We start from the raw sequence: 230,686 nt of genomic DNA, 5'->3' as shown, positions 1-230,686 counted from the left end.
GCACGATCACCAGCGGCAGGTTACCGCCCCGGCTGATCAGGTAGGGTTTGAGCACGTTGTCCACGCCACTGATAACGAAGGTGCCCCAGACGCCCAGGAATACCGCCATGCCGTATTCGCCCTTCCACACCAGCCAGGCGGTGGCCGGGATCCAGGCCAAGGGCGGCCCCATGGGGATCAGGCTGAGCATGAAGGTTACCAGGCCCAGCACGATGGCGCCGGGGACACCGGCGATCAGGAAGCCGATCAAGGCCAGCACGGCCTGCGCCGCAGCCGTGCCGATCACGCCGTTGACCACCCGCTGCACCGTGCCGGCGACCAGCTCCAGGTAATACTCGCCGCGCTCGCCCACCAGGCGGTGCAGCAAGCGCAGGACGAACGCCGACAAACGCGGGCCGTCGCGGTAGAAGAAGAACACGAACACCAGGCTCAGGGTCAGCTCCAGCACGCCACTGCCGATTTGCGCACTGCGCGCCAGCAACCAGTTACCCACCTGCCCCAGGTGCGGCTTGATCGAAGCCAGCAAGGCCGCGCCCTGCTGGTCCAGCGACTGCCACCAGCTGACCAGGCGTTCGCCCACCAACGGGATGCCACCCAGCCAGGCCGGTGCATCGGGCAGGCCATCGACCTGCACATCACGGACAAACGCCGTGGCATCGCGAATGTGGTCGGCCAGGTTGAACCCCAGCCACACCAGCGGCAGGGCCACGATCAGGATCCAGGCGCCGGTGAGCAGGCTGGCGGCCAGGGTTTCGCGCCCGCCCAGCACGCGGGTAAGCAAACGCATCAGCGGCCAGCTGGCAAAGGCCAGGATGGCCCCCCACAACAGCGCCGAAATGAACGGTGCCATCACCCAAAGGCCGGCACCCAGCAGTGCCAGCAGCAGAATCTGGATCAACAGGCGGTCATTGTTAACCATGGCGCGCTCATTCAACGGATCAGTTCAAGGTGCAAACCTTCGCCAGGCGCGCCACCGACCTCGAGACGGCCGCTACGCACTCCCGCCTTGACCAGCGCTTCACGCCAGGCTTCAGCCTGGGGGCCACTGAGGCTGGCACGCAGGGTGCTGTCGAGGTTCAAGCTGCGCGCCAGCAGGTCTGCCCAGGTGTCTTGCGGCGCCGCGAGGTCAGGGTAGTCGAGCTTGCCGGTGTCGCGCATTTCCCGCAGCACCGTGGCGGCAGTCGGCAGCAGTACGCCCAGCGGGCTGCCGGCGACGAACTCTTCCACGTGCAGGTAGGCACGGCGGTTGCCGCGGGTAACGCTGTACAGCGCGACCAGGGTGTCGGCCTGCTGCGCCGAGCGGCGCAGCAGGATGAATGCCTGTTGCTCGTCGCCGCCGTTGAGGCGGGCATTGCCGAATACATCGTTGGCCCACAGGCTGGCTTCGCCGCAATCGCGGCCCTGGCACCAGAACAGCGGGTAACCACCCTCGCGCTGCAGCGCTTCGCGCGCGCTGGTGAACGCTTCGCGGGCGGTGCGCTCGACTGGCAGCTCGTAGGTGACCGAGCTGACCTGGCCACGGCCTTCGACCTTGTTTTCGACCCGCAGGCGGCCGCTGATCTTGCGCAGTGGGCCCATCGGGTAGACGCGCTCCTGCTCCACGGCCGGGCGTTGCTCGACCACCTTGGCGTCCTCCGGTACCGGCAGACTGCCGCCCCATGACACAGGGCTGACGAACACTAGGCAAGCCACGAGGGCAAAACGAATGGCAACAGGCGCGCTCATCGGCGACCCAGGCGGCGCTCAGCGCCGAGGTGAAGCTCCAGGATGTCTGGCAATTGCATGGTTGTCTCCCTGTTCAACCCGCCAAGCCTCGACAGTTGTCCGCTGCAAGTCAAGCAAAGCCAAAGAAGCGATTGAAACAGTCTGCGACAAGCGCCGCGCCCTGCTCATCGTTGAGGTGCAGGTGATGGCCACCGGGCAACCTCACCTGTTCAAAGGGTAGCTGCTGCAGCAACGCGGTGTGACGTGCCAGCATGCCATCGGCGGCCACGACCAGGCACGCCGGACAACTTATCCGGCGCACATGGGCCATGGCCTGGGTTTCACTCAGGCGCAGCGGCGATGGCAGGGTCAGGCGGGTGTCGCTGCGCCAGCTGTAACCGCCCGGCACCGGCATCAGGCCGCGCTGGGCCAGCAGCTCAGCTGCCTCGCGACTGACCGCGACCATGCCCTTCATGCGCGCCTCTACGCCCTGCTCGAGCGTCGTGTACACCGACTTGCGCTTGTCGTCCAGGCGCAGCTGGGCCTGCAGGGCCATGCCCAGGCGCTCGGCGGCGTCCTGCTCGGCACCGGTCGGGGGGATGACACCATCGATCAAGGCCAGGTGGCTGACCCGCTCTGGCAACGCGCCAGCCAGTTGTACCGAAATGATTGCCCCCAGCGAATGGCCGAGCAGGGCGAAACGTTGCCAGCCCAGTTGCCCGGCTACCCGCAGCACGTCATGGGCGTAATCGGCCAGGGCATAGCCGGCGCCGGGCGGGCGGTGCTCCGAGTAGCCATGCCCGGCCAGGTCCAAGGCGACGATGCGCAGGCCTTGCAGGCGTGGTGCCAGGCGGGCGAAGCTGTTGGCGTTGTCGAGCCAGCCATGCAGGGCGATCACCGGCAGGCCATCTTCCGGGCCGAAGAGGTGCGCCGCCAGTTCGATGTGGCCCAGGCTCAGGCGGATTTCCTCGACCTGCGTGCTCATGCCTGGCTCCAGCGGTCGAACAGGCCTTTGATCAGGCTGGCGGTGTCGGTTGGCCGCTCCAGGGGGAACATGTGCCCTCCCGGCACGCTGTGGTATTCGCCCTTGGGCATGCTGCGTACGGCCAGCGCATGGTGACGGCGAATGACCTTGCTGCGCTCGCCACGAACCATGGCCAGTGGCACCTGCAAGTGCCGCGCAGGCGCAGGGCTGGTATGCGGGATGCTACGGTAGATGCTGATTTCGGTAGCGACGTCGAAGCGCAGTTGCAACCCCTGCGGCACCGCTTGCAGACCATGCTCGACATACGCATCCAGGCAATCGGGGTCAAAATGGCGAAACAGTGACTTGCCAGCAAAATAGGCGCGGGCGCTGTTACGGTCGCCGAAGATTTCGCGGCGTCCCAAGGTTCGGCCAGCCGGGGTGATACGGTCGATGAAGCCGAAGCGCTTGGCGGTGCGCAGCAGCCACTGGTCGGCGCCGGTGAGTACTGGCGAGTCGAGCATCACCACACCCCGGTAGTACTCCGGGCAGCGCAGGGCCGCATGCAGGTGCAGCACACCGCCCAGCGAATGGCCCACACCCCATACTGGCTGGCCCTGCCGGGCCAGGTGGTGCAACAGCTCATCGACCAGCCCTTGCCAGTTGTCGTCAACCGGGAAGCGCGGATCGTGCCCGTGCTGGGCCAGGTGCTGCACCTGGTAGTCCGGTGCCAGCGCCGCGAACAGTTTGCCGTAGGTGGCCGAGGGGAAACCGTTGGCATGGGCGAAGAAGATCTGCTGCGACATGGCGCCACATCCGGATGGGAATGATGGCCCATTGTCGGCATCGACGGAAGGTTCGGCAACATCCGGAAAGGTCATCGACGAGGGCTATCAGGTCACTGTTGCTCAAGATCCGAAGAATTGCCCAATCTCCGTGGGAGCGGGCACGCCCTGGGCTCAAGCCGGGGAGTTGATCGCCCGAAGGGTCATCAGGCCAGCCAGCGGCCAGTCCCCTTCCAGTTCCGCCAGGCTGGCAGTGCTCATGCCCGCCGGGCGCTGTTGATGGCCGTGCTCCAGCGCGCCGACCAACGCCCCCACCAGCGGCTGATGACTGACCAGCAACACATGCTCCAGGCCCAGGCGCTCGATTTCGCCGATCACCTGCTGCACGTTGCTTTCGGGCGTCAACCACGGCACGGTACGCACGGGCTCGGCGCAACCCAGGGTTTGATGCACCAGGGCTGCCGTCTGCTGGGCGCGCACATAGGGGCTGGCAAGAATCGCCTGCAACGGCTGGCCCAGCAGGCGAGCAGCGCTGTGCAGCACCTGTTCGCGGCCATGGGCGGTCAGCCGGCGTTCGGCATCGCTGCTGGCCCGCGGCTCCGCTTCGCCGTGGCGCAGTACCCACAGCTTCACAGCTTGGGCTCCTCGTCACGAACCGGGTGCGGCGCAGCGGCCACGGCGTGCGGCGCCTCGCCTTCCGGGGCGCGCGGCGTAGGCCAGTCAGCGAACGGCCACGGCTTCTGGTCGCTGTGGAAGCTGCCGAATCGGCCGATCTGCGCCAGGTACTGGCTCAGGCTGTCGCCAAAATTCATCAGGCTGGCGCTTGGCGCGCCGTACACCAGGCGATAGATCAACTGCACCAGCACCAGGCCGCCGAGAAGGATCTCGGCCAGTTGCCAGACCACCAGGAAAACCAGCATCCACAGCACCCGCAGGATGATCGACTCGCGCTGGGCGCGTTCCGGGGTATCGTTCATGTTTCGCTCCTTGCTGGGGGCGGCTCAGTTGAAGCCGCTGATGGAAATGAAATCGACATCGGTCTTGGGCTCGGCGCGCATCAGGTGCTCGATCACCTGGTTCAGCGTACGGCCTTCGAACAGGATCGCATGCAGGCCCGCCACCAGCGGCATGTACACCTGCACTTCCTGGGCCTTGGCCTTGAGCACCTTGAGGGTGTTGACGCCTTCGGCCACTTCGCCCAACCGGTTGACAGCCTGCTCCAGGCTCAGGCCCTGCCCCAGCGCGAAGCCAACCTGGTAGTTGCGGCTCTTCGGCGAGGAACAGGTGACGATCAGGTCACCCACCCCGGCCAGGCCGAGGAAGGTCATGGGGTTGGCCCCCTGGCTGACGGCAAAGCGGGTCATCTCGGCCAGGGCACGGGTAATCAGCATGCTCTTGGTGTTCTCGCCCATGCCCAGCGCCACCGCCATGCCGGCGATGATGGCATAGACGTTCTTCAACGCCCCACCCAGTTCGACGCCAAAGCGGTCGGCACTGGCGTAGACACGGAAGGTACGTCCATGCAGCACGGCCTGCACCTGCTGGCAGAGTTTTTCGTCTTCGCTGGCAACCACCGTGGCGGTCAGCGCGTGCTCGGCGATCTCACGGGCCAGGTTGGGGCCCGACAGCACCCCGATGCGGGCTTCGGGGGCGATTTCTTCGAGGATCTGGCTCATCAGTTTGAAGCTCTGCGCTTCGATGCCCTTGGTCAGGCTGACCAGGCCTTTGCCGCGCAGCAGCTCGGCGTGGGGCGCCAGCACGCTGCGCAGGGCGCTCGATGGCAGGGCGACGAAGATCAGGTCGCTATCGTGCAAGGTCGTCAGCAGGTCGTTGACCGGCTCGACGCCATCGTGCAGGCGGATACCCTTGAGGTAGCGCGGATTCTGGCGATTGACGCGCATGGCTTCGGCCTGCTCGGGGTCGCGCATCCATTGGCGCACTGGCACGCCATTTTCGGCCAGCAGGTTCGCCACGGCGGTGCCGAAGCTGCCGCCTCCCAGAACTGCAACAGGTTGCTGTTCAGTCATATTCAATCCGTTAGAGCCATTAAGTAAAGTGGCGACCTGAACATTATACGGGTCACTTGCTACAGAACCAGTGGTGAGGCTTTTTCAGGTTCGCCATGATTTTTTGGCGCCTGTGAGATCAAGCCCCGCCCGCCCGAAACACCATTCCAGGCCCGCACTCCACGGCCCACTGGCAAAACCCGCCCGGTCAGTTACCATGCCTGTCTCAATCCTGAAACAAGGCAGCCCCGTGTTCTTTGGCACGCCCCCGTACCCGCGCCTGCTCCTGCTGACTGCCCTGCTCGGCGGCCCGGCCGTGGCCGACGATCTGTTCATCGACAACGCCGACCTGCCGCAGGTGCTGACCGCCACGCGCCTGAAACAGTCCCCGGCAGCAGTGCCGGGCAGCATGACCGTGCTCGATAGCGAGCTGATCCGCGCCAGCGGCGCACGTGACATTCCCGAATTGCTGCGCCTGGTGCCGGGCATGATGATCGGCTATGGCGCCGGCAACCAGCCGACGGTCAACTACCATGGCAGCAACGTCAATGACGCCCGGCGCATGCAGGTACTGATCGACGGCCGCTCGGTGTACCGCGCAGGCCTGGCCACGGTGGACTGGAGCGATATCCCGCTGGCCATGGAAGACATCGAGCGCATCGAGGTGTTTCGCGGCCCGAACACGGTCAGCTACGGCGCCAATGCGCTGATGGCGGTGGTCAACATCCTTACCCGCAACCCCGCCGACAGCCATGGCACGCGGCTGAAGACCACCCGTAGCGAGGACGGCATCAATGACTTCTACGCCAGCCACGGCTTCGGCTGGGACGGTGGCGACATGCGCCTGTCGCTGTCCGGCCAGCAGGACGACGGTTTCGATGAAAACCAGTTCGGCCAGGACTACCGTGACAGCCGCCGGCTGACTCGCTTCAACCTCAATGCCAGCCACAGCCTGGCACATGACCAGACCCTGGAATGGCAACTGGCAGCGAAGGAAGGCAGCAACCAGCGGCCTTACACCTACCAGCCGGTGTTCAAGAAATACGAGGCGGGCAACGACGCGGATGTCAATGCCAAGGACTACGCTGGCTCAGTGCGCTGGACCAAAGACTTCAGTTCCGAGCACAGCCTGTATATCCAGGGCTCGGCCCAGCACTTCGACCGTCAGCAGGTATGGCGGGCCTGCGACGCCTTGCAGTCGTTCAGCCCGGAATTGACCCAGCTCTGGCAGATCAACCCTGACTTCGCCGAAAAAGTGGCACGCGGCATTGCCATCGGTGCGCCACTTTCGACCGACGACCCGGTCATGAAAGGGCTGCTGGAGAAGGTTCAGCAGCAGTGGGCGAACGGTGGCAACCAGCAGGTCTGCGGCGATGTCGACCAGAGCACGCGGGAAACCCGCTACGACCTGGAAATCCAGGACACCCTGAGCCTGACCGACAGCCTGCGCCTGCTCAGCGGCATGAATTACCGCTACGATCGTGCCGACTCGCAGACCTACTTCAACGGCAGCATCGACGACCAGACCTGGCGCCTGTTCGGCCAACTGGAGTGGCGCGCCGACGAGCACTGGATCCTGCAGGGCGGCACCATGTTCGAAGACTCGCGCCTGTCGGGCAGCTCGCTGACCCCGCGGGTGGCAGTCAACTACCTGATCACCCCGCGCCATGGCTTGCGCGCGGTGTATTCCGAGGCCGTGCGTTCGCCCGACATGTTCGAGAACAACGTCAACTGGAGCTACACGGTCAAGAACCTCAGCCCCAATGCGTTCGGCCTGCAAAACGGCGAGTACTTCGTCAAGACCCGCGGCCCGGGCGACCTCGAGCAGGAGCGCATGCGCTCGCGCGAGGTCGGCTACAACGGTTACTTCAGCGACATCGACCTGAGCATGGATGTGAAGCTGTTCTACGACGAGATCACCGGAATGATCAGCGAGCCCCTGAAGAACAACCAGTTCATCGCCAGCAACGCCAACAAGGCCCGCTTCAGCGGTAGCGAGGCACAACTGGACTGGCGCCCGACCCTGCGCGACCGCCTGCGCCTGACCTATGCCTACGTGGATGCCTGGGCCAGCAACCCCGACGACCGCCGCCTCAGTGCCCGCAACAGCGGTTCGGCCGGCTGGATGCGCGAATGGGGCGATGGCTGGTCGAGCGCGCTGTTCTACTACGGCGACGATGCCCTCAACCAGTACCGTTACGAGCGCCTCGACCTGCGCCTGGCCAAACGCTTCCGGGTGCAGGGCAGCAACCTTGAACTGGCGGCGCTGTGGCAACAGCGCCTGGACGATGAACCGACCACGGCGATCCAGAACCGCTACGACAGCCGCCACCGCCTGAGCGTCAGCGCGGAGCTGGAGTTCTGATGGCCCTGTTGCTGCGCCTGTTGCTGCTGTGCCTGTGGCCGTTGGGGCCGCTGTCCGCCAGCGAGATCGTGCTGGTCGGCGCGGAGGACCAGCCCGGCATCCGCAGTTTCGTCGCGGCACTGGAAAGCCGCCGCCCACACGATCATGTGCACTTCCAGAGCACCGCCGACCTGCCGCGTCCCGGCCTGCTCAAGAGCGACCTGCGCCTGATCTTGCTGGACAACGCCGCGCTGGAATGGCGCCTGGGTGAAAACACCGGCCCGCCAGCCCTGGCCATGCGGGTCAGCCGAGTACAGGCTGCACAGCGCCTGGGAAAGTCGCTGCCAGCGTTCCTCACGTTGTTGTGGAGCGACCCGCCGCTGGGCCGGCAACTGCGCCTGGCGCGCTACCTGCTGCCACAAGCCCAGCGCATTGGCGTGCTGTACGGCGAACACAGTGGTTTCCTGCTCGAAGAGCTGCGCCTTGCTGCCCGCCCGCTGGGCCTGGAGATCGTTGCCCAGGACTGGCCCGACCCGCGTGACAGCCGGCCACTGCAGCACCTGCTGGCCAACAGCGATGTGCTGCTGGGCCTGGACGACCCTGACCTGTACAACTCCAAGACCGCCAAGAACCTGCTGTTGAGCAGCTATGGCCGGCAGATGGCGTTGATCGGCCCGAACGCCGGGTTCGTCCGCGCCGGCGCGCTGGCCAGCACCTTCAGCGACCAGGACGACTGGCTGGCGGTACTCGACCAGTTGCTCGACCAGCCGCCGGCGCGCTGGCCACGCAGCTTGTATCCGGCACGCTACGGCGTCAGCGGCAACCAGCAGGTGGCGCGCGCCCTGGGCCTTGAACCGATCGATCCGAACGCCGCCGCCAAGGCCCTGGCCGAAGGAGAACCCACCCCATGAGCAAGCGCCTGAGCTGGGACATCCACACCCGCACCCAGATCATCAGCCTCGGCCCTGCCCTGTTGCTGACCCTGCTGCTGATCAGCTTCTTTACCTTCGTTCGCATCCAGGACCTGCGCCAGGAACTGAACCACACCGGGCAACTGATCGCCAACCAGTTGGCGCCGGCCTCGGAGTACGGGGTGATCTCCGGCAACAACGAGGTGCTCGAGGGCCTGATGCGCGCCACCCTCAGCATTCCCCACGTGCGCTTCCTCGAAGTGCAGGACAGCCGCAACCACATTCTGGTGTACGTCGAGCAGTCCGACGAAAGCGCCAACCGCGCGCAGCGTGTCGAAGTGTTCCAGGCGCCCATCCGCCTGCAGCAGATCCGCCTGGACAATGACTTCCTGCAACAGGGCAAGGCAACCGCCCCAGCCATCGGCGACGACTACCTGGGCCGGGTGATCGTCGGCATGTCCGATGACGCCTTCAGCCAGCGCCAGCAGGAAATCGTGATCAAGGCCGGCATCCTCGCGCTGTTCGCCCTGTTGTTCACCTTCCTCCTGGCGCGCCGCCTGGCCCTCAGCCTGGCCAAGCCGATCAGCGACATGGGCCATGCGGTCAAGGCAATCCAGCAGGGCGAGTACGACAGGTTGTTGCCGGTGGTCGACGACAGCGAGCTGGGTCACCTGGCGCGCCATATCAACAACCTGGCGCACGCCCTGGAGCAGGCCAGCGACGAGCAGAAACAGGCGATTGCCGAGTTGATCCAGGCCCGCGAAGAGGCCGAGCAGGCCAACCGCGCCAAGTCGGACTTCCTGGCAATGATGAGCCACGAGCTGCGCACACCGATGAATGGCGTGCTGGGCATGCTGCAGTTGCTGGAAACCACGCCGCTGAACACCGAACAGGCCGAGTACGCCGCGGTGGCCAGCGAGTCCACCGGGCACCTGCTCAAGGTCATCAATGACATCCTCGACTTCTCGCGCATCGAACGTACCGCGCTACAGCTGGAACACATCGACTTCAACCTCGGCGAGCTGATCACCAGCAGCGTCCTGTCGTTCCAGCACAGCGCCCAGCAACGCGGTCTCGACCTGCACCTGCAACTACCGGTCGGGATCGAGCACTTGCAGGTCAACGGCGACCCCACGCGCATCCGCCAGATCCTGCTGAACCTGGTCGGCAACGCACTGAAGTTCACCGAACGCGGGCAGGTGCAGGTCGAGGCGCACTGGCAGGTGCTCGACCGGCAACTGATCTGGCTGACCTGCAGCGTGCGTGACACCGGTATCGGCATCGACAGCGAACGCCTGGAAATGATGTTCGTGGCCTTCCAGCAGGCCGACAGCTCGATTTCCCGCCGCTATGGCGGCACCGGGCTGGGGCTGTCGATCGCCCGCACCCTGGCCGAACGCATGGGTGGCAAGCTGCGCGGCGAAAGCCGTGAAGGCCTTGGCTCGACCTTTACCCTGGAAATGCCGTTGGCCCTGGCCAGCCCTGCCGCGGCCGCGCTGACGCAGCCTGCCGCTACCCAACCTGCGGTTGGCGACCAAGAGCAGGTGTTGCTGGTGGAGGACAACCAGGTCAACCAGAGCGTCATCGCCGCCATGCTGCGCAGCCTGGGGCTGGCGGTATGCACGGCCGAGGACGGCCTGGAGGCGGTCGAACGGGTCAGCCGGCAGCGCTTTGCCGCCGTGCTGATGGACTGTCGCCTGCCGCACCTGGACGGCTATGAGGCAACCCGGCGCATCCGCCAGTTGCCCAATGGTGCCGCGCTACCGATCATCGCCCTGACCGCCAATGCCTTGCAGGGCGACCGCGAGCGTTGCATGGCGGCCGGGATGGACGACTACCTGAGCAAACCCTTGCGCCGCACCGAACTGCAGCAGGTACTGCAGCGCTGGCTGCCCGGTCGGACAACCGCGACTGGCGATAAATGCTAAAGTGCGGCAGTCTTAAACACTGGACAGGACCTTCAACGGACCTGAAAATAGACGTTTCAGTGCACACCTGTACTTCTTTCACCAGGCGCACTGTGACTTTCACCACAACGCAATAGTCTACCTGTAGGCTGCCGCCCCGAAGCAGTTGGTTTTCGGGCCGGCCGGGAAGATTCATCCCCTGCCACAGGGGGTTATTGAGGAGCTCGCATGACCAAACAACACGCCTTTACTCGGGAAGACCTGCTGCGCTGCAGTCGCGGTGAGCTGTTCGGCCCAGGTAATGCGCAACTGCCCGCGCCGAACATGCTGATGGTCGATCGCATCACCCATATCAGCGAAGAAGGCGGCAAGTACGGCAAAGGTGAATTGGTCGCCGAGCTGGATATCACCCCGGACCTGTGGTTCTTCGCCTGCCATTTCGAAGGCGACCCGGTAATGCCGGGCTGCCTGGGCCTCGACGCCATGTGGCAGCTGGTCGGTTTCTTCCTCGGCTGGCAGGGCCTGCCGGGCCGCGGTCGCGCCCTGGGTTCGGGCGAGGTGAAGTTCTTTGGCCAGGTACTGCCGCAGGCCAGGAAGGTCACTTACAACATCCACATCAAGCGCGTCCTGAAGGGCAAGCTGAACATGGCCATCGCCGATGGCTCGGTCAGCGTCGACGGCCGCGAGATCTACACTGCCGAAGGCCTGCGGGTCGGCGTGTTCACCTCCACTGACAATTTCTAAGGGTTATTCGCATGCGCCGCGTCGTTATCACTGGTCTGGGCATCGTATCGTGCCTGGGCAATGACAAAGCTACCGTCACCGAAAACCTGCGCAACAGCCGTCCGGGTATCCGTTACAACCCGGAATACAAGGAAATGGGGCTGCGTAGCCAGGTTTCCGGGTCCATCGACCTCAACCTCGAAGAACTGATCGACCGCAAGGTCTACCGCTTCGTCGGCCACGCCGCTGCCTACGCCTACCTGGCGATGCAGGACGCGATCAAGGACGCCGGCCTGACCGACGAACAGGTTTCCAACCCGCGTACCGGCCTGGTGGCTGGCTCCGGCGGCGCCTCGACCCTGAACCAGATGGAAGCGCTGGATACCCTGCGCGAGAAGGGCGTCAAACGTGTCGGTCCTTATCGCGTAACCCGCACCATGGGCAGCACCGTTTCAGCGTGCCTGGCCACCCCGTTCAAGATCAAGGGCATCAACTACTCGATCTCCTCGGCCTGCGCCACTTCGGCACACTGCATCGGCACCGCGCTGGAGCAGATCCAGTGGGGCAAGCAGGACATCGTCTTCGCCGGTGGCGGTGAAGAAGAGCACTGGAGCCAGTCGTTCCTGTTTGACGCCATGGGCGCCCTGTCGACCAAGCGCAACGAGACCCCGGAACTGGCCTCGCGCGCTTACGACGCCGACCGTGACGGCTTCGTCATTGCCGGTGGTGGCGGCATGGTGGTGGTCGAGGAGCTGGAACACGCGCTGGCCCGCGGCGCCAAGATCTACGCCGAAATCGTCGGCTACGGCGCTACTTCCGACGGTTACGACATGGTCGCTCCGAGCGGCGAAGGTGCCATCCGCTGCATGCAGCAGGCGCTGTCCACTGTCGACACCCCGATCGACTACCTGAACACCCACGGCACCTCGACCCCGGTCGGCGACGTTGCCGAGATCAAGGGCGTTCGCGAAGTATTCGGTGCCAACGCGCCGAAGATCAGCTCTACCAAGAGCCTGTCGGGCCACTCGCTGGGCGCCGCCGGCGTGCACGAGGCGATCTACTGCCTGCTGATGATGGAAAACAATTTCATCGCCGGCTCCGCCAACATCGACGAGCTGGACCCGGAGGTCGCCGACCTGCCGATCCTGCGCAAGACCGAAGAAAACGCCAAGATCGACACGGTCATGAGCAACAGCTTCGGCTTCGGCGGCACCAACGCCACCTTGGTGCTCAAGCGCTGGACTGGCAAGTAAGACGCTGATGCAGTAGACCAAAACGCCCCGACTGGTTCGGGGCGTTTTCATTGCTGCCATCCGGCGGCGGGGTCCTGCTGAAGCTGGCTCGCCAGCGGCAGGGCCAGCACTGACACTCATTATTTCTGCCTGGGCAGCACAGCCAGGAAGTTATCCTTGGCCACTTTGTTGGCCACCTGTTCCGGCAAGGCGTCCAGGAACGGCCTGAAACCGTGCATCTGCTCGCCCAAGCTGCCAAAGCGCCCCACCACATCCGAGCCCAGCATGAAGCGCTCCGGGTACTTCTCGACCAAAGCCAGCCACGCCTTGCGCGGCACGCCCTTGCCGTCCAGCAGGTAGGGCTGCAGCACGCTCCACGACAGGTCGACATACAGGTTCGGGTAATCTTCCAGCAACCGCGTCAGCACCGGCAGCAGAAAATCCATCTGCGTCTGGTGCCGGTGAATTTCCATGCTGGTGCCAGCGTGCGCCCAGATGAAACGGGTGTGCGGATGGTTGCGCAACGGCTCTTCGATCTCAGCCAGGTACAGCGGGTTACGTTCGCGCTTGGAGGTGATATTGGAATGCAGCAACACCGGCAGGTCGCGCTCGGCCGCCAGGTGATAGATGCGGGTCATGGCTTCGTTGTTGGCGCGCGGTGTGTCGCCGCTGGTCAGCGCCGTCAGGTCGTCATGCCGGGTGAACACCTCGCCAATGCCCTGCCACAGCCCCGGGTACAGGTCGAGCATGCGCTCGATATGGCTCACGGCATTCTTGTCTACCGGGTTGAAGCCGGTCAGGAACGGGTGAAAGCGTTTGCGCTGGGCGTCCGGCAACTGTTGCAGCGCGGCCGCCACATAGGTGTCGGTGGCGCTGTACCAATAGGCATCGGCGTCGTCACCGGCGTAGTAGCGCGGGCGCTTGGGCTCATCTTCATGCCATTTCTTGGCCACCGGGATGCCGGAAATCATCGACTGCTCGATGCCTGCGGCATCCATGGCCTTGATCAGGGCCGGCATGCCTTCGCTTTCCTGAAAGAAATCGACGTAGTGAAGATGCGCATCACTGTAGCGGTAGTCACGCGCCTGTACCGCCTGACACAACCAGGTGGACAACAGCGCGCAGGCCAGCGCTCGGGCTATCATGGGCAGCGTCCTTTTGCGAATACCGACCCAGTAGACCGGCCGCCCAGCGAGACGGTTCAGCCGAGGCAGACAAACCGCTATGCTTGGGGTCATTCCACCGTGCCTGGAGCCCTTCCCATGAGCAGCCCCCTGGTCATCCACCCGCGTGCCGAATCGGTCGAGGGCCAGCCGATCCTCCGGCCGCTACCGTCGGCCCAGTGCCGTAGCGTCGGCCCGTTCGTGTTTTTCGATCACATGCTGGAAACCGACTATGCCCCGGGGCATGGCATGGACATTCGCCAGCACCCGCACATCGGCCTGTCTACCCTGACCTATCTGTTCGAAGGGGCAATACTGCACAAGGACAGCCTCGGCTCGGCACAGCGGGTGCTACCGGGTGACGTCAGCTGGATGACCGCAGGCAGCGGCGTGGCCCACGTCGAGCGCACGCCCGAGGATGCCTTGGCCCATGGCTCGCGCCTGCACGGGTTGCAGGTATGGCTGGCATCGCCGCGCGAGCAGGAACAAGGCCCGGCAAGCTACAACCATTACCCGGCTGCCAGCCTGCCCGTCAGTGACAGCCTGGGGGTGCGCATCTGCATGATCGCCGGCAGCGGGTTCTGCCTGCAATCGCCGGTGGCAGTGCTGTCCCCTACCCTTTACGCCTATGTGCAAATGCAGCCGGCGACTACCTTGCGGGTACCGACCGAGCATGCCCAGCGGGCGCTGTACCTGCTCGAAGGTGAGCTGACGATGAACGATGAGGACGTGGAGCCGTGCAGCCTGGTGGTCCTGCCGGAGGACGAAGAGGTGACGCTGTATGCGCAGGGTGAGTGCCAGCTGGTGCTGATTGGCGGCGCGCCACTGGATGGGCCGCGGCGGATGAACTGGAATTTTGTCGCCAGTGACGGGCAACTGATCGAACAGGCCCGGGCCAGGTGGGCTGCGGGGGATTGGCCAGTGGTGCCGGGGGAAACTTCGAGGATCGAGCTGCCGCGCTGATTTGGGGCTGCTTGGCAGCCCCGTGCAATGTCAGCGCTGGAACACTTCACTCAGCAGGTTATGCATCGCGCGGAACGCCCGCTCCGAAGTACGCCGGTCATACTGCATCTTGCCCGGCACATTGGCATTCGGGTCGGTAAACGAGTGCACCGCGCCGCCATAGCTGAGCAATTGCCAATCGACCTTCGCCGCGTTCATCTCATCCTCGAACGCCGGCAGCTGCTCTTTGGGCACCAGCGGGTCCGATGCGCCGTGCAGCACCAGCACCGAGCCCTTGATGCGCTTGGCATCCGCCGGGTCTGGCGTGTCCAGGGTGCCATGGAACGACACCGCCGCGCGCAGGTCGGCGCCAGAACGTGCCAGCTCCAGGGCACAGCAGCCACCGAAGCAGAAGCCGAAGGTGGCCACCTTGCCCGGCTCCAGCAGCGCCTTCGACTGCCCCAGCAGCTGGGCCAGGGCTTCCTGCATGCGCTTGCGCAATTCGCCACGGTCGTTCTTCAGCGGCATCATGGCCGCACCAGCCTCGTCGGCATTCGACGGGCGCAACGATTGCCCGTACAGGTCGGCAACAAGCACCACATAGCCTTTCTCGGCCACTTCCTTGGCGATGCGCTCGGCCCCTTCGCCAATGCCCATCCAGTTCGGCGCCATCACCAAGCCCGGGCGGCCCAACGCTCCCGGCTCATATACCAGGCGGCTTTCATAGGTCTTGCCGGACAGGTGATAGACCAGCGATTCGACGATTACTTTGCTCATCAAACACTCCTTTGCCACTCATGATCATGCCCGCCATGAAAAAAGCCCGCCGAAGCGGGCTTTCCATCCATCAACTCAAGCAGACAGCTCGACCAGCAGCTTGTTCAGGCGACGAACGTAAGCAGCCGGATCCTTGAGGCTGTCACCGGCCGCCAGGGCCGCCTGGTCGAACAGGATATGCGACAGCTCGGCAAAGCGGTCTTCGCTCTGCTCGTTGTCCAGCTTCTCGATCAGCGGGTGAGTCGGGTTGAACTCGAAGATCGGCTTGGACTCCGGCACCTTCTGCCCGCTGGCTTCGAGGATCTGGCGCATCTGCAGGCCCAGGTCCTGCTCACCGATGGCGAGAATCGCCGGCGAGTCGGTCAGGCGGTGCGACACGCGAACTTCGGCCACGCTGTCACCCAGTGCCCCCTTCAGGCGCTCGACCAGGCCTTCCTTCTCCTTGGCAACTTCTTCCTGGGCTTTCTTGTCTTCCTCCGAATCCAGCTTGCCCAAGTCCAGGTCGCCACGGGCGACGTCGACGAAGGCCTTGCCGTCGAACTCGTTGAGGTAGCTCATCAGCCACTCGTCGATACGGTCGGTCAGCAGCAGCACTTCGATGCCCTTCTTGCGGAAGACTTCCAGGTGCGGGCTGTTCTTGACCTGCGCGTACGACTCGCCGGTCAGGTAGTAGATCTTGTCCTGGCCTTCCTTGGCCCGGGCCAGGTAGTCGGCCAGAGCAACGCTCTGCTCGCCGCTGTCATCCTGGGTAGAGGCGAAGCGCAGCAGGCCGGCAATCTTCTCCTTGTTGGCGAAGTCCTCGGCCGGGCCTTCCTTCAGCACCTGGCCGAAGTTCTTCCAGAAGCCCTTGTACTGCTCGGGTTCGTTCTTGGCCAGTTTCTCCAGCATGTCCAGCACGCGCTTGGTCAGCGCGGTCTTCATCGAGTCGATGATCGGGTCTTTCTGCAGGATTTCCCGCGACACGTTGAGCGACAGGTCGTTGGAATCGACCACGCCCTTGATGAAGCGCAGGTACAGCGGCAGGAACGACTCGGCCTGGTCCATGATGAACACACGCTGCACGTACAGCTTCAGGCCGCGTGGCGCTTCGCGCTGGTACAGGTCGAACGGCGCGCGGGCCGGCACGTACAGCAGCGAGTTGTATTCGAGCTTGCCTTCGACCTTGTTGTGGCTCCAGGCCAGCGGGTTCTCGAAGTCGTGGCCGATGTGCTTGTAGAACTCCTGGTACTCCTCGTCCTTGATCTCGGTACGCGGACGGGTCCACAGGGCGCTGGCACGGTTGACGGTTTCCCATTCCTGGGCCGGCTGCTCCTCGCCTTCGGCGGCGACCTGCTCCTTCGGCAGCTGGATCGGCAGGGCGATGTGGTCAGAGTATTTCTTGACCACGTTGCGCAGGCGCCAGCCATCGGCGAACTCCTGCTCGCCCTTCTTCAGGTGCAGGACAATGCGGGTACCGCGCTGCGGCTTGTCGACGGTGGCGACCTCGAACTCGCCCTCGCCCTTCGACGACCAGTGCACGCCTTCGGCGGCCGGCAGACCGGCGCGGCGGCTGTACACGTCGACCTTGTCGGCGACAATGAATGCAGAATAGAAGCCCACACCGAACTGACCGATCAGGTGCGAGTCCTTCTTCTGGTCACCGGTGAGGTTCTTCATGAAGTCGGCGGTGCCGGACTTGGCAATGGTGCCCAGGTGGGCGATGACGTCTTCGCGGCTCATGCCGATGCCGTTGTCCTCGAGGGTCACGGTACCGGCATCCTTGTCGAAGCTCAGGCGAATCTTCAGGTCGGCGTCGTCCTCGAACAGCTCTGGCTTGGCCAGGGCCTCGAAACGCAGCTTGTCGGCCGCGTCGGAGGCGTTGGAGATCAATTCACGCAGGAAGATCTCCTTGTTCGAATACAAGGAATGGATCATGAGGTGCAGCAGCTGCTTCACCTCGGTCTGGAAGCCCAGCGTTTCTTTTTGAGTCTCCACACTCATGGTCTTCAAAACTCCGATCTGATGGCAGTTGGCGCCGGCGGCCGGTTCGGCCTGCGTTGACGGCGGATGTCATGCAGATGGGGGCTGCCCGGATGATTTCAAGGGCGCTTGCGGTTCGATCTTGAAATGCGCGCGGGCGGTGGCAATCGGCGCCTGCCGGTCAGCCTGCCAGGCGGTGATGGCCACATTGGTCACCCGCCGCCCCTGGCGCCATAGCTGGCACTGGGCATAGGTATCGCGAAAGTGCCCGGCGCGCAGGTAGTCGATGGAAAAGTCGATGATCTTCGGAATGCTCGCGCTCTCGCTGTAGATCAGCAGATAAAGCGCTGCCGACAATTCCATGAAGCCTGCTATCACTCCACCGTGGATGGCGGGTAGCAGCGGGTTGCCGATGTTGTCCTGCCTGGCCGGCAGGCGGAACAGCAGATCATCGCCCTGGCGTTCGCATTCGATGCCGATCAGGCTGGCGTAGGGAATCAGCGCCAGTAATGGCCGGTAATCGCCAACCGCGTGGGCAGCGTTGAGTTGCTGGCGAACCGCGTGCGGAATCATGCGCCGCCCTCCTTCAGGCTATTGCCGAAACGGATGCCACCTTTGATCTGCTGGCCCAGGCGCATGAACGTACCCACTACCTGGCAGATCGGTTGCGCCGGGTCGTCCTGGTAGGCCGTGCCACGGGTGAAGATCACGTCGCGGGTTACCCGATAGCACTGGGCGTGACCGTAGATGGCCTTGCCGGCTTCGGCCGGGTGCATGTAGTCGATGCGCAGGTCCAGGGTCGGGCACACTTCGAAGCGCGGCAGCACGCACAGCGTGGCCATGCCGCAGGTGGTGTCCATCAGCGTGGTCAGCGCGCCGCCGTGCACGGCACCGGTCTGCGGGTTGCCGACAATGGCCGGCGACCAGGGCAGGACCAGGGTGATGCCATCGGCATTGGCCTGGCCCACGCGCATCTGCAATAACTGACAATGTTGCAGCGCCGAGAGAAAACGCTCGGCCATGGCCTTCAAGGTTGCATCACTCATAGCCTGTTACCACCCACATTGCCACCGCGGCATAAATTCGTTGAAAAGTCTATATAGATGAGGGCGTTATATATGTGTAACCTTCGCGGAACTTATTCCGCGTAGTTGGACTCGAAGGAACAAGTCACTTATTCCACCAAGGAGAAACACCCCCATGCGTAAACCTTTTGCTTTTGCTCTGATGCTGGCCGCTGCCATGGGCCTGGCTGCTTGCGATAAAGCGAGCGAAGACAAAGCCCAGGACGCACAGCAACACGCCGAGCAAGCCCAGGAGAAAGCGGGCGAAGCTCAGGATAAGATGAACGAGGCTGCCAAGGAAAACGCCGAAGCCGCCAAAGATCAGGCCGAAGCCGAGCAGAAGGCTGCCGAAGAAGCCGCTCCGGCTACTCCGGCTCCGGAAGCCGCGCCAGCCACCCCGGCCGAGCCTGCCAAGCAGTAATCGGTCTATACAAAAAAACCCGACATGGTCGGGTTTTTTTGTGCCTGAAAAACGGCAAATAAAACGTTTCAGTTGTTTCCGCCCACGGCGGGTTCCCTGGGCACTTCAGCCGGCAGACTTTCAGTGGGTGTGAACACCATCACATCCAGCACATCCGAATGGAACTCCCGGCGGTACAGAATCAGCACTACGCCGACACTCATGGCCATGAATAACCACGGGCTGATAAACCAGCTCAACATGGCCATGCCGAAGTAATAAGAACGCAGCCCGAAGTTGAACTGGTTGGCCGCCAGTGACAACACCCTCGCCGCCCGCGAGGCGAACGCCTTGCGTTCCAGTTCATTGACTAGGCGCTCGCCGATCATCGGCGCCGAACCCACCAGCACTGCGGCAAAGTTGTACTGGCGCATGCACCAGCTGAAGGTGAAGAAGGCGTAGACGAACACCATGGCCAGGCACAACAGCTTGATCTCCGACATACCTTGCGACGTTTGCTGCACCAGCGGCAGGTCCGCCAGCAATGACAGCGCCCGGTCGGAAGCGCCGAGCACAGTGAGGATACCCGCCAGGATGATCAGGGTGCTGGAGGCGAAGAACGAAGCATTGCGCTCAAGGTTGCCGATCACGCTGGCATCGGCGATGCGGTTGTCACGCAGCAGCATGCGGCGCATCCAGTCCTCACGGTACAGATGCAGCACGCTGGCCAGGCACGCAGTGTCGCGACCCTTCCATATGGCGTAGCGGGTGTAGCCGCCCCAGCACAGGGCGAACCAGGCGATGGCCAACAGATTGCTGAGATTGCTTTGGATGAAGTTCATGCAGGGTTCCCGAGAGGGCCAGATACCTGAAGGATAGGGACCGGATTTCGACGCTGGCAAGCAAGGAAAGGCACACTGACGCCAAAAAAAACCCCGCATCCTCACGGATACGGGGCTTGGGGTTTCCACCTTAGGCGAGCACCTTATGGCTTGTGGCCAGTGCCGCCTCAGGCTTCGACTGTCAAGCCAACGCTTCGCGTGGCTTGCCCAGCAGGCGGTCGCAGGCCACTGCGCCCACCAGGGTCACCACCGAAGGCACCAGCCAGGCCAGGCCCTGGTCGCTCAGCGGCAGGTGTGCCAGGAAGTCCGGCAGCACATGGGCAACGCTGCTGCCCTTTATGGCATCGACCATGCCGAACAGCAGCGACACCAGCATCACCGGTGCCAGGATGCGGGTTGGCGAGTTCCACAGGTCCTTCACGAAACTCAGGCCGACCACCACGATGCAGGGGGGATAGATCGCGGTGAGCACCGGGACCGAGAACATGATCAGCTTGGTCAGGCCAAGGTTGGAAATCAGCAGCGAGAAGCCCGCCAGAATCACTACCAAGGCACGGTACGACAGCGGCAGGATCTGGCTGAAATACTCGGCGCAGGCACAGGTCAGGCCGACAGCGGTGACCAGACACGCCAGCGCGATCAGCACGGCGAGGAAGCCGCTGCCCAGCGAGCCGAAGGTGTGCTGCACATAGGCATGCAGCACCGCCGCGCCATTGGTGGCACCCGCCGCGATCTCGTGGCTGCCAGCGCCCAGGCGGAACAGGCTTACATACACCAGGGCCAGGCCGACACCGGCGATCAGGCCCGCGATGATGGCATAGCGGGTGATCAGCTTCGGCGACTCGACACCGCGCGAGCGGATGGCATTGACGATGACGATACCGAATACCAGCGCACCCAGGGTGTCCATGGTCAGGTAGCCATCGGAGAAGCCCTTGGAGAAGGCCGCGGCAGCATAGGCCGGCTGCGCTTCACCCATGGTGCCGGCGGGCAGTGCGAAGGCGGCGATGCCCAGCACCGCCAGGGCGATGATCTTCAACGGCGCCAGGAAGCGGCCCACGGTATCGAGCAACTTGCCCGGGTACATGGACACCGCCAGCACCACGAGGAAGTACACCAGGCTGTAAATGAACAGCGCCAACGGGCTTTCACCGGTCAGCGGTGCCACACCCACTTCGAACGACACGGTCGCGGTGCGCGGGGTGGCGAACAGCGGGCCGACCGACAGGTAGCACACGGCCGCCAGCAGGCCGCCGAAGAACTTGCCGATCGGGCTGCTCAAGGCATCCATGCCGCCGCCGACCTTGGCCAGGGCGACCACGGTGATGACCGGCAGGCCCACGGCGGTGACCAGGAAGCCCAGGGCGGCCATCCACACGTGCGGGCCAGACTGCAGGCCGACGATAGGCGGGAAGATGATATTGCCCGCGCCCACGAAAAGCGCAAACGTCATAAAGCCAAGCGCCAGGATGTCCTGGCCTTTCAAAACTTTCATTTAAGGTAGTACCACACTGCTGAAATCGGGATTCGAGAAGGGATTTCCCCATGGGTTGGGGGAAATGCTGCCCGGCTTGATAAGCCAGACCCGTTTAGCGTGTCGTTCCCTTTTGGGGGACGGGCACAGAGTGAGCGCGTAGGGTAACTGTTTTGTCACTTAAACGCACTGGCACAGTGCTGCTTGTCCGATGTGCGTATGTGTTTGTCGCCTGTGCGGCCGTGGACAGTGACGATTATCCTCGGTTTGAAACCTTGGTCTGTACGAAAAAACCTATGAAACCAATCGAAAATCCATATTACGGTGCCCCGCAAACGACAAAGGCCACCCGAAGGTGGCCTTTGTGCGCGTGGGGGGGTGCAGCGGTATTACTTCTTGACTTCCCAGCCAGTCAGCTCGGCCAGGGCCTTGCCGATGTCAGCCAGGGAACGCACGGTCTTCACACCAGCGTCCTGCAGGGCAGCGAACTTCTCGTCTGCTGTACCCTTGCCGCCGGAGATGATGGCGCCAGCGTGGCCCATGCGCTTGCCCGCCGGAGCGGTAACACCAGCGATGTAGGAAACTACAGGCTTGGTGACGTTGGCCTTGATGTAGGCTGCAGCTTCTTCTTCAGCCGAACCGCCGATCTCACCGATCATGACGATCGCTTCGGTCTTCGGGTCTTCCTGGAACAGCTTCAGGATGTCGATGAAGTTGGAGCCAGGGATCGGGTCGCCACCGATACCGACGCAGGTCGACTGGCCGAAGCCGGCGTCGGTGGTCTGCTTGACCGCTTCGTAGGTCAGGGTACCGGAACGCGAAACGATACCGACCTTGCCTGGCAGGTGGATGTGGCCAGGCATGATGCCGATCTTGCACTCGCCCGGGGTGATGACGCCTGGGCAGTTAGGGCCGATCAGGGTCACGCCCAGCTCGTCGCACTTGACCTTGGCATCCAGCATGTCCAGGGTAGGGATGCCTTCGGTGATGCAGACGATCAGCTTGATGCCGCCGAAGGCCGCTTCCAGGATCGAGTCCTTGCAGAACGGAGCCGGAACGTAGATGACCGAAGCGTCAGCGCCGGTGGCCTCCACGGCTTCCTTCACGGTGTTGAACACCGGCAGGCCCAGGTGGGTGGTGCCACCCTTGCCTGGGGTTACGCCACCGACCATCTTGGTGCCGTAGGCGATGGCCTGTTCGGAGTGGAAAGTACCCTGCGAGCCGGTGAAGCCCTGGCAGATGACCTTGGTGTCTTTATTGATCAGGACGCTCATTACTTGCCCTCCGCAGCTTTGACAACTTGTTGAGCAGCGTCGGTCAGGCTGGTTGCCGCAATGATGTTCAAACCGCTTTCTGCCAGTACTTTAGCGCCCAGTTCGGCGTTGTTGCCTTCAAGGCGCACGACAACCGGAACCTTGACGCCGACTTCTTTCACTGCACCGATGATGCCTTCGGCAATCATGTCGCAACGAACGATGCCGCCGAAGATGTTGACCAGAACGGCCGCGACATTGCTGTCGGACAGAATGATCTTGAACGCTTCGGTAACGCGCTCCTTGGTAGCACCACCACCCACGTCGAGGAAGTTGGCTGGCTTGCCGCCGTGCAGGTTGACGATGTCCATGGTACCCATGGCCAGGCCGGCACCGTTGACCATGCAGCCGATGTTGCCTTCGAGGGCAACGTAGTTCAGTTCGAACTTGGCAGCGTGGGCTTCACGGGCGTCGTCCTGCGACGGGTCGTGGAAGGTTTTCAGCTTCGGCTGACGGTACATGGCGTTGGCGTCGATGTTGATCTTGGCATCGAGGCAGTGCAGGTCGCCGTCGGCCTTGATCACCAGCGGGTTCACTTCCAGCAGCGCCAGGTCGTGGTCCTTGAACAGCTTGGCCAGGCCAACGAAGATCTTGGCGAACTGTTGAACCTGCTTGCCTTCCAGGCCCAGCTGGAACGCCAGTTCACGGCCCTGGAACGGCTGCGCGCCGACCAGCGGATCGATAGTGGCCTTGAGGATCTTTTCGGGGGTTTCGTGAGCTACTTTCTCGATGTCCACGCCACCTTCGGTGGAGGCCATGAACACGATACGGCGGCTCGAACGATCGACTACAGCGCCCAGGTACAGCTCTTTGGCGATGTCAGTGCAGGATTCGACCAGAATCTTGGAGACGGGTTGACCGTTGGCATCGGTCTGGTAGGTAACCAGATTCTTGCCCAACCACTGTGCAGCGAACGCCTTGGCGTCTTCTTTGCTGCGAACCAGCTTGACGCCGCCCGCCTTGCCGCGACCACCCGCGTGAACCTGGGCTTTTACCACCCACTCGTTCCCGCCGATCTTGTCGCAGGCTTCTGCAGCTTGCTCAGGGGTGTCGACAGCGAAACCCTTGGAAACTGGCAGGCCGTATTCAGCGAACAGCTGCTTACCCTGATACTCGTGAAGATTCATGCTTTTTACCGTCTTCGTTAGGTACTGCGCTTCGGCGCTGCGCCATTACTGGCGCCGCACCACCTGTGACCGTTGACCCCGGGTTTTCCCGTGTGATCCGGTCCGGCGGACTTTCCGCGGTGAGTCATGCACGCAAGACTCACGACGGGCAGCCCGCCGTGGTTTCTTATAATTAACGCTTCTTACGGTTGGCCACGTGAATGGCGCCGCCATTCACAGCCAGCGCTGCTTCATGCAACGCTTCGGACAGGGTCGGATGGCTGAAGACCATCATGCCCAGATCCTCGGCACTGGTGCCGAATTCCATTGCGATTGCGCCTTGCTGCACCAGTTCGGCAGCCGATGGGCCAATCACGTGTACACCCAGTACGCGGTCGGTCTTGGCATCGGCGATGACCTTGACGAAACCACCGGTGTCGTTGGCAGCCATCGCACGGCCGCTGGCCGCGAACGGGAAGGTGCCCACGTTAACCTCAACGCCCTCGGCCTTCAAGGCCTGTTCGGTCTTGCCGACCCACGCGATTTCCGGGTGGGTATAGATAACCGACGGGATCAGGTCATAGTTCATCTGGGCCTTGTGGCCCTTGATGCGCTCGACCACCATGATGCCCTCTTCCGAAGCCTTGTGAGCCAGCATCATGCCGCGTACCACGTCGCCGATGGCGTAGACGCCCGGTACGCTGGTGGCGCAATAGTCGTCGACGAAGATGTAGCCACGCTCGTCGATGGTAACGCCGCTGTCGGCAGCCAGCAGGTCGGTGGTCACCGGACGACGGCCGACCGCGACGATCAGCTTGTCGAAGGTGATCTTCTGCTCGCCGTTGGCGTCGGTGTAGGTCACTTCAACTTCGTTGCCGTTGACTTTCGAACCGGTGACCCGTGCACCCAGCTTGATGTCCAGGCCTTGCTTGGTCAGGGTCTTCTGGGCCTCTTTCGACACGGCGGTGTCGGCAGCCATCAGGAAGGTGTCCAGGGCTTCCAGGACGGTGACTTCGGCGCCCAGGCGAGCCCATACCGAGCCCAGCTCGAGGCCGATCACGCCAGCACCGATAACGCCCAGGCGCTTCGGCACGGCCTGGAATTCCAGGGCGCCGGTGGAGTCGACGATGACGTTCTGGTCGACCGGAGCCGGCGGAATGTCGATCGGGCGCGAGCCGGAAGCCAGGATCACGTTTTCGGCTTCGATGACTTCGGTGGTGCCATCAGCCTTGGTGACTTCGACCTTCTTGCCCGCCAGCAGCTTGCCGTGGCCCTGGATCGAGGTGACGCCGTTGGCCTTGAACAGGGTGGCAACGCCACCGGTCAGGTTCTTGACGATGCCAGCCTTGCGGCCAACCATCGCGGCGACGTCCATCTTCACTTCGCCAGTGGAGATGCCGTGGACGTTGAAGCTCTCTTTGGCTTCCTTGTATTTCCAGGAGCTGTCCAGCAGCGCCTTGGAAGGAATGCAACCCACGTTCAGGCAGGTGCCGCCCAGGGCCAGCTTACCCTCGGCGTCGGTGTATTTTTCGATACAGGCAGTCTTCAGACCAAGCTGTGCGGCCTTGATGGCAGCCACATAGCCGCCAGGACCTGCACCAATCACCACTACGTCGAATTTCTGGGTCATAAAAGATTCCTTTTTTAGCTTCAAGCGACAAGCTGCAAGCCGCAAGACCGACAGGCTTCAAGCTGAAGCCTGGCGCTTGCCGCTTGCAGCTGCGCGATTAGATGTCCAGCAGCAGGCGAGACGGGTCTTCCAGCAGGTTCTTGATGGTGACCAGGAAGGTTACCGCTTCCTTGCCGTCGATCAGGCGGTGATCGTACGACAGCGCCAGGTACATCATCGGGCGAATCACGACCTGGCCATTGATGGCCATCGGGCGCTGGATGATGTTGTGCATGCCGAGGATGGCGGCCTGCGGCGGGTTGACGATCGGGGTCGACATCATCGAGCCGAAGGTACCACCGTTGGTGATGGTGAAGGTGCCGCCGGTCATTTCTTCGATGGCCAGCTTGCCGTCACGGGCCTTCTTGCCGAAGGTGGCGATGCCGTTCTCGATTTCCGCCAGGCTCATCGACTCGGCGTTACGCAGTACCGGTACCACCAGGCCACGGTCGCTGGACACGGCAACACCGACATCGGCGTAGCCATGGTAGACGATGTCATTGCCATCGATCGAGGCGTTCACAGCCGGGAAGCGCTTCAGGGCTTCGGTAGCGGCCTTGACGAAGAACGACATGAAGCCCAGGCGTACGCCGTTGTGGGTCTTCTCGAACAGGTCCTTGTACTTCGAACGCAGGGCCATGACTTCGGTCATGTCGACTTCGTTGAAGGTGGTCAGCATGGCCATGCTCGACTGGGCTTCGACCAGACGCTCGGCGATCTTGGCACGCAGGCGGGTCATCGGCACGCGCTTCTCGGTGCGGTCGCCAGCGGCAACCACAACCGGGGCAGCAGCGGCAGCCGGCTTGGCCGCCGGGGCCGGGGCCGACTTCTTGTTGGCGACGGCAGCGACGACGTCTTCCTTGGTGATGCGACCACCTTTGCCAGTGCCGGCAACGCTGGCCAGGTCGATGCCGTTTTCTTCAGCCAGCTTGCGCGCGGCCGGGGCGGCAACCGGGTCTTCTTCGCCAGCGTCGGCAGCAGCGGCAGCCGGAGCAGCAGCGGCCGGGGCGGCGGCTGGAGCAGCGGCGGCAGCACCGCCTTCAACGATCGAACCCAGCACTTCGTCGGACAGGACGGTGTCGCCCTCGCCCTTGACGATGGCGCCCAGTACGCCGTCGGCGGTAGCCAGTACTTCCAGGACGACCTTGTCGGTCTCGATGTCGACGATCAGCTCGTCACGCTTGACGGCGTCGCCCGGCTGCTTGTGCCAAGTGGCAACGGTGCCATCGGCAACCGATTCCGGGAAGGTTGGGGCTTTGATCTCGATAGCCATTATCAGTGTTTCCTTAAATTCGGTTTCAGGTGCGCGAAGGCGTTAGACAGTGAAGGCGTCTTGCAGCAGTTTTTCCTGCTGTTCGGCGTGCTTCGAAGCGTAACCACAGGCTGGCGCGGCGGAAGCGTCGCGGCCGGCGTATTCCAGGACCAGTGCCTTGTTGTGGCGGCCCAGGATACGGCGCATGTGGTGCTGGCTGCTGTACCAGGCGCCCTGGTTCATCGGCTCTTCCTGACACCAGACCGCATGCTTGAGGTTGGTGTAAGGCGCCAGGATTTCGACCAGGTCGTCTTCCGGGAACGGATACAGCTGCTCGATACGCACGATGGCGATGTCTTCGCGGCCTTCGGCACGGCGTTTTTCCAGCAGGTCGTAGTAAACCTTGCCACCGCACAGGATCAGGCGTTCGACCTTGGCCGGATCGAGGCTGTCGATTTCCGGGATCACGGTCTGGAACGAACCTTCTGCCAGGTCCTCGAGGGTCGACACGGCCAGCTTGTGGCGCAGCAGCGACTTCGGCGTCAGGACGATCAGCGGCTTGCGCAGCGGACGGATGACCTGGCGACGCAGCAGGTGGTAGATCTGGGCCGGGGTGGTCGGTACGCAGACCTGGATGTTGTGCTCGGCGCACAGCTGCAGGTAACGCTCCAGGCGCGCGGAGGAGTGCTCCGGGCCCTGCCCTTCATAACCATGTGGCAGCAGCATGGTCAGACCGCACAGGCGGCCCCACTTGTGCTCGCCGCTGGTGATGAACTGGTCGATCACCACTTGCGCACCGTTGGCGAAGTCGCCGAACTGGGCTTCCCAGATCACCAGCGCGTTCGGCGTGGTGGTGGAGTAGCCGTATTCGAAGGCCAGTACCGCCTCTTCCGACAGGAACGAGTCGTACAGTTCGAACTTCGGCTGGCCCGGGAACAGGTTCTTCAGCGGTACGTAGGTGCTGGCGTCCTTCTGGTTGTGCAGCACCGCGTGACGGTGCGAGAAGGTGCCACGGCCGATGTCCTGGCCGGTCATGCGGATCGGGTGGCCTTCGAACTGCAGGGTGGCGTAAGCCATGGTCTCTGCATAACCCCAGTTGATCGGCAAGCCACCGGCCTGCATCTTCTGGCGGTCTTCGTAGATCTTGGCGACCTGGCGCTGAACCACGAAACCTTCCGGAATTTCCAGCAGCTTGGCCGACAGTTCCTGCAGGGTCTTGAGGTCGAAACGGGTGTCGTGACGCGCGGTCCAGGCATGGCCCAGGTATGGACGCCAGTCGACGAACAGCTCGCGGTTCGGCTCCTTGACCAGGCTCTTGACCACGTGCAGGCCGTTGTCCAGCGCGTTGCGGTACTCGTCGATCTTGGCCTGGGCGCGCTCGGCATCGATGCGGCCGGCCTGGATCAGTGCATCGGCGTACAGCTCACGGGTGGTGCGCTGCTTGCTGATCTGCTGGTACATCAGCGGCTGGGTGCCGTTCGGCTCGTCGGCCTCGTTGTGGCCGCGACGGCGGTAGCAGACCAGGTCGATGACCACGTCACGCTTGAACTGCATGCGGTAGTCGATGGCCAGCTGGGTCACGAACAGCACGGCTTCCGGGTCGTCGCCGTTCACGTGCAGGATCGGCGCCTGGATCATCTTGGCCACGTCGGTGGCGTACTCGGTGGAGCGCGCATCCAGCGGGTTGCTGATGGTGAAACCGACCTGGTTGTTGATCACGATGTGCACGGTGCCGCCGGTCTTGAAACCGCGGGTCTGCGACATCTGGAAGGTTTCCATGACCACGCCCTGGCCGGCGAATGCGGCATCGCCGTGAATCGAGATCGGCAGCACCTTGTCGCCAACGGTGTCGTTGCGGCGATCCTGACGGGCGCGCACCGACCCCTCGACCACGGGCGAGACGATTTCCAGGTGGGACGGGTTGAACGCCATGGCCAGGTGCACTTCGCCACCCGGGGTCATCACGTTCGAGGAGAAGCCCTGGTGATACTTCACGTCACCGGAGCCCAGCTCGTTCATCTTCTTGCCTTCGAACTCGTCGAACAGCTCGCGCGGGTTCTTGCCGAAGGTGTTCACCAGGACGTTCAGGCGGCCACGGTGGGCCATGCCGATCACGACTTCCTTGGTGCCGTAGGAGCCGGAACGCTGGATCATCTCGTCCAGCATCGGGATCAGGCTTTCGCCGCCCTCGAGGCCGAAACGCTTGGTCCCCGGGTACTTCGTGCCCAGGTATTTTTCGAGGCCCTCACCGGCGGTCACGCGCTCGAGCAGGTGGGCCTGCACGTCGGCGGAAAACTCCGGACGGCCGCGTACGCTTTCCAGGCGCTGCTGGAACCAGCTGCGCTGCTCGGAGTCGACGATGTGGGTGAACTCGGCGCCAATGGTGCGACAATATGTCTTCTGGAGCGCCTCGACGATCTCGCGTAGGCTCGCCTCCTCTTTGCCGATGAACAGGTCGCCGGCACGGAAGGTCGTATCAAGATCGGCATTGGTCAAGCCGTAGTGATTGATCGACAGGTCTACAGGCGCTGGACGCTGCCACAACCCCAACGGGTCGAGCTTGGCAGCCTGATGGCCGCGCATGCGATAGGCCTGGATCAGTCGCAGAACTTCAACCTGCTTCTTCTCGTGTTCACTGCTCACGCTCCCGGCAGATACCGGTTGGGCGCGGCGCTGGTTCTTCGCCAGCAGTACGAAATGGTCGCGGATTGTCGAGTGCGATACATCGGTAGCGGTGCTGCCGTCGGCGGGCAACTTCTGGAAGTAGGTGCGCCACTCTTCTGGCACAGCGTTAGGGTCGTGCAGGTAGAGCTCATAGAGCTCTTCCACATATGCAGCGTTACCACCTGAAAGGTGGGCGCTTTCCCACATGCGCTGCATCACGCTTTCTTGCATGCTTGGTCACCCTCGGTTAGGGGACTGATCGGCGAGAGCCACAGCAAACCTGGAAAAGTCCGAACACAGCGACTGAACCACGCCACTTGGATCCTGCTGATTTTCCGGGTACCAGCCCGGAAAGCCCCTGCTGGTCTCATATCTTCATAGGTAATGAACGCAGGCTTTGTGGGCCCTTGTTCGGGTTTTACCTCGGTGCGGGCTCACCACCCGCACCTCGGCTTACTGCAGGTACAACGCTTTGTATCAGGTGCCGCTTTGCAGCAGCATGTTACGTACGTGCCCGATTGCCTTGGTCGGGTTCAGACCTTTAGGGCAAACGTTGACGCAGTTCATGATCCCGCGGCAGCGGAATACGCTGAACGGGTCATCCAGGGACGCCAGGCGCTCCTGGGTCTTGGTATCGCGGCTGTCGGCCAGGAAGCGATAGGCCTGCAGCAGTGCAGCGGGGCCCAGGAACTTGTCCGGGTTCCACCAGAACGACGGGCAGGAAGTCGAGCAGCAAGCGCACAGGATGCACTCGTACAGACCGTCCAGCTTGTCGCGGTCTTCCGGCGACTGCAGACGCTCGATAGCTGGCGCCGGAGTGTCGTTCTGCAGGAACGGCTTCACCTTCTCGTACTGCTTGTAGAAGATGCTCATGTCGACGACCAGGTCACGAATGACCGGCAGGCCTGGCAGCGGACGCAGGATCAGCTTGTTGCCCTTCACCACCGCCGACAGCGGGGTGATGCAGGCCAGGCCGTTCTTGCCGTTGATGTTCATGCCATCGGAACCGCAAACGCCTTCACGGCACGAGCGACGGTAGGAGAACCCTTCGTCCTGCTCTTTGATCAATGCCAGCACATCCAGCACCATCAGGTCCTTGCCGCCGGTATCGACCTGGAAGGTCTGCATTTTCGGCGCGGAATCGGTGTCCGGGTTGTAACGATAAACTTCGACTTGCAACATAGCGGCCACCCTTAGTAAGTCCGGACTTTTGGTTCGAAGGCTGGAACAGTCTTCGGCGCAAAGTTGACGCCACGCTTGGCGACGCGCTTCTCACCCGGGTAGTACAGGGTGTGGCACAGCCAGTTTTCGTCGTCACGGTCTTCGTAGTCTTCACGGGCGTGAGCGCCGCGGGACTCTTTACGGGCTTCGGCCGCGATGGCGGTAGCTTCGGCGACTTCCAGCAGGTTCTGCAGCTCCAGGGCCTCGATACGCGCGGTGTTGAAGGCCTTGGACTTGTCGTTGATCTTGACGTTGGCGATACGGTCACGCAGACCGGCCAGCTGCTCGATACCCTTCTGCATGTATTCGCCGGTACGGAACACACCGAAGTAGTTCTGCATGCAGCTCTGCAGCTCGCGCTTCAGGCTGGCAACGTCTTCGCCGGTGGTGCGCTCGTTCAGCTTGTTCAGGCGGTTCAGGGCAACATCGACGTCGGTGTCGCTGGCGTCGCGGTATTCCACGCCTTCGGTCAGCGCCTTCTCCAGGTGCAGGCCGGCAGCACGGCCGAACACCACCAGGTCGAGCAGCGAGTTGCCGCCCAGGCGGTTGGCACCGTGCACCGATACGCACGCCACTTCACCTACGGCAAACAGGCCAGGAATGATCTGGTCGTTGCCTTCGGCGTCCATGGTGATGGCCTGGCCGTGGATGTTGGTGGCGACGCCGCCCATCATGTAGTGGCAGGTCGGGATGACCGGTACCGGCGCGACCACCGGGTCGACGTGGGCGAAGGTCTTGGACAGTTCGCAGATACCTGGCAGGCGGCTGTGCAGCACTTCCTCGCCCAGGTGGTCCAGCTTCAGCAGTACGTGGTCCTTGTTCGGGCCCACGCCGTTGCCGGCGATGATTTCCTTGACCATGGAACGGGCGACCACGTCGCGGCCGGCCAGGTCTTTGGCGTTCGGCGCGTAACGCTCCATGAAGCGCTCGCCGTGGGCGTTGATCAGGTAGCCACCTTCACCGCGGCAACCTTCGGTGACCAGTACACCGGCGCCGGCGATGCCGGTCGGGTGGAACTGCCACATTTCGATGTCCTGCACCGGCACGCCGGCACGCAGGGCCATGCCCACGCCGTCACCGGTGTTGATCAGGGCGTTGGTGGTGGAGGCATAGATACGGCCGGCACCGCCAGTGGCCAGTACGGTGGCCTTGGACTTGATGTACAGGGTTTCGCCGGTTTCGATGCAGATCGCGATCACACCCACGAATGCGCCGTCCTGGTTTTTCACCAGGTCTACGGCGTAGTACTCGTTGAGGAAGGTGGTGCCGGCTTTCAGGTTGCCCTGGTACAGGGTGTGCAGCAGCGCGTGACCGGTACGGTCGGACGCGGCGCAGGTGCGGGCAGCCTGGCCGCCTTTACCGAAGTCCTTGGACTGGCCACCGAATGGACGCTGGTAGATACGGCCGGTTTCGGTACGCGAGAACGGCAGGCCCATGTGGTCCAGTTCGAAGACCGCAGCCGGGCCTTCCTGACACATGTATTCGATAGCGTCCTGGTCACCGATGTAGTCGGAGCCCTTGACGGTATCGTACATGTGCCAGCGCCAGTCGTCGTTCGGGTCGGCCGAAGCGATGGCGCAGGTGATGCCGCCCTGGGCGGATACAGTGTGCGAACGGGTCGGGAAGACCTTGGTGACCACGGCGGTCTTGTGGCCGCCTTGGGCCAGCTGCAGCGCAGCGCGCATGCCGGCACCGCCGCCACCGATGATGATGGCGTCGAAAGAAATGGTTGGAATGCTAGCCATGGATCAGATACCCCAGAGAATCTGCACACCCCAGACGAAGTAAGCGAACATCGCAACGCCGCATACCGCCTGGAACAGGAAACGAATCGCAGTTGCCGACTTGCCGAACGACATTGGCGTCAGGTAGTCGGTAGCGATGGTCCACATGCCGACCCAGGCGTGAGCGCCCAGGGCAACGAGGGCCAGCAGACTGAAGATCCGCATCGCGTTGTTGGAGAACAGACCATGCCACTGGGTGTAGTCGATGCCTGGGTGGGCGACCACGTAGCCGATCAGGAACAGGAAGTAAGCCGCGAGAACGACCGCAGAAACGCGCTGCGCCATCCAGTCATAGAGACCCGAACGCGACAGGTTCGTGACATTGGTTACCATACCCAAACTCCCACCAGAACGATCAGCACCACGGAGATGACGATCACGATTTTCGAGCCCAGCTTGCCGCCTTCCAGCGTCTCACCGATACCCATGTCCATGATCAGGTGACGTACACCTGCCACGAGGTGATAAAGCAGGGCGGACAGCAGGCCCCAGGTCACGAACTTGGCCAGCGGGCTGGTCAGACACGCCTTCACCTCACCGAAGCCTTCCTCGGAACCCAGCGATTTGCCCAGTGCATAAAGCATGATGGCAAGGCCGAGGAACAGGATGACGCCGGAGATACGGTGCAGGATGGACGTGTACGCAGTGACGGGGAGCTTGATGGTCCTTAGGTCTAGGTTTACAGGTCGTTGGCTTTTCACGGCTTTTTTCACACTGAAGAGCCCCTAGCGAATCAGGGCAAAGTTGTTGGTAAGTGTACTGGTCAGGTACCCACCACCCAGGGAACGGCGACCCCCAGCAGTTCGGGCTTGCAAGCCCCTGGCGGTCGGGTTGCGAGTATAGACAGTTAGGCTGCTTATGACAACGTGACGGGGTAGCCCAAATAGCGCATTGCCTTTAATGGGGAAAAGGCGTAAATGGGCGAGAATTTCGCGAAAAACCAGGCCTCAATGCCTGTTTCAACAAGCCTTTAGGCAAATTGACTTCTGAATTTATCCCTCTATAGTGGTGCGGGCCCTGCGTGGGGGGTCTGTCTGATGATTTCAAGCATTAATAGGAGGCCACATGGCTGACAAAAAAGCGCAGTTGGTCATCGAGGGCGCTGCCCCCGTCGAGCTGCCCATTTTAACCGGCACCGTTGGTCCTGATGTAATCGACGTCCGCGGGTTGGGGGCCACTGGTCACTTCACCTTCGACCCTGGGTTCATGGCGACCGCCTCGTGCGAGTCGAAGATCACCTACATTGACGGCGACCAGGGTATTCTGCTGCACCGCGGCTACCCGATCGAGCAGCTCGCCGAAAAGTCCGACTACCTCGAAACCTGCTACCTGCTGCTCAACGGCGAACTGCCGAATGCCGAGCAGAAGGCCCAGTTCGTCAGCACCGTGAAGAACCACACCATGGTTCACGAGCAGCTGAAGTCCTTCTTCAACGGCTTCCGCCGCGACGCCCACCCGATGGCGGTGATGTGCGGCGTGGTCGGCGCCCTGTCGGCGTTCTATCACGACTCCCTGGACATCAATAACCCGCAACACCGCGAGATTTCCGCGGTGCGCCTGGTCGCCAAGATGCCGACCCTGGCCGCGATGGTGTACAAGTACTCCATGGGCCAGCCGATGATGTACCCGCGCAACGACCTGTCGTACGCGGAAAACTTCCTGCACATGATGTTCAACACCCCGTGCGAGATCAAGCCGATCAGCCCGGTGCTGGCCAAGGCGATGGACCGGATCTTCATCCTCCATGCCGACCATGAGCAGAACGCCTCCACCTCCACCGTGCGCCTGGCCGGTTCGTCGGGCGCCAACCCGTTCGCCTGTATCGCCGCCGGTATCGCTGCACTGTGGGGCCCGGCCCACGGCGGTGCCAACGAAGCGGTGCTGACCATGCTCGATGAAATCGGCGATGTCTCGAACATCGACAAGTTCATCGCCAAGGCCAAGGACAAGAACGACCCGTTCAAGCTCATGGGCTTCGGCCACCGCGTGTACAAGAACCGCGACCCGCGCGCCACCGTGATGAAGCAGACCTGCGACGAAGTGCTGCGCGAGCTGGGCATCAAGAACGACCCGCAGCTGGAACTGGCCATGCGCCTGGAAGAGATCGCCCTGACCGATCCGTACTTCATCGAGCGCTCGCTGTACCCGAACGTCGACTTCTATTCGGGGATCATCCTCAAGGCGATCGGCATTCCGACCAGCATGTTCACCGTGATCTTCGCCCTGGCACGTACCGTGGGCTGGATCTCGCACTGGAAAGAAATGCTCTCCAGCCCGTACAAGATCGGCCGCCCGCGCCAGCTGTACACCGGCGAGCAGAAGCGCGACATCGTTGCACTGCAGGACCGCAAGTAAGCTTCGATAGCCGAACGCAAGAAGGCTGCCCTCGGGCAGCCTTTTTTATTGCCATTCTTGCCCTGGCCTCTTCGCCAGCGAGCCCGTGAAGAGGCCAGGCACAAGCTGTCAGTTTTTCTCAGCCCGCTCGCGCAACCCTTTCAGGGTATTGAACGGGGCATCCACCACGAACTTGTTGGCCACCATCGCCGGCACGCTGCCACCCGGTTCGGTGTGCACTTGGTAAGTGACTTCGGTGCTGTCGCCCTTGGGCACCAGCTTCCAGAACCCTTCGACCTTGGCCACCCGCACGAAGCCCTTCTCTTGCGGAACGTAGGTCGGCTCTTCGACCAGCTTGCGGGTCAGGCTGCCGTCAGCCTCCCTGACCGTGGTCACGCGCAGTACCGAATCGCGCGGGGTCACCGGCCATGGCGTATTGAACTGGGTATAGGTCCAGACCTGGTCACCTTCCTGCTTGAGCACTTTCTGCGTCTTGCATTCGTGAATCCAAGCGCAGGCCCCGACCACATCCTCCTGCAGCGCCTGCACCTTGGGCAACGGCGCCTTGATCAGGGTCACCCCGCGGTAAGCCTTGTACTTGGAGCCGGCCACTTCGCTGAGCGATACCTTGATCCCCTCCTCATCCTTGGCCACCTGCCAGTTCTCGGCCCAGGCCACAGGGGCCAGCAGAACACCCATGCCACACAGCAGTGCAATACGCTTGAACGGTCTCATCATGTTTATCCTTGTTGTCGAAGATCCAGCCTTATGCCGCCGTCATCTGCTCCCACCAGCCAAGAATCCTGATCGCCTCGTCACGGTCGTTGCCGCATACCTCGATATCCGCCTGGAAACCGCCGCACACCGCGGGCCGCTCGGGCTTGCCGAACAGGTCGCAGAGGTTGTCGGCGGTCAGGTGCAGGCAGCGCTCGCCAGCCGGTTTGCCATTGGGCATGCGCGGCATCGCAGAGCTGATGGACGGGGCAATGCAGCAGGCACCGCAACCCTCACGGCACTTCATGGCAACTCACCAAGATCAGGACTCCCTGGAACAAAACGGGACGAACGTCCCTGGATATTAACCGCTCAAACAGTCGTTTGAAATTGCTGGCACGATGAAATGTGCCATGACCCGGCAGTCAGTTACTGGCTACTGGCGGAACTCGAAATCGATCGCCGCCCCTTCCACGTCACGACGGCTGTCATTGCGCAGCTGTAGCTGCATTTCGTTGTTGATCAACCGGCCATTGAGCTGGAACGGGCTGTCGGCCTCTGGCTTTTCCGTAAACAGCGGTGGCAGCAAGGGCTTGCGGCGCTGGATCGGCGAAGGGTCACCAACCTCCGGTTCCAGCTTGTCGACCATATCGGCGGGCAGGCTGAGATCGAGCCTGGCCTTGGGCAGCGGCTTGGCCACGGCCTTGCTCACCGGCTTGCGGGCGGGCTTCGCCTTGCGGTTGGTGGCCTTGCTTTTGGCGGCCTTGCTTGCCGCCGCCTTCTGCGCGGGCTTCGCCAGCGCCTTCTGGGCCGGCTGGCCCTGGGCCGCCTGCGCCTGGCCGGCCACCTGCGCGGCCTGGCCTGCACCAAGGCAGCAGAGCGGAGCAAGGCACAGGATCAGGGCAAAACGACGCAGAGCTTTCATGGCAAAAAGACAGGCTGGCAGTAAAAGTGCGTATGCTCCCTGTTCCGCAGGCGCGTGGCAAGCCTACAAAAATGCGGCCGCGGGCTCCCGGCATAACTGCTGGGCCAGCAACCCGAGGGTAATTACCGCACGCTCGGCTTCCTTGTTCCACGGAATTCCGCAATTGAGGCGGATGCAGTGGTTGAACTGCTCGGTATTACTGAAGATCAGCCCCGGCGCAATGCTGATACCCTGCTCCAGCGCACGCACGTGCAGCTCCTGGGTATTGACCCGCCCCGGCAGGCTCACCCACAGGATGAACCCGCCGGTCGGCCGGGTCATCTGGGTGCCCTCGGGGAAATGTTGCTGCACCGCCAGCTGGTAGGCACTGAGGTTCTTGCGGTACTCCTGGCGAATGTAACGCAGGTGCCGGTCGTAGCCGCCATTCTCGAGGTAACTTGCCACGCCCATCTGCGTCACACTGCACGCCGAGTGGGTGGTGAAGGTTTGCAGGCGCTGGATCTCGTCCTGGTAGCGCCCGGCGATCATCCAGCCCACGCGCACGCCGGGGGACAGGGTCTTGGAAAAGCTCGAGCAGTAGATCACCCGGTCCAGCCGATCGAATGCCTTCAGGGCCTTGGTCTTGCCCTGCTCGAACATCAACTCGCCGTAGATGTCGTCCTCGACGATCTGGATATCGAAGTCCGACGCCAGGCGCAGCAACTGTTTCTGCCGCTCTTCCGGGACGGTGCCGCCCAGCGGATTGCTCAGCCGCGCAGTCAGTACCAAGGCCTTGATCGACCACTGGTTGGCGGCCAGTTGCAAAGCCTCGAGACTGATGCCGGTGGACGGGTCGCTGGGGATCTCGATCACCTTCAGGCCCAACAGGTCAGCCAGTTGCAGCAGGCCGTAATAGGTGGGCGACTCGGCAGCGATCAGGTCGCCGGGGCGGGTCAGCACGCGCAACGACATCTGCAACGCATCGACGCAACCATGGGTCACGATCACTTCACGCGGGTCGACCAGCACGCCGGCATCGCGCATGCGGATGGCGATCTGCCGGCGCAGCGGTTCGAAACCGGGGCTGAACATGTAGCTGAAGGCTCGCGGGCTATGGAAGCGCGTCACCTTGGCGATCTGCTGGTGCAGGGCGCGGACCGGCAGGTAATCGACGTGCGGTACCGCGGCGCCGAACGGGAACACGCCGTCGCGGCGCGCCTCGGTCAGCACCTGCTGGATGATGCTGGCGCGGGTCACCAGGCCGGGGCGCTCCACGCGGGCAATATCCGGCGTCTGCGCGGTCAGGGCCGGGGTCTGGTGCACATAGTAGCCGGACTGCGGCCGCGCACGGATCAACCCCTGGTCTTCGAGGTTGGCATAGGCCTGCAGCACCGTGGCATGGCTGACATTGAGCTGGGCGCTCATCTTGCGCACGGACGGTACGCGCTCGCCTGGCTGGTAGACACCACGACGGATGTCATCGGCCAGTTGCTGGGCGATACGCTGGTACAGCAGCAGGTTGGTCATGGCGGGATCTCGACGCGCGGACGGACTCGTTGTTCTTGTGTCGCTCACTGAGGGTAGAGAATACCGTAACAGTTGCAAAGTGTACGGGGACAGATTGCAGGATAGTCAACAATACAGTTGCATGAAAAGCGGCGAGGACCGCAAAGCGGTCCTCGCACAAGGGTCAGCGCGCCGGCGCGAGCCTGCCCTTGTCATCGGAGAACACGATCTCCACCCGGCGGTTCTGCGCCCTGCCCCGCTCCGAGGCATTGGCCTCGATCGGGTACTGGTCGCCATACCCTTCGACCTGCAGGCGCTTCTCGTCGATGCCCAGGTCGACCAGCATGTCCGCCACGGCCTGCGCCCGGTCACGCGACAGCTTGAGATTGTCCTCGGCAGTGCCGGTACTGTCGGTATAGCCTTCGATCCGTACCACCCGGCGCGGGTTGAGCTGAAGGAACTGCACCAGCTTGAGCACGGTGCGGCTGGCCGAGTTCTTCAAGTCGGCACGGCCAGTATCGAACAGCACGTCACCCAAGGTCATTACCAGACCGCGATCGGTCTGCTCCGAGGCCAGCGCGGCGATCTGCGACTCGATCCACTTGCCCTGCTGCTGGACGCTGGCCAGCTTGGCCTCGCGCAAGGCCAGCTGCAGGCGCTGGCGCTCCAGGTCGAGCTTGGCCTGGCGCTCCTGGTTCAGTGCCAGGCGGGCATGCTCGCTGGCGATCTCGCTGTAGCGCTGGCTGAGGTAGGCATAATGGCGCACGTCGGCACCGGTGCCAATGTAGCTGGACAGGCGCTCGGCGCGAGCCAGCGACTCGCCTGCGCGAATCACGTCACGCGGGGCACTGCGCAGCACATCGGAGTTGTCCTTGACCTTCTGGAAGGCGGCGCTGGCGGCATCCAGTGCAGCACTGCTGCGCTGGCTGGCGCAACCCTGCAAACCTGCCGCCAGTGCCAGCATGGCCAGCGCGGCCAATGGTGCACGGCGGATCATGGCTGCACCTCCAGCTGCTTGCGCAGGCGCTTGACCCGCGACTGCAGCAGCTGCAACTGCTCTTCGCTCTTCTGGTTCAGCACCTGGGCTTCGGCCAGGCGTGCATCCAGCTCGGCCTGCTCGGCGCGCATGCGCGCATCGCGGTATTCTTCGGTGAGCATGTTGGTCTTGGCGCGGGCCAGCTTGTCTTCGGCCAGCTTGAGCGCTTCGACCTGTTCGGTGGCGCCGACGGCCCTGGCCTGCTCCAGTGCCTGCTCGGAAATGCGCATCTGCTCGACAGGGGCCGGATCGTTGGCGCAGCCAGCCAGGCCGAGTACGGCCAGGGCAAGGATTAGTGGTTGGGTTCTCACGCAATCTTCCTAGTGTTTGGGGGCGTCCGACGGCACTTGCAGCTGGGCTTTCCAGCGCTCGACATTGCGTTGCAGCACGGCCTCGGACGCACCGGAGATCGGCAATTCTGTCAGTTTTTTTGCCAATTGCCCACGCAACCAGCTGTCATTGCAGGCTGAATTGTGTGACACGGCCAGGTACAGCCCCGGCCGGTCCACCGGCAGGCCGCGGGCAATCAGCTGGTTGCTCACGCCCAGGTTCTGGCTCATCGCCATACCCGCGTAGCGGCTTGCAAGCACATAGTCAACCTGGCCGAGCACCAGCTTCTGAAATGCCTGGGTCAGGTTCTGCGCCGGCGCCAGCTTCAGCTGGGCCTTGACGAACGCGGTGAAGGCCGGCGTCAGCCGCGCGCGCTCGGACACACTGCCCTGGTACCTGGCCAGGTCCGCCGGGCCATCGAAAGCCAGCTCGCTATCGTGGCGGGTCCACACCAGGTATTCATTGAGCTGCAGGGGTGGGTGAATGTAGTCGAGCGCGGTCAGTTGCTCCACCTGCATGGGTGTGTCGAGCAACAGGTCCATGCGCCCGCTGCGCACTTCTTCCAGTGCCTGGTCACGACGCCCGGCGCTGAGCACCTCCACCTTCAAGCCCAACTCGCCAGCCACCTGGCGCAGCAGGTCGACATTGGCACCGATCAGGTGTTTCGGGTCGTTCGGGTCTTGCCATGAATACGGTGGCGCATCGGGGCTGCCGGTGGCAACCAGGCGTTCGCACTTGCCTGCCGCCATGGCCAGCGGCGACGCCAACACCGCCATGCATGCCAGCACCCTGCCCGTTCCGCGCAACGTCATCCCTCACTCCTCAGCCCATAAAAAAACCCGACCCTCGAAACGAGGGCCGGGTTCTTTATAAGTGAAGCAGGCGGATCAGACCAGCTTTTCCAGCTCTGGCACCGCTTCGAACAGGTCGGCGACCAGACCGTAGTCAGCCACCTGGAAGATCGGCGCTTCTTCGTCCTTGTTGATCGCCACAATCACCTTGGAGTCCTTCATGCCGGCCAGGTGCTGAATCGCGCCGGAGATACCGACGGCAATGTACAGCTGTGGTGCAACGATCTTGCCGGTCTGGCCGACCTGCATGTCGTTGGGCACGAAGCCCGCGTCGACCGCGGCACGCGAAGCACCGACGGCAGCGCCGAGCTTGTCGGCCAGGCTGTACAGGTGCTTGAAGTTGTCACCGTTGCCCATGCCGCGGCCGCCGGAGACGACGATCTTGGCAGCGGTCAGTTCCGGGCGGTCGGACTTGGCCAGCTCTTCGCCAACGAAGGCCGAGATAGCGGCGTCATGTGCGGCGCCAACGGCCTCAACGGCAGCCGAGCCACCTTCGCCCGACACAGCGTCGAAGCCGGTGGTACGTACGGTGATGACCTTGATGGCCGCGCTCGACTGCACGGTGGCAATGGCGTTACCGGCATAGATCGGGCGCTTGAAGGTATCGGCGGACTCGACCGAGATGATCTCGGAGATCTGGTCCACGTCCAGCAGCGCGGCAACGCGCGGCAGGATGTTCTTGCCGTTGGTGGTGGCCGGGGCCAGCACGTGGCTGTAGCCTTTGGCCAGTTCGACGATCAGCGGCGAGACGTTTTCCGGCAGGACGTGTGCATAGGCTGCGTTGTCGGCAACCAGCACCTTGGCCACGCCAGCGATCTTCGCGGCAGATTCGGCAACGCCGCCCACGTTCTGGCCGGCGACCAGCACGTGCACATCACCACCGATCTTGGCGGCAGCGGCAACAGTGTTCAGGGTGGCCGGGGCTACGGCACCGTTCTCGTATTCAGCGACAACCAGGATAGTCATTTAGATTACCTTCGCTTCGTTCTTCAGCTTCTCGACCAGTTCGGCCACCGATTTGACCTTGATGCCTGCGCTGCGGGCAGCCGGGGCTTCAACCTTCAGGGTCTTGTTGGTGGAGGCGAGGGAAACGCCCAGCGCGTCTGGAGTGATGGTCTCCAGCGGCTTCTTCTTGGCCTTCATGATGTTCGGCAGCGACGCGTAGCGTGGCTCGTTCAGGCGCAGGTCGGTGGTGACGATGGCTGGCAGGTTCAGGGCCACGGTCTGCAGGCCGCCGTCGATTTCACGGGTGACGTTCAGCTTGTCGCCAGCCACTTCCACCTTGGAGGCGAAAGTGCCCTGGGCAAAGCCGGTCAACGCAGCCAGCATCTGGCCAGTCTGGTTGTTGTCGCTGTCGATGGCCTGTTTGCCGAGGATGACCAGTTGCGGCTGCTCCTTGTCGACAACAGCCTTCAGCGCCTTGGCCACGGCCAGGGAGTTCAATTCGTCAGCGGCTTCGACCAGGATGGCGCGGTCGGCACCCAGAGCCAGGGCGGTACGCAGTTGCTCCTGGGCGGTGGCCGGGCCGACGGAGACGACGACGATCTCGGTCGCAACGCCTTTTTCCTTCAGGCGCACGGCTTCTTCCACGGCGATTTCGCAGAAGGGGTTCATGGACATCTTGACGTTAGCAAGGTCGACGCCGGAGTTGTCCGCCTTTACGCGAACCTTGACGTTGTAGTCGACCACTCGTTTGACAGCTACAAGAACCTTCATGGATTCCTCGTTACTCTCCGGTGAATAGATAGTCGCCTGGGGCCATGCCCGGCGATGCGCGTGGGTACAAGGGCACCTCCAAAAACGTACCGGGAGGCAGTAACTTCACAGTGACCGAACAGTCTTGTCCGGACGCTTGCGTCAAATACTCACGGGTCATTTTCTGTCGTGGCGTGTAAACTCCACTACAAACCGGCCCAAGGCCGCAAAACCCTGCTCCACACCTGGTCTTTAGAGGTGTACCTGCGCCCGGCTGCAAGCCTACGGCGAACGTAAAACCGCTCGTATCTTGACCGTAACACCCAATCCGGTCAATACGGCAAATCGGTCACCCTCCAGCCGCGCTCCAGTGATTTTACTGGCCTGCGGCAAATTCAAACAAACGTTTGTATTGGACCCGCCAAGTGGTGTAGATATAATGCGCGGCCAAGACAAAACGGTGTAGTCCGTCATTTGCCCAGCTACAGCTCCGCCGCTGCGTAGAACCGCGGCGAATGCCCCGCGCACCCATAAGACCAAGCAACAGCACGAGCCTTGATGAGTAGGAGAGAACCAGTGGAACGCGAATACATGGAATTCGACGTGGTCATCGTCGGCGCCGGCCCGGCAGGCCTGTCCGCCGCCTGCCGCCTGAAGCAGAAGGCCGCCGAAGCCGGTAGCGAAATCAGCGTCTGCGTGGTGGAAAAGGGCTCTGAAGTCGGCGCCCACATCCTCTCCGGGGCGGTGTTCGAACCACGAGCCCTGAACGAGCTGTTCCCCGACTGGAAAGCCCTCGGCGCGCCACTGAACACCGAAGTGAAACGCGACGACATCTACGTGCTCAAGGATGCCGGCAGCGCGACCAGGGTGCCTGACCTGTTCGTGCCCAAGACCATGCACAACCACGGCAACTACATCATCTCGCTGGGCAACCTGTGCCGCTGGCTGGCCCAGCAGGCCGAGAACCTCGGCGTGGAAATCTACCCGGGCTTCGCCGCCCAGGAAGCCCTGTTCGATGACAACGGCGTGGTCCGCGGCATCGTTACCGGTGACCTCGGCGTCGACCGCGAAGGCAACCCGAAGGACGGCCTGTACACCCCAGGCATGGAATTGCGCGCCAAGTACACCCTGTTCGCCGAAGGCTGCCGTGGCCATATCGGCAAGCAACTGATCAAGCGTTTCAACCTCGACAGCGAAGCCGATGTTCAGCACTACGGCATCGGTTTGAAGGAAATCTGGGAAATCGACCCCGCCAGGCACGAACAGGGCCTGGTAGTGCATACTGCCGGCTGGCCGCTGGATGTGATGGCCAGGGACAACACCGGTGGTTCGTTCCTGTATCACCTGGAAAACAACCAGGTGGTCGTCGGCCTGATCGTCGACCTGTCCTACGCCAACCCGTACCTGTCACCGTTCGACGAATTCCAGCGGCTGAAGCACCACCCGGTGATCAGCCAGTACCTCGAAGGCGGCAAGCGGATCAGCTACGGCGCCCGCGCAATCGCCAAAGGTGGTTTGAACTCGCTGCCGAAAATGGTGTTCGACGGCGGTGCACTGATCGGTTGTGACCTGGGTACCTTGAACTTCTCCAAGATCAAGGGCAGCCACACCGCGATGAAGTCCGGCATGCTGGCGGCCGAAGCGGTCGCCGACGCGCTGGCCGCCGGCAGCGAAGGCGGCGACAAGCTGAACGGCTACGTCAGCGCCTTCAAGGCCAGCTGGTTGTACGAAGAACTGTTCGCCAGCCGCAACTTCGGCGCAGCCATCCACAAGTTCGGTCCGATCCTCGGCGGTGCGTTCAACTATGTCGACCAGAACTGGTTCGGTGGCAAGCTGCCGTTCACCCTGCGTGACACCAAGCCGGACTACGCCTGCCTGAAGCTGGCCGCCGACTCGCAGAAGATCGACTACCCGAAACCGGACGGCAGGCTCAGCTTCGACAAGCTCAGCTCGGTATTCCTCTCCAGCACCAACCACGAAGAGGAACAACCTTGCCACCTGAAGCTGACCGACCCGAGCATTCCGATCGCCAGCAACCTGCCGCTGTATGACGAGCCGGCGCAGCGCTATTGCCCGGCGGGCGTGTACGAAGTGGTGAGCCAGGAAGACGGCAGCAAGCGCTTCCAGATCAACGCGCAGAACTGCGTGCACTGCAAGACCTGTGACATCAAGGACCCGGCCCAGAACATCACTTGGGTCACCCCTGAAGGCGCGGGCGGGCCGAACTACCCGAACATGTAAGCCCCTGCCCTTGCGGTAATGAAAAGCCCCCGGTTCTCACGAGCCGGGGGCTTTCTGTTTTACCTGTTGCCTGGCGGCGCGCCTACAGGCACCGCGTCGGCAGGAGGTCGGGCTCGCTCATCGGCAACGGCTCACGACGCCCGAAACAGAGCGCCGTCAACAACCCCACCGCGCCCATGATCAGGCAGAACCCGGCACACACCCACGGGCTCCACGGCATCAAGGCAATCAGCGCCAGCGGTGTGGTGCTGGCCCACAGTGCGTAGGCCACGTTGTAGGTGAAGGAAATACCCGACACACGGATCTCGGCCGGGAACAACCCGACCATCACCGACGGCACCACCCCCACCACGCCACAGCACAGGCCGGCCAGTGCATAGGCCGCCCAGGTCATGCCCCACTGCCCTACCAGGCTGGTGTACAACACGCCGATGCCCAGCGGCAACAGCAGGCTGTAGAGCATCAGTGCGCGCCAGGCGCCGACGCGGTCGACCAGCAGGCCGGCCAGCACGCAACCGATATTGAGAAACACGATACCCACGCTGCTCAGGGCAAAAGTGTGCCCGGCCGTCATGCCGAAGCGCTGCTGCATCACCGTCGGGGTAATCACCACCAGCACCACCACGGCGGAGGTCAGCACACAGGTCAGCAGCGCCGCCGGGATCAACGCCCGCCGGTGTTCGCCCAGCACCTGGCGCAGCGGGAAGCGCACCGGCGCTTGCCGGCGCGCACGCAAGGCAAGGAACACCGGGGTTTCGCTGAGCCAGCGACGCAACCACACGCCAACCACGCCGAATACCCCGCCCAGCAGGAACGGGTAACGCCAGGCATGGTCGAGGATCTCCTGCGTGGTGAACAGTTGCGCCAGCAAGGTCGCAGTCAGCGCCCCCAGCAGGTAGCCGAAGGTCAGCCCCGCCTGCAGGAACCCCAGGGCGTAACCGCGCCGCCCGGCAGGCGCGTGCTCGGCGACGAAGGTCCACGCGCTGGGCACCTCGCCGCCGACCGCCGCGCCCTGCAGAATGCGCAGGGCCAGCAGGATCAGCGGGGCCGCATAGCCGATGTCGGCGTAGGTCGGCATCACCCCGATCAACAGGCACGGCAGGGCCATCATCAGGATGCTCAGGCTGAACACCCGCTTGCGCCCCAGGTGGTCGGCGAAGTGCGCCATCAGGATGCCGCCCAGCGGTCGCGCCAGGTAGCCGGTGACGAAAATCCCGAAGCTTTGCAGCAGGCGCAGCCATTCGGGCATCTCGGGCGGGAAGAACAGTTGGCTGAGAGTGAGCGCAAAGAACACGAAAATGATGAAATCGTAGATCTCCAGCGCGCCGCCCAGCGCCGCCAGGCCCAGGGTCCGGTGGTCGCGGCGGCTGAACCGGGACGGGCGAGCGGTATCGTTGGCAGTCATGGCAGGGTCCGCAAATCGGCAAAGGCCGAAAGGATAGCAAATAGCAGCACCCTTGCCGCGCCTGCGGCTTGCTAGCGGTTGAACACCGTGTGGGCGAAGTTGGCCCGCGCCACTGGCCGCGCCGGTGCCGCTGGCAGCGTGCCCGGCAGTGGCAGCTTGCCGACCTGCAGCGGCGTGTCGATGATCGCCATGAACGCCTCCAGCGCCTCATTGTCAGGCACCTGCGGCAGGCTCAGGCTGACGGCCTGACGCTCGGCCTGGGGCACCGAAGGGACTTTCACCTGACTGGAGTGATACAGCAGGGCATGCTGGATCTGCGGGCTGACCCGGCAGAAGCGCTCCAGGTCGACCCCGGCATGGCTGGCCAGCTCGATATTGCCCAGCAGCAGATGGAACGGCTGCAAGGCACACAGCACCAGGCGCTGCAGCTCCTCGAAGCTGTCCACGGGTGCAATCCGGTAATAGCCCAGCCCATTGAGCAGCCGTTCCAGCTGCAGGCGCTGGCACGGGTGTGCATCGGCGATAAGGATGCGCAAGGTCTTGTTTGCCATTGGTCGGGCCTGGGCAGTGGGGTAATGGGTACGCTCCATGACCGTACTGCGCCAGTGACGGCTACTGCCAGGTCGAGGCCTGGCAGGGGTCTACCTTGATAGAAGTCGGGAAAGACGCAGAAATCAAGTAGTGGGCGAGGGAATTTTCGGTCGCTGGCTGGCCGGCACTCAGCATTCCCACTCGCGCATGCGCACCCGGCAGTGCTTCATGGCGTTGACGATGTGTTTTTCCACCAGGCTGCGGGAAATACCCAGGTGGTCGGCAATCTGCTGGTGCGACAGGCCATCGAGCTTGCGCAGCAAAAAGCATTCACGGCAAACCTTGCCCAGCTCATCCAGGGCACGCTGCATCAGCGCCAGGCGCTGGTCGAGCTGCATGTCATGAGCCGGCGCCGGGGTGTGCCAGCGCTCGTCGCTGTCCAGCACCTCCAGCGGCTCGGCCTGGCGTACCAGATGGCGCCGATGGCGGTCGACCACCAGGTTGAGCGCGGTGCGGTACAAGAAGGCACGTGGGTGCTCGATGCGTTCGCCGTCGGTGCGCTCCAGCACCCGCAGGTAAGCATCGTGCGCCACGTCTTCCGCGGCCTGGCGACTGCCCAGGCGCGCGGAAAGGAAGCCCACCAGTTCGCGATAGTAATGTTCCACGACGTTACCTGAGATCGTCCTGCCAGCCTGGCCAGAAAGCCCTTTCAGGCAGCGAGCGGGACCGAGTGATATCAACCTGCGATCTTACAAATTATAATGATTCTCAGCAACACGGGTATGGCGGCCGGCGTCACATCCCTATCGCCATGCCAGCCCCACGCGATAACCGCTAAATCCTTTTCTGCCGCTTTCGTCTATCTGGCACCCACTTGGCTGGAAGTGCGCATGAGACCTTTACCCAACACCCGTCCCCGGGCCCTGCTCTTCGGCCTGGGTCTGCTCGCCGTGGGCTGCCTGCTGGCCTGGACGATCCCGCCCTACGCTGCACCAACGCCCAGCACGGTCGCCGTGACCCGCGCCGACATCGAAAGCAGCGTCACCGCACTCGGCACCCTGCAGCCAAGACGCTACGTGGATGTCGGTGCCCAGGCCTCCGGGCAGATCCACACCCTGCACGTCGAAGTCGGCGACACCGTACGCAAAGGCCAGCTGCTGGTCGAGATCGACCCCTCGACCCAGCAGGCCCGGCTGGATGCCGGCCGCTACTCGATCGACAACCTCAAGGCCCAGCTTGCCGAGCAACGCGCGCAGTTCCAACTGGCGCGGCAGCAGCTCAAGCGCCAACGCGACCTGGCCGCTGCCGGCGCCACCCGCGACGAAGACGTGCAAACCGCCACTGCCCAGCTCAACGTCACCCAGGCACGCATCGACATGTTCCAAGCGCAGATTCGCCAGGCCCAGGCCAGCTTGCGCAGCGACGAGGCCGAACTGGGCTACACACGCATCTATGCGCCCATGGACGGTACCGTGGTAGCGGTGGATGCCCGCGAGGGGCAAACCCTCAACGCCCAACAGCAAACCCCGTTGATCCTGCGCATCGCCAGGCTCTCGCCAATGACAGTGTGGGCACAGGTATCGGAAGCTGACATCGGCAAGGTCAAGCCCGGCATGACCGCGTACTTCACCACGCTGGCTGGCGGCAAGCGCCGCTGGACCAGCACCGTGCGCCAGGTGCTGCCGGTGCCACCCAAACCACTGGAACAGGCCAGCCAGGGCGGTGGCAGCCCGGCCAGCGTCAGCAACGGCAGCGCTGGCAACCAGGTGGTGCAGTACAGCGTGTTGCTGGATGTCGACAACCCGGACGGTGCGCTGATGGCCGAGATGACCACCCAGGTGTTCTTCGTCGCAGGCAAGGCCAGCCAGGTGCTGACCGTGCCAAGGGCTGCACTGGACGAAGCGGATGGCCTGCGCCTGGCGCGTGTGCTGACCCGCGACGGCAAGGTGGAACAACGCCAGGTTCGCACCGGCCTCAGTGACCGCCTGCGGGTGCAGGTACTGGACGGCCTCAGTGAAGGCGAACGCCTGGTCATCGGCGCCCCTGGCGTCAGCGGAGGCTGAATGAGCACACCCCTGATCGAACTGGTCGACATCCGTAAATCCTTCGGCGGCGTCGGCTCCCCCAAAGTCGATATCCTGCATGGCATCAGCTTGCGCATCCACCCCGGCGAGTTCGTCGCCATTGTCGGCGCCTCAGGTTCGGGCAAGTCGACGCTGATGAACATCCTCGGCTGCCTCGACCGCCCTACCTCCGGCAGCTACCGCTTCGCCGGCAAGGACGTGGCCGAACTGGGCAGTGACGAGCTGGCCTGGTTGCGCCGCGAGGCGTTTGGCTTCGTGTTCCAGGGCTACCACCTGATCCCCTCCGGCTCGGCCCGGGAAAACGTCGAAATGCCGGCCATCTATGCTGGCATCGCTGCCAGCGAACGCCACGCCCGCGCCAGCGCCCTGCTCGACCGCCTGGGCCTGGCCAGCCGCACCGGCAACCGCCCGCACCAGTTGTCTGGCGGCCAGCAGCAGCGGGTATCGATTGCCCGAGCCTTGATGAACGGCGGCCACATCATCCTCGCCGACGAACCCACCGGCGCGCTCGACAGCCACAGCGGCAGCGAGGTGATGGCGTTGCTCGACGAGCTGGCCAGTCAGGGCCACGTGATCATCCTGATCACCCATGACCGCAACGTGGCAGCGCGGGCGCAGCGGGTGATCGAGATTCGCGACGGTGTGGTCATCAGCGATTCGGCCACCGGGCAGCCCCCGGTGGACCATGGACGAGGTCTGCAGGCCGACCAGTTGCGTCAGCACCTGGACCGCGGCGCGGCCTTGCGCGGGGCGTGGAAAGGCGAACTGCGCGAAGCCCTGCAGGCCGCCTGGCGGGTGATGTGGGTCAACCGCTTCCGCACCGCCCTGACCCTGCTGGGCATCGTCATCGGTGTCGCCTCGGTGGTGGTGATGCTGGCCGTGGGCGAAGGCAGCAAACGCCAGGTGATGGCGCAGATGGCCGCCTTCGGCTCGAACATCCTCTACCTCAATGGCAAACCGGCGAGCCTGGGCGAACAGGCCGGTACCATCACTCTCGACGATGTCGCCGCCATCGGCCAGTTGCCGCAGGTTCGGCACGTGATGCCGGTGCTTGGAGAAAAGATGATGGTGCGTTACGGCAACCACAGCCAGCGGTTCTATGTGGGTGGCAACAACACCCGCTTCCCCGAACTTTTCAACTGGCCGGCGGTGCACGGCAGCTTCTACACCGAAACCGATGAAGCCACCGCCGCGGCAGTGGCGGTGATCGGCCAGAAAGTGCGGGACAAGATGCTCGACCCTGGGCGCGACCCGCTGGGGCAGTACCTGCTGATCGGCAATGTACCGTTCCAGGTGGTCGGTATCCTGGCAGGCAAGGGTGCCAGCTCCGGCGACCAGGACAGCGACGGGCGCATCGTGGTGCCCTACTCTGCGGCGGCCATCCGCCTGTTCGGCCAGCGCGACCCGGACTACATCGCCGTCGCCGCTCTCGACTCCACGCGGGTCGACGAGACCGAAGCGGCCATCGACCAGCTGCTGCGCCAGCGCCACAACGGGCGCCGCGACTTCGAGCTGACCAACGATGCCGCGCTGATCCAGGCCGAAGCGCGCACACAGAACAGCCTGTCGCTGATGCTGGGGGCGATTGCTGCGATTTCGCTGCTGGTCGGCGGCATCGGGGTGATGAACATCATGCTGATGACCGTGCGCGAGCGCACCCGCGAAATCGGTATCCGCATGGCGACCGGCGCCCGCCAGCGCGACATCCTGCGGCAATTTCTCAGCGAGGCGGTGATGCTGTCGATGGTCGGCGGCCTGGCCGGCATCGTCCTGGCCCTGGCCATCGGCGCCGGCCTGATGCTGGCTGAGGTGGCAGTAGCCTTCGCCCTGCCCGCCATGCTCGGCGCCTTTGCCTGCGCCGTGGTTACCGGCATCGTGTTCGGCTTCATGCCAGCGCGCAAGGCCGCCCGCCTCGATCCGGTCAAAGCCCTTACCAGTGAATAACCCATGACTCTGCCCAGCCGCATCAGCCTGCTGACCCTGTGCGTCAGCCTTGCCGCCTGCACCACGCCCCCCATGCCCGCCAACGGCATTCCCGCACCGCTCGCCTGGCAGGGCGCAGCCGTATCAGCATCGGCCCAACGGCCGACGACACGATGGTGGCATGCTTTCGCCAGCCGCGAACTGGACCGCCTGGTGCAGCATGCCCTGCACAATGCCCACGACCTCGCCGCCGCCACGGCGCGGGTGCGCCAGGCGCGCGCCCGCGCAGTCATGGCCGGCGCGCCATTGCTGCCGGAACTGAAGCTGGGCCTGGACGGCAACCGCCAACGCCTGCTGCATGGCGAGGGCAACGACCAGCTAGATGTCAGCCGCAACGAACCGACCAGCACCTCATTCGACCTGCAGCTCAGCGCCAGCTACGAAATCGACTTCTGGGGCGGCCTGCGGGCGACTCGCGAAAATGCCCTGCGCAGCCTCGATGCCAGCCGTTTCGACCGCCAGACTGTCGAGCTGACCTTGGTCAGTGCCGTGGCCGACAGTTATTTGCAGGGGCTGGCCCTGAAAGAACAATTGCGCATCGCCCGCCTGAACCTGCGCAATGCCCAGGACGTGCTGGGACTGGTCGAAGCGCGCCAGCGCAACGGGGCCGCCACGCGCCTGGAGCTGGCCCAGCAACGCAGCCTGGTCGCCGCCCAGCAACGTCAGTTGCCGTTGCTGGAGCAGAAGTGGCAAGACAGCCGGGTCACCCTGGCGACCCTGCTCGGTGAACCGGTGCAGTCGCTGCCCAGCAGCCAGGAAGCGATCGCCAGCCTGCAGTGGCCTGCCATCGGCAGTGGCGTGCCCAGCGAACTGCTCACCCGCCGCCCGGATATCGCAGCGGCAGAAGCACGACTGGCAGCCGCCAGCGCCAACGTGCAGGTCGCCCGCGCGGCCATGCTGCCCAAGCTCACCCTCGGCGCCAGCCTGGGGGCGGGTGCCAATACCGTTGCCCACCTGTTCGACAGCGCCTACTACACGCTCACCAGTGGCCTGGTCGCGCCGGTCTTCGACAACGGCCGGTTGCGCGCGGCAGGTGAACTGGCCGAAGCCGAACAGGCGGAATTGCTGGAGACCTACCGCAGCAGCATCCTGGCCGGCTTTGCCGATGTCGAGAAGGCGCTCAATGCAATCGACGGCGCGGAGCGCCAGCGGCAATGGCAGGATGAAGAGGTGCAACAGGCACGGCTGGCATTCGAGCTGGCGCAACAGCGTTACGCCGCGGGAGCCGAGACCTTGTTGAGCGTGCTGGAGACCCAGCGCACCTTGTATGTGGCGCAGGACCAGCAGGCGCAACTGCGCCTGGCGCGGTTGCAAAGCAGCGTGGCGTTGTACAAGGCACTGGGCGGGGGTTGGGAAATCGATCCTGTGCACGATCGGTTATAGGCGCGCGCCAACGGCGCGTGCTTCATCACTGGCGCTGCACCACCCTCAGGTTGCGCGCATACCACGGCCGCTGCGGCACCCTGGGTTGCAGTCGCTCGAACAGGCCGTCATTGCTGTAGATGATGCGCAATGCCAGCTTCATCGTTTCCGGGTCCATCTCCACACTGCGCCCAGGCCGCAGCCCCGGCACGGTCGAGCAACCATGGGTATCCGGCCCCAGCCACGGATCCGCCACGGCCACCCAACGCCCGGGGGCGAACCACGGCACACCGTTGACCTGCAGGCGCCGGACCTCGCCGGGGTGCAGCCGTTCGTGGGCGTGGAACCAATCGTCGATGCGGTCGTCGATCCAGCCATGAAAACGCCAGAACACCGGGTTCACATGGGAGGAAAACGGGTCTCCAAGGAAATCGTTCTGCGCAGCGAACCAACGCTCGGCAAAGTCATCCGGCGTGCGCGCCGTGGGCACCGGCATGCCATTGGCGGGGTCGCGCGGCACCGATGCCCAGCGCATGTGCAACCAGTCGTGCAGGCCCAGTTCCAGCTCCGAGCCGAACTGCGCCAAGGTCAGCGTGCCCAGGTATTCCGGGTCGGTATAGCGCGACTCCCAGACCTGGAAATTGCCGTGGAAGGTATCCGCCGCCTTGATGTCGCGTACCCACTGGCTGTACGCCGCGTCACCGCTGGCCAGCCAGGTCGGCGGCAGGGCATTGCCGTCATGGTTGTCGAAGTAACGGGCGAAGCCGACGCGGTCGCGCTCCAGTTCCGGCTGCGGCAGCGGGAAGCGCGGCCAGGAAGGCAGGTCCTGCAACGCACGGGCGCTGCCCAGCATATGCCGGTGCATGAACAGGAAGTCCTCGCCCGAGCCATTGCGGTCCTTGTGCCGCCCCCGCGCATCCCGCTCACGGTCACGCGGCCCGGGTTGCCAGCCCAGGCCACGCAGGGCCGCCTGCTTGTCCTTGGCCAGCTTGTGCCATTTGTCCCGCGCGGCGTGCCACAGCTGGTGGAACAGGCGATGCTCCGGAGCGACCAGCCAGGCCAGCAGTTGCGGGTTCAGCGGGGTCCGTTCGCGGGCTTCCGGGAAGGTGCGTTTCAAGGCCACGAACTGGTTATCCTGCAGCGGCAACGACAACGCCCGGTCGAGGCAGGCAATGCGCCCATTGAGGGTGGCTGGCCCGGCGTTGCCGAAGCGGCCCCATACCTCGTCGAGCACGACATGGCATTCATAGCGCGCCCGGGACGAAAACAGCCGCCAGCGCAAGGTGCCCGGCGTGTCCGCCAGCAAGTCGCCGACCACGCGGTAACGCGGTTCCGCCTCCGCACGCAGGCGCTCGGGGGTATCCAGATAACCGCGCAGGGCGCGGCCATTGCCTGCAACGTCAAGAAACAGCTCCAGGTCGCCCGCCGGCAAGCCCTGCAGGCCCGCCTCCTCGCCCAGCAGGGTCAAGCGCCAGACGCCGCGCAGGGTATCGCCCAACTGCTGCAGGCCGGTATCGGCCAACTCGACGACGGCCTCGCCAGGCGTCTCCGGAAATTCCTCGGCGGCGCTCTGCCGCTGGTGATACAGCGCAGCCACCGCAGCGGGCACCACCACGCCCGTCAATGCCACACCGGCGATGAAACCGCGTCGCGAAATCGTCATTGCATACCTGTGCATTCATTGCGGCCATGGAGCACGGCCCGTCCAAGGCTAGAACGTTGCATGAGCGGCGAAATTTAACCGTGCATGGCCAAAGGCCGCGGCTAAATTCCTGCGCTGCAGGCTCGTCCACTGCAGGTAGCGGCGGCCTCTGTGCCCATCCCTCGACGGTGAACCTACTGAGACCAAGATGAAGACTTCACGCTGGAACAAAGCCCTGTTTATCAGCCTGGCCACCGCGCTTGGCGCTAGCGCCGGGTTTGCTGCCTGGCACTATTTCGCCACGCCCGCCGGCTACTCCAGAGAGGTGACCCGCCAGGCCAACGACCTGCAGGAACGCATCCTCTCGTTCGACAGCCATGTCACCCTGCCGCTGACCTTCGGCACCGAAGGCAATGAGGCGGACAAGGACGGCGCTGGCCGCTTCGACCTGGCCAAGGCTGCACGCGGGCGTCTGTCCGGTGCTGCCCTGACGATATTCGCCTGGCCCGAATCATGGACCGGCAGCACTGCCCCGCACCGCCCTACCCCGGGCTTCGTCGAGGCCGCCCGGCATACCCAGGAGGTGCGCTACAACGCCATCAGCGCGATGGTCCGCGACTTCCCGCAACAGGTTGGCATCGCCTACACCCCGCAAGACTTTCGGCGCCTGCACGGCGAGGGCAAGTTCGCGGTGCTGCTCAGCATGCTCAATGCCTACGCCCTGGGCGACGACATCGACCAGCTCGACCGCTGGGCCGCACGCGGGGTGCGCATGTTCGGCTTCAGCTATGTGGGCAACAACAGCTGGGCCGATTCGTCGCGCCCGTTGCCGTTCTTCAATGACACTGCCGATGCCCTTGGTGGACTGTCGCCGCTCGGCAAACGCGCCGTGCAACGGCTGAATGACCTGGGCGTGATCATCGATGTGTCGCAGATGTCCAGCAAGGCGCTGGCCCAGGCCGTCGCCCTCAGCCGCGCGCCCGTGGTGGCGTCGCACTCGGCGCCACGGGCCATGGTCGACATCAGGCGCAACCTCTCCGACAAGGAACTGCAACTGATCAAGGACAGCGGCGGTGTCGTCCAGTTGGTGGCCTTCTCAACCTACCTCAAGCCGCTGAGCAGCAAGACCCAGGGCAAACTCAACGCATTGCGCGCACGCTACGCCCTGCCGCCACTGGCTGACCTCAACTACGCACTGATGCCGGGTGACCCGGTGATCGCCGGCTGGCCCGAGCAGAAGGTCGGCCAGTATGCCAACGAGCTGTACGGCATTCTCGAAGAAGAACCCCCGGCCACCCTCAAGGACTACGGCGACGCCATCGACTACACGGTGCGCAAGGTCGGCATCGACCATGTCGGCCTCAGTTCGGACTTCAACGAAGGCGGCGGCATCGACGGCTGGCAGAACGCCAGCGAGGCACGCAACGTCACTGCCGAACTGATCAGCCGCGGTTACTCCGAAGCAGATATTGCCAAGCTCTGGGGCGGCAATTTCCTGCGGGTGTGGGAGCAGGTGCAACGTGCCGCACAACCTGTCGCCTCTTTATCCCCCTGAACTTGCGAGCCACGTGATGAACGACCGTCGCACCTTTCTCAAACAGGCCGGCCTGCTGGCTGCCGCCTTGCCGTTGACAGGCCCCGGCCCGTTGCTGGCAACCGCCCATGCAGCGCCTGTCCAAGCTGCCAGTGGCAACGACTGGGCTGCATTTCGCGGCCTGTTCGAGCTAGATCCTAGCTATGCCCACTTCGCCAACTTCCTGATCACCTCGCACCCACGCCCGGTGCGCGAAGCCATCGAGGCATTGCGCGCCCGTTTCGACCATCACCCGGCCCGCCTGGTGGACTGGGACAGCCAGTCGGAGTGGAAGCACGAAGCCGCCGTACGCGAGTGGGCGGCGCGCTACCTCGAAGTGACGCCCCGCCAGATTGCCCTGACCGGCAGCACCACCGAAGGCCTCGGGCTGATCTACGGCGGGCTGAAAATTGCGCCGGGCCAGGAAATCCTCACCACCGTGCATGAGCATTCGGCGGCGCGCCATACCATGGGTTTCCGCACCACGCGCGACGGCACCCCAGTGCGCCGTTTGCGCTTGTTCGACGACCCCGCCAAGGTCAGCAGCGACCAGGTATTGTCCACCATCGCTGCCGCCATCCGGCCACAGACCCGGGTACTGGGCATGACCTGGGTGCACTCGGGCAGTGGCGTGAAACTGCCGGTGGGCGAGATCGGCGCACTGGTGCGCGAGGTCAACCGCCAGCGTGACGAGCAGGACCGGATCATCTACGTGATCGACGGCGTACATGGCTTTGGCGTCGAAGACATGCGCTTTGCCGACCTGAACTGCGATTATTTCATTGCCGGTACCCACAAGTGGCTGTTCGGACCACGCGGTACCGGGATCATCTGCGCGGCCTCCCCCGGGCTGGAGCAACTGACCCCGACCATTGCCACCTTTTCCGAGAATGAAGACTTCGCCACCGTGATGACACCGGGTGGCTACCACGCGTTCGAACACCGCTGGGCGTTGGGCAAGGCGTTCGAATTGCACCTGCAACTGGGCAAGGCAGCGGTGCAGGCGCGTATTCACCAGTTGAACGACTACCTGCGGCAACGGCTTGAGGCACTGCCGGGTATCGAACTGGTGACCCCGCGCAGCGCACGGTATTCGGCGGGGTTCACCTTCTTCAGGGTCAAGGGCCAGGATGCCGACGAGGTCGCCCGGCATCTCAATAGCCAGCGCATCGTGGTCGATGCCGTGTCGCGGGACGTGGGGCCGGTGGTGCGGACGGCGCCAGGGTTGTTGAATACCGAGGCCGAGATCGAGCGGTTGGTAGATGTTCTGCGGCGACGCGTTCACGGGTGACGCCCTGGGGGGCGCAACGCGCGCCCCGGCAGTCTCGCGTCAGCCCTGCTCCCCGATGCCCTGCAACCACGTCCCGACATCCCGATAGATGCCCCCCACCTGCCCCACGATCCCCGACATGCGCAAAAAGTCATGGGTCAGGCCCTCCACCCGCGCAAAGCGCACCGGCGTGCCACCCGCCAGCAGCCAGTCCCGATAAGCGATACCTTCATCGTGCAACGGGTCGTACTCGGCCACGAACAGATACGCCGGCGCCAACGCTTGTCGTAGCGTCGAGCGCAACGGCGACACCCGCCAGTCCAGGCGTTGCTCGGGCTGCGGCACGTAGTGTTGGTAGAACCATTCCAGGGTGGGCGTCTCCAGCAGGTAGCCCTCGGCATGCTGGCGATGCGATTCCCGCTGGCAGGCAATGTCGGTCACCGGGTAGAACAGCAACTGCGCCAGCGGCTTGAATGCCAGGGCCTCGGGCTGCTGCACCGCCATGATGGCCATGACCGCTGCCAGGCTGGCCCCCACACTGTCTCCTGCCAGCACTATCCGGCGGTTGTCCAGCCCCAGCGCCGCCGCCTGTTCGGCCAGCCAGTTGGCGGCGTCCAGCACGTCGTGCAGCGCCACCGGGAACTGCTGCTGCGGTGCCAGGCGGTAGTCTGCCGCCAGCACGGCGAACTCGCCGAGCGCCGCCAGACGGCGGCACACCGAGTCATGCGAGTCGAGGCTGCCGACCACGTAGCCGCCACCGTGCAGGTACAGGATCACCGGTTGCAAGGCGGTGCCGGCCTGGCCCTGACGGTACAGACGGGCCGCCAGACGAGTACCGTCGCGCACGCTGAACTGCAGCTCGCTGACCATCACATGGCCCGGCGGGCTCGGGTCGAGCACCTGCGAGCTGCTTTCGAACTCGGCGCGGGCCTGGGCCACGTCCATCGCGTGCATGGGCAGGCTCCTGCCCGTCAGCCGGCCAAACTCGACCAGTTCCAGAAAAGCCGCCAGATCGGGGTGCAGTGCCATGTGGGTTCCTTGGATGAAGTGACTCGGGCTCCCCTACGGGACGTAGCTGCACGCCGAAAAATTACCTGTCCGGACGGCTAAATCGCTGGCGCAGACACTCGTCATCCTTGCACAACGAAAGACCGCCAGAGGCACACCGTGGACCTTCAGAGCATCCTCAGCAAATTGTTCGCCAACGCCCATGCCGTCGGCATCGAAGGCGTCTTCCAGTTCGTCTTCGGCGAGGACCAGGCCTTCTGGGCGGAGGTGCGCGACAGCAGCCGCACCGGTGCCGGCCGGCACGGTGCCGCGGATGTCACCATCGAAGTGGCCGAGCGCGACTTCCTCGGCATCATGGGCGGCACCGCCAACGTCGAGGAACTGTTCGCCAGTGCGCGCCTGAAGATCACCGGCAACATGGGCCTGGCCACCCTGCTACCGCAGATCATCAGCAACGCCCGCCGCGGGACGCCGCCGACCAAGGTGTCGATGAACCAGCGCTACCCGACACCGGCACGCTTCAGCGAACGGGTGTCGGCCGCCCAACCAGTGCAGCGCGAAGTGGCACGCATTGCCCGCGCCGACCTGCCCGTGGCGCGCTTTCACAACGACTATCTGGCGCATGGCACCCCGCTGGTGATCAGCGATGCCCTGCAGGATTGGCCGCTGTTCAGCATGGGCCGTGAAGCCTCGCTGGTACATTTCGCCGAATTGCAGGGCATTACCCGCCACGGCGACTACGTGAAGAAGACGTTCTCCACCGACCGCGACTTCCGCTCCACTTCCATGGCCGAGTTCATCGCCTCGCTGGACACCCCGGCCAGGCCTGGTGAAACACCGGCGTACATGGGCAACAACATCGTCCCGGAAAAGCTGCTGGCGCTGATCCGCTACCCCCAGTATTTCGCCCGTGACAGGTTCATCGCGCCGCGCATCTGGATCGGCCCGAAGGGCACCCTGACGCCGTTGCACCGCGACGATACCGACAACCTGTTCGCCCAGGTCTGGGGCCAGAAGTCGTTCATTCTAGCCGCGCCGCACCATCGCCCGGCGCTGGGCACTTGGTCGACCAGCCCCAAGGGCGGCCTGGACGGCTGCGATTTCAACCCCGACGCCCCGGATTATCAACGCTTCCCGGCAGCGCGCGAGGTGCCGTTCCTGCGGGTGGTGCTGCAAGCCGGTGACCTGCTGTTCCTGCCCGAGGGTTGGTTCCATCAGGTGGAGTCGGTGTCCACCTCGTTGTCGGTGAACTTCTGGGTGGATTCCGGGCGCGGCTGGTAGCCAGGATTGCCGGGGGCGTTTTGCGCCCCCGGCATTATTCAGACAGAAGCAACCAACGCCTCGGCAAAGCGCTGTGCCACTTCATCGACCTGCTCACCACTGATGATCAACGGCGGCAGGAAACGCACCACCGCGCCATGCCGCCCGCCCAGTTCCAGGATCAGCCCGCGCTTGAGGCACTCGCGCTGCACCTTGGCCGCCAGCTCACGGTTGGCCTGCGGCTGGCCCAGGGCATCACGCTGCCCTTGGCCGCCTACCAGCTCCACCCCGATCATCAGACCGCGCCCGCGGATATCGCCCAGTTCCGGATAATCCCGCTGCAACTGCTGCAGGTGCTGGCGCAGGCGCTGGCCCATGGCCTCGGCATGCTCGGCCAGGCGCTGCTCGACCAGGTAGCCGATCACCGCCGAGCCCGCGGCCATGGCCATCTGGTTGCCACGGAAGGTGCCTGCGTGGGCACCTGGCTTCCAGGTATCAAGCCAGTCGCGGTACACCACCACCGCCAGGGGCAGGCTGCCACCAATGGCTTTGGACAGGGTGACCACATCCGGCACGATGCCGGCGTGCTCGAAGGCGAACATGCGCCCGGTGCGGGCAAAGCCGCTCTGGATCTCGTCGACGATCAGCGCCACGCCAGCCTGCTCGGTGATCCGACGCACGCCCCTGAGCCAGTCGATATCGGCCGGGATGACCCCGCCCTCGCCCTGCACCACCTCAAGGATCACTGCGGCGGGCAGGGGCACGCCGCTTTCCGGGTCAAGCAAGAGGTTTTCCAGGTAATGCAGGTTGGCCTTGACCCCGGCTGCGCCGCCCAGACCGAACGGACAGCGGTAGTCATAGGGGTACGGCATGAACTGCACGCCGTTGCCAAGCAAGGCGCCCAGTGGCTGCTTCGGCCCATGGCTGCCCATCAGGCTCAGCGCGCCCTGGCTCATGCCGTGGTAGGCGCCCTGGAAGGCCAGCACGGTGCTCCGGCCAGTGGCACTGCGCACCAGTTTCAGCGCCGCTTCCACCGCATCGGTGCCGGTCGGGCCGCAGAACTGCACCTTGGCCTCGCGACGCAGTGCCTCGGGCAGGACGCCGAACAGGTCCTGGACAAAGCGGTCCTTGACCGGCGTGGTCAGGTCCAGGGTATGCAGGGGCAGCTCATCGGCCAGGACCCGCTGGATCGCTTCGACCACTACCGGGTGGTTATGGCCCAGCGCCAGGGTCCCGGCTCCAGCCAGGCAATCGATGAACTGACGGCCTTCGACATCTTCCACATGAATGCCACTGGCGCGCTTGAGCGCCAGCGGGATGCGCCGCGGGTAGCTGCGGGCGTTGGACTCCTGTTGCTGCTGGCGCTGCAACAGCGGCGAATCGGTGAACGCGTACAACGGGCGCGGCGTGCTCGCCGGTGGGACCTGGGCAAGGCTGTAAGCGGTGGACATGGAGTGGTTCCTCGCAAGCAAGCGAATGAGCGGGTGTCGCTTGGGAAACGCTTGGATGCGAGGAGGATTTAGCGGTTGTTACGGGATTTTCGACAGCCTGTTATGGCCTCTTCGCGGGTACACCCGCTCCCACAGGGACCACTCGATATCTGAACCCTGTGCTGTACTTGTGGGAGCGGGTTTACCCGCGAAACGGCCGCAACAAGCGGCAAGGATCAATGTCCCGAACGCGCCGGCACCTGCAACAAGACCCGCAAGCCATCACTCCGGCTGTCGAACTTCAGGCTACCGGCACAGCGCTGCACGATCGCCTGCACGATCGCCAACCCCAACCCGCAGCCGCCACTTTGCCCATTACGCCAGAAGCGTTCGGTCAAATGCTCCAGGTCTGCCTCGGCAATCCCCGGCCCATGGTCGCGCACCATGAAACCTACCTGCCCATCGCTCATCTGCAGTTCCAGCTCCACCGCCTCATCGCCACCATGGCGCAAGGCGTTGTCCAGCAGGTTGCGCAACGCCGCCACCGCCAGGGGCGCCGGCATGCCCAGGTAGACCTGTGTGGCTTCTTCCGGCAAACGCAACACGATACGCCGGTTGTCACCACCACCGGCGTCCTGCACCGCCTGCCGGGCTACCTGCTCGGCGCTGCACTGCACACCATCATCGAACGACAGGCTGCCCTCCACCCGCGCCAGCATCAGCAACTGCTCCAGTGTGCGATGCATGCGGTCGGTCCCCTGCTCGGCATGCGCCAGCGCCTGCTCGCGCACCGCACCCTCGGTCATGCGTGCTACCTGCAGGTGGGTCTTGATCGCCGTCAGCGGGCTGCGCAGTTCATGCGCGGCGTCGTCGGTCAGGCGCCGCTCGCGCTCAATGGTCTGGGCAATGCGCAGGAACAGCTGGTTCTGGGTTTCCAGCAGCGGCTGCAGTTCGCTGGGCATGCCCGCCACCTGCAGCGGCTCGACACTGTCCGCACGCCGGCGGCGCAGCGCGTCGCGCATGCGGTTGAGCGGCTCCAGGCCCTTGCCCAGGCCGATCCACAACAGCCCCAGGCTGCCCAGCAGCGCCATCAGTACCGGCGCCGAGGCCGCCAGCAGGATCGACTGGTTCAACGCCTCGCGCTCCATGTGCCGGTCGGCGGTGGTGATACGCACATCGCCATGGTTGTAGGTGAAGGTGCGCCACAGCGCGTCGTCGATGGTCTGGTCACGGAAACCACTGCTTTCGTCGTTCATGGCGCCATCGTGCTTGTGGTTGCTGGCGAGAATCTCGCCACGCAACGAGCTGACCTGGCAGGCCATGCCGTCCGGCACGCTGAACTGGTCGGCGGAAAAGTGCGCCTCCTCGCCCTTGGCGGTCAACGGCTGCGGCAACTGGTCGATCAGGCCGGCGACCATACGCGCCGAGGCCACCAGACGCTGGTCGAGGGAGAACATCATCTGCTGGCGCAGGTCGCGCAGCATCCACGCGGCAGCCAGCACCCAGATGATTACGAAGGCGCTGCCCAGGATCAGGCTCAGGCGTACCCGCAGGCTCATGATGCGGCCTCTTCCGGCGCCTGCGCCGGGCCCAGGCGATAGCCCAGGCCGCGCACGGTCTCGATGATGCCGTTGCCGAGCTTGCGCCGCAGGTGGTGGATATGCACGTTGAGGGCGTTGCTCTCCACCTCGTCGCTGAAGCCATACACGCAGTCCTTGAGCTGTTCGCTGGACAGCACTCGGCCGCGGTTCTGCAGCAGCGCCTGGAGCAGCGCCTGTTCACGGCGCGACAGGTCGACCGGCTGCCCGCCAAGGGTAGCCGAGCAGGTACTCGGGTCGTAGCACAGCGGGCCGTGCTCGATCACGTTCACCGCACGCCCGGCCACGCGCCGCAACAGGGTGTGCAGGCGTGCAGCCAGTTCGCGCAGGTCGAAGGGCTTGAGCAGGTAATCGTCGGCCCCGGCCTGCAGGCCATCGACCCGGTCAGTGACCGCATCCCGCGCGGTGAGCACCAGCACCGGCAGCGTCTCGCCCTGCTGGCGCAGACGGCGCAGCAGCTTGAGGCCGTCTTCGTCCGGCAGGCCGAGATCGAGGATCATCACGTCGAATTGCGCCGCCTGCAGCATCGCCCGTGCAGCGGCGGCGTTGCCCACCCGGTCCACGGTCAGGCCCTGGGCGGTAAGGCCGGCGCAGATGCCGGCGGCGATCAGGTCGTCGTCCTCGCACAGCAGAACGTGCATGGTTGGGCTCCCGGAGTGGTGTGGCTGACATTGCACCTTGGGCGGATTAAGGGGGGATTATGGACCTTTTTGTAGAGGGGTGGGGTTCGTCCCGGGTGTGGCGAGAATGCCGCGTTGTGGCGACCGCTTCAGGCCTGCATCACCTGCTCCGGTGTGTCCACATCCAGCAACACCCCGGCGTCATCGACCTCAACCACCGTACAGCAGCCTTGCTGCCCCCGCACCAACGACCGCGCCCCTTCATCCCCGCTCAGCCGCGCCAACGCCGCCCAGAAATCGCGCCCGAAGATCACCGGGTGCCCGTACTGCCCTGCATGGCGCGGCAACACGATGGTCGAAGCGCTGGCCGCCTCGGCCAGCCGACACAAGGTTGCCGGTTCGATCCAAGGCATATCACCCAGCAGAATGGCCACCGCCTGCGCCCGGCTGTCGAGCAACGAGCCGGCACCCGCAGCCAGGCTATGTCCCATGCCTGCGGCGGCCTCAGGGCTGGCGACGATACGGCAATCGCCAGGCAGCCCAAGATCCTCGCCCCGCTCGCCTGCGCGTAATACCACGCGAACGTCAGCGAATGCTGCGCGGGCCCGCTCCACGCTGTGCGTCAGCAGGCTGCGACCATCGGCCAGGGCCACCTGGCGTTTGTCAGCGCCAAAACGCCTGGCGCTGCCTGCCGCCAGCACCAGCGCAACCACACTCACAACCGCACCTGGCGCTGGTGCGACGTCGCCGCGGCAACCATCGCAGCGCTGTCGAACGTTTCGCTGGCTATTGTTTCAGGCATGGGCAACTCGTAATCGCCGGATGATCATGCAATGCAACCACTGACGTGCCGCCATGGCAAGCGCGGCTGATGATGTCGCGCCCTGCTACGCAGCGCCGCTTGCAGAAACAACGGTTAACCTTGGGTTAATCGACCCACGCCAGCATGGCCCCATTCCTCGATCTGCCAAGGCGAAGACATGCGCGTCCTCCTGCTGTTCCTGACATTGCTGCTGGCCGGCCCGTTGCAGGCCAACCCGTTCGACGTCAAACCTGACTTCCTGCCGGTCGACCAAGCCTTCGTGCTGACTCACGACCGCCAGGCCGACGGCCGGATGCGCCTGTACTTCCAGATCAAGCCGGGCTACTACCTGTATCAGAAACGCCTGAAGTTCGACGGCCTGCCCGGCGAACAACACCCGCAGTTGCCACCTGCGCTCAACCACCACGACGAATTCTTTGGCGACAGTGCGGTGTACCGCGACCAGCTCGAACTGCTGCTGCCCGCCAGCGCCCAGGGCCAGCTGCGCCTGGGCTGGCAGGGCTGCGCCGATGCCGGCCTGTGCTACCCGCCGCAAACCACGCTGATCGACCTGGGTGGCAGCGTGACGCCGACAGCCGGGCAAGCCAGTGACCAGGCCCTGGCCAGCGACCTGCAACAAGGCCACCTGGCCTGGAGCCTGCTGGCGTTCTTCGGCCTTGGCCTGTTGCTGGCCTTTACCCCCTGCTCGCTGCCGATGCTGCCGATCCTCGCCGGGCTGGTCCTGGGCAATGGCGCCAGTGCCCGACGCGGCTGGGTGCTGGCCGGGGTCTATGTGCTGAGCATGGCGCTGGTGTACGCCGCCCTGGGGGTGGTCGCCGCGCTGCTGGGTGCCAGCCTGCAGGCCTGGCTGCAGCAACCCTGGCTGCTGGGCAGCCTGGCGGCGCTGTTCGTGCTCCTGGCCTTGCCCATGTTCGGCGCCTTCGAACTGCAACTGCCCGCCGCCCTGCGTGACCGCCTGGACCGCGCCGGGCGCGGCACGCAGGGCGGCAACCTGTACGGCGCGGCACTGCTCGGCGCGCTGTCCGGGTTGCTGATGGGCCCGTGCATGACCGCGCCATTGGCGGGTGCGCTGCTGTACATCGCCCAGAGCGGCGATGTGTTGCAGGGGGCGCTGGTACTGTTCAGCCTTGGCCTGGGCATGGGCGTGCCGCTGTTGCTGCTGGTGACCTTGGGCAACCGCTACCTGCCGCGCCCGGGTGCCTGGATGAACCGGGTCAAGGGCGTGTTCGGCTTCGTCTTCCTGGGCATGGCGCTGTACACCGTGCGCGGCCTACTGCCCGCCACCCTGCTGCTGGCCCTCAGCGGCGGCCTGCTGATCACGTTGGCCTGGGCCGCCTGGCCGGCCTTGCAGCGGCAGCCGGCATTGCGCGCCATTCCGTTGCTGGGCGCCCTCTGGGGCGGCCTGCTGCTGGTGGGCGCGGCGGCCGGCGGCGACGACCTCTGGCAGCCTCTGCGCCCGTTCACCGGCGGTGCTGCGCCGGCCACCGGCCAGCACGCCGAAGCTACCTTGGTCACCGTCAGCCGCCCCGAAGACCTGCAACGCGAACTGGATGCGGCCAAGGCGCGTGGCCAGTGGGTGATGCTCGACTACTATGCCGACTGGTGCGTGTCGTGCAAGGTCATGGAAAAACAGGTGTTCGCCCGCGGCGACGTACAGGCCGCCCTGGCCGGCGTGCACCTGCTGCGCCTGGACGTGACCGCCGACACACCTGCCAGCCAGGCCTTGCTGCAGCGCTACCAGGTACCCGGCCCACCCAGCATCATCTGGATCGGCCCGGAAGGCGACGAGCGTCGTGCGCGGCGCCTCACCGGTGAAGTGGATGCAGCTGCGTTCCTGCAACACTGGACCCAGACCAGGAGCCAAGGCTGATGCTGACCGTAACCCTCGGGCCACTGACCATGGCCCTCAACCACCTGCTGATGCTCACCGCCCTGGTGATCGCCAGCGTGGTCGGCTGGTGGGTCGCCCGGCGTGGCGGCGAGAGCCCGGAATCGGCGCTGTTCAACCTGTTCCTGATCGGCCTGTTGTGCGCGCGCGCCGGCTTCGTGCTGGCCTACTGGCCGATGTACCAGGACGACCCGGTGCAGATCATCGACATCCGCGATGGTGGCTTCCTGTTCTGGTCAGGCCTTGCCGGCATCGTGCTCGGCGCCCTGTGGCAGGGCTGGCGTCATCCCGGGCTGCGCCGCCCGCTGGGCTGGGCGCTGTTCAGCGGTGCACTGTTCTGGGGCCTGGCCAGCCTCGCCGGGCACCTGTACAGCAAGGGCACCGAGCTGCCCGAACTGAGCCTGCGCAAAGCTACCGGGCAATCCGTGGCGCTGCACGGCTACCGTGGCAAACCACTGGTGATCAACCTCTGGGCCACCTGGTGCCCGCCCTGTCGGCGCGAAATGCCGGTGCTGCAACGAGCGCAAGGCGATTACCCGCATGTGACCTTCCTGTTCGTCAACCAGGGCGAGACCCCGGAAAACGTCAGCACCTTTCTCGCCACCACCGGCCTGAGCCTGACCCATGTGCTGTTCGACGGTACCGGCCTGCTGGCCCAACGCGTCGGTTCCATGGCCCTGCCCACTACCCTGTTCTACGACGCCGACGGGCGGCTGATCGGCAGCCACCTCGGCGAGCTGTCCCGGGCCAGCCTGCGCCACGCCCTGAAGCCTTTCGACCGGGCCGCCGCGCCCGCCCCCGCCGCACAAGGAAACTGACATGCGACTGACTGCACTGCTGCCCCTGTCCCTGGCCCTGCTGGCTGTGCCGACCTTGCAAGCCGAAGAGCTGCCCAAGGCGATTCAGCAACTGCAAGCCAAGGGCGCCGAGATCAAAGGCAGCTTCGACGCCCCCAACGGCCTGCGCGGGTATGCCGCCGAGTACCAGAATAATGGCCTGGCGCTGTATCTCACCCCTGACGGCAAGCACGTACTGGTCGGCAGCCTGTTCGACGAACAGGGCAAAGACCTCAGTGCCGAGCCGCTGAAAAAGCTGGTGTATGCGCCGATGAGCAAGGAAATCTGGGCGAAGATGGAAAAAACCTCGTGGATCGCCGACGGCAAGGACGATGCACCTCGCAAGGTGTACCTGTTCAGCGACCCCAACTGCCCGTACTGCAACATGTTCTGGGAACAGGCGCGGCCGTGGGTGGAGTCGGGCAAGGTGCAGCTTCGCCATATCATGGTCGGCATCATTCGCGCAGACAGCCCGGGCAAGTCGGCGGCGCTGCTGGCGGCGAAAGACCCGGCCAAGGCACTGCACGAGCACGAGAAGGCTGGCAAGGCGAGCACGCTGAAGCCGCTGGATCAAGTGCCGGAGGCGGTGCAGCAGAAACTGGCGGCGAACATGGCATTGATGGAAGAAATGGGGCTGCAGGCAACCCCGGCGATCTTCTATCAGGATGAGCAGGGCAACCTGCAGAGCCAGCAGGGGGCGCCAAGACCGGAGTTGCTTGGGAAGATTCTGGGCAAGCGTTGAAAGCTCGGGTAGCTGCACCGGCCTCTTCGCAGATAAACCACATAGGTACCGCATTGCGCTTGAGGTTGTCACTGTATCTGTAGAGCGGCGTTGTGTCGCGAAAGGGCTGCATGGCAGCCCCGACAGGCTATGACGCTGAAGTCTGGGGGCGCGTTGCGCCCCTTTCGCAACACAAGGCCGCTCTACAGGCCGGTGCAGCCTCTACCAGCGCAGGTTACAACCCCTCCAGTTCCGCCATCAGGTCACTGAGCCGGTCGACCTTATCGTCATCCAGCGCACTGCCCTGCAGCCCCTGCACATATTCGGCCAGCTCCGCCACCGTGTTGCACTCGAACATCGCCCGCAGCGGCACATTCAGTTGCAGCTGCTTCTGCACCCGCGAGGCGATCTGCGTGGCCAGCAGCGAATGCCCGCCCAGCTCGAAGAAGTTGTCGTGCATCCCCACCCGCTCAGCCTTGAGCACATCAGCCCAGATTTCCGCCAGCAGCGCCTCCAGCTCATTGCGCGGTGCCTGGTACGCCTGGCTGTGCTGGCCACCGATGTCGATGGCCGGCAAGGCGTTGCGGTCCAGCTTGCCGTTGGCGTTGCGCGGCAAGCTGTCGAACCAGCCCCAGTGCAGCGGCACCATGTACTCCGGCAACTCGGCCCGCAGGCGCTGCTTGAGCCGTTCCAGCAACGCGGCATCGGCGCTGATGCCCTGGTGTGCCACCAGGTAGCCGACCAGGTGCTTGCCATTGACGCCCTCCTGCACGCCAACGGCAGCGTCGCGGACCTCGACCTGCTCGTGCAGGCGCGCCTCGATCTCGCCCAGTTCGATGCGGTAACCACGAATCTTCACCTGATGGTCGATGCGCCCGATGTACTCGAGCACGCCATCCGGGCGCTGCCGCGCCAGGTCACCGGTGCGGTACAAGCGCTCGCCTGCAGCGCCATGGGGATGGGGGACGAACGCCAGCGCGGTACGCACCGGGTCGCCGACATAACCTCGGCCTACACCGGTGCCGGCCACGCACAGCTCACCCACCGCACCCAACGGCACCAACGCCTGCTCCTCGTCGAACAGGTAAAGGCGGTTGTTGTCGGTCGGCCGGCCAATTGGCAGATAGCTGCCTTCGGTCGAGGCGGCATCGATGCGGAAGAATGCCACGTCGTCCGAGCACTCGGCCGGGCCGTAGGCGTTGACCAGGCCAATCTGCGGGTAACGCTGCAACCATTGCGCGGCCAGCTCCGGCGGCATGGCTTCGCCGGTCGGCAGCATCCAGCGCAGGCCGTCGAGGGCCTGGTGGTCGCTGGCCAGCATGCCCTGGATCAGCGACGGCACGCTTTCCAGCACGCTGATGCCGGTGGCTTGCACATGCGCCAGCAGGGCTTGCGGGTCGTGGGCGATGGCGTTCGGCACGATCTCCACCCGGGCGCCGAACAGCGGTGCGGCAAGGAATTGCCATACCGAGATGTCGAAGCTCTGCGAGGCGGTCTGGGCGATCACGTCGTGCTCACTGAGCGCCAGGTAGGGTACCTTGCTCAGCTGGTTGTTGAGCATGCCACGCTGCTCGACCATCACACCTTTCGGCAGGCCGGTGGAGCCTGAGGTGTAGATCACGTAGGCAAGGTTGCCCGGCACGCTGTAAATACCGGGGTTATGGCTGGCCACCGGGCTGGCCTGGATGTCTTCCCACACCAGCAAGCGCGGGCGTGCCACCGCCTCCAGCGTGTCCAGCAACTGCCGACCCTGGCCGGCACAGGCCGCGCTGCACACCAGCACGGGGGTTCGGCTGCGCTGGATGATGCTTTGCAGGCGCGCCGGCGGCAGGCCCGGATCCAACGGCAGGTAGCCGGCGCCGGCCTTGAAGCTACCGACGATCATGCCCAGCAACGGCAGCCCGCGCTCGGCCAGCAGCGCCACTGGCTGGTCAACCTGCACGCCCGCCGCAAGCAAGGCATGGCCCAGGCGGTTGGCCGCCAGGTTCAACCCGGCATAGTCATAGGTCGCCTCCAGGCAGCGCGCCACGGTACGTTGCGGGTGCGCAGCGACCTGCGTCTCGAACTGGGCGATGTAGCTCTGCTCCAGCGGGTAGGCCCGCGTGCTGCGGTTGCAGTCCTCGAGCAGGAAGCGCTGTTCCTCGGCGCCCAGCAGCGGCAGCGCACTCACCTCCCCGGCAAAGCCTTGCACCAGCGCCAGCAGCAGGCGCTTGAATTCGGCCAGCAGGCGCTCGACGGTCGGGTAGTCGAAGTAACGTTGGTCGAACGACAGGTGCAGGCCAAGCTCATCGCCCGGGTAGCACACCGCCGTCAACGGGAAATTGGTGTGGGTGCGGCCTGAGTCGGAACTGGCGTTCAGGTGCTGGGCATAGTCGAGCACGGCGGTTTCGACCGGCGCGTTCTCGAACACGAACAGGCTGTCGAACAGGGGCTGGCCCTTGGGCAGTTCGCTGCATTCCTGGATCGCCACCAGCGGCAGGTATTCGTACTCGCGCAGTTCCATGTTGCGCTCCAGCAAGCCTTGCAGCCACTGGCGCACACTGCAACGCTGGCCGGCCGCCGGCAACTGCACGCGCAGGGCGACGCTGTTGATGAACAGACCGACCGTGCGCTGCATCTGCGGCAGGCTCACCGGCCGCCCGGCCACGGTCACGCCGAACACCACGTCGCGGTCGCCGCTGTAGCGCGCCAGCACCAGCGCCCAGGCCGCCTGGGCAAATGTATTGACGGTGAGCTGGTGGGCCTGGGCCAGTTCGCGCAGGCGTACTCCGTCGTCTACCGCCAGGCGGGTGTAGCAGTCGCCGACGACCATGCCGCTGCCGGCGTGCTCGTGGCGTAGCGGGCGGTCGCTGGGAATGGCGGTGGCGCGTTCGAAGCCAGCCAGGCTGGCCTGCCACCAGGCGCGGGCATCGTCCAGGCCCTGGCGTTGCAGCCAGCCGATGTAGTCGCGGTAGCGTGGCGGCACGGGCAGTTGCGCCTGACGGCCCTCACCGAGGGCCTGGTAGATTTCGAAGAAGTCGTTCATCAACAGCGAGCGGCACCAGGCATCGATCAGAATGTGGTGGTTGCTCATCATGAACCAGTAGCGTTCGTCGGCCACCCGCACCAGGCGCAGGTGGAAAGGCGCTTCGCTGAGCAAGGCGAAGCCAGCCTCACGCTCCTGCTTGTGCAGGGCCTGCAGGCGCTGCTCCTGGGCATCCTCATCGAGGTCGCGCCAGTCCTGGTAGTCCAGCGGCGTGTTACCGGGTTTGTGGATGATCTGCAGCATCGCCTCACCGGTATTCCAGCTGAACGATGCGCGTAGCGCCTCGTGCCGAGCCACCACGGCTTGCCAGGCCTGGGCGAAGCGCTCGGGATCAAGGGCACTGTTGATGCGATAACGGTCCTGCATGTAGTAGAGGCCGGTGCCCGGCTCTAGCAGGGTGTGCAACAACATGCCTTCCTGCATCGGTGTCAGCGGGTAGACATCCTCGATCTGCGCAGCCGGCACCGGCAAGGCGTCGATCTGCGCCTGGGTCAGGTGCGCCAGCGGGAAGTCGGACGGCGTGAAGCTGCCGTTGCCATCGGCCAGGCAATGCTCGATCAGCGCCAGCAGCTCCTGGCGGTAGGCCTCGGCCAGGCTGGCGATGGTGCGCTCGTCATAGCGCTCGGTGCTGAACGTCCAGCGCAATTGCAGGGCGCCGCCATACACCTGGCCATCGACACTCAACCAGTTGGGCAACGGCGCATCGGCAGCGTGGGCCTGGCCTGCAGGGACGTCCAGCGGTTGGAACAGCGCCGCGCTGTCAAACTGCTGGTCGAACTGGCCCAGGTAGTTGAAGGTGATACGCGCCTGCGGCAAGGCCGCCATCTGCTCGCGCAGCGCCGTATCGGCCAGGTAGCGCAGCACGCCGTAGCCCAGGCCTTTGTGCGGCACCTGGCGCAGTTGCTCCTTGATGCACTTGATCGACGCGGCCCGCGCCGTATCGTCTTGGCCCGGCAGCGGGCGCAGGCTGAGTGGGTAGGCATTGGTGAACCAGCCGACGCTGCGGGTCAGGTCCATGTCTTCGAACAGCCCGTCGCGGCCATGGCCCTCCAGCTGCACCAGCACTGCCTCATCACCGCTCCAGCGGCACAAGGTACGCGCCAGCGCGGTGAGCAGCAGGTCGTTGACCTGGGTGTGATACGCCGCTGGCGCCTGCTGTAGCAATTGCCGGGTCTGCTGCGCATCCAGGCTGATGGCCAGGGTACGGGCGTGGCGCTGCAGGTTGTCGCCCTGCGGGTGATCGCAGGGCAGTTCGCGGCGCACGTCCGCCAGCTGGTTTTGCCACCAGCCGAGCTCGTCGCGCAGCGAATCGCTGCCGGCATAGCTGGCCAGGCGTGCCGCCCAATCGCCCACGGCGTGTGTCTTGGCCGGCAGCGCTCGGCCACGGTACAACGCCTGCAGGTCTTCCAGCAGCACCCGCCAGGACACGCCATCCACCACCAGGTGATGGATCGCCAGCAACAGGCGCTGGCTGCCCTGGCCGTCACGCACCAGCAGGGCGCGCAGCAGCGGCCCCTGCTGCAGGTCGAGGCTGCGTTGCAGGTCGGTGTACAGCGCCTGGCAATCGGCGAAGTCGGCAACCGTCGCGCTCCACAGCAATTGCCCGGCGTCAGGCTGGGCGTAAGCGGCCTGCCAGCGACCGTTGGCCTCGCTGAAGCGCAGGCGCAGGCTGTCGTGGTGCCGCACCAGCGCGGCGAGTGCCTGTTCCAGTGCCGCTTCGTCCAGCGCCTGGTGGGCCTGCAGCAACACTGCCTGGTTCCAGTGCTGCGGCTGCGCCAGGTCGGTGTCGAAGAACCAGTGCTGGATCGGGGTCAGGCCGACCTGTCCCTGGCGCAGGCCCTGGTCGATGCTGCTGGTGGCTTCGCTGTGGCGTACGACAGCCGCCAAGGCCTGGATGGTCTGGTGCTGGAACAGGTCGCGCGGCGTGAATTGCAAGCCGCCCTGGCGGGCCCGGCTGACCACCTGGATCGACAGGATCGAATCGCCGCCCAGTTCGAAGAAGTTGTCCTGCACACCGACCTGGGCAAGGTTCAGCACGTCGCACCAGACCTGCGCCAGTTGCGCTTCAACTGCATTGCCAGGGGCCTGGTAGTGCTGGCGGGCCTGCTCCAGGTCCGGCAGCGGCAGCGCGCGGCGGTCGAGTTTACCGTTGCCCATCAGCGGCAGGCTGTCGAGCAGGACCAGGTGCGCAGGCACCATGTAATCCGGCAGCTGCCGTCGGGCATCGGCCTTCACCGCGTCACGCAGCCGGCTCTGGGCGGCGCTGTCGGCCGCCGCCTGCCGGCAGACCAGGTAACCGACCAGTTGCTTGCCACCCGGCAAGTCGAGTGCCAGCACCACGGCTTCGTCGACGTCGGCATGCGCCTGCAGGCGGCTTTCGATTTCCCCGAGTTCGATGCGGAAGCCGCGAATCTTCACCTGCTGGTCGGCACGGCCGATGTACTCGACCAGGCCATCGCTGCCCAGGCGCACCAGGTCACCGGTGCGGTACAGGCGCCCGCCCGCGGCACCGAACGGGTCGGCGACGAAGCGCTCGGCACTGAGCCCCGGGCGGTCGTGGTAACCCTGGGCCAGGCCGGCACCGCCGACATACAGTTCACCGATGCCACCTTGCGGCAACAGGGCAAGGTTTTCGTCGAGGATGTAGGCCGTGCGGCTGCCGACCACATGGCCGATCGGCACGCTGCCGAGGTCCGCCGGCAGCGATTCCGGTGCCAGGCAGGCCAGCGGCATGACCACGGTTTCGGTCGGGCCGTAGGCGTTGAACAGCTGCTGCGGCGCGAAGGCCTGGCGAATACGCTGCATTTGCTCGCCGGTCAACGCTTCGCCACCGGTGATCACCAGGCGCACCGGCAACTGTTCGCCCTGCCCGGCCAGGTACTGCGCCAACTGGCTGCCATAGCTGGGCGTGAAGCCGAGGATACTGACCTGTTGCTCGCGCACCAGCTGGCAGATGTCTTCTGCCCCCCACTGCCCCTGGGCGCGCAGCACCACACGGGCGCCGCACAGCAGCGGCACCCACAGGCGCTCGCTGGCAGCATCGAAGTTGATCGAGTAGAAGTGCAGCTCGCAGTCGTCACTGCGCATGCCAAATGCCGAGATCACCGCCTGGCAGTGCATGGCGAATTCGCCGTGGCTGACGATTACCCCCTTGGGCGTGCCGGTGGAGCCCGAGGTATAGATCAGGTAGGCCTGGTGCTGCGCCAGGTTACGGTTGTCCAGCGGCGCATCGCTGTAGGCCGACAGACTGGCAGTATCGTCTTCCAGGCTCCAGCACGCGACTCCTGCGGGCAGCTCGCCGAGGCTATGCAGCAGCGCGCGCTGGCTCAGCAGCAGGCCGATGCGGCTGTCTTCGATCATGTAGCGCAGGCGGTCGAGCGGGTACTCCGGGTCGAGCGGCACGTAGGCGCCACCAGCCTTGAGGATGGCCAGCAAGCCGACCACCATGTGCAACGAGCGCTCCAGCGCCAGGCCCACGCGCACCTGCGGGCCGACCCCGCGCTCGCGCAGGGCGCGGGCCAGGCGGTTGGCTTGCTGGTCGAGCTCGGCATAGGTGATGTGCTGGCCGGCAAAAGTCAGCGCAACGGCGTGGGGGGTGCGCGCCGCCTGGGCGGCGAACAGGCCATGCAAGGTCTGGTCGAGGCCGGGCGCGTGCTCGCCGCGCAACTGGCCCGCCAGCACCTGCTGTTCGGCGCTGCCCAGCATCGGCAGCTCGCACAGGCGCTGCTGTGGGTCGTGCAGCAGGCCGACCAGCAGCTGCTGCCAGTGCTCGGCCATGCGGGCGATGCGCGGCTCGTCGAACAGGTCGCGGCTGTACGTCAGGCAGCAGCCCAGGCGACCGTCAAGGTCAGTCACCTCCAGGTACAGGTCGAACTTGGTGGCGCTGGCATCGTTGACCAGGTAATCCACCTGCATGCCGGCCAGCGTGCGGCTTTGCTGGAAAGCCCAGCGCTGTACGTTGCACATTACCTGGAACAGCGGGTTGTAGGCGCTGCTGCGGGGTGGCTGCAAGGCCTCCACCAGTTGTTCGAACGGCAGGTCCTGGTGCGACTGGGCTTCGATCGCCGCCAGGCGTACCTGCTCCAGCAAGGCATGGGCAGTCATCTGCCCGTCCACCTCGCAGCGCAGCACCTGGGTGTTGAGGAAGGCACCGATCAGGCCTTCGCTTTCCGGGCGAATGCGGTTGGCCACCGGCGCGCCGATGCGCAGGTCGTGCTGGCCACTGTAGCGGTGCAGCAAGGCGGCCAGGGTGGCGGTCATGGTCATGAACAAGGTCAGACCGCGCTGGCGGTTGAAGGCGTGTACACGGGCGACCAGCGCCGGGTCCAGTTCGAAGCGGTACAGCTCGCCACGGTGGCTTTGCACCGGCGGGCGTGGACGGTCGGCGGGCAGCGCGAGTACCGGGTGCTCATCGCCCAGGCGTGCCTGCCAGTAGGCCAGCTGACGCGCGCCCTCGCCGCTTTCCAGCCATTGCCGTTGCCACAGGCTGTAGTCCAGGTACTGCACCGGCAGCGGCGGCAGTGGCGATTCGCGGTCATCGACGAACGCCTCGTACAGCTCACCCAGCTCGCGGGCAAAGATGTCCATGGCCCAGCCCTCGGTGACGATGTGGTGCAGGGTCAGCACGAAGAAATGCTCGCGTTCTTCGGCCTTGACCAGGCAGGCGCGCAGCAGCGGGCCGCGCTCCAGGTCGAAGGGCTGGTGCGCCTGGTCGTCGGCCAGTTGCTGCAGGCGTTGCTGGCGGGCTTCGGCAGGCATTGCACTGAAGTCCTGCCAGTCCAGGTGCAGGCTGCCATCTTGCGCCACGCACTGGTACGGCACGCCGTCAATGCTGGGGAAGGTGGTACGCAGGGTTTCGTGACGCACCACCAGCGCCTGCAGCGCACGCTCGAAGGCTTCCACGTGCAGGGTACCGCGCAGGCGTGCCATGCCACCGACGTTGTACGCCGGGCTGTCCGGCGCCATCTGCCAGAGGAACCACATGCGCTGCTGCGAGTACGACAGCGGCACTGCCTGGCGACGGTCGACGCGGGCGATCTCGCCTTGCAGGTTGCGCTCGCCGGCGGCGCGGATACGCGTGATCTCGGCACAGAAGGCGCCCAGTTCACTGGCATCGAACAGGGTCTTGAGCGGCAGCTCGACATCGCAGGCCTGGCGCGTGCGCGAAACGATCTGGGTGGCCAGCAGCGAGTGGCCGCCGAGGGCGAAGAAGTCGTCCTGCAGGCCGATCCGCGGCAGGTTCAGCACCTCGCGCCAGATCGCCGCGACCTGTTGCTGCAATGCGCTGTGTGGCGCGACGTACTCACGCTGCTGCCACACCGGGGCCGGCAGCGCCTTGCGCTCGACCTTGCCGCTGGGGCCCAGCGGCATGTGTGCCAGCGGCACGAGTTGTGCCGGCACCATATAGGCCGGCAACTGCTCGGCCAGCACCGCCAGCAACTCGGCTGGCTGGGCGCTGCCGCAGTAGTAGCCGACCAGCTGTGCGCCGACGGCATCCTGGTGCACCAGCACCAGCGCCTGTTCGACACCCGCTTGCGCCAGCAGGCAGGCCTGGACCTCCTCGGGCTCGACACGGAAACCACGCACCTTGACCTGTTGGTCGAGGCGGCCCAGGTACTCCAGGGCCTCGCTCTGTACCTGCCAGCGGGCACGGTCGCCACTGCGATACAGGCGTTCGCCATGGCCATCGACCCGGGGCACGAAGCGCTCGGCGGTAAGGCCCGGGCGGCCCAGGTAGCCACGTGCCAGGCCGGCGCCGCCAAGGTACAGCTCGCCCGGAACACCGGGGGCAGTGAGCTCAAGTTCGTCGTCCAGCACCCGGCACAGCACATTGGCCAACGGGCGGCCGATCGGCGAACGCTCGCCATCCGTCGCCTGGCAGTGCCAATGGGTGACGTTGATGGCGGTTTCGGTCGGGCCGTAACGGTTGTGCAACTGCGCCTGCGGCAGCACCTGCAGCACACGGTCACGCAATGCCGCAGGCAGCGCCTCGCCCCCGGAAAACACCCGGCGCAAGCTGGTACAGGCCTGCGCCAGCGGTTCCTGGATGAAGGCCTGCAGCAGAGGCGGCACGAAATGCAGCGTGGTCACGCCATGCGCCTGCACCAACGCGGCGATGCGCTGGGGGTCACGGTGCTCGCCGGGGCCGGCGAGCACCAGCTTGCCGCCTGTGATCAGGGGCCAGAAGCATTCCCACACCGAAACATCGAAGCTGACCGGCGCCTTCTGCATCAGCACGTCGCTGGCGTTCAGCGCATAAGTGTCCTGCATCCACTGCAGGCGTTCGGCCAACGCCGCGTGGGTGTTGCCGACGCCCTTGGGTCGGCCGGTGGAACCGGAGGTGTAGATCACGTATGCCAGGTTGTCGCCGTGCAGATGCAGCCTTGGCGCATGGCTGGGCCAGCTGTCCAGGTGCAGCTGGTCGAGGGCGATGGCGCTGACCCCGTCGACCTGCGGCAGCTTGCCCAGCAGGCCGCTGTGGCTCAGCAGCAGGCGGGCGCCGCAGTCGTCAAGCATATAGGCCAGGCGCTCGGCGGGATAATCGACGTCCAGTGGCACATAGGCACCGCCGGCCTTGAGAATCGCCAGCAGGCCGACCAACAATTGCGGCGAGCGCTCGAGGGCGATGGCCACACAGGTATCAGGGCCGACACCCTTGTCGCGCAGGTAATGGGCCAGGCGGTTGGCTTGCTGCTGCAGCCCGGCATAGTCCAGGTCGCCCCCCTCCCAGACCAGCGCGGTGCGCTGCGGGGTGTTGCGCGCCTGTTCATTGAGCTGTTCGAGCAGCAGGCATTGCGGTGCCAGGGCCGGTGCCTGGCCCCAACCCAGCAGTTGCATGCGGCCGGGCTCGTCGAGCAACGGCACCTCGCCCAGGGCCCGCTGCGGCGCAGCACACACCTGTTCCAGCAGGGCCAGCAGGTGCCCGGCCAGGCGCTTGATGGTGCCGGCTTCGAACAGCCCGACGGCGTAGTCGAAGGCCAGGCTCAGGCGGCCCTGGTGGTCCTCCTCACTGTGCAATTGCAAATCGAACTTGGCCTCGCGGCTGTGCCACGGCAACTCCTCGGCCAGCAGGCCCGGCAGGCGGCGCAGGGCCGACAGGTCACGCTGCTGGTGGTTGAACATTACCTGGAACAGGCCTTGCTCGCGTGCCTCGGGCAAGGCTTCGACCAGTTGCTCGAACGGCAAGTCCTGGTTGGCCTGGGCTTCCAGGGTGGCTTGGCGCACCTGGGCCAGCAACTGGCTGAACGGCAGGCGGCCATCGAGTTGCGCGCGCATCACCTGGGTATTGATGAAGAAGCCGACCATGCCCTGGGTCTCCAGGCGCGGGCGGTTGGCGTTCGGCACGCCGACCCGGATATCGGCCTGGCCGCTGTAGCGGTACAGCAGCGCCTGCCAGCCAGCCAGCAAGACCATGAACAGGCTGGCTTGCTGCTCGCGCGCCAGGCCCTTGAGTGCCTCGGCGAGGCCGGCCGGCACCTTCACTTGCAACCGGGCAGCCCGGTGGTCGCGTTGGCTGGCGCGCGGCTGGTCGGTGCACAAGTCGAGCACTGGTGTTTCATCGCCCAGGCGCGTCTGCCAGTAGCGCAGCTGACGCTCGGCCTCGCCTGCAGCCAGCCACTGCCGCTGCCAACTACCGTAATCGGCGTAACCCAGGGGCAGCGGCGCCAGGCTGGCCTCCAGGCCCTGACAGCGGGCAGCGTACAACCTGGCGAATTCATCCAGCAGAATATTCAGTGACCAGCCATCAGCGACGATGTGGTGAAGGGTCACCCACAATTGATGGTCTTCATCGCCTAGGCGCGCCAGGGTCACCCGCAGCAGCGGCCCCTGGGTCAGGTCGAACGGCTGGCAGGCTTCCGCCTCGCGCTGGCTGGCGACCTGTTCGGGTGCCTGGTCTTCCAGGTCCAGGCGGCGCAGCTGAAATGGCGATGACGGCAGGATGCGTTGCAAGGCCTGGCCATTTTCTTCGCTGAACACGGTGCGCAGTGACTCATGGCGCTGCACCAGCGCCTGGAACGCCGCTTCCAGGGCATGTTGATCCAGCTCGCCACGCAGGTGCAGGCCAGCCGGAATGTTGTAGGCCGCCGCTTGCGGCTGCAGTTGCCACAGTAGCCACAAGCGGTTCTGCGCCAGCGACTGGGGCAGTGCCCGGCCACGCTCCAGCGGGGCGATGGCAGTGGCTTGGGCGCCGTCGACTGCGAGCAGGGCTGCCACTGCCTGGCTGTAGTCAGCCAGCACGGGCGCCTCGAACAACGTGGCCAGGTTGAGCGTGATGCCCAGCTCATCGGCCAGGCGAGCGGTGGCCTGGGTGGCGGCGATGGAGTTGCCACCCAGCAGCAGGAAGTGGTCGTCTGCTGCCAGCGTCTCCACCTTGAGGACGTCGCGCCATACCCTGGCGATGCGCGCCTGCAACCCATCAGCAATGGCCGGCGTGGCGTCGGTTGCGTTGACGTCAGGGAACCGGGCGTAGCAATCCAGGCTGCCATCCATCATGCGCAAGCGGCAGGCCGAGCGTTGCAACTTGCCGCTGGAGGTCCTGGGCAACGCGCCAGGGTTCAGCAGCAGGACCACCGCCGGGGCCTGGCGGCAGGCGTCAGCGACAACCTGGCGCAGGGAGTTGATCAGGTCGCGGGGCTTGACCGCCTTCTGCACGTTGCGGCTGACTTCCACTGCCACGCCGATGCCTTCCTCGCCATGGTGCTCGACGGCAAATACTGCCACCCGGCCTTTGCGCAGCACCTCGATTTCGCCTTCGAGGGTTTTTTCCAGGTCCTGCGGGTACAGGTTCTGCCCGCGTACGATCAACAGGTCTTTGAGGCGCCCGCTGACGAACACTTCGCCGTCACGCAGGAAACCCAGGTCGCCGGTCCGCAGCCAGGTCTGCCCGTCCATTTCGACAAACGTGCGGGCACTGGCTTGCGGGTTGCGCCAGTAGCCCCGGGCGATGCTCGGGCCGCTGGCCCAGATCTCGCCGACCTGGTTGTCCTCCAACAGCTGCAGGCGTTGCGGGTCGACAATACGCAGCGCATGCCCCGGCTGCGGGTAACCGCAGCTCATCAGCACGCTGCCTTGGCCCGGCTCGGCGCGGTTGGCGGCAAAGGCCTCGGCGTCCAGTTCCAGTGCGGCGATACCCTGGCCACGGCGGCTACCGCTGACGAACAGGGTCGCTTCGGCCAGGCCGTAGCTGGCGAAGAAGCTCTGCGGGTCGAAGCCGCAGGCGCGGAACTTGTCGGCGAAGGTGGCCAGGCTGTCCTGGCGAATCGGTTCGGAGCCGGAATAGGCCACGCGCCAGCGGCTCAGGTCGAGCCCGGCCAGGGCGGCCGTGCTGACCCGCTCGCTGCACAGGCGGTAGGCAAAGTCCGGGCCACCGCTGATGGTACCGCCATAGTCGCTGATGGCCTGCAACCAGCGTAGCGGCCGGGCCAGGAAGTAGCCCGGCGACATCAGCACACAGGGCACACCGCTGAAGATCGGCTGCAGCAGGCCACCGATCAGGCCCATGTCGTGGTACAGCGGCAGCCAGCTGACGATCACATCGTCGGGGTTGAGATCGATGCCGAAACCGCGGCGGATCAGCTGCTCATTGGCGACCAGGTTGCCATGGCTGACCTGCACGCCCTTGGGCAGCGCGGTGGAGCCGGAGGTGTACTGCAGGAAGGCAATGTCATCCCCCTTCAGGGTTGGCTCGCGCCAGTTCGCAGCCAGCGCCGGGTCGAGGCCGTCGACCGCCAGCAGTGCAGGGGCGTCTGCCCTGCTCAGCGCCTCCAGGCCCTGCAGGCTGCCTTGCAGCGCCGCCACGGTCAGCAGCAGGCGCGGTTCGGCGTCTTCGATGATCGACAGCAGGCGTTGCTGGTGGTGCTGGCGCGCCGACTCCGGCGGGTAGGCCGGCACCGCGATCACGCCCGCATACAGGCAGCCGAAGAATGCCGCCACGTAGTCCGGCCCGCTGGGGAACAACAGCACCGCACGCTCAGCGAAACCGACCCGCGCCTGCAACGCAGCGGCGATGGTGCGCGCGCGCTGGTCCAGTTCACGGTAGCTGAGCACAACCTGCTCGTCGGGAGCGTCGGCCAGAAAGCGCAAGGCGATCCGGTCTGGGGTCTGTGCAGCGCGTTGGGCCAGGGCCTGGGCCAGCGAGAGCGGGAGTTCGAAGGCGTCCGTCATGGGGTGTTCCTGCCAGTGTCTGGTGAGGGCGGGCCGGCTGCTGCGCGCACGAAGGCGAGCAGCGTACGGCGGCCGGATGTACACAGGGGAACGTTTGGGCACGGGGAGAAATTAGCGGGGTCTGGCTTGGCAGGTGTGGTGCCTGGACGATCGAGCGCCACAGCTCCCAAGGCATGGCTCGGCAAAATCAGAACCAGGTCTTAATAATTACATTTCTCATTTGACAATAATTATCACTACGAATAGGTTGTCGCACGTCGTAGGAAGCTTCCCGCATCAGGAAGCGTCCTTTCCCCTCTGTGACAAGGTGATTTCCATGGCGGAACAACTATCCACAAGTAAGTGCGATTCACCATTACTGCAGGCCTTCGTCGACAACCGCAGCATCCTGGTCAAGATTGCCGCGCGCATTACCGGCTGCCGCTCGCGCGCCGAAGATGTAGTGCAGGATGCCTTCTTCAGGCTCAGCGCCGCCCCGCAGATCACTTCGTCGTTCAAGGCGCAGCTGAGCTACCTGTTCCAGATCGTGCGCAACCTGGCTATCGACCACTACCGCAAGCAGGCGATGGAGCTGAAGTACTCCGGCAGCGAGGAGGAAGGCCTGAATGTGGTGGTGCAGAACGCTTCGCCCGAGGCCACCCACATCAACCTGGCTGCGCTGGATGATATTGCCGAGGCGTTGAACCAGCTGCCGCAGCGCACCCGCTATGCGTTCGAGATGTACCGCCTGCATGGGGTGCCGCAGAAGGACATTGCCAAGGAGCTGGGAGTGTCGCCAACGCTGGTCAATTTCATGATTCGCGATGCACTGGTGCACTGCCGCAAGATGGCCGGTCGCCAGGCCTGAGCCTTCAAGGTTGCCGAGGGCATGTGGGAGCAGGCTCACCCGCGAACACCGGCGGAGCCGGTGTGTCGGGCACCGCGTCGCGCGCTTCGCGGGAAAACCGCAGCTACAGGGCTACACTGCCCCCAGCCCTCAGGCCAGTTCACAGCGATCGAAAAACCGCTCCCGGCCAAGAATCATCAGTGCCGCCCGTTTGTGCGGGAAGTCGAACTCCTTGTCACAGTGGAAGCATTGATCGTGCAGGTAGCCGATCATCTTGCCGTTGTCGGCGCGCGGCTCGGCCACCACCCGCTGGGTACGCGGGTCGTCGAGGAACAGGTAATGCACCAGCGCCGATAGCCAGCTGGCTACCTTGTGCGGCCCGCGATGGTGCTGCTCGCCCACCAGCATGTGGATACCCCGGTCGTAGTCATTGGCCAGGTAGAACGGCGCAATGCGGTCCTCCTTGGCCCAGTAGGCTTCGAAGTAGGCAAACGGCTCATCATCGAAGCAGCCGATCAGCGTCAGGGTATGCGGGTCGGCCTGGAGTTTGTCCAGGTACTCGCGGTGCTGCGCCAGGGTGCCAGCCTCCTGCCAGAACGCTTCCACCCGCGGATTGTTCTGCCAGCGGTTGAAACGCTCCAGGTCTGCCTCGATCTCCAGCGTGCGCAGCGACACCCAACTGCCCAGGCGCGCATCGAAACGCCGGTACACTTCGCCACACGGCTTGGGTGGGCGGCGCGGGTGACGTTTGCCATTGCTGAGCTGCATCTGCTGTGGATACGCCCCATGGCCCGACTCGCCCAGCCAGGGTTGTGGCAACTGCCAGAACAGCGCGCGCTCGCACAGGAACTGGCCTGGTTGCTCGGCGTTCAGCAGCAGGCCACTGAGCAACGCCTGCGCCGGAACCTCCGGCAAGTGCCAGACCAGGCGCTGGCAAGCGCTGTCACGGGACAACAGCCAGTAGCAGGCGGCCCACAAGGCCTGGCAGGGTCGCTCGGGGCACAGGCGCTCGAGATGCAGGTGCAAGGTAGCGCCCACCTCCAGGCGCAACTGGATCAACGGGCGGCCTTCGAGGGACAGGCTCAGCCAGTGGTCGCCCTCCTCGGCACTGAGGCTGCGCCAGCGCGGCGCTGACGGGGGCTGCGAAGCGGCATCGAACGGCATGGGCTTGGCTCACGGCAATGAAGGAAAAGGCTCACTGCTGGAAACGTTGCCGCATGGCGGGAATTTAGTCGCGTGTCGGCACCACCGCGATGCGGTAGGGCTCGAAGATGCGCGCCAGCTCGCCGCTGTTGCGCAGGCCCCGCAGCAGCGCCGCGAATGCCTGCTCGCTGATCGGCGCACCAGGGCGCAGCAAGGCGTAGTGGTGGTAAAGCTGATCGATACGTTGCGAGGGCACCAGTTGCTCGCGGCTGGCCGGGTTGCGCGCGAGGAAATCACTGAAGTAGGAACGCGTGACCAAGGCAATGTCGGCGCGCCCGGCTTGCACCATCAGCAGGTTGCTGTCGTGGGAATAGGTCAGGGTCGCCTTGTAGGTCTTGCGCAGGTAGTCCGGGTCCGAGTTGAAGCCGGCGAACGCATAGTGATAACCATTGAACAGTGCCAGGCGCTTGCCGCTCAGGTTGTCGAAGTAATGCGGATCACGGCCATTGACCTGACGGGCGACGAATACCTCGGCATCTTCCAGGCCCATGTCCACGGTCTGATGGGCAATCTGCTGCCAGCCCCATTCCGGGTTCTCGAAAATGGCCATGTCGGTGCGGCCTTGCTGGAAATCACCAAAACGCCGCTGGATGGAAGTGGGCACCAGGGTGAAACGGTATTGCTGCTGCGCCCGGTTCAGCGCCTCGACCAGCTGCGGCAGCAGGCCCGTATCGGCTCCCTGCTCGGGGCGCACCGTGTACGGCGGGAAGTGTGCCGCGCCGACCTTGACCTCGATGGCGTCAAGCGCCCAGGCAGGCACCGCCAGCCAGGACACGGCCAACAACAACAGGGCAGACAAGGCCTTGCGGCCTGGCGTTGGAATCAAGACGGACACTCATACGGTTCATGCCTGGGTGCGCTTAAGCTAGGCGTTTTCCCGGTCGGACACAACTGCCGGTTGCGCTGCCCTTGTGCCAAACCCGGGGGCAAATTGCCAGTGGTGCCCGATGCCCACAGATTGGCTACGCTCTAGCAGGATCTGCAAGGGAGCCTGGTATGGGCCAGTGGTTGGTGATCGACCTGGAAGCCACCACCGACAAGGGTGGTTGGCCAGTCACAGAGATGGAAGTCATTGAAATTGGCGCGAGCCTGGTTACCCGCGAGGGCCGCGAAGTCGACCACTTCCAGCGCTTCGTCAAGCCCCGGCGTCGGCCGCAGTTGACCCCGTTCTGCCGCGAACTGACACACATCAGCCAGGCCGAGGTAGACAGTGCTGCCCCCTTCCACGAAGTGTGGGCAAGCTTCGAGCGTTGGCTCGGACACCACCGTGAGCAGCTTCAGGCCTGGGTCAGCTGGGGAGACTACGACCGCCAGCAGTTGCATCAGGAATGGCAGCTGCACGGGCTGGACAGCCTGCTGCGGAGCCTGCCGCACATCAACCTCAAGCAACGTTTCGCCAAGGCCCGCCATCTGCAGCGCCCAACCGGCCTGAACGGTGCCCTGCAACTGGCCGGCATGCACTTTTGCGGGCAGCAGCACCGGGCTCTGGAAGATGCACGCAATACTGCACGGCTACTGCCCTTGACCCTCCCGCCAACGGCACCTGAAAGCAGATGACGGGGGCTGAGGGCTTGGGCATACTGGCCAGCCCTTTTTCATCCCTTTTTCTGGAGTCGCCCATGTTCAAGGTCAACGAGTACTTCAACGGCACCGTCAAGTCGATCGCCTTCGCCGGCGAAGAAGGCCCGGCCACTGTCGGTGTGATGGCCCCGGGCGAATACGAGTTCGGCACTGCCAAGCGCGAGATCATGCACGTGGTGTCGGGTGCACTGATCGTGAAGCTGCCAGGCAGCGACAACTGGGAAACCTTCAAAGCCGGCGACAAATTCAACGTGCCGGCCGACAGCAAGTTCCAGTTGCAGGTGAAAGTGGATACCGCCTACCTGTGCGAGTACCGCGACTAAGCGGTAGCCGGTGCCGGTTTCTTCGCGGGTAAACCCGCGACCAACCGGCACTATCGCGACAGGAATGCCGCAACCTTCTCTGCCGCCGCCTGCAAATGCTGCTCATGGCTGAACCCCGAAGCTTTCAACGGCTTCAGGTCATGGTCCGCGGCCACTAGCCAGCTCACCTCGATGGCCGGCGACAGCACATAGCCTGCCACCGTCTCACGGTTGCCCAGTGCATCCCGCTCACCCTGCACGATCAATGTCGGCGTCTGCAATGCGGCCAGGTGCTCGACCCGTGGCTTTTCCGGCTTGCCCACGGCATGGAACGGGTAGCCCAGGCACACCAGCGCATCCACCCCCAACGCGTCGGCCACCAAACTGGCCATGCGCCCGCCCATGGACTTGCCGCCCACAGCCAGCCTGCCCGTGACCAAAGGTCGCACCTGCTGGTAGACCTCGCGCCAACATTCGAGCAACACCTTCTGCGGGTTCGGCGGCCGCTTGCCACCCCCTGCCCTGCGCTCGGCCATGTACGGGAACTCGAAGCGCAGCACCGCGACCCCAAGCGCCGCCAGCCTTTGCGCCATTTCATTCATGAACCCGCTGTCCATTGGCGCACCCGCGCCATGGGCCAGGATCAGGCAGCCCTTGTAACCGCCCCTGCCCTCTAGCTGCGGGGGATCGCAGCGCAAGCCTGGGACATTTCCGACCTTCGCCCATTGATCCCCGTCAATACCGGCACTTTGCCCATTAATCATGCTTGCCTCGCTGTAAAGCCTGCCAAATAACCGTGGATGGGAACCCATACATGAACACAACCAGCAGTACCGCCTATAACTACAAGGTGGTCCGCCAATTCGCCATCATGACGGTGGTGTGGGGAATCGTCGGGATGGGGCTCGGCGTCTTCATCGCCGCCCAGCTCGCCTGGCCTTCCCTCAACTTCGACCTCCCCTGGACCAGCTTCGGCCGCCTGCGCCCCCTGCATACCAATGCGGTGATCTTCGCCTTCGGCGGCTGCGCGCTGTTCGCCACCTCCTATTATTCGGTGCAACGCACCTGCCAGACCACCCTGTTCGCCCCGGGCCTGGCCGCGTTCACCTTCTGGGGCTGGCAACTGGTGATCCTGCTGGCGGCCATCAGCCTGCCGCTGGGCTACACCACCTCCAAGGAATACGCCGAGCTGGAATGGCCGATCGACATCCTGATCACCATCGTCTGGGTGAGCTACGCCATCGTGTTCTTCGGCACGCTGATGAAGCGCACCACCAAGCACATCTACGTCGGCAACTGGTTCTTCGGCGGCTTCATCCTGACCGTGGCGATGCTGCACGTGGTCAACAACCTCGAGCTGCCGGTCAGCCTGACCAAATCCTACTCGGTATACGCCGGTGCCACCGACGCCATGGTGCAATGGTGGTACGGCCACAACGCGGTGGGCTTCTTCCTCACTGCCGGCTTCCTGGGGATGATGTACTACTACGTGCCCAAGCAGGCCGAACGCCCGGTGTACTCCTATCGCCTGTCGATCGTGCACTTCTGGGCGCTGATCACCCTGTACATCTGGGCCGGCCCGCACCACCTGCACTACACCGCCCTGCCCGACTGGGCACAGTCGCTGGGCATGGTGATGTCGCTGATCCTGCTGGCACCGAGCTGGGGCGGCATGATCAACGGCATGATGACTCTGTCCGGCGCCTGGCACAAACTGCGCAGCGACCCGATCCTGCGCTTCCTGGTGGTGTCGCTGGCGTTCTACGGCATGTCCACCTTCGAAGGCCCGATGATGGCCATCAAGACGGTCAACGCACTGTCCCACTACACCGACTGGACCATCGGCCACGTCCATGCCGGCGCTCTCGGCTGGGTGGCGATGATCTCGATCGGCGCCCTGTACCACACCATTCCGAAAGTATTCGGCAAGGAGCGCATGCACAGTATCGGCCTGATCAACGCGCACTTCTGGCTGGCCACCATCGGTACCGTGCTGTACATCGCCTCGATGTGGGTCAACGGTATCGCCCAGGGCCTGATGTGGCGCGCGGTCAACAGCGACGGCACGCTCACCTACTCGTTCGTGGAAACCCTGGTGGCCAGCCACCCAGGCTTCATCGTGCGCTTCGTCGGCGGTGCGATCTTCCTCAGCGGCATGTTCCTGATGGCCTGGAACACCTGGCGCACCGTGCGTTCGCCGGCGCTCGATGTCGCCCCTGCGAACGCCCAGCTGGCTTGAGGAGACCTGCCTGATGAAACATGAAGTCATCGAGAAAAACGTCGGCCTGCTGGCCCTGCTGATGGTGTTCGCCGTCAGTATCGGCGGCCTGACCCAGATCGTCCCGCTGTTCTTCCAGGACGTCACCAACAAGCCGGTGGAAGGCATGAAGCCCTACACCGCGCTGCAACTGGAAGGCCGCGACATCTACATCCGCGAAGGTTGCGTGGGCTGCCACTCGCAGATGATCCGCCCGTTCCGCGCCGAAACCGAGCGCTACGGCCACTACTCGGTGGCCGGTGAAAGCGTCTGGGACCACCCGTTCCTGTGGGGCTCCAAGCGGACCGGACCGGACCTGGCCCGGGTCGGCGGCCGCTACTCGGACGACTGGCACCGCGCCCACCTGTACAACCCGCGCAACGTGGTACCGGAGTCGAAGATGCCGTCGTATCCGTGGCTGGTGGCGCAGCCGGTCGACAACAGCCACACCGACACCAAGATGCGCACCCTGCGCACCCTCGGTGTGCCGTACAGCGACGATGACATCGCCGGGGCCCGCGACGCGCTCAAGGGCAAGACCGAGATGGACGCCCTGGTCGCCTACCTGCAGGTGCTCGGCACCGCGATCAAGAACAAGAGGTGAGTGCGATGGAACTGGACATCGGCATGATCCGCGGCCTGGGCACCCTGGTGGTGATGATCGCCTTCATCGGCCTCACCCTGTGGGTATTCAACCGCCGCCGCGACCGTGATTTCGCCGAAGCGCGGCTGCTGCCCTTCGTCGACGACCGCCTGCCCGCTGCCGGGCAGGAACCTGCTGTAAGGAGCAATGGGCAATGACCACCTTCTGGAGTACCTACATCAGCGTGCTGACCCTCGGCAGCCTGATCGGCCTGACCTGGCTGCTGCTCGGCACCCGCAAGGGGCAGAGCAACAGCACCACCGACCAGACCATGGGCCACAGCTTCGACGGCATCGAGGAGTACGACAACCCGCTGCCCAAGTGGTGGTTCTGGTTGTTCGTCGGCACCCTGGTGTTCTCGGTCGGCTACCTGATCCTCTACCCGGGCCTGGGCAACTGGAAGGGCATCCTGCCGGGTTATGAAAATGGCTGGACGGGTGCCAACGAATGGCAGAAGGAAATGGCCAAGGCCGACGCCAGGTTCGGGCCGATCTTCGCCAAGTACGCGGCCATGCCGGTGGAAGAAGTCGCCAAGGACCCACAGGCGCTGAAAATGGGCAGCCGCCTGTTCGCCTCCAACTGTTCGGTGTGCCATGGCTCGGATGCCAAGGGCGCCTATGGTTTCCCCAACCTCACCGACCAGTCCTGGCGCTGGGGTGGCGATGCGGAAACCATCAAGGCTTCGATCATGAACGGCCGCCACGGGGTGATGCCGGCCTGGGCCGAAGTGATCGGCGAACAGGGTGTGGCGGACGTGGCTGCGTTCGTGCTGAGCGACCTCGGTCAACGCAGCCTGCCGGAAGGGGCCAGGGCCGACGCAGCCAAGGGCAAGGCCATATTCGCCGCCAACTGCGTGGCTTGCCACGGGCCTGAAGGCAAGGGCACACCGGCCATGGGTGCGCCAGACCTGACCCACCCGCAGGCATTCATCTACGGTTCGAGCTTTGCCCAGTTGCAGCAGACCATTCGTTATGGCCGCCAGGGTCAGATGCCGGCGCAGGCCGAGATCCAGGGCAATGACAAGGTGCACCTGTTGGCGGCTTATGTGTACAGCCTGTCGCAGGATGCTGCTGCCGAAACCGTGACTGCCAAGTGAGTTCGCCAAGAGAAATTCGGCGCCTGTAGGATCGAGCGCCGCCCGCGATGCACCGCGCGGGCGGCGCTCGATATCTGCCTCGCCAGAAGAATCGAACCCCTCATCTCCGCTTCTGCGCACTCTCCCAGCCCTACCCCTCCCTTGCACCCCCTCCGAACAGAACTAAGCTTGTTGCCTCAGTGGGCTTCGCTGCGAAAGCACCGAAGCAGACACGGCGCACGGCCTGTCACCGTTTCGACAAAAGCCTGACCGATCGATCAGAAAAATATGAAAAACGGTACACATTACAAATATTTATTTGTGTACAATCGATCAGGCCCGACTACTGCGGGACATCAGTTGACGGGCTCGGGCACGGGTCGGCGTACCAAAGTTGCGTTGCGGTAACCACGGTGGTTATCAATACTGGCGCCGATTTTCGACCAACAAGAACATCAAAACCGTGGAACCTTAGCAATGAGCACAGCAATCAGTCCGACTGCTTATAACTACAAGGTCGTCCGCCAGTTCGCCATCATGACGGTGGTCTGGGGGATCCTTGGCATGGGCCTCGGCGTCTTCATCGCCTCGCAGCTGGTGTGGCCGCAACTGAACCTGGACCTGCCCTGGACCAGCTTCGGCCGCCTGCGCCCGCTGCATACCAACCTGGTGATTTTCGCCTTCGGGGGCTGTGCGCTGTTCGGCACCAGCTACTACGTGGTGCAACGCACCTGCCAGACCCGGCTGATCTCCGACAGCATGGCCGCCTTCACCTTCTGGGGTTGGCAGGCGGTGATCGTCGGTGCACTGATCACCCTGCCGATGGGCTACACCACCACCAAGGAATACGCCGAACTCGAATGGCCGCTGGCGATCCTGCTGGCCGTCGTCTGGGTCACCTACGGGCTGGTGTTCTTCGGCACCATCGTCAAGCGCAAGACCCGGCACATCTATGTCGGCAACTGGTTCTACGGCGCCTTCATCGTGGTCACCGCGATGCTGCACATCGTCAACCACATCTCGCTGCCGGTAAGCCTGTTCAAGTCGTACTCGGCCTACTCCGGGGCCACCGATGCGATGATCCAGTGGTGGTACGGCCACAATGCCGTGGGCTTCTTCCTCACCACCGGCTTCCTCGGGATGATGTACTACTTCGTGCCCAAGCAGGCCGAGCGGCCGATCTACTCGTATCGCCTGTCGATCGTGCACTTCTGGGCGCTGATCACCCTGTACATCTGGGCCGGCCCGCACCACCTGCACTACACCGCCCTGCCCGACTGGGCACAGTCACTGGGCATGGTGATGTCGATCATCCTGCTGGCACCGAGCTGGGGTGGCATGATCAACGGCATGATGACCCTGTCCGGTGCCTGGCACAAACTGCGCACCGACCCGATCCTGCGCTTCCTGGTGGTTTCGCTGGCGTTCTACGGCATGTCCACCTTCGAAGGCCCGATGATGGCCATCAAGACGGTGAACTCGCTGTCGCACTACACCGACTGGACCATCGGCCACGTGCACGCCGGCGCGCTCGGCTGGGTGGCGATGATCTCGATCGGTGCCGTGTACCACATGATCCCGCGCCTGTATGGGCGCGAGCAGATGCACAGCGTCGGCCTGATCAACGCGCACTTCTGGCTGGCCACCATCGGTACCGTGCTGTACATCGCCTCGATGTGGGTCAACGGCATTACCCAAGGCCTGATGTGGCGCGCCATCAACGATGACGGCACCCTCACCTACTCCTTCGTCGAAGCCCTGCAGGCCAGCCACCCTGGCTATATCGTCCGCGCCCTGGGCGGCGCGTTCTTCGCCAGCGGCATGCTGCTGATGGCCTACAACGTGCTGCGTACCGTGCGTGCTGCCAACCCGGTACAGGCAGAGGAAGCCGCCAAGATCGTCGTCGTGGGAGCGCACTGATGAAGCATGAAGCCGTCGAGAAGAACATAGGCCTGCTGGCCTTCTTCATGGTCATCGCCGTGAGCGTCGGTGGCCTGACCCAGATCGTCCCGCTGTTTTTCCAGGACGTCACCAACAAACCCGTCGAAGGCATGAAGCCGCGCACCGCGCTGGAGCTTGAAGGCCGCGACATCTATATCCGCGAAGGCTGCGTGGGCTGCCACTCGCAGATGATCCGCCCGTTCCGCGCCGAAACCGAGCGCTACGGCCATTACTCGGTGGCCGGTGAAAGCGTCTGGGACCACCCGTTCCTGTGGGGCTCCAAGCGGACCGGGCCGGACCTGGCCCGGGTCGGCGGCCGCTACTCGGATGACTGGCACCGCGCCCACCTGTACAACCCGCGCAACGTGGTACCGGAGTCGAAGATGCCGTCCTACCCGTGGCTGGTCGAGCACAAGCTCGACGGCAAGGACACCGCGAAGAAGATGGAAGTGCTGCGCACTCTTGGCGTGCCGTACAGCGACGCCGACATCGCCGGGGCCCGCGACGCGGTCAAGGGCAAGACCGAAATGGACGCCCTCGTCGCGTACCTGCAAGGTCTTGGCACCATCATCAAGAGCAAACGGTGACGCTGATGGATATCGGGATGATTCGCGGCCTGGGCACCGTCGTGGTGATGGTGGCGTTCGTGGGCCTGGCGCTATGGGTGTTCAGCCCAAGGCGGAAAAAGGACTTCGACGAAGCGACCCAACTGCCCTTCGCGGATGACCCCTCAGCCTGCCGCCACGTCGAGCAAGAGCAAGCAAAAGCTTCTGGGAGCAAACAACAATGACAACCTTCTGGAGTCTGTACGTTACCGTCCTGACCCTGGGCACCATCTTCTCGCTGACCTGGCTGCTGCTGTCGACCCGCAAGGGCCAGCGCGAAGAGGTTACCGACGAAACCGTCGGGCATGCTTTCGATGGCATCGAGGAATACGACAACCCGCTGCCGAAATGGTGGTTCTGGCTGTTTGTCGGCACCATCATCTTCGCCTTGGGCTACCTGGTGCTGTACCCCGGCCTGGGCAACTGGAAAGGCGTGCTGCCGGGCTATTCGTACCTGGACAACGACAAGCAGACCGAGTTTTCCAACGGCCAGCCGGGCTGGACGGGCGTGCATGAGTGGGAAAAGGAAATGGCCAAGGCCGATGCCCGCTTCGGGCCGATCTTCGCCAGGTTCGCCGCCATGCCTATCGAGGAAGTGGCCAAGGACCCGCAAGCACTGAAAATGGGCGCGCGGCTGTTCGCCTCCAACTGCTCGGTATGTCACGGCTCCGACGCCAAGGGTGCCTTCGGTTTCCCCAACCTGACCGACAACGACTGGCGCTGGGGCGGCGAGCCGGACACCATCAAGACCACCATCATGGGCGGCCGTCACGGGGTGATGCCGGCCTGGGCCGAGGTGATCGGCGACCAGGGCGTGGCTGACGTGGCAGCGTTCGTGGTCAGCAAGCTGGATGGCCGCAGCCTGCCGGAAGGCGCGAAGGCCGATGTCGAGAACGGGCAGAAGATCTTCGCCGCCAACTGTGTGGCCTGCCACGGGCCGGAAGGCAAAGGTACCCCTGCCATGGGCGCGCCGAACCTGACCCACCCGCAGGCGTTCATCTACGGCTCGAGCTTCGCTCAGTTGCAGCAGACCATCCGTTACGGTCGCCAAGGGCAGATGCCGGCCCAGGCGCAGCTGCAGGGCAATGACAAGGTGCACTTGCTGGCCGCTTATGTGTACAGCCTGTCACAGCAGGACCAGGCGCCGGCCAAGGCCGAGTAAGCAGGCCCGGCCTCTTCGCGGGTAAACCCGCTCCCACAGGTACTGCACTGCCTCAGGACCTGTGCGATCCCTGTGGGAGCGGGTTCACCCGCGAAGAGGCCGGCAAAGACATAGCATTTCTTGCAGGCAGATGACCTGGATCAATTGACACCCGCCATAACACGATTCACGCCACAAACCCAACGCGACTAAAGGTCGCAGTGCGACCCCATACTGCCATCAGCGGCGTATCATGGGCCGCAGAGCGCTAGCAGATTGCGCCAGACTGCGGCCGGCACGCATTGGCCGCGGCGTTTTTCCACTGCCGTGGGACTTGATGATGAGCAAGCAAATTCCGGTACATGACGTCACCCCGCCTGCCAGCAAAGGGAAGGACTCCGTCGACCTGTACGCCTCCCGCGAGAAGATCTACACCCGTGCCTTCACCGGCCTGTTCCGGCGCCTGCGCATGGTCGGCGGTGCCGTGCTGTTCCTGCTCTACTTCGGTACCGTCTGGCTGAACTGGGGCGGCCACCAGGCCGTGTGGTGGAACTTGCCCGAGCGCAAGTTCTACATCTTCGGTGCCACCATCTGGCCGCAGGATTTCATCCTGCTCTCCGGCATCCTCATCGTCGCCGCCTTCGGCCTGTTCTTCATCACCGTGTTCGCCGGCCGCGTGTGGTGCGGCTACACCTGCCCGCAAAGCGTGTGGACGTGGATTTTCATGTGGTGCGAAAAGGTCACCGAGGGCGACCGCAACCAGCGCATGAAGCTGGACAAGGCGCCCATGAGTGGCAACAAGTTCCTGCGCAAGCTCGCCAAGCACAGCCTGTGGCTGCTGATCGGTTTCGTCACCGGCATGACCTTCGTCGGTTATTTCTCGCCGATCCGCGAACTGGCCATCGAATTCTTCACTGGCCAGGCCGACGGCTGGGCCTACTTCTGGGTCGGCTTCTTCACCCTCGCCACCTATGGCAACGCCGGCTGGCTGCGTGAACAGGTCTGCGTGTACATGTGCCCCTATGCGCGCTTCCAGAGCGTGATGTTCGACAAGGACACGCTGATCGTGTCCTACGACCCGCGCCGTGGCGAAACCCGCGGCCCGCGCAAGAAGGACCTGGACTACAAGGCCCACGGCCTGGGCGACTGCATCGACTGCACCATGTGCGTACAGGTCTGCCCCACCGGCATCGACATCCGGGACGGCCTGCAGATCGAGTGCATCGGCTGCGCCGCCTGCATCGATGCCTGCGACACCATCATGGACAAGATGAACTACCCGCGCGGGCTGATCAGCTACACCACCGAACACAACCTGTCGGGGCAGAAGACCCACCTGCTGCGCCCACGCCTGATCGGCTACGCGTTGGTACTGGTGGTGATGATCATTGGCCTGGCCACCGCCTTCGCGACCCGTTCGCTGGTCGGTTTCGATGTCAGCAAGGACCGCGTGCTGTACCGCGAGAACGCCCAGGGCCGGATCGAGAACGTGTACAGCCTGAAGGTGATGAACAAGGACCAGCGCGACCACGTCTACGTGCTGGACGCCGCCGGCCTGCCGGACCTCCGGCTCGAAGGTCAGCGCGAGATCCGCGTGGCGGCCGGTGATATCGTCAGCCTGCCGGTGCAACTGTCGATTGCCCCCGAGAAACTGCCCTCGACCACCAACGACGTCACCTTCATCCTCAAGAGCGCCGATGACAGCGACGCCCAGGTTGAAGCCAAGAGCCGCTTCATCGGCCCACAGATCCGCTGAGAGAGATAACCGACAATGCCTGCCACCGCCGCCAGCCCCTGGTACAAGCACCTCTGGCCCTGGATCATCATCGGCATCCTGGCCACTTCGGTATGCCTGAGCCTGAGCATGGTCAGCATCGCCGTGCGCAACCCGGACAACCTGGTCAATGACAACTACTACGAGGCCGGCAAGGGCATCAACCGCTCGCTGGACCGTGAACTGCTGGCGCAGAAACTGGGCCTGAAGGCCAGTGTGCACCTCGACGAGCTGACCGGCGAAGTGGAGCTGCGCCTGAGCGGCAGCAGCGACCCGCAGAGCCTGGAGCTGAACCTGATTTCGCCGACCCAGCCGGAGAAGGACCGCAAGGTACTGCTGAGCCGTGCCGAAACCGGGCGTTATGTGGGGCAACTGGAAGACAAGGTCGACGGGCGCCGCTTCGTGGAGTTGCTCGGCAGCCAGGACGCGCATGTGTGGCGGCTGTTCGAGGAAGAGAAGGTCGAGCATGGCGTGACCTTGCAGCTGGGCGATGAAGCGCTTCAAGGTGCCGAACACCGATGATTGCACCATCACGCCCCCCTTGTGGGAGCGGGCTTGCCCCGCGAAAAGGCCTGACCTGTGAACATCATTTCCCAGGCCTGGCCCTTTCGCGGGGCAAGCCCGCTCCCACAGGGACCTACGTTCCCGTCAGAATTATTGTGTTCGCCTTATGACCCAACCCACCCCCTGCTACCACTGCGCCCTGCCCGTCCCCGCCGGCAGCCGCTTCACCGCCGTGGTTCTGGGCGAGCCCCGGCAGTTCTGCTGCCCCGGTTGCCAGGCGGTGGCCGAATCGATCGTCGCCGGCGGCCTGGAGCATTATTACCAGCACCGCAGCGACAGCAGCGCCAACCCCGAAGCACTGCCAAAACAACTCCAGGACGAATTGACCCTGTACGACCGCAGCGACGTTCAGCAGAGCTTCGTCCGCCATGCTGGGGACCTGGCCGAAACGACCCTGCTGGTCGAAGGCATCAGCTGCGCCGCCTGTGGCTGGCTCATCGAAAAACACCTGCGCAACCTGCCCGGCGTCGCCGAGGCACGCCTGAACCTGTCCAACCACCGCCTCCTGCTGACCTGGAACGACCAGCTGCTGCCGCTGTCGCGCCTGCTCGCCGAGCTGCGCCAGATCGGCTATGCAGCCCACCCCTACCAGCCCGACCAGGCCGCCGAGCAGTTGGCGCGCGAGAACCGCAGTGCCCTGCGCCGCCTGGGCGTGGCCGGGCTGCTGTGGTTCCAGGCGATGATGGCAACCATGGCCACCTGGCCGGAATTCAACATCGACCTGTCGCCCGAACTGCACACCATCCTCAGGTGGGTGGCACTGTTTCTCACCATCCCCATCGTCTTCTACAGCTGCGCGCCGTTCTTCAAGGGCGCCGCGCGCGACTTGCGCACCCGTCACCTGACCATGGACGTTTCGGTGTCGCTGGCCATTGGCCTGGCTTTCGCCGCCGGCATCTGGACCACCATCACCGGCAGCGGCGAACTGTACTTCGACACCGTGGGCATGTTCGCCCTGTTTCTGCTCACCGGTCGCTACCTGGAACGCCGTGCCCGTGAACGCACGGCAGCGGCCACTGCGCAACTGGTCAACCTGCTGCCCGCCTCATGCCTGCGCCTGGATGCCCACGGCCACACCGAACGCATCCTGCTCAGCGAGCTGCAGCGCGGCGACCGGGTACAGGTGCTGCCAGGCGCGGTGATCCCTGCCGACGGCTGCATTGTCGATGGCCGCTCCAGCATCGATGAATCGCTGCTCACCGGCGAATACCTGCCGCAACCACGCCGCGCCGGCGATCGTGTCACCGGCGGCACGCTGAATGTCGAAAGCCCGCTGCATGTGCAAGTCGAAGCCGTGGGCGCCGATTCGCGGCTATCCGCCATCGTTCGCCTGCTGGAGCGTGCGCAGACTGAAAAACCGCGCCTGGCCGAAATCGCCGACCGCGCCTCGCAGTGGTTCCTGCTCTGCTCGTTGCTCGCCGCCCTGGCCATCGGCCTGTGGTGGTGGCACCTGGACCCGGCGCGGGCGTTCTGGATCGTGCTGGCCATGCTGGTGGCGACCTGCCCTTGCGCGCTGTCCCTGGCCACGCCCACGGCCTTGACCGCCGCCACCGGCACCTTGCACAAGCTTGGCCTGCTGGTTACCCGTGGCCATGTGCTGGAAGGCCTGAACCAGATCGACACGGTGGTTTTCGACAAGACCGGCACACTGACCGAAGGCCGCCTGACCTTGCGCAGCATCCGCCCGCTCGGCAACCTGCCGGCCGAGCGCTGCCTGGCCTTGGCCGCGGCCTTGGAAAACCGCTCCGAACACCCCATCGCGCGTGCCTTCGGCCGCAGCGCCAGCCCTGCCGACGATGTGCAGAGCGTGCCGGGCCTGGGCCTGGAAGGCCAGGTGGCAGGCCAGCTGCTGCGCATTGGCCAGGCCACCTTCGTCAGCGCCCTGAGCGGCGCAGCGCCCCCCGCCGTACCGGAACCGCGCGGCCAGTGGCTGCTGCTGGGCGACCGCCAAGGGCCGCTGGCCTGGTTCGGCCTGGATGATCGCCTGCGCGACGATGCCCCTGCCCTGCTGGACGCTTGCAAGGCCCGTGGCTGGCGCACGCTGCTGCTATCCGGTGACAGCTCGCCGATGGTTGCCGAAGTCGCCGCACAGCTGGGCATCGACCAGGCCATCGGCGGCCTGCGCCCGGACGACAAGCTGGACCGGCTGAAGGCGCTGCAGACGGCCGGGCGCAAGGTGCTGATGCTGGGCGACGGGGTCAACGACGTACCAGTGCTGGCCGCCGCCGACATCAGCATAGCCATGGGCAGTGCCACCGACCTGGCCAAGACCAGCGCAGATGCCGTACTGCTGTCCAACCGCCTGTCGGCGCTGGTACAGGCCTTCGAGCTGGCCCGCCGCACCCGCCGCAACATCCTCCAGAATCTGTTGTGGGCGACTCTGTATAATGGCCTGGTGTTGCCGTTCGCCGCGCTCGGCTGGATCACCCCGGTGTGGGCGGCCATCGGCATGTCGATCAGTTCGCTGGTGGTGGTGCTCAATGCCATGCGCCTGACCCGCGCGCCGCTGGCACCGGGCCTGCCTACGAATGAAGCGTCCTTGCCTGGGAGAAAGCCATCATGCCCGCCCTCTATGTCATGATCCCCGCCGCACTGCTGCTGGTTGGCGTGGCCGTGTACATTTTCTTCTGGGCGGTGGACAGCGGCCAGTACGACGACCTCGAAAGCCCTGCCCACAGCATCCTGTTCGACGACCAGGACCCGCGCCACCAGGCGGCAGTAGCGCCTGACGACGGCCAGGCCGCCCCCGCCAAGGAACCGCCACCCCGTGCCTGACCTGCTTGCCCTGCTCGGCTCGGCATTGATCCTCGGCCTGCTCGGCGGCGGCCACTGCCTGGGCATGTGTGGCGGCCTGATGGGCGCGCTGACCCTGGCCATTCCCCCGGAACAACGCGGCCGGCGCCTGCGCCTGCTGCTGGCGTACAACCTTGGCCGGGTGCTCAGTTATGGCTGTGCCGGCCTGCTGCTGGGCCTGGCCGGCTGGGCCGTGGCCAGCAGCCCTGCGGCCCTGGCGCTGCGGGTGCTGGCGGCGCTGCTGTTGATCGTCATGGGGCTGTACCTGGCCGGCTGGTGGAGCGGGCTGACCCGCATCGAGGCGCTGGGCCGCGGACTGTGGCGGCATATCCAGCCCGTGGCATCGCGCTTGCTGCCGGTGTCCAGCCTGCCGCGCGCATTGCTGCTCGGGGCACTATGGGGGTGGCTGCCATGCGGGCTGGTATACAGCACCTTGCTGTGGGCGGCCAGCCAGGGCAACGCCGGGCACAGCGCAGCGTTGATGCTGGCGTTCGGGGTGGGAACGTGGCCGGTGCTGCTGGCGACCGGGCTGGCGGCAGAACGGGTCAACACTTTGTTGAAACGACGCAGTGTGCGCGTGACTGGCGGAGTGCTGGTGATGTTGTTTGGCATCTGGACCTTGCCCGGGCCGCACCAGCATTGGCTGATGGGGCACTGAAGGAGGCCGCTTTGCGGCCTCGCAATCCGCCGCCGATTCACCTTGATACAAATCAACACAGATTCCTGCAGACAACCCTAGACTCCGGTGCATTGCTGCTCTTTCCGGGGACCGCCCTCATGCTCGACGACCTACGTTGGGATACCGACCTGATCCGCCGCTACGACCTGGCCGGACCACGCTACACCTCATACCCGACCGCCGTGCAACTGCACAGCGAAGTGGGCTCGTTCGACCTGCTCCACGCCCTGCGCGAGAGCCGTCGGGCCGTGCGCCCGCTGTCGCTGTACGTGCACGTGCCGTTCTGTGCAAACATTTGTTACTACTGCGCCTGTAACAAAGTCATTACCAAGGACCGGGCCCGTGCCGCGCCGTACCTGCAGCGCCTGGAACAGGAAATCCAGCTGATCGCCTGCCACCTCGACCCCAGGCAACGAGTCGAACAGCTGCATTTCGGCGGCGGCACCCCGACCTTCCTCAGCCATGTGGAACTGCGCCAGCTGATGGCCACCCTGCGCCAGCATTTCCACCTGCTGGACGACGACTCCGGTGACTACGGCATCGAGATCGACCCCCGCGAGGCTGACTGGTCGACCATGGGCCTGCTGCGCGAACTGGGCTTCAACCGCGTCAGCCTCGGCGTGCAGGACCTCGACCCGGCCGTGCAGCGCGCAGTCAACCGCCTGCAGAGCCTGGAACAGACCCGGACCCTGATCGAGGCCGCGCGCACCCTGCAGTTCCGCTCGATCAACCTCGACCTGATCTACGGCCTGCCCAAACAGACCCCGGAAGGCTTCGCCCGTACCGTCGAGGAGGTGATCCGCCTGCAACCCGACCGCCTGTCGGTATTCAACTACGCTCACCTGCCCGAACGCTTCATGCCGCAACGGCGCATCGACAGCAATGACCTGCCCAGCGCAACCGCCAAGCTGGAGATGCTGCATGCCACCATCGACCAGCTGACCGCAGCCGGCTATCGCTATATCGGCATGGACCACTTCGCCCTACCCGACGACGAGCTGGCCATCGCCCAGGAAGAAGGCACTCTGCAGCGCAATTTCCAGGGCTATACCACCCACGGCCACTGTGACCTGATCGGCCTGGGCGTGTCGGCCATCAGCCAGATCGGCGACCTGTACTGCCAGAACAGCAGTGACCTCAACACCTACCAGGACAGCCTTTCCAACGCCCAACTGGCCACCCAGCGCGGGCTGATCTGCAACCACGACGACCGCTTGCGCCGGGCGGTGATCCAGCAGCTGATCTGCCATTTCGAGCTGGACTTCGAGCCGATCGAGCAGGCCTTCAGCATCGATTTCCGCGGCTACTTCAATGACCTCTGGCCAGAACTGCTGACCTTGCAGCGCGACGGCCTGATCCGCCTGGACGACCAGGGCATCCGCATCCTGCCGGCCGGGCGCCTGCTGGCACGCTCGGTGTGCATGGTGTTCGATGCCTACCTGGGGCAGCACAACCGCCAGCGCTTTTCCCGGGTAATCTGAAACCGAGTCGTTCGACCGCATGGACAAGCTTCCTCGCCAGGCACACTATGGGCACAGTAATGGCCCCGGCACACGCACCGGGGCCTGGCCAGTTCGCCGCACGACAGCGCACGCTGGCCTACTACCTATGCCGTGAGTTACCCTTACGTCTTATGTGTGCTTTCCCACAAGGATCGAAGAAAATGTCCGAGCCAGTCAAACTGCGCCCACACAACCAGGCCCATTGCAAGGACTGCAGCCTGGCCCCCCTGTGCCTGCCCCTGTCGCTGAACCTCGAAGACATGGATGCACTTGACGAAATCGTCAAGCGCGGGCGGCCGCTGAAGAAAGGCGAGTTCCTGTTCCGCCAGGGCGACAACTTCGGCTCGGTCTACGCGGTACGCTCCGGCGCCCTGAAAACCTTCAGCCTCAGCGACAGCGGCGAAGAGCAGATCACCGGCTTCCACCTGCCCAGCGAGCTGGTCGGCCTGTCGGGCATGGACACCGAGGCCTATCCGGTGTCGGCCCAGGCGCAGGAAACCACCTCGGTGTGTGAAATCCCCTTCGAGCGCCTCGACGAACTGTCGGTGCAGCTGCCCCAGCTACGTCGCCAGCTGATGCGGGTGATGAGCCGGGAAATCCGCGATGACCAGCAAATGATGCTGCTGCTGTCGAAAAAGACCGCTGACGAGCGCATCGCCACCTTCCTGGTCAACCTTTCGGCGCGCTTCCGTGCCCGCGGCTATTCGGCCAACCAGTTCCGCCTGAGCATGTCGCGCAACGAAATCGGCAATTACCTTGGCCTGGCCGTGGAAACCGTGTCGCGGGTGTTCACCCGCTTCCAGCAGAACGGCCTGATCCGCGCCGAAGGCAAGGAAGTGCACATCCTCGACCCGATCCAGCTGTGCGCGCTGGCCGGCGGTGCGATGGAGGCCTGAGGCGGCGTTTAGCAGGTATACTTGGGCATTCGTTTTCCCAGGATACCCGCAACAATGCACAGCGACGCCTTCGACCTCAAAGCCCTGATCCGCCCGGTAGTGGACTTCCCCAAGCCGGGCGTGATCTTCCGCGACATCACCCCGCTGTTCCAGTCGCCGCGCGGGCTGCGCTATGTGGCCGACCAGTTCATCGAGCGCTATGTCGAGGCCGAGTTCAGCCACATCGGTGCCATGGATGCGCGAGGCTTCCTGATCGGCTCGATCATCGCCCACCAACTGAACAAGCCGCTGATCCTGTTCCGCAAGCAAGGCAAGCTGCCCGCTGATGTGCTGAGCGAGGCCTACCAGACCGAGTACGGCGAAGCGTTTCTGGAAGTGCACGCCGACAGCCTGTGCGAAGGGGATGCGGTGCTGATCTTCGATGACCTGATTGCGACTGGCGGTACGCTGCTGGCAGCGGCCAACCTGGTGCGTCGGACCGGTGCGCGGGTGTTCGAGGCGGCGGCAATCATCGACCTGCCGGAACTGGACGGGTCGCGCCGACTGCAGGCGGCGGGTGTGCCGACATTCTGCCTGACCGAGTTTTCGCTCAGCGAATATTGAGGTGGAAATTGGGGCTGCCTTGCAGCCCCGATGACTCAGAGCGAAATCGGCCGCCGCCCGGCGAAGGCATGGGCCAGGGTTCCGCCGTCAACCAGCTCCAGCTCCCCCCCCAGCGGCACACCATGGGCAATGCGCGACGCCACCAGGCCCTTCTCGCTCAGCAGCTGGGCAATGTAATGCGCAGTCGCCTCACCTTCCACCGTCGGGTTGGTTGCCAGGATCACCTCGGTGAAGGTGCCCTGCTCCTCGATCCGCGCCATCAGTTGTGGAATGCCGATCGCCTCCGGGCCCAGGCCGTCCAGCGGCGACAGGTGGCCCTTGAGCACGAAATAGCGGCCACGGTAGCCCGTCTGCTCCACCGCATACACATCGGTCGGTCCTTCGACCACGCACAACTGGGTATCGTCACGGCGCGTGTCGGCGCATTGCGGGCACAGCTCCTGCTCGGTCAGGGTACGACACTGGCGGCAATGCCCTACCCCTTCCATGGCCTGGGTCAGGGCCTGTGCCAGGCGCAGGCCGCCGCTGCGGTCACGCTCGAGCAGCTGCAGGGCCATGCGCTGGGCGGTTTTCTGGCCGACACCCGGGAGAATACGCAGGGCATCGATCAGTTGGCGGATGAGAGGGCTGAAGCTCATGGGAAAGGCCTGACAATTCAATAAGAGGCGGTTTATACCCAGCGGTGACAATGCCGTCAAATCAGCAGACCGCGTCCGCGGAGAAATCTCACCTGAAAAAAAAACCGCCGCTGTCATGAGCGGCGGTTCCTGGTAATGCAATGCCCTCAGAACGGCATCTTGAAGCCCGGCGGCAATTGCATGCCGGCAGTCATGCTGCCCATCTTTTCCTGGCTGTTCTGCTCGACCTTGCGCACGGCGTCGTTCAGTGCAGCGGCGATCAGGTCTTCCAGCACTTCCTTGTCGTCTGCGTCAGTCGACATCAGGCTCTGGTCGATGCTGACGCGCTTCACATCGTGACGGCCGGTCATCACCACGCTCACCAGGCCGCCACCGGACTGGCCGGTAACTTCGGCGTTGGCCAGCTCTTCCTGCATCTTCTGCATCTTTTCCTGCATCTGCTGGGCCTGCTTCATCAGGCCGGCCATGCCACCTTTCATCATGGGGTATACCTCGATTGGGTCATGTGATGCGGCCGGCACCTGGCCAGCCGCATGGTTATCCGTTACTGGCCCTGATTGGCCAGGGCCTCTACAGGTTCAATAGTATCCTGCCGCACCTTGGCACCGAACAGCTTGATCATCTGCTGGATCAACGGATCCTGCTCGATCGACACCACTGCATCGTGCTGACGCTCCCTGCGCTTGCGCGCTGCCGCCTGGGCCGGGGTTTCCTGCTCGGGCTGAATCAGCTCGATACGCAGGTTCAGCGTACGCCCCAGGTGCTGGTTGAGCGCTTCGTTCAGGCGTCGCTGCTGGGTGGCATTGAACAGCGCCCCTTGGCCAGGGTCCAGGTGCAGCAGCCAGTCGTCGCCATCGACGGCGATCAAGGTACAGTTCGCTGCGATGTTGCCTGTCATACCGGACACAGGCAACTGGGGGAACATTTCCAGCCATTGCAGGGCCAGGCCGGTAGCCGGCTTGGCCGCTGGCAGCGGCTCGGCGACTGGTTTGGGCGCCTCTTCCTGGACGTGTTCGGCCAGCTCGTCCAGGTAGCTGAAGCCGACCGGGTCGTTTTCGCCGCCATAATAGTCTTCGTCCGGTGGCGGCTCATCGTCGCGGTCCATGCCCACGGCAGCATAGGCCGACGGGTCGAAGGGCGGCTCGTCGTCGTGGGCCGGGGCCGCCTGCATCGGCGCGGGCGCAGGCGGCGGTGCAGGCGCGGGCTCAGGCGCTGCCGGCTCCGACTCTTCCCATGGCAGGTCAACCACCTCTGCGACGGCAACTGGCTCCGGCTCGGGCTCGGCTTGCGGCTCGGGTTCGATAACGGGGGCTGGCTCAGCCGGCGGCACAGGTGCATCAACCGGCAGTGGTGCTGGAACCACCGGCGTGGGTGCCTGCAACTGCGGCGCGGCAACCGCTGCAGCCGGTTGCATGGCAGCGGCTGGCGGTACCGCGGCAAGCGCCGGCGCTGCCACCGGGGTTGCTGGATCAGCTGTGGCCTGGCTGATCCCCACTGGCTTTAGCAGCGGCTTCGGCGCGTCGTCGGTGTCGGCCGGGCGAAAAGCCAGCATGCGCAGCAGGACCATTTCAAAACCACCGCGCGGGTCCGGTGCCAGGGGCAGGTCACGGCGACCGATCAGGCCCATCTGGTAGTAGAACTGCACGTCCTCGGCCGGCAATGCCGCGGCCAGCGCAAGTACCCGGTCGCGGTCGCCCTGGCCGTTGTCCACGGCTTCCGGCAATGCCTGGGCAATGGCCACGCGATGCAGCACATTGAGCATCTCGGCCAATACGCCAGCCCAGTCCGGGCCCTGTTCGGCCAGGTTGCGCACGGCCTCGAGCAAGGCCCGTGCATCACCCTCGAGCAGCGCTTGCAACACACCATAGACCTGGCCATGGTCAAGGCTGCCGAGCATGGCCCGCACATCGGCGGCCAGCACCTTGCCTTCGCCAAAGGCAATGGCCTGGTCGGTCAGGCTCATCGCATCGCGCATCGAGCCATCGGCGGCGCGGCCCAGCAACCACAGGGCATCCGTCTCGAATGGCACGTTTTCCGCAGTCAGTACGTGGCTAAGGTGTTCGACCACCCGCTCCGGGCTCATGTTCTTCAGCGAGAACTGCAGGCAGCGCGACAGGATGGTGGCCGGCAGCTTCTGCGGGTCGGTGGTGGCGAGGATGAACTTGACGTAGGGCGGCGGCTCTTCGAGCGTCTTGAGCAAGGCGTTGAACGAGTGGGTCGACAGCATGTGCACTTCGTCGATCAGGTAGACCTTGAAGCGCCCACGGCTCGGGGCGTACTGCACGTTATCGAGCAGTTCGCGGGTGTCCTCGACCTTGGTGCGGCTGGCGGCGTCGATCTCGATCAGGTCGACGAAACGGCCTTCGTCGATCTCCCGGCACACCGAACAGGTGCCGCATGGTGTCGAGGTGATGCCGGTTTCGCAGTTCAGGCACTTGGCAATGATACGGGCGATGGTGGTCTTGCCCACGCCCCGGGTACCGGTGAACAGGTAGGCATGGTGCAGGCGCTGGTTGTCGAGGGCGTTGATCAAGGCCTTGAGCACATGGGCCTGGCCGACCATTTCGCGGAACGAGCGCGGACGCCATTTACGTGCAAGGACCTGATAACTCATCGAAAAACCATCGTAGCCTGATCGAGCGGAAGATCGCTAATGCTAGCGGAGCGGGGGCAAAAATGCACCCCGCGCGGCTCGTCTAAGCTAGAAACTGTATGTGCTGTCCAGGGAGGATATGCCTTTGCCAAGACTGCTGGCCTTGCTGCTGTTGTGGACCTCGCAATGTCTCGCCGAACAGGCGGTGCTGCGTTTTTCCGTGGCCGAGAGCTGGAGCATGCCGCTGGTGCGCATCGAAGCCGACCAGCCAGTGGAAGGCCTGTTGTACGACCTGACGCAGGCACTGGCCCGAGAGGTGGGCGCACGCCCTGTGTACCACGTCATGGCCCGCCTGCGCCTGCAGGAGGCCATGGAGCATGGCGATATCGACGTGCGGTGCTATGTCAGCAACCAGTGGTTCGACGCCCCACCGAGGAATTTCGTCTGGAGCATCCCACTGATCAACCAGCGCGACCTGCTGGTCGGTCGCCTGGGCGACAGCACGGCAATATCCCCTGAGCAACTGCCGCCACAGGCGATCGGTACAGTTCTGGGTTTCAGCTACCCGGGCTTGCAGCCCTTGCTTGACCAGGGCCGCTTGCGGCGCGAAGACAGCCGCAACCAGTTGCTGGTATTGCAGAAGTTGCAAGCCGGCCGCTATCGCCACGCAGTCAGCAACCAGCTGTCATTGCAGTGGTTCAACCGGGGCCTGCCGGATGGGCAGCGCCTGCAGGCGCTGACGGTGCTGGACGAGCAGGAGCTGGGGTGCATGGTACGCAATGATCCGGCGATACCGACCCAGGGGCTGCTGCGGGCGCTGGCGCGGATGAAGCAGTCAGGGGAAATCGAACGGATTGTGCAGCGCTATCAAGGGCTGGGCCATCAGCACGCCATGCCGGTAGCCCAACCATGAGCAGGCCCGCCCCGCAAAAGCCCCTCACACCAGCGCCACCAGGGCTGCACTGAGGAACAGCCCTACCCCGAACACCGCGTGCGTCATCAGGCTCCTCAGGCAGTTGCGCGCCGGTGCCGGTGTCTTCGAAGCGAAGAACCCTGCCCCCATCGCCGGCTGCATGAGACACAGCGGCGCCACCACCGTCCCTGCACCCACCATCAACGCCGGCCACAGGGTCGGCGCCAGCAACCAGCCTTCGCCGACTGTCAGCACCAGCAGCAGGGCGAACAGCACGCCGATGGCGTAATGAATCAGCCATCCCCACACCCGTTCGTGGCGCACCGGCTCCGCACGGGCAATTGCCTGATGTCGCACCCGCCCCTGCAACAAATGCCCCACCCAGCGCCCGACCATGGCGAAGTTCGGCGTGGCGACCCCCAGGCGCCGCAGCAACAAGCCCCACCCATCCATGACCAGCGTGGCACCCACGCCGATCGGCAAGGCAGCAGAAAGCATCGCAGTAAAGGTCATTGAAAAAGCCCTCGAAGGTTGACGGTCATCACTACGCCGCGCAGCATAGAAGTTGAAGTCAACTTCAAGTCAAGGGCCAGAAATGGACATTGCCGATGTCGCCAGACGTACAGGCGTACCCGCCTCGACGCTGCGTTACTACGAAAAGAAAGGCTTGCTCAAGTCACTTGCCGGGCGCGGTCAACGACGGCAGTTTGCCGCGGATGTGGCAGACCGCTTGGCACTGATAGCGCTGGGGCAAGCGGCGGGGTTTTCCCTGGATGAAGTGGGAGCGATGCTGGTGGACCTGCAGGTCGACCGGCAGCTGCTGATCGCCAAGGCCGACGAACTGGATGCACGGATCAGGCGCTTGCAGGCAATGAGCAAGGGCCTGCGGCATGCGGCGCAGTGCCCGGAAGCGGATCACCTGGCATGCCCGACATTCCAGCGGCTGATGAAGTTATCGGCAGCGGGGTATGGAAAACAACGAGGCAGATCGACGTCTATCTCGAAACACCCAGGGTAGGACCGTCAACGCCGTGCACCGAGAACAGTACTTACGTTTCAACGACATTGCTGAGCAAAAGCGTTTATGCAAACGAAGTTCGCTGGCGCCAGCTCTAACAAGACCGTTTGCATCTCAGCGATCGCCTGGGGAAAATCCCCTCTTTTATGCACGAATGGATACGCGCATGCAGTTCGAAAAGACTTGGCAGTACAAGACCGATGAAGGAAATGGAGGGATTGACCCGCAGCGTTTTACCGTGAGGACGGTCATCAGGGCCTGAGGTGCTCTACATGCCTTACTTCATGCAAGCCGCCCTCCTTCTGGTAGCGGGCGCAGTCGTCGTAAAATTCCTGAAACCCTATCCGCTACGCAAGTGGCTGGGCGTAACGTTGCTCGCAACGGGCTCGGTCGGCATTTTCAAAGTCGGCCAGCAGCAGGTGCTGGGCTTTGACCTGGAGCTGTTGATGCTCCTGGCCATACCGCTGGGTACGGTACTGTTCCTGACCCGGCGGCGGTTCATGGAGGTGGACTGAAGCAGTCCACGCCCTTTCAGAAGCCAGCTCCCCAGCAATAAGGCATGCACTGGCAACAAGACCTTGGAGCAGGCTCCGCTTCGGATCGCCAGCCGTCCGTGCGAAACGCGGGACGATACACATCCGGTTAGAAAGTCGTCAGTATGCCGGGATGGCGCACCAAATAGTGGCATCAGGCACTGGTTAACTACGAAGTTCTGCGAGAAAGCCTTGAGAATTCAAGGACTTGTGTAATGGAGGCAGCCCCACCAGCCACACCCCGGCACTCGATGTTCCCGCTATGGCTGCTCCCTTCCGGGCCTGACCAGGTTAACGGGTAATCAATGCGGGGGGACCGATGGGACCACCACTACAGAGCTCGCTGAGCAGCGAGTGGCGCCATTGTACCGGTCTTGAGAGCAGATACAACCTCTGGGGCGAGAAAAAGTCATCATTTCTCAATGACTTGTCCGGATTGAGAAGGCCTGGCGGGCCTCTTCGCGGATTGGCGCGCACCTTCACGGGGCGCGTCACCTTGCAGAGACTGAGCAAGACAGGGCTTCCGTGCAAGCCTGGACGTGGGTCTCGAGCCAACATTGCCGGGGCCGCTTTGCGGCCCTTTCGCGACGCAAGGCCGCTCCTACAGGAAATTGCGCAGGGCGTCAGACGGCTATGCCCTGCTCGGCCAGGAAGGCGACGAAGGCGTCTTCGTCCAGCACCTTCACCCCCAGCTCGCTGGCCTTGGCCAGCTTGGAACCGGCCCCCGGCCCTGCCACCACGCAGTGGGTCTTGCCAGACACCGAACCGGCCACCTTGGCCCCCAGGCTTTCCAGCTTTTCCTTGGCAATGTCACGGCTCATGCGCTCCAGGGTGCCGGTCAGCACCCAGGTCTGGCCAGCCAGTGGCAAGCCTTCGGCCACTTTCTTCTCACTGCTCCAGTGCATGCCGAACGCCAGCAACTGCGCTTCGATGGCGCGCGCCAGTTTCTGGTTGGCTTCGACCTTGAAGAATTCACGCACGGCCTCGGCCTGCTTGGCGGCCAGGGCCTGGCGCAGGTCGATGCCGTCAGCAGCGATGATCTTGTCCAGGCTGTCGAGCCTGGCCACCAGCTTTTCGGCGCCGGTCGGGCCAACCGAAGCAATGTCGAGCTTGGCGATCATCCCGGCCAGGGTAGTGCTGGCAGCGAATTCCGCAGCCAGGTCGCCTTCGTCCTGCAACTGCATGCCGCTATCGAGCAGCTGCCTGATCACCTTCTGGTTGTGCTCGTCTTCGAAGAAATTGTGAATCTCGTAGGCCACCTCCAGGCCGATGTCCGGCAGGTAGGTGAGCACTTGCGGCAGCGCCTGCTGCACGCGCGCCAGGCTGCCCAGCGAACGGGCCAGCACCTTGGCGGTCTCCTCGCCGACATCGGGAATGCCCAGGGCATAGATAAAGCGCGCCAGGCTCGGGCGCTTGCTCGCTGCGATGGCGTCCAGCAGCTTGCGGCTGGAAACCTCGGCGAAGCCTTCCAGGCCGACGATCTGTTCGAACTCCAGCTTGTACAGGTCTGCCGGCGAGCCGATCAGGCCTTCGTCCACCAGTTGCTCGACGCTCTTCTCACCCAGGCCTTCGATGTCCATGGCGCGTCGCGATACGTAGTGAATGATCGCCTGCTTGAGCTGGGCAGCACAGGCCAGGCGGCCGACGCAGCGGTACACCGCGCCTTCGCTGGTGGTTTCCTTGCCTTTGCTGCGCTTGACCAGCTGGGTACGCTCGACCTGCGAGCCGCATACAGGACATTGACTTGGCACTTGCACCGGGCGGGCATCTTCCGGGCGGCGCTCCAGCACCACCTGCATCACCTGCGGGATCACGTCCCCGGCGCGGCGGATGATCACCGTATCGCCAATGCGCAGGCCCAGGCGCGCGATTTCGTCCATGTTGTGCAGGGTGGCATTGGATACGGTCACGCCAGCCACCTTGACAGGCTTCAGGCGGGCCACCGGGGTTACCGCGCCGGTGCGACCGACCTGAAACTCGACGTCCAGCACCTCGGTCAGCTCTTCCATGGCAGGGAACTTGTGGGCGATCGCCCAGCGCGGTTCACGAGCGCGAAAGCCCAGTTCGCGTTGCGCAGCCAGGCTGTTGACCTTGAACACGACACCATCGATTTCGTAAGGCAGGCTGTTGCGCCGCTCGCCGATATCGCGATAGTAGGCCAGGCACTCTTCGATGCCGGCAGCGTGCCTGAGCTCGCGACTGATCGGCAGGCCCCAGGCCTTGAGCTGCTCAAGGATGCCGATGTGGCTGTCGCCGATGCTCTGCGACACCTGGCCGACGCCATAGCAGCAGAACTCCAGCGGACGGCTGGCGGTGATCTTCGAATCCAGCTGGCGCAAGCTACCGGCAGCGGCGTTGCGCGGGTTGGCGAAAGTCTTGCCACCGGCCTCGGCCTGGGCGGCGTTGAGCCGGTCGAAACCGGCCTTGCTCATGTACACCTCGCCGCGCACCTCCAGCACCGCCGGCCAGCCCTCGCCATGCAGCTTGAGCGGAATGTTGCGCACGGTGCGCACATTGGCGCTGATGTCTTCGCCAGTTGCGCCGTCACCGCGGGTAGCGCCCTGCACCAACAGGCCGTCACGGTACAGCAGGCTCACTGCCAGGCCGTCGAGTTTGGGTTCGCAGCTGTAGTCCACTGCTCCGGGCTGGTCGAGGCCATCGACCACGCGGCGGCCGAACTCACGCAGGTCAGCTTCTTCGAAAGCGTTGCCCAGGCTGAGCATGGGCACTTCGTGGCGCACCTGGCTGAACGCGGCCAAGGCCGTGCCGCCAACCCGCTGGGTCGGCGAGTCGGGGGTCACCAGGTGCGGGTGTTCGGCTTCAAGCGCCTTGAGCTCGTTGAACAGGCGGTCATATTCGGCATCGGGCACGCTGGGCTCGTCGAGCACATAGTAGCGGTAGTTGTGCTGGTCGAGCTGGTGACGGAGTTCGTGGATACGGGATTCGACGGTCATGGGGTTGTCTTCTCTTGCAAAGCAAAAGAGCAGCCTGGGGGCGTCCAGCACCGCCCTCAGGCTGCTCTTTCGTCTGGATCTGTCAGCGCTTCTGGGTCAGCGCACGGCGCTCGAACTCGACGATGCGCTGGCGATAATGCTCGATGGTCTGCGCGGTCAGCACGCTGCGCTGGTCGTCCTTGAGCTCGCCGTTCAGTTCGTGGGCCAGCTTGCGCGCCGCAGCCACCATCACGTCGAAAGCCTGCTTAGGATGACGCGGGCCCGGCAGGCCGAGGAAGAAGCTCACCGCACGGGTGCTGAAGTGGTCGATATCGTCCAGGTCGAATACGCCAGGCTTGACCGCGTTGGCCATGGAGAACAGCACTTCACCGTGGCCGGCCATGCTCTCGTGACGGTGGAAGATGTCCATTTCGCCGAAGCGCAGGCCACTTTCCAGAATGTTCTGCAACAGCGCCGGGCCCTTGAAGCCACCCTCGTCGCGGGAGATCACGCTGATCACCAGCACTTCTTCGGCCGGTGGCAGCTCCTTGACGCTGCTGCTGGAAGATGCCGGGTTGCTGCTGCGGGGGTTTTCCGCAGCAAAGTCGTCATCGCTGTCGGCAAACAGGTCGGCCTCACGCGGCTCGGCACTCAGGTTCAGGTCGCCCTGCTGCGCCTCGGCAGCCGCAGTGGCTCGCTTGCTGCGCTTGCTGGCTTTGGCCGGCCTGGGTTCGCGTTCGCGGTCACGTGCAGAAGCGCTGAGCGACGGCAGGTCGCTTTCATCCAGCTCAGGCTCCTTGTGGGTTTCCAGCACCCGCGACGGACCAAGCACTTCGGCATTGCCTTCTTCGTCCGGCAGGTTGGAATAACTGCGATCCAGACGGAATTTCAACTTGCCTTTCCCGCCGCGCATGCGGCGCCAGCCGTCGAAAAGAATCCCGGCAATGACAATGATGCCGATGACGATCAGCCACTCGCGCAGACCGATTTCCATGTAATCCCGTGCCTCTATAAAAATATGCTTGAAAACAAAGGGTTCAAAGCCCTTTAACACGTGGCGCCAACTCTATGTTCTGACAGGCGTTTTACCCACGCAAAAAACGAGTGACATTAAGCTAGCACGACCAAAGACAACTTTACACCGTCTGTCGCACATGGCGGGGGCATTTCGCTACAGAATATGCCCCATCGTCGCGTATCAGGCGTCGACCATGGCCATGGCCTCCTCCACGTCCACCGCTACCAGCCTTGAGCAGCCCGGTTCATGCATGGTCACCCCCATCAACTGGTCGGCCATTTCCATCGCGATCTTGTTGTGGGTGATATAGATGAACTGCACGCTTTCACTCATTTCCTTGACCAGGCGGGCATAGCGCCCGACGTTGGCATCGTCCAGCGGCGCATCGACCTCGTCGAGCATGCAGAACGGTGCGGGGTTCAACTTGAAGATGGCAAACACCAGCGCCAACGCGGTCAGTGCCTTCTCGCCGCCGGACAGCAAATGGATGGTGCTGTTCTTCTTGCCCGGTGGTCGCGCCATGATCGTCACCCCTGTATCGAGTAGATCTTCGCCCGTCAGTTCCAGATAAGCGCTGCCACCACCGAAAACTTTTGGGAAAAGTGCCTGTAATCCGGCATTTATCTGATCAAAGGTATCCTTGAAACGGTTGCGGGTTTCCTTGTCGATCTTGCGAATGACGTTTTCCAGGGTCTCCAGCGCTTCGGCCAGGTCGGCGTCCTGAGCATCCAGGTAACGCTTGCGCTCGGACTGCTGTTCATACTCCTCGATGGCCGCCAGGTTGATCGCCCCCAGGCGCTGGACCCGCGCATCGAGTTGTTGCAGTTCCTGCTCGGTGCCCTGCTCGGTGGCCTCAGCCTCGAGGGTGGCAAGCACGCCCTGCAGATCGTAGCCATCGGCCAGCAGCTGTTCCTGCAGGGTCTTGCGCCGCACGTCCAGGCCCTGGCATTCCAGACGCAACTGCTCCAGCTGGCCGCGCAGCAGCTGGGCTTGCTGTTCGGCCTGGGTACGGCGCTTCTCGGCATCGCGCAACTCACGGTCCGCTTCGTCCATGTGCAGGCGGGCCAGGCGCATTTCCTCATCGACGCCCATGCGCTGCTCCAGCAGCGCTTCGAGCTTCAGGCGCAACTCCTCCAGCGGCGCCGCGCCTTCTTCCAGGTTCAGGCTCAGTTGTTCCTGCCGCTCGGTCAGGCGCGCGGCCTGCTGCTCCAGACGCTCCAGGGCCTGCCGGGTGGAATCGTGCTGGGCGCGCAGCGAACCCAGGCGCACGGCCAACTGGTGGGCGTGGTCCTTGTGCTGGCGGGCCTCCTGGCGCACGCGGTCGAGGCTTTCGCGCAGGGTGTCGCGACGGGCCATCAACTGCTCGCGCTGCTCGGTGTCCTGGGCCATCAGCTCAAGGGCCTCCTGCAACAGCAGGCGCGCTTCGCCCAGCTGCTCGTGCTCCAGGGCCCGCTGCTGTTCCACTTCAACCAGCTCTTCCTGCAGGCGTTGGCGCCGCAACTCGACCTGCTCGGCGCGCGCCCGAACGGCTGACAGGCTGGCCCTGAGCTCGCCGTGATGGCGGTTTTCTTCCTGGGTACGGCGGCGCAGCTGCTCACGCTGCTCCTCCAGGCCCAGCTGTTGCTCGCGCAGGGCCTGCAACTGCTGCTCCAGCTGCTCGAGCGCCGCTTCCTGCTGCGCCTGTTCATGGCCCAGGCGTTCGATTTCCTGGCCACGCGCCAGCACCCCGCCTTCGGCCTCGCCGCCACGGCGTATGCGCAGGAAATGCCGGCCAACCCAGTAGCCATCGCGGCTGACCAGGCTCTGGCCGTCACCGAGCGAGGCGCGCTGCGCCAGCGCTTGTGCCAGGTCTTCGACAGGCCGCACCAGGCCCAGCCAAGGCGCCAGGTCGATACCGCCGGAGACCTTTTCCAGCAAGCTGCCAGGCAGCGAAGCACTGTCGCCGCTGGCCAGCAGCAGACGCAACTCGCCCTGCTCCAGGCCGGCAAAATCGAGGCGGTTGAAATCGTCTACCAACACCGCCTGCAAGTCGGCGCCAAGCACCGTTTCCACGGCCAGCTCCCAGCCCGGCTCCACGCGCAGCCCTTCAGCCAGGCGTGGTTGCAGCTCAAGGCCTTGGCCGTGCAGCCAGTCGGCCACCCCTGCGCCCGGCTCCAGCGCAGCCTGCTGCAAGGCTTCGAGTGAAGCCAGGCGGCCGCCCAGGCGCTGCAGGTCGCCCTGCGCCTGCTGCTGGGCCTGGGTGGCCTGTTGCAGTTGCTGACGCAGGCCTTCCAGGCGCTCGACCACCTGCTCTTCGGACAACTGCAGTTCTTCGAGCAACATTTCGCTGCTGGCCAACTGCTCGGACAATTCCAGCATGGCGGCGTCCTGCGGATCGCTGCCCAGTTGCTCGCGCTCCTCGCCCAGCTTGCGCTGGCGTTCGGCCAGCCGTTCGAGACTGGCCTCCAGCTGCACTAGGCGCGCCTGCTGTACTTCGGCCTGACGGCGCGGCTCGGCGGAGCGGCTGTTGAAGCTGTCCCACTGCTCCTGCCAGCCGTGCATGCCCAGTTCGGCCTCTTCAAGAGCGGCGGCGGCTTCTTCAGCAGCGGCCAAGGTCATTTCCTGCTCGGGCTCAAGCATGGCCAGCTCTTCGCCCAGGGTCGCCAGCAGAGTGCGGTCGTGGCCCAGGTGCGATTCGGTCTCCAGGCGCGTGCGCTCGGCTTCCTTGAAGTCATCCTGCAACTGGCGCAGGCGCTGCTGGCCGTGCTGGATGCTCTGCTCGACCCGGGCGATATCCCCTGCCACCGAATAGAAGCGGCCCTGCACCTGGTTGAAGCGCTCGGACAATTCGTGATGGCTGTCGCGCAGGCGCTCGATACTGGCATCGGCGTTGCGCTGCTCGGCGACCAACGCTTCATGGGCCACGTCCTGGTCGCCGATCACGGCCTCGCGCTGGCGCACGCGTGCATCCAGGTCACGCCAGCGCAAGGCCGACAGGCGAGCCTTCAGCTGGCGTTCCTGGGCCTTGTATTCGCGGTACCTTTCCGCGGCCTGGGCCTGCCGGTGCAGACGCTCCAGCTGGCGTTCCAGCTCTTCGCGCAGGTCGGTCAGGCGCGCCAGGTTTTCCTGGGTGCGGCGGATGCGGTTCTCGGTTTCGCGGCGGCGTTCCTTGTATTTGGAAATACCGGCGGCTTCCTCGATGAAGTTGCGCAGCTCCTCGGGCTTGGCCTCGATCAGCTTGGAGATCATCCCCTGTTCGATGATCGAATAGCTGCGCGGCCCGAGGCCGGTACCGAGGAAGATATCGGTAATGTCGCGGCGCCGGCACTTGGTGCCATTGAGGTAGTAGCTGTTCTGCCCGTCACGGGTGACCTTGCGACGGATCGAGATTTCGGCGTAGGCAGCGTATTCGCCGACCAGGGTGGTTTCGCTGTTGTCGAACACCAGTTCGATGCTGGCCTGGCTGACCGGCTTGCGGCCACTGGAGCCGTTGAAGATGACGTCGGTCATCGACTCGCCACGCAGGTTCTTCGCCGAACTCTCGCCCATTACCCAACGCACGGCATCGATGATATTGGACTTGCCACAGCCGTTGGGGCCGACCACGGCCGCCATGTTGCTGGGGAAATTGACCGTGGTCGGGTCGACGAACGACTTGAACCCGGCCAGGCGAATGCACTTCAGGCGCATCGGTCAGACTCGGGCCAGCGCCGCCAGCACCAGTTCGCAGCTGCGCTGGCAGTAGGCGGTGAGCACCTCGCGGATGCGCGGCAGGTCGCGGGCGACCACGGCGTCGAGCAGGCGGGCGAACAGGTCGAGGTAATCGCTCATGCTGGCCTGGCGCTGGTCCAGCGCCAGGTAGTAGGCGCGGCTCATGGCTGGCTGCAGGTTTTCCACGGTTTCCTGCAGGAACGGGTTATCGGCGAACGAATAGGCCGCACGCATGACCGCGAAACTGTCGGCGACGAAGGCCTTGATATCGAGCTGCTGATGCGCCCGCTGCAGGCGCTGCTGGATGTCCAGGAACGGGCGCAGGTCGGCATCGGTGCGCCATTTTTGCGCGACCGCATTGCCCAGCAGGATGTAGAACTCGCTCATCAGCGCACACAGGCTGCGTACGCCGCGCTCGTCCAGCTTGGTCACGTGGGCACCGCGGCGCGGCAGGATCGCCACCAGGTGCCGGCGCTCGAGAATCAGCAGCGCTTCACGCACCGAGCCACGGCTGACGTTGAGCGCCTGGGTGACCTTCTGCTCCTGGATACGCTCGCCTGGCACCAGCTCGCCGCGGATGATGCGTTCGGCCAGGTAATCGGCAATCTGCTCGGAGAGGCTGTCCGGGGCCTTGAACGTCATGGTTGTCCTTCAAAATCAGTGAACTGGGCACAAGCAGCGGATTGTAGCGCACTTGCCCGGTAATCGCGCAGAGGGGCCAGGCGGATTATTTGACCCGCCAGGCAACCCCGCGCCCGGCGCGATCTATGCTTGGCATATGGGCAATGTGAACCGTTGGGCAGCTACATACATAATTTCCTGACCTTCGAGTCAGAAAATTATTGACCAGCAGGACAAGTGTTGCTTAGAGTCCGCCCAACAACAATAAAACCATTGCGAGGCTATCCCCGTGATCCAGTTTCTCGTCAACCAGGAGCTGCGTAGTGAGCATGCCCTGGACCCGAACATGACGGTGCTGCAGTACCTGCGCGAGCACCTGGGCAAACCTGGCACCAAGGAGGGCTGCGCCAGTGGTGACTGCGGCGCCTGCACCGTGGTGGTCGGCGAACTGACCCAGGACGACCAGGGCAACGACAGCCTGCGCTACCGCAGCCTCAACTCGTGCCTGACGTTTGTTTCGTCGCTGCACGGCAAGCAACTGATCAGCGTCGAGGGGCTCAAGCACCAGGGGCAACTGCACAGCGTGCAACAGGCCATGGCCGATTGCCATGGTTCGCAATGCGGCTTCTGCACCCCTGGCTTCGTCATGTCGCTGTTCGCCCTGCAGAAGAACAGCAATGGCCCCGACCTGCACCAGGCTCAGGAGGCCCTGGCCGGCAACCTGTGCCGCTGCACTGGCTACCGGCCGATCCTCGAAGCCGCCGAGCAGAGCTGCCGGCAGCCGTGCCGCGACCAGTTCGATGCCCAGCAGGCGCAGACCATCAGCCGCCTCAAGGCGATTGCGCCAACCCACACCGGTGAGCTGAACAGCGGCGACAAACGCTGCCTGGTGCCGCTGACCGTGGCCGACCTGGCCGACCTGTACAGCTCGCACCCCGAGGCGCGGCTGCTGGCCGGCGGCACCGATCTGGCCCTGGAAGTCACCCAGTTCCACAAGACCTTGCCGGTGATGATCTACGTCGGCCACGTGGCCGAGCTCAAGCGCATCGAGAAAACCGCCAGCCACCTGGAGATTGGCGCCGCTACCCCACTCACCGACTGTTACGGCGCACTCAACGAGGAGTACCCCGACTTCGGCGCCCTGCTGCACCGTTTCGCCTCGCTGCAGATCCGCAACCAAGGCACCCTGGGCGGCAATATCGGCAACGCTTCGCCGATCGGCGACTCGCCGCCCCTGCTGATTGCCCTGGACGCGCAGATTGTCCTGCGCCAGGGCGAGCGCCAGCGGGTGATGGCGCTGGAAGACTATTTCATCGACTACCGCATCACTGCCCGCCAGGACAGCGAATTCATCGAGAAGATCATCGTGCCGCGTGCCACCTCCGACTGGGCGTTTCGCGCCTACAAGGTATCCAAGCGCCTGGACGATGACATCTCCGCGGTGTGTGGCGCCTTCAACTTGAGCATCGAAGACGGTGTGGTCAGCGGCGTGCGCATCGCTTTCGGCGGCATGGCGGCCATCCCCAAACGCGCCCGCGCCTGCGAGGCAGCGTTGCGCGGCAAGCCATGGAACCAGGCCACCATCGAGCGTGCCTGCCAGGCCCTGGCCGAAGACTTCACCCCCCTCAGCGACTTCCGTGCCAGCAAGGAATACCGCCTGCTGACCGCGCAGAACCTGCTGCGCAAGTACTTCATCGAACAGCAAACGCCGTACATCGAAACCCGGGTGACCGCTTATGTCTAACCATCACGTAGCCAAGAGCCAGGCCGAGATGGCCGAGCTGTTCAGCCAGGATCTGACCACCGGGGTTGGCCGCAGCGTCAAGCATGACAGCGCCGACAAGCATGTGTCCGGCGAGGCCGTGTACATCGACGACCGGCTGGAATTCCCCAACCAGTTGCACGTCTACGCCCGCACCTCCGATCGCGCCCATGCGCGCATCCTGCGCATCGACACCGCGCCCTGCTATGCCTTCGACGGTGTGCGCATCGCCATCACCCATGAAGACATTCCCGGCCTCAAGGACATCGGCCCGGTGGTGGCCGGCGACCCGTTGCTGGCCATCGACAAGGTCGAGTACTTCGGCCAGCCGGTGCTCGCCGTGGCCGCCCGCGATCTCGACACCGCACGCCGTGCGGCGATGGCCGCGATCATCGAGTATGAAGACCTGGAGCCGGTGCTGGATGTGGTCGAAGCGCTGCGCAAGAAACACTTCGTGCTCGACAGCCACACCCACCAGCGCGGCGACGCTGCTGGCGCCCTGGCCACTGCCCCGCACCGCCTCCAGGGCACCCTGCACATCGGTGGCCAGGAGCATTTCTACCTGGAAACGCAGATCTCTTCGGTAATGCCCACCGAAGATGGCGGCATGCTCGTCTACTGCTCCACGCAGAACCCCACCGAGGTGCAGAAGCTGGTCGCCGAGGTTCTCGATGTGCCAATGAACAAGGTGGTACTGGACATGCGCCGCATGGGTGGTGGTTTTGGCGGCAAGGAAACCCAGGCTGCCAGCCCGGCGTGCCTGTGTGCCGTCATTGCGCGCCTGACCGGGCAGCCGACCAAGATGCGCCTGCCAAGGGTCGAAGACATGACCATGACCGGCAAGCGCCACCCCTTCTATGTCGAGTATGACGTGGGCTTCGATGACGACGGCCGCTTGCAGGGCATCAACCTCGACTTGGCCGGCAACTGCGGGTATTCACCTGACCTGTCCGGCTCGATCGTCGACCGTGCCATGTTCCACTCCGACAACGCCTACTACCTGGGCGATGCCACCGTGCACGGCCACCGCTGCAAGACCAACACCGCGTCCAATACCGCCTACCGCGGCTTCGGCGGCCCGCAGGGGATGGTCGCCATCGAGCAGGTGATGGACCACATCGCCCGCCACCTGGGCCGCGACCCGCTGGCGGTGCGCAAGGCCAACTACTACGGCAAGAACGAGCGTAACGTCACTCACTACTACCAGACCGTCGAGCACAACATGCTCGAGGAAATGACCGCTGAACTGGAAGCCAGCAGCGACTATGCCGAGCGCCGCGAATCTATCCGCCGCTTCAATGCCAACAGCCCGGTGCTGAAAAAGGGCCTGGCGCTGACCCCGGTCAAGTTCGGCATCTCGTTCACCGCCACCTTCCTCAACCAGGCCGGTGCGCTGATTCACATCTATACCGACGGCAGCATCCACCTCAACCACGGCGGCACCGAGATGGGCCAGGGCCTGAACACCAAGGTCGCCCAGGTGGTGGCGCAGGTCTTCCAGGTCGATTTCAGCCGTATCCAGATCACTGCCACCAATACCGACAAGGTGCCCAATACCTCGCCGACCGCCGCGTCCAGTGGCGCCGACCTGAACGGCAAGGCTGCGCAGAATGCCGCCGAAATCCTCAAGAAGCGCCTGACCGAGTTTGCCGCGCGGCACTATCAGGTAACCGAGGAAGACGTCGAGTTCCGCAACGGCCATGTGCGCGTGCGCGACCAGATCGTCAGCTTCGAGCAGTTGGTGCAGCAGGCCTACTTCGCCCAGGTGTCACTGTCCAGCACTGGTTTCTACCGCACACCGAAGATCTACTACGACCGCAACCAGGCGCGCGGCCGGCCGTTCTACTACTTTGCCTTCGGCGCCGCTTGCGTGGAGGTGATCGTCGACACCCTGACCGGCGAATACAAGATGCTGCGCGCCGATATCCTGCACGACGTGGGCGCTTCGCTGAACCCGGCCATCGACATTGGCCAGGTGGAAGGCGGCTTCATCCAGGGCATGGGCTGGCTGACCAGCGAAGAACTGGTGTGGAACGCCAAGGGCAAGCTGGTGACCAACGGCCCGGCCAGCTACAAGATCCCGGCCGTGGCCGACATGCCGCTGGACCTGCGGGTGAAACTGGTGGAAAACCGCAAGAACCCGGAGGACACCGTATTCCATTCCAAGGCCGTGGGTGAGCCGCCGTTCATGCTCGGCATCGCGGCCTGGTGCGCGATCAAGGACGCCGTGGCCAGCATCGCCGACTACCGCGTGCAGCCGGCCATCGATGCACCGGCAACACCGGAGCGGGTGTTGTGGGGTTGCGAGCAGATGCGCAAGGCGGTGGCTGCGGCGCAACCTGCCGAGCCGGAACTGGAAACCGTGCCTCATTGACAATGCAGGGGCCTGTAGGAGCGGGTTTACCCGCGAATGCGATAGTGGCTTCAGCGCCGCATTCGCGGGTAAACCCGCTCCCACAGGATCTGCAGCATGGCTTAGAGAGGTTGCATCATGCACCAATGGATCAACGCCCTTGCCGACCACCAGTCCCGTGGCGAAGCCTGCGTGCTGGTCACCATCATCGAGGAGCGCGGCTCGACCCCGCGCAACGCTGGCTCGAAAATGGTTGTCAGCGCCACCGGCCTGTTCGACACCATCGGCGGCGGCCATCTGGAATACAAGGCGCTGCACATCGCCCGGCAGATGCTGGAGGAGCAACGCAGTACCCCGCACCTGGAACGCTTCAGTCTCGGCGCCAGCCTGGGCCAGTGCTGCGGCGGCGTCACCGTGCTGCTGTTCGAACCCATGGCCGCGGTGCAGGCGCAGATCGCCGTGTTCGGCGCGGGCCATGTCGGCCGCGCTCTGGTACCCTTGCTCGCCGCGTTGCCCTGCCGGGTGCGCTGGATCGATTCGCGCGAGCAGGAATTCCCGGCCCGGGTGCCCGACGGGGTAACCAAGGTGGTCAGCGAAGAACCGGTCGACGAAGTCGCCAGCCTGCCACCGGGCTGCTACTGCATCGTCATGACCCACAACCACCAGCTCGACCTGGAGCTGACCGCGGCCATCCTCAAGCGCAACGACTTCACCTGGTTCGGCCTGATCGGCTCGAAGACCAAACGGGTCAAGTTCGAACACCGCCTGCGCGAACGCGGCTACGACAATGCCGTGCTGGCGCGCATGCGCTGCCCGATGGGTCTGGCCGAGGTCAAGGGCAAGCTGCCCATCGAGATCGCCGTGTCCATCGCCGCCGAGATCATCGCCACCTACAACGCCTGCTTCGGCCAGCACGACGCTGCGGCCAATGCCGGCCCCATTGCCCAGTTGCTGCCGCCCTCCCGGCGCAGCCAAGCCCATTGACGAGTGTGTTATGACCGTTACCCGCAAAGCCTACCGTGCCGCCATCCTGCACAGCATCGCCGACCCGGCCGAGGTAGGCCTGGAAGCTTCCCATGAGTATTTCGAGGACGGCCTGCTGGTGGTCGACGATGGCCGTATCCGTGCCGTTGGCCATGCCAGCGAACTGCTGCCGAGCCTGGATGCCGACATCCCGGTCGAGCACTACCAGGACGCGTTGATCACTCCAGGCTTCATCGACACCCATATCCACTTCCCGCAGACCGGCATGATCGGTTCCTACGGCGAACAGCTGCTGGACTGGCTGAATACCTACACCTTCCCTTGCGAAAAGCAGTTTGCCGACAAGGATCACGCCGATCAGGTCGCGAAGATCTTCCTCAAGGAACTGCTACGCAACGGCACCACCACTGCGCTGGTGTTCGGCAGCGTGCACCCGGAATCGGTCAACGCGCTGTTCGAAGAGGCCGAGCGCCTCGACCTGCGCCTGATCGCCGGCAAGGTGATGATGGACCGTAACGCCCCGGACTACCTGACCGACACCGCCGAGTCTGGCTACGCCGAAAGCAAGGCCCTGATCGAGCGCTGGCATGGCAAGGGCCGTCTGCACTATGCCGTCACCCCACGCTTCGCCCCGACCAGCACCCCACAACAGCTGACCCTCGCCGGCCAGTTGCTCAAGGAGCACCCGGGCGTGTACATGCACACGCACCTGTCGGAAAACCTCAAGGAAATCGATTGGGTCAAGTCGCTGTTCCCCGAGCAGAAGGGCTACCTCGACGTGTATGACCACTTCCAGCTGCTGGGCGAGCGCTCGGTGTTCGCCCACGGCGTGCACCTGTGCGACGAGGAATGCCAGCGCCTGGCCGAGACCGGCTCGGCCGTGGCCTTCTGCCCCACCTCCAACCTGTTCCTCGGCAGCGGCCTGTTCAACCTGCCCCAGGCCGAACGCTTCAAGGTCAATGTGGGGCTGGGCACCGACGTCGGCGCCGGCACCAGCTTCTCGCTGCTCAACACCCTCAACGAAGCGTACAAGGTGATGCAGCTGCAGGGCGCGCGCCTGCACCCGTACAAGTCGCTGTACCTGGCCACCCTGGGCGGCGCCCGTGCGCTGCGTCTCGACGACCGCATCGGCAGCCTGCGCCCGGGTAACGATGCCGACTTCGTGGTGCTGGACTACAAGGTCACGCCGTTGCTGGACTACCGTATCCAGCAGTCCAACAGCATTGAAGAGACGCTGTTCGTGCTTACCACCTTGGGCGATGATCGCACCGTGCGCGAAACCTACGCCGCCGGGCGTTGCGTGCACCAGCGCTGATAACAGAAAGGGGCCGCAAGCGGCCCCTTCGTTCATTCAGGCAAACGATCAACCCTTGGCGGCCACCTTGGGCTTTTTCAGCAAGTGCGAAAACACCGCATGCAGGTCGTCCGAGGCGCTTTCCTCGTCCAGATTCAGCTTGCTGTCGATGTGGTCCATGTGGTGCATCATCAGGCTCACGGCCTGCTCGGCGTCACGCGCTTCGATGGCATCGATCAGTTGCATGTGCTCGTCATACGAGCAGTGCGAGCGGTTGCCGCTTTCGTACTGGGCAATGATCAGCGAGGTCTGCGACACCAGGCTGCGCTGGAAGCTGACCAGTGGCGCGTTACCCGCAGCCTCTGCCAGCTTGAGGTGGAACTCGCCGGACAGGCGGATGCCGGCGCCCCGGTCACCACGGGAGAAACTGTCGCGCTCGTCACGCACCATCTGCCGCAGTTCGTTGAGCTGCTCTGGCGTGGCGTGCTGCACCGCCAGCTCGGTGATGGCCCGCTCGACCATGCGCCGCGAGAAGAACACCTGACGGGCTTCTTCCACGGTGGGGCTGGCCACCACCGCGCCACGGTTTGGCCGCAGCAGCACCACGCTCTCGTGGGCCAGGCGCGACAAGGCGCGGCGGATGATGGTGCGGCTGACGCCGAAGATCTCGCCCAGCGCTTCCTCGCTCAACTTGGTGCCCGGAGCCAGACGCTGTTCGAGGATCGCCTCGAAGATATGCGCGTAGACGATGTCGTCCTGGGTACCACTGCGGCCGGCCTTGCCGTTGCGCGCAGGTTTCTTCAGAGGTTGCAGCTGTTCGTTCATGGGCTCTCGAGGCACGAAGGAAAGTATGGCGCCATTGTACACAGGCTGAGCCGATTCTGCAGGTGGCCTTTTACCTATATAGCCGTTGTACGCCACATTGCGCGCACAAAAGATAAAACATTATTTGCATTCTTTGTACACAAAAGCATAATCCACCGAGCAACTTCTTGACCTGCAAGTCAACAAAAGCGGTCAGACGTCTGCCTTCCCTCGCGGGGCCGCCAAGTGCATTGCGCAGGAACCGGGCCCAAGAACAACAAGAAAGACTTGAGGAGTACCTGCTGTGGAAAGCCGCAAATCCGAAGCCCCTACGCTGGATCTCGCCCCACCGCTCGAAACGAGCTGGCTGGAGCGGATTTTCAAACTCAAGCAACACGGCAGTACCGTCAGGACCGAAATGATCGCCGGGGTGACTACCTTCATCACCATGGCCTACATCATCTTCGTCAACCCCAACATCATGGCCGACGCCGGCATCGACCACGGCGCCGCCTTCGTCGCCACCTGCATCGCCGCCGCGCTGGGCTGCCTGTTGATGGGCCTGTATGCCAACTGGCCGGTGGGCCTGGCCCCCGGCATGGGTCTCAACGCCTTCTTCACCTACACCGTGGTCGGCACCATGGGCTACAACTGGGAAACGGCACTCGGGGCGGTGTTCGTCTCGGGCGTGCTGTTCATGTTCCTGACCTTGTCGAAAGTGCGCGAATGGTTGCTCAACAGCATCCCGGTCAGCCTGCGCCATGCCATGGGGGCCGGCGTCGGACTGTTTCTCGGGCTGATCGGCCTGAAAACCGCAGGCATCATCGTCGACAGCCCTGCCACCCTGATCAAGCTGGGCTCGCTGCACGAGCCGGGGCCGCTGCTGGCGGCGCTGTGCTTCCTGCTGATCGCCATCCTCAGCTACAAACGGGTGTTCGGTGCAATCCTGATCAGCATCATCGGCGTCACCCTGGCGGGCTGGGGCCTGGGCCTGGTCAAGTTCGGCGGGGTGATATCGATGCCACCGAGCCTGGCCCCGACCTGGATGGCCATGGATGTGGCCGGGGTGTTCAACGTCAGCATGATCAGCGTGGTGCTGGCATTTCTCTTCGTGCATATGTTCGACACGGCCGGCACCTTGATGGGCGTGGCGCAGCGGGCCAACCTGGTGGCGCCGGACGGGCGCATCGAGAATCTGTCGCGGGCGCTGAAGGCCGACAGTGCTTCGAGCGTGTTCGGTGCCGTGGTCGGTGTACCGCCGGTGACCAGCTATGTGGAGAGTGCTGCAGGGGTTGCCGCAGGTGGCCGCACCGGGCTGACGGCAGTGGTGGTCGGCGTGCTGTTCATTGCCGCGATGTTCTTCGCGCCATTGGCCGGAATGATTCCCGCTTATGCGACTGCCGGCGCGCTGATTTACGTGGCGATGCTGATGATGGGCAGCATGGCCCACATTCATTGGGACGAAGCTACCGACAGCATCCCGGCAATCGTCACGGTGATAATGATGCCGCTGACCTTCTCCGTCGCCGATGGTATCGCCCTGGGCTTCATCAGCTACGTGGCGCTGAAGGCGGGTACCGGCAAGTACAAGGAAATTTCCGCCAGCCTGTGGGTACTGTGCGCGATCTTCATTGCCAAGTTCGTGTTCCTCTGAACCCCTGCTGCAGCGACCAAGGGCGCTTCGGCGCCCTTTGTTGGTTTGTCGCAGTAGATCTGGCGCCTGTGAGATCGAGCGCCGCCCGCGCGGCGCATCGTGAGCTGCGCTCGCTCCTACGGTTGTTTCGGGCCAATTATTCCTGGGGGATTTGCGCGCGTACGCCTTGGCGCACGACGGGATATCGCGTCGCACCAACCAGGCGGTCGCGCGCCTGTCACAGGCTTTACTGGCCTGAATCAAACGAAGGAGCGAGCGCAGCTCGCGATGCGCCGCGCGGGCGGCGCTCGATCTCACAGGCGCCACTCCTCTAAACCCCACCACATCACTTTCCAACAGACGAAAAAAAGCCCGCCAGTGTGAGAGCGGGCCAAGGACCTACGAAGATTCTTCTAGCGACCAACTAGCTTCCACGATAGGTCGAATAGCTGTACGGCGAGATCAGCAGTGGTACGTGGTAGTGCTCTTGCTGCTGGTCAATGCCAAAACGCAGCACGACAACATCCAGGAACGCCTGGGCTGGCAGCTGCACACCGCGGGCGCGGTAGTAATCGCCGGCGCTGAACTGCAGCTGGTAGACGCCGGTGCGGTAGTCGTCACCCTGCAGCAGCGGCGCGTCGACGCGGCCATCGCTGTTGGTCAGGGCAGTAGTCACCAGTTCGAGCTGCTGGCCTTCGACACGGTACAGCTCGACCTTGATCGAGCTGCCCGGGCAGCCATGCGCGGCATCCAGTACGTGTGTGGTCAAACGTCCCATTGCTTGTCGCCTCTTGTTCAATCTGTGGGCAAAAAATACACGGCCAGCATCACGGCAAAGACCGTCGCTGCGCGGGAAGGACACCATTAAGACATTTGAGCGGCGGATTGTACACAATTTTTTGAACCAATCCGCTTCGCCGGGCGTTTCGTATCCAGTCACATTCCTTTGGTCGTAAATACATAGGCAACTCAGGTTCCGAGCCGACGTCAACGTCACAAGCTGACCAATCAGGCAGGTTTCTTGCAGTACATGCTTCAGCCGCTGCCAAGCGACAAAAGGGAAGAAATGCGGAAAAACAGGCTTACAAAAGATTTCAGAAGTTGTATACAATCAGTCCATCCGGTGGTGCGACATCCCGACGCGGTCCGCCCACCCCGCACAAACGCACAAGAAGGAAGACTGCAGTGAGCGCTGACTATCCTCGCGACCTGATCGGTTACGGCAACAACCCTCCTCACCCGCAATGGCCGGGCAACGCTCGCATCGCGCTGTCTTTCGTCCTCAATTATGAAGAAGGCGGCGAACGTAACATTCTGCACGGGGACAAGGAATCCGAAGCGTTCCTCTCCGAAATGGTCGCTGCCCAGCCGCTGCAGGGCGTGCGCAACATGAGCATGGAATCGCTCTACGAGTACGGCAGCCGCGCCGGCGTGTGGCGCCTGCTGAAGCTGTTCAAGGACAGCGGCGTACCGCTGACCATCTTCGCCGTAGCCATGGCCGCCCAGCGCCACCCCGACGTGATCCGCGCCATGGTCGAAGCCGGCCATGAGATCTGCAGCCACGGCTACCGCTGGATCGACTACCAGTACATGGACGAGGCCCAGGAGCGCGAGCACATGCTCGAAGCCATCCGCATCCTCACCGAAATCACCGGTGAACGCCCGCTGGGCTGGTACACCGGCCGCACCGGCCCGAATACCCGCCGCCTGGTGATGGAAGAAGGCGGCTTCCTCTACGACAGCGACACCTATGATGACGACCTGCCCTACTGGGAGCCGAACAACCCCACCGGCAAGCCGCACCTGGTGATCCCCTACACCCTCGACACCAACGACATGCGCTTCACCCAGGTACAGGGCTTCAACTGCGGCGAGCAGTTCTTCCAGTACCTCAAGGACGCTTTCGATGTGCTGTACGCCGAGGGCGCCGAAGCACCGAAGATGCTGTCTATCGGTCTGCACTGCCGCCTGGTCGGTCGCCCGGCGCGCCTGGCCGCGCTGAAGCGCTTCGTCGACTACGCCAAAAGCCATGACCGGGTCTGGTTCGCCCGTCGCGTGGACATCGCCCGCCACTGGCACACCACCCACCCGTACCAGAAAGAGAACGCCTGATGACCGCCTTCAAGACCCTCAAGCCATCCGCCCTGGACCGTGAAGCCTTCGTCAAGGCCTTCGCCGACATCTACGAGCACTCACCCTGGGTTGCGGAAAAGGCCTACGACCTGGGCCAGCTGGCTGAACTGGACGAAATCGAGGCGCTGCACCAGCGCATGAGCGACATCCTGCTCAGCGCCAGCCACGCCGAGCAGCTGGCGCTGATCAACGCGCACCCGGACCTGGCTGGCAAGGCTGCCATCCAGGGCGAACTGACCGAGTCGAGCACCAACGAGCAGGCCGGCGCCGGTATCCACCAGTGCACCGCGGAAGAATTCGCCCGTTTCACCGAGCTGAACGATGCCTACAAGGCCAAATTCCAGTTCCCGTTCATCATGGCGGTAAAAGGCAGCAACCGGCACCAGATTCTCGCCGCTTTCGAAAAGCGCATCCACAACGACGCCGATGCCGAATTCAAGGAAGCCCTGGCGCAGATCAACCTGATCGCCCTGTTCCGCCTGCTGCAGCTGTAACCGGCGCGGCAACGCTTGAACCTGAACCAGAACAACGAACATAGAAGAGATATCCGCATGCGCACCCTGATGATCGAGCCCCTGAGCAAAGAAGCCTTCGCCCCCTTCGGAGACGTGATCGAAACCGATGGCAGCGACCACTTCATGATCAACAACGGCTCGACCATGCGCTTCCACAAGCTCGCCACGGTGGAAACCGCCGAGCCTGAAGACAAGGCGATCATCAGCATCTTCCGCGCCGACGCGCTGGACATGCCGCTGACCGTGCGCATGCTGGAACGCCATCCGCTGGGCAGCCAGGCTTTCATCCCGCTGCTCGGCAACCCCTTTCTGATCGTGGTCGCGCCGGTTGGCGATGCACCTGTATCAGGCTTGGTCCGGGCCTTCCGCAGTAATGGCAGGCAGGGCGTTAATTACCATCGCGGCGTCTGGCACCACCCGGTGCTGACGATCGAAAAGCGGGATGACTTCCTGGTGGTTGATCGCAGCGGTTCTGGCAACAACTGCGACGAGCATTACTTCACCGAGGAACAGATGCTGATCCTCAATCCCCACCAATAAGAAAAGGTCGGTCATGCAACGGCCCAGCCTGAGCGGGTGACCGGCAAGAGGTACATACTGTGGAAGCACACCTTCACGAATGGCTGAACCTGAGCATTCGCTGGGTTCACATGATCACCGGCGTAGCCTGGATCGGTGCATCGTTCTACTTCGTCTGGCTGGAGAACCACCTGAACCGAAGCAACCCGCGCGATGGGTTGTCGGGTGATCTCTGGGCAATACACGGCGGTGGTATCTATCACCTTGAGAAGTACAAGCTCGCACCACCGAAAATGCCCGAGAACCTGCACTGGTTCAAATGGGAAGCCTACTTCACCTGGATGTCCGGTATCGCCCTGCTGTGCGTGGTGTTCTACTGGAACCCGACGCTGTATCTGCTGGCCCCTGGCAGCACCCTGAGCGGCGCCGAAGGCGTGGCCATCGGTATCGGCTCGCTGATCGCCGGCTGGTTCATCTACGACTTCCTGTGCGACTCGCCCCTGGGCAAGAAGCCAGCGCTGCTCGGTGCCGTGCTGTTCGTGCTGATCATCGCCGCCTGCTGGGGCTTCAGCCTGGTGTTCAGCGGCCGTGGTGCGTACCTGCACACTGGCGCGATCATCGGCACCATCATGGTCGGTAACGTGTTCCGCATCATCATGCCGGCCCAGCGCCAGCTGGTGGCGGCGATCGAGAACAACCAGACGCCCGACCCGGTACTGCCGGCAAAAGGCCTGCTGCGCTCGCGCCACAACAACTACTTCACCCTGCCAGTGCTGTTCATCATGATCAGCAACCACTTCCCGAGCACCTACGGTAGCCAGTACAACTGGCTGATCCTGGCCGGCATTGCAGTAGCCGCGGTCCTCATCCGCCACTACTTCAACACCCGCCATGACAGCAACAAGTACGCCTGGACCCTGCCGGTCGGTGCCCTGGCGATGATCTGCCTGGCCTACGTGACCGGCCCCAAGCCAATGGCCATCAGCCCTGACCAGGCCGCGGCGCAGATCGAGTACCAGCCGCTGCCGGCGACCGCTGTGGGTGGCAAGACCGCTGCCGAGCAACGTGCCGAGGACGCCGCCAAGGCTGCCGCAGCGCCTGCCGCGCCCGCCGAAGCCCCAGCCCAGGCCACGGCCCAGGCAGGCGGCGAGAGCTTCGACAAGATCCACAATGTCATCCAGGAACGCTGCACCGTGTGCCACTCGTCCAAGCCGACCAGCCCACTGTTCAGCAGCGCGCCTGCTGGCGTGATGTTCGACACCCCGCAGCAGATCCAGGCCCAGGCCGCGCGCATCCAGGCGCAAGCGGTCGCCAGCCAGATCATGCCGCTGGGCAACATCACCCAGATGACCACCGAAGAGCGCAAGCTCGTCGGTGACTGGATCGCCAAAGGCGCGCCGGTCAACTGAAACACCACTGTCGGGGCATCACCGCTTCCTGTGGAAGCGGGATTACCCGCAAAGAGGCCGGCACGCCCGGCCTCGAACCTGAAGATTCACGCAACAAGCAAGCATCGAGCGTCAGCCCCCAGGCGGCACCCCAGGCTCAGCGTGAGCCTGCCGCCTGGTGCCGGCGCTTGGATCCGAGAATAAAAACAAAACTCGAGGTGCTGCATGTCCAAGTCACGCAAGGCGTATATCCCTGTTGCGCCGCCGCGAGAGCCCTTGCCCCTGCTCCAATTGATCCTGGTTGGTCTGCAACATGTCCTGCTGATGTACGGTGGCGCGATCGCCGTGCCGCTGATCATCGGCCAGGCCGCCGGGCTGTCCCGTGAAGAAGTCGCTTTCCTGATCAATGCCGACCTGCTGGTGGCGGGTGTCGCCACCATCATCCAGTCATTCGGTATCGGCCCGGTGGGCATCCGCATGCCGGTGATGATGGGGGCCAGTTTCGCTGCCGTCGGCAGCATGGTGGCCATGGCCGGCATGCCCGGGGTGGGCCTGCAGGGGATCTTCGGCGCGACCATCGCCGCCGGGTTCTTCGGCATGCTGATCGCGCCGTTCATGTCCAAGGTCGTACGGTTCTTCCCGCCTCTGGTCACCGGCACGGTGATCACCTCGATCGGCCTGTCGCTGTTCCCGGTGGCGGTCAACTGGGCCGGTGGTGGCCAGCAGGCAGGCACCTTCGGTGCGCCGATCTTCCTGTTGGTGGCCGGCCTGGTGCTGGCGGTGATCCTGCTGATCAACCGTTTCATGCGTGGATTCTGGGTCAACGTTTCAGTGCTGGTAGGCATGGGCCTGGGCTACATCCTGGCCGGCGCCATCGGCATGGTCGACCTGTCGGGCCTGAGCCAGGCACCGTGGCTGCAAGTGGTCACCCCACTGCACTTCGGCATGCCGACCTTCAGCCTGGCACCGATCCTGTCCATGTGCCTGGTGGTGGTGATCATCTTCGTCGAGTCCACCGGCATGTTCCTGGCGCTGGGCAAGGTGACCGGCCGCGAAGTTACCCCGGGCATGCTGCGCCGCGGCCTGTTGTGCGACGCCGGAGCATCCTTCGTCGCCGGCTTCTTCAACACCTTCACCCATTCCTCGTTCGCCCAGAACATCGGCCTGGTGCAGATGACCGGGGTACGCTGCCGCTATGTCACCGTGGTGGCCGGCGCGCTGCTGATCCTGCTCAGCCTGCTGCCCAAGGCGGCCTTCCTGATTGCCTCGATCCCGCCGGCGGTACTGGGCGGCGCCTCCATCGCCATGTTCGGCATGGTTACCGCCACCGGGATCAAGATCTTGCAGGAGGCGGACATCGGCGACCGTCGCAACCAATTGCTGGTTGCCGTGAGTGTCGGCTTCGGGCTGATTCCCGTGGTGCGCCCGGAGTTCTTCGCCCAGATGCCGCAGTGGATGGAACCTATCACCCACAGTGGCATTGCCATGGCCACGGTCAGCGCCCTGGTGCTGAACGTGCTGTTCAACATCCTCGGCGGTGCCGATCGCGCGGCGCACAACGCCTGCCACCAGCACTGAAGCAAGCCGCCCTGGAGCAACAGGGGGCGGCGCACTGCCGCCCCTGCCTCGTCCTGGTCGTAAACGCTGCACCGTCGGCCCGCCGGAATGGGCCGCCCGGGGCGCCTGTGCGCCAAAAAAACCCAACAAAAACAATAAGTCCGGGAACCACGACATGAAACGCATCACCTCGTCCCTCTTGCTGGGCAGCAGCCTGCTGGCCACCCTCCCCGCCCACGCCGGGGAATGGCTGCAGTGGCACGGCGAAAGCCTGACCTACCTGTACGGCAAGGACTTCAAGGTCAACCCCCGCATCCAGCAGACGATCACCTTCGAGCACGCCAATAAATGGAAGTACGGCGACACGTTCATGTTCGTCGATAAAGTCTTCTACAACGGCAAGGCCGACCCGGGGAAAGGCGTCACCAGCTACTACGGCGAGTTCAGCCCGCGCCTGTCGCTGGGCAAGATTACCGGTCACAAGTTTGAACTGGGCCCGATCAAGGATGTGCTGGTGGCCATGACCTATGAGCGCGGCGAGGGCGACAACGAGGCGTACCTGATAGGCCCCGGCTTCGACCTGGCGATCCCCGGCTTCAACTATTTCACCCTGAATTTCTACCTGCGTAACACCGAAGGCAGCCGCCCCGGTGACAACGTCTGGCAGATCACCCCGGCGTGGTCATACACCGTGCCTGTGGGCAAATCCGACATTCTGATCGACGGTTACATGGACTGGGTGGTGGACAATGACCAGACCCGTCGCGGTACCTACCACGCCAACCTGCAATTCAACCCGCAGGTCAAGTACGACCTCGGCAAAGCCCTTGGCCTGGGCGCCAAGCAGCTGTACGTGGGCATCGAGTACAGCTACTGGAAGGACAAGTACGGCATCGACAGCCAGGGCAACGTCGACAGCAACCAGAGCGTCACCAGTGCACTGGTCAAGGTGCACTTCTAAAAAACTGACCAAACGCACAAGTTTGGTCCGTCGCGCTCCAGGACGGAGCACTTGAGGCAAGGCGCGCAAGCCAGTAATCTGCGCGCCCCCTCGATCAGGGCAGAACGGATTCTGCCTGCGTTTACTGACCGCTCAGTCAATGAATACGGGCGGTTGGCCAACGTGTTGCCAGCCTGAAAGACCCTTTTCATCCGTTCAGAACGAAGTCGAGCAGGAAGGTTTTGCCAGCCCGGGAAAGTTGGCTCAACCCTTGCCAAACAGCTGTGGCCCATCGAAAAAAACTGACTCGAAAGACAAAAAAAGCGCGATGACGCGCTGACAACAGATCAAACAAGGGAGCGAAACTCGCAATGCGTACCATCAACAGCCTGATCCTCGCCAGCGGCCTGCTGGCCTGCGGCACCACCTTCGGCGGCGACCTGCTGCAATGGCAGAACAACAGCCTGACCTACCTGTGGGGCAAGAACTTCAAGGTCAACCCGGCGATCCAGCAAACGCTCACCTTCGAGCACGCCGACGCCTGGAAGTACGGCGACAACTTCATCTTCGTCGACAAGATCTTCTACCAGGGCCAGAAAGACGCGGGTAATGGCCCGAACACCTACTATGGCGAGATCAGCCCACGCCTGTCCTTCGGCAAGATCTTCGACCAGAAGCTCGAGTTCGGCCCGGTCAAGGACGTGTTGCTGGCGATGACCTACGAATTTGGCGAGGGTGACACCGAGGCGTACCTGATCGGCCCTGGCTTCGACCTGGCCATCCCCGGCTTCGACTACTTCCAGCTGAACTTCTACAACCGCACCACCGATGGCAGCCGTGCCGGCGACAACGTGTGGCAGATTACCCCGGTGTGGTCGTACACCATCCCGGTCGGTTCCTCCGACGTGCTGATCGACGGCTTCATGGACTGGGTGGTGGACAACGACGAGAACCGTCGCGGCACTTACCAGGCCAACCTGCACTTCAACCCGCAGATCAAGTACGACCTGGGCAAGGCCTTGCACCTGGGTGAGAAGCAGCTGTACGTGGGCGTGGAGTACGACTACTGGAAGAACAAGTACGGCATCAAGGATTCCGATGCCTTTACCACTGACCAGAACACCATGAGCTTCCTGGTGAAGGTGCACTTCTGACCGGAGCATAGGGGCTGCTGCACAGCCCTTCGCGGCACAAGGCCGCTCCTACAGGTACGGCACAGGTTGCGCAAACTGTGTATTCCCTGTGGCAGCGGGCTTGCCCGCGAACCGGGGCAAAGCCCCCGGCCATGCAACTCAGGTGGCCGGCCGAAGCGCCCGCCACAGCTTCCCCGCAATGCCCACCACGGCTAGCACCACCGCACCGGCCACAACCCCGACACCGCCGTTCAGCAGCGCCACGGTCAATGCCCCGCCACGCCCTTCGCTGAACGCCTCGATGGCGTGATGCAACGGCGCGATGCCATGTACCAGGATCCCGCCGCCAACCAGGAACATCGCCGCAGTGCCGATCACCGACAGGCTCTTCATCATGTACGGCGCAGCCCGCAAGATGCCATTACCCACTGCCTGGGCCAGGCGGGATGCCTTGCGCGTCATCCACAGCCCGAGGTCATCAAGCTTGACGATACCACCCACCAGCCCGTACACGCCGATGGTCATGACCACCGCAACGCCCGCCAGCACGATGACTTGCTGGCTCAACGGCGCGTCGGCGACGATGCCCAGGGTAATGGCGATGATTTCCGCGGAAAGAATGAAGTCGGTGCGCACCGCGCCCTTGATCTTGCTCTTCTCGTACGCCACCAGGTCAACGTTGGCATCCGCCAACGCCTCCTTGCGCGCCTCGTGCTGCGCCTCGTCCTCCGCCTTGCTGTGCAGAAACTTGTGCGCCAGCTTCTCGAAGCCCTCGAAGCACAGGTAGGCTCCGCCCAGCATCAGCAACGGCGTCACCGCCCAGGGAATGAACGCACTGATCAACAGTGCCGCCGGTACCAGGATGGCCTTGTTCAGCAGCGACCCTTTGGCCACCGCCCACACCACCGGCAGCTCGCGGTCGGCACGCACACCGGTGACCTGCTGGGCGTTCAGCGCCAGGTCATCGCCCAGCACACCTGCGGTCTTTTTTGCCGCTACCTTGGTCATCAGCGAGACGTCATCGAGCACCGTGGCGATGTCGTCGATCAGTACCAGTAGACTGCTTCCTGCCATGTTTGTCTGCTTCCGGATGAATGAATGCTGCCGATTCTAGCCCAAAGCCGCTGCCTTGAGCCCCCGTCGAGCCCGGTGCTACCATTCCCGATCCCTCTTAGAGGTGGCCAGACACGAGGAAGATCCCTGACCATGAGCACCATTCGCGAGCGCAACAAGGAACTGATCCTGCGCGCGGCCAGCGAGGAATTCGCCGACAAGGGCTTCGCCGCCACCAAGACCAGCGATATCGCGGCCAAGGCGGGCCTGCCCAAGCCGAACGTGTATTACTACTTCAAGTCCAAGGACAACCTCTACCGCGAGGTGCTGGAAAGCATCATCGCGCCGATCATGCAGGCGTCGACCCCGTTCAATGCCGAGGGTGACCCGAAAGAAGTGCTGAGTGCCTACATTCGCTCGAAGATCCGCATTTCGCGCGACCTGCCGCATGCGTCCAAGGTGTTCGCCAGCGAGATCATGCACGGCGCCCCGCACCTGTCGCCGAACCAGGTGGCGCAGCTGAACGAGCAGGCCCGGCACAACATCGAATGTATCCAGCGCTGGATCGACCGCGGCCAGATCGCCCATGTCGACGCGCATCACCTGATGTTCAGCATCTGGGCAGCGACCCAGACCTATGCCGATTTCGACTGGCAGATTTCGGCGGTCACCGGCAAGGCCAAGCTGGCCGACAGCGATTATGACGCGGCAGCCGAAACCATCATCCGCATGGTGCTCAAGGGTTGTGAGCCCGAGGTGGCCTGACCCCGGGCGCAGGCTTCTTCGCGGGTGAACCCGCTCCCACAGGGATACCACGCGCTTCAAGCCTGCGATGATCCTGTGGGAGCGGGTTCACCCGCGAAGAGGCCGGAACAGCCAATAGAGAATTAGGCTGCTACACCCGCATCCGCCCGCAACCCCACCTCCTCGATCGCACTGATCGCACACTGCTCGTCGATATCCGAGGTATCGCCGCTTATCCCCACCGCACCCAGCACCTTGCCGTCCTGATCACGCACCAGCACGCCGCCCGGCGCCGGCACCACCGGCCGTTCACCCAAGCCGTTCAGCGCGGCAAAGAACGCTGGCCGTTGCTGCGCATCCAGCGCCAGCAAGCGCGAGCCCTTGCCCAGGGCGATCGCGCCCCAGGCCTTGCCGGTAGCTACCTGCGGGCGAATCAGGCTGGCACCGTCCTCGCGTTGCAGCGCCAGCAAGTGCCCGCCGGCATCCAGCACTGCCACGGTCAGTGGCGCAGCATTGATCTTGCGGCCCGCCGCCAGCGCGGCGTTCACCAGGCTGACCGCGACTTTCAGGTTCAAAGCGTTCATGGAAAGGTCCTCTTCTTGTTGTGAGAAGCCCTGAGGGCAGTTGAAACCAATAGAACCAATAGAACACAACAGGATGTTTTTTGTATACAATATTTTGAAACGATCGTATGCGATAGCGCAAACGCCCGTTTTCTCGGGCGCTCGAAGGAAAGCATCCCCTACCGACGAAAACCCGTTGACCTGAGCGGCCAGCCATGAATACACTCTGGCGCAAAGCAAGTTGTATACAATTACAAAATCGATGAGGCACAAACCATGAGCAAAATGAGAGCAATCGATGCAGCCGTTCTGGTCATGCGCCGTGAAGGTGTAGATACCGCGTTCGGCATCCCGGGGGCTGCCATCAACCCGTTGTACTCGGCCCTGAAGAAAGTCGGTGGCATCGATCACGTCCTCGCTCGCCACGTCGAAGGCGCCTCGCACATGGCCGAGGGCTACACCCGCGCCAATCCGGGCAACATCGGCGTATGCATCGGTACCTCCGGCCCGGCCGGCACCGACATGGTCACCGGCCTGTACAGTGCCTCGGCCGACTCCATCCCGATCCTCTGCATCACTGGCCAGGCGCCGCGCGCTCGCCTGCACAAGGAAGACTTCCAGGCAGTCGACATCACCAACATCGTCAAGCCGGTGACCAAGTGGGCCACTACCGTTCTGGAGCCAGGCCAGGTGCCATATGCGTTCCAGAAAGCCTTTTATGAAATGCGCACCGGCCGCCCAGGCCCGGTATTGATCGACCTGCCGTTCGACGTGCAAATGGCCGAGATCGAATTCGACATCGACGCCTACGAGCCGCTGCCCGTGCACAAGCCGTCCGCCACCCGCGTACAGGCCGAAAAGGCTCTGACCCTGCTCAATGACGCCGAGCGTCCGTTGCTGGTCGCCGGCGGTGGCATCATCAACGCCGACGCCAGCGACAAGCTGGTCGAGTTCGCCGAACTGACCGGCGTGCCGGTTATCCCGACCCTGATGGGCTGGGGCACCATCCCGGACGACCACGCGCAGATGGTCGGCATGGTCGGCCTGCAGACCTCGCACCGCTACGGCAACGCCACCCTGCTGAAATCCGACCTGGTGTTCGGCATCGGTAACCGCTGGGCCAACCGCCACACCGGCTCGGTCGACGTCTACACCGAAGGCCGCAAGTTCATCCATGTCGACATCGAACCGACCCAGATCGGCCGCGTGTTCACCCCGGACCTGGGTATCGTTTCCGACGCCGGCAAGGCGCTGGACGTGTTCCTCGAAGTGGCCCGCGAGTGGAAGGCCGCTGGCAAGCTGAAGTGCCGCAAGGCCTGGCTGGAAGACTGCCAGCAACGCAAGGCCAGCCTGCAGCGCAAGACCCACTTCGACAACGTGCCGGTCAAGCCGCAGCGCGTCTACGAAGAAATGAACCAGGTGTTCGGCAAGGACACCTGCTATGTCAGCACCATCGGCCTGTCGCAGATCGCCGGTGCGCAGTTCCTGCACGTGTACAAGCCACGCCACTGGATCAACTGCGGCCAGGCCGGCCCGCTGGGCTGGACCATCCCTGCCGCCCTGGGCGTGGTCAAGGCCGACCCGAAACGCAAGGTGGTCGCCTTGTCGGGTGACTACGACTTCCAGTTCATGATCGAAGAACTGGCGGTGGGCGCGCAGTTCAACCTGCCGTACGTGCACGTGCTGGTGAACAACGCCTACCTTGGCCTGATCCGTCAGGCACAGCGTGGCTTCGACATGGATTACTGTGTACAACTGGCGTTCGAGAACATCAACGCCACCGACGCCGCTACCTATGGTGTCGACCACGTTGCCGTGGTCGAGGGCCTGGGCTGCAAGGCCATCCGCGTGTTCGAGCCGGCAGACATCGCCCCTGCCCTGCTCAAGGCGCAGAAGATGGCTGAAGAGTTCCGCGTGCCGGTGGTGGTCGAAGTGATTCTCGAGCGCGTCACCAACATTTCCATGGGCACCGAGATCAACGCGGTCAACGAATTCGAAGACCTGGCCCTGGTCGGCAACGACGCGCCAACCGCCATCTCGCTGCTGGACTGATCGCCCGACGCCCCCGTGCCGGCCCCTGTTGCAGGGGCGCCGGGGGCCTTCACCGCAAGGAGACACACCATGCCTCGCTTCGCTGCCAACCTGTCCATGCTGTTCACCGAGCAGGACTTCCTGGCCCGCTTCAAGGCTGCCGCCGACGCTGGTTTCAGCGGCGTCGAATACCTCTTCCCGTATGACTTCAGCGCCGCCGACATCAAGCAGCAGCTGGAGGCCAACGGCCTGACCCAGGTGTTGTTCAACCTGCCGGCCGGTGACTGGGCCAAAGGCGAGCGTGGCATCGCCTGCCACCCGGACCGCGTCGCGGAATTCCGCGCCGGGGTCGACAAGGCCATTGAATACGCCAAGGTGCTGGGCAACACGCAGGTCAACTGCCTGGCCGGCATCCGCCCGCAAGGCTTGCAGTGCGCCGATGTGCGCAAGACCTTCGTCGACAACCTGAAGTTTGCCGCTGACAAACTGAAAGCCGCCGGCATCCGCCTGGTCATGGAAATGATCAACACCCGCGACATTCCGGGCTTCTACCTGAACACCACCCAGCAAGCCCTGGATATCCAGGCCGAGGTGGGCAGCGACAACCTGTTCCTGCAATACGACATCTATCACATGCAGATCATGGAAGGTGACCTGGCGCGGACCATGGAAGCCAACCTGAAGCTGATCAACCACATTCAGCTGGCCGACAACCCGGGCCGCAACGAGCCCGGCACCGGCGAGATCAACTACCGCTTCCTGTTCGAGCACCTGGACCGCATCGGCTACCAGGGCTGGGTGGGCGCGGAGTACAAGCCGCTGACCACTACCGAAGCGGGTCTGGGCTGGCTGAAAACGCATGTGGGAGCGGGCTTGCCCCGCGAAAGCGCCCGCAAAGACACCACCACTGCCTGAGCTATCGCATTCGCGGGACAAGCCCGTTCCCACAGGGCAGGCCCGCAGTCAGGTTAAACAAATACAAAGAGGCACATTGTCATGGCTAAAATCGGTTTCCTCGGCACCGGCATCATGGGCAAGCCCATGGCGCAGAACCTGCAGAAAGCAGGTCACAGCATCTTCGTTTCCACCCACCACGACGCGGCCCCGGCCGACCTGATCGCCGCTGGCGCAGTGGCCCTGGCCAACCCGAAGGAAGTGGCCCAGGAAGCCGAGTTCATCATCATCATGGTGCCGGACACCCCCCAGGTCGAAAGCGTCCTGTTCGGTGAGAACGGCGTGGCCGAAGGCGTAGGCCCGAACAAGGTAGTGATCGACATGAGCTCGATCTCGCCGACCTCGACCAAAGCCTTCGCCGAGAAGATCAAGGCCACTGGCGCTGCCTACCTGGACGCCCCGGTGTCCGGTGGTGAAGTGGGTGCCAAGGCCGCGACCCTGAGCATCATGGTCGGTGGCTGCCCGAAGGCCTTCGAGCGCACCCTGCCACTGTTCGAAGCCATGGGCAAGAACATCACCCGCGTAGGTGGCAACGGCGACGGCCAGACTGCCAAGGTGGCCAACCAGATCATCGTTGCCCTGAACATCCAGGCCGTGGCCGAAGCCCTGCTGTTCGCCGCCAGGAACGGCGCCGACCCTGCCAAGGTGCGTGAAGCGCTGATGGGTGGCTTCGCCTCGTCGAAGATCCTCGAAGTGCATGCCGAGCGCATGATCAAGGGCACCTTCGACCCAGGCTTCCGCATCAACCTGCACCAGAAGGACCTCAACCTGGCCCTGCAAGGCGCCAAGGAACTGGGCATCAACCTGCCCAACACCTCCAATGCCCAGCAAGTGTTCAACACCTGCCAGGCCCTGGGCGGCGGCAACTGGGACCACTCGGCGCTGATCAAAGGCCTGGAGCACATGGCCAACTTCTCGATCCGCGACGACCAGTAAGACCTTACCGGCCTCTTCGCGGGTAAACCCGCTCCCACAGGGATCGCACCCGTCTTGCAGCCTGTGCAGCACCTGTGGGAGCGGGTTACCCGCGAAGAAGCCAACGCCGATGAACCTGCGACCACAGGTTCATGGGTGAAGCCGAGCAACACCCGCCCCTGGTTCGGCCTGCACGGAGGCAGTTCCAGGGGCGTTCTTGATTGTGCAGAACAACAATAAACTGGGAGCCTGCCATGTCGGTCGATCCGCAACAACTTCTCCGCGAGCTGTTCGACACAGCCATCGCCGCCGCCCACCCGCGCCAAGTTCTCGAACCCTGCCTGCCCGCCGACCGTAGCGGCCGGGTCATCGTCATCGGCGCCGGCAAGGCCGCCGCTGCCATGGCCGAAGTGGTCGAGAAAAGCTGGCAGGGCGAAGTCTCCGGCCTGGTCGTCACCCGTTACGGCCATGGCGCCAACTGCCGGAAGATCGAAGTGGTCGAAGCGGCCCACCCGGTCCCCGATGCCGCCGGCCTGGCCGTGGCCAAGCGCGTGCTGGACCTGGTCAGTAACCTCGGCGAAGACGACCGTGTCATCTTCCTGCTGTCTGGCGGTGGTTCAGCGTTGCTGGCCCTGCCTGCCGAGGGCCTGACCCTGGCCGACAAGCAGCAGATCAACAAGGCGCTGCTCAAGTCCGGCGCCACCATCGGCGAGATGAACTGCGTGCGCAAGCACCTCTCGGCGATCAAGGGCGGCCGCCTGGCCAAGGCCTGCTGGCCAGCTACGGTCTATACCTATGCCATTTCCGATGTACCCGGCGACCTCGCCACGGTGATTGCGTCCGGCCCCACCGTGGCCGACCCGAGCACCTCGGCCGATGCCCTGGCCATCCTCAAGCGCTACAACATCGAGGCCCCCAAAGCGGTCATCGACTGGCTCAACAACCCGGCCTCGGAAACCGTCAAGGCCGATGACCCGGCCTTGGCCCGCAGCCACTTCCAGCTGATCGCCAAGCCCCAGCAGTCGCTCGAAGCCGCTGCGGTCAAGGCGCGCCAGGCCGGGTTCAGCCCGCTGATCCTCGGCGACCTGGAAGGCGAGTCGCGCGAAGTGGCCAAGGTGCATGCCGGCATCACCCGGCAGATCGTCCAGCATGGCCAGCCGCTGAAGGCGCCATGCGTGATCCTCTCCGGCGGCGAGACCACCGTCACCGTACGCGGCAACGGCCGTGGCGGGCGCAACGCCGAATTCCTGCTCAGCCTGACCGAAAACCTCAAGGGCCTGCCAGGGGTGTATGCCCTGGCCGGCGATACCGACGGCATCGATGGCTCGGAAGAAAACGCCGGCGCCTTCATGACCCCAGGCAGCTATGCCCGCGCCGAAGCGCTGGGCCTGTCGGCCAGCGACGAGCTGGACAACAACAACGGCTACGGCTACTTCGCCGCGCTGGATGCGCTGATCGTCACCGAGCCAACCCGCACCAACGTCAACGACTTCCGCGCCATCCTGATTCTCGAGACTGCCCAATCATGACGCCTGATAAGAAAGTGAAGATCCTCGCCACCCTCGGCCCTGCGATCAAAGGCATCGACGACATCCGCCAACTGGTCAAAGCCGGGGTCAACATCTTCCGCCTCAACTTCAGCCACGGCGAACACGCCGACCACGCGCTGCGCTACCAGTGGATTCGCGAAGTCGAGCAGCAACTGAACTACCCGCTGGGCATTCTCATGGACCTGCAAGGGCCGAAGCTGCGCGTCGGCCGCTTTGCCGAAGGCAAGGTCCAGCTGCAGCGCGGCCAGGCCCTGCGCCTGGACCTGGACAAGGCCCCGGGCGACAGCCGCCGGGTGAACCTGCCGCACCCCGAAATCATCGCTGCCCTCGAGCCAGGCATGGACCTGCTGCTCGACGACGGCAAGCTGCGCCTGCGCGTCACCGCCAAACACAGCGACGCCATCGACACCGAAGTGCTGGCCGGTGGCGAGCTGTCCGACCGCAAAGGGGTCAACGTGCCACAAGCGGTACTCGACCTTTCGCCGCTCACCGAGAAAGACCGCCGCGACCTGGCCTTCGGCCTCGAACTGGGCGTGGACTGGGTGGCCCTGTCGTTCGTCCAGCGCCCGCAAGACATCACTGAAGCACGCCAACTGATTGGTGACCGCGCCTACCTGATGGCGAAGATCGAGAAGCCCTCGGCGGTCGAGCAACTGCAAGCCATCGCCGAGCTGTCGGACGCGATCATGGTGGCCCGTGGCGACCTCGGCGTGGAAGTGCCGGCGGAAAGCGTGCCGCAGATCCAGAAGCGCATCATCGGCACCTGCCGCCAGCTGGGCAAACCGGTGGTGGTCGCCACGCAGATGCTCGAATCCATGCGTTTCTCGCCAGCGCCGACCCGTGCCGAAGTCACCGACGTGGCCAACGCGGTGGCCGAGGGTGCCGATGCGGTGATGCTTTCGGCCGAGACCGCTTCCGGTGATTACCCGCTGGAAGCCGTGCAGATGATGAGCAAGATCATCCGCCAGGTGGAGAATGGCCCGGACTACCAGGCCCAGCTCGACGTGGGCCGGCCGAAGGCCGAAGCCACCGTGTCGGACGCCATCAGCTGCGCGATCCGCCGGATCAGCGGCATCCTGCCGGTGGCGGTGCTGGTCAACTACAGCGAGTCGGGCGCCTCGACCTTGCGAGCTGCGCGCGAGCGGCCGCGGGCACCGATCCTCAACCTGACGCCGAACCTGAACACCGCACGCCGCCTGAGCGTGGCGTGGGGCGTACATTCGGTGGTCAATGACCGCCTGCGCCAGGTGGACGAGGTGGTTTCCACTGCCCTGGAGATTGCCCAGGCGCAAGGCATGGCCAGCCGTGGCGACACGTTGCTGATTACCGCTGGTGTGCCGTTCGGCAAGCCGGGGTCGACCAATACGCTGCGGATCGAAACCTTGATCTGAGAGTTTTGGGGGCGCTTTGCGCCCCTTTCGCGGCACAAGGCCGCTCCTACAGGGATCACGCAAGCCTGAAGGTGTCGCGGTCCCTGTAGGAGCGGCCTTGCGCCGCGATCGGAGGGCGCAGCCCTCCCCAACACCGAAATACCTGACCGGCGGAAAACCCGAGGCCCAAAGAGGCCCACCGCGCCCCATCAACCTCACTGACTGCCCCGATGTACACCAAAAATTTCGTCAACCCGTGCCCCGACTGGGCCACGGCGCTGCTCAACGGCTTCAGCCAGGTGCTGCTGCTGCGCAACCCCCTGTGCGGCCTGTGCTGCCTGCTGGCCATCCTGCTGACCGCCCCAGACCTGGTCGGTGGCGCCTTGCTCGGCGCCCTCGCTGGCCTGCTCACCGCCCAGGCACGCGGCTACGACCGTGCCGACCGCCAGGCCGGCCTGTACAGCTACAACGGCGTGCTGATCGGCATCCTGATCAGCGCCGTGCTGCCCTGGTCGGCCATCCTGCCACCACTGATCATCGCCGCCGGTGGCCTGTCCGGCATCATCACCCACCAATGGCGCAAGCGTGGCGGCAAGCTGCTGGTGGCCTATACCGCCCCCTTCGTGCTGCTCGGCTGGGCCACCCTGCTGATCGCCAGCCCCGCGCCCGGCGGTTTCGTCGAAGCCGACCCGCTGCACGCCCTGACACGCGGGGTGGGGCAGATCTTCCTGCTCGACCGACCGCTGGCCGGCCTGCTGATCATCGTCGGCATGTTCATTGCCAACCCCTATGCCGCCCTGTGGGCAGTGCTCGGTTCGGCCATCGGCGGCGGCCTGGCGCTGCTCACCGACCAGGCACAGGCTGCGTGGCTGGGCCTTTACGGCTTCAACGCTGCACTGGCAGCACTGGCCTTCAGCAGGCAAGGCGAAAAGCCCTGGATGACGTTGCTGGCAATCGTCCTGGCCCTATTGATGCAACCCCTGTTCAATTGGCTGCCGCTGCCCGGCCTGACCGCGCCCTTTGTCACCGCCTGCTGGCTGATGCACCTGGGCAGCCACCTGGCCCAACCCAGGCAACGCAACGCCAGCCGCTTGCACAGCTGAAAGGCAACCCCTAGGCTCAGCCAATCGCAATTTTGGAACGAGCCCATGAACAACCCCGCGAGCCTGCGCGAGCGGCTCTTCGTCATCGTCTTCCAGACCGACACCGTGGCTGGAAGACGCTTCGACAAGATCCTCCTGCTGATCATCCTGGCCAGCCTGGTCACGGTCATCCTCGACAGCATCGACGAAGTCCACCAGGGCTACGCCGGCCTGCTGGCCGCTATCGAATGGGGCTTCACCGCGATCTTCCTGGCCGAGTACCTCACCCGCCTGTACTGCTCGCCCAGGCCGCTGCGCTATGCCTTCAGCTTCTACGGCCTGGTCGACCTGCTGGCGATCGTGCCGGGGATCATCGCCCTGTACTACAGCGACGCCCAGTACCTGCTGATCATCCGCGTGATCCGGATGCTGCGGATCTTCCGTGTGCTCAAGCTCAGCCCATACCTCAAGCAGGCGCATTACCTGATCGATGCACTGCGCGGCAGCAAGCAGAAGATCATCGTGTTCCTGGTCACCGTCTCCACCCTGGTGACTGTGTTCGGCACCCTGATGTACGTGATCGAAGGGCCGCAGCACGGTTTCACCAGCATTCCCAAAGGTGTCTACTGGGCCATCGTCACCCTGACCACCGTGGGCTTTGGCGATATCGTGCCGAAGACACCGCTGGGGCAGGTGATTTCGTCGCTGGTGATGATCATTGGTTATTCGATCATTGCCGTGCCGACCGGGATATTCACCGCCGAACTGGCCAACGCCATGCGCGGTGAGCAGCTGCAACACGACTGCCCTGTCTGCAGCAAGAAAAACCATGAACCGGCGGCGGCGTTCTGTTCCCGCTGTGGCAATGCGCTGTTTCCCAAGCAATGATGTCGCCTGTTCCGGCCCTTTCGCGGGTAAACCCGCTCCCACAGTGACCGAACACAGTTAAGCCCTGTGATGATCCTGTGGGAGCGGGTTTACCCGCGAAAGGGCCAGAGCAGGCAACGGAATAACCAAAGTCATTTTTGTTCTTTAACCCCCACAAACCCACCCGCTATAGTCGCTGGCAATCTGCCTCAACAACTTTCAAGAACAAGGAAGCAACGTGAAAAAACTCTTCACCGCCTCGCTGCTCGCCGCAGGCCTTGCCCTGGGCAACCTGGCCCACGCCGCCCCCACCCTGCTCAACGTTTCCTACGACGTGATGCGCGACTTCTACAAGGACTACAACCCGGCCTTCCAGAAGCACTGGGAAGCCGAGCACAACGAGAAGGTCAACGTGCAGATGTCCTTCGGCGGCTCGAGCAAACAAGCGCGTGCAGTGATCGACGGGCTGCCCGCCGACGTCATCACCATGAACATGGCCACCGACATCAACGCCCTGGCCGACAACGGCAAGCTGGTGCCGGACAACTGGGTCAGCCGCCTGCCGAACAACAGCGCGCCGTTCACCTCGGCCACCGTGTTCATCGTGCGCAAAGGCAACCCGAAAGCCCTGAAGGACTGGCCCGACCTGCTCAAGGACGGCGTGCAGGTGATCGTGCCCAACCCGAAGACGTCGGGTAACGGCCGTTACACCTACCTGTCGGCCTGGGGCTATGTGCTCAAGCAGGGCGGCGACGAGAACAAGGCCAAGGCATTCGTCGGCAAGCTGTTCAAGCAGGCTCCTGTGCTCGACACCGGCGGCCGCGCCGCGACCACCACGTTCATGACCAACCAGATCGGTGACGTGCTGGTGACCTTCGAGAACGAAGCCGAGATGATCGCCCGCGAATTCGGCCGCGACCAATTCGAAGTGGTCTACCCGAGCGTATCGGCCGAAGCCGAGCCGCCGGTGAGCGTGGTCGACAAGGTCGTGGCGCGCAAAGGTACCCAGGCAGTGGCCGAGGAATACCTGAAATACCTCTGGTCGCCAGCGGCCCAGGAAATTGCCGCGCAGAACTACCTGCGCCCGCGTGATGCAACGGTACTGGCCAAGTACACTGACCGCTTCCCGAAAGTGGACTTCCTGTCGGTGGAGAAGACCTTTGGCGACTGGCGCACGGTACAGAAGACCCACTTCAATGATGGTGGGGTGTTCGACCAGATCTACACCAATCAGTAATTGATGCAGGCCTGGCCGGCCCTGCCGCCGGCCAGTGCAGGCAACCTCACATCTGGCGGAACACCAAGGCCTTCAGCCCACCCGCCGGGTCCACATCAGGAAACTCGGGTGGGTTCTCCAGCCGCTCGACGAATGCCAGCGACGGCGCCTGCTCCGCCATGCCCTCGATCAGGAACTCGGGCCCGATCCCTGGGTCGTTCACGCAAGCCAGCACCGTCCCGCCCTGGTTCAACAGCTCCGGCAAACGCCGCAGGACCTTCGCGTAGTCCTGGGTCAGCACGAAGCTGCCGCGCTGGAAGGTCGGTGGGTCGATGATGATCAGGTCATACGGCCCGTACTTGCGCACCTTGCCCCACGACTTGAACAGCTCGTGCCCCAGGTAAGCCACGCGCGACGCGTCATGGCCATTCAGCCGATGGTTGTCGCGCCCGCGCGACAGTGCCGACTTGGCCATGTCCAGGTTCACCACCTGCTCGGCGCCCCCGGCAATTGCCGCCACCGAAAAGCCGCAGGTATAGGCGAACAGGTTCAGCACGCGCTTGCCCGCCGCCTGCTCGCGCACCCAACGCCGGCCATAGCGCATGTCGAGGAACAGGCCGTTGTTCTGCCGTACGCCCAAGTCCAGCAGGTAGGTCAGGCCGTCTTCGATCACTTCGCGTTGCTGGCACGGCTCGCCCAACAGCCACTGGCCCGGGCTGTCTGGCAGGTAACGGTGCTGGATGAGAATGGCCTGGCCGGTCCACTGTGGGCGCTCGGCGAGGCTGCGCAGCATGGCTTCCAGTTCGGCCAGCTGGCCTGCGGGCGGCTCGCGGAACAGAGCCACCGACAGTACCCCCTGCAGCCAGTCGACCGTGACCTGCTCCAAGCCTGGCCAGCAGCGGCCACGGCCGTGGAACAGGCGGCGGGTTTCCTGCGGGGCAGGGTCGAAGGCGGTGAGCAGCTGTTGCTCAAGAGTGTGGATTGGCGAAGTCATCGGGGGTCGCAAGCTGGCAAAAGCGGCATTCTACCCCCTTAGGGCGCTTTGCGTACGGGGCCTGAACCACCAGCCCTGCTGCATCCCCGCCGCCGCCAGCAGGATCAGCGCCACCCCCAGCCATTGCAGCGGCGCCAGACGATGGCCAAAGGCCACCCAGTCGACCAATATCGCCGCAATCGGGTAGATGAACGACAGCGCCCCGGTCAACGCCGTGGGCAAACGCTGGATGGCGCTGTACAGCAACACATACATCAAGCCGGTGTGCACCATGCCCAAGGTCAGCAGGCTGGCCAGCGCCGGCACTTCGCCCGGCAGCCCGCCCAGCTCGACCCAGGGCGCCAGCAACAGCACGCCGGTAGCCACCTGGATCAATGCAATCAGGTGCGGTGGGGTGCCGCTCAGGCGTTTGATGATCAGTGCCGCGATGGCATACAGGAAGGCCGCCCCCAGCGCCAGGGCAATGCCCAGCAGATAGTCGTCGCCACCGCCCTGCCCGCTGCCATGGGCACTGACGATCGCCAGCATGCCGAGGAACGCCACGCTGAGCCAGGTGACCTTGGCCAGGGTGATCCTTTCGCCCAGGAACACGGCCGCCAGCCCCACCAGCATGAATGGCTGCACGTTGTACACCGCCGTGCCGATGGCAATCGATGCCCGCGAATACGACGCGAACAACAGCACCCAGTTGCCGACGATGGCCACACCGCTGGCAATCGCCAGCAGAAATGCCGTGCGGCTGATCACGCCCGACCGCAAGAAACCAAAGCCTGCGCAAATGACCAGCAAGGTCACTGCACCGAACACGCAACGCCAGAACACCACTTCCAGGACCGGCTGGCCAGACACCAGCACGAACCAGCCGATGGTCCCGGAAATCAGCATGGCGCCGACCATTTCCAGCGAACCACGGCGCAACGAACTGTCCATCTCACACCTCCTGTCGATAATGGCAACAGTATGCAAACGTTTCCGGGTCGCCTTCCAGCGGATATCGAAGGTAGATTTGCCCAGCCACCTTTACTATCAAGGCAAATCATCCGAACGACCTTATGAGGTGAGTATGACCGATGCCATCGACCAATTGCTGATCAATGCACTGATGGAAGACTCACGCCGTTCGCTCAAGGCCCTGGCGCAGATCAGCGGGTTGTCAGCGCCCAGCGTCAGTGAACGCTTGCGCCGCCTGGAGCAGCGCGGTGTGTTGCGCGGTTACACCGTGGAGGTCGACCCGCGCGCGTTTGGCTACCAGCTGCAAGCGATCGTGCGCATCCGCCCACTGCCCGGGCAACTGCAGGAGGTGGAGCGGCAGGTCATTGCCATCCCCGAGTTCACCGAGTGCGACAAGGTCACCGGCGAGGATTGCTTCATCGCTCGGCTGCATGTGCGCTCGATGGAGCAGCTCGATACCCTCCTTGACCGTCTGAATACGTTGGCCGAAACCAATACCGCAATCATCAAGAAAAGCCCGGTGAAGCGGCGCTTGCCGCCGATGAATTGAGCCAAGTCGGAGCCGGCCTCTGCGCAAGCAAACCGGCGACGGGGCCAACTCAGATAAAAGCTGACTATTTTTTGTACACAGGAATGTCACCATAAGTGCGATTTTTGTGTGCACTTTTCTATTCAACGCCCCGATACGTTACACGCAACCCACCTAAAAGCTTGACCAATCGATCAACTAAGCAGTCCGAAAAAATTTAAACCTGTTCAATTGGTCAAATTATATTTTTCGTATTTCATAAAGTTATCCGCAATAGCGCCTGATTCAAGATAATGGCACCTGCCTAGTTGGTTTTCATGTGGCACGGAACTCGCTTTTGTGTGTTCGTGTTTTGTATACAAGTTGAACAAAACATAAATACACAAGAACCCGCGACGCCGCCCCAATAGCGGCCGCCGCGCCCTGAACCCAGTGATGCCAACGCTGCACCGACGAGATGGCGAGCCCGTGCGCATGCCCGCTCATCGCAGTCCACGTGCATCAGGAGCCCGCCGGAATGAGTACCAGCCTCGACCTAGCCCCTGAACTATCCGTCGCCAGCACCCACCCTGCCTCGCCACTCGCCGACAGCCAGCCGACACTGGCCCTGAGCCCACGCCTGCATAATCGCGACCTCGCCCCGACGCGCCTGCACGGCCGCCGCTGGGGCCGCTACAGCATCTTTGCGCTGTGGACCAACGATGTGCACAACATTGCCAACTACTCGTTCGCCATGGGCTTGTTCGCCCTCGGCCTGGGCGGCTGGCAGATATTGCTGGCGTTGGCCATCGGTGCAGCGCTGGTGTACTTCTTCATGAACCTGTCCGGCTACATGGGGCAGAAAACCGGCGTGCCATTTCCGGTCATCAGCCGTATCGCCTTCGGCATCCACGGCGCGCAGATTCCAGCGCTGATCCGCGCGATCATCGCCATCGCCTGGTTCGGCATCCAGACCTTCCTGGCATCGGTGGTGCTGCGGGTGCTGCTCACTGCCGTGTGGCCGCACCTGGCTGCCTACGATCACGACAGCATCCTCGGCCTGTCGAGCCTGGGCTGGGTGTGCTTCGTGGCGATCTGGCTGGTGCAACTGGTGATCCTGGCCTATGGCATGGAGATGGTGCGCCGCTACGAGGCCTTCGCCGGCCCGGTGATCCTGCTGACGGTTGCCGCCCTGGCGGTGTTCATGTACGTCCAGGCCGACGCCCGCATCGCCTGGTCGGTGGCCGCGCCGCTGAGCGGCTACGAGATGTGGCGCAACATCTTTGCCGGCGGTGCCTTGTGGCTGGCCATCTACGGCACCCTGGTGCTGAACTTCTGCGACTTCGCCCGCTCTTCGCCCTGCCGCAAGACCATTCGCGTGGGCAATTTCTGGGGCCTGCCGGTGAATATCCTGGTGTTCGCCATCATCACTGTGGTGTTGTGCGGTGCGCAGTTCCAGATCAACGGCCAGGTCATCGACAGCCCGACGCAGATCGTCGCCAGCATCCCCAGCACACCCTTCCTGGTGCTTGGCTGCGTGGCATTCCTGATCGTCACCGTGGCGGTGAACATCATGGCCAACTTCGTCGCGCCAGCCTTTGTGCTCAGCAACCTGGCGCCGCGCCACCTGAACTTCCGCCGTGCCGGGCTGATCAGTGCCACCCTGGCGGTGCTGATCCTGCCGTGGAACCTGTACAACAGCCCGCTGGTGATCGTGTACTTCCTGTCCGGCCTGGGCGCGCTGCTCGGCCCGTTGTACGGGGTGATCATGGCCGACTACTGGTTGCTGCGCAAAGGCCGCATCAACGTGCCGGAGTTGTACACCGAGCACCCGGCCGGGGCCTACCACTACAGCAAGGGCATCAACCTGCGCGCCGTGGCCGCCTTCGTGCCGGCCGCATTGCTGGCCATCGTCCTGGCCCTGGTGCCCAACTTCCATGGCATCGCGCCGTTCTCCTGGCTGATCGGCGCCGGCATCGCCGCTGCGGTGTACCTGCTGATCGCGCCGCGCAACCGCCAATACCACGATGTCAGCGGCGAATGCATCGCCGTCGACCACAGCAGCCACTGACCAGGGAGGGCTACACATGCGTATCCTGATTGCCAACGTCAATACTACCGAAGCCATCACCGAAGCCATCGCCGAACAGGCCCGCAGCGTGGCCGCGCCCGGTACCGAAATCATCGGCCTGACCCCATGGTTCGGCGCCGAATCGGTGGAAGGCAATTTCGAAAGCTACCTGGCCGCCATCGCCGTGATGGACCGGGTGCTGGCCTACGAGGGCCGCTACGATGCGGTGATCCAGGCCGGCTATGGCGAACATGGCCGCGAGGGCCTGCAGGAGTTGCTGGACGTGCCGGTGGTGGACATCACCGACGCTGCCGCCAGCACCGCAATGTACCTGGGCCACGCCTATTCGGTGGTCACCACCCTGGACCGCACCGTGCCGCTGATCGAAGACCGCCTGAAGCTGTCCGGGCTGTATGAGCGCTGCGCCTCGGTGCGCGCCAGTGGCCTGGCGGTGCTGGAACTGGAAGCCGACCCGCAGCGCGCCGTGGCGGCGATCGTCGAGCAGGCCGAACGCGCCGTGCGTGACGACAAGGCCGAGGTGATCTGCCTGGGTTGCGGCGGCATGGCCGGGCTGGACGAGCAGATCCGCCTGCGCACGGGCGTGCCGGTGGTGGATGGCGTCAGCGCGGCGGTCACCGTTGCCGAAGCACTGGTGCGCATGCGCCTGAGTACCTCCAAGGTGCGTACCTATGCCACGCCGCGGGCGAAAAAGGTGCTGGGTTGGCCGATGCGCTGCGGTCGTTGAGCTGGCTTGCCTGTACCGGCCGGTTCGCGGGCAGGCCGCGAACCGGCCGGTACGGTCAGCCCACCACTTGCGGCTCAGGTCGGGCAGCCACGATCCCGACCATCCAGCCCCTGGCGCACGTTGCGGCTGAGCAGGCTGGCCTTGCCGTCGCGCCAGGTCAGCTTGAGCACGTAGAGGGTATCGAAATCGTCACCGTGCCAGTCCTCGGTGATCACCCGCTGGTCGCCCAGGGCCTTGCCGGCCACAGTGTTGATCAGTTCGGGGAGGTAGCCGTGCGACCAGGCGGTGTAGACGGTCGCGTTGCGGTACTTGTCGCGCAGTAGCTCGTCGGCAAGCGCTTCGGTGTCGTTGGCGCCGTAATCGATGTTCACCGGCAGGCCCAGGCGAATGGCGCTGGGGGTGATGGTCATCAGCGGGCGGATGTAGCTGTAGCTTTCCTCCTTGCTACCTTCCTCGACATGTCGCGAAGGGTTGGCGGCAAACACGTAGTCGGCCTTGCCAAAGCGTTCGGGCAGCACGCTGGCCAGATCCAGCGCTCGGTTGAGGCCCTGGCAGTTCAATTGGCCCAGGCCCTCTTCCGGCTTCTCGGCGTGGCGCAGGAACACCAGGGTTTGCGTGCCATTTGCCGGTTGCGCGCGGCTTTCGACAGCCTCCAGCACCAGCGGCACGGTGGCGGCGCTAAGCACCAGGCCCAGCAGCGGATGACGATGACGGTAAAAGAACGTAGGCAACTTGATCAAGGCGAGACACCCTTTGTAGTGGGTGCCATCCTTGGCAACGAGTGAGGGTCAGAGTGCCCTGAACCCGTTTGGTTCCTCCTTGAAGTCAGGTGCCGTCCCTGGGCTAGGCCATATTAGGAAATGGGTGTTGCCGAATTGTTTAGAACAAAAGAACCTGCGGTTGCATGCGCCTGGCCGGTAGCCGAGTGCTTTCAGTCATCTCGCGTCAGCACTTCCAACAACTCGATCTCGAAGGTCAGGTCCGAATGCGGCGGGATCGCGCCCACGCTGCGTTCGCCGTAGGCCAACTGCGCCGGCACCTGCAGCCTGCGCTTGCCACCCACGCGCATGCCCATAAGGCCTTGGTCCCAGCCTTTGATGACCCGGCCGGTGCCGATCACGCACTGGAACGGCTTGCCACGCGACCAGGACGAGTCGAACTCGCTGCCATCGGCCAGCCAGCCGGTGTACTGGGTGATGATCAGGGCGCCTTTGACGACGGCCTTGCCGTCGCCTTCGACGAGGTCGGTGATCTGCAGTTCTTGGCTCACGGGGCACTCTCCAACACTGGAAACAAAGCCGCCCTTTTCTCAGGAATGCGCCGGTTTGGCAAGTTCGCATGGCATCGATGTCAGCGCCCCCGTTGCCACAAGCGTGGATCAGCCGAGCTGCTCGAAGGCCTGCTGCCCGGTCAATTCCCTGGTTTGGTTGGCGAAGCAATACCAGGCGGGTTTCTGTTCGACAAAAATCTGCAGGTCGAACGCCCATTCCTGGTCACCGTCAAGCAAGCCGACCGGCACCGCATGGAAGTCGTTGGCCTTGAGCCGGTAATACAGATGTGTGCCGCACTGACCGCAGAAACCGCGCTGAGCCCAATCGGACGAATCGTAAACACTGGGCGCACGCCCTTCGATTACCGGTGGCTGGCTGCAGTGCACCACCAGCAGCGGGCCGCCGGTCCACTTGCGGCACATGCTGCAATGGCAGGCGCTGATGTGGGTGCTTTCGACGATAGCGGTGAGCCGGGTGGCGCCGCACAGGCAGGTGCCGTGTTTTTCCAGGGACATGGCTGGCTCCTTCAGCTGAAGATGGGCCAGCAATTATAGACGCCTGTGCCGGCCACATCGCCGACACAGGCAGTGCAAGGCGGATGCCAGGGTCAGATGTACACCGTACCACGCAGGTACAATGCTGCCCGCCCGCTGATGATGACCCTGCCGTTGCCCGGTACCTCGCATTGCAGGTGCCCTTTGCGCGCACCACCCTGCTCGCAGCTGAGCAGCTGCTTGCCCAGGCGCTCGGCCCATATCGGCGCCAGAGAGGTGTGCGCCGACCCGGTCACCGGGTCTTCGTTGACGCCCACTCGCGGGCCGAACCAGCGGGTAACGAAATCAAAGCCGCGGCCTGCCGCCGTCACTGCGATGCCGCGCACGTCGAAGCGCGCCAGGGCGACGAAGTCCGGCTTCAAGCGATCGAGCAACAAGGCATCATCGATTACCACCACATAGTCATCGCTACGGAACACTGCCTGCGCCTGGCTCAGCCCAAGCGCCTGCAGCAGGCCCGCGGGAAGGTCTACGGCAACCGGCTGCCTGGCTGGAAAGTCCATGGCCAGCAGACCGCTGGCGCTGCGGCTGACCCGCAGTTCGCCACTGCGGGTGTTGAAGCGCAGCACCTGCGCCTGCTCACCCAACTGCTCGAACAGCACATAGGCCGACGCCAGGGTGGCATGGCCGCACAGGTCGACTTCGACCGTGGGGGTGAACCATCGCAGGTCGAAGGTTTCACCGTTACGCACGAAATAGGCAGTTTCCGACAGGTTGTTCTCTTCTGCGATGCGCTGCAGTACCTCGTCCGGCAACCAGCTTTCCAGCGGAATCACAGCGGCCGGGTTGCCACCGAAGGGCTCGGCGGAAAAAGCATCGACCTGGAAAATCTCGAGTTGCATGCAAACGCTCCTTATGGGCCGGGCAGTGCCGGAGGTATCGAATGGGTCAAGGTAGGACGGGGGTGAGCACCGGCTCACCGGCAAAGAACGCCTGCAAGTTGCGCAGCACCAAGGTTACCGTGTCGCGTGCCGCCTCTGGCGACTGGCCGGCCACATGGGGCGTGAGCACGGTATTGGCAAGGGCCTTGAGCGCATCCGGCACCTGTGGCTCGTCATCGAACACATCGAGCGCGGCACCGGCCAGTCGGCCCTGCTGCAGCGCGACAAGCAGCGCCTGGGTGTCGACTACGCTGGCGCGGGCGATGTTGACCAGGTAGCCCTTGGCGCCCAGTGCATCGAGCACCCGGGCATCGACCAGATGGCGGGTATCGGCACCGCCGGGGGTGGCCACCAGCAGGATGTCTACGGCCTCGGCCAGGTGCAGCGGGCTGTCGTACCAGGTGTAGGGCAGATCCTGGCGTGGCGTGCGGCTGTGGTAGCTGATGGGCATGTCGAAGCCCTGATGGGCACGCCTGGCGATGGCCTGCCCGACCGCACCGAGGCCGAGGATGCCCAGGCGCTTGCCGGTCACCGAGGGGCTGATCACTCGGTTCCATTCGCCGTGGCGGATACTGGCATCGACGCGGGGAATGTCGCGCAGCAGCGCCAACAGCAAAGCCATGGCATGGTCAGCGACCGCGCTGGCATTGGCCCCGGCACCATTGGTGACAGCGATGCCGCGAGCGGCCGCGGCGGCCAGATCGACCTGCTCGTAGCCGGCGCCGATCACACAGATGATCTGTAATCTGGGTAGGGTCTGGATTTCGGCGGCAGTCAGGCCCAGCGGGCCGCGGGTGAGCACGGCATCGATTTCATTGGCGTGGTGTCGAATGGCTTCGGCGCGCAGTTGCGGTGAGGGGGCACGAATCAATTGGTAGCCAGCCTGCTCCAGCAGGGGCAGGTAATCGTCGACGGTTTCTACCAGAACCAGGACTGTCTTGCGCATGCCACCTCCGGATCAGTTCGAAGTGGCATTATGCGGAATCACTGACCAGTACAGTCAACCGAAATAATCAGGCACAACTGCACTGTTCTGCTCAGCACGGCTTCCTGCTCTTGCTTCTGCTCTACTGGGCGATGCGCGCCCCAAACCACCCGGTACACCACTGCTGTCCGTTTCCTGCCATGGCCCGTTCGGGCTCAGCGACCAGCTCCAGCCGTTATCGAAGCGATAGTAGGTACGCTGGCGGTAGAAGGTATTAGGTTGCTTCTCGAGCACGTATACACCCAGTTTCGGGTCCCAGTGGCTCGCTCCACCAGGCGGTGGCGCAAAGCTGGCCGAAGTGCGCGGCATCGGTTTGGGGATGGCCGCCGGCTTGCCTGGCGCAGTGGACGGTTGCCCACCCGGCGCCGGCTTGACCACCGGCCCCTGCTGCGGCAACCGCTCGATCGGCGGCTCCGGCTGCTCGTACGGCTCATGCACCGTACACGCAGACAAACCCAGGGCCAGGGTGATCAGGGTCAGGCGGACGGTGCTGTGCATGGCATTGCTCTCTTACGGGTCGGGGCTGTCGATGGTCAGGTGCTGGGTGGCCTGCGTGGCGCTGGGCAGTGGCACGCCCTGGCCAATCCACTCGCCATGGGTAGGCTGGCCTGCACGCGAGACCCGTGCAACCAGTTGGACTTCGGCAAAGTCGGACAGTTTCATCTGCGGCAGCATCGCGTCAGCATCGGACAACTCCACCTCGATCGGCAACTGCGCCACCGTCACCCGCTTGGCCGCCAATGGCATCGGCGGCCCGTTGCTGGCGCGGGCAAAGATGAACACCGTGTCGTCCGCCCTGACCTTGTCTTTCAACGCCGCCGCCAGCTCCACCCGCACCTTCAGACGCGCCGCCACCGGCGCAGGTTGCGCAGCCTGCCCCGACGAGCCGCCCAGGCGCTCGGCAGCGCGATTGATACCGCCCTGCAACGCCTCACGCGATGCGTCACCTTCCGGCAACTGGGCCAGCAAGCGCTTCCAGTAATCGATGGCCTCCTGGTAACGCTCGCCCTCGAAAGCGGCGATGCCACGCAGCCCCAGGCTGGTCACTTCATTGGGGTCGGTTTTCAGTGCCTCGTCAGTCAGCGCTTGCAACTGCGGGTTCCATTGCTTGCCTGCAGCGAAGTACAGCGCCTGGGCCCACTGCCCCAGCAGCTCGGGCTGGCGCCCGGCCAGGGCCACGGCGCGCTCGAAGGTGCGCGCCGCATCGGCAGGACGCTGTTCGGCCATGTAGGAACGCCCCAGGTAATACACCGCCTCGGCCGAGTCCGGCTGGGCTTGCACCACCCGTTCCAGGCGTGCCGTCATCTCCTCCATCGACTTGGGCGCCTCGGCGAACTCCTGGGTCAGTTCCACCCTGTCCGCCGCACCAAAATGCAAGTACAGCCCCAGTGCCATCACTGGCACCAGCACCGCCGCCAATACTGGCAGGGCTTTGCCCAGGTGGCCCTGGCGGGCAACTTCGGCACCTTCGGTATCCGCCAGCAACTCGCGCGCGGCTTCGTCGCGGCCCTTGGCCATCTGCGCCTCGTCAAGCACGCCAGCGGCCTGCTGCGCCGCCAGTTCGTCGACACGCTCCTGGTACAGCGCCACGTTGAGGGCGGTGCGGTCTTCTTCCTGCTGCTGGCGCCGGCCACGCAGGATAGGGATCAGCAGGAAACCAAGGGCAGCGAGCAACAGCAGGCCCGCACTAAGCCAGAATTCAGTCATGGGTCTGTTCTTTTTCCAGCAGTTTGGCGAGACGCTCGCGTTCTTCGAGGGATAGCTCTGGCGCAGCCTGGGTGGCCGAGCCACGACGACGGCGGACGATCAGCGCCAGCACCACGAAACCGCCGACCAGCAGAATCCCGGGGCCGAACCACAGCAACCAGGTGCGGCCACTGAGGGCCGGCTTGTAGCGCACGAAGTCGCCATAGCGGTCGACCATGAAGTCGACGATCTGCTGGTTGCTCTTGCCTTCGCCGAGCATGCGGAAGATTTCGCGGCGCAGGTCGGCGGCGATCGGTGCGTTGGAGTCGGCGATGTCCTGGTTCTGGCACTTGGGGCAGCGCAGCTCCTTGGTCAGTTGCTGATAACGCTCACGCTCGGCGTCGTCGCGGAACTGGTAGGTATCGATGGCCGCCTTGGCCACACCGGCCAGGCTGATGCCGAGCACGGCTGCTGCCAACCAGCGCTTCATGGCCTGGCCTCGTCGACCAGGCCCTGGTACAGCGGGGCGAGCTGCTGACGCCAGACATTGGCGTCGACGATGCCGACGTGCTTGTAGCGGATGATGCCCTTGGCGTCGATCAGGAAGGTCTCCGGCGCGCCGTAAACGCCCAGGTCCAGGCCCAGGCTCCCCTGCTCGTCACGGATATCCAGCTGGTACGGGTTGTGGAATTCCGCCAGCCATTTCTGTGCGGCGGCATTGTCGTCCTTGTAGTTGATGCCGTGGATCACCACGCCCTGCTCGGCCAGCTGGTTGAGGTAAGGGTGCTCGACCTTGCACGACGGGCACCAGGTCGCCCACACGTTGACCAGTGCCGGGCGGCCCTGCAGGTCGGCCTGGGTCAGGGTGCGGTCGCCCTGGGTCGAGGCCAGGGAAAACGCCGGGAACGGCTTGCCGATCATTGCCGACGGCAGTTCGTCGGGCTTGAGGAACAGCCCCTTGTAGAGCACAACTGCCATCAGCAGGAACACCACCAATGGCACCACCATGATCCAACGCTTCATGCAGCTGCTCCAGACACGCCCAGGGCTTCACGCACCCGGGTCTTGACCTTGACGCGGTAACGCCGGTCGAGGGCCGCCAGCAATCCGCCCAGGCCGGTCAGCAGACCGCCCAGCCAGATCCAGCGGACATAAGGCTTGATATGCACGCGCACTGCCCAGGCGCCGTTTTCCAGTGGCTCGCCAAGGGCGACGTACAGGTCGCGGGTGAAGCCGGCGTCGATGCCGGCTTCGGTCATCATCGACTGCTGCACGGTGTAGAGGCGCTTTTCCGGGTGCAGGGTGGTCACCTCACGGCCATCGCGGCTGACCACGATGGTGCCCTTGTCGGAGATGAAGTTAGGCCCTTCGAAGTGCCTCGCACCTTCGAACAGGAAGTGATAACCGCCCAGCTCGACGCTTTCGCCCGGGGCCATGCGCAGGTCGCGTTCGGCGCTGTTGTTGCTCGACAGCACCACGCCCAGCGCGCACACCGCCAGGCCCAGGTGCGCCAGCTGCATGCCCCAGTAGCTGCGCGTAAGGCCCAGCACGCCTTTGACCAAGCCCTTGTGGCGGGTCTTGTCGAAGATGTCGCGCAACCCGCCGAGCACCACCCAGGCAGCCAGGGCGAAGGCGCTCAGCGAGGGCCAGTCGAAATCATCGACGATGAAGCCGGCGACCGGCGCCAGCACTGCGCTGCCGATCAGTACCGGGGTCAGCATGCTCGCCAGCCATTTGCCGGGGGTGTCTTTCCAGCGCACCACCACGCCCACGCCCAGCACCACCATCAGCAGTGCCATCAACGGCAGGAACAAGGCATCGAAGTAAGGCGGGCCGACCGACAGCTTGGCCCCGCTGAGGGCGTCGAGTACCAATGGGTACAAGGTGCCGAGCAGGATCATCGAAGCAGCCACCACCAGGATCAGGTTGTTGGCCAGCAGCAAGGTTTCCCGCGACCACAGGGCAAAGCCGACCTGGCTCTTGACCACCGGCGCACGCACGGCGAACAAGGTCAGCGAACCGCCAACCACGAACAGCAGGAAGATCAGGATGAACACACCACGCGCCGGGTCGGCGGCGAACGCGTGCACCGAGGTCAACACGCCGGAACGGACCAGGAAAGTGCCCAGCAGGCTCAGCGAGAACGCGGCAATTGCCAGCAGCACCGTCCAGCTCTTGAACACCCCGCGCTTTTCCGTCACTGCCAGCGAGTGGATCAGCGCGGTGCCCACCAGCCAGGGCATGAACGAGGCGTTCTCGACCGGGTCCCAGAACCACCAGCCGCCCCAGCCCAGTTCGTAGTAGGCCCACCACGAGCCCAGGGTGATGCCGACGCCGAGGAAGGCCCAGGCGACGATGGTCCACGGCCGCGACCAGCGCGCCCAGGCGGCGTCCAGGCGCCCGCCGAGCAGTGCGGCGATGGCGAAGGCAAAGGCCACCGAGAAACCGACGTAGCCCATGTACAGCATCGGCGGGTGCACGATCAGGCCGAAGTCCTGCAGCAGCGGGTTGAGGTCGCGGCCATCGGTCGGTACCTGAGGCAGCAGGCGCTGGAACGGGTTGGAGGTGATGATCAGGAAGCTCAGGAAACCGACGCTGATCATGCCCATCACCGCCAGCACACGGGCCAGCATCGGCTGTGGTAGCTGGCGCGAGAAGATCGACACGGCGAAGGTCCAGCCGCCGAGGATCAGCGCCCAGAGCAACAACGAGCCTTCATGGGCGCCCCAGACGGCGCTGAACTTGTAATACCACGGCAAGGCGCTGTTGGAGTTGCTGGCCACATAGGCGACCGAGAAGTTGTCGCTCATGAACGCGTGGGTCAGGCAGGCGAAGGCGAAGGCCAGGAAGGCGAACTGGCCCCAGGCCGCCGGGCGCGCCAGGCTCATCCACAGGCTGTCGTTACGCCAGGCGCCGAGCAGCGGCAACGTAGCCTGCACGGCAGCAAAGCAGATCGCCAGGATCATGGCCAGCTGGCCGAGCTCGGGTATCATCAGCGCCGCGTTCATGGCCTGGCCTCCATGCCGCCAGCCGCCTGGCCGCTTTCCTTCAGCGCCTTGGTGACCTCGGGCGGCATGTACTTCTCGTCGTGCTTGGCCAGCACTTCATCGGCCACCACCACGCCGTCGCCATTGAGCTTGCCGAGGGCGACGATCCCCTGCCCTTCACGGAACAGGTCCGGGAGGATGCCGCGGTAGGTGATCGGCACGGACTTGTTGAAGTCGGTGACCACGAAGCGCACGTCGAGCGAATCGGCAGAACGTTGCACCGAGCCCTTCTCGACCATGCCGCCAGCGCGAATGCGCGTGTCCAGCGGTGCCTCGCCGTTGGCGATCTGGGTCGGGGTGTAGAACAGGTTGATGTTCTGCTGCAGTGCGCTCAAGGCAAAGCCGACGGCAACCCCGACGCCGACCAGCAGGCCGACGATGAGCAACAGGCGTTTCTTGCGCTGCGGATTCACTGGTTGTTCTCCCGGCGCAAACGGCGCGCCTCATCTTGCAGGTAGCGACGGCGGGCCAGCACGGGGGCGGCAACATTCAGCCCCAGCACTGCCAGGCAGATGCCATAGGCCGTCCACACGTACAGGCCATGGTGGCCCATGGCGAGAAAGTCACCGAAGGTGGCAAAACTCATCGTGCGGCCCTCTGCCCCAGGCTGTTCAATACTTCCTCCTTGACCCAACTGGCGCGGGCCTCGCGCTTGAGCACTTCGAGGCGCATGCGCAGCAGCAGCACCGCACCAAAGAAGCAGTAGAAGCCCAGCGCCGTGCACAGCAACGGCAGCCACATTTCTGCAGGCATCGCCGGTTTTTCCGTGAGGGTGAAGGTGGCGCCCTGGTGCAGGGTATTCCACCACTCCACCGAATACTTGATGATCGGGATGTTCACCACGCCGACAATCGCCAGCACCGCACAGGCCTTGGCCGCACTGTCACGATTACTGATCGCCTGGCCCAGCGCAATAATGCCGAAGTACAGGAACAACAGGATGAGCATGGACGTGAGGCGGGCATCCCAGACCCACCAGCTGCCCCAGGTCGGCTTGCCCCAGATGGCGCCAGTGACCAGCGCCACGGCGGTCATCCAGGCGCCGATGGGCGCGGCGCACTGCAGGGCGACGTCGGCCAGTTTCATCTTCCACACCAGCCCCACCACCCCGGCCACGGCCAGCAGCACGTAGCAGGATTGCGCCAGCATTGCCGCCGGCACATGGATGTAGATGATGCGGAAGCTGTTGCCCTGCTGGTAATCCTGCGGGGCGAAGGCCAGGCCCCAGGTGATGCCGACCAGCAGCAGCAGCACGGCAGCCCCTGCAAGCCACGGCAGCATGCGGCCGCTGATGGCATAGAACCATTTTGGGGAGCCCAGCTTGTGGAACCACGTCCAGCTCATTTTCATCAGGGTACATCCAGGGTATTGGCCGGGCTTGAAAGCCCGGGACTCGTTATTCGCCGACGCTGATCTTCAGGCCGGCCGCTATCGCAAAGGGTGCCAGGGTCACGGCCAGCGCCGTGAGGCTGGCCAGCCAGAGCAGGTGGCCGGTTGCCGGCATATTCTGCAACGCCGCTTGCAACGCACCACTGCCCAGGATCAATACAGGGATATACAACGGCAGAATCAGCAATGCCAGCAGCAAACCACCGCGCTTCAGCCCTACTGTCAGCGCCGCGCCTACCGCGCCCAGCAGGCTCAGTACCGGCGTGCCCAGCAGCAACGAACCGAGCAGCACCGGCAGGCAATGACTCGGCAGGCCCAGCATCAGCGCCAGCAACGGCGCCAACAATACCAGCGCCAGCCCGGAAAAGATCCAGTGCGCCAGCACCTTGGCCAGCACCAGCAACGCCAGTGGATGCGGCGACAGCACCCATTGCTCCAGCGAGCCGTCCTCGAAATCGCTGCGGAACAGGCCGTCCAGCGACAACAGTACCGCGAGCAGTGCCGCCACCCAGACCAGCCCTGGCGACAAGGTTTGCAACAATTGGCTTTCCGGGCCGACCGCCAGCGGGAACAACGCCACCACGATGGCAAAGAACACCAATGGGTTGGCCAGCTCGGCCGGGCGGCGGAACAGCAGCCGCGCTTCGCGGCGCAACAACAGGATGAATACGCTCATGCCGCCCATTGCCCCAGGTTCAGTTCACGGTAACCGGAGGGCTTGCGTACCAGGGTATGGTGGGTGGTCAGCACCACCGTACCGCCCTGCTCGCAGTGCGCCGCCAGGTGGGCTTCAAGCTGCGCCACGCCTTGCTTGTCCAGGGCGGTGAAGGGTTCATCGAGAATCCATAGTGGCGGGCTGGCCAGGTACAGCCGGGCCAGCGCCACGCGGCGCTGCTGGCCAGCCGACAGGGTGTGGCAGGACACGTCTTCGAAACCGCGCAGGCCCACCGCTGCGAGTGCCGCCCAGATGGCATCGGGGGTGGCCGGCTGATGCAGCGCGCCGAGCCAGCTGAGGTTCTCCTCGGCGGTGAGCAGGTCCTTGATGCCCGCCGCATGGCCGATCCACAACAGGATGCTGGCCAGGGCATGGCGCTGCTCGCCGAGCGGCTGCCCGCCCAGCAGAATCTGCCCGGCGGTGGGCTGCATCAACCCGGCCAACAGGCGCAGCAGGCTGGTCTTGCCACTGCCGTTTGGGCCGCTGATCTGCAGCATGTCGCCGGGGCGTAGCTCGAAATCGAGGTGCTCGAACAGCAGGCGCAAGTCGCGCTCGCAGGCCAGGCCCACGGCTTGGAGGTGAAGGGTCACGGATTCGCCTTATCTAGATGCTTCTCAAGTCGCCCCCCTTGCTGCCGTTATACTGGCTATGGCGGGCGACCTGCATTATTGCATGTGCGGCCACGCTGCCAAGAGGGCGGGCTCCACAGGTTGTATACAATCATGACTGAAATCAATAGTCTTGGCGCACAAACTGCGGTCAATGCGCAGGCACTCAAGGCCCAGATGACCGCCGCACTGCTCGACCTGGCCCAGCCCCAGCCGGGCCTGCTCAAGCCCGGCGAAACCGCTCAGGCCGAGGTATTGTCGATGCGCCAGAGCGGAACTGCCTTCCAGCTGGTGCTGCAGGTGATCCAGGCCAACGGCAGCCAGACCCAGCTCCAGGCTACCACCAGCCAGCCGATTCCGCAGGGTAGCCAGGTCACGGTCAGCCAGCCTGAAAGCAATCGCCTGGCCATCCTCTTGCAACAGGCCAGCGCCAGCAATGTCGCCACCCTGACCCGGCTCGACACCAGCCAGGTGGCAGTCGGTACCCTGCTGCAAGGCAAGGTGCTGACCAACCAGCCACTGCCGGTGCACCCCGGCGAAACGGCCAGCTTCCGCTCACTGGTCAGCCTGCTCAACAGCGCCCAGGCCGGTGCCATCCTGACCATCGACAGCCCGCGCCCGCTGCCGATCGGCAGCCTGCTCAGCGCCGTGGTCCAGGGTGACCAGTCACTGCGCTTCGTACCGCTGAGCGGTCGCCAGGAACAATTGAACATCGCCCAGCAACTGCTTACCCAGCAAGGCCGCCAGGCGTCCCTGCCCGGCCTGCTGAACGCCTTGCAACAGATTGCCAACGGCCAGGGCAGCGACAGCGCGCTGCGCAGCACCGCCAATAACCTGCTCGCCAGCCTGGCGGATGCCCGCCAGCTCAGTGACGGCAAAGCGCTTGCCCAGGCCATCAACAACAGCGGTACCTTCCTCGAGGCCAAGCTGCTCGGCGGCCTGAGCGCGAGCGTCGCCACCGACCTCAAGGCGCAACTGGTGCGGCTGGTAGCCCAGGCATCGGTCAATGCCCCGGCCAACCCGGTAATCGCCACAACGTCCCTGGCCCAGGCATTGCCGGCCATGGCTCGCAGCGCGTTGGGCATGCTCGACCGGGTCAGCCCACGGACACCGCCGGGTGCCTTCCCGCTGCCATCGCGTTTGCTCCAGGCCATGGAAAACGAAGGCGACCTGCAACAATTGCTGCGCCTGGCCGCTGCTGCCATCTCGCGACTGCAGAGCCACGCGCTGAGCAGCCTGCAACAATCCGGTACGTTGGAAAACGGCAATCTGCAGACTACCTGGCAGACCGAAGTCCCGGTCCGCCACGGTCAGGAGTTCATCCCCCTGCAAGTGAAGCTGCAGCGCGAAGAAACCCCGGAGCAACAGGCCGAACGCCAGCAGCGTGAACAGCCCGACCCGCTGCAGGCACTATGGCGGGTGGACCTGGCCTTCGACCTGGCCCCGCTGGGCCCGCTGCAGGTCCAGGCGCAGTTGGCACAGGGACGCCTCTCTGGCCAGTTGTGGGCCGAGCGTGAACAGACCGCGCGGCTGATCGAGAGCCAGCTCGGCGACTTGCGCGCCCGCCTGCTGGCACGTGGCCTGGAGGTCGGCGACCTGGAGTGCCAGCCGGGCATCCCGCCACAAGGCCCGCACACGCGGATAGAACAGCGCTGGGTAGACGAAACCGCATGATCGACAGACAACCGCGCCAAGCCATCGCCTTGAGCTACGACGGCGAGCGAGCCCCGACCCTGACCGCCAAGGGTGACGACGACCTGGCCGAGGCCATCCTGGCGCTTGCCCGCGAACATGAAGTGCCGATCTACGAAAACGCCGAACTGGTACAACTGCTGGCGCGCCTGGAGCTGGGCGAGCAGATTCCCGAGGCCCTGTACCTGACCATTGCCGAGATCATCGCTTTCGCCTGGCAGTTACGCGGCAAAGTACCCGCCGGCTTCAGCGACGAACCCGGCGCGCCCCGTGACATCACCCCGGTAGCCGCCCTGTTGCCTGCTGATCAGCGCCGGTAGTTATCTACCACCTCTGCCGGCGCCAGCCGTTCAGCCTTGCCGTTCTTTCCAACGAGCAAGGCGAATAGCATGCCCACCAGCCGCATCAACACCGCCGGCGTGAACTACGTCCGCGAGCATCTCAACCACATCCCCCGCCCGGACCGCGAAGCCAACCGGGCAATCCGTCAATGGCTCAAGCAGCAAGGCCATGACGTCGACCCCGAACAGGTCGATGTCGTGACCCTGCACTACCGCCCCGATGCCAGCGGCGGCCACCTGGCGGCCATAACCCAGTGCCTCGGCTTGCCGCAAGCATTGTTGAGCAATTGGCAAGGGGAGTCCGACAACGACCTGTTCGGTGCCCTGCTTGGCGCCCCTTGGGCTGGCAGGCTGCCCGAGGGCCCGCTGCAGCTGGTCGACACGCTGCCTGCGCCCGGCATCAATCACTATGGCGCCGCCTACTCGGTGTTCAATGGCCTGTTCCGCCGCACCAAGCCACAACGTTATGACGCCTCGACGCACCTGCCGATCGCGGCCGAAGCCTTTCAGCGCTTCATCCACGACCTGGATTTCCATGCGCCGTTCAAGGCGCAGCTCGACCGCTACTGGCGCGACCACTTGCCCGATCACCGCCTGGTCAGCAAGCTCAACTTCATTGCTGCCTGCAACAAGCAGGTCGCCGAAGGCAGCCTGAGCGAAGCGGCCAGGAAACTGGCATGGCAAGCCGCAGGGCTGATGCCGCGCAGCGAAAAGCTGCGCCTGAGCACCCTGAGCATCTATGGCTACGCCGCTACCGACATCCTCTATCTGAGTGCCAGGGCCAGCGACCTGACCCTGTTGTACATTCCCGGCAACAGTTCACCGCTGCTGGAATTCGCCAGCGAAAATGCCATGAAGGACTGGGTCGGACAACAATGCAAGGAGCCCGCCAGGCGGTTGGCCCTGAAGCAGCACTTTCGCCTGGCCGACTGCCCGCAAGGCCTTGACTTCAGCGGCCTGGATACCGCCCTGGAAGGCCTGGCGGAATACCCCGCCAGCCATCGGCTGCCACCCGAGCACGGCTATTTCAACGACGACGGCACCTGGCCACCACGAACCTACGTCAACTACCGCCCTCGCAAGTACAACCCGAGGATTACCGGCGACCTGTTCCAGGCGTTGGCCGAACGCCAACGCCAGCGCAGTTACGATGATGCCGACTTCCTCATCACCCGTGATAGCCAGGTCAGCAAGGCCCGATGGCTCGGTTACCTGACCACTACGCTCAATCTGCTGGCACCGCTGTGCCTGGTAGTGCCAGGCCTGGCACCGCTGTTGGCCGTGGGTGGCATCGCGCAGCTGGGCCTGGGGTTGGACCAGGCAATCAACGGCAAGTCGCTGAAGGACCAGGAAGCCGGTGTCGGCAACATCACCTGGGGCCTGTTCAATGCCGTGCCGCTGGCCATCGCCGGTGCCAGCAGGGCCAAGGCACTGTTCGAATTCAAGACCGACGGTTTCGTACCGCCAGTACGGCTGAACGAGCAGATCGGTTACCCATTGAGCCCAGTCTCGCCACCCCGGTTCCCCGAGCCTGAAGGGGCGCGTTACTTCCATACCCCTGAGCCCATCGCGCCACTGCCGGGAGGCGACCAGGCCATCGCCGATTCGGTTATCCGCACGCCGCTCTACACCGGTGATGTCGATAATCTCGATGCCAGTATCGATACCTATAACGCACGGGTGGTCTACGACCTGGAGCGCGATGTATTCATTCGCGAGGAGGATCTGAATGAGGTCGAGCCAGTCGGCTACATAGCAACGGTTGGACAGCGGGACCTGCAGCCTGTGCGCAGCCCTCGTACAGTCACCCACGCCATGCGCAGCCGCAGCCTGCGCGCACTGGGCATTGACCTGGCACTGCCCGTGGAGATCCCGAGCTTGGCCAGCGCAAGCCAGGCGATTCCCAAGCAGGTTAGCTGCCTCTGGGTCGGCGACAAGGTCATCGCCCCGGAACTGCTGGCCAACCTGGGCAAGAATGCAGCCAGGATCAGAAACAGCGAGTACACCCTGCGCCTGTTTCTTTCCAGTGCCGTGCCTGAAACCTATGCCGAAAACCTGCGCCTGCTGGCTGAGCAAGCCCCGGATCTGCAAGTACTGCCACTGGAAGAGCAAGCGTTTTTCCGGGCGTTTCGCCAAAGCCGGTACTACGCTCAGTACGACGCTGCGCTGGATGGCAACGGGGGCATTGCCAGCAACTACTCATCTGCCTCCGACGTTCTACGCTACCCGATGCTGCATCACGAAGGGGGGCTGTACATGGATGTCGACGACACGCTGTTGGACACTGGCGAAACCATCGACCAGGTCGAACTGCGCACCACCCAAGACGGCTTGCTGCTGGCCCCCCCGATGTCCAACGAGAAAATGGGCATGAACTGCCTGTACAACACCAGCCTGATCGGCAGCCACGCCGGCAACCCGACCCTGGAAGCCATCTCCGAGGAAATGCTTGCACGGTACCAGCTCAACCAGGATTTCTACGACAGCAGGCCCAGCCTGGCCGATGACCCGGCGAACTTCTACCGGTATGCCAACCGCCTCAGTCACATGACCGGCCCGGCCATGCTCAGCGATGTGGTCGATCGCCATCTGCCGGCGCTACGCACCTTGCGCCAGGTCGTCAACCTGTATGGCATGCCGCGGATCAACGCCTACCGCTTCGTCGACCTGCCGCAAAGCCAGGCGGCAATGCGCACGCTGCTACCGCTCAACCGCTTCGCCAAGGTGGGTGGCAATCATTCGTGGAGCAGGCCGTAATCGTGAAAAAACGGGCGGCTTGCGTCGCCCGCCTCATCAACCGTTGCGGTGCAGCTTGCTCATCAGCTCGGCCTCGGCCTGCGTCAGGCCACAGCTTTCAGTCAGTTCGGCGACGCTGGCGCCCATGCCCACCAGCTTGGCGGCCTGGGTGAAGGTGACGTTACCGGGGTCGCGTTGCTCAAGCTGCTGGATCCGGTCCGGCAGCGGGGCCACCGACAGGCTCAACGCATGCAGCGCCTCACCCATGCGCACGGTACCGTTCTGGTAATCGTCCAGGCGCTTGGCCAGGTCCTTGATGCGCTGGTCACGCAGCGAATCACCCACGGCCTGCTGCGCGGCAAGCTCGCGTTGGCGCTTGCTGTAGTTGAGGAAAAACCACAGGCTCACAGCCCAGACCAGCGCCAGGAAGATGACAGCAACCTCTAGGATCAACTCAGATATTCTCCAGCTCGGACCACTCTTCCTCGGTCATCATCTTGTCCAGTTCAACCAGGATCAGCAGCTCACCGTTCTTGTTGCACACGCCCTGGATGAACTTGGCCGACTCCTCATTGCCCACGTTCGGCGCGGTCTCGATCTCGGACTGGCGCAGGTACACCACCTCGGCCACGCTGTCGACCAGGATACCGACCACTTGCTTGTCGGCCTCGATGATGACGATGCGGGTGTTGTCGGTGACTTCGGTTGGCATCAGGCCAAAGCGCTGACGGGTATCGATCACCGTTACCACGTTGCCGCGCAGGTTGATGATACCCAGCACGTAGCTTGGCGCACCCGGCACCGGGGCGATCTCGGTATAGCGCAACACTTCCTGCACCTGCATCACGTTGATGCCGTAGGACTCATTGTCCAGACGGAAGGTAACCCACTGCAGGATCGGATCTTCGGAACCTTGTGCAGACGACTTTTTCATTCCCCTACCCTCAAAATCCGCCACTGGCGGTGTGTTCGGTGTCATTGCTGTTTTGCGTGCAGCTGCTTGACCGCGCCGCTGGCGATCAACTCTGCCAGTGCGGCGACGTCAAGCAGTGCACACATGTGTTCGATAACCGTGCCGGCCAGCCACGGGCGCTGGCCGCGCTGGCTGCGCCACTTGATCTCCGACGGGTCCAGGCGCAGCGAGCGGCTGACCTGGTGCACGGCCAGCCCCCATTCGTAGCCCTGCACGGAGATCACGTACTGCAGGCCCTGGCGAAAATCGTCGCGGTAGCGGTCAGGCATCACCCAACGCGCCGTGTCCAGCACCTTCAGGTTGCCGGCCTGGCAGGTCAGGATGCCCAGGAACCACTCAGGCTGGCCGAACAAGGGCGTCAGCTCCTGGCCGGCCAGCGAGTAGATCGAGCCCAGGCATACCAGTGGCACCGCCAGGGTCAGGCCGGCGACATCGAACAACAGGCATTCGAATGGCTCGGCGGCCCAGGCCGGGCGGCCATCGACGCTGGCCGGCGGCACGGGCGGGTTGGGCGCCGGCAGGTGCACATCCACCAGTGGCATCGCCACCGCGGGATGCTCTTCGACCAGTACCGGGATGCTGGCCTCGACCAAGACCTCACGCTCGACCACCGACACCACCGGGGGCTCCACCGGTATCACGCTGGGCAACACCGCTGGCGCAGGCTCGGCGAACGGCCGTTGCGCGGGGCTTGCAGCAGCCTCGACCAACACAGGCCTGACCTGCTGGCGGGCATCGCGCGCCTGTTCTTCGCGCACCGCTGCAGCGAACTCGTCTGCCGCTGCTGGTGCAGCGAACAGTTCTTCGGCCTCGGTGGCGTCCTGCAGCAGGCCGTCAAGGTAGGATTGCAGGGCCATCTGTGGCCGGCTGCTGGTTTGCCGTGTCTCGCTCATCAGGCCACCTGCGCCGCAGTCTTGTAGGTAAGCAGGTGCTTGAGCAGCGCCCGGTAAGCCACCAGACCGCGACTCTTGCTGTCGAATTGCGAGGGCGTGACGCCCTTGCGGCTGGCATCGCGCAGGCGTGTGTCCACCGGGATATAGCCCGGCCACACATGCTGGCCGTAGCTGTCACGCAGTTGCTTGAGCGTACCCAGCGAGGCCTGGGTACGGCGGTCGAACAGGGTCGGCACAATCTGGTACGGCAACGCCTGCTTGCGGGAGCGATTGACCATGGCCAGGGTGCCGACCATGCGCTCCAGGCCCTTGACTGCGAGAAACTCGGTCTGTACCGGAATCACCAGCTGCTGGCTGGCGGCCAAGGCGTTGACCATCAGCACGCCAAGCAAGGGCGGGCTGTCGATCAGGGCGAAGTCGAAATCCTGCCACAGCTGCGCCAGACTCTTGGCGATTACCAGGCCGAGGCCGTTCTGCCCCGGCGACTGGCGTTCCAGCACGGCCAGCGCGGTGCTCGACGGCAACAGCGAAATGCGCTCGTCACTGGTGGGCAACAGCAATTGCCCGGGCAGGCCCTCGGGCACCGCGCCCTTGTGCAGGAACAAGTCGTAGCAGCTGTGTTCCAGGGCATCCGGGTTGTGCCCGAAGTAACTGGTCATCGAGCCGTGCGGGTCGAGGTCGACGACGACCACACGCTTGCCGGCCTCGGCCAGCAGGCCGGCCAGGGCGATGGTAGTGGTGGTCTTGCCGACGCCACCTTTTTGATTGGCTACTGCCCAGACTCTCATAGGACAACTTCTATCTCGTTGATTTTGCAAGCGGCTGTGGGAGCGGTACCCGTGAACACCGGCCTGGCCGGTGCCATGCACCGTGCAGCCGTTTTCGCGGGTGTACCCGCTCCCACAGCGGCGGCAATTTCGCGAACCTGTTTACAGTGACAGAGAATTGACGAGTTACTGCCCCGCCACCGTTGCTGGCGTTGAAGGTGCACTTTGTGTGCCAGCCCGGCGCAATGCCGCATCCGGCTTGGCATTGGCGCTACCCGAGCCGGTCAGGCTGCGGCGCACTTCGAGGTTGCGGGAAATCACCAGCACCACCCGGCGGTTGCGCGCGCGGCCTTCAGCCGTGTCGTTGCTGGCCACCGGCTGGTACTCGCCGTAGCCCACCGAAGCCATGCGCGCCGGGTCGACGCCTTCCATGGCCAGCAGGCGCACGATGCTCGCCGCCCGTGCCGACGACAGCTCCCAGTTGGTCGGGTACTGCGCGGTGCGAATCGGCAGATTGTCGGTAAAGCCTTCGACGTGCACCGGGTTGGCGAACGGTTTGAGAATGCCGGCCACCTTCTCGATGATGGCGAATGCCTGATCGCTGGGCATGGCATCGCCGCTGCCGAACAGCAACGAGGAATTGAGCTCGATCTCGATCCACAATTCATTGCCGCGTACGGTCATCTGGTCGCTGCTGATCAGGTCGCCAAAGGCATCGCGCACGTCATCGCTGATGGTCTTCAGCGGGTCGCTGCTGGTCGCCGCCAGGCCCGCTTCGGTCTGTTCGCTGTCCTTGACCAACGGCTCGGCCGGGCGCACGCTCAGCGGCCGCTCGTCGCCAATGGGGATCGGCTTCATGCTGCGCTCGGGGTCGTTGAAGACGCCGAGCAAGGCCTGGGAAATGACCTTGTACTTGCCCTCGTTGATCGAGGAGATCGAGTACATCACCACGAAGAAGGCGAACAGCAAAGTGATGAAGTCGGCGTACGACACCAGCCAGCGTTCGTGGTTTTCGTGTTCCTCGGCATGACGACGGCGACGCATGGTTTACTCCATGAAGCCTTGCAGCTTCAGCTCGATAGAGCGCGGGTTCTCACCTTCGGCAATCGACAGCAAGCCTTCGAGGAGCATCTCGCGGTAACGCGACTGGCGCATGACGGTAGCCTTCAGCTTGCTGGCGACCGGCAGCAACACCAGGTTGGCGCTGGCCACGCCGTAGATGGTGGCGACGAAGGCCACGGCAATGCCGTTGCCCAGTTGCGACGGGTCCGCCAGGTTGCCCATCACGTGGATCAGGCCCATCACCGCACCGATGATGCCGATGGTCGGTGCATAGCCCCCCATGCTCTCGAACACCTTGGCGGCCTGGATATCACGGCTTTCCTGGGTCAGGAAATCGACTTCGAGGATGCTGCGGATGGCCTCCGGTTCAGCGCCGTCCACCAGCAGCTGCAGGCCCTTGCGGGCATACGGGTCGGGTTCGGCATCGGCCACCCCTTCCAGCCCCAGCAGGCCTTCCTTGCGTGCGGTCAGGCTCCAGTTGACCACGCGGTCGATGCCGCCGGCCAGGTCGACCCGTGGCGGGAACAGGATCCAGCGCAGGATCTGCAAGGCGCGCTTGAACGATGCCAACGGCGACTGCAGCAAGGCCGCCGCCAGGGTGCCGCCCAGCACGATCAGCGCCGCCGGACCATTGATCAGCGCGCCGACATGGCCGCCTTCGAGGAAGTTGCCACCAACGATGGCAACAAAAGCGAGGATCAGGCCGATCAGGCTCAGCACGTCCATCAGACGCACGCCTCCACCAGTTGCTTGCCGATTTCGTCCAGGCTGTACACCGCGTCGGCAAGGTTGGCCTTGACGATGGCCATGGGCATGCCATAGATCACGCAGCTGGCTTCATCCTGGGCCCATACCGTGCTGCCGCCCTGTTTGAGCAGGCGTGCACCTTCACGGCCATCGGCGCCCATGCCGGTGAGCACCACCGACAGCACCTTGTCGCCATACGACTTGGCCGCCGAGCCAAAGGTGATGTCCACGCACGGCTTGTAGTTCAGGCGCTCGTCGCCGGGCAGGATCTTCACCGCGCCACGGCCGTCGATCATCATCTGCTTGCCACCCGGCGCCAGCAGTGCCAGGCCGGGGCGCAGCAGGTCGCCGTCCTCGGCTTCCTTGACGCTGATGCGGCACAGCTTGTCCAGGCGTTCGGCAAAGGCCTTGGTGAACGCCGCAGGCATGTGCTGGATCAGCACGATCGGGGCCGGGAAGTTGGCGGGCAGCTGGGTCAGCACACGCTGCAGGGCAACCGGGCCACCAGTGGAAGTACCAATTGCCACCAGCTTGTAAGGCTTGCGCTTGGGCGCCGGTGAATGCGCTGATGCCGCAGCCGGGGCGGTCACCCGGGCAGGCACGGGAGTGCGCGCCGGGGCCGGGCTGGCGAAGCTGCTGGCAGGCGTCGGCGTAGCCACTGGCGCTGGGCTGGCGTAGCTGCCAAAGCGGCGGTTGCTGCGGGAAATGGTATGCACCTTCTCGCACAGCAGTTGCTTGACCTTGTCGGGGTTGCGCGAGATGTCCTCGAAGTTTTTCGGCAGGTAATCGACCGCGCCGGCGTCCAACGCATCGAGGGTGACACGGGCGCCTTCATGGGTAAGCGACGAGAACATCAACACCGGTGTCGGGCAGCGCTGCATGATGTGCCGCACCGCCGTGATGCCGTCCATCATGGGCATTTCGTAGTCCATGGTGATGACATCGGGCTTGAGCGCCAGCGCCTGGTCGATTGCTTCCCTGCCGTTGGTCGCGGTACCCACCACCTGGATCGTTGGATCCGCCGCGAGGATTTCCGAGACGCGGCGGCGGAAGAAACCGGAATCATCCACCACCAGGACCTTGACTGCCATAAACACTCCGTTAGGCGGCGCAACCGACCAGGGTGCGCCACCGAAATCAAATACGCCGTGCGGCGTAACGCTTGAGCATGCTCGGGACGTCGAGAATCAACGCGATGCGACCGTCGCCGGTGATGGTGGCCCCGGACATGCCCGGGGTGCCCTGCAGCATCTTGCCCAGCGGCTTGATTACCACTTCTTCCTGGCCAACCAGTTGATCGACGACAAAGCCGATGCGCTGGGTGCCGACCGAGAGGATCACCACATGGCCTTCGTGCTGCTCTTCGTGCACCTGGCCCTGGACCAGCCAGCGCTTGAGGTAGAACAGCGGCAATGCCTTGTCGCGCACGATCACCACTTCCTGGCCGTCGACCACATTGGTGCGCGACAGGTCGAGATGGAAGATCTCGTTGACATTGACCAGCGGGAAGGCGAACGCCTGGTTGCCCAGCATCACCATGAGGGTGGGCATGATCGCCAGGGTCAGCGGCACCTTGATGACGATCTTCGAACCCTGGCCCTTGGCCGAGAAGATGTTGATCGAGCCGTTGAGCTGGGAGATCTTGGTCTTCACCACGTCCATGCCGACACCACGGCCGGACACATCGGAAATCTCCGTCTTGGTCGAGAAGCCCGGGGCGAAGATCAGGTTGTAGCAGTCCGACTCGCTCAGGCGCTCGGCGGCGTCCTTGTCCATCAGGCCCTTCTCCACGGCCTTGGCACGCAGGATGTTGGGGTCCATGCCCTTGCCGTCGTCGGAAATCGACAACAGGATGTGGTCGCCTTCCTGTTCGGCCGACAGCACCACCCGGCCAGTACGCGGCTTGCCAGCGGCCTCGCGCTCCTCAGGCATTTCCACGCCATGGTCGACCGCGTTGCGCACCAAGTGCACCAGCGGGTCGGCCAGGGCTTCGACCAGGTTCTTGTCGAGGTCGGTATCCTCCCCGACCAGCTCCAGGTTGATCTCTTTCTTCAGCTGCCGGGCCAGGTCACGCACCAGGCGCGGGAAGCGGCCGAAGACTTTCTTGATCGGCTGCATGCGGGTTTTCATCACCGCGGTCTGCAGGTCGGCGGTGACCACGTCGAGGTTGGACACGGCCTTGGACATGGCCTCGTCGCCGCTGTTCAGGCCCAGGCGCACCAGGCGGTTACGCACCAGCACCAGTTCGCCGACCATGTTCATGATCTCGTCCAGGCGCGCGGTGTCGACCCGCACAGTGGTTTCCGCTTCGCTGGCAGCGTGCTTGTCGGCAGCCGGGGCCGCAGCGCGTGGCGCCGCGGCAGGCTTGCTGGCGGGCGCAGGTGCGGCAGCTGCAGCAGGCTTGGCCACCGGCTGGCTGTCAGCCTTGGGCGCAACCGGCGCCTGCACCTTGGCTGCGGCAGGGGCTTCGGCAGCGGCCACCTCGCCGCTGAACTTGCCCTTGCCGTGCAACTGGTCCAGCAGCGCCTCGAACTCGTGCTCGCTGATTTCGTCGCTACCGGCAGCGGGCTCGGCAGCGGCAGGCGCAGGGGCCTTGGCCGCCGGCAAGGCGTCGGCCTGGAACGTGCCCTTGCCATGCAGCTGGTCGAGCAGCGATTCGAATTCGGCGTCGGTAATTTCGTCGCTGGCCGCTTCCGGCGCGCTGGCGACCGCTGGCGCGGCAAGTTCGGCACTGAACTGGCCTTTGCCGTGCAACTGGTCGAGCAACGATTCGAACTCGGCATCGGTGATTTCGTCACCTTCAGCGCTGACGGTCTCGCCGTGCAGCTGCTCGTCGGCCGCTGCCTGGGCCTTGACCGCATCGAGCGAATCGAGCAACTGCTCGAACTCGCTGTCGGTGATGTCCTGCTCCGCGGCGGCAGCCTCGACCACCGGCTCCGGCGTCGCCGCAGCAGGCGCTTGGGCTTCTTGCGCAGCGCCCGGCTCGGCCAGACGCGACAAAGCCGCCAGCAACTCGGGGGTGGCCGGGGTCACTTCGCTGCGCTCGCGCACCTGGCCAAACATGCTGTTGACCGTATCCAGTGCCTCGAGCACCACGTCCATCAGTTCCGCATCGACCCGGCGCTCACCCTTGCGCAGGATGTCGAAGACGTTCTCGGCGATATGGCAGCACTCCACCAGCTCGTTCAGCTGGAGGAAGCCGGCGCCCCCTTTTACAGTGTGGAAACCGCGAAAGATCGCATTGAGCAGGTCGGCATCGTCGGGTCGGCTTTCCAGCTCGACCAGTTGCTCGGACAGTTGCTCAAGAATTTCGCCGGCTTCTACCAGGAAATCCTGGAGGATTTCTTCATCGGCGCCGAAGCTCATCAAAGGTGCTCCTTAAAAACCCAGGCTGGACAGCAGATCATCGACATCGTCCTGACCGGACACGACGTCTTCACGCTTATCGGCATGAATCTGCGGACCTTCACCCCGAGTCGGATGTTTTTCTCGATCTTTTTCTGCGCGCAGTTGATCGTGGTCATGCTGGATGCCGGCAAAGCGGTCGACCTGGCTGGCCATCAGCACCAGTTTCAGCAGGTTGCTTTCCACCTCGGTCACCAGCGCGGTGACACGCTTGATCACCTGGCCGGTCAGGTCCTGATAGTCCTGGGCCAGCAGAATGTCGTTGAGGTGGCCGGCGACCTTGCGGTTACCTTCCGCGCTGTGCGTCAAAAAACTGTCAACGCGTTTCACCAGGTCACGGAACTCCGGCGCAGCGACCTCGCGACGCATGAAGCGTTGCCAGTCACTACTCAGGGCTGTGGCCTCGCTGGCCAGGTCGTTGAGCACAGGCGTGCTTTCCTCGACCAGGTCCATGGTGCGGTTGGCCGCGCCTTCGGTAAGCCTGACCACGTAGGACAGGCGCTCGGTGGCGTCGGTTATCTGCGACACCTCCTCGGCCTGCGGCATGGTGGGGTCGATCTGGAAACTGACGATGGCGCTGTGCAACTCGCGGGTAAGCTTGCCGACTTCCTGGTACAGGCCACGGTCGCGGGTCTGGTTCAGTTCGTGGATCAGCTGTACCGCCTCGCCGAAACGGCCGTGCTCGAGGCTCGCGACCAATTCCTGGGCATGCTTCTTCAGGGTCGATTCGAACTCGCCCAAAGACGTTTGTGATGAATCCATGGCGCCCCCCTGACGTGACTCAGCCGTTGACGCGTTCGAAGATCTTCTCGATCTTCTCTTTGAGCACCTGGGCGGTGAACGGCTTGACCACATAGCCATTGACGCCGGCCTGGGCCGCTTCAATGATCTGGTCGCGCTTGGCCTCGGCGGTCACCATCAGTACCGGCATGGCTTTCAGTTTGTCGCTGGCACGGACTTTACGCAGCAGGTCGATGCCGGACATGCCGGGCATGTTCCAGTCGGTCACCAGGAAGTCGTAATGGCCGTTTTCCAGCATCGGCAGCGCCGTGGTGCCGTCATCGGCTTCTTCGGTGTTGGTGAAGCCCAGATCACGCAACAGGTTCTTGATGATCCGCCGCATCGTCGAAAAGTCGTCAACGATGAGGATTTTCATGTCTTTGTTCAAGTAGACCTCCAAGCAGTCTCAAACACGCCCGGCTGCGAGCGCGCATTCAATCAAATCGGTGCAACATGGAAAACGCACGTGGAAAACGACTGCAACGACACCGGGTTCAACGCGCCCGCCATTCCCCAAGGCGGCTGCGCAGGCGCGCGGCACACTGGCTGTGCAACTGGCTGACCCGCGACTCGCTGACCCCAAGCACCTCACCGATCTCCTTGAGGTTCAGCTCTTCGTCGTAGTACAGCGCCAGCACCAGGCGCTCACGCTCCGGCAGGTTGGCAATGGCCTCGGTCAGGGCAGCCTGGAAGCGCTCGTCCTCCAGGCCACGTGCAGGCTCGACATGGCCGCTGGCGCCATCTTCATGCAGCCCTTCGTGCTCGCCGTCCTGCAACAGGTCGTCAAAGCTGAACAGGCGGCTGCCCAAGGTGTCGTTCAAGATCCCGTAGTAATCATCGAGACTCAACTGGAGTTCGGCAGCAACTTCATGATCTTTAGCGTCACGCCCGGTTCTGGCCTCCACGGCACGCATCGCGTCACTGACCATGCGCGTGTTGCGGTGCACCGAACGCGGTGCCCAGTCACCCTTGCGCACCTCGTCGAGCATGGCCCCGCGAATACGGATGCCGGCGTAGGTCTCGAAGCTGGCACCCTTGCTGGCGTCGTACTTGTTGGCCACTTCCAGCAGGCCGATCATGCCGGCCTGGATCAGGTCCTCGACCTGCACGTTGGCCGGCAAGCGCGCCAACAGGTGGTAGGCGATACGCTTGACCAGCGGGGCATAGCGCTCGATCAGCTCGTACTGGGCGTCTTTCGATGCTCGGCTGTACATCTTGAAACCACTCGCATTCATAACACAGGTCCCGCGCTGGTGGGCTGCACCAGGCGCTCGACAAAGAATTCCAGGTGACCACGCGGGTTGGCCGGCAGCGGCCAGCTGTCAACCTTCTGCGCAATCGCCTTGAATGCCAGGGCACACTTGGAGCGCGGGAAGGCCTCGTAGACGGCGCGCTGCTTCTGCACGGCCTTGCGCACGCATTCGTCATACGGCACGGCGCCCACGTACTGCAGGGCGACATCGAGGAAGCGGTCGGTGACCTTGGTCAGCTTGGCGAACAGGTTGCGCCCTTCCTGCGGGCTCTGCGCCATGTTTGCCAGCACCCGGAAGCGGTTCATGCCGTAGTCGCGGTTGAGCAGCTTGATCAGGGCGTAGGCATCGGTGATGGATGTGGGTTCGTCGCAGACCACCAGCAGCACTTCCTGGGCGGCGCGGACGAAGCTGACTACCGAGTCACCGATACCGGCAGCGGTGTCGATGACCAGCACGTCGAGGTTGTCGCCAATTTCGCTGAACGCCTGGATCAGCCCGGCATGCTGGGCCGGCGCCAGGTGCACCATGCTCTGCGTGCCCGAGGCCGCCGGCACGATGCGCACGCCGCCAGGGCCCTGCAGCATCACGTCACGCAGCTCGCAGCGCCCTTCGATGACATCGGCCAGGGTCCGCTTGGGGGTGAGGCCAAGCAGCACGTCGACGTTGGCCAGGCCCAGGTCGGCGTCAAGCAGCATGACCCTGCGGCCAAGCTCGGCCAGCGCCAGGGACAGGTTCACTGAAACGTTAGTCTTGCCGACGCCACCTTTGCCACCGGTCACGGCGATCACCTGTACGGGATGCATGCTACCCATGTCTGTTATTTACCTTGTCTCGCTGGGACCCAGGCCACACGTGGGGCAATTCTGCGTACCCCTTGGCATAGCTACCTTGCACACGCTTCATCATCAACCCGCTCGTCGTGGGTTGTGATAGAGATCAGCGAACATTTCGGCCATGGCCTCTTCGCTGGGCTCGTCCTGCTGCTGCACATTGACCGCGCGAGTGACCAACTGGTGCCCACGCGGCAGGTGCAGGTCGTCAGGAATGCGCGGCCCATCGGTCAGGTAGGCCACTGGCAGTTCATGACTGATGGCAAGGCTCAAGACGTCACCAAGGCTTGCCGTTTCATCGAGTTTGGTCAGGATGCAGCCGGCCAGGCCACAGCGCTTGTAGCTGTGGTAGGCGGCGGTCAGCACCTGCTTCTGGCTGGTGGTGGCCAGGACCAGGTAGTTCTTCGCGGCGATGCCGCGCCCGGCCAGGGTTTCCAGTTGCATGCGCAGGGCCGGGTCGCTGGCCTGCAGGCCGGCGGTATCGATCAGCACCACGCGCTTGCGCAGCAGCGGCTCCAGCGCTGCTGCCAGCGACTGGCCCGGGTCAACGTAAGTCACCGGCACGTTGAGGATGCGACCCAGCGTCTTGAGCTGCTCCTGGGCACCGATGCGGAAGCTGTCCATGCTCACCAACGCCAGGTTCTGCGCGCCGTACTTGAGCACGTAACGGGCGGCCAGCTTGGCCAGGGTGGTGGTCTTGCCCATCCCGGCAGGGCCGACCATGGCGATCACCCCGCCCTCCTCGATCGGCTCGATCTCGGGGATTTCGATCATGCGCGCCAGGTGCGCCAGCAGCATGCGCCAGGCCTGGCGTGGCTCATCGATGCCAGCGGTCAGGTCCAGCAGTTCGCGGGCGATCGGGCCGGACAGGCCGATGCGCTGCAGGCGCCGCCAGAGGGTGGCCTGCTGTGGCTTGCTACCTTGCAGCTGGTTCCAGGCCAACGAGCCGAGCTGCACTTCCAGCAGCTCGCGCAGGCCGGACAGCTCGGAGCGCATGGCATCGACCAGGCGCGCATCGACCGGCGCCGCAGCCGGGGCTGCAGCAGCAGGCTCGGGGGCGTCGACGTGCGGTTCGATCAACGGTTCGGCAGCAGTCAGCGACTGCCCGGCGAACAATTGGCGGTTGTTGTCGCTGCTGTCCGGGCGCGGGTCGAGCTCGGCGCGGGCAGTGGCGATGCGCGTATGGGTCTTGCGCAGCTCTTCTTCCAGCTCGGCATTGGGCACCCGCGGGGCCAGGGCGGACAGCTTGTAGTCCAGCGCAGCCGTCAGCTCGACACCTCCGGCGATGCGGCGGTTGCCAATGATGGCGGCGTCAGCGCCCAGCTCATCGCGGACCAGCTTCATGGCCTGACGCATATCGGCGGCGAAAAATCGCTTAACTTGCATTATCCACTACCTCAGCCGTTAGGGCCCACGGTGGCAACGATGGTGACTTGCTTGTTGTCCGGTATTTCCTGATACGCCAACACATGCAAATTCGGTACGGCCAGGCGACCGAAACGCGACAGCATGGCACGGATCGGGCCGGCCACCAGGAGGATGGCCGGCTGGCCCTGCATCTCCTGGCGCTGCGCCGCTTCGATCAACGAACGCTGCAGTTTCTCGGCCATGCTCGGCTCCAGAAGAACACCGTCTTCCTGACCTTGCCCGGCCCTTTGCAGACTATTGAGCAAGATCTGTTCCAACCTTGGCTCCAGGGTAATCACTGGCAGCTCCGACTCAATGCCGACAATGCTTTGCACGATGGCGCGACACAATCCGACGCGCACTGCCGCCACCAGCGCGGCGGTATCTTGACTCTTGCTGGCGTTGTTCGCGATCGCCTCGGCAATACTGCGAATATCACGCACCGGCACCTGTTCCGACAACAGCGCTTGCAGCACCTTGAGCAAGCCCGACAAGGAAATGACACCCGGCACCAGCTCTTCTGCAAGTTTAGGCGATGCCTTGGCCAGCACTTGCAGCAATTGCTGGACCTCTTCGTGGCCGATCAGTTCGTGGCAATGCTTCTGCAGGATCTGGTTGAGGTGGGTGGCCACCACGGTACTGGCATCGACCACGGTGTAGCCCAGCGACTGCGCCTGGGCGCGCTGGCCGACGTCGATCCATACCGCTTCCAGGCCAAACGCCGGGTCGCGCGCGGCGATCCCGTTGAGGGTGCCGAACACCTGCCCCGGGTTGATGGCCAGTTCGCGGTCCGGGTAGATCTCGGCCTCGGCCAGGATCACCCCCATGAGGGTCAGGCGATAGGCGCTGGGTTGCAGGTCGAGGTTGTCACGGATGTGCACGGTCGGCATGAGGAAGCCGAGGTCTTGCGAGAGCTTCTTGCGCACCCCCTTGATCCGCGCCAGCAACTGGCCACCCTGGTTGCGGTCGACCAGCGGGATCAGCCGGTAGCCGACCTCCAGGCCGATCATGTCGATGGGCGTGACGTCGTCCCAGCCCAGCTCCTTGGTCTCCAGCGCGCGCTGCGGCGAAGGCAGCAGGTCCTGCTGGCGCTGCGCCTCTTGTTGCGCTTCGAGCTTGGCCTTCTGCTGCTTCTTCCACACCAGGTAGGCGCCACCGCCGGCCAGCAGGCCAAGGCTGAGGAAGGCGATATGCGGCATGCCCGGCACCAGGCCCATGACGATCATCAGCGCGCCGGACACTGCCAGCGCCTTGGGCGAATCGAACATCTGCCGGTTGATCAGCTTGCCCATGTCCTCGGAACCCGAGGCGCGGGTGACCATGATCGCGGCGGCGGTGGACAACAGCAGCGAAGGCAGCTGCGCCACCAAACCGTCACCGATTGTCAGCAAGGCATACACCTTGCCAGCATCACCGAAGCTCATGCCGTGCTGCAGCATGCCGATCAGCATGCCGCCGATCAGGTTGATGAACAGAATCAACAGCCCGGCGATGGCATCACCGCGGACGAACTTGCTGGCGCCGTCCATCGAACCGTAGAACTCGGCTTCCTGCGCCACTTCGGCACGGCGGTGCTTGGCCTGGGCCTGGTCGATCAGGCCGGCGTTGAGGTCGGCGTCGATCGCCATCTGCTTGCCGGGCATGGCATCCAGGGTGAACCGCGCGCTCACTTCCGAGATTCGCCCAGCGCCCTTGGTCACCACCACGAAGTTGATGATCATGAGAATGGCGAACACCACGGCACCGACCACGTAGTTACCGCCAATAACCACCTCGCCGAATGCCTGGATCACCTTGCCGGCAGCGCCGTGGCCTTCCTGGCCATGCAGCATTACCACGCGGGTGGAGGCCACGTTCAAGGCCAGGCGCAACAGCGTGGCCACCAGCAGGATGGTGGGGAACGCAGCGAAATCGAGTGGGCGCAGGGCGTATACGCACACCAGCAGCACCACGATCGACAAGGCGATGTTGAAGGTGAAGAATACGTCGAGCAGGAACGGTGGTATCGGCAACATCATCATTGCCAACATGACCAGCAACAACAGCGGTACACCCAGGTTGCCCCGACCGAGGCCGGCCAGGTTGTGACGGGCGTTGCTGATTAACTGAGTGCGATCCACCACGAGTCCTCTTGATGCAAAACTTTGACGCCCCGGGGGCGCCTGGGCGTGGCTTTGCAAGAAGCCTTCCAACTTTGCCCGGCTTCAGGCGCTAATGCTTCAAGACGGGCATCTGTCAGCTGTCACGCCGCAGGTCCGGCGGAATCGGCAGATCCTCCTTCAACGGCTCAGGCCGCTTGCCCTTGCCAGCCCGGTACTGGCGAATCTGGAACACATAGGCCAAGACCTGCGCCACCGCCAGGTACAAGCCGGCAGGAATTTCCTGCTCCAGCTCGGTGGAGTAGTAGATCGCCCGCGCCAAAGCCGGCGACTCAAGAATCTGGATCTTGTGCTCCACGCCAATTTCGCGAATCTTCAAGGCAATGAAATCGGTGCCCTTGGCCAGCAGCAAGGGCGCCGCCCCGCCCTTCTCCGGGTCATACTGCAAGGCCACCGCATAGTGCGTGGGGTTGGTGATGATCACGTCGGCCTGTGGCACCGCTGCCATCATCCGCCGCTGCGAAACTTCGCGCTGCAACTGGCGGATCCGCTGCTTGACCTCGGGCTTGCCTTCGCTGTCCTTGTACTCGTCCTTGACTTCCTGCTTGGTCATCTTCAGCTTGTTGTACGCCTGCCACAGCTGGTACGGCACGTCCGCCGCGGCAATCAGCAGCAGCCCGGCCGCCATCCACAACGCACTCCAGCCCACCACCTGCAGGCTGTGGATGATCGCCTGCTCCAGCGGCTCATTGGCAATCGCCAGCAGAGCCTGGCGATCATTCATCAACACCACTATTGCAATCACCAGGATGACGAAGAACTTGGCCAGCGCCTTGATCAGCTCGGTCAAGGCATTCATCGAGAACATCCGCTTGATCCCCGCCAGCGGGTTCATGCGACTGAACTTTGGCTGCAGCAGGCTGCCGGAAAACAGGAAGCCGCTCAGGGCAATAGGCGCTACGAACGAGACCACGAACAGCAGGATCAGCACCGGCTGCGTCGCCCACAGCGCCATCTTGCCCGAGGCCAGCAGCAGGGCGGTCATGGCCCGCTCGTCGACGATGGCGTCGCGGCTCAGGCTGAAGTTCATGCGCATGATCGCCAGCAGCGTTTCCGCCATGTAGCCACCAAATGCCAGCAGGCCACCGGCGCCAGCCAGGGTCACCGCCACTGTGTTCAGCTCCTTGGAGCGCGCTACTTCGCCTTTCTCGCGGGCATCGCGCTTGCGCTTGTCGGTGGGGTCTTCTGTCTTGTCCTGACCGCTTTCGCTTTCCGCCATGTTCAGCGCGCCCTTGCCAATTCACGCAGCCATTGCAGCGCTTCGCTGGCCAATGCCTGGTAGTGGGACAGGATATCGGCCAGGCCGATCCAGAAAATGCCCATGCCAAGCACCAGGGTCAGCGGGAAACCGATGGAGAAGATGTTCAATTGCGGCGCCGCACGGGTCATCACGCCAAAGGCGATGTTCACCACCAGCAACGCCGCGATCACCGGCAGGACCAACAGCAGCCCGGCGCCGAACACCCACCCCAGGCGCCCGGCCATTTCCCAGAACTGGTTGACTGCCAGCGCGCTGCCCACCGGCAAGGTGGTGAAGCTTTCGGTGAGCACTTCGAACACCACCAGGTGGCCGTTCATCAACAGGAACAGCACGCTCACCAGCATGGTCATGAACTGGCTGATGACCGCGACGTTGACGCCGTTGGCCGGGTCGACCATCGACGCGAAGGCCATGCCCATCTGTACCGCTACCACCTGGCCGGCGATCACGAACGCCTGGAACAGCAGCTGCAGGGCGAAGCCGAACAGCGTCCCGACGATGATCTGCTCGGCGCACAACAGCAGGCCACGCAGGCTCAACGGGTCGAACTCGGGCAGCGGCGGCAGCGCCGGAACGATCACCACGGTAATCGCCACCGCCACATACAGGCGCACCCGCGCCGGCAACATGCGGGTACCGAGAATGGGCATGGTCATCAGCACCGCAGTCACCCTGAACAAGGGCAGGATGAAGGTGGCGACCCAGGTGCCAATCTGCGTGTCGGTCAATTCCAGCATCGCCGCCTCAACCGATCAGGTGCGGGATGTTGGTGTACAGGCCGGTGATGTACTCCATGAACTTCTGCACCAGCCACGGCCCGGCAATGATCAGCGTGACCAGCATCACCAGCAGGCGCGGCAGAAAGCTCAGGGTCTGTTCGTTGATCTGCGTGGCGGCCTGGAACATCGCCACCACCAGGCCCACCAGCAGGCTCGGTACCACCAGCACGGCCACCATCAGTGTGGTCAGCCACAAGGCATCGCGGAACAAGTCGACAGCTACTTCCGGGGTCATCGGCGGCTCTCCTTGACGGCGTCAGACGCCGCCGAAACTGCTGGCCAGGGTGCCCATGATCAGCGCCCAGCCATCGACCAGCACGAACAGCATGATCTTGAACGGCAATGAAATGATCAGCGGCGACAGCATCATCATGCCCATGGCCATCAGCACACTGGCCACCACCATGTCGATGATCAGGAACGGGATGAAGATCATGAAACCGATCTGGAACGCGGTCTTCAGCTCGGAGGTGACGAACGCCGGCACCAGGATCGTCAACGGGACCTGGTCCGGGCCGGCGATGTCGGTGCGCTTGGACAGGCGCATGAACAGGTCGAGGTCGCTTTGCCGGGTTTGCGCCAGCATGAAGTCCTTGAGCGGCCCCTGGGCCTTGTCGATGGCCTGCTGGGCGGTCATCTGTTCCTTCAGGTACGGCTGCAGCGCGTCCTGGTTCACCCGGTCGAACACCGGCGCCATGATGAACATGGTGAGGAACAGCGCCATGCCGGTGAGCAGCTGGTTCGACGGCGTCTGCTGCAGGCCCAGGGCCTGGCGCAGGATCGAGAACACAATGATGATGCGGGTGAAGCTGGTCATGAGGATGACGAACGCGGGAATGAAGCTGAGCGCCGTCATGATCAGCAGGATCTGCAGGCTGACCGAATACTCCTGCTGCCCGTCCGCGGTATTGGACAGGGTGATGGCCGGGATCGACAGCGGGTCGGCGGCCAGGGCCAGCGGCGCCGCCAGCAGCAGCGCCAGAATCAACAACAAACGCAGCGCGCCGCTCATCACTTCTTGTCCTTAGGGTCCTTGCCCATCAGCTCCATCAGCCGCTGGGCGAACTCCGGCGTCGCCTGACGGGCGTTTTCCGGTACTTCCACGGGCTCGGCCAGCACATGCAGGGCCTCGATGCTGCCAGGGGTATGGCCGATCAGGATCTGCGCCTTGCCCACCTGCACCAGCAGCAGGCGGTCACGCGGGCCGATGGCCCGGCTGCCGACGATCTCGATCACCTGCCCGCCCTTCACGGCAGTTCCCTGCATGCGTCGCAACAGCCAGGCCAGGAAGAAAATCAGGCCGACCACCAGCAGCAGGCCGAAGACCATCTGCGCCAGTTGCCCGCCCAGGCTGCCAGGCGCAGCCGCAGGCGTTGACGTCGGCGTGGCCGCGGCCAAACAGGCCTGGCTGGCAAGCAGCGCGGCGAATGCCAGGCAGGCGCGCATCGTGCCCTTCACTCAGCGCAGCTTCTTGATACGTTCGCTGGGGCTGATCACGTCGGTCAGGCGGATGCCGAACTTCTCGTTGACCACCACCACTTCGCCATGGGCGATCAGCGTGCCGTTGACCAGCACATCGAGCGGCTCACCGGCCAGGCGGTCCAGCTCGATGACCGAACCCTGGTTGAGCTGCAGCAGGTTGCGGATATTGATCTCGGTGCTGCCCACTTCCATGGAAATGTTCACCGGGATGTCCAGGATCACGTCCAGGTTCGGGCCTTCCAGGCTGACGTTCTCGCTTGGCTTCGGCGAGCTGGCGAACTCTTCCATCGGCAAGCGGCCCGGGCCGCCAACGCTGCTACCGGTGTCGCCACCCAGCAGTGCATCGATGTCGGCCTGCCCGGCTGCACCGGTTTCCTCCAGTGCCGCAGCCCATTCATCGGCCAGCGCCTGGTCCTCTGGGGAGGTGATCTCGTTTTCGTTAGCCATGATTTCCTCGACAGGCATTCAATACGTTATGAGCGACCGGCACGCCGTCAGCGGCGTTCGATCGGATCGATGATCTGCAGCGCCAGGTTGCCCTTGTGCGAACCCAGGCGCGCCTTGAACGAAGGCACGCCGTTGGCGCGCAGCACCAGGTGTTCGGGCAGCTCCACCGGAATCACGTCGCCTGGCTGCATGTGCAGGATGTCGCGCAGCTTCAACTGGCGCCGGGCGACCGTGGCACTCACCGGCACGGCCACGTCCAGCACGTCCTCGCGCAAGGCCTTGACCCAGCGCTCGTCCTGGTCGTCCAGGTCGGACTGGAAGCCGGCATCGAGCATTTCCCGCACCGGCTCGATCATCGAGTACGGCATGGTCACGTGCAGGTCGCCGCCACCGCCGTCCAGCTCGATGTGGAAGGTCGACACCACTACCGCCTCGCTGGGGCCGACGATGTTGGCCATGGCCGGGTTGACCTCCGAGTTCATGTACTCGAAAGTGACCGGCATGATCGCCTGCCAGGCTTCCCGCAGGTCAACGAAGCACTGGTCCAGCACCATGCGCACCACGCGTAGCTCGGTGGGGGTGAACTCGCGGCCTTCGATCTTGGCGTGACGGCCGTCGCCGCCAAAGAAATTGTCCACCAGCTTGAATACCAGCTTGGCATCGAGGATGAACAGCGAGGTGCCGCGCAGTGGCTTGATCTTGACCAGGTTGAGGCTGGTCGGGACGTACAGCGAATGCACGTATTCGCCGAACTTCATCACTTGCACGCCGCCTACCGCCACGTCGGCGGAGCGACGCAGCAGGTTGAACATGCTGATCCGGGTGTAACGGGCGAAGCGCTCGTTGATCATTTCCAGGGTCGGCATGCGACCCCGCACGATACGGTCCTGACTGGTCAGGTCATAGCTCTTGATGCTGCCAGGCTCGGTGGCACTCTCGGTCTGCACCAGACCGTCGTCGACGCCATGCAACAAGGCATCGATTTCATCCTGGGACAGCAGGTCCTGTACGGCCATTGCGGACTCCTACTGCAATACGAAATTGGTGAACAGCAACTGGTCGATGACCGGCTTGCCGACTTCCTTCTGCGCCACTTCCTGGACCACCGCGGTGGCCTTCTGGCGCAGCATCTCCTGCCCGACCGGGCTGCCAGCCAGGGTGTCGAAGCCTTGCCCGGAGAACATCATCACCAGGTTGTTGCGGATGACCGGCATGTGCACCTTGAGGGCGTCAAGGTCGGCCTGGTTGCGCGCCTGCAGGGTAATGCTCACCTGCATGTAGCGCTGGCGACCGTTCTGGTTGAAGTTGACCACGAAAGCCGGGGCCAGCGGCTCGTAGAGCGCCGCAGGCTTGACGTTGCCGGCCGTTGCCTCGGCGGCCGGGGCCGGCTCGCTCTTGTGCATGATGAACCAGGTGGCGCCGACCGATAGGCCAATCGCCAGCAACAGGCCGACGACCGCCAGCAGGATCAGCTTGAGTTTGCCTTTAGTGGCGGGGTCTTTGACTGCTTCGCTTTTCGCCATGCCAATAATCCGTCGTCCATCGGGGGTTCAAGGGAGGATGGCTTGGCTTGAGCAAGTGTTATGCCAGCTTTGGGCTTGATGGACCTTGCGCCTGCGAATCGAGCGCCGCACAACCCAAGGCATACGCCCTGGCATCAGGCGTAGTAATCGACCGCACTGTCACCGATGACCAGCTGCTGCTCCACAGGTCGGCTGCTGTCGGCGGTCTCGGTACCGCCCTGCTCCGCCTGCCGCGCCGCCACCCCGGACAATTGGCTGCCCTGGGCCTGCGCCTGCTGTTGCTGCTGCCCACGCGACTGATCGGCCACGTTGACGTCCGGCTGGGCCAGGCCCTGCTGGGTGAACAGTTCACGCAGGCGGTGTACCTGGCTGTCAAGGGCATCACGCACACCGGCGTGGCCACTGATGAAGGTGATCTGGGTCGACTGGTCCGTCGCAACATTGACGCGAATGTCCAGCCGACCAAGCTCTGCCGGCTCCAGCTGGATATCCGCCGACTTGAGGTTCTGGCTGGACAGGTACATGACCCGGTTGACCAGGCCCTCGGCCCAGGCGTTCTGGTTCATGGGCAGCGGCTGGTGCAACGGGCTGGCATTGACCGGCATGGCATTGGCGGTCTTGGCCGTGGCCGCCTGGGTCAGGTTGGCCAGACGGTTGGCGAAATCGTCGACGCGGGTGTCGCTGCTGGCGCTCTTGGTGTCCTTCAGGCCATCTTCGAGCAAGGCGCCGAAGGCCTTGTCGCCAGGCTCCCCACCGTCGGCTGCTGCACCATCGGCATTTTCCACCAGGCCCGCCAAGCTATTGACGGCCACAGACCCTTCTTCCGCCTGGGCTTGCGCCGGGTCAAGGGCATGGGCCGAGGTTGCTCCCTTGGCCTGGGCACTGTGCTCCAGCGCCAGGCGCAAGGTTGGCAGGTTGGCCAACGGGTCGGCGTCAGAGTCGAAGGTTTCCTCATCTGCCGGCGCCTCGGGCAGCGCGGCCGGAACCTGCGCCGTGGCGGCCTGCAGCACCGGTGCCACGGCCTCGGCCTGGGCCTGGATCAGTTGTGCGCCAGGCTGGGCGTCGGTGACCTGGCCAGCGACCAGGCTGGCATCGCGCATGTCGGTATCGGCCTGGGTGTCGGCTGGCAATGGTTTGCCGTCATCGGCAACAGCGGACTTGTCAGCAGGCTCGGTCTTGCCACCCTGCGCCGGCTCAGGTTTGTCCTTGGGCCTGCCCTGGGCGACCTTGTCGTTCTGCCCGACCGGCTTGTCCTGCCCCTGCCTGGCCATCACCTGGTCGAAGCCGGCGCCTTTGTCCGCTGGCGCCTGCAGCGGTTTGTCGGCCAGTGCGGGGGCCGACCGCGCGGGGTTGGCAATGGCGTTGGCTTGCAACAACGGGTTGGGTGCGACAGGCATCGAGCGGTCTCCGCGCCGGGAACAAAAAAGACATCCAGGCAGTGGAAAGCAAGAGTCGCGCCAAGTTACCCATCAACCCGCCGAAATACGTTGCTGCTCGCCCCGGTAGAAACGCTGTACCTCGAAGAACTCCCGATCTATACGGGAGATCAGGTCTTCGATGCCATACAGCGGCGGCCGTCGCGCGCGCTCCTCCAGCTGCTGGCACAGGCTGGCCAACGCAACCGCGCCCATGTTGCTGCTGCTGCCCTTGAAGCTGTGCGCGGCCGAACCGAGTTCCTCGGCACTTCTGGCCGCGTGCAGCTGGCCCAGGCGCCGTTCGGAGTCTTCGAGAAATGTCTGCACCAGTTGCAGGTAGCCATCTTCCATGACTTCACGCAGGTCGCTGAGTACCTTATGGTCAATATGCATGTCAGTCACTTGTTCACTCCCTTGATCAAGCCAGATTATGCCCGAGCCAGCCCGTGGCTCACCAGACGAACTCCACCTGCGCGCAACGCCCGCCTTCGCTCCAGCGCGCGCTGCTGGCCAGCCGCCGGACCAGGTTCAGGCCGCGTCCGCTCAGCCCCTGCTCCGTTGCAGGCCGCGCCAGCACCTGCTGCACATCGAAGCCGGCGCCACTGTCGCGGACCTCGATCATGAGACGCCCGCCGTCGCCGTACGGTTCAACCTTGAAGTCGATGCGCACGTAACCGTCGGTCAGCTGCATCAGGCGCCGGGCGCGTTCCTGGTAATAGGCGGCAAAGCCCTGCACATCGCGCTTGAGCTGCGAGTCCAGGCCCAGTACACCATGCTCCAGGGCGTTGGAATACAGCTCGCTGAGCACACTGTGAAGGTTGCCGGTACGCGCGCGCAGGCCGTGAATTTCCTGCAACAACTGCACCAGGTAAGGTACCGGGTTGAAGCGCTCCAGACTCTCGCCACGCACTTCGAACCGCAGCGACCAGTGCAGCGGGCTGGAGCGACCGCTGTCCGAGTAGATAACCGGCACCGGCACCCGCTCCTCGGCGCTGAGCATACGAATGTCGCACAGGCTGATGTCATCGCGCGGGCGCCCACCGAAGCGCTCCAGGGCCTGCATCACTTCATCGAACAACTGCGCCGGGTCACGGTTGTCGGCCAGCACCTTGCGCAGGCGCCGAACACCGAACAGGCGCTCCTGGTCGTCAGCGGTATCGATCACCCCGTCCGACAGCAGCAGCAAGCGCTCGCCCGGCGCCAGCGGCAGCACTTCGGTACTGTCATCGAAACGCTCGGCAGCTAGAATGCCCAGTGGCAGGTGTTGCGAACTCAATACCGACAGCACCTGCCCCTCTACCGACAGGCGATAGCCATCAGGCATGCCGCCGTTCCAGACTTCCACCGAACCGCGCTGCGCATTGAGGTCGAGCAACAGCGCGCAACAGAACATGTCCACTGGCAGGATGCGCTTGAGCTTGGCATTCATCTCGCGCAGGATCTGCGCGATACCGTAGCCCTTGGCGGTCATGCCATAGAACACTTCGGCCAGCGGCATCGCCCCTACCGCCGCCGGCAGGCCGTGGCCGGTGAAATCACCGAGCAGCACACGCATGTCGCCGGACGGCGTGAAGGCGGCCAGCATCAGGTCGCCATTGAACAGCGCGTAAGGTGACTGCAGATAGCGGATGTTGGGTGCGGCCAGGCACCCGGAGTGGGCCACCTTGTCGAACACCGCCTTGGCCACCCGCTGTTCGTTCAGCAGATGATCATGATGCCGGGCAATCTGGTCGCGCTGCTCCAGCACGGTGGCCTGCAGGCGGCGCAAGCGGTCCATGGCGCGAATCTTGGCGCCGAGTATCACTGCGCTGTAAGGTTTGGCCATGAAGTCATCGCCACCGGCCTCCAGGCAGCGCACCAGGCCCTCTTCCTCGTTCAGCGAAGTCAGGAAAATGATCGGCACCAGCGCCTCGCCGGCCAGCGCCTTGATCTGCCGCGCCGCCTCGAAGCCATCCATCACCGGCATCAACGCATCCAGCAGCACCAGTTGCGGGCGCCGCTCGATGAACACTGCCACCGCCTGCTCGCCGTTTTCCGCCGTGACCACCTGATGCCCCTGACGCCGGACGATCTGCGCCAGCAGCAGGCGGTCGGCGGCACCGTCCTCGGCGACCAGCACGGTCAACGCCTGCTCGGCCGGCATGTCGGCGCTCAACTGATATCGAAAAGTTTTTCGAAATTGGAGATGGCGAGGATCTTGCGAACATCGGAGCTGGCATGCACTACACGCACGTCCGAATCGTCACCACCGGCATGGTCGCGCAGCAACAGCAGCATGCCGAGCGCGGAACTGTCGAGGTACGTAGTATCCTTCAGGTCGACCACCACCGAATCGGGGCGGCTGGGCTGACGCTCGTAGGCGTCACGAAACTCCTGGTGCTTGCCGAAATCGAAGCGACCCTTGATCTTGATCGTCAGTTTTTTCCCGTCCTGCGAAAAATCAGTCTCGACTGCCATGCTAGCGATTCCTTCGATGATGGCGGATACGGCTGCTTAAAGGTTTAGCAGGCAACGGCGGGGGCTGCAAGCGATGCGGCTTGTGGATACAGGTTGCCTGTGCCGGCCACTTCGCGGATAAACCCGCCGCCAAAGGACCGTTAAAGCGGGGGCTGCCGTGGCAGGCGCTGGGACAGCTCATCGAGCAGGCGCTGTTCGCGCTTGTCTTCCGCACGCCGGGCTTCTTCCTGGTAGCGCTGCACCAGCTTGCGCAAGCCCTCCACCCGGGCATAGGCCTGCTGCCAGGTGCCACGCGCGTTGTTGAGGTTGTTCTGGTGCCAGACCAGGCTTTGCCGCTGCTGGGTCATGGCCGTTTCCAGTTGCCCGAGGAAACGCTGGTAGTTGACCAGCCAGCTGCCATTGACCCCCTGCCCGCCACGGTTGATCCACTGCAGCTGGTAATCCTCGCGGAACCGTTCGAGTTCAGCCAGCTTGGCCTGGGCCGTCGCCACCTGCTGCTGAAAATGCCCGAGGCGCTGGGCCGCCTTGCGCTCGGCCTCCTCGGCCATGTCCACCACCGGCGCCAGGCGCGCGGCACGTCCGGGCAGGGCCATGGCCTATCAGCTCGCCGGGGGCGTGAAGATCGCGCCCAACTGTTCGCGGCTTTGCGCCATGCCCACGTTCTCGTGCAGGCCCTGGCGCAGGAACTCGACCATCTGCGATTGCAAGGCGATAGCCAGGTCGGTTTCCGGATCGCCGCCGGCCACGTAGGCGCCCACGCTGATCAGGTCGCGGCTTTGCGAGAGGCGTGACCACAACTGCTTGAGCTTCTGCGCCTGGCGCAGATGGTCGGCATCGACCACCTGAGGCATGACGCGGCTGATCGAGGCCTCGATGTCGATGGCGGGATAATGGCCCTCCTCGGCCAGCCGGCGCGACAGCACGAAGTGGCCGTCGAGCACACCGCGCGCGGAGTCGGCGATCGGATCCTGCTGGTCGTCACCCTCGGACAGCACGGTGTAGAACGCAGTGATCGACCCCCCGCCCGGCTCGCCGTTACCCGCCCGCTCCACCAGCTTGGGCAGCTTGGCGAATACCGACGGCGGGTAACCGCGGGTGGCCGGCGGCTCGCCGATGGCCAAGGCGATTTCCCGCTGGGCCTGGGCGAAACGGGTCAGCGAGTCCATCAGCAACAGCACGTTCTTGCCCTTGTCGCGGAAGTACTCGGCAATGCGCGTGCAGTACATGGCGGCGCGCAGGCGCATCAATGGCGCATCGTCGGCGGGCGAAGCGACCACCACCGAGCGCTTGAGGCCTTCTTCACCTAGGATATGCTCGATGAATTCCTTCACCTCGCGGCCACGCTCACCGATCAGGCCGACGACGATGATCTCGGCTTCGGTGAAGCGGGTCATCATGCCCAGCAGCACCGATTTACCCACGCCGGTACCCGCGAACAGGCCCAGGCGCTGGCCACGGCCCACCGTCAGCAACCCGTTGATGCTGCGAATACCTACGTCCAGCGGCTTGCTGATCGGGTCGCGGTTGAGCGGGTTGATCACCGGCCCGTCCATCGGCACCCAGTCCTCGGCCTTCATCCCGCCCTTGCCATCCAGCGGCCGGCCGGCACCGTCGAGTACCCGGCCAAGCATGCTCATGCCCATCGGCAGACGGCCACTGTCATCCAGCGGTACCACCCGGGCGCCCGGGGCGATGCCGACGATGCTGCCAACCGGCATCAGGAACACTTTGGTCCCGGCAAAGCCCATGACTTCGGCCTCGACCTGCACCGGGTGGTAGCTGTCGTCGTTGATCACCAGGCAGCGGGTACCGACCGCCGCGCGCAGGCCTTCTGCCTCCAGGGTGAGGCCGACCATGCGCAGCAGGCGGCCTTCCACCACCGGCTGGGCCGGCAGGTCGACAGCCTCGGCATAGCCGCCCAGCCGTTTGCCGAAGCTGGTGCGCTCAAGCTTCATCGGGGCGGGCCAGATCGACGGCGATATCGGCTGCCGCCGGATGCAGGGAATGGTCATGCAAGCGGTCGAACAGTTGCGCCACGGCTTTCTCGATGCGGGTTTCCATGGTGGCGTCGATACGGCTGTGGGCGGTCTCGATGCGACAGCCGCCCGGCAGCAGCGCACTGTCCTCGAGCAACCGCCAGTTCTCCTCATGGCGTTCGCGCAGCGCCTTGACCAGCTCGAAGTCCTGGGGGTTGAGGTGGATCCGGATGTTGTCCGCGCCCATGGGCAGCAGCTTGAGCGCCTCGCGCAGCACCTGGGTGATGTGGCTGGAATCGCCGCGCAGTTCGCGACCGATGACCTGGCGCGTCATGTGCGCCACCAGGTGGATCACCGATTTCTCGATCTGCGTATCCTGTTCGGCGATCGGCTCCATCAGGTTGGTCATCAGTCGCTCAAGGCTTTCCAGCTTGGCCTTCAGGGCTTCTTCGGCTTCCTGGCGCACCTTCAGCTGGGTGCTGTGGAAGCCCTCGCGCTCGCCGGTGGCGAAGCCTTCGTTGTAGGCCTCCTGGCGGATGGCTTCGAGTTCTTCCAGGGTCAGCGGCTGGACTTCCTCCAGCGGCACTTCCTCGACTTCTTCCTCGATGACCTCGGGCTCCGGCTCGGGTTCGGGCTCCGGCTGCGGGTCGAAGCTGGGCAGCGCCCACACATCCACGCCCTCGAGGTCGTGGGCGCGGATCAGGTCGCTGGGGTGACGTTCTTTGGTGGGCATGTTTTCAAGTACTCAATAGCCATCAGCAACCTACGCCCCCTGCTGGAGGCGCGGCGCCTGATCGACAGCGGAGCGCGTCGCCTGGTGGATCAGATCATTTCCTCGGCGCCCTTGCCGCCGAGCACGATCTCGCCGGCCTCGGCCATGCGTCGGGCGATGGTGAGGATTTCCTTCTGCGCCGTTTCCACGTCGCTGACCCGCACCGGTCCCTTGGCCTCCAGGTCGTCGCGCAGCAGCTCGGAAGCACGTTTGGACATGTTCTTGAAAATCTTGTCCTTGACCCGCTCGTCGGCGCCCTTGAGCGACACCACCAGCACATCCGACGACACTTCGCGCAGCAGCGCCTGGATGCCACGGTCGTCGACGTCGGCCAGGTTGTTGAAGACGAACATCAGGTCCTCGATCTGCTCCGACAGGTCGCTGTCGATTTCGCGGATCGCGTCCATCAGTGCACCTTCGACCGAACTGTCGAGGAAGTTCATGATGTCGGCCGCACGCTTGATACCGCCCAAGGTGGTGCGCGCCGCATTGGAGTTGCCCGAGAACTGCTTCTCGAGGATCTGGTTCAACTCTTTCAGCGCCGCCGGTTGCACGGTGTTCAGCGAGGAGACGCGCAAGACGATGTCCAGGCGCACCTTGTGGTCGAAATTGCTCAGCACTTCGCCAGCCTGGTCGGGGTCGAGGTAGGCCACCACGATGGCCTGGATCTGCGGGTGCTCGTAGCGGATCACGTCGGCCACGGCACGCGGCTCCATCCACTTGAGGCTGTCCAGGCCGCTGGTGTTGCCACCGAGCAGGATGCGGTCGACCAGGCCATTGGCCTTGTCCTCACCCAGGGCCTGGTTGAGCATCTTGCGGATGTACGCGTCGGAACCGACGCCCAGGCTGGTCTGGTCGCCGACGATCTCGACGAACTCGCTCATCACCTGCTCGACCTGGTCGCGGTGCACATTGCCCATCTGCGCCATCGCCACACCGACCCGCTGCACTTCCTTGGGCCCCATGTGGCGCAGCACCTGGGCTGCATCGGTCTCGCCCAGCGAGAGCAGGAGGATCGCCGCTTTGTCGACGCGGCTCAGCTTGGCGGTAACGGCTCGGTTATCACTCATCGGCGTTGATCCACTCTTTCACGACCTGGGCCACACGGCCCGGGTCTTCGGCCACCAGGCCTTTGATTGCGTTGAGCTGTGCCTCGTAGCCCTCGGTCGGACTAGGCAGCAGAATGCTTGTCGGGCCACCCAGAGTGACGCGGTCGCTGGCCAGTTCGCCATCCAACCCCACCATGCCGCCCAGCTCCATGTCGCTATCCTGGGCAGCCTGCTTGCCGCCCCCGGTAATATTGTTCAACACCGGCCGCAGTACACCGAACACCAGCACCAGGATGAACACCACGCCCAGCACCTGTTTGACGATGTCCCAGAACCACGGCTGCTGGTAGAAGGCGATATCGGCGATTTCCTCACCACGGTCGGCAGCGAACGGCACGTTGATTACCGTCACGCTGTCGCCACGGCTGGCATCGAAACCGACCGCGTCCTGCACCAGGCGGGTGAAGCGCGCCAGGTCCTCGGCGCCCCACGGCGCACGGGTGGTGTCACCGGTGGCCGGGTCGACCTTGACCTGGTCATCGACGACCACGGCCACCGACAGGCGGGTCATGCGCCCCTGCTGCTGGCGGGTATGGCTGATGGAGCGGTCCAGCTCGAAGTTCTTGGTGCTCTGCTGACGCTTGTCCGACGGGTACGGCGCCAGCATCGGCTGGCCGGTGGCCGGGTCCATGATCTGCTGGCCATTGGCGTCTACCAGCGGCTGGCCGGGCTGGATAGCCGCCGCCGGCGTGGCAGCGCCACCGGTGGTCTGCGGTGCCGAGGCCGGGCCTGGCGGCTGGTTGCTCAGCGCACCAGGCACCCCCTGCGGGCCCTGGCTGCTGGCACGTTGTTCGTCGACCGACTGCTCGCTGCGCAATGCCGGCTGGTCGGGGTTGAACTGCTCGGAGGTGGATTCGACCGCGCTGAAGTCCAGGTCGGCAGACACTTCGGCCTTGTAGCGGTCATTGCCCAGCACCGGCTGCAGGATGTTGTGCACGCGCTGGGTGAGCATGCTTTCCACCCGGCGGCTGTAGTCGAACTGCTTGCCAGCCTGGGTCAGAGCGGTGTCCTGGATCTGCTCGGACAGCAGGTTGCCTTTCTGGTCGACCACGGTGACCTGGGACTTGTCCAGTTCCGGCACGCTGGTCGCGACCAGGTTGACGATGGCCATCACCTGCCCGGCTTCCAGGGCACGGCCCGGATACAGCTCGACCAGCACCGAGGCGCTGGGCTTGCGCTCGTCACGCACGAACACCGAGCTTTTCGGAATCGCCAGGTGTACTCGCGCGCCCTTGACATTGTTCAGGCTGGACACGGTACGCGCCAGCTCACCCTCCAGGCTGCGACGATAACGGGTGGCCTCCATGAACTGGCTGGTGCCCAGCCCCTGCTCCTTGTCGAGCAGTTCGAAGCCGATATTGCCATCGCTCGGCGCCACGCCGGCCGCGGCCAGTTTCAGGCGCGCACGGGAGAGGTCGTCGGCCTTGACCAGCAGAGCGCCGGAATTGGGCTCGACGTTGTAGGGGATGTCGGCCGCGGCCAAAGTATCCATGACCTGCTTGGTATCCATGCCCGCCAGGCTGCCGTACAGCGGGCGGTAGTCCGGTTGTTGCGACCACAGCACCACGGCAAAGCCGATCGCCACGCTGGCGGCCAGGCCGACCAACAGGCCGATCTGACGCAGCATGGGCATCTGCGCGATGTTTTCCAGAAACGCCATGCCGAACAGCGGCGGCTTGGCCGCTGGCGGACCGCTTTTCACGGGGGCGTTGTCGACGACTGCTTCAGCCATGGATTATGTCCGTCCTCAAACCGGCATCTGCATGATGTCCTGGTACGCCTGGACCAGCTTGTTGCGTACCTGGGTCAGGGCCTGCATCGATACGCTGGCCTTTTGCGAAGCGATCATGACGTCAGTCAGGTCGACGCCGCTCTTGCCGATCTCGAAGGCGTTGGCCAGCTGGGTCGAAGCCTGCTGCGTCTCATGCACCTTGCCGATGGCCTGGCCGAGCATGTCGGCAAAGGTACTCTGCCCCGGTGCCAGCTCGGGGGCTGCAGCTACCTTGGGCAGCGACATGGCGTCGGCCTGCATGGCCCGCATGTCCAACATCAGACGATTGAATTCAACACCTTGGCTCATGACCCTTCTCTCTCCTGCGGCCGCATTTTTTTGACGTGATGCGGCGGATAGCCTACCTAAAGCAACAAAGGTGCCAGCCTGCGACCAACCCGGTTTTTTACGCCCCCTGCAGGAGCGGCCTCGTGCGGTTCCGTAAGTTGTGTCAGCCGAACAGGCTGGCTTCGACGTCGAACCCGGCATCGCGCATCTGCGCCAGTTTGTAGCGCAAGGTGCGTGGGCTTATTCCCAGCCGTTCAGCCGCTTCTTTGCGGCGACCACGCTCGGCGCGCAGGGTGTCGATGATCATCTGGTACTCGTGGCGGCGCATGTCATCACCCAACCCGCCCGCCTCGACGACCGCGTCCGGTGGTGGCTCGCTGCCAGCTGACAATGGAATGGCGCCCGCCAGACAAAAATCCGCCGCCTCGATCACGCCGCCCTGTTGCAGGATCAACGCGCGCTGCAGGGCGTTGTCCAGTTCGCGTACGTTGCCCGGCCAGGCATGCGCCTGCAGGCAGGCGCGAGCCTCGGACGACAGGCGCACCGGCGCATGCTTCATCTTGGCCACATGGCGGGCCAGCAGCCGCTCGGCCAGTTGCAGGATGTCGCCCGGGCGTTCGCGCAGCGGGCGCCAGGCCAGAGGGAACACCGACAGCCGGTAGAACAGGTCTTCGCGGAAACGCCCGGCCGCCACCTCGCCGGCCAGGTCACGGTTGGTGGTAGCCAGCACGCGGATATCCAGGCTGATCGGTTTGCGCCCGCCTACCCGCTCTACTTCACGCTCCTGCAGCACCCGCAGCAACTTGGCTTGCAGGGCCAGCGGCATTTCCGAAATCTCGTCGAGCAGCAAGGTGCCGCCGTCGGCCTGTTCGAACTTGCCGGCCTGGGCGGCAATGGCGCCGGTGAAGGCACCCTTCTCATGGCCGAACAAGGTGGCCTCGAGCATGTTATCGGGGATGGCCGCGCAATTGATTGCCACGAACGGTTGCGCGGCCCGCGGCGACTGCTGGTGGATGTAGCGCGCCAGCACTTCCTTGCCGGTGCCCGACTCACCCGAAATCAGCACGGTCGAGTCGCTGCGCGCCACACGCGCGGCCAACTCCAGCAATTGCCGGCTGGCCGGCTCGCAAGCGACCGGGCCGTCTTCCTCGGCCGCCCCCAGTCGCCCGGCAGCATGGCGCTCGACCAGACTGAGCAGGGCCTTGGGCTCGAATGGCTTGACCAGGTAATCAGCAGCGCCCTGGCGCATGGCCTCGACAGCGCGCTCCACGGCGGCATGCGCGGTCATCAGCAATACCGGCAACTGCGGCTGCTGGCGGCGCAACTGGGCCAACAGCTGGTGCCCGTCCATGCCGGGCATGTTGACATCGCTGACCACCAGGCTGAAGGCTTGTTGCTGCACCGCCACCAGGGCTTCCTCGGCACTACCTACCGCCTGGTAGGCGAAACCGCCGATGTCCAGGGTATCGCCCAGCGCCTGGCGCAATACCCGGTCGTCTTCCACCAGCAGCACCTTGATCGCCATTACGCGCCCTCCGCCAACTGCCCGTCGATCAACGGCAGCTCCACCCGCACGCAGGTACCCCGGCCAACCTTCGAGCGCAGGCTGAGCGAGCCCTGATGCGCACGCACCACGGCCTTGACCACGGCCAGACCCAGGCCGGTGCCGGTGGGCCTGGTGGTCAGGAACGGTTCGCCCAGGCGCCCGAGCAGGCCTGCCGCGATGCCACTGCCGGCGTCGCTCACGCACAGGTGCAAGGTACGCTGGCGGCGGAACAGATGCACCTTCAACCGCGCCGGGCTGTCGCTGGCCTGCAGGGCATTCTCGATCAGGTTGAGCAAGGCACCGACCAGGGTATCGCGGTTGCATAGCAGCTCACCGAGGTGGCTGTCGCACTGCCAGCGCACGGTGTGCCCCTGTACATGCACCTGGGCTGCCTGCTGCAACGCCTGGAACAATGCCTTTGGCGTTATCCGGTCACCCAGCGGCAATTCGCCACGGGCAAATACCAGCATGTCGCGCACCTGGTGCTCAAGCTCGTGCAGGCGCTCTTTCAGGGTACCGGCAAAACGCTGGCGGGTTTCCATACTCAGGTCTTGTTCGGGATCTGCCAGGTGGCTGGCGTAGAGCATGGCCGCCGACAGCGGCGTGCGGATCTGGTGGGCCAGCGAGGCGACCATGCGCCCCAGCGACGACAGCCGTTCATGGCGGGCCAGCTGGTCCTGCAGGCGACGGGTTTCAGTCAGGTCGTTGAGCAGCACCAACTGGCCTGGCTCGGCATCCAGCGAGCGGGTGGCAATAGACAGGCGGCGACCGTCGCGCAGCGAGACTTCGTGGCCGTCGTCCTTGCGTGGGGCAAAGCTGCGTGCGATCACCTGGCGCCACAGCTGGCCGATCAGCGGCTCTCCGAGCAGTTCACAGGCGGCCGGGTTGGCTTCACGCACCAGGCCCTGGCCATCGATCACGATCACCCCGCCTGGCAGCAGGTCCAGCAAATTCTGCAGGCGGTTGGCCAGGCGCTCCTTTTCGCTCAGCTCGGCAATGCGCTGGGCACTGACCACCGCCAGTTCACCCTTGAGTTCGCTGACCCGCGCCTCGAGCAGACTGTAGGACTGACTCAGTTGGCTGGACACCTGATTGAACAGGGCAAAGGCCTGTTCGACGCCCTGGCGGCTTTCCTGTTCGACCAGGGTTTGCCCCTGCGCAAAGGGGGCTCGGGATACGTGGGCGGCCTGGGGCATCGTGCTCTCTCGCGTGGCTGACCGTCATAAAAACGGTATGTTGCCAGCGGTGTAGCAATAGCCGTGCCGGAGCTGGGGACTTGTGCCGCCTGCACCCGCGAAGGGGCCGATACAGGCGACCGCCAGGCGTCAATCCTCCGCCTGTTCCTCGCCACCCTGACGGCTCATGCCGTACTTGCGCATTTTCTCGACCAGGGTAGTGCGACGAATGCGCAACCGCTCGGCCGCACGCGCGACGATACCGTTGGCGTCGTCCAGGGCCTGCTGGATCAGACCCTGCTCCAGGCTGCCGAGGTAGTCCTTCAGGTCCAGGCCTTCAGGGGGCAGCATCGCGTGGTTGCTGAAGTTCGGCGCGTGGCCATTGATTGCCACGCGCTCTTCGAGGTCGCTGCGCAGGCTATCGACCATCTGCTCGTCTTCGTCATCGACGTAACGGAATTTCTTCGGCAGCTCGGATACGCCGATCACTCCATATGGATGCATGATCGCCATGCGCTCGACCAGGTTGGCCAGCTCACGCACGTTACCCGGCCAGCCATGCCGACACAGCGACATGATCGCGGCAGAGTTGAAACGGATGGAACCGCGCTTCTCGTGCTCCATGCGCGAGATCAGCTCGTTCATCAGCAGCGGTATGTCCTCCACCCGCTCACGCAGCGGCGCCATCTCGATGGGGAACACGTTGAGGCGATAGTACAGGTCTTCGCGGAACGTGCCCTCCTCGATCATGGTCTCGAGGTTCTTGTGGGTCGCGGCGATGATGCGTACATCGATGCTCTGGGTCTTGTTGCTGCCCACGCGCTCGAATGTACGTTCCTGCAGTACGCGCAACAGCTTGACCTGCATCGGCAACGGCATGTCGCCGATTTCGTCGAGGAACAGGGTACCGCCGTTGGCCAGCTCGAAGCGCCCGGCACGGCTGGTGATGGCCCCGGTAAAGGCACCTTTCTCGTGGCCGAACAGTTCGCTTTCCAGCAGTTCGGCCGGGATCGCCCCGCAGTTGACCGGCACGAATGGCGCTTCGCGGCGCTTGGAATGGTAGTGGAGGTTGCGCGCCACCACTTCCTTGCCGGTGCCGGACTCGCCGAGGATCAGCACACTGGCATCGGTATCGGCCACCTGCTGCATCATCTGCCGCACATGCTGGATGGCACGGCTGGTGCCGACCAGGCTGCGGAACAGGTTCGGTTCGCGCTGGCGCCCACGCTCGCGTGCCTGGTCGTACATCTCGCGGTAGACCTGGGCACGGTGCAGCGAATCCAGCAACTGGCTGTAGCTCGGCGGCATTTCCAGATTGGAAAGCACCCGACGACGAAGGTCCTCCGGGAGCTCTGCAGAAGAAATTTCACCTAAAAGCAGAACGGGAAGGAACTCATCCCACCCTGCCACTGTCTTAACCAGCCCAAGGAGATTGCCCGGAGCATTCACAGCACCGATGAGCACGCACAGCACTTCACGACTGGAAGACAACGGCTCGACCATTTGCTGCCAGTCATGGCTGGAGCAAGCGAGGTTTTCTTCACCCAGGAAGTTGAGCACCACCGCGAGATCGCGGCGGCGTGCGCTGTCGTCATCGATCAGCAGAATCTTGGTTTCACGCCACATGCAATAGCAACTTCCCTAGTCATATCGGCGCCCAGCATGGGCGTGTTCGACATCATTCCGACTGAATGGTCAGTGTTCGGACGTCTGAAATTCGAAAACAGCCACTAGTAAAGTCAAAAATCACCAGCCAGTCAAATTAATGGCGCATGGCTTTTGGCAACATCTGTGGTCACGAGAACAGATGGTATACCTTCGCGGCGTTTTTCGCCTGACGGATTTTCGTCATTTCGTCGACCAGGGATTGACGCTCGCCACTTGCAACTTCAATTAGTTGGCGATAAACGCTCAATAATTGCTCAAGGCTGGCACTGACATCGGCCTCGTTGCCCTTTGCCTCGGTCAGCATGTCGCTGATGCGCAGGCGGCACTCCAGGTCCAATTGCCCTACTGCCTCCCAGTCACGGTTGGCCAGCGCCGCCAGCAGCAGCTCCCGGGTTTGCTCGATTCCGGCGATAACGTCGCTCATGTCAATGCTTGTCAGGCCGTCGGCGACTGATCGCCGATTGCGTCCCAACCCTCCTTCACAGTGATCAGCAGGCGCGCCACCTCATCGATGATGTCGGGGTCACCCTTGGCGTTGGCTTCGATCAGCCGACGACTCATGTAGGTATACAGGCTGTCCAGGTCGGCCAGGCTGTCGGCGTGGTTTTCCAGGTCCAGGCCTTCGCGCAAGCCGCCGATGATGTCGATGGCCTTGCCAATGAGAATGCCACGTTGCGCGATGTCATTGCGCGCTATGGCGCCCTTGGCCTGCGCCATGCGGTCAAGGCCACCCTGCATGAGCATCTGCACCAGACGGTGCGGGCTTGCTTCGGATGTCTGCGCCACGCCGTTGACTTTCTGATACTGCCGAAGGGCCAACATCGGGTTCATGGATCTACCTCGTTGCTGCGAAAAAGGTTGCTTGTACCCTGTGTATCGCCGGGACGTCAAAAAACTTTAGCGGAAAAGCCAAAAGCCCGGGACACCCTGGAGGGTGTCGCCGGGCTTCTGCCAGGTTCGGGCTATCAGGACTTCTTGGCTTGGGCGTTGATGGCCTCGAAGATCGAAGTGATCTGGTCGGCTTGCGCCTTCATCTTGCCCAGCGCAGTGTCGAGCGCGACATACTGCTTGGTCAGCGACTCGGTCAGCGACTCGGTGCGGCGGTCCAGGGCTGCCTGCTGGGCGGCCAGCTGCGAAGCCGCCTTGTCGAGGTTGGCCTTGCGCGTGGCAAGGCTGCCATCGGTCTTGTTGTACGGGTCGATGGCCTTGTTCATCCGCTCGAAGATACCGTTGGCTCCGGTAAACAGCGTCTGCACTTCGACACCCAGCTTCTTGTCGTTCATCGCCGAGTTGAACTTGGTGCTGTTGAACTCCAGCGTGCCGTCCTTCTGGGTATTGATACCCAGCTGGCTGAGGGTGGTCAGGTTGTCACCTGCCCCGACCTCGCTCAACACCTTGCGGATGTCGCCCAGCAACGAACGCGTGGTGGGGTCGTTGGTGAGCGGGCCGAGCACCAGCTTGTCATTCGCGTCGCGGCTGGTGGAGGTCAGCGAAGTGATCGCCTTCTGCAGCGTGTTGTAGGCATCGACGAAGCTCTGCACCGACTTCTTCAAGCCGTCGTTATCCGCCGCCACCTTCACTGCAGTAGGGGTAGCGCTCGTCGCGCCGCTGGGCCTGGCACTGACGCCGGTCAGTTCGAGGGTCATGCCGCTGATGGCATTGTCGACGGTATTGGAAGCACTCTTGACCTTCAGGCCATCGATGGTCAGTTCGGCGTCCTGGGCCAGGGCGTTGATATAGCCCGCTCCGGTACCTGACATCTGCGTGGTGCCATCGATGGTCAGCTCGGCAATGCCGCTCAGGGAAATATCGCTGCCGGCGCCGGTGGTGGTAGAGCTGAGTACCAGGCGCGAACCACCTTCCTCGTTGATGATGTTGGCGCTGATGCCGTTGGCGCTCATTTCCTTGTTGATCTGGTCACGCACACTCTGCAGAGTCGCGCCGCTGGCCACGTCCAGGTTGTAGGTCTTGCCACCCTGGCTGATGGTCAGCTGGCCAGCGCTGATCGCGCTGGTCGCGCCGCCGGCGAACTGCTGGCTGGCCACTTTCGAACTGGTGGCCAGCTTGTCGACCACGATGTCATAGCTACCCGCCACAGCGGAGTTGCTCGACTTGATCTTGACCACCGCTTCATTGGCAGAGGTGGCCGCATAGGCGTTGAACGACGGCGCGTCCTTGTTGTTGAGCGCCTTCATGGCGTCCTGGAACGCTGTAAGGGCACTGCGCAGCGAGCCGATACCCGAGATCATTGCACTGTTGTTGCTGGTCTGCCGGGTAATCTGCGACTGCTTGGCAGTTGTATCGGCCTTGACCAACGCGCTCACGATCTCGGTGATGTTGAGACCGGAGCCCAGGCCTGTACTGGAGGTAATCGGGCTTGCCATGCTGTTGTCCCTCTCGTCAACGTGTCACCCCGCTCCTGCAGGGCAGACAGGTATTACTTCATTAGTGTCCGCCGCCGGTCAAGCCTTGGCGTCGAACAGAACACTGTTGGCATCGCTCAAGCTCCGGGCAATCCGCAAGGCCTCTTCAGAGGGTAACTGGCGAATGACCTGACCACTGTCGGTCGCGATGACCTTGACTACTATCTTGCCGGATTCTTCATCCGTGGAAAATTCCAGGTTGCGTTGCGATGCTTTGAGGAACTTCTCGATTTCCGCAACGGCACTCTTGACCGTTTCGGCATCCTGCACTTCCTGGACCTCGCGCAGGTGTTTCTTCTCGTCGCCTGCCTTACCGGGCTCCGCTGGCCGGACGACCGGCTTTTCAGCACCCTGCTCGGCCGGACGTGCCGCCGCATGAGACAGGTTCAGCTTGACGCTCATGTCCATGGTCTACCACCTCGCAATGAAAAGGCGGGGAAGTGCCAGGCACTCCCCCGCCAGCAACCAGGCAGATTAGCCCAGCAGCTTCAGTACTGCCGACGGCAGCTGGTTGGCCTGGGCCAGAACCGAGGTGGAAGCTTGCTGCAGAGTCTGCTGCTTGGTCAGCTGGGCAGTTTCAGCAGCGAAGTCGGTGTCCTGTACACGGCCACGGGCAGCTTCGGCGTTCTCGTTGATGTTCTGCAGGTTGTTGATGGTGCTGGTCAGACGGTTCTGAGCGGCACCCAGGTCAGCACGGTTGCTGTTGATGGTCTGCAGAGCGGCGTCGATAGCCGAAACAGCGGCGCTGAAGTTGGCTTCGGCGGTGGTGGTGTCCGAACCCTGGATGTTGATGGCGCTGGTAACGCCCAGGTCGGAAGCGGTGAACTTGGCGCTCAGGTCGATGGTGATCTGGTTGGCCGAACCGGTGTTGGAGCCTACCTGGAAGGTCATGACCGAAGCCGAACCGTCCAGCAGGTTCTTGCCGTTCAGCTGGGTGCTGTTGGCGATACGGGTCAGTTCCGAAGCCATCGACTGGAACTCTTTGTCCAGTGCGACGCGGTCGTTGGTGCTGTTCGAGTCGTTTCGCGACTGAACGGCCAGTTCACGCATACGCTGCAGGATGTTGGTCTGCTCCTGCATCGCGCCTTCAGCGGTCTGGGCGATGGAGATACCGTCGTTGGCGTTTTTGATCGCCATGGTCTGACCGCGGATCTGCGAGGTCATGCGGGTAGCGATCTGCAGGCCGGCGGCGTCGTCTTTGGCGCTGTTGATTTTCAGGCCGGAGGACAGACGGGTCATCGAAGTGCTCAGAGCATCGGAAGCACGGTTCAGGTTTTTCTGAACGCCCAGAGAGGTGGTGTTGGTGTTAACAGTCAAAGCCATGACGAATTCCTCGTTGGATTGGGTACTACGGCTTCCGGCCTTGGCAATTCGCCGGGTGTGGCACAGAGAACCTTCGTAATTGTTATCGTCGTCAGGGCGGGTTGCTTTAGGGCGATTTCTCAATTTTTTTACTGGCATCCTGCCACCCCAATGAAATCAAGGGTTTGACGCCAGAAATCCATCATTGAAAACGAAAGAAGCGCGACCCGGGGCGGGCCGCGCTTCCTTGTGACCACAGCGTTCGGTCAGCCGTTGCGCTCGATGATCGCCGAGCCCCACGACAGGCCTACACCGAAGCCACTGAGCGCCACGCGCTTGTGCTGCGAGTTGAGCACGTGCTTTTCCAGCAGCAGCGGGATGCTCGATGACACGGTGTTGCCGGTCTCGACCATGTCCTTGACGAATTTCTCGCGCTGCTCGCCCTCATCGAAGCGCTGAGCCACTGCATCGACGATCGCCGCACTGCCTTGATGCAGGCAGTACAGGTCGATGTCCTCGGCGCGCAAGTGGCTGGCCTCGAGCAACTGCTGCAGGTGCGCTGGCACTTTGACCAAGGCGAAGTTGTAGACCTGACGACCGTTCATGAAGAATTTGCCGTCCGTCGTGCGCAGGTGCTCGGCACCCGCACCATCGCTGCCGAACAGCGACTTGCCGAGCTGCCAGGCTGCATCCTCGCCCATCCAGGTCGCGGTGGCCGCATCACCGAACAACATGGTGGTGTTGCGATCCTCGGGGTCGACAATCTTCGAATACGGGTCGGCGGTAATCAGCAGGCCATTCTTCAAGCCCGCCGCCTCCATGAAGCCCTTCATCGCATACAGGCCATAGACGTAGCCGGAGCAGCCCAGGGAAATATCGAACGCCGCGACCTGGGTGGTCAGCCCCAGCTTGTGCTGGACGATCGCAGCCGTATGCGGCAGGCCTTCGGCATCGCCGTTCTGGGTGACCACGATCACCACCTCGATGGCCGCCGGGTCAAGCGAGGGATTGGCAGCGAACAACGTCCGGGCCGCCTCGACGCACAGGTCGGAGGTTTCCTGGGTCGCATCCTTGCGCGGCAGGAAGGTCGAACCGATCTTGCCGAAGATGAAATCCTGATCCTTGCCGAATTTCGCACCCTGAGCGTAGTTATCCACGCCTTCTACAGGTACGTAACTGGCGATGCTTTTGATGCCAATCATTGTGGCTTCCCGATGGAAATGGCAAAAATTCGCAGGTGCCGTGACCCTGAATGCAAAACCTGCACCCCACGCCAACGGGACTACCCACAGACTCAATAGATTAAAGATGCGCGTTTCGACTGCCAAGTCACGACTATACCGACAATCCGCCAAATGCTGATGGCGAACTGTTGGCCAGCTTTTTGCTAAACGACCTGTATCAATGCCTTCGCTGCCGTTTAACTGACGCGGCAGCGGTTCGATCGACGCTACCGGATTTACGCCGTCAAGCGTGGCAGCCCCATAGTCAGCGCGAGCACAGTCTCATATGGCAAAGCCTATAACCGTCACCAGCCCTCTGATGCCGCCTCTGGAGTCCTTTCTGCCTTACCTGGAGCAGATCTGGGACAGCCGGTTACTGACCAACTGCGGTCAGTTCCACCAGCAACTGGAGGAAGCGCTGGCTGAACACCTTGGGGTCAAGTACATCTCGCTGTTTTCCAATGGCACGCTAGCACTGGTCACCGCGCTGCAGGCCTTGCGCATAACCGGCGAAGTGATCACCACGCCGTATTCGTTTGTCGCCACCGCCCACTCACTGCTTTGGAACAGCCTCAAACCTGTGTTCGTCGATATTGACCCACACAGCAACAACCTCGATCCGCAACGCATTGTAGAGGCAATCACCCCGGCAACCACCGCAATCATGCCGGTGCATTGCTATGGCATCCCCTGCGATGTGGAGGGCATACAGACGGTGGCCGACACCTATGGCCTGAAAGTCATCTACGATGCCGCCCATTCGTTTGGCGTACGCCTCAACGGGCAGAGCCTCCTCAACCATGGTGACCTTTCGGTACTGAGTTTCCACGCAACCAAGGTATTCAACACCTTCGAGGGCGGTGCGATCGTCTGTCAGGACGAGAAGACCAAGCGGCGCATCGATTACCTGAAGAACTTCGGTTTCGCCGACGAGGTCACGGTCATAGCCCCGGGCATCAATGGCAAGATGAATGAATTGCAGGCAGCATTCGGCCTGCTGCAGTTGCGTCATATAGATGGTGCGTTATCTCGCCGCCGCACGATCTACGAACGTTACTACGATCGCCTGGCAGCGGTACCAGGCATAAGCCTGATGAGCCCGCCCGCCAATGTCGAGTGGAATTACGCCTACTGCCCGATCATGGTCAACGGCGAGCGCTTTGGCATCAGCCGCGACGAACTGTACGAGCGCTTCCGCGCTGTCGACATTCTGGTACGTCGTTATTTCTATCCGTTGATCTGCGAATTCCCCATGTACCGCGGGCTGGAAAGCGCCAATCTGGACAAGCTGCGCATTGCCCAGCAAGTCTCGCGTCAGGTGCTTTGCCTGCCGATCTATCCAGATCTGGACGACGCGACCCAGGATCGCATCCTGTCCATCATCATCGAAGGACAAGGTGCCTGATCAATGGCCATCAATGTATTGGTATTTCCCTGCGGTTCGGAAAATGCTTCAGAGATACACCAGGCACTGATGCACTCTGTCCACGTCAAGCTGTTTGGTGCCTCCAGCGTCGACGACCATGGCCGCCAGCTTTTCGACACTTACAACGGCCAGCTGCCGCGCATTGATGACGAGCGCTTCGATCAGGCATTTTCCGCCTTGCTCGATGAATGGCAGATCGAACTGGTGTTTGCCACGCATGACACTATCCAGGCCTACCTCAGCGAACGCATCGAGCGCTTCGGTGTGGCACTGGTCAATGGCGACCCAGAAACCTGCGCGCTTGCCAGGCGCAAGTCATCGACCTACGCAGCGTTCGCTGACCAGCCTTGGGTACCTGCCGTCCATGCAAGCCCGGAAGACGTTGAGCAGTGGCCCGCAGTGGTAAAGCCAGATCTCGGCCAGGGCGGCCAGGGGTTCGAGCGGGTAGCCAACGCGCAAGATGCACGCGCCGCGCTTGAGCGAACTCACCTGCCGTTGTTGGTCGAATACCTACCAGGGGAGGAAATCACGGTTGATTGCTTCAGCGATTTCCAGCACGAACTGCGCTGGGTGGGGCCGCGCAACCGCGAGCGGGTGCGTGCCGGTATTTCCATGCGCAGCACATTTCCTGCCCCGGACCCGTCCATAGATGCCATCGCTGCAACCCTGAACAAGCGCCTGCGCCTTCGCGGCCCCTGGTTCTTCCAGCTCAAGCGCGACCGCCAGCAACGCTGGAAGCTGCTGGAAATAAGTTGCCGGGTGGCGGGGTCAATGGTGGCCCAGCGTGCCCGCGGTGTGAACCTGCCACTGATGGCTATCCATGACCACCTGGAACGCCGCGTCACGCCCTTGCCGCAAACCGCAGTCAACCTGATCGAACGGCGCATCCAGACTGTTGCGCAGCTGGACTGGCCCTTCGACACGGTCTACATCGACTTCGACGAAACCGTCATCCGCGACGGCCGCGCCATACCCTCGACGCTGTACTTCCTCTATCGCATGCAGTGCAAAGGCAAGCGCCTGATCCTGCTTACCCGGCACGCGAGCGACCCACGCGATACCTTGCGCAAGGCCCGCATTGCCGTCGAACTGTTCGACGAGATCATTCATATCACTGACGGTCGAGCGAAATCCGAATTCATTCGCGGCAATTCGATCTTCATTGACAACCATTTCCCTGAGCGCCTGGATGTCGCCACCCACTGCGCCATACCCGTCTTCGATGTTGATGCTCTGGAGTTTCTTTCGTGAAAACCGTCAAGTCCGACCATAACCGCCGCCTGGTCATGCGCCACCTGCGGGACACCAGGATCGAGCCGCTGGACAAGGATTTTCCGCATTCGGCACTTATTTCCCGGGCGACCTATTCGCCATGGTATGCCGATGCCGCATTCATGGAGGTGTTCGAACGCATTCAGGGCCTTACGTTGGTCGATATCTATCGTTGCCATGAGTTGTGGGATCTGCTTCGGCAAACCGCCAACGTCGCAGGCGATGTCATCGAAGTCGGCGTGTGGAAAGGTGGCACCGGGCTGCTCGCCGCCAAGCGCCTGGCGCAACTTGAAAGCACCAAGCACCTGCTGCTCTGCGACACTTTCTGTGGCGTGGTGAAAGCCGGCGCCAACGACACGCTTTACCAAGGCGGCGAGCACGCCGACACCAGCCTGGAGAGCGTGGCCGCACTGCTCGAAGGTGAGCAACTGAAGGACCGCGCCACGCTGCTGCAAGGGATTTTCCCGGAGCAGACTGGCAGCGAGGCCGAGGAGCGTCGTTTCTCGTTCTGCCATATCGACGTGGACACCTACCAATCGGCCAAGGACATCTTCGAGTGGGTTACGCCGCGCCTGAACAGGCATGGCGTCATCGTCTTCGACGACTACGGTTTCTGGGGCTGCGAAGGCGTAGCCAGGCTGGTGGAAGACCTGGCTGACCACCCAGAATACTTCCTGTTGCGAAACCTCAATGGCCACGCCGTCATGCTCAAGCTGACCGAGGCGAGCCATGTTTGAGCTGCTGCATGCCGAACGCTTCCCGGCCCATTACCAGACCCTCGAAACGCGGAAAGTGAAACAACTTTTCGAGCAATGGAAATCTGGCAGTTCAGCACCTGTTTCGGTCCTGGACTATGGCATGGGCCATGGCAAGTACTTGCGCATGTTCCGTGAGCTGGGGTTGCAAGCCACCGGCGTGGATATCAACCCGCAATACATCGAACAAGCCCGGGGCGCCGGCTTCGAGGCCTTGCACGAGTCCGAGCTGGAAACGCTGGGCAAACGATTCGACGTCATTTTCCTCAGTCACCTGATCGAACACCTGGACCCCAACCAACTGCTGCACCTGCTCGACCGCCTGATCGCCCTGCTCGCACCACAGGGCCGGCTGGTCATGATCAGCCCGGTCCTGGGCGAACGCTTCTTTCACGATTTCTCCCATGTGCGCCCCTACTACCCGCAAAGCATTCGGCATGCCTTCGGCCAGTCCAGTTCGCCTCTGTCATTCGGCGCCAATGAGCGCATCGTGCTCAAGGACATTTACTTTTTCCGCGACCCTTGGCGCACACGCTTGTGGCGTTCCTTCTATGTTCAGGATACCCCGCTCTCCCCGTTCACCCGTGTGCTGAACAAAGGCTTCGACCTCGCCTGGCGGCTTACCGATGGCCAACTGGGGGCTACCAGTTCCTGGCTGGGGGTCTATCACACGTGCTGACGACACCCTCTCGCACGGGCCGCCCGCACGGCAAGCGGGTGGTGCTCATGCAGCCCTACTTCCTGCCTTATCTGGGTTACTACCAGCTATTGGGCGCAGCGGACCTGTTCATCAGCTACGACACCGCCCAGTTCATCAAGAACGGCTGGATCGAGCGCAACCGCTACCTGCTTGATGGCGAACCGAAGTGGTTCGGCGTTGCCTTGGAGAAGAGCAGCCATAAGCTGCCTATTCATGAGAAACGGATCAGTCAGGGCTTTCAGTACCAGCAGGTGATTGAAAAGCTCAAGCACGCCTACCGCACAGCACCGTATGCACACCGTGTGCTGCCATGGCTGGCACAACTGCTGGAGCAGCCAGCAGCCAGCATCGCCGAGCTCAACCTCAGGGTATTGCGGGCAAGTTGTGCATTGATCGGGCTCGACACCCCCATCATCGCAGCCAGCGCACTTCCCGCGGGCGCAGGCGTCGGCGGGCAGGCACGAGTGCTTGAACTGATGGCGGCCACAGGGGCGACCCACTACCTGAATCCGGCCGCAGGCGCTTTTCTGTACGAGGCCGGGGAATTCGCCAAAGCCGGTATCGAGCTGGAGCTGCTGCACGCCGAGTTAACGCCCTACCCTCAGCAAGGGCCAGAATTCGTGCCAGGGTTGTCGCTGCTCGATGCGCTGATGTTCAACCCGCCCGAAGTGCTCGGCGAGTGGGCCAGACAAGGGAGAGTGATGCATGCCTGACGCTATTGGCGGCTACTTCGAACTGGAGCTGCGCCAGGGCTACAGCCTGTATGAGCAGGCACTGGGCTTCAACTCCGCGCGCTCCGCGCTCAAGGTCCTGTTGCGCAACATCGGCGCGCGGCGCCTGCACCTGCCTCATTACATTTGCCGTGCAGTACCTGACGCCGCGCACGCCGCTGGCGCGCACGTAGCTCGTTATGCAATCAACCTGCAGCTCGAGCTGGAACAACTTCCGGAACTGCAACCTGACGAGCTGTTGCTGTACGTGAACTACTTCGGCCTGAAGGATCGCTACATAAGTGATGTGCTGGCACCGCATTACCGTGACCGACTGGTGGTCGACAACTCACAAGGGCTGTTCAGCGCGCCGCTCCCTGGCATCAAGACCCTCTACTCACCACGCAAGTTCGTCGGAGTGCCCGACGGCGGTTGGCTGGCCAACGCACCGCCCGGCGAGTGGCAGTTGCCGCAGAGTCAGTCGACGGCGCATTTCGGTGCCCTGCTGGGGCGGCTCGAAGGCGCACCCGAGCAGTATTACGCTGCGTTCCAGAATGTTGAAACGCAGCTTGATCAAGCCCCTGCAACCGCCATGTCGAACAGCACACGGCGCGTGCTCGACAGCCTGGATTATCCCGCGATCAGCGCCCGCCGCGAGGCCAACCTGGCCTTGCTGGAACAATCGCTGGGCTCGCGCAACCAGCTGGATATCCTGCCAGCCATGCCGACAGCAGCGCTCTGCTACCCCTTGCTCCTGCATACACCCGCTCAGGCCCAGGCCATCCGTCAACGCCTGTTGGCCGAGAGAATTTTTATCCCCTGCTACTGGCAGGAAGTGGTTGGTGAGCCAGACAGCCCGAACGTAGAGAAGCAACTGGCGAGCTGCCTGCTGCCCTTGCCGATCGATCAACGCTACGACGCAACGCACATGGAACGGCTCGCCGACCGAGTGAGCACTTTCCTGGCCACAACCTGAAGACCCGAACATTCACCTTGCACGGCACCGACTATCACATGCAGGCGGGCCGCACCCGGGAAATACACATGAAGATGTCATCGCTGCATGGGAAGACAAGCAACCCTTACTACCTCTATGCGCCCGATTACCGCGACACCTCGTCAGGTGTATGCGTCATGCACTACCTCTGCCATGCCCTCAATATCAGCGGCCAAGAAGCCTATGTCATCGGCTGCAAGATAACCAATCCGAAACTGCGCACACCAGTGCTGACAGATGCCGTCATCCAGCTGCACAAGACTATCGGGGCAGCACCGATCGCGGTATACCCGGAAGTGCTCAGCGGCAACCCGCTGAACTGCCCGGTTGTGGTCCGTTACATGCTCAACCGGGACGGTTTCATCAACGGCCTGCACGTGGCTGCGCAAGAAAGCGACTTGTTCTTCTACTACGCTCACGACTTCGGTGAGGGCAAACGCCAGAAAGACATGCTCACGCTGCCGATGATCGACTCCAGCCTGTTTGCGCCGCGCCCGGAGCCGGTGGTTCGCAGCGGCAATTATCTCTACCTGCATCGTTTCGACGCCGACCAGGTGGACTACGGCCTGCTGCCGCCCGATATTCAGGTACTGAGCCTGAGCAATCCACGCACGCTGCCGCAACTGGCCGAACTCTTCCAGACCGCAGAGGCGCTGTACTCCTACGAGATTTCGGCAACCTGCACCATGGCGTTGCTGTGTGGCTGCCCGGTGGTATACCTCAGTGGCGGGCACGTAAAGACTCTGCCCTTCACCGAGCACATCGGCGATGCCGGCACGACGATGCTTGAAGAACCGGGCGGCCTCGAACGGGCTCGGCAGTCGGTCGGGCTGGCTCGTCAACGCCTATTGCACATGGAAGATGAATTCTGGCCGCAGCTGGAGCATTTCATCCAACGTACTCAGCGCAGCGCCGCCGACTATCTCGACGCCAATCGACATCCCAGTGTGCGCGACTGGCTGTTGAACCGCATGTTGACGCCGGTCCAGCAAAGGTTGGCCGAGGAACGCCGCGTGGCATTGCGCAACCAAACCAGCCTGGCCATTGTGGTAACCGACCACCAAGGCGATGCACAGGCATTGTCCTTCACGCTTGAAAGCCTGTTGCTGTGGAGTGCCAACAGCCCACTTGGGCTACGTACCTACGTTGTCAGCCAACAACCGCCCCAGACCAGTCTGCCCAGCAACGTACACTGGCTGAACTCCACACCGGGCACAGCGATACTCAACCAGATCATCCAGCAGGACGACAGCGACTGGTTGCTGCTGCTTGCTGCCGGTGATGAAATCCTGCCCAGCGGTAGCCTGATGGTCGATCTGGAGCTACCGGGTGCACAAGCATGCCGAATGCTCTACTGCGACGAGTATTATCGCGCCGCGTCAGGCTCGAGCCCGATCTTCCGCCCTGATATGAACCTCGACTACCTGTTGTCGCTCCCCGTGATAATGGGGCGCCACTGGTTACTGCGTCGCGAGCTTGTACTCGCCGCTGGCGGTTTCGACAGTCAATTCCCCGGGGCGGTCGAACTGGACATGATCCTGCGTCTGATCGAAGCGCAAGGCCTTGATGGCATCGGCCATCTGGACGAACCCCTGGTGATCTGCGACAGCCCGGACATGGCCAGCAATCCCGACGAGCTGGCCGTTATCGAACGCCACCTGTCAGCGCGCGGCTATACCCAAGCACAGGTACGTGAGGAACCGACCCGGCATTACCAGATCGACTATGGCCACCAGCAACAGCCTTCTGTTTCTATCGTGATTCCCGTGCAGGATCAGTTGGAGTTGGTGCAGCGCTGTGTCGAAAGTGTGCTTTCCAAAACCAGCTATGCCTTCTTCGAGTTGCTGCTGGTCGATCACGCCAGCAGCAACCCGGCCTTGCTGGAGTGGCTGGAGCAGTTGGTAATCGCGGGCGAAGGAACGATCAAAGTCCTGCGCGACGACCGCCCATTGAACCTGAGTGCCATGTATAACCTGGCTGCCGCTCAGGCTGTTGGCGACTTCCTTGTGCTGCTCGACAACGACACAGTGATTTTCCAGGAGGATTGGCTCCAGCGCCTGCTCAACCACGCCCAGCGACCCGAGGTGGGAGTCGTAGGCGCAAAGCAACTGGATATCAACGGCAACATCGCCCACGCTGGCTGGGTGCTGGGCCTCGCTGGCACAGCTGCGAGCCCGGCTGCCGGGTTGCCGAACAGCGATTCAGGTTACCTGCAATGCCTGCGCGTGGACCGTGACGTAAGCGCCATCAGCAGGGCCTGCCTGATGATCCGCAGGGAGCTTTACCTAGGGCTGGGTGGGTTGGATGAAGGTGCCTTCGCGTTGCGTCACGCCGACATAGACTTGTGCCTGCGCGTGTCTGCCGAAGGTCTGCTGAACGTCTGGGCTGCTCATGCGCTGGTGGCCAACGAGCAGGGCAAAGGCTGGGGCAATGTAATGCGTGCCCCCGCCCAGCAGCAGCGCGTCCAGCAGGATGAGCAGAACCTCTACAGCAAATGGCTCGACGCCCTGACCCGCGATCCCGCCTACAACAAGAACCTTTCGCTGCGCGGCCGCGGTCATGAGCTGCCAGCATTGCATGGCCTGACCTGGCGCCCGTTGAACTGGCGCCCGCTGCCGGTCGTGCTGGTACATCCTGATCGGGAAAATCCCGAGCGCTGCACGGCTGCCTTCCAGCAATTGCTGGAACACGCACGGATCGACGGCTACTTGAGCAACACCTTGCTCACGCCTGTGGAACTCAATCGCTTGCAACCCGATGCGATCATCTTCCAGCACGTAGCCGATCCGCTGCGCATTCAGGCCATGGCACAGCACTATTGCCTCAGCCAAGCCTTCAAGGTGCTGGAGGTAGTTGACCTGCCCGTTGGCCAAAGGGCATGGGAACTGCTGCATGACGCCATCGCCTGCGTCGACCGGGTCGTCGTCGCCAGCGCGGAACTGGCAGCAGCGCTAGACGGGCTGCATGGCGACATCCGTGTCAGAGAATCCCGACTGACCATGGATTGGCAAGCGCTGCCGACACCGGTAACGGCGAACGTCAAACCGCGCATCGGGTGCCACCTCAGTCTCGAGACCCTGCACATCATCGACCCGCTGCTGCGCGCCCGTGCCAATCAGGCTGACTGGATATTGTGGGGAGAGGTCCCCCCCCACCTCGCGGCGCTGGCCACGGAAGTCTACTGCCGTGACCTCGGCTCAGCGCCCGATGTGCTATCGGGGCTTGGCCTGAACATTGCGCTGCATCCGACAAGCACGGTGGGGAATACGGGCGACGGCCTTGCGCCTGTGCGCTACGCCGCATGCGGTTATGCTGTCATCAGCAACGACCATCAGGTTCGCTTCGAAGAATGGCCAATGACGAAGGTGGACGACACACCCGGCCAGTGGCTAACAGCCCTGGACGATTGTCTCGCCAGCATCGAAAGCGCAGCGGTAAAAGGTCAACGGTTACGTGAACAGGCAGAGAGCTCAAGCTTCATGGATGCCGATTACAGAGAAACCTGTCTCGCCAGCTGGTTACCCGCCTGACGGCCGGGTTCCTGAAGGTTGATATACCTCAGCGATGCTGAGGAACGAGAGATCACATGAAGCTGTGGACCCGAGGCCGAATCTGGCATCGGGTCCAGCCAGAGGGCTGGCGGCTGCGGTACTACGCGCTACCTATGAAGGCAACCTTGGGCAATTGCCGATTGGGGGTTTGCCGAAAAGGATCTACCAGCCTCTGTCCACGTATGCCGTTTACCTACAAAACCAATGGAATCTTCGCATGAACGTAGTGAAGCGAAGCACAGGCTCCGCTTGCGTCCTGGAGATTAGCTGGCTTGACCGGAGCATGGCGGCGCACTAGCCACGGGCAGGGCTCAGCGCATCACTGGGCCATCTGCTGCTGAATGCGGCCGGCCAACGCGCCTGCAACACTTCGAGGGCAGCCTGATCGACCACACGAGGTGGATCGACAAACAACTGCGCCACCGGTGTCCAGAGCACCATCAAGCCCGCTGTCGCTGCCGACAGACATATGTCCAGGTCGAACGCTTGCAACTGCTGAAGGCCGCCGCAGTGGTCGAACAGCTCACGACGCAGCAACATGCAGTCCGCGGACACTGCGGCGCAACTGCGCACCGCCATCGGCCAACGTGCCTTGATGCACTCTCCTGCCGACATGCCCTGCCAAGGCTGGTACGCCACCGGCCCCTGCAACAGGTCAAAGCCGGCATGCACGACCTTGCCCTCACGGGCGAGCAGACGGGCACCGACCACCCCTACTTCCGGCCTGAGCCCCTCGTTGAGCAAGCCTTCGATCCAGGCTGGCGAAATCACTTCGCAATGCTCGCCGAGCAGCAGCAGGTACTCACCGCAGGCCTGCTCCGCCGCCAGGTTGAGCAACGCGTCACGCCCGCTCACAGCGCCTGCCACCAACACAACCCGCTGGCCAAACCCTTGCAGCGCGGCAGCGGTGGTTTCGGCGTGCTCGGTATTGCAGGCAACCCGCAACTCGTAGCGCGGGTAACGGGTGCGCTGCAGGACGCTGGTCAGGCACGCCTGCAGACGCTGCGGGTCACCTTCGGCGGCTACCAGGATGCTGACCAGGGGTGTTGCCGAGTGGCGGAAATCCACCACCAGGCCAGCCTCGCCCTGATCATGCACTTCGCCGCGATAACCCAGCAGTGTCAGGTGCCGCTTGAGCGTCAGCAGCGCGTCGGCCTGCAGCGCCGCTGTCGCCTGGCTGCCCACCACCAGGTACTCGTCCATGTGTGCCAGGCCGCCCTGTCCATGCTGCTCGACCAGGCGCAACAGCAAGTCGAACTCCAGCGCATGGCGGCAGGTTTCGCTGTAACCACCCAACTCCACCACAGTCTCGCGGCGCAGGCACCAATGCCGTGACATCAGCCCTGGCTGTGCACGCAGCAGGTCCAGGTTGCTGCCGGGGCGGACCACGCCATGCAGGCGGCCTTCGCTGTCACGCTGCACTTCGTTGGCACACACCGCCTGACAGCCCGCCGCCTCGGCCAGCTCCTGCTGCAGACGCAGCAAGCCACCACTGACCAAGGCATCGCCTGCTTGCAGCAACATCAGCCAATCGCTGTCGAGCTGCCGCACTTGCTGGTTGAGGTGCGTGACCCAGTTGCTTTCGTTGACCTGCACGAAATGCAAGGTGTCGCGTGCGGTCGTGATCGCCGGCGGCTTGCCGCCCTTGAGCACCACCAGCTTGAACTGGCGCAGGCCACTGGCCAGCAGGCTGTCGAAGGTGGCCTGCAACGCCAGGTCGTCGTCGGCGAGGTCGGTCACCATGAAGGTGATCTGCGCCTTCGCGCGCTTGTTCAGCTGAGCCGACAGGCGCTGCTGGGTAGCCTTGTCCGGTGTGGCAGCGGCCAGTGCCTCAAGCACCTGGCCAGAAACCGTACTGCGCAGCCAGCCGGCGCCATCGATACCGGGTACCGCCTCCAGGCGCGTGAGCCAGGCGCCCAGTTCGCGGGCGCGCTCGCCATCGTCCTTGCCGGTAAGGGTCGGTACCAGGCGCTGGCAGACCTCCAGGTTGAACAGGCCCAGTGCCAAGGCTTTCCAGTAACGCTGCTGCAAGGTTTCGGCGGTATCATTGGGGTGTACCTGCAACAATTCACGCTGGCGTACCCAGGTGCCCTCCAATGCCTCGCGGTGGGTTTGCCCGGTCGGCCAGGCATGGCAAAGGAATTCCAGCGCGGTCAGGCACGTGAACAGCGCGCCATTGTAGTAAGGCAACTCGACATACTGTCGCGGCTCGAAGACGCGCTCCGGCTCGCCGATCACGGTGCCCCATGGCGAGGTGAACAGCAAAGGGGCCTCGCCCTGGTCGTAAGTCGCCCGCACAAAGCGATTGAGCACGGCAAAACCGGCATCGTCATTGCACAGCTCGCCATTCCATTCACGCAGCAGGCGCACGGTACGGGTCAACTGCTCGTCGCGGGCGACCGGGGTCAGCGCGCTCGGTGCGAACTCACAGATCACAGCAGTCTGCGTCAATTGCGCGATGTCGCCAGCGGCGACCAGGGCATAGGACAAGGCCACGCGCCAGGCAGCGAAGTCCAGCTCGCCGGGCAAGGTATCGAGCGCTGCCTGCAACGCCCCGACCCGCAGCACCGCGCGCCAGGCCTGCTGCCCGGCCATGGCGTACTGACGCAAGCGTGCACGTGGATGGGAATCGGCTGCGGCCTCGAAAGCCGAGCCGATCTTGTGGTAGGCCATCTGCGCATTACCCGGTGCATAGGCTAACGCATAACCCTGAGCCCCCTGCACCTGGGGCTGCGCGTGCAAGCAGGCAGCGGCCTGCTGCAAGGCCGACGCCAGCACGAAATCGGCATCCAGAGCCAAGGTCACGAACGGCGTGGCAACCTGCTGCAAGGCCAGGGCCAGGCGCGCATTGCACTGTTCGCCCGACGTGCCTGCCCGCAGCGGCTCAATGGCCAGGCAGGGAATGCCAGCCTGGCGATAGTAGTAGACGGCACGGGCACGATGGTCCGGCTGTTCATGCCCGAGCAGGACGACGGTCACTTGGTCGTGCGACCCGATTGCGGTTTCGGCCATAGGGCACCTGTTCATGTTGTTGGTCTGAAGCCCACCAATGGCAAGCGACAGGTTGTTCAGTCCGCGAGCCAGGCGTTGGCCCATTGTTGCAAGTGCTGTGGCATCAGCACGTAGTCACGCAGTACCGCTTCGCGCAGGGCGTCGCCCTGGCGGTAGCTGGCCTGGGGGTCGGCCAGGTGCATGCGAATCGCCTCCAGCCACTGTTCGGAGGTGTTGTTGCGTACCCGGGTGCACGGCAGGTAGCCGTCATAGGCCTTGGTATCGGTGCAGATCACCGGGAAGCCGCAGGCTCCGTACTCAAGCAGGCGCAGGTTGCTCTTGCAGTCGTTGAACAGGTTCTGCTCGAGCGGTGCCAATGCCAGGTCGAGGTTGAGGCTGGCCAGCTTCTGCGGATACAACGCCAAGGGCACGCCTTTGTGGAACTCTTTCACGTAGGGCTGCAGGACATCCGGGCACATGCCGAAGAACACCCAGTCGACCTCGTCGGCCAGTGCCTTGACCACGTCCAGCAATAGCTCCAGATCGCCCCGATGGCTGGTCCCGCCTGCCCACCCCACGCGCGGCCGCGCGCTGCTCTGACGCTCGCTGGCAAGCCCGGCCCACAGCCTTGCGGCGAGCATGTTGGGCACTACCCGGATATCGTGGTGCATGCCCGACAAGGCATCGGCTAGCGGCTGGGTCGACACCACTACCCGGTCACACAGGGCAATACCCTGGGTGACCAGCTCACGCATGTTGGCCGGCATGTTCCGTGAATGGGCGTTCTTTTTCGGCACGTCGATGATGTAGTCATCGATCTCGTAGATGCGCCGGGCGCTCGACAGGCGCTTGAAGCGCGCCATTTCATCGATCGAGTTGATCGTGTAGCGGCACTGCAAGATCATCACGTCGGGCTTCTCTCGCTCGATCTCGATCATCTCGGGAGTACTGAAATCAAGCCGCCCCTGGATCCAGCCAGCGCGCTCCAGTTCGGTAAACGGCTGTGCGACCCGGTAGTGTCCGACCGCAGAGGTGTTGATCGGCAATGCCAGGACCGACGGCAGTACACGGCTGATGAACGGGTCCCAGCCACGGCGTTGCCCGGCGTCGAGGTTGAAGCTGGCCATTTTCAGGCTCAGGTTACGGTTGTAGGCCGGGTCACGGGCAACCTTGGCCAGCCAGCGTTCATGAAAGATGTCTTTGTCCAGCATCTTGCGCTGGCTGTCCACCGCTACATCGCGGGTCGAAGCGAAGCGGCCGAGTACCGCATAGGGTGTCCACACCGCCAGGTAGCCTTGTTCGCGAATGCGCAGGCAGAGGTCGGCGTCCTGTAGGCCCCCCTTGAGGCCCTGCACATCGAAACCACCCAGCGTAGCGAACAGATCGCGGCGCACCAGCAGACAGTCGAGACTCAGCGCACTCCAGTTCTGCACGGCGTTGAGCCGGAGCATGTAGCCACCACTGTCAGCCGGCATGCCGACGAACGGGCTGCTGACGCCACCATGCAGCCCCAGCACCAGCCCGGCGCCAAAGACTTCACCGGTGTGGGTGCACAACTTGGGTGCAACCACGCCGACCTCCGGGCGCTGGGCGTGGGCCATCATTTCGTCCAGCCAAGGGCGGTCGAAGGCGATGCAGGCACTGTCGAGCATCAGCAAATAATCGCCACGAGCAGCCTCGCTGGCCTGGTTCAGCTGCAGCACCTGGCTGCCGCTTGCAACCTCGATGACACGCAACTGATCGCTGCCAAGCCCCTGCATGGCCTCTAGCCACTGGCGCAGGTCGGCCGGCGTATCCGGCGAGGCAATCAGCAGCACTTCGAAGTGACCATACTGGGTGTGTTCGAACAGCGACTCGACACAACGCATTGCCGTGCCAAGGTGGTCACCGAGCACCACCAGGATCGAAACGCTGGATTGCACCGGGTGCTGGTACGTCACCCGGCACAATGGCACACCTTCGGCACCGACCACCTCGGCTTCGACACCCAGCCGCCGCAGGTGGGCCTGCACCAAGCGTGGCGCCTGCTGCGCGCAGCGCGGGTCGTGCAGCCACTGGCCATAGTCCCATTGGCAGTGCACCAGCAGTTCGTCGATGTGTTCGATTGCCTGCAAGCCCTGGCTTTCGGCCAGGCGCCAGAGCAAATCGTGGGGCGCGAGCAGGTCGAAGTCAGGGTCGAAGCCACCGACTTGGCGCAGCGCTTCACAGTTGAAGGCCAGTACACGCCCGACATAGGGCAGGCTGCGCATCAGGTCGAGGTTGAAGTCTGGCTTGAAGATGGGCGTTGTCGGGCGCAGGCTGTCGTGGCTGCCTTCGTCGACATAGATACAGGCACGTTCGCGCAGCGCCATGCGCTCACCCATGATCGCCAGGGCATGTGGCACCAGGCGGTCGCCAGCGCGCAACAGCAAGACCCAGTCAGCATCATCGGCACGCGCCAGGCGCGCCTGCAACTGGGCCAGCCCATTGCCCTGCACGAGCATGCGTTCGACCCCGATCGCGTCAGCCAGCTCCAGCGCCGCAGGCGCCAGCAGCCAGCTGCGGGCCGCGCCATAGGACTGCGCGGCGAGGCTGTCGAGGGTCGCGCGCAAGGCCTGTTCTTCCCCCGCTTCAGCCCAGATCACCGGGACGATGCGCGGCTGCCAGCCCCATTGCTCGATGCGCTTGGGCAGCGCCCGCTGCTGGGCCTCGGACAAGCTGCGGCATTCCAGCCATTGGGCATACACCTCTTCAAAAGACAGGCAATCGGTGCCCACCTGCTGCCCCTGGCGTGCCTGCTGCGCGCTATAGAGCCGGTTCAGCTCGTATTCTTCCCATTGCGCACCGGCCTCACCCTGGTAACGCTCCAGCGGCAGGTAGCGTACCCAGCCACTGGCCGGCGCGGCCTCGCTCGCCCGTGCCGCCAGCATCGCCTTGAGCCAGTCGGTCTCGATGGGGAACGCCATGGTCATGCCTGCCTGGTAACTCAGGCGCGCAGGGTGCAGGCGCTCCATGCTGAGGAAACGTGACAGGTGGCCGAGGTTGCCACGACGCATGAGGCAGATGTACAGGGCCATGTCCAGGCGCGCGACGAAGCCGCTGCCATCCTGCACCAGGGCCGGCAGGAACTCGGCCACCAGGTCGCGGCGCAGCAGCGCGTGGCTCAGCCCGCCGAACAGGTTGGGCGCGTTGGTCTCCAGCGCTTCGAGCAGGTCGCTGCCCTTGACCACCGCGTCCTCCGGGCACATCACCGCGTTGAGCATGCGCGGCGGCAACAAGGCGTCGTCTGCCGCGCACAGCATGCGCTGGCAGATGGTCATGCTGACATCGGCATGCTGCGCCATGAGCCTGGCCTGCAAGCCGACGCATTCGGGGAACAGGCGGTCATCATCACAGAGGAACTTGAGCAACGGCCCCCGGGCATGCTCCAGGCACACCATCAGGTTACGGGCGAAGCCCAGGGTTTGCGGGTTGCGCACGTAGCGCACCGGCTTGCCGGTCTCGCTCATCACCGCATCGACGATTGCCGCGATTTCCGGGCCGCGGCTGTCATCACAGACCAGCACCTCGAGCATCGGGTAATCCTGCTCCAGCGCGCTGAGCAGGGTTGCGCGAAAGAACTCGGGGTTGAAGGCCGGGATGGCGATGCTGACGAGGGGCTGTTGGCTCACGGTAATGACCTTGAAGAACGGCGTGGCCAGCACCGTCAGGGCTGGCCCGCAGATGACGCCAGGAGAGGTATCAGATGTAATTGACCAAGGACAGCCCGGCGACCTTGGCATAGGCCTGCAACGAAGCCTGCAGCATGTTGGTCTGCATCTGCAGGCGCAGCATCACCTCGGCCGGGTCGCTTTCGCGAATCGAACTCTGTGTCTTGGCATTTTCGGTACTCAGCGCTTCGTTGGTTTCGGACTGCACGTCCAGTGCCTGGCCACGGCCACCAATGGCGCTGACCGACGCCGACACCTGATTGGTGGCACTGGCAATGTTGCCGATGGCCGCATCCAGGGAAGCCCGAAACTGCTGGCGGGCCACCGGGTCGCCATCCACCGGGCTGTTCAGCGCGGCGCGCAGCTTGCCGATGGTATCCAGCACATTCTGGGTCTGATGGGTGTCGACCTTGATCGCGAACGAATCTCCGGCGCTCGGCGCGCCCGACAACTCGAAGCTGACACCCGCCGCTGTCGCAGTGGTACCACCTGCCCCACCGAGGACACCGGAGGCCACCGGCCGGCTATCGGCAGTCACGGGTGCCGCATACAGCTCGAAGCTATTGGTGCCGGTGAACTTGAGTACCGCACCACCGGAAGGAAATGCCGCATCGTAGGCAGCCTGATCGGTGATCGTCGCGCCGGTAACCTGCTCGGAAGAGCTGTTGCCCGGGCTGCGGGTCCCGGACACTTCATCCGCACGGGAGCCCAGGGTGAAGGTGTGACCGGCGATGACTGCGTCTTCGTTACCCTTGTCGCCATCCTGGAAAGTAATGTCCAGACGCAGGTCGACGCCACGGAAACTGATGGTGGTGTTGTCGCCGTTGGGGTCGAACTTGCCGCCCTGGCTGGCTTCGAGCGTGACGTCATTGTTGTTGGCGTCAGTGATCTTGTATTCAGTGCTGCTGATGAACTCGATCGTGTACGGCTCGCCGCCACGGAACCGGTCATTGTAAGTCGCGCTGCCCGACACCTGGCCGTTGGACAGGCTGACCCGGCCATCATCGGTGGCTGGCGCAGTCAGCGTCGTCTGGCTGCGGCTGGTATTGAGCGCCTGCTCGAAGGCGTCGTAGCCTGTCTCGTTGGCTGCCAGGGTGAGCATGTCGCCAACCTGCAGGTTCAGCTTGCCCTGGTCGCCCTGGTAGCTGTAGGTGCCATCTGCATTGCGCACGTAGGGCGGCGTATCGCCTTTGGAACCGGAGAAGATGTACTTGCCATTCTCGTCCCTGCTATTCATCAGGGTGAACAGCTGGTCTTCGAGCGAGGCGAGTTCGTCGGCATTGGCCTTGCGATCGGCGTCGGTCATCGAGCCGTTGCCAGAGCTTACCGCCAACTCGTTGACCCGCTGCAGGATGGTACCGATCGAGTTCAGTGTACTTTCGGCAGTGCCCAGCGCGTTGCGCACGCTGGTGATGTTGCCCGAGTATTGCTTCAGCAGGTTCTGCTGTTGCTCCAGCTGCAGCAGGCGAGCTGCGCCAACCGGGTCGTCCTTGGCCGAACGCACGCGAATGCCATCGGAGGCTTCCTGCTGGGTCTTCACCGCGTTGGAGAAGTTGCGCTGGTAGTTGGCCTGGTTGGTGTTGTAGAACTGCGAAGTGGAGATGCGTACGCTCACGATCTACGGCTCCTTAAAGACTGTTGATCAGGGTGGCGAAGGTTTCCTGGGCCGCCTTGATGATCTGCGACGACGCGGTGTAGTACTGCTGGAACTTGATCAGGTTGCCGGTCTCTTCGTCGACCGACACTCCCGACAGGCCGTTGCGGCTGTCCAGTGCAGAGGTATGCAACGCCGAGGTGGCATCACTGTCCATCTGTGCCTGGCCAGCCTTGCCGCCGACGTTGGACACCAGCTTGGCGTAGGCATCGGTGAAGCTTATGCCCTTGCCGTTGGCACCGACCTCCACCGTGGACTTGGTCTGCAGGTCGAGTACCGACTGGCCATTGCGGTTGTCCGCCGAGCCCGCGCCAGTCAGCGCTACGGTGTAGCTGTCACCGTTTTTCGGGGCGCCGGAAACACTCATCTCGAAGTTGAAGCTGGCGCCCAGCGAATTGCCGCTGCCATCGACCATCGGCACCGACAACTGCAGCTTGTTTTCCTGGCCGGGGATGATCGTACCGCTGCCGATGCTGTTGCCCTTGGCGTCGTACAGGGTATAGGCCTGCGGCGATGTGCCTTCGTCACCGAACACCAGCTTGACCGGGGTCGAATACTTCAACCCGGTCTGCAGCTGCGAGCGCTGGGTAGCGTCGTAGATGTCCATTTCCGAGGTCAGGGTCGGCTGGGTAATCACGCCGGTGCCCTTGTTACCCGCCCCGCTGGTGGCAGTCAGCGGCGCGGCCAGGGCCAGGCGCTTGGGGTCGGTGAGCACGGTGTCGATGCCCGCCGCAGCGTTGCGGGTCGGGGTGATCTTGAAGCTGTCGCCGGCACTCAGGCCGCCACCGTTGAGCGACAGGGTGAAGCCGTCGATGACCGGCGGCGGCGTGTCGCCGAGGTCGAAGCTGCCCATGTCGGTGCCTTCCGGCAACTTGCGCACGCTGTAGCCAGTGGCGCTGGTGAAGGTCACCTGGTAATCGCTGGTGGACAGTTTGCCGGTGTCCTTGATGGTCACGTCAAGGTTGCCGGAGCCGGCGCTGTTGCCAGCCTTGGCAATACTGCGCTGGCTGATGGCCGCAGCGCTGTTGATGTCGCCGAACAGGGTAGCGCCGAAGCTACCGTTCTTGTCGATACCCTGGGCCAGTTGGCTGTTGATTGCATCCGCCACCACCAGGGCCACGCGGCCCAGCTCGTTGAGGGCGGGATCGAGGGTTTCCTTGCGGTAGCGGATCAGGCCACCCAGCTCGCCACCGCTGGTGGTGCCGGTGATGTCCATCTTGGTCGAGCCACGGTTGAGGATCAGGCTCATCCGTGTCGGGTCGGTCGCGCTCGGCTCAACGCCCAAGGTCTGGGTGGTCTTGCCGAGGACCAGGGCCTGGCCATTCTTCAGGTAGACATCGTAATTGCCGTCGCGCTCCACCACATCGGCACCGATCAGTTTGCTCAGCTGGCGCACAGCGCCATCGCGCTGGTCGAGCAGGTCGTTGGGCTGGCCGGAGATGGACGTGACGCGAGAAATCTGGTCGTTGAGGTCTGCAATGCTCTTGGTCAGGTTGTTCACCTGATCGGCGAGCGACGTCATGTTGGCGTTGATGTCGCTGTTCTGCTGGTTGAACTGTGCCGACAGGGTGTTGAAACGCTTGGCCAGCGACTGCGCGCTGGTCAGCAGCAGTTGTCGCGAGGCGTCCTCGGTCGGCTTGGCCGAGGCATCCTGCAGGGCACCGAAGAAGCTTTGCAGCGCAGCGGTGATGCCGGTATCGCTGCTGGACAGGGCGGTATCCAGCGGCGTGATCTGGTTCAGGTACGAAGAAGCATCGCTGCTCAACGAAGTGGTGCTGCGCAGCTGGTTTTCCAGAAATGCGTTGTATACCCGGCGCACATCGGCCAGCGTGGTGCCGGTACCGATGAAGACCTGGCCGACTTGCTGCCCGCCCTTGGTCTTCTGCACATTCTGCTGGCGTGAGTAGCTTTCGACATCGGCGTTGGCAATGTTGTTACCGAGGGTGTACATCCCCGATTGCGCGGCGCCAAGCCCCGACATACCAATGTTGATCAGACTCGCCATGGTTCCATGCCCTTAAAGTTTCGTTGCAGTACCGAGCATTGCGTAGTGCTCGTACGACTTCATCTGTTTTGCGATCTGCGAGATCTTGCTGGCGTAGTTCGGGTCGGTGGCGTACCCGGCCTTCTGCAGTTCGCGCGCGAATTGTTCTGGGTTATCGGCAGATTTCACCGCATCTTGATAGCGGGCATTGTTCTGCAACAGGCTGACCAGGTCGTGGAAGCTGTCCTGGTAGGAGTCGTAGGAACGGAACGCCGCCGTTTCCTTGACGAACTGGCCATCGCGGAACTCGCTGGTGATCGCCCGCGCCGAGTCGCCTTCCCAGTTGCCGCTGGCCTTGATGCCGAACAGGTTGTGGCTGCTGCTGCCATCGCTGTTGCGCATGACCGATTTGCCCCAGCCGGTTTCCAGCGCCGCCTGCGCCACCAGATAGCGCGGGTCGATACCAATGCGCCTGGCTGCTTGTTCGGCCATCGGCAGCATGGTGGCTATGAATTCGTCGCTGTCGGCGAAGGCCTTTTTCGGTGCCAATGGGGGCTGCGCCACCGCACGCCCGAGGATGCGCAGGCCGTTGTCCGGCACGGCAAAGGTCTCGGCCACCTGCTGGCCGTCACGCGCCGGCACGGCAGCGCTGTTGGCGCTGGCGGCCGACGGCACGATGCCAGCCAGCAGGCGATCGGTAAGCCTGCTCGGCAGCGCCAGACGCCGTGAATTGAGCGCGGCCACGTCGTTGCGACTGGCGGTCGCCTGGGTGGCATGCACCGGCTCGGCCACCCTGCTGCCCCACAGCGCCGGGGCGCTGCCCTCGATGCGCGGGAACGGGCTGGTGTTGGCCGGCGCGCTCTTGTTCTTGGAGAGCTGGCGCACCAGCACGTCCTGCAGCCCGATACCGCCGCCTTCACGAGACATGCTTACGGCCAGCTGCTGGTCGTACATGTCACGGTACTGCTTCACCGTCTCGGTGTTCATCGGGTTGTCGTCGGCCAGCACGTCACTGGCCTTGCGCGAAGCCTTGAGCATTTCGCTGATGAACAGCGACTCGAATTCCTGGGCCACCTTGCGCACGTTGGCGTCGCTGTCGCGGTCGCCGTGCTTGAGCGAACTCAGGCGGTTGAGGTCGGTATAGGCACCACTGTCGGCGCTGCCGGAAACCAGGCTTTTACTGTTCATCCGCGCCGTCCTCAGATCACGATCAGGTCGGCCTGCAAGGCGCCGGCCTGTTTCAGGGCTTCGAGAATCGCCATCAGGTCGCTGGGCGCAGCCCCTACCTGGTTAACCGCGCGGACGATTTCATCCAGCGTGGTGCCCGGGCCGAACTTGAACATCGGCTTGGCTTCCTGCTCGGCATTGACCCGAGAACGCGGCACCACAGCGGTCTGGCCATTGGAGAACGGCCCCGGCTGGCTGACGATCGGGTCTTCGGTGATGGTCACGGTCAGGCTGCCGTGGGTCACCGCCGCCGGCGAAACCTTGACGTTCTGGCCGATGACGATGGTGCCGGTACGCGAGTTGATGATGACCTTGGCCACGGCCTGGCCTGGGTCGATCTCGAGGTTTTCCAGGATCGACAGGTAGTCGACGCGCTGGCTCGGGTCCATCGGCGCGGTGACCCGCACCGAGCCGCCGTCCACGGCCTGGGCCACGCCAGGGCCAAGCAGGTCGTTGACCTTGTCGACAATGCGCTTGGCAGTGGTGAAGTCCGGGCGGTTGAGGTTCAGGGTCAGGCTGTTGCCTTGGTTGAAGCCGCTCGGCACCGCCCGTTCGACGGTGGCGCCACCGGGAATGCGCCCGGCCGACGGAACGTTGACGGTGATCTTGGAACCGTCACGGCCTTCGGCGTCGAAGCCACCGACCACCAGGTTACCCTGGGCGATCGCATAGACGTTACCGTCGATACCCTTGAGCGGGGTCATCAGCAGGCTGCCGCCGCGCAGGCTCTTGGAGTTACCGATGGAGGACACGGTAATGTCCACCACCTGGCCCGGCTTGGCGAACGCTGGCAAGTCGGCATGCACCGACACCGCCGCGACGTTCTTCAGCTGCACGTTGCCGGAGCCGGCCGGGACCTTGATGCCGAACTGCGACAGCATGTTGTTGAAGGTCTGCAGGGTGAACGGCGTCTGGGTAGTCTGGTCACCCGTGCCGTTGAGCCCCACCACCAAGCCATAGCCGATCAACTGGTTGGAACGCACGCCAGAAATGCTGGCGATGTCCTTGAGGCGCTCGGCTTGGGCACCGAACGCGCAGGACAGGAGCAGGGTCGCGGCAATCAGCTGCCTTACGTTGAACATGTTCATCCGTACTCAGAAGGGCCAAAGCGGGCTCATGAAGAAGCGATCCAGCCAACCGGGCTGGCTGGCATCGGCGAACGAGCCGGTGCCCGAATAAGTGATGCGCGCATCGGCCACGCGGGTGGACGGTACGGTGTTGTCGGTAGCGATATCGTCCGCACGGATCAGGCCGGCGATACGCACCAGCTCCTCGCCGGTGTTCAGGGTCATCCACTTTTCGCCGCGCACGGCGACGATGCCATTGGGCAGCACCTCGGCCACGGTCACGGTGATGGAGCCGGTCAGGGTGTTGCCCTGGGTGGCCTTGCTGTCGCCTTTGGTGGTGCGCTCGCCGTTATAGCCGGCTTCCAGCGACAGGTCGCCACCGCCAAACGGGTTATTGGTGTTCGGCGTGCTGCCGAACAACGAGGTAAGGCCGATGTTGGCGTTGCTGTTCTTCTGGATCTGCGACCCTGCGTTCTTGCTCGCCGAAGTGCGCTCGTTGAGGGTGATGGTGATGATGTCACCCACGCGGAACGCCTTGCGGTCGGTGTACAGGCTCTGCTCGAAACCGGCCTGGTAGATCGAACCGTTGTTGGCTGCAGCCGGCAGCGGGGTGCGCGGCAGGACCGGCGCATAATACGGGTCGTTCGGCTTGGGCGTCGGCGCGACGCAACCTGCCAGCACGACCGCCCCCCCCAGGGCGAACACAGACAACAAACGCTTCATGACACTTACCTCACGGTGTAACGGGAGTGGAACCTGCACTAGGGCTTAGAGCTGCTGGGTAACGAACGACAGCATCTGGTCGGCGGTGGAGATGACCTTGGAGTTCATCTCGTAGGCACGCTGGGTGGTGATCATGTTCACCAGTTCTTCCACGGTGCTGACGTTGGAGTTCTCCAGGGTCTGTTGCAGCGTGGTACCGAAACCGTTGAGGCCCGGGGTGCCGACTTGCGGCGCGCCACTGGCTGCGGTCTCCAGGAACAGGTTGTCGCCAATCGCCTGCAGGCCGGCCGGGTTGATGAAATCGGCGGTCTGGATATTGCCGATCACCTGCGCTGCCGGGTTGCCGGCGGTGGTGATCGACACGGTGCCGTCCTGGCCGACGGTGAAGGTCTGGGCGTCATTCGGCACCACGATCGCAGGCTCCAGGGCAAAACCCTGGGCGGTGACGATCTGGCCATCGGAGTTCAGGTGGAAAGTACCGTCACGGGTATACGAAACCGTGCCATCGGGCTGCAACACCTGGAAGAAGCCACGGCCGTTGACCGCCATGTCCAGCGGGTTTTCCGTGGTCTGCAAGCTGCCGGTCTGGAAGTTCTTCTGCGTGCCGACGATGCGCACACCGGTACCGACCTGCAGCCCGGAAGGCAGTTCGCTGTCCTGGGTGGATTGCGCACCTGGCTGGCGCTTGATCTGGTACAGCAAGTCCTGGAACTCGGCGCGATCACGCTTGAAGCCGGTGGTCGAGACGTTGGCCAGGTTGTTGGAGATGACCGTCAGGTTGGTGTCCTGGGCGGACAGGCCGGTTTTTGCGACCCAAAGAGCCGGAAGCATGTAAGTTCTCCTCGTGCGCCTGTTTTACGGCACCCGTTCAAAAGTGATTAGCCGATTTGCAAAACACGCGCCATGGCTTCGTCGCCTTCCTTGGCCGCGTTCATCATCTTGACGTGCAGTTCGAATTGACGGGACAGCGCCAGCACCGAGGTCATTTCTTCCACGGCGTTGACGTTGCTGCCCTCCAGGAAGCCTGACACCACCCGCACATTGACGTCGGCGGCGGCTGGCTGGCCATCCTTGGTGTGGATCAGCCCGTCCAGGCCCTTGGTCAGGCCTTTGCTGTCCGGGTTGACCAGCTTGATACGGTCGACCTCGGCCATCACCCGCGGGTCTTCACCCATGGAGCGGATGCTGATGGTGCCGTCGGCGCCGACTTCAACCTTCTGCTCTGGCGGAATGGCGATGGGGCCGCCATTACCGATCACAGGCATGCCGTTGCCGGCACGCAGCACACCCAGGGCGTCGATGTTCAGGCTGCCGGTACGCACATAGGCTTCGCTGCCATCGGGTGCCTGCACGGCAATGAAACCTTTGCCGGTCACCGTCACGTCCAGGTCGCGCCCGGTTTCGATCATCGGGCCTTCGCTGAAGTCGGTGGCCGGGCGCTCGGTCATGGCGAAGGCCCGCGCCGGAAAGCTGTCGCCGAACACCGGCATCGAGCGTGCCTGCTCCAGGTCACGCTGAAAACCGTTGGTGGAAATGTTCGCCAGGTTGTTGGCATGGGCCTTCTGCGCCAGCGCGTTCTGGCTGGCGCCGGTCATGGCCACGTAAAGCATCTTGTCCACAGTCATCCTCCGCTGCACTGGCGACCGTTTGCCGCTCGCCGTTGCTGTACAGGCTCTAAAGCAAGTTCCGAACCAACTTTCTGAAATCGTTGAAAAGCCCGGGAATACGGGCTTTTGCGGGGGTTTGCCAAAGCGCGGACGCCGGTTATCCGGCGCCGGGTTGCCGAAGGCGGCAATCCGCAGCAACGTCTTCGCGGGCACACCCGCGAAGAGGCCGGCCAGCCAGTCAAGGCTCGCGGCAAGCACCATTGGTGAAGGGTCCGGCGAATTTTTTCCAGCCCTCCCCCGGCGGCCATTGCGAACAGACCAGGCGCCCATCCACCTGGCTTTCCCAGCGCCACCACGGCGCGGTCCCGGCCTGGGCCTGGTACAGGCACGCTGCAGCAACCAGTGCGACAAGCAGTTTTTTCATGATGCCCCCTGCAAAAACGACGAACCCCTTCACGACAAAGGGGTTCGTCCTGACACGCTCAGCCAGCGACCATCAGGTCATCTGGATGATGGTCTGCATGATGGTGCTTTCGGTGGAGATGGTCTTGGCGTTCGCCTGGTAATTGCTCTGCGCCTTGATCAGCTCGACCAGTTCCTGGGTCAGGTTGACGTTGGAGGCTTCCAGCGAGTTGGACTCGACGCTGCCCAGGGTACCGGTCTTCGGCGCATCGATGCCCGGAATGCCGGAGGTGTAGGTCTCGGTCCAGCGGGTACCGCCGATCTGCTGCAGACCCTGCTCGTTGGCGAAGCTGGCCAGCGCAACCTGGCCAATGGCACGCGACTGCTGGTTGCTGAAGCTGGCGAACAGTACGCCGGTCGAGTCGATGCTCAGGCTCGACAGGATGCCAGTCGCATAACCATCCTGGGACTGCGACATGCGCGCGGTCTCGGTGTTGTACGAGGTGGTGCTGTTCATCGACAGGCGCATGCCGTCGGCATTGCCTGCGGCACCATTGGCGATCCAGTTACCCGCCGAGTCTTCCACCGCAGGCACCCAACCAGTCATGGTGAAGGTGTTGTTTGTAACGGTGAAGGACGAGCCCGCCGGGTGACCGGTGTTGTCAGCCGTCATGCCCTTGACCGAGCCATCGCTGTTGAAGCTGATGGTGCCGGTCAGCGGTGCAGTGGAGGACGGGTCGAACGGGTTGCGCCCGTCAACCAGGGTATACATGGTCCATTCATTGGTGCCGGTCTTGCGATAGAACTGCTCCATGGTGTGCTCGTTACCCTGGCTGTCGTACACCTTGGTCGGGAACGACTTGCTGTAGGTCTTCTGGTCAGAAGGGTCGAACGGCAGGTTCGGCACCATCGCACCGGTACCATCGTCGACTTCCAGCGGGATGTCGGCAGCCGAAGAATTCAGGTTGATGCCCTGGTCGATCAGGGAAGTGGCCCTGGGCTGCAGTGCCGAGGTATCGATTTGCAGATCGGTCAGCACGCCCTTCTGGATCTTGCCGGTCGAATCTGCGGCATAGCCTTGCAGGCGCAGGCCGTCCGCGGTAACCACGAAGTTGTCCTTGCTGGCCTGGAATGCCCCGGCGCGGGTATAGACACGCGAGCCGTTATCGGACAGCACGAAGAAGCCCTGCCCCTGGATCCCCATGTCCAGCACGTTGCCCGTGGTGTTCACGTCGCCCTGGGTGAACTGCTGGGAAACGGCCGCCAGGCGCACACCATTACCCACCTGGTTCTTGCCCACGCCCAGGCGGTTGGAGCCGGCATAGACATCGGCGAACTCGGCGCGCGACGACTTGAAACCGTTGGTATTGACGTTGGCAATGTTGTTGCCGGTGACATCCAGCTGCTTGTTTGCTGCGTACAGACCGCTAAGGCCGATATTGAAAGACATGAATTCGCTCCTTTTGCCGCACTAGCGGGCCTTAGATACCGATGGTTTGCACGTCGGAGAGGGAAACTTTGCCAACACCAGCGAGGTTGAGCACCATTTCGCCGGCCGAACTGAAGCTGACGCTGGTCACCTTGGCCGGCAACAGCGTGTTCATCTGCACCGCCTTGCCATCCACCGTGGTGCTGGCGGTGAAGGTGTAGGTACCCGGGTCGACTTTCGCGCCGCTATTGTTGGTACCGTCCCAGATGAAGTCGGCGTAACCAGCCTTCTGCTCACCCAGTTCGATGGTCTTGACGGTGTTGCCGTCCTTGTCCTTGATGGTGATCTTCGCTTCGCCGATGGCTTGCGGCACCACGAACTGTGCGTTGAAGCTTTCGCTGGTATCGACGATAGCCTTGTCGTTCTGCACCACCACCGAGCGGCCGACCAGCGACGACGCCTGCAGCGCCTGGGACGAGGCCATGGCGCTGGTGATGGAACTGACCGATTCGTTCAGCGAGGTGATCCCTTCCAGGCTGCTGAACTGTGCCAGCTGCGCGACGAATTCACCGTTGTCCTGTGGGTCCAGCGGGTTCTGGTGCTGCATCTGGGTCACCAGCAACTGCAGGAATGCATCCTTGCCGAGCGAGTCAGTGCCGGTCTTGGACGCGGTGTCCGCAGTCTTTTTGGTGTTGGTCCCCACACCCGACGCCGCGAGCACTTCGTTGAGGTTCACGCCGGTAGTATCAATTGCCATGGTCTGGTTTCCTTATCACTGACCAAGGGTCAGGACTTTCTGCATCATGCTCTTGGCCGTGTTCATCAGCTCGGCGTTGGTCTGGAACGCCCGGCTGGCGGAAATCATGTCGGCCATTTCCTCGACCACGTTGACGTTCGGGTAGTAGACATAGCCGTCCTTGTTCGCCGCCGGGTGGTTCGGCTCGTAGCGGGCTTCGAGGTTGCTCTGGTCCTCGACGATGCCTTTTACCTGCACGCCTTGCCCGGCTTCGCCCTGGTCTTCGAACAGCGACTGGCTGCTGCCGGCCTGGGCATCCTGGAAGGTAGTGGCGAACACCGGGTGGCGAGCGCGGTAGGTCTGCTCGATACTCGAAGACACGGTCTCGGCGTTGGCAATGTTCGAAGCTACGGTGTTCAGGCGCGTGTTCTGCGCACTCATGCCGCTACCGGCAATGTTGAAGACACTGGAAAGGGACATGGTCATTCTCCCCGCAGGGCCGATACCAGCCCTTTGAATTTACTGTTGAGCAAAGTGAAGCTGGCCTGGAAGCCGACCGCGTTTTCGGTGTAGTTCGATTGCTCGATCTGCGCGTCCACGGTGTTCTGGTCGATCGACGGCTGCAGGGGCGTGCGGTACTTCAGGGTATCGTCCGCCATGGCCAGGCCTTCAGCCTCGATGTGCCGGCTGTTGGTGCGGTCGAGACTGAATCGGCCGCTCTGCTGCTTGTCGCTTTCGGCGGCGAGCACCGAGGCGAAGTCCATGTCACGCGCCCTGTAGTTGGGCGTGTCGGCGTTGGCGATGTTGTTGGCCAGCACTTCGGCGCGCTGGGCGCGGAAGCCCAGGGCCTTTTCATGGATGCCAAGCGCCTTGTCGAAACTGATGCTCATGTCGGGGAAACCTTCGAAGGTTGACCGGAATATCGTTGGCCAAGCTATAGCAAGGGCTGTGCCAACC

General features: G+C 63.8%; 202 protein-coding genes, 1 other RNA gene and 1 pseudogene (1 of these 204 running past the window's edge). 74 read left to right on the top strand and 130 right to left on the bottom strand.

Translation table 11 applies throughout. The annotated features are described in order from the left end of the window. From ACVWZT_RS17235 to ACVWZT_RS17205, 7 genes are all read right to left on the bottom strand, one after another. A protein-coding gene (locus tag ACVWZT_RS17235; RefSeq protein WP_296232310.1) for an AI-2E family transporter crosses the window boundary here: on the bottom strand, positions 1-919 show its 5' portion. 131 nt of this gene lie to the left of the window's left edge; only the first 919 of its 1,050 coding nucleotides appear in the window; it begins with the start codon at positions 917-919; its stop codon lies beyond the left edge, outside the window. Between the two features lie 11 nt (positions 920-930). Continuing rightward, the gene (locus ACVWZT_RS17230; RefSeq protein WP_457470412.1) at positions 931-1,725 is read right to left on the bottom strand and encodes a DUF4892 domain-containing protein; all 795 of its coding nucleotides are present in this window, start codon (positions 1,723-1,725) and stop codon (positions 931-933) included. A gap of 109 nt (positions 1,726-1,834) precedes the next feature. Then, positions 1,835-2,689 (bottom strand): alpha/beta hydrolase, encoded by an 855-nt coding sequence (locus tag ACVWZT_RS17225; RefSeq protein WP_457470411.1) that lies wholly within the window; start codon positions 2,687-2,689, stop codon positions 1,835-1,837. Continuing rightward, positions 2,686-3,474: an alpha/beta fold hydrolase gene (locus tag ACVWZT_RS17220; protein ID WP_457470409.1), complete on the bottom strand. Its 789-nt coding sequence runs from the start codon at positions 3,472-3,474 to the stop codon at positions 2,686-2,688. The genes ACVWZT_RS17225 and ACVWZT_RS17220 overlap by 4 nt, the downstream gene beginning before the upstream one ends. A 153-nt stretch (positions 3,475-3,627) precedes the next feature. Further along, the gene (gene sixA / locus ACVWZT_RS17215; RefSeq protein ID WP_296232302.1) at positions 3,628-4,086 is read right to left on the bottom strand and encodes a phosphohistidine phosphatase SixA; all 459 of its coding nucleotides are present in this window, start codon (positions 4,084-4,086) and stop codon (positions 3,628-3,630) included. Then, entirely contained in the window at positions 4,083-4,430 is a 348-nt protein-coding gene (locus ACVWZT_RS17210) for a DUF4389 domain-containing protein (RefSeq protein ID WP_296232299.1), read from the bottom strand. The genes sixA and ACVWZT_RS17210 overlap by 4 nt, the downstream gene beginning before the upstream one ends. A 24-nt stretch (positions 4,431-4,454) precedes the next feature. Next, positions 4,455-5,480, bottom strand: coding sequence for an NAD(P)H-dependent glycerol-3-phosphate dehydrogenase (locus tag ACVWZT_RS17205; RefSeq protein ID WP_296232297.1), 1,026 nt, complete (start codon positions 5,478-5,480; stop codon positions 4,455-4,457). Between the two features lie 196 nt (positions 5,481-5,676). Here ACVWZT_RS17205 and ACVWZT_RS17200 point away from each other — a divergent pair, with 196 nt between their 5' ends. From ACVWZT_RS17200 to fabB, 5 genes are all read left to right on the top strand, one after another. Then, positions 5,677-7,824 carry a TonB-dependent receptor plug domain-containing protein gene (locus tag ACVWZT_RS17200; RefSeq protein WP_457470407.1) on the top strand — a complete coding sequence of 716 codons (2,148 nt, stop codon included), beginning with the start codon at positions 5,677-5,679 and terminating at the stop codon, positions 7,822-7,824. Continuing rightward, positions 7,824-8,714, top strand: coding sequence for an ABC transporter substrate-binding protein (locus tag ACVWZT_RS17195; protein WP_296232290.1), 891 nt, complete (start codon positions 7,824-7,826; stop codon positions 8,712-8,714). The genes ACVWZT_RS17200 and ACVWZT_RS17195 overlap by 1 nt, the downstream gene beginning before the upstream one ends. Further along, positions 8,711-10,642 carry an ATP-binding protein gene (locus tag ACVWZT_RS17190; protein WP_457470405.1) on the top strand — a complete coding sequence of 644 codons (1,932 nt, stop codon included), beginning with the start codon at positions 8,711-8,713 and terminating at the stop codon, positions 10,640-10,642. Before ACVWZT_RS17195 ends, ACVWZT_RS17190 begins: the two co-directional genes overlap by 4 nt. 207 nt (positions 10,643-10,849) lie before the next feature. Then, on the top strand, positions 10,850-11,365 hold the full coding sequence (gene fabA / locus ACVWZT_RS17185; RefSeq protein ID WP_225778537.1) for a 3-hydroxyacyl-[acyl-carrier-protein] dehydratase FabA: 516 nt from the start codon (positions 10,850-10,852) through the stop codon (positions 11,363-11,365). A gap of 11 nt (positions 11,366-11,376) precedes the next feature. Then, positions 11,377-12,597, top strand: a complete 1,221-nt coding sequence (gene fabB / locus ACVWZT_RS17180; protein ID WP_296232285.1) for a beta-ketoacyl-ACP synthase I — start codon at positions 11,377-11,379, stop codon at positions 12,595-12,597. A gap of 119 nt (positions 12,598-12,716) precedes the next feature. On the opposite strand, the gene ACVWZT_RS17175 is transcribed toward fabB, so the two are convergent. Then, positions 12,717-13,721: an amidohydrolase family protein gene (locus ACVWZT_RS17175; RefSeq protein ID WP_296232284.1), complete on the bottom strand. Its 1,005-nt coding sequence runs from the start codon at positions 13,719-13,721 to the stop codon at positions 12,717-12,719. Positions 13,722-13,838: 117 nt separating this feature from the next. Between ACVWZT_RS17175 and ACVWZT_RS17170 the strand changes: the two genes are divergently transcribed. Next, the gene (locus tag ACVWZT_RS17170) at positions 13,839-14,702 is read left to right on the top strand and encodes a pirin family protein (protein WP_457470404.1); all 864 of its coding nucleotides are present in this window, start codon (positions 13,839-13,841) and stop codon (positions 14,700-14,702) included. Between the two features lie 30 nt (positions 14,703-14,732). Here ACVWZT_RS17170 and ACVWZT_RS17165 read toward each other — a convergent pair whose 3' ends face one another. The 4 genes from ACVWZT_RS17165 to ACVWZT_RS17150 form a co-directional block, all read right to left on the bottom strand. Next, positions 14,733-15,458 carry a dienelactone hydrolase family protein gene (locus ACVWZT_RS17165; RefSeq protein WP_296232281.1) on the bottom strand — a complete coding sequence of 242 codons (726 nt, stop codon included), beginning with the start codon at positions 15,456-15,458 and terminating at the stop codon, positions 14,733-14,735. Between the two features lie 75 nt (positions 15,459-15,533). Continuing rightward, positions 15,534-17,438: a molecular chaperone HtpG gene (gene htpG / locus ACVWZT_RS17160; RefSeq protein WP_186688238.1), complete on the bottom strand. Its 1,905-nt coding sequence runs from the start codon at positions 17,436-17,438 to the stop codon at positions 15,534-15,536. 69 nt (positions 17,439-17,507) lie between these two features. Next, positions 17,508-17,990 carry a PaaI family thioesterase gene (locus tag ACVWZT_RS17155; RefSeq protein WP_296232274.1) on the bottom strand — a complete coding sequence of 161 codons (483 nt, stop codon included), beginning with the start codon at positions 17,988-17,990 and terminating at the stop codon, positions 17,508-17,510. Continuing rightward, positions 17,987-18,463 (bottom strand): PaaI family thioesterase, encoded by a 477-nt coding sequence (locus tag ACVWZT_RS17150; protein ID WP_457470401.1) that lies wholly within the window; start codon positions 18,461-18,463, stop codon positions 17,987-17,989. Before ACVWZT_RS17150 ends, ACVWZT_RS17155 begins: the two co-directional genes overlap by 4 nt. Before the next feature lie 154 nt (positions 18,464-18,617). Here ACVWZT_RS17150 and ACVWZT_RS17145 point away from each other — a divergent pair, with 154 nt between their 5' ends. Then, positions 18,618-18,902 (top strand): hypothetical protein, encoded by a 285-nt coding sequence (locus ACVWZT_RS17145; RefSeq protein WP_086978461.1) that lies wholly within the window; start codon positions 18,618-18,620, stop codon positions 18,900-18,902. A 68-nt stretch (positions 18,903-18,970) separates the two neighbouring features. Here ACVWZT_RS17145 and ACVWZT_RS17140 read toward each other — a convergent pair whose 3' ends face one another. From ACVWZT_RS17140 to sdhC, 11 genes are all read right to left on the bottom strand, one after another. Continuing rightward, positions 18,971-19,723: a DUF599 domain-containing protein gene (locus ACVWZT_RS17140; protein WP_296232270.1), complete on the bottom strand. Its 753-nt coding sequence runs from the start codon at positions 19,721-19,723 to the stop codon at positions 18,971-18,973. 181 nt (positions 19,724-19,904) lie between these two features. After that, the gene (gene brnQ / locus ACVWZT_RS17135; RefSeq protein WP_296232269.1) at positions 19,905-21,218 is read right to left on the bottom strand and encodes a branched-chain amino acid transport system II carrier protein; all 1,314 of its coding nucleotides are present in this window, start codon (positions 21,216-21,218) and stop codon (positions 19,905-19,907) included. Positions 21,219-21,586: 368 nt separating this feature from the next. After that, the gene (sucD, locus tag ACVWZT_RS17130) at positions 21,587-22,471 is read right to left on the bottom strand and encodes a succinate--CoA ligase subunit alpha (RefSeq protein ID WP_004376004.1); all 885 of its coding nucleotides are present in this window, start codon (positions 22,469-22,471) and stop codon (positions 21,587-21,589) included. Then, the gene (gene sucC / locus ACVWZT_RS17125; protein ID WP_003254205.1) at positions 22,471-23,637 is read right to left on the bottom strand and encodes an ADP-forming succinate--CoA ligase subunit beta; all 1,167 of its coding nucleotides are present in this window, start codon (positions 23,635-23,637) and stop codon (positions 22,471-22,473) included. The genes sucD and sucC overlap by 1 nt, the downstream gene beginning before the upstream one ends. A gap of 172 nt (positions 23,638-23,809) precedes the next feature. Beyond that, positions 23,810-25,246, bottom strand: a complete 1,437-nt coding sequence (lpdA, locus tag ACVWZT_RS17120; RefSeq protein WP_013973439.1) for a dihydrolipoyl dehydrogenase — start codon at positions 25,244-25,246, stop codon at positions 23,810-23,812. 97 nt (positions 25,247-25,343) lie between these two features. Then, positions 25,344-26,558, bottom strand: coding sequence for a 2-oxoglutarate dehydrogenase complex dihydrolipoyllysine-residue succinyltransferase (gene odhB / locus ACVWZT_RS17115; RefSeq protein WP_170030852.1), 1,215 nt, complete (start codon positions 26,556-26,558; stop codon positions 25,344-25,346). Between the two features lie 42 nt (positions 26,559-26,600). Further along, the gene (locus ACVWZT_RS17110) at positions 26,601-29,432 is read right to left on the bottom strand and encodes a 2-oxoglutarate dehydrogenase E1 component (protein ID WP_225778551.1); all 2,832 of its coding nucleotides are present in this window, start codon (positions 29,430-29,432) and stop codon (positions 26,601-26,603) included. A 246-nt stretch (positions 29,433-29,678) separates the two neighbouring features. Next, on the bottom strand, positions 29,679-30,383 hold the full coding sequence (locus ACVWZT_RS17105; RefSeq protein ID WP_011534752.1) for a succinate dehydrogenase iron-sulfur subunit: 705 nt from the start codon (positions 30,381-30,383) through the stop codon (positions 29,679-29,681). 11 nt (positions 30,384-30,394) lie between these two features. After that, a complete protein-coding gene (gene sdhA / locus ACVWZT_RS17100; protein WP_186674795.1) occupies positions 30,395-32,167 on the bottom strand; it encodes a succinate dehydrogenase flavoprotein subunit in 1,773 nt (590 codons plus the stop codon). 3 nt (positions 32,168-32,170) lie between these two features. Further along, entirely contained in the window at positions 32,171-32,539 is a 369-nt protein-coding gene (sdhD, locus tag ACVWZT_RS17095; RefSeq protein ID WP_003254214.1) for a succinate dehydrogenase, hydrophobic membrane anchor protein, read from the bottom strand. Continuing rightward, positions 32,533-32,919, bottom strand: a complete 387-nt coding sequence (sdhC, locus tag ACVWZT_RS17090) for a succinate dehydrogenase, cytochrome b556 subunit (RefSeq protein ID WP_012315350.1) — start codon at positions 32,917-32,919, stop codon at positions 32,533-32,535. The genes sdhD and sdhC overlap by 7 nt, the downstream gene beginning before the upstream one ends. A 352-nt stretch (positions 32,920-33,271) precedes the next feature. Here sdhC and gltA point away from each other — a divergent pair, with 352 nt between their 5' ends. Continuing rightward, positions 33,272-34,561: a citrate synthase gene (gene gltA, locus ACVWZT_RS17085; protein ID WP_085625400.1), complete on the top strand. Its 1,290-nt coding sequence runs from the start codon at positions 33,272-33,274 to the stop codon at positions 34,559-34,561. Positions 34,562-34,669: 108 nt separating this feature from the next. On the opposite strand, the gene ACVWZT_RS17080 is transcribed toward gltA, so the two are convergent. From ACVWZT_RS17080 to ACVWZT_RS17040, 9 genes are all read right to left on the bottom strand, one after another. Beyond that, positions 34,670-35,278, bottom strand: coding sequence for an START domain-containing protein (locus ACVWZT_RS17080; RefSeq protein ID WP_457470399.1), 609 nt, complete (start codon positions 35,276-35,278; stop codon positions 34,670-34,672). A 28-nt stretch (positions 35,279-35,306) separates the two neighbouring features. Then, positions 35,307-35,561, bottom strand: coding sequence for a YkgJ family cysteine cluster protein (locus ACVWZT_RS17075; protein ID WP_296232256.1), 255 nt, complete (start codon positions 35,559-35,561; stop codon positions 35,307-35,309). A 129-nt stretch (positions 35,562-35,690) separates the two neighbouring features. Continuing rightward, positions 35,691-36,179: a hypothetical protein gene (locus ACVWZT_RS17070; RefSeq protein WP_457470398.1), complete on the bottom strand. Its 489-nt coding sequence runs from the start codon at positions 36,177-36,179 to the stop codon at positions 35,691-35,693. Positions 36,180-36,242: 63 nt separating this feature from the next. Beyond that, positions 36,243-37,685, bottom strand: coding sequence for an aminotransferase-like domain-containing protein (locus ACVWZT_RS17065; protein ID WP_296232254.1), 1,443 nt, complete (start codon positions 37,683-37,685; stop codon positions 36,243-36,245). A gap of 163 nt (positions 37,686-37,848) precedes the next feature. Continuing rightward, positions 37,849-38,661 (bottom strand): OmpA family protein, encoded by an 813-nt coding sequence (locus tag ACVWZT_RS17060; protein WP_457470397.1) that lies wholly within the window; start codon positions 38,659-38,661, stop codon positions 37,849-37,851. Next, positions 38,658-39,011, bottom strand: coding sequence for a DUF4398 domain-containing protein (locus tag ACVWZT_RS17055; protein ID WP_296232251.1), 354 nt, complete (start codon positions 39,009-39,011; stop codon positions 38,658-38,660). The genes ACVWZT_RS17060 and ACVWZT_RS17055 overlap by 4 nt, the downstream gene beginning before the upstream one ends. Positions 39,012-39,020: 9 nt before the next feature. After that, positions 39,021-39,842: a substrate-binding periplasmic protein gene (locus tag ACVWZT_RS17050; RefSeq protein WP_457470395.1), complete on the bottom strand. Its 822-nt coding sequence runs from the start codon at positions 39,840-39,842 to the stop codon at positions 39,021-39,023. Between the two features lie 75 nt (positions 39,843-39,917). Next, positions 39,918-40,847, bottom strand: coding sequence for an electron transfer flavoprotein subunit alpha/FixB family protein (locus tag ACVWZT_RS17045; RefSeq protein WP_457470394.1), 930 nt, complete (start codon positions 40,845-40,847; stop codon positions 39,918-39,920). Further along, the gene (locus tag ACVWZT_RS17040) at positions 40,848-41,597 is read right to left on the bottom strand and encodes an electron transfer flavoprotein subunit beta/FixA family protein (RefSeq protein WP_457470392.1); all 750 of its coding nucleotides are present in this window, start codon (positions 41,595-41,597) and stop codon (positions 40,848-40,850) included. It lies immediately after the preceding gene. A 537-nt stretch (positions 41,598-42,134) separates the two neighbouring features. On the opposite strand from ACVWZT_RS17040, the gene ACVWZT_RS17035 reads away from it, so the two are divergent. Further along, positions 42,135-43,817, top strand: a complete 1,683-nt coding sequence (locus ACVWZT_RS17035) for an electron transfer flavoprotein-ubiquinone oxidoreductase (protein WP_457470390.1) — start codon at positions 42,135-42,137, stop codon at positions 43,815-43,817. Between the two features lie 82 nt (positions 43,818-43,899). Here the strand turns inward: ACVWZT_RS17035 and ACVWZT_RS17030 are convergent, their stop codons facing one another. The 3 genes from ACVWZT_RS17030 to ACVWZT_RS17020 form a co-directional block, all read right to left on the bottom strand. Next, positions 43,900-45,222: an MFS transporter gene (locus ACVWZT_RS17030; protein ID WP_457470389.1), complete on the bottom strand. Its 1,323-nt coding sequence runs from the start codon at positions 45,220-45,222 to the stop codon at positions 43,900-43,902. Positions 45,223-45,293: 71 nt separating this feature from the next. After that, complete coding sequence (locus tag ACVWZT_RS17025) at positions 45,294-45,773, bottom strand: histidine kinase (protein ID WP_296232325.1); 480 nt, start codon at positions 45,771-45,773, stop codon at positions 45,294-45,296. A gap of 168 nt (positions 45,774-45,941) precedes the next feature. After that, positions 45,942-46,418 (bottom strand): sigma-70 family RNA polymerase sigma factor, encoded by a 477-nt coding sequence (locus ACVWZT_RS17020; RefSeq protein ID WP_457470387.1) that lies wholly within the window; start codon positions 46,416-46,418, stop codon positions 45,942-45,944. 225 nt (positions 46,419-46,643) lie between these two features. On the opposite strand from ACVWZT_RS17020, the gene ACVWZT_RS17015 reads away from it, so the two are divergent. Genes ACVWZT_RS17015 through ACVWZT_RS17005 form a run of 3 tightly spaced genes read left to right on the top strand, consistent with a single transcriptional unit; the run spans position 46,644 to position 51,203 of the window. Next, positions 46,644-47,816 (top strand): efflux RND transporter periplasmic adaptor subunit, encoded by a 1,173-nt coding sequence (locus tag ACVWZT_RS17015; protein WP_457470386.1) that lies wholly within the window; start codon positions 46,644-46,646, stop codon positions 47,814-47,816. Next, a complete protein-coding gene (locus tag ACVWZT_RS17010) occupies positions 47,817-49,781 on the top strand; it encodes a MacB family efflux pump subunit (protein WP_296232242.1) in 1,965 nt (654 codons plus the stop codon). Between the two features lie 3 nt (positions 49,782-49,784). After that, positions 49,785-51,203, top strand: a complete 1,419-nt coding sequence (locus ACVWZT_RS17005) for an efflux transporter outer membrane subunit (RefSeq protein ID WP_457470385.1) — start codon at positions 49,785-49,787, stop codon at positions 51,201-51,203. Positions 51,204-51,228: 25 nt separating this feature from the next. On the opposite strand, the gene pvdP is transcribed toward ACVWZT_RS17005, so the two are convergent. Beyond that, positions 51,229-52,845 (bottom strand): pyoverdine maturation tyrosinase PvdP, encoded by a 1,617-nt coding sequence (gene pvdP, locus ACVWZT_RS17000; RefSeq protein WP_457470383.1) that lies wholly within the window; start codon positions 52,843-52,845, stop codon positions 51,229-51,231. Between the two features lie 187 nt (positions 52,846-53,032). Between pvdP and pvdM the strand changes: the two genes are divergently transcribed. Continuing rightward, on the top strand, positions 53,033-54,379 hold the full coding sequence (gene pvdM, locus ACVWZT_RS16995; RefSeq protein WP_457470382.1) for a pyoverdine-tailoring dipeptidase-like protein PvdM: 1,347 nt from the start codon (positions 53,033-53,035) through the stop codon (positions 54,377-54,379). A 16-nt stretch (positions 54,380-54,395) separates the two neighbouring features. Next, a complete protein-coding gene (gene pvdN, locus ACVWZT_RS16990; RefSeq protein WP_457470380.1) occupies positions 54,396-55,688 on the top strand; it encodes a pyoverdine-tailoring periplasmic protein PvdN in 1,293 nt (430 codons plus the stop codon). A 39-nt stretch (positions 55,689-55,727) separates the two neighbouring features. Here the strand turns inward: pvdN and ACVWZT_RS16985 are convergent, their stop codons facing one another. Beyond that, positions 55,728-56,696: an alpha/beta hydrolase gene (locus ACVWZT_RS16985; protein WP_457470379.1), complete on the bottom strand. Its 969-nt coding sequence runs from the start codon at positions 56,694-56,696 to the stop codon at positions 55,728-55,730. A 138-nt stretch (positions 56,697-56,834) separates the two neighbouring features. Between ACVWZT_RS16985 and ACVWZT_RS16980 the strand changes: the two genes are divergently transcribed. Further along, on the top strand, positions 56,835-57,956 hold the full coding sequence (locus ACVWZT_RS16980) for a cupin-like domain-containing protein (RefSeq protein ID WP_457470378.1): 1,122 nt from the start codon (positions 56,835-56,837) through the stop codon (positions 57,954-57,956). A gap of 38 nt (positions 57,957-57,994) precedes the next feature. Here the strand turns inward: ACVWZT_RS16980 and ACVWZT_RS16975 are convergent, their stop codons facing one another. From ACVWZT_RS16975 to ACVWZT_RS16960, 4 genes are all read right to left on the bottom strand, one after another. Then, a complete protein-coding gene (locus ACVWZT_RS16975; RefSeq protein ID WP_296232234.1) occupies positions 57,995-59,386 on the bottom strand; it encodes an aspartate aminotransferase family protein in 1,392 nt (463 codons plus the stop codon). A 215-nt stretch (positions 59,387-59,601) separates the two neighbouring features. After that, positions 59,602-60,924, bottom strand: coding sequence for an ATP-binding protein (locus ACVWZT_RS16970; RefSeq protein WP_296232232.1), 1,323 nt, complete (start codon positions 60,922-60,924; stop codon positions 59,602-59,604). Further along, on the bottom strand, positions 60,921-61,604 hold the full coding sequence (locus ACVWZT_RS16965) for a response regulator (RefSeq protein ID WP_457470376.1): 684 nt from the start codon (positions 61,602-61,604) through the stop codon (positions 60,921-60,923). Before ACVWZT_RS16965 ends, ACVWZT_RS16970 begins: the two co-directional genes overlap by 4 nt. A gap of 128 nt (positions 61,605-61,732) precedes the next feature. Further along, positions 61,733-62,302 (bottom strand): nucleotidyltransferase family protein, encoded by a 570-nt coding sequence (locus ACVWZT_RS16960; protein ID WP_296232229.1) that lies wholly within the window; start codon positions 62,300-62,302, stop codon positions 61,733-61,735. A gap of 261 nt (positions 62,303-62,563) precedes the next feature. Here ACVWZT_RS16960 and dsbD point away from each other — a divergent pair, with 261 nt between their 5' ends. The 3 genes from dsbD to dsbG are packed head-to-tail and all read left to right on the top strand — an operon-like array spanning position 62,564 to position 65,872. Next, complete coding sequence (dsbD, locus tag ACVWZT_RS16955) at positions 62,564-64,276, top strand: protein-disulfide reductase DsbD (protein WP_457470374.1); 1,713 nt, start codon at positions 62,564-62,566, stop codon at positions 64,274-64,276. Then, positions 64,276-65,112, top strand: a complete 837-nt coding sequence (locus ACVWZT_RS16950) for a prolipoprotein diacylglyceryl transferase family protein (RefSeq protein ID WP_457470373.1) — start codon at positions 64,276-64,278, stop codon at positions 65,110-65,112. The genes dsbD and ACVWZT_RS16950 overlap by 1 nt, the downstream gene beginning before the upstream one ends. A gap of 1 nt (position 65,113) precedes the next feature. Next, positions 65,114-65,872, top strand: coding sequence for a thiol:disulfide interchange protein DsbG (dsbG, locus tag ACVWZT_RS16945; RefSeq protein ID WP_296234586.1), 759 nt, complete (start codon positions 65,114-65,116; stop codon positions 65,870-65,872). A gap of 214 nt (positions 65,873-66,086) precedes the next feature. Here the strand turns inward: dsbG and ACVWZT_RS16940 are convergent, their stop codons facing one another. Then, positions 66,087-79,040, bottom strand: coding sequence for a non-ribosomal peptide synthetase (locus tag ACVWZT_RS16940; RefSeq protein WP_457470371.1), 12,954 nt, complete (start codon positions 79,038-79,040; stop codon positions 66,087-66,089). A 316-nt stretch (positions 79,041-79,356) separates the two neighbouring features. Between ACVWZT_RS16940 and ACVWZT_RS16935 the strand changes: the two genes are divergently transcribed. Further along, on the top strand, positions 79,357-79,887 hold the full coding sequence (locus ACVWZT_RS16935) for an RNA polymerase factor sigma-70 (RefSeq protein WP_225778588.1): 531 nt from the start codon (positions 79,357-79,359) through the stop codon (positions 79,885-79,887). Between the two features lie 129 nt (positions 79,888-80,016). On the opposite strand, the gene ACVWZT_RS16930 is transcribed toward ACVWZT_RS16935, so the two are convergent. Beyond that, positions 80,017-81,030 carry a GNAT family N-acetyltransferase gene (locus ACVWZT_RS16930; protein ID WP_457470369.1) on the bottom strand — a complete coding sequence of 338 codons (1,014 nt, stop codon included), beginning with the start codon at positions 81,028-81,030 and terminating at the stop codon, positions 80,017-80,019. A 64-nt stretch (positions 81,031-81,094) separates the two neighbouring features. Beyond that, positions 81,095-81,895: a substrate-binding periplasmic protein gene (locus tag ACVWZT_RS16925; protein ID WP_457472092.1), complete on the bottom strand. Its 801-nt coding sequence runs from the start codon at positions 81,893-81,895 to the stop codon at positions 81,095-81,097. A gap of 170 nt (positions 81,896-82,065) precedes the next feature. Between ACVWZT_RS16925 and ACVWZT_RS16920 the strand changes: the two genes are divergently transcribed. Both ACVWZT_RS16920 and ppnP read left to right on the top strand, forming a co-directional pair. Beyond that, a complete protein-coding gene (locus ACVWZT_RS16920; RefSeq protein WP_457470367.1) occupies positions 82,066-82,626 on the top strand; it encodes an exonuclease domain-containing protein in 561 nt (186 codons plus the stop codon). 62 nt (positions 82,627-82,688) lie between these two features. Then, positions 82,689-82,973 carry a pyrimidine/purine nucleoside phosphorylase gene (gene ppnP, locus ACVWZT_RS16915; protein WP_289135860.1) on the top strand — a complete coding sequence of 95 codons (285 nt, stop codon included), beginning with the start codon at positions 82,689-82,691 and terminating at the stop codon, positions 82,971-82,973. A gap of 50 nt (positions 82,974-83,023) precedes the next feature. Here ppnP and ACVWZT_RS16910 read toward each other — a convergent pair whose 3' ends face one another. Beyond that, positions 83,024-83,716, bottom strand: a complete 693-nt coding sequence (locus tag ACVWZT_RS16910) for an alpha/beta family hydrolase (RefSeq protein ID WP_296234574.1) — start codon at positions 83,714-83,716, stop codon at positions 83,024-83,026. 50 nt (positions 83,717-83,766) lie between these two features. Here ACVWZT_RS16910 and ccoN (ACVWZT_RS16905) point away from each other — a divergent pair, with 50 nt between their 5' ends. The 16 genes from ccoN (ACVWZT_RS16905) to ACVWZT_RS16830 all read left to right on the top strand — a co-directional run bounded on the left by ccoN (ACVWZT_RS16905) (position 83,767) and on the right by ACVWZT_RS16830 (position 99,425). After that, positions 83,767-85,191, top strand: coding sequence for a cytochrome-c oxidase, cbb3-type subunit I (gene ccoN / locus ACVWZT_RS16905; protein ID WP_296234573.1), 1,425 nt, complete (start codon positions 83,767-83,769; stop codon positions 85,189-85,191). Positions 85,192-85,204: 13 nt separating this feature from the next. After that, a complete protein-coding gene (gene ccoO / locus ACVWZT_RS16900; protein WP_457470364.1) occupies positions 85,205-85,813 on the top strand; it encodes a cytochrome-c oxidase, cbb3-type subunit II in 609 nt (202 codons plus the stop codon). Positions 85,814-85,818: 5 nt separating this feature from the next. Then, positions 85,819-86,010 carry a cbb3-type cytochrome oxidase subunit 3 gene (locus ACVWZT_RS16895; RefSeq protein WP_225778595.1) on the top strand — a complete coding sequence of 64 codons (192 nt, stop codon included), beginning with the start codon at positions 85,819-85,821 and terminating at the stop codon, positions 86,008-86,010. Continuing rightward, entirely contained in the window at positions 86,007-86,948 is a 942-nt protein-coding gene (gene ccoP, locus ACVWZT_RS16890; RefSeq protein WP_457470362.1) for a cytochrome-c oxidase, cbb3-type subunit III, read from the top strand. The genes ACVWZT_RS16895 and ccoP (ACVWZT_RS16890) overlap by 4 nt, the downstream gene beginning before the upstream one ends. A gap of 456 nt (positions 86,949-87,404) precedes the next feature. Continuing rightward, positions 87,405-88,847, top strand: a complete 1,443-nt coding sequence (ccoN, locus tag ACVWZT_RS16885; RefSeq protein ID WP_457470361.1) for a cytochrome-c oxidase, cbb3-type subunit I — start codon at positions 87,405-87,407, stop codon at positions 88,845-88,847. Further along, the gene (ccoO, locus tag ACVWZT_RS16880) at positions 88,847-89,455 is read left to right on the top strand and encodes a cytochrome-c oxidase, cbb3-type subunit II (RefSeq protein ID WP_289135854.1); all 609 of its coding nucleotides are present in this window, start codon (positions 88,847-88,849) and stop codon (positions 89,453-89,455) included. Before ccoN (ACVWZT_RS16885) ends, ccoO (ACVWZT_RS16880) begins: the two co-directional genes overlap by 1 nt. Before the next feature lie 5 nt (positions 89,456-89,460). After that, entirely contained in the window at positions 89,461-89,658 is a 198-nt protein-coding gene (locus ACVWZT_RS16875) for a cbb3-type cytochrome oxidase subunit 3 (RefSeq protein WP_296231632.1), read from the top strand. Further along, the gene (gene ccoP / locus ACVWZT_RS16870; protein WP_457470358.1) at positions 89,655-90,635 is read left to right on the top strand and encodes a cytochrome-c oxidase, cbb3-type subunit III; all 981 of its coding nucleotides are present in this window, start codon (positions 89,655-89,657) and stop codon (positions 90,633-90,635) included. The genes ACVWZT_RS16875 and ccoP (ACVWZT_RS16870) overlap by 4 nt, the downstream gene beginning before the upstream one ends. Positions 90,636-90,954: 319 nt before the next feature. Beyond that, entirely contained in the window at positions 90,955-92,370 is a 1,416-nt protein-coding gene (gene ccoG, locus ACVWZT_RS16865) for a cytochrome c oxidase accessory protein CcoG (RefSeq protein ID WP_296231411.1), read from the top strand. Between the two features lie 15 nt (positions 92,371-92,385). Further along, complete coding sequence (locus tag ACVWZT_RS16860; RefSeq protein ID WP_296231412.1) at positions 92,386-92,910, top strand: FixH family protein; 525 nt, start codon at positions 92,386-92,388, stop codon at positions 92,908-92,910. A 148-nt stretch (positions 92,911-93,058) separates the two neighbouring features. After that, positions 93,059-95,533, top strand: coding sequence for a heavy metal translocating P-type ATPase (locus ACVWZT_RS16855; protein WP_457470356.1), 2,475 nt, complete (start codon positions 93,059-93,061; stop codon positions 95,531-95,533). Then, the gene (gene ccoS / locus ACVWZT_RS16850) at positions 95,512-95,727 is read left to right on the top strand and encodes a cbb3-type cytochrome oxidase assembly protein CcoS (protein ID WP_296231415.1); all 216 of its coding nucleotides are present in this window, start codon (positions 95,512-95,514) and stop codon (positions 95,725-95,727) included. The genes ACVWZT_RS16855 and ccoS overlap by 22 nt, the downstream gene beginning before the upstream one ends. Next, a complete protein-coding gene (locus ACVWZT_RS16845) occupies positions 95,720-96,403 on the top strand; it encodes a sulfite exporter TauE/SafE family protein (protein WP_457470354.1) in 684 nt (227 codons plus the stop codon). Before ccoS ends, ACVWZT_RS16845 begins: the two co-directional genes overlap by 8 nt. A 119-nt stretch (positions 96,404-96,522) precedes the next feature. Then, positions 96,523-97,905, top strand: coding sequence for an oxygen-independent coproporphyrinogen III oxidase (hemN, locus tag ACVWZT_RS16840; protein WP_457470352.1), 1,383 nt, complete (start codon positions 96,523-96,525; stop codon positions 97,903-97,905). Positions 97,906-98,087: 182 nt separating this feature from the next. Then, entirely contained in the window at positions 98,088-98,822 is a 735-nt protein-coding gene (gene fnrA, locus ACVWZT_RS16835; RefSeq protein ID WP_015271145.1) for a Crp/Fnr family transcriptional regulator FnrA, read from the top strand. Positions 98,823-98,876: 54 nt separating this feature from the next. After that, positions 98,877-99,425, top strand: coding sequence for an adenine phosphoribosyltransferase (locus tag ACVWZT_RS16830; RefSeq protein ID WP_296231419.1), 549 nt, complete (start codon positions 98,877-98,879; stop codon positions 99,423-99,425). Between the two features lie 35 nt (positions 99,426-99,460). On the opposite strand, the gene recR is transcribed toward ACVWZT_RS16830, so the two are convergent. The 3 genes from recR to dnaX form a co-directional block, all read right to left on the bottom strand. Further along, positions 99,461-100,063: a recombination mediator RecR gene (gene recR / locus ACVWZT_RS16825; RefSeq protein WP_003259670.1), complete on the bottom strand. Its 603-nt coding sequence runs from the start codon at positions 100,061-100,063 to the stop codon at positions 99,461-99,463. Between the two features lie 146 nt (positions 100,064-100,209). Further along, positions 100,210-100,545: a YbaB/EbfC family nucleoid-associated protein gene (locus ACVWZT_RS16820; RefSeq protein ID WP_023381418.1), complete on the bottom strand. Its 336-nt coding sequence runs from the start codon at positions 100,543-100,545 to the stop codon at positions 100,210-100,212. 62 nt (positions 100,546-100,607) lie between these two features. Next, on the bottom strand, positions 100,608-102,677 hold the full coding sequence (dnaX, locus tag ACVWZT_RS16815) for a DNA polymerase III subunit gamma/tau (RefSeq protein ID WP_457470350.1): 2,070 nt from the start codon (positions 102,675-102,677) through the stop codon (positions 100,608-100,610). A 124-nt stretch (positions 102,678-102,801) separates the two neighbouring features. Here dnaX and ACVWZT_RS16810 point away from each other — a divergent pair, with 124 nt between their 5' ends. Beyond that, on the top strand, positions 102,802-103,569 hold the full coding sequence (locus ACVWZT_RS16810) for a substrate-binding periplasmic protein (protein ID WP_457470349.1): 768 nt from the start codon (positions 102,802-102,804) through the stop codon (positions 103,567-103,569). Between the two features lie 24 nt (positions 103,570-103,593). Here the strand turns inward: ACVWZT_RS16810 and ACVWZT_RS16805 are convergent, their stop codons facing one another. After that, positions 103,594-104,082: a DUF2938 domain-containing protein gene (locus tag ACVWZT_RS16805; protein WP_457470348.1), complete on the bottom strand. Its 489-nt coding sequence runs from the start codon at positions 104,080-104,082 to the stop codon at positions 103,594-103,596. Between the two features lie 82 nt (positions 104,083-104,164). Here ACVWZT_RS16805 and ACVWZT_RS16800 point away from each other — a divergent pair, with 82 nt between their 5' ends. Next, on the top strand, positions 104,165-104,587 hold the full coding sequence (locus tag ACVWZT_RS16800; RefSeq protein ID WP_296231423.1) for a helix-turn-helix domain-containing protein: 423 nt from the start codon (positions 104,165-104,167) through the stop codon (positions 104,585-104,587). Positions 104,588-104,859: 272 nt separating this feature from the next. Then, positions 104,860-105,102 (top strand): hypothetical protein, encoded by a 243-nt coding sequence (locus ACVWZT_RS16795; protein ID WP_457470346.1) that lies wholly within the window; start codon positions 104,860-104,862, stop codon positions 105,100-105,102. A gap of 243 nt (positions 105,103-105,345) precedes the next feature. Here the strand turns inward: ACVWZT_RS16795 and ffs are convergent. The 5 genes from ffs to ACVWZT_RS16770 all read right to left on the bottom strand — a co-directional run bounded on the left by ffs (position 105,346) and on the right by ACVWZT_RS16770 (position 113,403). Further along, an RNA gene (ffs, locus tag ACVWZT_RS16790) (signal recognition particle sRNA small type) lies at positions 105,346-105,442 on the bottom strand. Between the two features lie 301 nt (positions 105,443-105,743). Beyond that, positions 105,744-108,074, bottom strand: a complete 2,331-nt coding sequence (gene ligA, locus ACVWZT_RS16785) for an NAD-dependent DNA ligase LigA (protein WP_457470344.1) — start codon at positions 108,072-108,074, stop codon at positions 105,744-105,746. A gap of 82 nt (positions 108,075-108,156) precedes the next feature. Further along, positions 108,157-109,047, bottom strand: coding sequence for a cell division protein ZipA (gene zipA, locus ACVWZT_RS16780; RefSeq protein ID WP_296231434.1), 891 nt, complete (start codon positions 109,045-109,047; stop codon positions 108,157-108,159). A 204-nt stretch (positions 109,048-109,251) separates the two neighbouring features. Further along, a complete protein-coding gene (smc, locus tag ACVWZT_RS16775; protein ID WP_457470341.1) occupies positions 109,252-112,740 on the bottom strand; it encodes a chromosome segregation protein SMC in 3,489 nt (1,162 codons plus the stop codon). Between the two features lie 3 nt (positions 112,741-112,743). After that, positions 112,744-113,403: a GntR family transcriptional regulator gene (locus ACVWZT_RS16770; protein WP_296231438.1), complete on the bottom strand. Its 660-nt coding sequence runs from the start codon at positions 113,401-113,403 to the stop codon at positions 112,744-112,746. A 268-nt stretch (positions 113,404-113,671) separates the two neighbouring features. Here ACVWZT_RS16770 and xdhA point away from each other — a divergent pair, with 268 nt between their 5' ends. The 4 genes from xdhA to guaD all read left to right on the top strand — a co-directional run bounded on the left by xdhA (position 113,672) and on the right by guaD (position 119,796). Then, positions 113,672-115,126 (top strand): xanthine dehydrogenase small subunit, encoded by a 1,455-nt coding sequence (gene xdhA / locus ACVWZT_RS16765; protein ID WP_296231440.1) that lies wholly within the window; start codon positions 113,672-113,674, stop codon positions 115,124-115,126. Further along, complete coding sequence (xdhB, locus tag ACVWZT_RS16760; RefSeq protein ID WP_457470340.1) at positions 115,119-117,518, top strand: xanthine dehydrogenase molybdopterin binding subunit; 2,400 nt, start codon at positions 115,119-115,121, stop codon at positions 117,516-117,518. Before xdhA ends, xdhB begins: the two co-directional genes overlap by 8 nt. Before the next feature lie 117 nt (positions 117,519-117,635). Continuing rightward, complete coding sequence (xdhC, locus tag ACVWZT_RS16755; RefSeq protein WP_296231442.1) at positions 117,636-118,481, top strand: xanthine dehydrogenase accessory protein XdhC; 846 nt, start codon at positions 117,636-117,638, stop codon at positions 118,479-118,481. Positions 118,482-118,491: 10 nt separating this feature from the next. Next, positions 118,492-119,796, top strand: coding sequence for a guanine deaminase (guaD, locus tag ACVWZT_RS16750; protein ID WP_457470338.1), 1,305 nt, complete (start codon positions 118,492-118,494; stop codon positions 119,794-119,796). A 48-nt stretch (positions 119,797-119,844) separates the two neighbouring features. On the opposite strand, the gene ACVWZT_RS16745 is transcribed toward guaD, so the two are convergent. After that, positions 119,845-120,600, bottom strand: a complete 756-nt coding sequence (locus ACVWZT_RS16745) for a GntR family transcriptional regulator (RefSeq protein WP_186674849.1) — start codon at positions 120,598-120,600, stop codon at positions 119,845-119,847. Positions 120,601-120,883: 283 nt separating this feature from the next. Between ACVWZT_RS16745 and ACVWZT_RS16740 the strand changes: the two genes are divergently transcribed. Further along, positions 120,884-122,233 (top strand): NCS2 family permease, encoded by a 1,350-nt coding sequence (locus tag ACVWZT_RS16740; RefSeq protein WP_414707174.1) that lies wholly within the window; start codon positions 120,884-120,886, stop codon positions 122,231-122,233. Positions 122,234-122,636: 403 nt separating this feature from the next. Here ACVWZT_RS16740 and uraH read toward each other — a convergent pair whose 3' ends face one another. Then, a complete protein-coding gene (gene uraH, locus ACVWZT_RS16735) occupies positions 122,637-122,990 on the bottom strand; it encodes a hydroxyisourate hydrolase (protein WP_225778619.1) in 354 nt (117 codons plus the stop codon). Between the two features lie 407 nt (positions 122,991-123,397). Between uraH and puuE the strand changes: the two genes are divergently transcribed. The 7 genes from puuE to ACVWZT_RS16700 all read left to right on the top strand — a co-directional run bounded on the left by puuE (position 123,398) and on the right by ACVWZT_RS16700 (position 130,418). Next, positions 123,398-124,324, top strand: coding sequence for an allantoinase PuuE (gene puuE, locus ACVWZT_RS16730; protein ID WP_296231445.1), 927 nt, complete (start codon positions 123,398-123,400; stop codon positions 124,322-124,324). Continuing rightward, positions 124,324-124,839, top strand: a complete 516-nt coding sequence (gene uraD / locus ACVWZT_RS16725; RefSeq protein ID WP_170031001.1) for a 2-oxo-4-hydroxy-4-carboxy-5-ureidoimidazoline decarboxylase — start codon at positions 124,324-124,326, stop codon at positions 124,837-124,839. Before puuE ends, uraD begins: the two co-directional genes overlap by 1 nt. A gap of 57 nt (positions 124,840-124,896) precedes the next feature. Continuing rightward, positions 124,897-125,400, top strand: a complete 504-nt coding sequence (locus ACVWZT_RS16720; RefSeq protein WP_056801462.1) for an ureidoglycolate lyase — start codon at positions 124,897-124,899, stop codon at positions 125,398-125,400. 59 nt (positions 125,401-125,459) lie between these two features. Then, on the top strand, positions 125,460-126,788 hold the full coding sequence (locus ACVWZT_RS16715) for a urate hydroxylase PuuD (RefSeq protein ID WP_457470334.1): 1,329 nt from the start codon (positions 125,460-125,462) through the stop codon (positions 126,786-126,788). A 204-nt stretch (positions 126,789-126,992) separates the two neighbouring features. Beyond that, positions 126,993-128,345, top strand: a complete 1,353-nt coding sequence (locus ACVWZT_RS16710) for a nucleobase:cation symporter-2 family protein (RefSeq protein WP_457470332.1) — start codon at positions 126,993-126,995, stop codon at positions 128,343-128,345. Between the two features lie 154 nt (positions 128,346-128,499). Then, positions 128,500-129,285, top strand: coding sequence for an outer membrane protein OmpK (locus ACVWZT_RS16705; RefSeq protein WP_170031007.1), 786 nt, complete (start codon positions 128,500-128,502; stop codon positions 129,283-129,285). Between the two features lie 350 nt (positions 129,286-129,635). Beyond that, on the top strand, positions 129,636-130,418 hold the full coding sequence (locus ACVWZT_RS16700) for an outer membrane protein OmpK (RefSeq protein WP_457470331.1): 783 nt from the start codon (positions 129,636-129,638) through the stop codon (positions 130,416-130,418). A gap of 138 nt (positions 130,419-130,556) precedes the next feature. Here the strand turns inward: ACVWZT_RS16700 and ACVWZT_RS16695 are convergent, their stop codons facing one another. Then, positions 130,557-131,471: a DUF808 domain-containing protein gene (locus ACVWZT_RS16695; RefSeq protein WP_296231451.1), complete on the bottom strand. Its 915-nt coding sequence runs from the start codon at positions 131,469-131,471 to the stop codon at positions 130,557-130,559. Between the two features lie 132 nt (positions 131,472-131,603). On the opposite strand from ACVWZT_RS16695, the gene ACVWZT_RS16690 reads away from it, so the two are divergent. Next, positions 131,604-132,215 (top strand): TetR/AcrR family transcriptional regulator, encoded by a 612-nt coding sequence (locus ACVWZT_RS16690; protein WP_112253045.1) that lies wholly within the window; start codon positions 131,604-131,606, stop codon positions 132,213-132,215. 122 nt (positions 132,216-132,337) lie between these two features. Here ACVWZT_RS16690 and ACVWZT_RS16685 read toward each other — a convergent pair whose 3' ends face one another. Continuing rightward, the gene (locus tag ACVWZT_RS16685) at positions 132,338-132,778 is read right to left on the bottom strand and encodes a GlcG/HbpS family heme-binding protein (protein ID WP_170031013.1); all 441 of its coding nucleotides are present in this window, start codon (positions 132,776-132,778) and stop codon (positions 132,338-132,340) included. A gap of 255 nt (positions 132,779-133,033) precedes the next feature. On the opposite strand from ACVWZT_RS16685, the gene gcl reads away from it, so the two are divergent. The 8 genes from gcl to ACVWZT_RS16645 all read left to right on the top strand — a co-directional run bounded on the left by gcl (position 133,034) and on the right by ACVWZT_RS16645 (position 142,763). Further along, complete coding sequence (gcl, locus tag ACVWZT_RS16680) at positions 133,034-134,809, top strand: glyoxylate carboligase (RefSeq protein WP_457470328.1); 1,776 nt, start codon at positions 133,034-133,036, stop codon at positions 134,807-134,809. Between the two features lie 69 nt (positions 134,810-134,878). Further along, complete coding sequence (gene hyi, locus ACVWZT_RS16675) at positions 134,879-135,703, top strand: hydroxypyruvate isomerase (protein ID WP_296231458.1); 825 nt, start codon at positions 134,879-134,881, stop codon at positions 135,701-135,703. 81 nt (positions 135,704-135,784) lie between these two features. Next, positions 135,785-136,678 (top strand): 2-hydroxy-3-oxopropionate reductase, encoded by an 894-nt coding sequence (locus ACVWZT_RS16670; RefSeq protein ID WP_457470326.1) that lies wholly within the window; start codon positions 135,785-135,787, stop codon positions 136,676-136,678. Between the two features lie 233 nt (positions 136,679-136,911). Continuing rightward, complete coding sequence (locus tag ACVWZT_RS16665) at positions 136,912-138,186, top strand: glycerate kinase type-2 family protein (RefSeq protein WP_457470325.1); 1,275 nt, start codon at positions 136,912-136,914, stop codon at positions 138,184-138,186. Then, positions 138,183-139,598: a pyruvate kinase gene (gene pyk / locus ACVWZT_RS16660; RefSeq protein WP_296231464.1), complete on the top strand. Its 1,416-nt coding sequence runs from the start codon at positions 138,183-138,185 to the stop codon at positions 139,596-139,598. Before ACVWZT_RS16665 ends, pyk begins: the two co-directional genes overlap by 4 nt. A gap of 209 nt (positions 139,599-139,807) precedes the next feature. Beyond that, the gene (locus tag ACVWZT_RS16655) at positions 139,808-140,680 is read left to right on the top strand and encodes an urea transporter (protein ID WP_457470323.1); all 873 of its coding nucleotides are present in this window, start codon (positions 139,808-139,810) and stop codon (positions 140,678-140,680) included. A gap of 45 nt (positions 140,681-140,725) precedes the next feature. Continuing rightward, complete coding sequence (locus tag ACVWZT_RS16650; protein ID WP_457470322.1) at positions 140,726-141,547, top strand: ion transporter; 822 nt, start codon at positions 140,726-140,728, stop codon at positions 141,545-141,547. Between the two features lie 217 nt (positions 141,548-141,764). Beyond that, positions 141,765-142,763, top strand: coding sequence for a sulfate ABC transporter substrate-binding protein (locus tag ACVWZT_RS16645; RefSeq protein ID WP_296231470.1), 999 nt, complete (start codon positions 141,765-141,767; stop codon positions 142,761-142,763). Between the two features lie 46 nt (positions 142,764-142,809). Here the strand turns inward: ACVWZT_RS16645 and ACVWZT_RS16640 are convergent, their stop codons facing one another. Further along, entirely contained in the window at positions 142,810-143,736 is a 927-nt protein-coding gene (locus ACVWZT_RS16640) for a class I SAM-dependent methyltransferase (protein WP_296231471.1), read from the bottom strand. 30 nt (positions 143,737-143,766) lie between these two features. Then, positions 143,767-144,666 carry a DMT family transporter gene (locus ACVWZT_RS16635; protein WP_296231473.1) on the bottom strand — a complete coding sequence of 300 codons (900 nt, stop codon included), beginning with the start codon at positions 144,664-144,666 and terminating at the stop codon, positions 143,767-143,769. Positions 144,667-144,799: 133 nt separating this feature from the next. Here ACVWZT_RS16635 and ACVWZT_RS16630 point away from each other — a divergent pair, with 133 nt between their 5' ends. From ACVWZT_RS16630 to ACVWZT_RS16620, 3 genes are all read left to right on the top strand, one after another. Further along, positions 144,800-145,237 carry an Lrp/AsnC family transcriptional regulator gene (locus tag ACVWZT_RS16630; RefSeq protein ID WP_457470320.1) on the top strand — a complete coding sequence of 146 codons (438 nt, stop codon included), beginning with the start codon at positions 144,800-144,802 and terminating at the stop codon, positions 145,235-145,237. A gap of 496 nt (positions 145,238-145,733) precedes the next feature. Then, positions 145,734-147,266 (top strand): NCS1 family nucleobase:cation symporter-1, encoded by a 1,533-nt coding sequence (locus ACVWZT_RS16625; RefSeq protein WP_296231478.1) that lies wholly within the window; start codon positions 145,734-145,736, stop codon positions 147,264-147,266. A gap of 16 nt (positions 147,267-147,282) precedes the next feature. After that, positions 147,283-148,011: an aspartate/glutamate racemase family protein gene (locus tag ACVWZT_RS16620; RefSeq protein ID WP_296231479.1), complete on the top strand. Its 729-nt coding sequence runs from the start codon at positions 147,283-147,285 to the stop codon at positions 148,009-148,011. A gap of 74 nt (positions 148,012-148,085) precedes the next feature. On the opposite strand, the gene ACVWZT_RS16615 is transcribed toward ACVWZT_RS16620, so the two are convergent. The 15 genes and pseudogenes from ACVWZT_RS16615 to ccmA form a co-directional block, all read right to left on the bottom strand. Further along, a complete protein-coding gene (locus tag ACVWZT_RS16615) occupies positions 148,086-148,748 on the bottom strand; it encodes a histidine phosphatase family protein (RefSeq protein ID WP_457472090.1) in 663 nt (220 codons plus the stop codon). 194 nt (positions 148,749-148,942) lie between these two features. Beyond that, entirely contained in the window at positions 148,943-149,281 is a 339-nt protein-coding gene (locus tag ACVWZT_RS16610; RefSeq protein WP_296231480.1) for an FKBP-type peptidyl-prolyl cis-trans isomerase, read from the bottom strand. 108 nt (positions 149,282-149,389) lie between these two features. Next, positions 149,390-149,797 carry a GFA family protein gene (locus ACVWZT_RS16605; RefSeq protein ID WP_296231481.1) on the bottom strand — a complete coding sequence of 136 codons (408 nt, stop codon included), beginning with the start codon at positions 149,795-149,797 and terminating at the stop codon, positions 149,390-149,392. 92 nt (positions 149,798-149,889) lie between these two features. Further along, complete coding sequence (locus tag ACVWZT_RS16600; protein WP_457470318.1) at positions 149,890-150,678, bottom strand: PhzF family phenazine biosynthesis protein; 789 nt, start codon at positions 150,676-150,678, stop codon at positions 149,890-149,892. Between the two features lie 46 nt (positions 150,679-150,724). Next, on the bottom strand, positions 150,725-151,663 hold the full coding sequence (locus ACVWZT_RS16595) for a 2-hydroxyacid dehydrogenase (RefSeq protein ID WP_457470316.1): 939 nt from the start codon (positions 151,661-151,663) through the stop codon (positions 150,725-150,727). Positions 151,664-151,795: 132 nt separating this feature from the next. Next, positions 151,796-152,200: pseudogene (locus ACVWZT_RS16590) on the bottom strand (hypothetical protein); the annotation flags it as partial. A gap of 12 nt (positions 152,201-152,212) precedes the next feature. Beyond that, complete coding sequence (ccmI, locus tag ACVWZT_RS16585) at positions 152,213-153,409, bottom strand: c-type cytochrome biogenesis protein CcmI (protein WP_457470314.1); 1,197 nt, start codon at positions 153,407-153,409, stop codon at positions 152,213-152,215. Then, positions 153,402-153,878, bottom strand: coding sequence for a cytochrome c-type biogenesis protein (locus tag ACVWZT_RS16580; protein WP_296231491.1), 477 nt, complete (start codon positions 153,876-153,878; stop codon positions 153,402-153,404). The genes ccmI and ACVWZT_RS16580 overlap by 8 nt, the downstream gene beginning before the upstream one ends. Then, a complete protein-coding gene (locus ACVWZT_RS16575; protein ID WP_457470313.1) occupies positions 153,875-154,411 on the bottom strand; it encodes a DsbE family thiol:disulfide interchange protein in 537 nt (178 codons plus the stop codon). The genes ACVWZT_RS16580 and ACVWZT_RS16575 overlap by 4 nt, the downstream gene beginning before the upstream one ends. Further along, the gene (locus ACVWZT_RS16570; RefSeq protein WP_457472088.1) at positions 154,408-156,381 is read right to left on the bottom strand and encodes a heme lyase CcmF/NrfE family subunit; all 1,974 of its coding nucleotides are present in this window, start codon (positions 156,379-156,381) and stop codon (positions 154,408-154,410) included. The genes ACVWZT_RS16575 and ACVWZT_RS16570 overlap by 4 nt, the downstream gene beginning before the upstream one ends. Positions 156,382-156,392: 11 nt before the next feature. After that, positions 156,393-156,848, bottom strand: a complete 456-nt coding sequence (gene ccmE, locus ACVWZT_RS16565; RefSeq protein ID WP_170031058.1) for a cytochrome c maturation protein CcmE — start codon at positions 156,846-156,848, stop codon at positions 156,393-156,395. Beyond that, a complete protein-coding gene (gene ccmD / locus ACVWZT_RS16560) occupies positions 156,845-157,021 on the bottom strand; it encodes a heme exporter protein CcmD (protein ID WP_225778653.1) in 177 nt (58 codons plus the stop codon). Before ccmD ends, ccmE begins: the two co-directional genes overlap by 4 nt. Further along, complete coding sequence (locus ACVWZT_RS16555; RefSeq protein WP_296231497.1) at positions 157,018-157,785, bottom strand: heme ABC transporter permease; 768 nt, start codon at positions 157,783-157,785, stop codon at positions 157,018-157,020. Before ACVWZT_RS16555 ends, ccmD begins: the two co-directional genes overlap by 4 nt. 46 nt (positions 157,786-157,831) lie before the next feature. Beyond that, positions 157,832-158,509 (bottom strand): heme exporter protein CcmB, encoded by a 678-nt coding sequence (ccmB, locus tag ACVWZT_RS16550; RefSeq protein WP_013973563.1) that lies wholly within the window; start codon positions 158,507-158,509, stop codon positions 157,832-157,834. After that, positions 158,497-159,129, bottom strand: coding sequence for a cytochrome c biogenesis heme-transporting ATPase CcmA (gene ccmA / locus ACVWZT_RS16545; protein WP_296231500.1), 633 nt, complete (start codon positions 159,127-159,129; stop codon positions 158,497-158,499). The genes ccmB and ccmA overlap by 13 nt, the downstream gene beginning before the upstream one ends. A gap of 132 nt (positions 159,130-159,261) precedes the next feature. On the opposite strand from ccmA, the gene fliK reads away from it, so the two are divergent. From fliK to ACVWZT_RS16530, 3 genes are all read left to right on the top strand, one after another. Continuing rightward, entirely contained in the window at positions 159,262-160,821 is a 1,560-nt protein-coding gene (gene fliK, locus ACVWZT_RS16540) for a flagellar hook-length control protein FliK (RefSeq protein WP_296231502.1), read from the top strand. Beyond that, complete coding sequence (locus tag ACVWZT_RS16535) at positions 160,818-161,159, top strand: EscU/YscU/HrcU family type III secretion system export apparatus switch protein (protein WP_296231503.1); 342 nt, start codon at positions 160,818-160,820, stop codon at positions 161,157-161,159. Before fliK ends, ACVWZT_RS16535 begins: the two co-directional genes overlap by 4 nt. Before the next feature lie 69 nt (positions 161,160-161,228). Then, the gene (locus ACVWZT_RS16530) at positions 161,229-163,937 is read left to right on the top strand and encodes a dermonecrotic toxin domain-containing protein (RefSeq protein ID WP_457470310.1); all 2,709 of its coding nucleotides are present in this window, start codon (positions 161,229-161,231) and stop codon (positions 163,935-163,937) included. 36 nt (positions 163,938-163,973) lie between these two features. Here ACVWZT_RS16530 and ACVWZT_RS16525 read toward each other — a convergent pair whose 3' ends face one another. From ACVWZT_RS16525 to ACVWZT_RS16325, 41 genes are all read right to left on the bottom strand, one after another. Continuing rightward, a complete protein-coding gene (locus tag ACVWZT_RS16525; RefSeq protein WP_457470309.1) occupies positions 163,974-164,369 on the bottom strand; it encodes a DUF2802 domain-containing protein in 396 nt (131 codons plus the stop codon). 1 nt (position 164,370) lies between these two features. Beyond that, positions 164,371-164,850 (bottom strand): chemotaxis protein CheW, encoded by a 480-nt coding sequence (locus ACVWZT_RS16520; RefSeq protein ID WP_003254393.1) that lies wholly within the window; start codon positions 164,848-164,850, stop codon positions 164,371-164,373. 41 nt (positions 164,851-164,891) lie between these two features. Continuing rightward, entirely contained in the window at positions 164,892-165,782 is an 891-nt protein-coding gene (locus ACVWZT_RS16515; protein ID WP_457470308.1) for a CheW domain-containing protein, read from the bottom strand. Next, positions 165,782-166,570 (bottom strand): ParA family protein, encoded by a 789-nt coding sequence (locus ACVWZT_RS16510; protein ID WP_296231529.1) that lies wholly within the window; start codon positions 166,568-166,570, stop codon positions 165,782-165,784. Before ACVWZT_RS16510 ends, ACVWZT_RS16515 begins: the two co-directional genes overlap by 1 nt. A gap of 165 nt (positions 166,571-166,735) precedes the next feature. Continuing rightward, a complete protein-coding gene (gene motD / locus ACVWZT_RS16505) occupies positions 166,736-167,593 on the bottom strand; it encodes a flagellar motor protein MotD (RefSeq protein ID WP_296231530.1) in 858 nt (285 codons plus the stop codon). A 3-nt stretch (positions 167,594-167,596) separates the two neighbouring features. Beyond that, positions 167,597-168,337: a flagellar motor protein gene (locus ACVWZT_RS16500; protein ID WP_225778662.1), complete on the bottom strand. Its 741-nt coding sequence runs from the start codon at positions 168,335-168,337 to the stop codon at positions 167,597-167,599. Further along, positions 168,337-169,449 carry a protein-glutamate methylesterase/protein-glutamine glutaminase gene (locus ACVWZT_RS16495; RefSeq protein ID WP_296231532.1) on the bottom strand — a complete coding sequence of 371 codons (1,113 nt, stop codon included), beginning with the start codon at positions 169,447-169,449 and terminating at the stop codon, positions 168,337-168,339. The genes ACVWZT_RS16500 and ACVWZT_RS16495 overlap by 1 nt, the downstream gene beginning before the upstream one ends. Before the next feature lie 46 nt (positions 169,450-169,495). Beyond that, positions 169,496-171,724 (bottom strand): chemotaxis protein CheA, encoded by a 2,229-nt coding sequence (locus tag ACVWZT_RS16490; protein ID WP_457470307.1) that lies wholly within the window; start codon positions 171,722-171,724, stop codon positions 169,496-169,498. Between the two features lie 12 nt (positions 171,725-171,736). Further along, complete coding sequence (locus ACVWZT_RS16485) at positions 171,737-172,525, bottom strand: protein phosphatase CheZ (RefSeq protein WP_296231536.1); 789 nt, start codon at positions 172,523-172,525, stop codon at positions 171,737-171,739. 19 nt (positions 172,526-172,544) lie between these two features. Further along, on the bottom strand, positions 172,545-172,919 hold the full coding sequence (locus tag ACVWZT_RS16480; RefSeq protein WP_225778666.1) for a chemotaxis response regulator CheY: 375 nt from the start codon (positions 172,917-172,919) through the stop codon (positions 172,545-172,547). Between the two features lie 118 nt (positions 172,920-173,037). Continuing rightward, entirely contained in the window at positions 173,038-173,778 is a 741-nt protein-coding gene (fliA, locus tag ACVWZT_RS16475; RefSeq protein WP_225778667.1) for an RNA polymerase sigma factor FliA, read from the bottom strand. Further along, positions 173,775-174,617, bottom strand: coding sequence for a flagellar synthesis regulator FleN (gene fleN, locus ACVWZT_RS16470; RefSeq protein WP_170034241.1), 843 nt, complete (start codon positions 174,615-174,617; stop codon positions 173,775-173,777). Before fleN ends, fliA begins: the two co-directional genes overlap by 4 nt. Before the next feature lie 84 nt (positions 174,618-174,701). Next, complete coding sequence (gene flhF, locus ACVWZT_RS16465; protein WP_296231539.1) at positions 174,702-176,012, bottom strand: flagellar biosynthesis protein FlhF; 1,311 nt, start codon at positions 176,010-176,012, stop codon at positions 174,702-174,704. Positions 176,013-176,023: 11 nt separating this feature from the next. Then, positions 176,024-178,153 (bottom strand): flagellar biosynthesis protein FlhA, encoded by a 2,130-nt coding sequence (flhA, locus tag ACVWZT_RS16460; RefSeq protein WP_296231642.1) that lies wholly within the window; start codon positions 178,151-178,153, stop codon positions 176,024-176,026. Between the two features lie 115 nt (positions 178,154-178,268). Then, positions 178,269-179,411, bottom strand: a complete 1,143-nt coding sequence (gene flhB, locus ACVWZT_RS16455; RefSeq protein WP_296231540.1) for a flagellar biosynthesis protein FlhB — start codon at positions 179,409-179,411, stop codon at positions 178,269-178,271. 2 nt (positions 179,412-179,413) lie between these two features. Beyond that, positions 179,414-180,190 carry a flagellar biosynthetic protein FliR gene (fliR, locus tag ACVWZT_RS16450; protein WP_296231542.1) on the bottom strand — a complete coding sequence of 259 codons (777 nt, stop codon included), beginning with the start codon at positions 180,188-180,190 and terminating at the stop codon, positions 179,414-179,416. A 7-nt stretch (positions 180,191-180,197) separates the two neighbouring features. Beyond that, positions 180,198-180,467 (bottom strand): flagellar biosynthesis protein FliQ, encoded by a 270-nt coding sequence (gene fliQ, locus ACVWZT_RS16445; RefSeq protein ID WP_289130925.1) that lies wholly within the window; start codon positions 180,465-180,467, stop codon positions 180,198-180,200. A gap of 21 nt (positions 180,468-180,488) precedes the next feature. Beyond that, positions 180,489-181,244 (bottom strand): flagellar type III secretion system pore protein FliP, encoded by a 756-nt coding sequence (fliP, locus tag ACVWZT_RS16440; RefSeq protein WP_170031094.1) that lies wholly within the window; start codon positions 181,242-181,244, stop codon positions 180,489-180,491. Continuing rightward, complete coding sequence (gene fliO / locus ACVWZT_RS16435) at positions 181,244-181,678, bottom strand: flagellar biosynthetic protein FliO (protein WP_457472085.1); 435 nt, start codon at positions 181,676-181,678, stop codon at positions 181,244-181,246. Before fliO ends, fliP begins: the two co-directional genes overlap by 1 nt. A 12-nt stretch (positions 181,679-181,690) precedes the next feature. Continuing rightward, positions 181,691-182,161 (bottom strand): flagellar motor switch protein FliN, encoded by a 471-nt coding sequence (fliN, locus tag ACVWZT_RS16430; RefSeq protein WP_457470303.1) that lies wholly within the window; start codon positions 182,159-182,161, stop codon positions 181,691-181,693. A gap of 47 nt (positions 182,162-182,208) precedes the next feature. Then, positions 182,209-183,177 carry a flagellar motor switch protein FliM gene (gene fliM, locus ACVWZT_RS16425; protein WP_186679733.1) on the bottom strand — a complete coding sequence of 323 codons (969 nt, stop codon included), beginning with the start codon at positions 183,175-183,177 and terminating at the stop codon, positions 182,209-182,211. 9 nt (positions 183,178-183,186) lie between these two features. Continuing rightward, entirely contained in the window at positions 183,187-183,684 is a 498-nt protein-coding gene (gene fliL / locus ACVWZT_RS16420; protein WP_296231554.1) for a flagellar basal body-associated protein FliL, read from the bottom strand. Positions 183,685-183,818: 134 nt separating this feature from the next. After that, on the bottom strand, positions 183,819-185,081 hold the full coding sequence (locus tag ACVWZT_RS16415; protein WP_457470301.1) for a flagellar hook-length control protein FliK: 1,263 nt from the start codon (positions 185,079-185,081) through the stop codon (positions 183,819-183,821). Positions 185,082-185,153: 72 nt separating this feature from the next. After that, a complete protein-coding gene (locus ACVWZT_RS16410; RefSeq protein WP_296231558.1) occupies positions 185,154-185,501 on the bottom strand; it encodes an Hpt domain-containing protein in 348 nt (115 codons plus the stop codon). 49 nt (positions 185,502-185,550) lie between these two features. Then, positions 185,551-187,242 (bottom strand): SpoIIE family protein phosphatase, encoded by a 1,692-nt coding sequence (locus ACVWZT_RS16405; RefSeq protein ID WP_457470299.1) that lies wholly within the window; start codon positions 187,240-187,242, stop codon positions 185,551-185,553. Positions 187,243-187,250: 8 nt separating this feature from the next. Next, complete coding sequence (locus ACVWZT_RS16400) at positions 187,251-187,556, bottom strand: STAS domain-containing protein (protein WP_457470297.1); 306 nt, start codon at positions 187,554-187,556, stop codon at positions 187,251-187,253. Positions 187,557-187,696: 140 nt separating this feature from the next. After that, on the bottom strand, positions 187,697-188,149 hold the full coding sequence (gene fliJ / locus ACVWZT_RS16395; protein WP_457470296.1) for a flagellar export protein FliJ: 453 nt from the start codon (positions 188,147-188,149) through the stop codon (positions 187,697-187,699). A gap of 6 nt (positions 188,150-188,155) precedes the next feature. Then, the gene (fliI, locus tag ACVWZT_RS16390) at positions 188,156-189,511 is read right to left on the bottom strand and encodes a flagellar protein export ATPase FliI (RefSeq protein ID WP_296231563.1); all 1,356 of its coding nucleotides are present in this window, start codon (positions 189,509-189,511) and stop codon (positions 188,156-188,158) included. Then, on the bottom strand, positions 189,501-190,265 hold the full coding sequence (gene fliH / locus ACVWZT_RS16385) for a flagellar assembly protein FliH (protein ID WP_457470294.1): 765 nt from the start codon (positions 190,263-190,265) through the stop codon (positions 189,501-189,503). Before fliH ends, fliI begins: the two co-directional genes overlap by 11 nt. Positions 190,266-190,354: 89 nt before the next feature. Beyond that, complete coding sequence (gene fliG, locus ACVWZT_RS16380; RefSeq protein ID WP_013973604.1) at positions 190,355-191,374, bottom strand: flagellar motor switch protein FliG; 1,020 nt, start codon at positions 191,372-191,374, stop codon at positions 190,355-190,357. Continuing rightward, positions 191,367-193,145 carry a flagellar basal-body MS-ring/collar protein FliF gene (gene fliF, locus ACVWZT_RS16375; RefSeq protein WP_296231568.1) on the bottom strand — a complete coding sequence of 593 codons (1,779 nt, stop codon included), beginning with the start codon at positions 193,143-193,145 and terminating at the stop codon, positions 191,367-191,369. Before fliF ends, fliG begins: the two co-directional genes overlap by 8 nt. 15 nt (positions 193,146-193,160) lie before the next feature. Further along, a complete protein-coding gene (gene fliE / locus ACVWZT_RS16370) occupies positions 193,161-193,493 on the bottom strand; it encodes a flagellar hook-basal body complex protein FliE (RefSeq protein WP_013973606.1) in 333 nt (110 codons plus the stop codon). A gap of 142 nt (positions 193,494-193,635) precedes the next feature. Further along, on the bottom strand, positions 193,636-194,997 hold the full coding sequence (locus ACVWZT_RS16365) for a sigma-54-dependent transcriptional regulator (RefSeq protein WP_457470291.1): 1,362 nt from the start codon (positions 194,995-194,997) through the stop codon (positions 193,636-193,638). Next, the gene (locus ACVWZT_RS16360; protein ID WP_457470290.1) at positions 194,997-196,214 is read right to left on the bottom strand and encodes a sensor histidine kinase; all 1,218 of its coding nucleotides are present in this window, start codon (positions 196,212-196,214) and stop codon (positions 194,997-194,999) included. Before ACVWZT_RS16360 ends, ACVWZT_RS16365 begins: the two co-directional genes overlap by 1 nt. 129 nt (positions 196,215-196,343) lie before the next feature. Continuing rightward, positions 196,344-197,819 carry a transcriptional regulator FleQ gene (fleQ, locus tag ACVWZT_RS16355; RefSeq protein WP_296231571.1) on the bottom strand — a complete coding sequence of 492 codons (1,476 nt, stop codon included), beginning with the start codon at positions 197,817-197,819 and terminating at the stop codon, positions 196,344-196,346. 169 nt (positions 197,820-197,988) lie between these two features. Next, entirely contained in the window at positions 197,989-198,285 is a 297-nt protein-coding gene (locus ACVWZT_RS16350; protein WP_296231573.1) for a flagellar protein FliT, read from the bottom strand. Between the two features lie 11 nt (positions 198,286-198,296). Continuing rightward, complete coding sequence (gene fliS / locus ACVWZT_RS16345; protein ID WP_296231574.1) at positions 198,297-198,692, bottom strand: flagellar export chaperone FliS; 396 nt, start codon at positions 198,690-198,692, stop codon at positions 198,297-198,299. A 134-nt stretch (positions 198,693-198,826) separates the two neighbouring features. Beyond that, entirely contained in the window at positions 198,827-200,245 is a 1,419-nt protein-coding gene (fliD, locus tag ACVWZT_RS16340; RefSeq protein ID WP_457470288.1) for a flagellar filament capping protein FliD, read from the bottom strand. Positions 200,246-200,323: 78 nt separating this feature from the next. Beyond that, a complete protein-coding gene (locus ACVWZT_RS16335; protein ID WP_457470287.1) occupies positions 200,324-200,692 on the bottom strand; it encodes a flagellar protein FlaG in 369 nt (122 codons plus the stop codon). A gap of 66 nt (positions 200,693-200,758) precedes the next feature. Beyond that, positions 200,759-201,607: a flagellin domain-containing protein gene (locus tag ACVWZT_RS16330; RefSeq protein WP_289130941.1), complete on the bottom strand. Its 849-nt coding sequence runs from the start codon at positions 201,605-201,607 to the stop codon at positions 200,759-200,761. A gap of 245 nt (positions 201,608-201,852) precedes the next feature. Continuing rightward, positions 201,853-202,788, bottom strand: coding sequence for a ketoacyl-ACP synthase III (locus ACVWZT_RS16325; protein WP_457470285.1), 936 nt, complete (start codon positions 202,786-202,788; stop codon positions 201,853-201,855). A 307-nt stretch (positions 202,789-203,095) separates the two neighbouring features. Between ACVWZT_RS16325 and vioA the strand changes: the two genes are divergently transcribed. From vioA to ACVWZT_RS16290, 7 genes are all read left to right on the top strand, one after another. Next, positions 203,096-204,214: a dTDP-4-amino-4,6-dideoxy-D-glucose aminotransferase VioA gene (gene vioA, locus ACVWZT_RS16320; RefSeq protein ID WP_296231578.1), complete on the top strand. Its 1,119-nt coding sequence runs from the start codon at positions 203,096-203,098 to the stop codon at positions 204,212-204,214. Between the two features lie 69 nt (positions 204,215-204,283). Then, positions 204,284-205,486, top strand: a complete 1,203-nt coding sequence (locus tag ACVWZT_RS16315; protein WP_457470283.1) for an ATP-grasp domain-containing protein — start codon at positions 204,284-204,286, stop codon at positions 205,484-205,486. Further along, positions 205,483-206,244: a TylF/MycF/NovP-related O-methyltransferase gene (locus ACVWZT_RS16310; RefSeq protein ID WP_296231581.1), complete on the top strand. Its 762-nt coding sequence runs from the start codon at positions 205,483-205,485 to the stop codon at positions 206,242-206,244. The genes ACVWZT_RS16315 and ACVWZT_RS16310 overlap by 4 nt, the downstream gene beginning before the upstream one ends. Then, the gene (locus tag ACVWZT_RS16305) at positions 206,237-206,941 is read left to right on the top strand and encodes a class I SAM-dependent methyltransferase (protein WP_457470281.1); all 705 of its coding nucleotides are present in this window, start codon (positions 206,237-206,239) and stop codon (positions 206,939-206,941) included. Before ACVWZT_RS16310 ends, ACVWZT_RS16305 begins: the two co-directional genes overlap by 8 nt. Positions 206,942-206,988: 47 nt before the next feature. Further along, positions 206,989-207,675, top strand: a complete 687-nt coding sequence (locus tag ACVWZT_RS16300) for a WbqC family protein (RefSeq protein ID WP_457470279.1) — start codon at positions 206,989-206,991, stop codon at positions 207,673-207,675. Next, on the top strand, positions 207,668-208,648 hold the full coding sequence (locus ACVWZT_RS16295; protein ID WP_457470277.1) for a hypothetical protein: 981 nt from the start codon (positions 207,668-207,670) through the stop codon (positions 208,646-208,648). The genes ACVWZT_RS16300 and ACVWZT_RS16295 overlap by 8 nt, the downstream gene beginning before the upstream one ends. A 68-nt stretch (positions 208,649-208,716) precedes the next feature. Further along, positions 208,717-212,199, top strand: a complete 3,483-nt coding sequence (locus ACVWZT_RS16290; RefSeq protein WP_457470276.1) for a glycosyltransferase family 2 protein — start codon at positions 208,717-208,719, stop codon at positions 212,197-212,199. 315 nt (positions 212,200-212,514) lie between these two features. Here ACVWZT_RS16290 and ACVWZT_RS16285 read toward each other — a convergent pair whose 3' ends face one another. The 14 genes from ACVWZT_RS16285 to flgB form a co-directional block, all read right to left on the bottom strand. Then, complete coding sequence (locus ACVWZT_RS16285; RefSeq protein WP_457470274.1) at positions 212,515-215,232, bottom strand: glycosyltransferase; 2,718 nt, start codon at positions 215,230-215,232, stop codon at positions 212,515-212,517. Between the two features lie 56 nt (positions 215,233-215,288). Continuing rightward, entirely contained in the window at positions 215,289-218,861 is a 3,573-nt protein-coding gene (locus ACVWZT_RS16280; RefSeq protein WP_457470273.1) for a glycosyltransferase, read from the bottom strand. Positions 218,862-218,931: 70 nt separating this feature from the next. Next, positions 218,932-220,515 carry a flagellar hook-associated protein 3 gene (locus ACVWZT_RS16275; RefSeq protein WP_296231593.1) on the bottom strand — a complete coding sequence of 528 codons (1,584 nt, stop codon included), beginning with the start codon at positions 220,513-220,515 and terminating at the stop codon, positions 218,932-218,934. Between the two features lie 13 nt (positions 220,516-220,528). Further along, a complete protein-coding gene (gene flgK / locus ACVWZT_RS16270; RefSeq protein WP_457470271.1) occupies positions 220,529-222,559 on the bottom strand; it encodes a flagellar hook-associated protein FlgK in 2,031 nt (676 codons plus the stop codon). 12 nt (positions 222,560-222,571) lie between these two features. Next, the gene (flgJ, locus tag ACVWZT_RS16265) at positions 222,572-223,726 is read right to left on the bottom strand and encodes a flagellar assembly peptidoglycan hydrolase FlgJ (RefSeq protein WP_457470270.1); all 1,155 of its coding nucleotides are present in this window, start codon (positions 223,724-223,726) and stop codon (positions 222,572-222,574) included. A gap of 11 nt (positions 223,727-223,737) precedes the next feature. Further along, entirely contained in the window at positions 223,738-224,847 is a 1,110-nt protein-coding gene (locus ACVWZT_RS16260; RefSeq protein WP_296231599.1) for a flagellar basal body P-ring protein FlgI, read from the bottom strand. Between the two features lie 12 nt (positions 224,848-224,859). Continuing rightward, complete coding sequence (gene flgH / locus ACVWZT_RS16255) at positions 224,860-225,555, bottom strand: flagellar basal body L-ring protein FlgH (RefSeq protein ID WP_289130956.1); 696 nt, start codon at positions 225,553-225,555, stop codon at positions 224,860-224,862. A 45-nt stretch (positions 225,556-225,600) separates the two neighbouring features. Continuing rightward, positions 225,601-226,386 carry a flagellar basal-body rod protein FlgG gene (gene flgG, locus ACVWZT_RS16250; protein WP_170031158.1) on the bottom strand — a complete coding sequence of 262 codons (786 nt, stop codon included), beginning with the start codon at positions 226,384-226,386 and terminating at the stop codon, positions 225,601-225,603. Positions 226,387-226,433: 47 nt separating this feature from the next. Further along, positions 226,434-227,174 (bottom strand): flagellar basal body rod protein FlgF, encoded by a 741-nt coding sequence (locus ACVWZT_RS16245; RefSeq protein WP_296231604.1) that lies wholly within the window; start codon positions 227,172-227,174, stop codon positions 226,434-226,436. A 226-nt stretch (positions 227,175-227,400) separates the two neighbouring features. Next, positions 227,401-227,586 (bottom strand): hypothetical protein, encoded by a 186-nt coding sequence (locus tag ACVWZT_RS16240; protein ID WP_289130957.1) that lies wholly within the window; start codon positions 227,584-227,586, stop codon positions 227,401-227,403. 72 nt (positions 227,587-227,658) lie between these two features. Then, entirely contained in the window at positions 227,659-229,014 is a 1,356-nt protein-coding gene (gene flgE, locus ACVWZT_RS16235; protein WP_296231605.1) for a flagellar hook protein FlgE, read from the bottom strand. Positions 229,015-229,045: 31 nt separating this feature from the next. Then, a complete protein-coding gene (gene flgD, locus ACVWZT_RS16230) occupies positions 229,046-229,750 on the bottom strand; it encodes a flagellar hook assembly protein FlgD (RefSeq protein WP_457470268.1) in 705 nt (234 codons plus the stop codon). A 15-nt stretch (positions 229,751-229,765) separates the two neighbouring features. Continuing rightward, complete coding sequence (flgC, locus tag ACVWZT_RS16225; RefSeq protein ID WP_296231607.1) at positions 229,766-230,209, bottom strand: flagellar basal body rod protein FlgC; 444 nt, start codon at positions 230,207-230,209, stop codon at positions 229,766-229,768. A 2-nt stretch (positions 230,210-230,211) separates the two neighbouring features. Then, on the bottom strand, positions 230,212-230,619 hold the full coding sequence (gene flgB / locus ACVWZT_RS16220) for a flagellar basal body rod protein FlgB (protein ID WP_457470266.1): 408 nt from the start codon (positions 230,617-230,619) through the stop codon (positions 230,212-230,214). Positions 230,620-230,686 lie beyond the last annotated feature (67 nt).

This window comes from Pseudomonas sp. TE21394, from assembly GCF_054057835.1.
The sequence above is the reverse complement of the archived record's forward strand: the minus strand, read 5'-3'. Positions and strand labels throughout refer to the sequence as shown.

Bases quoted from the DNA above. Each gene is read 5' to 3' on its own strand.
- ACVWZT_RS16985 (WP_457470379.1), bottom strand. From the start codon at position 56,696: ATGGCACTGCACCCCGATCTGGCGGCTTTTCTGGAACTGGTCGAGTTT.
- ACVWZT_RS17060 (WP_457470397.1), bottom strand. From the start codon at position 38,661: ATGATCCGCCGTGCACCATTGGCCGCGCTGGCCATGCTGGCACTGGCG.
- ACVWZT_RS16975 (WP_296232234.1), bottom strand. From the start codon at position 59,386: ATGTCCACCGCTTACAGCCTTGCCCAGGTCCCACCGGCGAGCACGCCG.
- ACVWZT_RS17170 (WP_457470404.1), top strand. From the start codon at position 13,839: ATGAGCAGCCCCCTGGTCATCCACCCGCGTGCCGAATCGGTCGAGGGC.
- ACVWZT_RS17195 (WP_296232290.1), top strand. From the start codon at position 7,824: ATGGCCCTGTTGCTGCGCCTGTTGCTGCTGTGCCTGTGGCCGTTGGGG.
- ligA (WP_457470344.1), bottom strand. From the start codon at position 108,074: ATGACCGTCGAATCCCGTATCCACGAACTCCGTCACCAGCTCGACCAG.
- ACVWZT_RS17065 (WP_296232254.1), bottom strand. From the start codon at position 37,685: ATGACCAACCTGCTGCTGTACCAGCGTATCGCCCAGCAACTGGCCGAT.
- fliO (WP_457472085.1), bottom strand. From the start codon at position 181,678: ATGCGCGCCTGCCTGGCATTCGCCGCGCTGCTTGCCAGCCAGGCCTGT.
- ACVWZT_RS16895 (WP_225778595.1), top strand. From the start codon at position 85,819: ATGGAACTGGACATCGGCATGATCCGCGGCCTGGGCACCCTGGTGGTG.
- ACVWZT_RS17050 (WP_457470395.1), bottom strand. From the start codon at position 39,842: ATGACGTTGCGCGGAACGGGCAGGGTGCTGGCATGCATGGCGGTGTTG.
- ACVWZT_RS16635 (WP_296231473.1), bottom strand. From the start codon at position 144,666: ATGGACAGTTCGTTGCGCCGTGGTTCGCTGGAAATGGTCGGCGCCATG.
- dnaX (WP_457470350.1), bottom strand. From the start codon at position 102,677: ATGAGTTATCAGGTCCTTGCACGTAAATGGCGTCCGCGCTCGTTCCGC.
- ACVWZT_RS17005 (WP_457470385.1), top strand. From the start codon at position 49,785: ATGACTCTGCCCAGCCGCATCAGCCTGCTGACCCTGTGCGTCAGCCTT.
- ACVWZT_RS16910 (WP_296234574.1), bottom strand. From the start codon at position 83,716: ATGATTAATGGGCAAAGTGCCGGTATTGACGGGGATCAATGGGCGAAG.
- ACVWZT_RS17080 (WP_457470399.1), bottom strand. From the start codon at position 35,278: ATGATGAGACCGTTCAAGCGTATTGCACTGCTGTGTGGCATGGGTGTT.
- ACVWZT_RS16820 (WP_023381418.1), bottom strand. From the start codon at position 100,545: ATGATGAAAGGTGGCATGGCCGGCCTGATGAAGCAGGCCCAGCAGATG.
- ACVWZT_RS16630 (WP_457470320.1), top strand. From the start codon at position 144,800: ATGACCGATGCCATCGACCAATTGCTGATCAATGCACTGATGGAAGAC.
- ACVWZT_RS16500 (WP_225778662.1), bottom strand. From the start codon at position 168,337: ATGGACGTGCTGAGCCTGATCGGCCTGATCCTCGCTTTTGTTGCCATC.
- ACVWZT_RS16795 (WP_457470346.1), top strand. From the start codon at position 104,860: ATGCCTTACTTCATGCAAGCCGCCCTCCTTCTGGTAGCGGGCGCAGTC.
- fliJ (WP_457470296.1), bottom strand. From the start codon at position 188,149: ATGGCCCTGCCCGGACGTGCCGCGCGCCTGGCGCCGGTGGTGGACATG.
- fliS (WP_296231574.1), bottom strand. From the start codon at position 198,692: ATGAACCCGATGTTGGCCCTTCGGCAGTATCAGAAAGTCAACGGCGTG.
- ACVWZT_RS16855 (WP_457470356.1), top strand. From the start codon at position 93,059: ATGACCCAACCCACCCCCTGCTACCACTGCGCCCTGCCCGTCCCCGCC.
- ACVWZT_RS17230 (WP_457470412.1), bottom strand. From the start codon at position 1,725: ATGAGCGCGCCTGTTGCCATTCGTTTTGCCCTCGTGGCTTGCCTAGTG.
- flgE (WP_296231605.1), bottom strand. From the start codon at position 229,014: ATGTCTTTCAATATCGGCCTTAGCGGTCTGTACGCAGCAAACAAGCAG.
- ACVWZT_RS17070 (WP_457470398.1), bottom strand. From the start codon at position 36,179: ATGAAAGCTCTGCGTCGTTTTGCCCTGATCCTGTGCCTTGCTCCGCTC.
- ccoO (WP_457470364.1), top strand. From the start codon at position 85,205: ATGAAACATGAAGTCATCGAGAAAAACGTCGGCCTGCTGGCCCTGCTG.
- flgD (WP_457470268.1), bottom strand. From the start codon at position 229,750: ATGGCAATTGATACTACCGGCGTGAACCTCAACGAAGTGCTCGCGGCG.
- ACVWZT_RS16700 (WP_457470331.1), top strand. From the start codon at position 129,636: ATGCGTACCATCAACAGCCTGATCCTCGCCAGCGGCCTGCTGGCCTGC.
- ACVWZT_RS16260 (WP_296231599.1), bottom strand. From the start codon at position 224,847: ATGTTCAACGTAAGGCAGCTGATTGCCGCGACCCTGCTCCTGTCCTGC.
- ccoO (WP_289135854.1), top strand. From the start codon at position 88,847: ATGAAGCATGAAGCCGTCGAGAAGAACATAGGCCTGCTGGCCTTCTTC.
- ACVWZT_RS17145 (WP_086978461.1), top strand. From the start codon at position 18,618: ATGCGTAAACCTTTTGCTTTTGCTCTGATGCTGGCCGCTGCCATGGGC.
- flgC (WP_296231607.1), bottom strand. From the start codon at position 230,209: ATGTCCCTTTCCAGTGTCTTCAACATTGCCGGTAGCGGCATGAGTGCG.
- ACVWZT_RS17010 (WP_296232242.1), top strand. From the start codon at position 47,817: ATGAGCACACCCCTGATCGAACTGGTCGACATCCGTAAATCCTTCGGC.
- fleQ (WP_296231571.1), bottom strand. From the start codon at position 197,819: ATGTGGCGTGAAACCAAGATTCTGCTGATCGATGACGACAGCGCACGC.
- dsbD (WP_457470374.1), top strand. From the start codon at position 62,564: ATGCGCGTCCTCCTGCTGTTCCTGACATTGCTGCTGGCCGGCCCGTTG.
- ACVWZT_RS17040 (WP_457470392.1), bottom strand. From the start codon at position 41,597: ATGAAGGTTCTTGTAGCTGTCAAACGAGTGGTCGACTACAACGTCAAG.
- ACVWZT_RS17150 (WP_457470401.1), bottom strand. From the start codon at position 18,463: ATGAGTGATGCAACCTTGAAGGCCATGGCCGAGCGTTTTCTCTCGGCG.
- ACVWZT_RS16935 (WP_225778588.1), top strand. From the start codon at position 79,357: ATGGCGGAACAACTATCCACAAGTAAGTGCGATTCACCATTACTGCAG.
- ACVWZT_RS16595 (WP_457470316.1), bottom strand. From the start codon at position 151,663: ATGCGCAAGACAGTCCTGGTTCTGGTAGAAACCGTCGACGATTACCTG.
- ccmD (WP_225778653.1), bottom strand. From the start codon at position 157,021: ATGAGTTTTGCCACCTTCGGTGACTTTCTCGCCATGGGCCACCATGGC.
- ACVWZT_RS16745 (WP_186674849.1), bottom strand. From the start codon at position 120,600: ATGAACGAACAGCTGCAACCTCTGAAGAAACCTGCGCGCAACGGCAAG.
- uraH (WP_225778619.1), bottom strand. From the start codon at position 122,990: ATGGGACGTTTGACCACACACGTACTGGATGCCGCGCATGGCTGCCCG.
- xdhC (WP_296231442.1), top strand. From the start codon at position 117,636: ATGCACCAATGGATCAACGCCCTTGCCGACCACCAGTCCCGTGGCGAA.
- ACVWZT_RS16970 (WP_296232232.1), bottom strand. From the start codon at position 60,924: ATGAGCCTGCGGGTACGCCTGAGCCTGATCCTGGGCAGCGCCTTCGTA.
- fabA (WP_225778537.1), top strand. From the start codon at position 10,850: ATGACCAAACAACACGCCTTTACTCGGGAAGACCTGCTGCGCTGCAGT.
- ACVWZT_RS17200 (WP_457470407.1), top strand. From the start codon at position 5,677: ATGCCTGTCTCAATCCTGAAACAAGGCAGCCCCGTGTTCTTTGGCACG.
- ccmI (WP_457470314.1), bottom strand. From the start codon at position 153,409: ATGACTGAATTCTGGCTTAGTGCGGGCCTGCTGTTGCTCGCTGCCCTT.
- ACVWZT_RS16695 (WP_296231451.1), bottom strand. From the start codon at position 131,471: ATGGCAGGAAGCAGTCTACTGGTACTGATCGACGACATCGCCACGGTG.
- ACVWZT_RS16480 (WP_225778666.1), bottom strand. From the start codon at position 172,919: ATGAAAATCCTCATCGTTGACGACTTTTCGACGATGCGGCGGATCATC.
- ACVWZT_RS16860 (WP_296231412.1), top strand. From the start codon at position 92,386: ATGCCTGCCACCGCCGCCAGCCCCTGGTACAAGCACCTCTGGCCCTGG.
- fliE (WP_013973606.1), bottom strand. From the start codon at position 193,493: ATGAGCCAAGGTGTTGAATTCAATCGTCTGATGTTGGACATGCGGGCC.
- ACVWZT_RS16690 (WP_112253045.1), top strand. From the start codon at position 131,604: ATGAGCACCATTCGCGAGCGCAACAAGGAACTGATCCTGCGCGCGGCC.
- ACVWZT_RS16335 (WP_457470287.1), bottom strand. From the start codon at position 200,692: ATGGACATGAGCGTCAAGCTGAACCTGTCTCATGCGGCGGCACGTCCG.
- fliR (WP_296231542.1), bottom strand. From the start codon at position 180,190: ATGCTGGAATTGACCGACACGCAGATTGGCACCTGGGTCGCCACCTTC.
- fnrA (WP_015271145.1), top strand. From the start codon at position 98,088: ATGTCCGAGCCAGTCAAACTGCGCCCACACAACCAGGCCCATTGCAAG.
- ACVWZT_RS16530 (WP_457470310.1), top strand. From the start codon at position 161,229: ATGCCCACCAGCCGCATCAACACCGCCGGCGTGAACTACGTCCGCGAG.
- ACVWZT_RS16520 (WP_003254393.1), bottom strand. From the start codon at position 164,850: ATGAAAAAGTCGTCTGCACAAGGTTCCGAAGATCCGATCCTGCAGTGG.
- ACVWZT_RS16515 (WP_457470308.1), bottom strand. From the start codon at position 165,782: ATGAGCGAGACACGGCAAACCAGCAGCCGGCCACAGATGGCCCTGCAA.
- ACVWZT_RS16800 (WP_296231423.1), top strand. From the start codon at position 104,165: ATGGACATTGCCGATGTCGCCAGACGTACAGGCGTACCCGCCTCGACG.
- ACVWZT_RS17140 (WP_296232270.1), bottom strand. From the start codon at position 19,723: ATGAACTTCATCCAAAGCAATCTCAGCAATCTGTTGGCCATCGCCTGG.
- ACVWZT_RS16490 (WP_457470307.1), bottom strand. From the start codon at position 171,724: ATGAGCTTCGGCGCCGATGAAGAAATCCTCCAGGATTTCCTGGTAGAA.
- ACVWZT_RS16295 (WP_457470277.1), top strand. From the start codon at position 207,668: ATGCCTGACGCTATTGGCGGCTACTTCGAACTGGAGCTGCGCCAGGGC.
- ACVWZT_RS16640 (WP_296231471.1), bottom strand. From the start codon at position 143,736: ATGACTTCGCCAATCCACACTCTTGAGCAACAGCTGCTCACCGCCTTC.
- ACVWZT_RS17205 (WP_296232297.1), bottom strand. From the start codon at position 5,480: ATGACTGAACAGCAACCTGTTGCAGTTCTGGGAGGCGGCAGCTTCGGC.
- pvdM (WP_457470382.1), top strand. From the start codon at position 53,033: ATGAAGACTTCACGCTGGAACAAAGCCCTGTTTATCAGCCTGGCCACC.
- ccoP (WP_457470362.1), top strand. From the start codon at position 86,007: ATGACCACCTTCTGGAGTACCTACATCAGCGTGCTGACCCTCGGCAGC.
- fliN (WP_457470303.1), bottom strand. From the start codon at position 182,161: ATGGCTAACGAAAACGAGATCACCTCCCCAGAGGACCAGGCGCTGGCC.
- ACVWZT_RS16650 (WP_457470322.1), top strand. From the start codon at position 140,726: ATGAACAACCCCGCGAGCCTGCGCGAGCGGCTCTTCGTCATCGTCTTC.
- gcl (WP_457470328.1), top strand. From the start codon at position 133,034: ATGAGCAAAATGAGAGCAATCGATGCAGCCGTTCTGGTCATGCGCCGT.
- ACVWZT_RS17190 (WP_457470405.1), top strand. From the start codon at position 8,711: ATGAGCAAGCGCCTGAGCTGGGACATCCACACCCGCACCCAGATCATC.
- ACVWZT_RS16580 (WP_296231491.1), bottom strand. From the start codon at position 153,878: ATGAAGCGCTGGTTGGCAGCAGCCGTGCTCGGCATCAGCCTGGCCGGT.
- flgK (WP_457470271.1), bottom strand. From the start codon at position 222,559: ATGGCGAGTCTGATCAACATTGGTATGTCGGGGCTTGGCGCCGCGCAA.
- ACVWZT_RS17030 (WP_457470389.1), bottom strand. From the start codon at position 45,222: ATGACTGCCAACGATACCGCTCGCCCGTCCCGGTTCAGCCGCCGCGAC.
- ACVWZT_RS17225 (WP_457470411.1), bottom strand. From the start codon at position 2,689: ATGAGCACGCAGGTCGAGGAAATCCGCCTGAGCCTGGGCCACATCGAA.
- gltA (WP_085625400.1), top strand. From the start codon at position 33,272: ATGGCTGACAAAAAAGCGCAGTTGGTCATCGAGGGCGCTGCCCCCGTC.
- ACVWZT_RS16330 (WP_289130941.1), bottom strand. From the start codon at position 201,607: ATGGCTTTGACTGTTAACACCAACACCACCTCTCTGGGCGTTCAGAAA.
- ACVWZT_RS17075 (WP_296232256.1), bottom strand. From the start codon at position 35,561: ATGAAGTGCCGTGAGGGTTGCGGTGCCTGCTGCATTGCCCCGTCCATC.
- ACVWZT_RS16600 (WP_457470318.1), bottom strand. From the start codon at position 150,678: ATGCAACTCGAGATTTTCCAGGTCGATGCTTTTTCCGCCGAGCCCTTC.
- ACVWZT_RS17025 (WP_296232325.1), bottom strand. From the start codon at position 45,773: ATGGCAAACAAGACCTTGCGCATCCTTATCGCCGATGCACACCCGTGC.
- motD (WP_296231530.1), bottom strand. From the start codon at position 167,593: ATGCGTCGCCGTCGTCATGCCGAGGAACACGAAAACCACGAACGCTGG.
- recR (WP_003259670.1), bottom strand. From the start codon at position 100,063: ATGAGCTTCAGCCCTCTCATCCGCCAACTGATCGATGCCCTGCGTATT.
- fliD (WP_457470288.1), bottom strand. From the start codon at position 200,245: ATGGCAAGCCCGATTACCTCCAGTACAGGCCTGGGCTCCGGTCTCAAC.
- ACVWZT_RS16805 (WP_457470348.1), bottom strand. From the start codon at position 104,082: ATGACCTTTACTGCGATGCTTTCTGCTGCCTTGCCGATCGGCGTGGGT.
- flgJ (WP_457470270.1), bottom strand. From the start codon at position 223,726: ATGAACAGTAAAAGCCTGGTTTCCGGCAGCGCCGACAGTGGTGCCTAT.
- ACVWZT_RS16325 (WP_457470285.1), bottom strand. From the start codon at position 202,788: ATGATTGGCATCAAAAGCATCGCCAGTTACGTACCTGTAGAAGGCGTG.
- ccoP (WP_457470358.1), top strand. From the start codon at position 89,655: ATGACAACCTTCTGGAGTCTGTACGTTACCGTCCTGACCCTGGGCACC.
- ppnP (WP_289135860.1), top strand. From the start codon at position 82,689: ATGTTCAAGGTCAACGAGTACTTCAACGGCACCGTCAAGTCGATCGCC.
- ACVWZT_RS16875 (WP_296231632.1), top strand. From the start codon at position 89,461: ATGGATATCGGGATGATTCGCGGCCTGGGCACCGTCGTGGTGATGGTG.
- ACVWZT_RS16510 (WP_296231529.1), bottom strand. From the start codon at position 166,570: ATGAGAGTCTGGGCAGTAGCCAATCAAAAAGGTGGCGTCGGCAAGACC.
- ACVWZT_RS17015 (WP_457470386.1), top strand. From the start codon at position 46,644: ATGAGACCTTTACCCAACACCCGTCCCCGGGCCCTGCTCTTCGGCCTG.
- pvdP (WP_457470383.1), bottom strand. From the start codon at position 52,845: ATGACGATTTCGCGACGCGGTTTCATCGCCGGTGTGGCATTGACGGGC.
- ACVWZT_RS16350 (WP_296231573.1), bottom strand. From the start codon at position 198,285: ATGAGCGACGTTATCGCCGGAATCGAGCAAACCCGGGAGCTGCTGCTG.
- fliK (WP_296231502.1), top strand. From the start codon at position 159,262: ATGACTGAAATCAATAGTCTTGGCGCACAAACTGCGGTCAATGCGCAG.
- fliL (WP_296231554.1), bottom strand. From the start codon at position 183,684: ATGGCGAAAAGCGAAGCAGTCAAAGACCCCGCCACTAAAGGCAAACTC.
- ACVWZT_RS16620 (WP_296231479.1), top strand. From the start codon at position 147,283: ATGCGTATCCTGATTGCCAACGTCAATACTACCGAAGCCATCACCGAA.
- lpdA (WP_013973439.1), bottom strand. From the start codon at position 25,246: ATGACCCAGAAATTCGACGTAGTGGTGATTGGTGCAGGTCCTGGCGGC.
- ACVWZT_RS16720 (WP_056801462.1), top strand. From the start codon at position 124,897: ATGCGCACCCTGATGATCGAGCCCCTGAGCAAAGAAGCCTTCGCCCCC.
- xdhB (WP_457470340.1), top strand. From the start codon at position 115,119: ATGTCTAACCATCACGTAGCCAAGAGCCAGGCCGAGATGGCCGAGCTG.
- ACVWZT_RS16665 (WP_457470325.1), top strand. From the start codon at position 136,912: ATGTCGGTCGATCCGCAACAACTTCTCCGCGAGCTGTTCGACACAGCC.
- sucC (WP_003254205.1), bottom strand. From the start codon at position 23,637: ATGAATCTTCACGAGTATCAGGGTAAGCAGCTGTTCGCTGAATACGGC.
- smc (WP_457470341.1), bottom strand. From the start codon at position 112,740: ATGCGCCTGAAGTGCATTCGCCTGGCCGGGTTCAAGTCGTTCGTCGAC.
- htpG (WP_186688238.1), bottom strand. From the start codon at position 17,438: ATGAGTGTGGAGACTCAAAAAGAAACGCTGGGCTTCCAGACCGAGGTG.
- ACVWZT_RS16290 (WP_457470276.1), top strand. From the start codon at position 208,717: ATGAAGATGTCATCGCTGCATGGGAAGACAAGCAACCCTTACTACCTC.
- ACVWZT_RS17045 (WP_457470394.1), bottom strand. From the start codon at position 40,847: ATGACTATCCTGGTTGTCGCTGAATACGAGAACGGTGCCGTAGCCCCG.
- flgG (WP_170031158.1), bottom strand. From the start codon at position 226,386: ATGCTTCCGGCTCTTTGGGTCGCAAAAACCGGCCTGTCCGCCCAGGAC.
- ACVWZT_RS16940 (WP_457470371.1), bottom strand. From the start codon at position 79,040: ATGACGGACGCCTTCGAACTCCCGCTCTCGCTGGCCCAGGCCCTGGCC.
- ccoS (WP_296231415.1), top strand. From the start codon at position 95,512: ATGCCCGCCCTCTATGTCATGATCCCCGCCGCACTGCTGCTGGTTGGC.
- ACVWZT_RS16495 (WP_296231532.1), bottom strand. From the start codon at position 169,449: ATGGCAGTCAAGGTCCTGGTGGTGGATGATTCCGGTTTCTTCCGCCGC.
- ACVWZT_RS16830 (WP_296231419.1), top strand. From the start codon at position 98,877: ATGCACAGCGACGCCTTCGACCTCAAAGCCCTGATCCGCCCGGTAGTG.
- zipA (WP_296231434.1), bottom strand. From the start codon at position 109,047: ATGGAAATCGGTCTGCGCGAGTGGCTGATCGTCATCGGCATCATTGTC.
- ACVWZT_RS16315 (WP_457470283.1), top strand. From the start codon at position 204,284: ATGCACTCTGTCCACGTCAAGCTGTTTGGTGCCTCCAGCGTCGACGAC.
- ACVWZT_RS17035 (WP_457470390.1), top strand. From the start codon at position 42,135: ATGAGTAGGAGAGAACCAGTGGAACGCGAATACATGGAATTCGACGTG.
- ACVWZT_RS16240 (WP_289130957.1), bottom strand. From the start codon at position 227,586: ATGAAAAAACTGCTTGTCGCACTGGTTGCTGCAGCGTGCCTGTACCAG.
- flgB (WP_457470266.1), bottom strand. From the start codon at position 230,619: ATGAGCATCAGTTTCGACAAGGCGCTTGGCATCCATGAAAAGGCCCTG.
- pyk (WP_296231464.1), top strand. From the start codon at position 138,183: ATGACGCCTGATAAGAAAGTGAAGATCCTCGCCACCCTCGGCCCTGCG.
- ACVWZT_RS16605 (WP_296231481.1), bottom strand. From the start codon at position 149,797: ATGTCCCTGGAAAAACACGGCACCTGCCTGTGCGGCGCCACCCGGCTC.
- ACVWZT_RS16625 (WP_296231478.1), top strand. From the start codon at position 145,734: ATGAGTACCAGCCTCGACCTAGCCCCTGAACTATCCGTCGCCAGCACC.
- fliF (WP_296231568.1), bottom strand. From the start codon at position 193,145: ATGGCTGAAGCAGTCGTCGACAACGCCCCCGTGAAAAGCGGTCCGCCA.
- ACVWZT_RS16710 (WP_457470332.1), top strand. From the start codon at position 126,993: ATGTCCAAGTCACGCAAGGCGTATATCCCTGTTGCGCCGCCGCGAGAG.
- ACVWZT_RS16570 (WP_457472088.1), bottom strand. From the start codon at position 156,381: ATGATACCCGAGCTCGGCCAGCTGGCCATGATCCTGGCGATCTGCTTT.
- sdhD (WP_003254214.1), bottom strand. From the start codon at position 32,539: ATGGTAACCAATGTCACGAACCTGTCGCGTTCGGGTCTCTATGACTGG.
- ACVWZT_RS16305 (WP_457470281.1), top strand. From the start codon at position 206,237: ATGTTTGAGCTGCTGCATGCCGAACGCTTCCCGGCCCATTACCAGACC.
- fliQ (WP_289130925.1), bottom strand. From the start codon at position 180,467: ATGACCCCGGAAGTAGCTGTCGACTTGTTCCGCGATGCCTTGTGGCTG.
- ACVWZT_RS16365 (WP_457470291.1), bottom strand. From the start codon at position 194,997: ATGGCGATCAAGGTGCTGCTGGTGGAAGACGACCGGGTATTGCGCCAG.
- ACVWZT_RS16670 (WP_457470326.1), top strand. From the start codon at position 135,785: ATGGCTAAAATCGGTTTCCTCGGCACCGGCATCATGGGCAAGCCCATG.
- hyi (WP_296231458.1), top strand. From the start codon at position 134,879: ATGCCTCGCTTCGCTGCCAACCTGTCCATGCTGTTCACCGAGCAGGAC.
- vioA (WP_296231578.1), top strand. From the start codon at position 203,096: ATGGCAAAGCCTATAACCGTCACCAGCCCTCTGATGCCGCCTCTGGAG.
- ACVWZT_RS16920 (WP_457470367.1), top strand. From the start codon at position 82,066: ATGGGCCAGTGGTTGGTGATCGACCTGGAAGCCACCACCGACAAGGGT.
- ACVWZT_RS16685 (WP_170031013.1), bottom strand. From the start codon at position 132,778: ATGAACGCTTTGAACCTGAAAGTCGCGGTCAGCCTGGTGAACGCCGCG.
- ACVWZT_RS16415 (WP_457470301.1), bottom strand. From the start codon at position 185,081: ATGCCTGTCGCACCCAACCCGTTGTTGCAAGCCAACGCCATTGCCAAC.
- fliA (WP_225778667.1), bottom strand. From the start codon at position 173,778: ATGAATGCGAGTGGTTTCAAGATGTACAGCCGAGCATCGAAAGACGCC.
- fliM (WP_186679733.1), bottom strand. From the start codon at position 183,177: ATGGCCGTACAGGACCTGCTGTCCCAGGATGAAATCGATGCCTTGTTG.
- dsbG (WP_296234586.1), top strand. From the start codon at position 65,114: ATGCGACTGACTGCACTGCTGCCCCTGTCCCTGGCCCTGCTGGCTGTG.
- fabB (WP_296232285.1), top strand. From the start codon at position 11,377: ATGCGCCGCGTCGTTATCACTGGTCTGGGCATCGTATCGTGCCTGGGC.
- ACVWZT_RS17105 (WP_011534752.1), bottom strand. From the start codon at position 30,383: ATGTTGCAAGTCGAAGTTTATCGTTACAACCCGGACACCGATTCCGCG.
- fliI (WP_296231563.1), bottom strand. From the start codon at position 189,511: ATGAAGCTTGAGCGCACCAGCTTCGGCAAACGGCTGGGCGGCTATGCC.
- odhB (WP_170030852.1), bottom strand. From the start codon at position 26,558: ATGGCTATCGAGATCAAAGCCCCAACCTTCCCGGAATCGGTTGCCGAT.
- ccoG (WP_296231411.1), top strand. From the start codon at position 90,955: ATGAGCAAGCAAATTCCGGTACATGACGTCACCCCGCCTGCCAGCAAA.
- ACVWZT_RS16965 (WP_457470376.1), bottom strand. From the start codon at position 61,604: ATGCACGTTCTGCTGTGCGAGGACGACGACCTGATCGCCGCCGGCATC.
- flhB (WP_296231540.1), bottom strand. From the start codon at position 179,411: ATGGCGGAAAGCGAAAGCGGTCAGGACAAGACAGAAGACCCCACCGAC.
- ACVWZT_RS16535 (WP_296231503.1), top strand. From the start codon at position 160,818: ATGATCGACAGACAACCGCGCCAAGCCATCGCCTTGAGCTACGACGGC.
- fliG (WP_013973604.1), bottom strand. From the start codon at position 191,374: ATGAGTGATAACCGAGCCGTTACCGCCAAGCTGAGCCGCGTCGACAAA.
- ACVWZT_RS16400 (WP_457470297.1), bottom strand. From the start codon at position 187,556: ATGGCAGTCGAGACTGATTTTTCGCAGGACGGGAAAAAACTGACGATC.
- ACVWZT_RS16655 (WP_457470323.1), top strand. From the start codon at position 139,808: ATGTACACCAAAAATTTCGTCAACCCGTGCCCCGACTGGGCCACGGCG.
- sucD (WP_004376004.1), bottom strand. From the start codon at position 22,471: ATGAGCGTCCTGATCAATAAAGACACCAAGGTCATCTGCCAGGGCTTC.
- ccoN (WP_296234573.1), top strand. From the start codon at position 83,767: ATGAACACAACCAGCAGTACCGCCTATAACTACAAGGTGGTCCGCCAA.
- brnQ (WP_296232269.1), bottom strand. From the start codon at position 21,218: ATGAAAGTTTTGAAAGGCCAGGACATCCTGGCGCTTGGCTTTATGACG.
- flhF (WP_296231539.1), bottom strand. From the start codon at position 176,012: ATGCAAGTTAAGCGATTTTTCGCCGCCGATATGCGTCAGGCCATGAAG.
- ACVWZT_RS17210 (WP_296232299.1), bottom strand. From the start codon at position 4,430: ATGAACGATACCCCGGAACGCGCCCAGCGCGAGTCGATCATCCTGCGG.
- ACVWZT_RS16485 (WP_296231536.1), bottom strand. From the start codon at position 172,525: ATGGATTCATCACAAACGTCTTTGGGCGAGTTCGAATCGACCCTGAAG.
- ACVWZT_RS16575 (WP_457470313.1), bottom strand. From the start codon at position 154,411: ATGAAGCGTTGGATCATGGTGGTGCCATTGGTGGTGTTCCTGCTGATG.
- ACVWZT_RS17220 (WP_457470409.1), bottom strand. From the start codon at position 3,474: ATGTCGCAGCAGATCTTCTTCGCCCATGCCAACGGTTTCCCCTCGGCC.
- ACVWZT_RS17165 (WP_296232281.1), bottom strand. From the start codon at position 15,458: ATGAGCAAAGTAATCGTCGAATCGCTGGTCTATCACCTGTCCGGCAAG.
- ACVWZT_RS16360 (WP_457470290.1), bottom strand. From the start codon at position 196,214: ATGCCCCAGGCCGCCCACGTATCCCGAGCCCCCTTTGCGCAGGGGCAA.
- ACVWZT_RS16770 (WP_296231438.1), bottom strand. From the start codon at position 113,403: ATGACGTTCAAGGCCCCGGACAGCCTCTCCGAGCAGATTGCCGATTAC.
- ACVWZT_RS17155 (WP_296232274.1), bottom strand. From the start codon at position 17,990: ATGATTCCGCACGCGGTTCGCCAGCAACTCAACGCTGCCCACGCGGTT.
- fliP (WP_170031094.1), bottom strand. From the start codon at position 181,244: ATGAGCGGCGCGCTGCGTTTGTTGTTGATTCTGGCGCTGCTGCTGGCG.
- ACVWZT_RS16555 (WP_296231497.1), bottom strand. From the start codon at position 157,785: ATGAAAATGAGCTGGACGTGGTTCCACAAGCTGGGCTCCCCAAAATGG.
- ACVWZT_RS16300 (WP_457470279.1), top strand. From the start codon at position 206,989: ATGCAGCCCTACTTCCTGCCTTATCTGGGTTACTACCAGCTATTGGGC.
- sdhA (WP_186674795.1), bottom strand. From the start codon at position 32,167: ATGGCTAGCATTCCAACCATTTCTTTCGACGCCATCATCATCGGTGGC.
- uraD (WP_170031001.1), top strand. From the start codon at position 124,324: ATGACCGCCTTCAAGACCCTCAAGCCATCCGCCCTGGACCGTGAAGCC.
- ACVWZT_RS16705 (WP_170031007.1), top strand. From the start codon at position 128,500: ATGAAACGCATCACCTCGTCCCTCTTGCTGGGCAGCAGCCTGCTGGCC.
- ACVWZT_RS17110 (WP_225778551.1), bottom strand. From the start codon at position 29,432: ATGCAAGAAAGCGTGATGCAGCGCATGTGGGAAAGCGCCCACCTTTCA.
- pvdN (WP_457470380.1), top strand. From the start codon at position 54,396: ATGAACGACCGTCGCACCTTTCTCAAACAGGCCGGCCTGCTGGCTGCC.
- flgH (WP_289130956.1), bottom strand. From the start codon at position 225,555: ATGAAGCGTTTGTTGTCTGTGTTCGCCCTGGGGGGGGCGGTCGTGCTG.
- fliH (WP_457470294.1), bottom strand. From the start codon at position 190,265: ATGCCCACCAAAGAACGTCACCCCAGCGACCTGATCCGCGCCCACGAC.
- ccoN (WP_457470361.1), top strand. From the start codon at position 87,405: ATGAGCACAGCAATCAGTCCGACTGCTTATAACTACAAGGTCGTCCGC.
- ACVWZT_RS16950 (WP_457470373.1), top strand. From the start codon at position 64,276: ATGCTGACCGTAACCCTCGGGCCACTGACCATGGCCCTCAACCACCTG.
- hemN (WP_457470352.1), top strand. From the start codon at position 96,523: ATGCTCGACGACCTACGTTGGGATACCGACCTGATCCGCCGCTACGAC.
- ACVWZT_RS17175 (WP_296232284.1), bottom strand. From the start codon at position 13,721: ATGATAGCCCGAGCGCTGGCCTGCGCGCTGTTGTCCACCTGGTTGTGT.
- ACVWZT_RS16930 (WP_457470369.1), bottom strand. From the start codon at position 81,030: ATGCCGTTCGATGCCGCTTCGCAGCCCCCGTCAGCGCCGCGCTGGCGC.
- guaD (WP_457470338.1), top strand. From the start codon at position 118,492: ATGACCGTTACCCGCAAAGCCTACCGTGCCGCCATCCTGCACAGCATC.
- ACVWZT_RS16405 (WP_457470299.1), bottom strand. From the start codon at position 187,242: ATGCCGGCCGAGCAGGCGTTGACCGTGCTGGTCGCCGAGGACGGTGCC.
- ACVWZT_RS16285 (WP_457470274.1), bottom strand. From the start codon at position 215,232: ATGGCCGAAACCGCAATCGGGTCGCACGACCAAGTGACCGTCGTCCTG.
- ccmB (WP_013973563.1), bottom strand. From the start codon at position 158,509: ATGGGCGGCATGAGCGTATTCATCCTGTTGTTGCGCCGCGAAGCGCGG.